Source organism: Chryseobacterium vietnamense, assembly GCF_031454475.1.
Classification (GTDB): Bacteria; Bacteroidota; Bacteroidia; order Flavobacteriales; family Weeksellaceae; genus Chryseobacterium; species Chryseobacterium vietnamense.
The window spans coordinates 634,386-865,071 of record NZ_JAVDQX010000002.1; the positions used below are offsets into that span (position 1 = coordinate 634,386).

Annotated in this window: 221 protein-coding genes, 1 other RNA gene, 1 pseudogene and 1 riboswitch (1 of these 224 running past the window's edge); of the genes and pseudogenes, 131 read left to right on the forward strand and 92 right to left on the reverse strand. The window is 36.2% G+C overall.

What is annotated here, in order from left to right:
• Positions 1–29 precede the first annotated feature (29 nt).
• Complete coding sequence (locus J2786_RS12140) at positions 30–1,436, forward strand: MFS transporter (RefSeq protein WP_047434706.1); 1,407 nt, start codon at positions 30–32, stop codon at positions 1,434–1,436.
• A gap of 3 nt (positions 1,437–1,439) precedes the next feature.
• Here the strand turns inward: J2786_RS12140 and J2786_RS12145 are convergent, their stop codons facing one another.
• The 10 genes from J2786_RS12145 to J2786_RS12190 form a co-directional block, all read right to left on the reverse strand.
• Positions 1,440–2,543, reverse strand: a complete 1,104-nt coding sequence (locus tag J2786_RS12145) for a serine hydrolase domain-containing protein (RefSeq protein WP_047434704.1) — start codon at positions 2,541–2,543, stop codon at positions 1,440–1,442.
• Positions 2,544–2,643: 100 nt separating this feature from the next.
• On the reverse strand, positions 2,644–3,375 hold the full coding sequence (locus tag J2786_RS12150) for a class I SAM-dependent methyltransferase (RefSeq protein WP_047434702.1): 732 nt from the start codon (positions 3,373–3,375) through the stop codon (positions 2,644–2,646).
• Between the two features lie 203 nt (positions 3,376–3,578).
• Complete coding sequence (locus J2786_RS12155) at positions 3,579–3,992, reverse strand: SRPBCC family protein (protein WP_047434699.1); 414 nt, start codon at positions 3,990–3,992, stop codon at positions 3,579–3,581.
• Between the two features lie 4 nt (positions 3,993–3,996).
• Positions 3,997–4,500 (reverse strand): SRPBCC family protein, encoded by a 504-nt coding sequence (locus J2786_RS12160; RefSeq protein WP_047434695.1) that lies wholly within the window; start codon positions 4,498–4,500, stop codon positions 3,997–3,999.
• 34 nt (positions 4,501–4,534) lie between these two features.
• Complete coding sequence (locus J2786_RS12165) at positions 4,535–4,855, reverse strand: ArsR/SmtB family transcription factor (protein ID WP_047434692.1); 321 nt, start codon at positions 4,853–4,855, stop codon at positions 4,535–4,537.
• Between the two features lie 163 nt (positions 4,856–5,018).
• A complete protein-coding gene (locus J2786_RS12170) occupies positions 5,019–5,219 on the reverse strand; it encodes a YqaE/Pmp3 family membrane protein (RefSeq protein WP_310025383.1) in 201 nt (66 codons plus the stop codon).
• Positions 5,220–5,245: 26 nt separating this feature from the next.
• Positions 5,246–5,629, reverse strand: a complete 384-nt coding sequence (locus J2786_RS12175; protein ID WP_047434688.1) for a tetratricopeptide repeat protein — start codon at positions 5,627–5,629, stop codon at positions 5,246–5,248.
• Positions 5,630–5,680: 51 nt separating this feature from the next.
• Complete coding sequence (locus tag J2786_RS12180) at positions 5,681–6,100, reverse strand: DUF1801 domain-containing protein (RefSeq protein ID WP_047434685.1); 420 nt, start codon at positions 6,098–6,100, stop codon at positions 5,681–5,683.
• Positions 6,101–6,227: 127 nt separating this feature from the next.
• Entirely contained in the window at positions 6,228–6,641 is a 414-nt protein-coding gene (locus J2786_RS12185) for an immunity protein PIM1 family protein (protein WP_047434683.1), read from the reverse strand.
• A gap of 9 nt (positions 6,642–6,650) precedes the next feature.
• Positions 6,651–8,669 (reverse strand): M3 family metallopeptidase, encoded by a 2,019-nt coding sequence (locus J2786_RS12190; protein WP_047434679.1) that lies wholly within the window; start codon positions 8,667–8,669, stop codon positions 6,651–6,653.
• A gap of 198 nt (positions 8,670–8,867) precedes the next feature.
• On the opposite strand from J2786_RS12190, the gene J2786_RS12195 reads away from it, so the two are divergent.
• From J2786_RS12195 to rimM, 6 genes are all read left to right on the forward strand, one after another.
• Entirely contained in the window at positions 8,868–9,395 is a 528-nt protein-coding gene (locus tag J2786_RS12195; protein ID WP_047434677.1) for an SRPBCC family protein, read from the forward strand.
• 177 nt (positions 9,396–9,572) lie between these two features.
• Positions 9,573–10,022: a GreA/GreB family elongation factor gene (locus tag J2786_RS12200; RefSeq protein WP_047434674.1), complete on the forward strand. Its 450-nt coding sequence runs from the start codon at positions 9,573–9,575 to the stop codon at positions 10,020–10,022.
• A 111-nt stretch (positions 10,023–10,133) separates the two neighbouring features.
• Entirely contained in the window at positions 10,134–10,643 is a 510-nt protein-coding gene (locus J2786_RS12205; RefSeq protein ID WP_047434670.1) for a nitroreductase family protein, read from the forward strand.
• A gap of 1 nt (position 10,644) precedes the next feature.
• Positions 10,645–11,229, forward strand: a complete 585-nt coding sequence (locus J2786_RS12210) for a hypothetical protein (RefSeq protein ID WP_047434668.1) — start codon at positions 10,645–10,647, stop codon at positions 11,227–11,229.
• Between the two features lie 112 nt (positions 11,230–11,341).
• Complete coding sequence (locus J2786_RS12215; RefSeq protein WP_047434665.1) at positions 11,342–11,908, forward strand: 30S ribosomal protein S16; 567 nt, start codon at positions 11,342–11,344, stop codon at positions 11,906–11,908.
• 14 nt (positions 11,909–11,922) lie between these two features.
• A complete protein-coding gene (gene rimM, locus J2786_RS12220; protein ID WP_047434663.1) occupies positions 11,923–12,465 on the forward strand; it encodes a ribosome maturation factor RimM in 543 nt (180 codons plus the stop codon).
• A gap of 57 nt (positions 12,466–12,522) precedes the next feature.
• Here the strand turns inward: rimM and J2786_RS12225 are convergent, their stop codons facing one another.
• The 3 genes from J2786_RS12225 to J2786_RS12235 all read right to left on the reverse strand — a co-directional run bounded on the left by J2786_RS12225 (position 12,523) and on the right by J2786_RS12235 (position 16,188).
• Positions 12,523–14,175, reverse strand: a complete 1,653-nt coding sequence (locus J2786_RS12225) for a serine hydrolase domain-containing protein (RefSeq protein ID WP_310025397.1) — start codon at positions 14,173–14,175, stop codon at positions 12,523–12,525.
• A gap of 88 nt (positions 14,176–14,263) precedes the next feature.
• Complete coding sequence (locus tag J2786_RS12230; RefSeq protein ID WP_047434656.1) at positions 14,264–15,178, reverse strand: helix-turn-helix domain-containing protein; 915 nt, start codon at positions 15,176–15,178, stop codon at positions 14,264–14,266.
• Between the two features lie 170 nt (positions 15,179–15,348).
• The gene (locus J2786_RS12235; protein ID WP_047434654.1) at positions 15,349–16,188 is read right to left on the reverse strand and encodes an SDR family NAD(P)-dependent oxidoreductase; all 840 of its coding nucleotides are present in this window, start codon (positions 16,186–16,188) and stop codon (positions 15,349–15,351) included.
• A 335-nt stretch (positions 16,189–16,523) separates the two neighbouring features.
• Between J2786_RS12235 and J2786_RS12240 the strand changes: the two genes are divergently transcribed.
• The 3 genes from J2786_RS12240 (at position 16,524) to rpoN (ending at position 22,072) form a co-directional block, all read left to right on the forward strand.
• Positions 16,524–18,251 carry a helix-turn-helix domain-containing protein gene (locus tag J2786_RS12240; RefSeq protein WP_047434651.1) on the forward strand — a complete coding sequence of 576 codons (1,728 nt, stop codon included), beginning with the start codon at positions 16,524–16,526 and terminating at the stop codon, positions 18,249–18,251.
• A gap of 749 nt (positions 18,252–19,000) precedes the next feature.
• Complete coding sequence (asnS, locus tag J2786_RS12245; protein WP_047434650.1) at positions 19,001–20,449, forward strand: asparagine--tRNA ligase; 1,449 nt, start codon at positions 19,001–19,003, stop codon at positions 20,447–20,449.
• Positions 20,450–20,608: 159 nt separating this feature from the next.
• Positions 20,609–22,072, forward strand: a complete 1,464-nt coding sequence (rpoN, locus tag J2786_RS12250; protein ID WP_047434648.1) for an RNA polymerase factor sigma-54 — start codon at positions 20,609–20,611, stop codon at positions 22,070–22,072.
• 69 nt (positions 22,073–22,141) lie between these two features.
• Here the strand turns inward: rpoN and J2786_RS12255 are convergent, their stop codons facing one another.
• The 3 genes from J2786_RS12255 to J2786_RS12265 are packed head-to-tail and all read right to left on the reverse strand — an operon-like array spanning position 22,142 to position 24,984.
• Positions 22,142–23,767, reverse strand: a complete 1,626-nt coding sequence (locus tag J2786_RS12255; protein ID WP_047434646.1) for an AMP-binding protein — start codon at positions 23,765–23,767, stop codon at positions 22,142–22,144.
• Between the two features lie 58 nt (positions 23,768–23,825).
• Positions 23,826–24,500 (reverse strand): DUF8845 family protein, encoded by a 675-nt coding sequence (locus J2786_RS12260; protein WP_047434643.1) that lies wholly within the window; start codon positions 24,498–24,500, stop codon positions 23,826–23,828.
• Entirely contained in the window at positions 24,493–24,984 is a 492-nt protein-coding gene (locus tag J2786_RS12265) for an RNA polymerase sigma factor (protein WP_002976998.1), read from the reverse strand. The genes J2786_RS12260 and J2786_RS12265 overlap by 8 nt, the downstream gene beginning before the upstream one ends.
• 253 nt (positions 24,985–25,237) lie before the next feature.
• On the opposite strand from J2786_RS12265, the gene rnpB reads away from it, so the two are divergent.
• Positions 25,238–25,562, forward strand: an RNA gene (gene rnpB, locus J2786_RS12270) — RNase P RNA component class A.
• Between the two features lie 94 nt (positions 25,563–25,656).
• Here rnpB and J2786_RS12275 read toward each other — a convergent pair.
• Both J2786_RS12275 and J2786_RS12280 read right to left on the reverse strand, forming a co-directional pair.
• Positions 25,657–26,526: a polyphosphate kinase 2 family protein gene (locus J2786_RS12275; RefSeq protein WP_047434639.1), complete on the reverse strand. Its 870-nt coding sequence runs from the start codon at positions 26,524–26,526 to the stop codon at positions 25,657–25,659.
• Between the two features lie 247 nt (positions 26,527–26,773).
• The gene (locus J2786_RS12280) at positions 26,774–27,238 is read right to left on the reverse strand and encodes a DUF1573 domain-containing protein (RefSeq protein WP_034699021.1); all 465 of its coding nucleotides are present in this window, start codon (positions 27,236–27,238) and stop codon (positions 26,774–26,776) included.
• Positions 27,239–27,366: 128 nt separating this feature from the next.
• On the opposite strand from J2786_RS12280, the gene J2786_RS12285 reads away from it, so the two are divergent.
• The 6 genes from J2786_RS12285 (at position 27,367) to J2786_RS12310 (ending at position 34,039) form a co-directional block, all read left to right on the forward strand.
• Positions 27,367–29,982, forward strand: coding sequence for a valine--tRNA ligase (locus J2786_RS12285; RefSeq protein ID WP_047434637.1), 2,616 nt, complete (start codon positions 27,367–27,369; stop codon positions 29,980–29,982).
• An 86-nt stretch (positions 29,983–30,068) separates the two neighbouring features.
• On the forward strand, positions 30,069–30,704 hold the full coding sequence (locus J2786_RS12290; protein ID WP_047434634.1) for a DUF4241 domain-containing protein: 636 nt from the start codon (positions 30,069–30,071) through the stop codon (positions 30,702–30,704).
• A 55-nt stretch (positions 30,705–30,759) separates the two neighbouring features.
• Positions 30,760–31,647 carry a ribokinase gene (locus J2786_RS12295; protein WP_047434628.1) on the forward strand — a complete coding sequence of 296 codons (888 nt, stop codon included), beginning with the start codon at positions 30,760–30,762 and terminating at the stop codon, positions 31,645–31,647.
• Positions 31,648–31,735: 88 nt separating this feature from the next.
• Positions 31,736–32,581, forward strand: a complete 846-nt coding sequence (locus tag J2786_RS12300) for an alpha/beta hydrolase family protein (protein WP_047434627.1) — start codon at positions 31,736–31,738, stop codon at positions 32,579–32,581.
• Entirely contained in the window at positions 32,578–33,222 is a 645-nt protein-coding gene (locus tag J2786_RS12305; RefSeq protein WP_047434625.1) for an HD domain-containing protein, read from the forward strand. Before J2786_RS12300 ends, J2786_RS12305 begins: the two co-directional genes overlap by 4 nt.
• A 223-nt stretch (positions 33,223–33,445) precedes the next feature.
• The gene (locus J2786_RS12310) at positions 33,446–34,039 is read left to right on the forward strand and encodes a hypothetical protein (protein WP_082002026.1); all 594 of its coding nucleotides are present in this window, start codon (positions 33,446–33,448) and stop codon (positions 34,037–34,039) included.
• A gap of 44 nt (positions 34,040–34,083) precedes the next feature.
• Here the strand turns inward: J2786_RS12310 and J2786_RS12315 are convergent, their stop codons facing one another.
• From J2786_RS12315 to J2786_RS12340, 6 genes are all read right to left on the reverse strand, one after another.
• Complete coding sequence (locus J2786_RS12315) at positions 34,084–34,314, reverse strand: hypothetical protein (protein ID WP_047434622.1); 231 nt, start codon at positions 34,312–34,314, stop codon at positions 34,084–34,086.
• Between the two features lie 147 nt (positions 34,315–34,461).
• Positions 34,462–35,352, reverse strand: coding sequence for a DUF72 domain-containing protein (locus J2786_RS12320; protein ID WP_047435883.1), 891 nt, complete (start codon positions 35,350–35,352; stop codon positions 34,462–34,464).
• 98 nt (positions 35,353–35,450) lie between these two features.
• Positions 35,451–37,589: a T9SS type A sorting domain-containing protein gene (locus J2786_RS12325; protein ID WP_310025408.1), complete on the reverse strand. Its 2,139-nt coding sequence runs from the start codon at positions 37,587–37,589 to the stop codon at positions 35,451–35,453.
• Positions 37,590–37,908: 319 nt separating this feature from the next.
• Positions 37,909–39,567: a ribonucleoside-diphosphate reductase subunit alpha gene (locus J2786_RS12330; protein WP_047434618.1), complete on the reverse strand. Its 1,659-nt coding sequence runs from the start codon at positions 39,565–39,567 to the stop codon at positions 37,909–37,911.
• A gap of 54 nt (positions 39,568–39,621) precedes the next feature.
• Entirely contained in the window at positions 39,622–39,912 is a 291-nt protein-coding gene (locus J2786_RS12335) for a hypothetical protein (RefSeq protein WP_047434615.1), read from the reverse strand.
• 109 nt (positions 39,913–40,021) lie between these two features.
• Positions 40,022–40,996 carry a ribonucleotide-diphosphate reductase subunit beta gene (locus J2786_RS12340; protein ID WP_041461620.1) on the reverse strand — a complete coding sequence of 325 codons (975 nt, stop codon included), beginning with the start codon at positions 40,994–40,996 and terminating at the stop codon, positions 40,022–40,024.
• 424 nt (positions 40,997–41,420) lie between these two features.
• Between J2786_RS12340 and J2786_RS12345 the strand changes: the two genes are divergently transcribed.
• The 40 genes from J2786_RS12345 to J2786_RS12540 all read left to right on the forward strand — a co-directional run bounded on the left by J2786_RS12345 (position 41,421) and on the right by J2786_RS12540 (position 83,769).
• On the forward strand, positions 41,421–42,110 hold the full coding sequence (locus tag J2786_RS12345; RefSeq protein WP_034699055.1) for an ABC transporter ATP-binding protein: 690 nt from the start codon (positions 41,421–41,423) through the stop codon (positions 42,108–42,110).
• A 100-nt stretch (positions 42,111–42,210) separates the two neighbouring features.
• Positions 42,211–42,567, forward strand: coding sequence for a four helix bundle protein (locus tag J2786_RS12350; protein ID WP_047434612.1), 357 nt, complete (start codon positions 42,211–42,213; stop codon positions 42,565–42,567).
• A 130-nt stretch (positions 42,568–42,697) separates the two neighbouring features.
• The gene (locus J2786_RS12355) at positions 42,698–43,927 is read left to right on the forward strand and encodes an ABC transporter permease (RefSeq protein ID WP_047434610.1); all 1,230 of its coding nucleotides are present in this window, start codon (positions 42,698–42,700) and stop codon (positions 43,925–43,927) included.
• A gap of 72 nt (positions 43,928–43,999) precedes the next feature.
• Positions 44,000–45,271 carry an ABC transporter permease gene (locus tag J2786_RS12360; protein WP_047434606.1) on the forward strand — a complete coding sequence of 424 codons (1,272 nt, stop codon included), beginning with the start codon at positions 44,000–44,002 and terminating at the stop codon, positions 45,269–45,271.
• Between the two features lie 109 nt (positions 45,272–45,380).
• Complete coding sequence (locus J2786_RS12365) at positions 45,381–46,592, forward strand: efflux RND transporter periplasmic adaptor subunit (protein WP_047434604.1); 1,212 nt, start codon at positions 45,381–45,383, stop codon at positions 46,590–46,592.
• A gap of 122 nt (positions 46,593–46,714) precedes the next feature.
• Complete coding sequence (locus J2786_RS12370; RefSeq protein WP_047434602.1) at positions 46,715–47,281, forward strand: hypothetical protein; 567 nt, start codon at positions 46,715–46,717, stop codon at positions 47,279–47,281.
• A 57-nt stretch (positions 47,282–47,338) separates the two neighbouring features.
• A complete protein-coding gene (locus J2786_RS12375; RefSeq protein ID WP_310025414.1) occupies positions 47,339–48,865 on the forward strand; it encodes a glycosyltransferase family 39 protein in 1,527 nt (508 codons plus the stop codon).
• Positions 48,866–49,016: 151 nt separating this feature from the next.
• A complete protein-coding gene (locus tag J2786_RS12380) occupies positions 49,017–49,922 on the forward strand; it encodes an NAD(P)/FAD-dependent oxidoreductase (protein ID WP_047434596.1) in 906 nt (301 codons plus the stop codon).
• Between the two features lie 150 nt (positions 49,923–50,072).
• Entirely contained in the window at positions 50,073–51,338 is a 1,266-nt protein-coding gene (gene glyA, locus J2786_RS12385; protein WP_047434590.1) for a serine hydroxymethyltransferase, read from the forward strand.
• A 57-nt stretch (positions 51,339–51,395) separates the two neighbouring features.
• Positions 51,396–51,854, forward strand: a complete 459-nt coding sequence (locus tag J2786_RS12390; RefSeq protein ID WP_082002025.1) for a regulatory protein RecX — start codon at positions 51,396–51,398, stop codon at positions 51,852–51,854.
• A 356-nt stretch (positions 51,855–52,210) separates the two neighbouring features.
• Entirely contained in the window at positions 52,211–54,139 is a 1,929-nt protein-coding gene (locus J2786_RS12395; RefSeq protein ID WP_047434588.1) for a polysaccharide biosynthesis protein, read from the forward strand.
• 39 nt (positions 54,140–54,178) lie between these two features.
• A complete protein-coding gene (locus tag J2786_RS12400) occupies positions 54,179–55,000 on the forward strand; it encodes a polysaccharide biosynthesis/export family protein (protein ID WP_047434585.1) in 822 nt (273 codons plus the stop codon).
• Positions 55,001–55,008: 8 nt separating this feature from the next.
• On the forward strand, positions 55,009–57,399 hold the full coding sequence (locus J2786_RS12405) for a GumC family protein (protein ID WP_047434583.1): 2,391 nt from the start codon (positions 55,009–55,011) through the stop codon (positions 57,397–57,399).
• On the forward strand, positions 57,399–58,694 hold the full coding sequence (locus J2786_RS12410; RefSeq protein WP_047434580.1) for a nucleotide sugar dehydrogenase: 1,296 nt from the start codon (positions 57,399–57,401) through the stop codon (positions 58,692–58,694). Before J2786_RS12405 ends, J2786_RS12410 begins: the two co-directional genes overlap by 1 nt.
• 6 nt (positions 58,695–58,700) lie before the next feature.
• Positions 58,701–59,891 (forward strand): L-2-hydroxyglutarate dehydrogenase, encoded by a 1,191-nt coding sequence (lhgD, locus tag J2786_RS12415; RefSeq protein WP_047434577.1) that lies wholly within the window; start codon positions 58,701–58,703, stop codon positions 59,889–59,891.
• Positions 59,892–59,925: 34 nt separating this feature from the next.
• Positions 59,926–61,050, forward strand: a complete 1,125-nt coding sequence (locus tag J2786_RS12420) for a DegT/DnrJ/EryC1/StrS family aminotransferase (protein WP_047434574.1) — start codon at positions 59,926–59,928, stop codon at positions 61,048–61,050.
• A 12-nt stretch (positions 61,051–61,062) separates the two neighbouring features.
• Positions 61,063–61,635: an acyltransferase gene (locus J2786_RS12425; protein ID WP_047434571.1), complete on the forward strand. Its 573-nt coding sequence runs from the start codon at positions 61,063–61,065 to the stop codon at positions 61,633–61,635.
• Between the two features lie 8 nt (positions 61,636–61,643).
• Entirely contained in the window at positions 61,644–62,657 is a 1,014-nt protein-coding gene (locus J2786_RS12430) for a Gfo/Idh/MocA family protein (RefSeq protein ID WP_047435881.1), read from the forward strand.
• Positions 62,658–62,659: 2 nt separating this feature from the next.
• Positions 62,660–63,766, forward strand: a complete 1,107-nt coding sequence (locus J2786_RS12435; RefSeq protein WP_047434568.1) for a DegT/DnrJ/EryC1/StrS family aminotransferase — start codon at positions 62,660–62,662, stop codon at positions 63,764–63,766.
• 32 nt (positions 63,767–63,798) lie between these two features.
• Positions 63,799–64,755, forward strand: a complete 957-nt coding sequence (locus tag J2786_RS12440; protein ID WP_047420821.1) for an NAD-dependent epimerase/dehydratase family protein — start codon at positions 63,799–63,801, stop codon at positions 64,753–64,755.
• Positions 64,745–65,389, forward strand: coding sequence for an LbetaH domain-containing protein (locus J2786_RS12445; protein WP_047434567.1), 645 nt, complete (start codon positions 64,745–64,747; stop codon positions 65,387–65,389). The genes J2786_RS12440 and J2786_RS12445 overlap by 11 nt, the downstream gene beginning before the upstream one ends.
• A 7-nt stretch (positions 65,390–65,396) precedes the next feature.
• Complete coding sequence (locus J2786_RS12450) at positions 65,397–66,638, forward strand: MATE family efflux transporter (protein ID WP_047434563.1); 1,242 nt, start codon at positions 65,397–65,399, stop codon at positions 66,636–66,638.
• Positions 66,631–67,749: a glycosyltransferase family 4 protein gene (locus J2786_RS12455; RefSeq protein WP_047434560.1), complete on the forward strand. Its 1,119-nt coding sequence runs from the start codon at positions 66,631–66,633 to the stop codon at positions 67,747–67,749. The genes J2786_RS12450 and J2786_RS12455 overlap by 8 nt, the downstream gene beginning before the upstream one ends.
• A gap of 116 nt (positions 67,750–67,865) precedes the next feature.
• Positions 67,866–69,095 (forward strand): O-antigen polymerase, encoded by a 1,230-nt coding sequence (locus tag J2786_RS12460; protein ID WP_185097563.1) that lies wholly within the window; start codon positions 67,866–67,868, stop codon positions 69,093–69,095.
• The gene (locus tag J2786_RS12465; RefSeq protein WP_047434555.1) at positions 69,092–70,222 is read left to right on the forward strand and encodes a glycosyltransferase family 4 protein; all 1,131 of its coding nucleotides are present in this window, start codon (positions 69,092–69,094) and stop codon (positions 70,220–70,222) included. Before J2786_RS12460 ends, J2786_RS12465 begins: the two co-directional genes overlap by 4 nt.
• Positions 70,206–71,240 (forward strand): polysaccharide biosynthesis protein, encoded by a 1,035-nt coding sequence (locus tag J2786_RS12470; RefSeq protein WP_047434552.1) that lies wholly within the window; start codon positions 70,206–70,208, stop codon positions 71,238–71,240. The genes J2786_RS12465 and J2786_RS12470 overlap by 17 nt, the downstream gene beginning before the upstream one ends.
• Before the next feature lie 4 nt (positions 71,241–71,244).
• Positions 71,245–71,667 (forward strand): WxcM-like domain-containing protein, encoded by a 423-nt coding sequence (locus tag J2786_RS12475; protein ID WP_047434551.1) that lies wholly within the window; start codon positions 71,245–71,247, stop codon positions 71,665–71,667.
• A 2-nt stretch (positions 71,668–71,669) separates the two neighbouring features.
• On the forward strand, positions 71,670–72,788 hold the full coding sequence (locus J2786_RS12480) for a polysaccharide biosynthesis C-terminal domain-containing protein (RefSeq protein WP_047434548.1): 1,119 nt from the start codon (positions 71,670–71,672) through the stop codon (positions 72,786–72,788).
• Positions 72,789–72,792: 4 nt separating this feature from the next.
• Complete coding sequence (locus J2786_RS12485) at positions 72,793–73,866, forward strand: EpsG family protein (protein WP_047434545.1); 1,074 nt, start codon at positions 72,793–72,795, stop codon at positions 73,864–73,866.
• Positions 73,867–73,870: 4 nt separating this feature from the next.
• The gene (gene wecB, locus J2786_RS12490; RefSeq protein ID WP_047434542.1) at positions 73,871–75,007 is read left to right on the forward strand and encodes a non-hydrolyzing UDP-N-acetylglucosamine 2-epimerase; all 1,137 of its coding nucleotides are present in this window, start codon (positions 73,871–73,873) and stop codon (positions 75,005–75,007) included.
• On the forward strand, positions 75,004–76,209 hold the full coding sequence (locus J2786_RS12495) for a glycosyltransferase family 4 protein (protein ID WP_047434539.1): 1,206 nt from the start codon (positions 75,004–75,006) through the stop codon (positions 76,207–76,209). The genes wecB and J2786_RS12495 overlap by 4 nt, the downstream gene beginning before the upstream one ends.
• 21 nt (positions 76,210–76,230) lie before the next feature.
• Positions 76,231–76,839, forward strand: coding sequence for a sugar transferase (locus tag J2786_RS12500; RefSeq protein WP_142017745.1), 609 nt, complete (start codon positions 76,231–76,233; stop codon positions 76,837–76,839).
• Positions 76,839–77,432 carry an acetyltransferase gene (locus J2786_RS12505; protein ID WP_047434533.1) on the forward strand — a complete coding sequence of 198 codons (594 nt, stop codon included), beginning with the start codon at positions 76,839–76,841 and terminating at the stop codon, positions 77,430–77,432. The genes J2786_RS12500 and J2786_RS12505 overlap by 1 nt, the downstream gene beginning before the upstream one ends.
• An 18-nt stretch (positions 77,433–77,450) precedes the next feature.
• The gene (locus J2786_RS12510) at positions 77,451–78,587 is read left to right on the forward strand and encodes an aminotransferase class I/II-fold pyridoxal phosphate-dependent enzyme (protein WP_047434530.1); all 1,137 of its coding nucleotides are present in this window, start codon (positions 77,451–77,453) and stop codon (positions 78,585–78,587) included.
• Positions 78,588–78,596: 9 nt separating this feature from the next.
• A complete protein-coding gene (locus J2786_RS12515) occupies positions 78,597–79,166 on the forward strand; it encodes a sugar transferase (RefSeq protein ID WP_047434527.1) in 570 nt (189 codons plus the stop codon).
• Positions 79,167–79,180: 14 nt separating this feature from the next.
• On the forward strand, positions 79,181–79,726 hold the full coding sequence (rfbC, locus tag J2786_RS12520; protein ID WP_047434524.1) for a dTDP-4-dehydrorhamnose 3,5-epimerase: 546 nt from the start codon (positions 79,181–79,183) through the stop codon (positions 79,724–79,726).
• Between the two features lie 95 nt (positions 79,727–79,821).
• Entirely contained in the window at positions 79,822–81,123 is a 1,302-nt protein-coding gene (gene rimO / locus J2786_RS12525) for a 30S ribosomal protein S12 methylthiotransferase RimO (protein ID WP_047434521.1), read from the forward strand.
• A 396-nt stretch (positions 81,124–81,519) separates the two neighbouring features.
• The gene (locus tag J2786_RS12530) at positions 81,520–82,107 is read left to right on the forward strand and encodes a phage tail-like protein (protein ID WP_142017741.1); all 588 of its coding nucleotides are present in this window, start codon (positions 81,520–81,522) and stop codon (positions 82,105–82,107) included.
• Between the two features lie 17 nt (positions 82,108–82,124).
• A complete protein-coding gene (locus J2786_RS12535; RefSeq protein WP_047434519.1) occupies positions 82,125–82,832 on the forward strand; it encodes a hypothetical protein in 708 nt (235 codons plus the stop codon).
• Between the two features lie 565 nt (positions 82,833–83,397).
• Positions 83,398–83,769: a septal ring lytic transglycosylase RlpA family protein gene (locus J2786_RS12540; protein ID WP_047434513.1), complete on the forward strand. Its 372-nt coding sequence runs from the start codon at positions 83,398–83,400 to the stop codon at positions 83,767–83,769.
• A 70-nt stretch (positions 83,770–83,839) separates the two neighbouring features.
• On the opposite strand, the gene J2786_RS12545 is transcribed toward J2786_RS12540, so the two are convergent.
• The 5 genes from J2786_RS12545 to J2786_RS12565 form a co-directional block, all read right to left on the reverse strand.
• Positions 83,840–84,604 carry an exodeoxyribonuclease III gene (locus J2786_RS12545; protein WP_047434509.1) on the reverse strand — a complete coding sequence of 255 codons (765 nt, stop codon included), beginning with the start codon at positions 84,602–84,604 and terminating at the stop codon, positions 83,840–83,842.
• Positions 84,604–84,894, reverse strand: coding sequence for a YciI family protein (locus J2786_RS12550; RefSeq protein WP_047434506.1), 291 nt, complete (start codon positions 84,892–84,894; stop codon positions 84,604–84,606). The genes J2786_RS12545 and J2786_RS12550 overlap by 1 nt, the downstream gene beginning before the upstream one ends.
• 99 nt (positions 84,895–84,993) lie before the next feature.
• Complete coding sequence (locus tag J2786_RS12555) at positions 84,994–85,371, reverse strand: MliC family protein (RefSeq protein ID WP_047435879.1); 378 nt, start codon at positions 85,369–85,371, stop codon at positions 84,994–84,996.
• A 121-nt stretch (positions 85,372–85,492) separates the two neighbouring features.
• Positions 85,493–87,037 (reverse strand): T9SS response regulator signal transducer PorX, encoded by a 1,545-nt coding sequence (porX, locus tag J2786_RS12560; protein WP_047434504.1) that lies wholly within the window; start codon positions 87,035–87,037, stop codon positions 85,493–85,495.
• Positions 87,038–87,169: 132 nt separating this feature from the next.
• A complete protein-coding gene (locus J2786_RS12565; protein ID WP_185097562.1) occupies positions 87,170–88,753 on the reverse strand; it encodes a S41 family peptidase in 1,584 nt (527 codons plus the stop codon).
• A gap of 295 nt (positions 88,754–89,048) precedes the next feature.
• Here J2786_RS12565 and J2786_RS12570 point away from each other — a divergent pair, with 295 nt between their 5' ends.
• The 8 genes from J2786_RS12570 to J2786_RS12605 all read left to right on the forward strand — a co-directional run bounded on the left by J2786_RS12570 (position 89,049) and on the right by J2786_RS12605 (position 96,834).
• On the forward strand, positions 89,049–90,275 hold the full coding sequence (locus J2786_RS12570) for an HD domain-containing protein (protein WP_047434499.1): 1,227 nt from the start codon (positions 89,049–89,051) through the stop codon (positions 90,273–90,275).
• A gap of 71 nt (positions 90,276–90,346) precedes the next feature.
• The gene (gene lpxD, locus J2786_RS12575; RefSeq protein WP_047434496.1) at positions 90,347–91,378 is read left to right on the forward strand and encodes a UDP-3-O-(3-hydroxymyristoyl)glucosamine N-acyltransferase; all 1,032 of its coding nucleotides are present in this window, start codon (positions 90,347–90,349) and stop codon (positions 91,376–91,378) included.
• Positions 91,371–92,768, forward strand: coding sequence for a bifunctional UDP-3-O-[3-hydroxymyristoyl] N-acetylglucosamine deacetylase/3-hydroxyacyl-ACP dehydratase (locus J2786_RS12580; protein ID WP_047434493.1), 1,398 nt, complete (start codon positions 91,371–91,373; stop codon positions 92,766–92,768). Before lpxD ends, J2786_RS12580 begins: the two co-directional genes overlap by 8 nt.
• Positions 92,769–93,563 (forward strand): acyl-ACP--UDP-N-acetylglucosamine O-acyltransferase, encoded by a 795-nt coding sequence (gene lpxA, locus J2786_RS12585; RefSeq protein ID WP_047434491.1) that lies wholly within the window; start codon positions 92,769–92,771, stop codon positions 93,561–93,563.
• A gap of 84 nt (positions 93,564–93,647) precedes the next feature.
• Positions 93,648–94,214, forward strand: a complete 567-nt coding sequence (efp, locus tag J2786_RS12590; RefSeq protein ID WP_047434488.1) for an elongation factor P — start codon at positions 93,648–93,650, stop codon at positions 94,212–94,214.
• Positions 94,215–94,281: 67 nt separating this feature from the next.
• The gene (locus tag J2786_RS12595; protein ID WP_047434485.1) at positions 94,282–95,184 is read left to right on the forward strand and encodes a UDP-3-O-(3-hydroxymyristoyl)glucosamine N-acyltransferase; all 903 of its coding nucleotides are present in this window, start codon (positions 94,282–94,284) and stop codon (positions 95,182–95,184) included.
• A 90-nt stretch (positions 95,185–95,274) separates the two neighbouring features.
• Positions 95,275–96,147, forward strand: coding sequence for a succinate--CoA ligase subunit alpha (sucD, locus tag J2786_RS12600; protein WP_034699171.1), 873 nt, complete (start codon positions 95,275–95,277; stop codon positions 96,145–96,147).
• A 15-nt stretch (positions 96,148–96,162) separates the two neighbouring features.
• Positions 96,163–96,834, forward strand: coding sequence for a porin family protein (locus J2786_RS12605; protein ID WP_047434482.1), 672 nt, complete (start codon positions 96,163–96,165; stop codon positions 96,832–96,834).
• 101 nt (positions 96,835–96,935) lie between these two features.
• On the opposite strand, the gene J2786_RS12610 is transcribed toward J2786_RS12605, so the two are convergent.
• The 3 genes from J2786_RS12610 to J2786_RS12620 form a co-directional block, all read right to left on the reverse strand.
• A complete protein-coding gene (locus J2786_RS12610; protein ID WP_047434480.1) occupies positions 96,936–98,246 on the reverse strand; it encodes an ABC transporter permease in 1,311 nt (436 codons plus the stop codon).
• Positions 98,247–98,250: 4 nt separating this feature from the next.
• A complete protein-coding gene (locus J2786_RS12615; RefSeq protein WP_047434477.1) occupies positions 98,251–99,162 on the reverse strand; it encodes an ABC transporter ATP-binding protein in 912 nt (303 codons plus the stop codon).
• 108 nt (positions 99,163–99,270) lie between these two features.
• The gene (locus tag J2786_RS12620; protein WP_047434475.1) at positions 99,271–99,621 is read right to left on the reverse strand and encodes a T9SS type A sorting domain-containing protein; all 351 of its coding nucleotides are present in this window, start codon (positions 99,619–99,621) and stop codon (positions 99,271–99,273) included.
• Positions 99,622–99,739: 118 nt separating this feature from the next.
• Between J2786_RS12620 and hemB the strand changes: the two genes are divergently transcribed.
• Positions 99,740–100,729, forward strand: a complete 990-nt coding sequence (gene hemB / locus J2786_RS12625) for a porphobilinogen synthase (protein WP_047434472.1) — start codon at positions 99,740–99,742, stop codon at positions 100,727–100,729.
• Between the two features lie 73 nt (positions 100,730–100,802).
• Here hemB and J2786_RS12630 read toward each other — a convergent pair whose 3' ends face one another.
• Positions 100,803–101,096, reverse strand: a complete 294-nt coding sequence (locus J2786_RS12630) for a TM2 domain-containing protein (RefSeq protein WP_047434469.1) — start codon at positions 101,094–101,096, stop codon at positions 100,803–100,805.
• A gap of 152 nt (positions 101,097–101,248) precedes the next feature.
• Between J2786_RS12630 and lptB the strand changes: the two are divergent.
• Both lptB and J2786_RS12640 read left to right on the forward strand, forming a co-directional pair.
• A pseudogene (lptB, locus tag J2786_RS12635) lies at positions 101,249–101,974 on the forward strand (LPS export ABC transporter ATP-binding protein); the annotation flags it as partial.
• A gap of 503 nt (positions 101,975–102,477) precedes the next feature.
• The gene (locus J2786_RS12640) at positions 102,478–104,205 is read left to right on the forward strand and encodes an ABC transporter ATP-binding protein (protein ID WP_052187160.1); all 1,728 of its coding nucleotides are present in this window, start codon (positions 102,478–102,480) and stop codon (positions 104,203–104,205) included.
• 47 nt (positions 104,206–104,252) lie between these two features.
• On the opposite strand, the gene J2786_RS12645 is transcribed toward J2786_RS12640, so the two are convergent.
• On the reverse strand, positions 104,253–104,717 hold the full coding sequence (locus tag J2786_RS12645) for a carboxymuconolactone decarboxylase family protein (RefSeq protein ID WP_047434468.1): 465 nt from the start codon (positions 104,715–104,717) through the stop codon (positions 104,253–104,255).
• Positions 104,718–104,869: 152 nt separating this feature from the next.
• The gene (locus J2786_RS12650; RefSeq protein WP_047434464.1) at positions 104,870–105,442 is read right to left on the reverse strand and encodes a Crp/Fnr family transcriptional regulator; all 573 of its coding nucleotides are present in this window, start codon (positions 105,440–105,442) and stop codon (positions 104,870–104,872) included.
• Positions 105,443–105,526: 84 nt separating this feature from the next.
• On the opposite strand from J2786_RS12650, the gene J2786_RS12655 reads away from it, so the two are divergent.
• A complete protein-coding gene (locus tag J2786_RS12655; RefSeq protein ID WP_047434461.1) occupies positions 105,527–106,480 on the forward strand; it encodes a helix-turn-helix transcriptional regulator in 954 nt (317 codons plus the stop codon).
• A 162-nt stretch (positions 106,481–106,642) separates the two neighbouring features.
• Here J2786_RS12655 and J2786_RS12660 read toward each other — a convergent pair whose 3' ends face one another.
• Positions 106,643–107,134 (reverse strand): DinB family protein, encoded by a 492-nt coding sequence (locus J2786_RS12660; protein WP_047434459.1) that lies wholly within the window; start codon positions 107,132–107,134, stop codon positions 106,643–106,645.
• A 171-nt stretch (positions 107,135–107,305) separates the two neighbouring features.
• Between J2786_RS12660 and J2786_RS12665 the strand changes: the two genes are divergently transcribed.
• The 6 genes from J2786_RS12665 (at position 107,306) to J2786_RS12690 (ending at position 114,538) form a co-directional block, all read left to right on the forward strand.
• Positions 107,306–107,890, forward strand: a complete 585-nt coding sequence (locus J2786_RS12665; RefSeq protein ID WP_156121573.1) for a hypothetical protein — start codon at positions 107,306–107,308, stop codon at positions 107,888–107,890.
• Between the two features lie 346 nt (positions 107,891–108,236).
• Complete coding sequence (locus J2786_RS12670; protein ID WP_310025439.1) at positions 108,237–110,657, forward strand: TonB-dependent receptor plug domain-containing protein; 2,421 nt, start codon at positions 108,237–108,239, stop codon at positions 110,655–110,657.
• Positions 110,658–110,849: 192 nt separating this feature from the next.
• Complete coding sequence (locus J2786_RS12675; RefSeq protein WP_047434450.1) at positions 110,850–111,419, forward strand: cob(I)yrinic acid a,c-diamide adenosyltransferase; 570 nt, start codon at positions 110,850–110,852, stop codon at positions 111,417–111,419.
• Positions 111,409–112,056: a thiamine diphosphokinase gene (locus J2786_RS12680; RefSeq protein ID WP_047435877.1), complete on the forward strand. Its 648-nt coding sequence runs from the start codon at positions 111,409–111,411 to the stop codon at positions 112,054–112,056. The genes J2786_RS12675 and J2786_RS12680 overlap by 11 nt, the downstream gene beginning before the upstream one ends.
• Before the next feature lie 92 nt (positions 112,057–112,148).
• A complete protein-coding gene (locus J2786_RS12685) occupies positions 112,149–113,024 on the forward strand; it encodes a tyrosine-protein phosphatase (RefSeq protein WP_047434448.1) in 876 nt (291 codons plus the stop codon).
• Positions 113,025–113,146: 122 nt separating this feature from the next.
• A complete protein-coding gene (locus J2786_RS12690; protein WP_047434446.1) occupies positions 113,147–114,538 on the forward strand; it encodes a type III PLP-dependent enzyme domain-containing protein in 1,392 nt (463 codons plus the stop codon).
• 71 nt (positions 114,539–114,609) lie between these two features.
• Here the strand turns inward: J2786_RS12690 and J2786_RS12695 are convergent, their stop codons facing one another.
• The gene (locus tag J2786_RS12695) at positions 114,610–115,269 is read right to left on the reverse strand and encodes an HAD family hydrolase (RefSeq protein WP_047434443.1); all 660 of its coding nucleotides are present in this window, start codon (positions 115,267–115,269) and stop codon (positions 114,610–114,612) included.
• 203 nt (positions 115,270–115,472) lie between these two features.
• On the opposite strand from J2786_RS12695, the gene speB reads away from it, so the two are divergent.
• From speB to J2786_RS12710, 3 genes are all read left to right on the forward strand, one after another.
• Positions 115,473–116,330: an agmatinase gene (gene speB / locus J2786_RS12700; protein WP_047434440.1), complete on the forward strand. Its 858-nt coding sequence runs from the start codon at positions 115,473–115,475 to the stop codon at positions 116,328–116,330.
• A gap of 70 nt (positions 116,331–116,400) precedes the next feature.
• A complete protein-coding gene (locus tag J2786_RS12705) occupies positions 116,401–117,243 on the forward strand; it encodes a bifunctional helix-turn-helix domain-containing protein/methylated-DNA--[protein]-cysteine S-methyltransferase (RefSeq protein ID WP_082002023.1) in 843 nt (280 codons plus the stop codon).
• A 280-nt stretch (positions 117,244–117,523) separates the two neighbouring features.
• Positions 117,524–118,132: an alpha-ketoglutarate-dependent dioxygenase AlkB family protein gene (locus J2786_RS12710; protein WP_047434435.1), complete on the forward strand. Its 609-nt coding sequence runs from the start codon at positions 117,524–117,526 to the stop codon at positions 118,130–118,132.
• A gap of 237 nt (positions 118,133–118,369) precedes the next feature.
• On the opposite strand, the gene J2786_RS12715 is transcribed toward J2786_RS12710, so the two are convergent.
• The 4 genes from J2786_RS12715 to J2786_RS12730 form a co-directional block, all read right to left on the reverse strand.
• A complete protein-coding gene (locus J2786_RS12715) occupies positions 118,370–120,229 on the reverse strand; it encodes a CocE/NonD family hydrolase (RefSeq protein ID WP_047434433.1) in 1,860 nt (619 codons plus the stop codon).
• 240 nt (positions 120,230–120,469) lie between these two features.
• Entirely contained in the window at positions 120,470–123,238 is a 2,769-nt protein-coding gene (locus J2786_RS12720; protein ID WP_047435876.1) for an outer membrane beta-barrel protein, read from the reverse strand.
• A 96-nt stretch (positions 123,239–123,334) separates the two neighbouring features.
• Positions 123,335–123,754 carry an SH3 domain-containing protein gene (locus tag J2786_RS12725; protein WP_047434430.1) on the reverse strand — a complete coding sequence of 140 codons (420 nt, stop codon included), beginning with the start codon at positions 123,752–123,754 and terminating at the stop codon, positions 123,335–123,337.
• Between the two features lie 6 nt (positions 123,755–123,760).
• The gene (locus J2786_RS12730; RefSeq protein ID WP_047434427.1) at positions 123,761–124,249 is read right to left on the reverse strand and encodes a BON domain-containing protein; all 489 of its coding nucleotides are present in this window, start codon (positions 124,247–124,249) and stop codon (positions 123,761–123,763) included.
• A 220-nt stretch (positions 124,250–124,469) separates the two neighbouring features.
• Here J2786_RS12730 and J2786_RS12735 point away from each other — a divergent pair, with 220 nt between their 5' ends.
• Positions 124,470–125,720: a dicarboxylate/amino acid:cation symporter gene (locus J2786_RS12735; RefSeq protein ID WP_047434424.1), complete on the forward strand. Its 1,251-nt coding sequence runs from the start codon at positions 124,470–124,472 to the stop codon at positions 125,718–125,720.
• Between the two features lie 6 nt (positions 125,721–125,726).
• Entirely contained in the window at positions 125,727–126,449 is a 723-nt protein-coding gene (locus J2786_RS12740; RefSeq protein ID WP_310025444.1) for a phytanoyl-CoA dioxygenase family protein, read from the forward strand.
• A gap of 191 nt (positions 126,450–126,640) precedes the next feature.
• Here J2786_RS12740 and J2786_RS12745 read toward each other — a convergent pair whose 3' ends face one another.
• Positions 126,641–129,442 carry a GH92 family glycosyl hydrolase gene (locus J2786_RS12745; protein ID WP_047434420.1) on the reverse strand — a complete coding sequence of 934 codons (2,802 nt, stop codon included), beginning with the start codon at positions 129,440–129,442 and terminating at the stop codon, positions 126,641–126,643.
• 93 nt (positions 129,443–129,535) lie between these two features.
• On the opposite strand from J2786_RS12745, the gene J2786_RS12750 reads away from it, so the two are divergent.
• On the forward strand, positions 129,536–131,878 hold the full coding sequence (locus J2786_RS12750; protein WP_047434418.1) for a TonB-dependent receptor domain-containing protein: 2,343 nt from the start codon (positions 129,536–129,538) through the stop codon (positions 131,876–131,878).
• A 111-nt stretch (positions 131,879–131,989) separates the two neighbouring features.
• Here J2786_RS12750 and J2786_RS12755 read toward each other — a convergent pair whose 3' ends face one another.
• On the reverse strand, positions 131,990–132,445 hold the full coding sequence (locus J2786_RS12755) for a hypothetical protein (protein ID WP_047434416.1): 456 nt from the start codon (positions 132,443–132,445) through the stop codon (positions 131,990–131,992).
• Positions 132,446–132,596: 151 nt separating this feature from the next.
• Between J2786_RS12755 and J2786_RS12760 the strand changes: the two genes are divergently transcribed.
• Both J2786_RS12760 and J2786_RS12765 read left to right on the forward strand, forming a co-directional pair.
• Positions 132,597–133,703: an Mrp/NBP35 family ATP-binding protein gene (locus J2786_RS12760; RefSeq protein WP_034699248.1), complete on the forward strand. Its 1,107-nt coding sequence runs from the start codon at positions 132,597–132,599 to the stop codon at positions 133,701–133,703.
• 47 nt (positions 133,704–133,750) lie between these two features.
• On the forward strand, positions 133,751–133,999 hold the full coding sequence (locus J2786_RS12765) for a NifU family protein (protein WP_002977212.1): 249 nt from the start codon (positions 133,751–133,753) through the stop codon (positions 133,997–133,999).
• Between the two features lie 133 nt (positions 134,000–134,132).
• On the opposite strand, the gene J2786_RS12770 is transcribed toward J2786_RS12765, so the two are convergent.
• The 7 genes from J2786_RS12770 to ppk1 form a co-directional block, all read right to left on the reverse strand.
• Complete coding sequence (locus J2786_RS12770) at positions 134,133–134,525, reverse strand: DUF3060 domain-containing protein (RefSeq protein WP_082002021.1); 393 nt, start codon at positions 134,523–134,525, stop codon at positions 134,133–134,135.
• A gap of 69 nt (positions 134,526–134,594) precedes the next feature.
• Positions 134,595–135,437, reverse strand: coding sequence for an SIR2 family NAD-dependent protein deacylase (locus J2786_RS12775; protein ID WP_047434414.1), 843 nt, complete (start codon positions 135,435–135,437; stop codon positions 134,595–134,597).
• A gap of 99 nt (positions 135,438–135,536) precedes the next feature.
• Entirely contained in the window at positions 135,537–135,836 is a 300-nt protein-coding gene (locus tag J2786_RS12780; protein ID WP_310025453.1) for a T9SS type A sorting domain-containing protein, read from the reverse strand.
• 169 nt (positions 135,837–136,005) lie between these two features.
• Positions 136,006–136,155 (reverse strand): hypothetical protein, encoded by a 150-nt coding sequence (locus tag J2786_RS12785; protein ID WP_156106575.1) that lies wholly within the window; start codon positions 136,153–136,155, stop codon positions 136,006–136,008.
• Entirely contained in the window at positions 136,152–136,805 is a 654-nt protein-coding gene (locus J2786_RS12790; RefSeq protein ID WP_047434410.1) for an NAD-dependent epimerase/dehydratase family protein, read from the reverse strand. The genes J2786_RS12785 and J2786_RS12790 overlap by 4 nt, the downstream gene beginning before the upstream one ends.
• A 372-nt stretch (positions 136,806–137,177) precedes the next feature.
• On the reverse strand, positions 137,178–138,062 hold the full coding sequence (locus tag J2786_RS12795; protein WP_047434407.1) for a Ppx/GppA phosphatase family protein: 885 nt from the start codon (positions 138,060–138,062) through the stop codon (positions 137,178–137,180).
• On the reverse strand, positions 138,059–140,131 hold the full coding sequence (gene ppk1, locus J2786_RS12800; protein ID WP_047434406.1) for a polyphosphate kinase 1: 2,073 nt from the start codon (positions 140,129–140,131) through the stop codon (positions 138,059–138,061). The genes J2786_RS12795 and ppk1 overlap by 4 nt, the downstream gene beginning before the upstream one ends.
• A gap of 473 nt (positions 140,132–140,604) precedes the next feature.
• On the opposite strand from ppk1, the gene dnaK reads away from it, so the two are divergent.
• From dnaK to J2786_RS12815, 3 genes are all read left to right on the forward strand, one after another.
• Positions 140,605–142,503: a molecular chaperone DnaK gene (dnaK, locus tag J2786_RS12805; RefSeq protein ID WP_047434403.1), complete on the forward strand. Its 1,899-nt coding sequence runs from the start codon at positions 140,605–140,607 to the stop codon at positions 142,501–142,503.
• Positions 142,504–142,754: 251 nt separating this feature from the next.
• Positions 142,755–143,006, forward strand: a complete 252-nt coding sequence (locus J2786_RS12810; RefSeq protein WP_310025457.1) for a hypothetical protein — start codon at positions 142,755–142,757, stop codon at positions 143,004–143,006.
• Positions 143,007–143,324: 318 nt separating this feature from the next.
• Positions 143,325–144,233 carry a LuxR C-terminal-related transcriptional regulator gene (locus tag J2786_RS12815; protein WP_310025459.1) on the forward strand — a complete coding sequence of 303 codons (909 nt, stop codon included), beginning with the start codon at positions 143,325–143,327 and terminating at the stop codon, positions 144,231–144,233.
• 364 nt (positions 144,234–144,597) lie between these two features.
• On the opposite strand, the gene J2786_RS12820 is transcribed toward J2786_RS12815, so the two are convergent.
• The 3 genes from J2786_RS12820 to J2786_RS12830 all read right to left on the reverse strand — a co-directional run bounded on the left by J2786_RS12820 (position 144,598) and on the right by J2786_RS12830 (position 151,294).
• Entirely contained in the window at positions 144,598–146,208 is a 1,611-nt protein-coding gene (locus tag J2786_RS12820; RefSeq protein ID WP_047434396.1) for a phage tail-like protein, read from the reverse strand.
• A 522-nt stretch (positions 146,209–146,730) separates the two neighbouring features.
• Entirely contained in the window at positions 146,731–148,866 is a 2,136-nt protein-coding gene (locus J2786_RS12825; protein ID WP_310025461.1) for a beta strand repeat-containing protein, read from the reverse strand.
• A gap of 535 nt (positions 148,867–149,401) precedes the next feature.
• Positions 149,402–151,294, reverse strand: a complete 1,893-nt coding sequence (locus J2786_RS12830; RefSeq protein ID WP_310025462.1) for a beta strand repeat-containing protein — start codon at positions 151,292–151,294, stop codon at positions 149,402–149,404.
• An 865-nt stretch (positions 151,295–152,159) separates the two neighbouring features.
• Between J2786_RS12830 and J2786_RS12835 the strand changes: the two genes are divergently transcribed.
• Complete coding sequence (locus J2786_RS12835) at positions 152,160–153,617, forward strand: tetratricopeptide repeat protein (RefSeq protein WP_047434394.1); 1,458 nt, start codon at positions 152,160–152,162, stop codon at positions 153,615–153,617.
• A 132-nt stretch (positions 153,618–153,749) separates the two neighbouring features.
• Here J2786_RS12835 and J2786_RS12840 read toward each other — a convergent pair whose 3' ends face one another.
• The gene (locus J2786_RS12840; protein ID WP_310025465.1) at positions 153,750–155,795 is read right to left on the reverse strand and encodes a beta strand repeat-containing protein; all 2,046 of its coding nucleotides are present in this window, start codon (positions 155,793–155,795) and stop codon (positions 153,750–153,752) included.
• A gap of 685 nt (positions 155,796–156,480) precedes the next feature.
• On the opposite strand from J2786_RS12840, the gene J2786_RS12845 reads away from it, so the two are divergent.
• The 3 genes from J2786_RS12845 (at position 156,481) to J2786_RS12855 (ending at position 159,743) form a co-directional block, all read left to right on the forward strand.
• Entirely contained in the window at positions 156,481–157,254 is a 774-nt protein-coding gene (locus J2786_RS12845; protein ID WP_052187120.1) for an aspartate/glutamate racemase family protein, read from the forward strand.
• A 43-nt stretch (positions 157,255–157,297) separates the two neighbouring features.
• On the forward strand, positions 157,298–158,248 hold the full coding sequence (locus J2786_RS12850) for a BPSS1187 family protein (RefSeq protein WP_156121571.1): 951 nt from the start codon (positions 157,298–157,300) through the stop codon (positions 158,246–158,248).
• 385 nt (positions 158,249–158,633) lie between these two features.
• Complete coding sequence (locus J2786_RS12855) at positions 158,634–159,743, forward strand: heparan-alpha-glucosaminide N-acetyltransferase domain-containing protein (protein ID WP_052187119.1); 1,110 nt, start codon at positions 158,634–158,636, stop codon at positions 159,741–159,743.
• 174 nt (positions 159,744–159,917) lie between these two features.
• Here J2786_RS12855 and J2786_RS12860 read toward each other — a convergent pair whose 3' ends face one another.
• The 4 genes from J2786_RS12860 to J2786_RS12875 form a co-directional block, all read right to left on the reverse strand.
• The gene (locus J2786_RS12860; protein ID WP_047434386.1) at positions 159,918–160,271 is read right to left on the reverse strand and encodes a cupin domain-containing protein; all 354 of its coding nucleotides are present in this window, start codon (positions 160,269–160,271) and stop codon (positions 159,918–159,920) included.
• A 12-nt stretch (positions 160,272–160,283) separates the two neighbouring features.
• Positions 160,284–160,709, reverse strand: a complete 426-nt coding sequence (locus tag J2786_RS12865; protein ID WP_047435871.1) for a DoxX family membrane protein — start codon at positions 160,707–160,709, stop codon at positions 160,284–160,286.
• Positions 160,710–161,224: 515 nt separating this feature from the next.
• Positions 161,225–162,016 carry a helix-turn-helix domain-containing protein gene (locus J2786_RS12870; protein ID WP_047434384.1) on the reverse strand — a complete coding sequence of 264 codons (792 nt, stop codon included), beginning with the start codon at positions 162,014–162,016 and terminating at the stop codon, positions 161,225–161,227.
• Positions 162,017–162,086: 70 nt separating this feature from the next.
• Positions 162,087–162,614, reverse strand: coding sequence for a hypothetical protein (locus tag J2786_RS12875; RefSeq protein ID WP_047434381.1), 528 nt, complete (start codon positions 162,612–162,614; stop codon positions 162,087–162,089).
• Between the two features lie 125 nt (positions 162,615–162,739).
• Between J2786_RS12875 and J2786_RS12880 the strand changes: the two genes are divergently transcribed.
• Positions 162,740–163,252, forward strand: a complete 513-nt coding sequence (locus J2786_RS12880; protein WP_047434379.1) for a thioredoxin family protein — start codon at positions 162,740–162,742, stop codon at positions 163,250–163,252.
• Between the two features lie 81 nt (positions 163,253–163,333).
• Here J2786_RS12880 and J2786_RS12885 read toward each other — a convergent pair whose 3' ends face one another.
• The 5 genes from J2786_RS12885 to J2786_RS12905 form a co-directional block, all read right to left on the reverse strand.
• Complete coding sequence (locus J2786_RS12885; protein ID WP_047434377.1) at positions 163,334–163,933, reverse strand: hypothetical protein; 600 nt, start codon at positions 163,931–163,933, stop codon at positions 163,334–163,336.
• Between the two features lie 119 nt (positions 163,934–164,052).
• Positions 164,053–164,448: a DUF7674 family protein gene (locus J2786_RS12890; protein ID WP_047434374.1), complete on the reverse strand. Its 396-nt coding sequence runs from the start codon at positions 164,446–164,448 to the stop codon at positions 164,053–164,055.
• A 51-nt stretch (positions 164,449–164,499) separates the two neighbouring features.
• The gene (locus J2786_RS12895) at positions 164,500–164,631 is read right to left on the reverse strand and encodes a hypothetical protein (RefSeq protein WP_262711497.1); all 132 of its coding nucleotides are present in this window, start codon (positions 164,629–164,631) and stop codon (positions 164,500–164,502) included.
• Positions 164,632–164,713: 82 nt separating this feature from the next.
• A complete protein-coding gene (locus J2786_RS12900) occupies positions 164,714–165,070 on the reverse strand; it encodes a DUF7674 family protein (RefSeq protein WP_047434373.1) in 357 nt (118 codons plus the stop codon).
• Positions 165,071–165,081: 11 nt separating this feature from the next.
• A complete protein-coding gene (locus J2786_RS12905) occupies positions 165,082–165,246 on the reverse strand; it encodes a hypothetical protein (RefSeq protein WP_167497848.1) in 165 nt (54 codons plus the stop codon).
• A 432-nt stretch (positions 165,247–165,678) separates the two neighbouring features.
• On the opposite strand from J2786_RS12905, the gene J2786_RS12910 reads away from it, so the two are divergent.
• The 3 genes from J2786_RS12910 (at position 165,679) to J2786_RS12920 (ending at position 168,559) form a co-directional block, all read left to right on the forward strand.
• Positions 165,679–166,692 carry a nucleoid-associated protein gene (locus J2786_RS12910; protein ID WP_047434370.1) on the forward strand — a complete coding sequence of 338 codons (1,014 nt, stop codon included), beginning with the start codon at positions 165,679–165,681 and terminating at the stop codon, positions 166,690–166,692.
• Positions 166,693–166,752: 60 nt separating this feature from the next.
• Complete coding sequence (locus tag J2786_RS12915) at positions 166,753–167,715, forward strand: hypothetical protein (RefSeq protein ID WP_047434368.1); 963 nt, start codon at positions 166,753–166,755, stop codon at positions 167,713–167,715.
• Between the two features lie 70 nt (positions 167,716–167,785).
• The gene (locus tag J2786_RS12920) at positions 167,786–168,559 is read left to right on the forward strand and encodes a cyclase family protein (protein WP_047434366.1); all 774 of its coding nucleotides are present in this window, start codon (positions 167,786–167,788) and stop codon (positions 168,557–168,559) included.
• Positions 168,560–168,643: 84 nt separating this feature from the next.
• Here the strand turns inward: J2786_RS12920 and J2786_RS12925 are convergent, their stop codons facing one another.
• From J2786_RS12925 to J2786_RS12950, 6 genes are all read right to left on the reverse strand, one after another.
• A complete protein-coding gene (locus J2786_RS12925) occupies positions 168,644–169,396 on the reverse strand; it encodes a succinate dehydrogenase/fumarate reductase iron-sulfur subunit (protein ID WP_047434364.1) in 753 nt (250 codons plus the stop codon).
• Positions 169,397–169,408: 12 nt separating this feature from the next.
• Entirely contained in the window at positions 169,409–171,325 is a 1,917-nt protein-coding gene (locus J2786_RS12930) for a fumarate reductase/succinate dehydrogenase flavoprotein subunit (RefSeq protein ID WP_047434361.1), read from the reverse strand.
• 11 nt (positions 171,326–171,336) lie between these two features.
• Positions 171,337–171,993, reverse strand: a complete 657-nt coding sequence (locus tag J2786_RS12935; protein ID WP_047434359.1) for a succinate dehydrogenase cytochrome b subunit — start codon at positions 171,991–171,993, stop codon at positions 171,337–171,339.
• A gap of 16 nt (positions 171,994–172,009) precedes the next feature.
• On the reverse strand, positions 172,010–173,440 hold the full coding sequence (locus J2786_RS12940) for an anion permease (RefSeq protein WP_047434356.1): 1,431 nt from the start codon (positions 173,438–173,440) through the stop codon (positions 172,010–172,012).
• 20 nt (positions 173,441–173,460) lie between these two features.
• Positions 173,461–174,627 (reverse strand): porin, encoded by a 1,167-nt coding sequence (locus tag J2786_RS12945; RefSeq protein WP_047434354.1) that lies wholly within the window; start codon positions 174,625–174,627, stop codon positions 173,461–173,463.
• Positions 174,628–174,801: 174 nt separating this feature from the next.
• Positions 174,802–175,851 carry a linear amide C-N hydrolase gene (locus J2786_RS12950; protein ID WP_047434352.1) on the reverse strand — a complete coding sequence of 350 codons (1,050 nt, stop codon included), beginning with the start codon at positions 175,849–175,851 and terminating at the stop codon, positions 174,802–174,804.
• A gap of 381 nt (positions 175,852–176,232) precedes the next feature.
• Between J2786_RS12950 and J2786_RS12955 the strand changes: the two genes are divergently transcribed.
• From J2786_RS12955 to J2786_RS12965, 3 genes are all read left to right on the forward strand, one after another.
• Positions 176,233–178,431, forward strand: coding sequence for an ATP-binding protein (locus J2786_RS12955; protein WP_047434349.1), 2,199 nt, complete (start codon positions 176,233–176,235; stop codon positions 178,429–178,431).
• A 21-nt stretch (positions 178,432–178,452) separates the two neighbouring features.
• The gene (locus J2786_RS12960; RefSeq protein WP_047434346.1) at positions 178,453–179,004 is read left to right on the forward strand and encodes a biliverdin-producing heme oxygenase; all 552 of its coding nucleotides are present in this window, start codon (positions 178,453–178,455) and stop codon (positions 179,002–179,004) included.
• Between the two features lie 118 nt (positions 179,005–179,122).
• Positions 179,123–180,049, forward strand: coding sequence for a malate dehydrogenase (locus J2786_RS12965; protein ID WP_034699354.1), 927 nt, complete (start codon positions 179,123–179,125; stop codon positions 180,047–180,049).
• A gap of 60 nt (positions 180,050–180,109) precedes the next feature.
• On the opposite strand, the gene J2786_RS12970 is transcribed toward J2786_RS12965, so the two are convergent.
• On the reverse strand, positions 180,110–180,646 hold the full coding sequence (locus tag J2786_RS12970) for a hypothetical protein (RefSeq protein WP_047434344.1): 537 nt from the start codon (positions 180,644–180,646) through the stop codon (positions 180,110–180,112).
• A gap of 164 nt (positions 180,647–180,810) precedes the next feature.
• Between J2786_RS12970 and J2786_RS12975 the strand changes: the two genes are divergently transcribed.
• Positions 180,811–181,362, forward strand: coding sequence for an REP-associated tyrosine transposase (locus J2786_RS12975; protein WP_047434342.1), 552 nt, complete (start codon positions 180,811–180,813; stop codon positions 181,360–181,362).
• Positions 181,363–181,720: 358 nt separating this feature from the next.
• On the opposite strand, the gene J2786_RS12980 is transcribed toward J2786_RS12975, so the two are convergent.
• The 6 genes from J2786_RS12980 to J2786_RS13005 form a co-directional block, all read right to left on the reverse strand.
• Positions 181,721–182,272, reverse strand: coding sequence for a putative glycolipid-binding domain-containing protein (locus J2786_RS12980; protein ID WP_052187118.1), 552 nt, complete (start codon positions 182,270–182,272; stop codon positions 181,721–181,723).
• 115 nt (positions 182,273–182,387) lie between these two features.
• A complete protein-coding gene (locus tag J2786_RS12985; RefSeq protein ID WP_047435869.1) occupies positions 182,388–182,624 on the reverse strand; it encodes a hypothetical protein in 237 nt (78 codons plus the stop codon).
• Between the two features lie 80 nt (positions 182,625–182,704).
• Entirely contained in the window at positions 182,705–183,241 is a 537-nt protein-coding gene (locus J2786_RS12990) for a GNAT family N-acetyltransferase (protein WP_047434338.1), read from the reverse strand.
• A gap of 17 nt (positions 183,242–183,258) precedes the next feature.
• A complete protein-coding gene (locus tag J2786_RS12995) occupies positions 183,259–183,651 on the reverse strand; it encodes a VOC family protein (protein ID WP_310025484.1) in 393 nt (130 codons plus the stop codon).
• A gap of 19 nt (positions 183,652–183,670) precedes the next feature.
• The gene (locus J2786_RS13000; protein ID WP_047434332.1) at positions 183,671–184,456 is read right to left on the reverse strand and encodes a hypothetical protein; all 786 of its coding nucleotides are present in this window, start codon (positions 184,454–184,456) and stop codon (positions 183,671–183,673) included.
• Between the two features lie 15 nt (positions 184,457–184,471).
• The gene (locus J2786_RS13005) at positions 184,472–185,266 is read right to left on the reverse strand and encodes a DUF6896 domain-containing protein (RefSeq protein WP_310025487.1); all 795 of its coding nucleotides are present in this window, start codon (positions 185,264–185,266) and stop codon (positions 184,472–184,474) included.
• A 95-nt stretch (positions 185,267–185,361) separates the two neighbouring features.
• On the opposite strand from J2786_RS13005, the gene pafA reads away from it, so the two are divergent.
• Positions 185,362–187,008 carry an alkaline phosphatase PafA gene (gene pafA, locus J2786_RS13010; RefSeq protein WP_047434327.1) on the forward strand — a complete coding sequence of 549 codons (1,647 nt, stop codon included), beginning with the start codon at positions 185,362–185,364 and terminating at the stop codon, positions 187,006–187,008.
• 234 nt (positions 187,009–187,242) lie between these two features.
• Here the strand turns inward: pafA and J2786_RS13015 are convergent, their stop codons facing one another.
• Together J2786_RS13015 and J2786_RS13020 are read right to left on the reverse strand one after the other, a co-directional pair.
• Entirely contained in the window at positions 187,243–188,289 is a 1,047-nt protein-coding gene (locus J2786_RS13015; RefSeq protein WP_226798680.1) for a tetratricopeptide repeat protein, read from the reverse strand.
• 80 nt (positions 188,290–188,369) lie between these two features.
• Positions 188,370–189,980, reverse strand: a complete 1,611-nt coding sequence (locus tag J2786_RS13020) for a helix-turn-helix domain-containing protein (protein ID WP_047434320.1) — start codon at positions 189,978–189,980, stop codon at positions 188,370–188,372.
• A gap of 154 nt (positions 189,981–190,134) precedes the next feature.
• Between J2786_RS13020 and J2786_RS13025 the strand changes: the two genes are divergently transcribed.
• The 3 genes from J2786_RS13025 to J2786_RS13035 all read left to right on the forward strand — a co-directional run bounded on the left by J2786_RS13025 (position 190,135) and on the right by J2786_RS13035 (position 194,697).
• Positions 190,135–191,448 carry a T9SS type A sorting domain-containing protein gene (locus J2786_RS13025; RefSeq protein WP_047434317.1) on the forward strand — a complete coding sequence of 438 codons (1,314 nt, stop codon included), beginning with the start codon at positions 190,135–190,137 and terminating at the stop codon, positions 191,446–191,448.
• Between the two features lie 137 nt (positions 191,449–191,585).
• A riboswitch (cobalamin riboswitch) is annotated at positions 191,586–191,763 on the forward strand.
• A gap of 32 nt (positions 191,764–191,795) precedes the next feature.
• Positions 191,796–193,622 (forward strand): TonB-dependent receptor plug domain-containing protein, encoded by a 1,827-nt coding sequence (locus tag J2786_RS13030; RefSeq protein ID WP_052187117.1) that lies wholly within the window; start codon positions 191,796–191,798, stop codon positions 193,620–193,622.
• Positions 193,623–193,641: 19 nt separating this feature from the next.
• Entirely contained in the window at positions 193,642–194,697 is a 1,056-nt protein-coding gene (locus tag J2786_RS13035) for a DUF5074 domain-containing protein (protein WP_047434313.1), read from the forward strand.
• 98 nt (positions 194,698–194,795) lie between these two features.
• Here J2786_RS13035 and J2786_RS13040 read toward each other — a convergent pair whose 3' ends face one another.
• The 9 genes from J2786_RS13040 to gldB all read right to left on the reverse strand — a co-directional run bounded on the left by J2786_RS13040 (position 194,796) and on the right by gldB (position 202,149).
• Complete coding sequence (locus J2786_RS13040; protein WP_047434311.1) at positions 194,796–196,214, reverse strand: CCA tRNA nucleotidyltransferase; 1,419 nt, start codon at positions 196,212–196,214, stop codon at positions 194,796–194,798.
• A 37-nt stretch (positions 196,215–196,251) separates the two neighbouring features.
• Positions 196,252–196,596 (reverse strand): nuclear transport factor 2 family protein, encoded by a 345-nt coding sequence (locus J2786_RS13045; RefSeq protein WP_047434309.1) that lies wholly within the window; start codon positions 196,594–196,596, stop codon positions 196,252–196,254.
• 107 nt (positions 196,597–196,703) lie between these two features.
• Positions 196,704–197,252, reverse strand: a complete 549-nt coding sequence (locus J2786_RS13050; RefSeq protein WP_047378653.1) for an L-threonylcarbamoyladenylate synthase — start codon at positions 197,250–197,252, stop codon at positions 196,704–196,706.
• A gap of 114 nt (positions 197,253–197,366) precedes the next feature.
• Positions 197,367–197,912: a hypothetical protein gene (locus J2786_RS13055; RefSeq protein WP_156121569.1), complete on the reverse strand. Its 546-nt coding sequence runs from the start codon at positions 197,910–197,912 to the stop codon at positions 197,367–197,369.
• 490 nt (positions 197,913–198,402) lie between these two features.
• Positions 198,403–198,915, reverse strand: a complete 513-nt coding sequence (locus J2786_RS13060) for a DinB family protein (protein WP_047434299.1) — start codon at positions 198,913–198,915, stop codon at positions 198,403–198,405.
• A gap of 102 nt (positions 198,916–199,017) precedes the next feature.
• Entirely contained in the window at positions 199,018–199,464 is a 447-nt protein-coding gene (locus J2786_RS13065) for a GNAT family N-acetyltransferase (RefSeq protein WP_047434296.1), read from the reverse strand.
• Between the two features lie 69 nt (positions 199,465–199,533).
• Positions 199,534–200,676 carry a cystathionine gamma-synthase gene (locus tag J2786_RS13070; RefSeq protein WP_310025629.1) on the reverse strand — a complete coding sequence of 381 codons (1,143 nt, stop codon included), beginning with the start codon at positions 200,674–200,676 and terminating at the stop codon, positions 199,534–199,536.
• A gap of 135 nt (positions 200,677–200,811) precedes the next feature.
• A complete protein-coding gene (gene gldC, locus J2786_RS13075) occupies positions 200,812–201,135 on the reverse strand; it encodes a gliding motility protein GldC (RefSeq protein WP_034695059.1) in 324 nt (107 codons plus the stop codon).
• Positions 201,136–201,165: 30 nt separating this feature from the next.
• Positions 201,166–202,149: a gliding motility lipoprotein GldB gene (gene gldB, locus J2786_RS13080; protein WP_185097561.1), complete on the reverse strand. Its 984-nt coding sequence runs from the start codon at positions 202,147–202,149 to the stop codon at positions 201,166–201,168.
• 52 nt (positions 202,150–202,201) lie between these two features.
• Between gldB and J2786_RS13085 the strand changes: the two genes are divergently transcribed.
• The 8 genes from J2786_RS13085 (at position 202,202) to J2786_RS13120 (ending at position 206,609) form a co-directional block, all read left to right on the forward strand.
• The gene (locus J2786_RS13085) at positions 202,202–202,840 is read left to right on the forward strand and encodes a leucine-rich repeat domain-containing protein (RefSeq protein ID WP_047434290.1); all 639 of its coding nucleotides are present in this window, start codon (positions 202,202–202,204) and stop codon (positions 202,838–202,840) included.
• Between the two features lie 12 nt (positions 202,841–202,852).
• Entirely contained in the window at positions 202,853–203,371 is a 519-nt protein-coding gene (locus tag J2786_RS13090) for a GNAT family N-acetyltransferase (RefSeq protein ID WP_310025500.1), read from the forward strand.
• Positions 203,372–203,377: 6 nt separating this feature from the next.
• Positions 203,378–203,911, forward strand: a complete 534-nt coding sequence (locus J2786_RS13095; protein ID WP_047434284.1) for a GNAT family N-acetyltransferase — start codon at positions 203,378–203,380, stop codon at positions 203,909–203,911.
• 13 nt (positions 203,912–203,924) lie between these two features.
• Positions 203,925–204,716: an NAD(+) synthase gene (gene nadE, locus J2786_RS13100; protein WP_047434281.1), complete on the forward strand. Its 792-nt coding sequence runs from the start codon at positions 203,925–203,927 to the stop codon at positions 204,714–204,716.
• A gap of 26 nt (positions 204,717–204,742) precedes the next feature.
• A complete protein-coding gene (locus J2786_RS13105; RefSeq protein ID WP_047434278.1) occupies positions 204,743–205,246 on the forward strand; it encodes a ribonuclease domain-containing protein in 504 nt (167 codons plus the stop codon).
• Positions 205,247–205,321: 75 nt separating this feature from the next.
• Positions 205,322–205,537 (forward strand): GIY-YIG nuclease family protein, encoded by a 216-nt coding sequence (locus J2786_RS13110; protein ID WP_310025505.1) that lies wholly within the window; start codon positions 205,322–205,324, stop codon positions 205,535–205,537.
• A gap of 140 nt (positions 205,538–205,677) precedes the next feature.
• The gene (locus J2786_RS13115) at positions 205,678–206,301 is read left to right on the forward strand and encodes a Zn-dependent protease (protein ID WP_310025509.1); all 624 of its coding nucleotides are present in this window, start codon (positions 205,678–205,680) and stop codon (positions 206,299–206,301) included.
• A complete protein-coding gene (locus J2786_RS13120; protein WP_047434272.1) occupies positions 206,298–206,609 on the forward strand; it encodes a barstar family protein in 312 nt (103 codons plus the stop codon). The genes J2786_RS13115 and J2786_RS13120 overlap by 4 nt, the downstream gene beginning before the upstream one ends.
• 231 nt (positions 206,610–206,840) lie before the next feature.
• Here J2786_RS13120 and J2786_RS13125 read toward each other — a convergent pair whose 3' ends face one another.
• Entirely contained in the window at positions 206,841–207,323 is a 483-nt protein-coding gene (locus tag J2786_RS13125; protein ID WP_047434269.1) for a cytidine deaminase, read from the reverse strand.
• Positions 207,324–207,423: 100 nt separating this feature from the next.
• On the opposite strand from J2786_RS13125, the gene namA reads away from it, so the two are divergent.
• The 16 genes from namA (at position 207,424) to J2786_RS13205 (ending at position 222,447) form a co-directional block, all read left to right on the forward strand.
• Positions 207,424–208,476: an NADPH dehydrogenase NamA gene (namA, locus tag J2786_RS13130; protein WP_047434266.1), complete on the forward strand. Its 1,053-nt coding sequence runs from the start codon at positions 207,424–207,426 to the stop codon at positions 208,474–208,476.
• Between the two features lie 30 nt (positions 208,477–208,506).
• Complete coding sequence (locus J2786_RS13135) at positions 208,507–208,785, forward strand: DUF2752 domain-containing protein (protein WP_047434262.1); 279 nt, start codon at positions 208,507–208,509, stop codon at positions 208,783–208,785.
• 271 nt (positions 208,786–209,056) lie between these two features.
• Positions 209,057–209,461 carry a type VI secretion system tube protein TssD gene (gene tssD, locus J2786_RS13140; RefSeq protein ID WP_002977458.1) on the forward strand — a complete coding sequence of 135 codons (405 nt, stop codon included), beginning with the start codon at positions 209,057–209,059 and terminating at the stop codon, positions 209,459–209,461.
• Positions 209,462–209,608: 147 nt separating this feature from the next.
• Complete coding sequence (locus J2786_RS13145; protein ID WP_047434258.1) at positions 209,609–211,540, forward strand: type VI secretion system Vgr family protein; 1,932 nt, start codon at positions 209,609–209,611, stop codon at positions 211,538–211,540.
• A 1-nt stretch (position 211,541) separates the two neighbouring features.
• On the forward strand, positions 211,542–211,712 hold the full coding sequence (locus J2786_RS13150) for a hypothetical protein (protein WP_156121567.1): 171 nt from the start codon (positions 211,542–211,544) through the stop codon (positions 211,710–211,712).
• Positions 211,713–211,773: 61 nt separating this feature from the next.
• The gene (locus J2786_RS13155; RefSeq protein WP_047434254.1) at positions 211,774–212,748 is read left to right on the forward strand and encodes a DUF2931 family protein; all 975 of its coding nucleotides are present in this window, start codon (positions 211,774–211,776) and stop codon (positions 212,746–212,748) included.
• 34 nt (positions 212,749–212,782) lie between these two features.
• A complete protein-coding gene (locus J2786_RS13160) occupies positions 212,783–214,195 on the forward strand; it encodes a phospholipase effector Tle1 domain-containing protein (RefSeq protein WP_047434251.1) in 1,413 nt (470 codons plus the stop codon).
• Between the two features lie 50 nt (positions 214,196–214,245).
• A complete protein-coding gene (locus J2786_RS13165; protein ID WP_047434249.1) occupies positions 214,246–215,289 on the forward strand; it encodes a hypothetical protein in 1,044 nt (347 codons plus the stop codon).
• A 29-nt stretch (positions 215,290–215,318) separates the two neighbouring features.
• Positions 215,319–215,807 (forward strand): DUF4280 domain-containing protein, encoded by a 489-nt coding sequence (locus J2786_RS13170; RefSeq protein WP_047434248.1) that lies wholly within the window; start codon positions 215,319–215,321, stop codon positions 215,805–215,807.
• A gap of 11 nt (positions 215,808–215,818) precedes the next feature.
• Positions 215,819–218,650, forward strand: coding sequence for an OmpA family protein (locus J2786_RS13175; RefSeq protein ID WP_047434246.1), 2,832 nt, complete (start codon positions 215,819–215,821; stop codon positions 218,648–218,650).
• Positions 218,651–218,655: 5 nt separating this feature from the next.
• A complete protein-coding gene (locus tag J2786_RS13180) occupies positions 218,656–219,255 on the forward strand; it encodes a hypothetical protein (RefSeq protein ID WP_156121565.1) in 600 nt (199 codons plus the stop codon).
• Positions 219,256–219,268: 13 nt separating this feature from the next.
• Positions 219,269–219,919: a hypothetical protein gene (locus J2786_RS13185; RefSeq protein WP_047434240.1), complete on the forward strand. Its 651-nt coding sequence runs from the start codon at positions 219,269–219,271 to the stop codon at positions 219,917–219,919.
• Positions 219,919–220,479 carry a LemA family protein gene (locus tag J2786_RS13190; RefSeq protein WP_047434238.1) on the forward strand — a complete coding sequence of 187 codons (561 nt, stop codon included), beginning with the start codon at positions 219,919–219,921 and terminating at the stop codon, positions 220,477–220,479. Before J2786_RS13185 ends, J2786_RS13190 begins: the two co-directional genes overlap by 1 nt.
• Complete coding sequence (locus J2786_RS13195) at positions 220,460–220,828, forward strand: hypothetical protein (RefSeq protein ID WP_047434235.1); 369 nt, start codon at positions 220,460–220,462, stop codon at positions 220,826–220,828. Before J2786_RS13190 ends, J2786_RS13195 begins: the two co-directional genes overlap by 20 nt.
• A 4-nt stretch (positions 220,829–220,832) precedes the next feature.
• Positions 220,833–221,606, forward strand: coding sequence for a hypothetical protein (locus tag J2786_RS13200; protein WP_142017651.1), 774 nt, complete (start codon positions 220,833–220,835; stop codon positions 221,604–221,606).
• 124 nt (positions 221,607–221,730) lie between these two features.
• Positions 221,731–222,447: a hypothetical protein gene (locus J2786_RS13205; protein WP_047434232.1), complete on the forward strand. Its 717-nt coding sequence runs from the start codon at positions 221,731–221,733 to the stop codon at positions 222,445–222,447.
• Between the two features lie 159 nt (positions 222,448–222,606).
• On the opposite strand, the gene J2786_RS13210 is transcribed toward J2786_RS13205, so the two are convergent.
• From J2786_RS13210 to J2786_RS13220, 3 genes are all read right to left on the reverse strand, one after another.
• Complete coding sequence (locus J2786_RS13210) at positions 222,607–224,397, reverse strand: endonuclease (RefSeq protein WP_047435866.1); 1,791 nt, start codon at positions 224,395–224,397, stop codon at positions 222,607–222,609.
• A 751-nt stretch (positions 224,398–225,148) separates the two neighbouring features.
• Complete coding sequence (locus J2786_RS13215; RefSeq protein ID WP_047434230.1) at positions 225,149–225,676, reverse strand: DUF4136 domain-containing protein; 528 nt, start codon at positions 225,674–225,676, stop codon at positions 225,149–225,151.
• A 1-nt stretch (position 225,677) separates the two neighbouring features.
• Positions 225,678–225,860, reverse strand: coding sequence for a C1orf53 family protein (locus J2786_RS13220; protein WP_047434227.1), 183 nt, complete (start codon positions 225,858–225,860; stop codon positions 225,678–225,680).
• Positions 225,861–225,900: 40 nt separating this feature from the next.
• On the opposite strand from J2786_RS13220, the gene J2786_RS13225 reads away from it, so the two are divergent.
• Complete coding sequence (locus J2786_RS13225; RefSeq protein ID WP_047434224.1) at positions 225,901–226,227, forward strand: membrane protein; 327 nt, start codon at positions 225,901–225,903, stop codon at positions 226,225–226,227.
• On the opposite strand, the gene J2786_RS13230 is transcribed toward J2786_RS13225, so the two are convergent.
• A complete protein-coding gene (locus tag J2786_RS13230) occupies positions 226,224–226,421 on the reverse strand; it encodes a hypothetical protein (protein WP_047434222.1) in 198 nt (65 codons plus the stop codon). The genes J2786_RS13225 and J2786_RS13230 overlap by 4 nt on opposite strands.
• A gap of 159 nt (positions 226,422–226,580) precedes the next feature.
• Here J2786_RS13230 and J2786_RS13235 point away from each other — a divergent pair, with 159 nt between their 5' ends.
• The 4 genes from J2786_RS13235 to hemL form a co-directional block, all read left to right on the forward strand.
• The gene (locus J2786_RS13235; RefSeq protein ID WP_047434219.1) at positions 226,581–227,489 is read left to right on the forward strand and encodes a 1-aminocyclopropane-1-carboxylate deaminase/D-cysteine desulfhydrase; all 909 of its coding nucleotides are present in this window, start codon (positions 226,581–226,583) and stop codon (positions 227,487–227,489) included.
• A gap of 66 nt (positions 227,490–227,555) precedes the next feature.
• Complete coding sequence (locus J2786_RS13240) at positions 227,556–228,614, forward strand: glucosaminidase domain-containing protein (protein WP_047434216.1); 1,059 nt, start codon at positions 227,556–227,558, stop codon at positions 228,612–228,614.
• 16 nt (positions 228,615–228,630) lie between these two features.
• The gene (locus tag J2786_RS13245; RefSeq protein WP_156121563.1) at positions 228,631–229,596 is read left to right on the forward strand and encodes a hypothetical protein; all 966 of its coding nucleotides are present in this window, start codon (positions 228,631–228,633) and stop codon (positions 229,594–229,596) included.
• An 18-nt stretch (positions 229,597–229,614) separates the two neighbouring features.
• Positions 229,615–230,686: the 5' portion of a glutamate-1-semialdehyde 2,1-aminomutase gene (gene hemL / locus J2786_RS13250; RefSeq protein ID WP_047434211.1), read on the forward strand. The gene runs 218 nt beyond the window's last position; 1,072 of the gene's 1,290 nt are visible here — the first part of the coding sequence; it begins with the start codon at positions 229,615–229,617; its stop codon lies off the right edge, out of view.

Here is a 230,686-nt window from a genome sequence, read left to right on the forward strand (position 1 = left end):
ATTTAAAAAATAGATATATCTATATAAAAATGAAGTGTAAGTATTTGAAATTATTAGTGATATTGTTTGGCCAGTTGTTGACGATTATGGATATTTTTATCATCAATGTATCCATCCCTTCCATACAGCGTGATCTTCATGCTTCTCATGGAGAAATGCAGTTTATGATTGCAGCTTATCTTATTGGCTTTGCTTCTTTCCTCATTACAGGAGGGCGATTGGGTGATCTTTATGGGAGAAAAAAGATGTATATCATCGGGTTATTAGCTTTTATGATAAGCTCCGTTGCGTGTGGATTTTCTGGAGGAGCCTATCAGTTGGTGATCGCAAGGTTTATACAAGGAATAAGTGCGGCAATGATGGCACCTCAGGTACTTTCGATGATACAGATATTGTTTATTGATCATCATGAGCGGACTAAAGCGATGGGTTGGTACGGAATTACGATTGGGATAGGAACTGTGTTGGGGCAGTTTCTCGGAGGCTATTTTTCATCTTTGACAATGATAGAAGAACCCTGGAGGCTTATTTTTCTGATCAACATTCCTATAGGTTTGCCGGCAATTTTTCTTACGTTGAAACTATTGGACGAATCTACAATTTCTGTGAAACAATCCTTTGATGTTGCTGGTGTTCTCATTCTTTCTGCAGGATTGTTCTGTGCTACTTTTGCCCTGACAAGATCTGAGCATACAGGGCTGGGTTTTAAAAATGTTTTATTAATGATTGTTTCAGCAGGAATTTTATTTACTTTTATTAAAAATCAAAAGAAAAGAATTCGAAATGCATCTTCTTATCTTATTGATTTTGAGTTGTTCCGCTACACCAATTTCAATCTGGGAATCGTAGCAGTTTCCTTCTTTTTTATTATGCTGGACTCCTATTTCTATATTGTATCTCTGTTTTTTCAGCAGGGGTTAAAAATCAGCCCGTTGAGGGCGGGAGAGATTATTGTTTTTCAGGGATCAGGATTTATCCTTGCCTCTGCTATTTCAGTAAAACTGATTTTGAAATATGGAAAAAAAGCCCTGATGGCAGGACTTAGCTTTATTATTGTGATCCTTATTCTTCAGTTGTTGTTTTTCAGGATGGAAACTGATTTTCCGGTTTTTTGCCTGTTATTATTTTTGCATGGGCTGGGAATCGGATCCATCATTCCTTCACTCGCTGCTATAGCACTGTCGGGAATGTCTGAAAAGCTGATCGGAAATGCTTCCGGTGTTTACAATACTTTTCAGCAGATTGCTGCTATTTTCGGAATTGTTGTCGTAGGAAGTGTTTTCTATTACTTTCTGGGAGAAAAACCTGATGTGCAACATTACCATGAAGCTTTCTCTATTGTGTTACTGATTAATATATTCTGTCTGATTTTTGTAATGATCTGTGTTTTCAAAGTTCCGGATGATGTTCTTCCAGAACTGAGGCGGCGAAAATAAAAATTAAGGTTTCTTAGCTGACGTTCTGATTTCATTTAAAGTTGCTTTTGCAATATTTCTGGTCACTTCAGTAGGAGAGTGGCAGTCGCAGTTGCTGAGCCCAATCACATAAATATCTTCAGCAGGGATATAAACTCCCATACTTTTAAATCCGAAGACACTTCCACCATGCTCACGGTCAGGAACTCCATTGATGTCTTTCAAATGCCATCCGTAGCCATAAGTAAATTCTTCACCATTATTCAGTTTATATTTCTGAAGAGCTTTTTGAGTTTCTTTTAAATCCAATAATAAATTTTGATTTAAGGCCTGCTGCCATTTCAACATATCATCTGCTGTAGACATCAGTGAACCGGAAGAAAAAGGAACACTGAAACTGATGACGGTTTTATTCACAAATCCCTGTTCTTTTTTGTGATATCCGTAAGCTCTTTGAGGAATAACTTTTCTGTCAGAGGCATAATAAGAATGGTTCATTCCTGCTTTCTCAAAGATATTTTTCTTAATAAAGTCTTCATAGGAAGTTCCGGAAACAAGCTCAATGATATATCCCAAAACGACATAGCCGGAATTGTTATAATCAAACTTTTCTCCTGGTGCGAAATCAACAGGTTCATTTTTGAAAAAATTTACCATTTCTTCAGGTTTCATTTCTTTTTGAGCGATGGAAGCTATTGTCTTCATTTTCGTAAAGTCCTTTATTCCTGAAGTATGTGTCAGAAGATGATGAATGGTGATGTTATTTCCATTGGGATAATCCCTGATGTATTTGGAAACAGGATCTGTGACATTAAGTTTTCCCCGCAGTTCAAGGATCAGAATTGCTACAGCAGTAAACTGCTTGGTCATTGATCCGATTTGAAAAACATTCTCAGGGGTCATATTGACATCGAGTTCAAGATTGGCTTTTCCAAAAGCTTTCCGATACAGATTTTTTCCGTTCTGCGTAATCAGAAAAACACCGCCAGGTTCATTTTTATTCCCAAATTCTGTGTGAATAATACTGTCAATTTTCTTTTCATATCCTTTGGTATTAATCTGAGCATCCATTCTATAACTAAAAAATGGAAGCAATACAATAATGGTAATCAGCTTTTTAGTAATCATATCTATGTATTTTGTTATGCAAAGATATAATTTATTTTTATTACTATGTTATACAATATAGTTATTTGTAATTTATCCTGAAGATATTATATTTTAAAAACTATTTTACAGCAGAGATGATTAACATCATAGGTCTGCGGAGTTCCTCCTTCATCTCCGGAATTTCTTTTAGCATTTCCTGCCTTGGCTCAGGTTCAATAACTTCTTTGATTTTGAAGCCTGCTTTTAATAAGGTATTTAAATAAGACGTTAAAGTACGGTGGTATTTGATTACATTTTCGCCCAGAAAAGTAGTGTTCCTTTTTCCTTCTATAAAATATCGGTCGACAGGCCAGCAGATTTTCTGACCGTCTTTATCATATACCCAATCCTGACCACCTTCCGCAGTGAAAACAGGATGTTCTACTGAAAATACAAATGATCCTCCGGGACTAAGCCATTTATAAATATGCTGAGCGATAGTATCGAATGATTCTATATAATGTAATGTGAGTGAACTGAGTATTAAATCAAATTTTTCAGCAGGATAATCAACATCTTCCAGAGCTTTTCTTTCATAAAAAATTCCTTTCAAACTATTAATTTCCTGAGCTTTTGCCAGCATTCTTTCCGAAAGATCAATTCCGATGACTGATTGAGCTCCGTTTTCTATCGCATAACGGCAATGCCATCCGAAACCGCAGCCAAGGTCAAGAACATCTTTTCCCTGAAAATCCGGCAGCATGTTTTTCAAGGTGTGCCATTCTCCTGCTCCTTCCAGTCCTATCTGGGAACGGAGCATTTTTTCGTACTGATCAAAAAATGAAGGATTATCGTATTTATTTTCTTTCATAGCTTCAAAAATTGTGATTCTTAATTATTGATCCTTATCAACATTTTAAACCTTGGCAAGGATCAAAGATTGCTGTTCTTTCTGATATCTCAGATTTGAAAAGTAAATTTACAACAATATTAAAGTTCAACGCTTTCCGATCAATGAAAAAATAAAAGCTGAATGTAAACATCCAGCTTTATATCAACTCTTGACTGAAATTTTTAATTCAATTCCGTATACTTTTTAAAATTATCAAGAATTGCCTGCCAGCCTCCTTTCTGCATTTCTTCGGGATTCTGGTTTTCAGGATCGAAAGCTACATCTACATGAGTCTGACCGGCATTTTCTTTAAAGTCAACCTGTACTTGTCTTCCGTCAGGCATGGTGTACTTAAAGTTTTCTCCTTCTTTTATTTCATCATAAACAGCTTCAAAGTCGAAACCGAAGCTTCCGTCTTTAGCTTCCATTCGTGCTGCATATTTTCCACCTACTTTCATATCATTGGAAGCAGAGGGACATTGCCATGAAGGATCAGCAAAGTTCCATTGGGTAATGTGTTCAGGATGGGTGTAATAATTCCATACTTTTTTTGCATCTGCGTTGATAGTAGCAGAAACTGTGATTTTGTGACTCATTTTTTTATTGATTTAAGGTTACCAGTAATTCGTCAAGTTTTTCTAATGTGGCCATCATTCCCTGTTCCATTCCCATTTCGATAATGGTTTCCAGATCAGTTAAGGATGCATAGCTTACAATTGTTTCTACAAGAGTATTTTCATTTTTATCGGTGAAAGTTACTGCCCATTCTGCCTGAGGAAGATTGGTGTTGATTTCTCCTTTTTCGTTGCAGAATGCATCGCTGGAAGTATAAGAATCAATGGGGTTGATCTTGTGGTAGCCTACCCAGCCCCAGTATTCAGTTCCGTTGGGGTCCACCATTGCATAATGCCAGTGTCCGCCTTCACGGAATTCCATGGATTTTGTTTTGGTAGTGAATGGTTTTGGGGCAAACCAGCGGTCCAGAAGTTCACTTTTTGTATAGCAGTCCCACACCAATTGTCGGTTGGCCATAAACTCACGTCTGATCGTTAAGGTGTTCTTTTCTTTGTCTGCAAGAAAATCGAACTGAAGAAGATGTTTCATAATACTATTTTATAGTTTGGTTGTTGTATTAATTTTATTGCTGATGGCTTTTTAATGTCGCCAGTAAAGTATCAAGCTGCTCAAAACGGCTTTCCCATATTTTTCTGAATTGTTCCAGCCAATGATCTATTTCTTTCATTTTATCAATTTCTAAAAAGTAATAAATTTCCCTTCCCTGGTGATTTTGGGTAACCAATTCACACTCAGTCAGAATTTTCAAATGCTTTGAAACAGCCTGTCTGGTGGTATCAAAATGCTCTGCAATGGCATTGGGTGTCATCGCCTGTACTGCGATCAGTGCAATAATAGCCCTGCGTGTGGGATCTGCTATTGCCTGGAAAATATCTCTTCTCATAGTTGATGATTTTTATATGAAACCATATGGTTGCAAATATATGTGCAACTTTTCGGTTTCGCAATTTTTTTTGATAAAATTTATAGATCAGAAACTGAAAAACGATAGAAGGTATTTATTAATTGACTTTAAATGAGTTGTTTGTGGTAGGGTTGGGAAAGTTTTACCTTTTGTTTTCCCGCATCGCTTTAATCAATCTGTCATTTCTTTTGTCAGCTCTTTCATTGTTTAAAGAAAGTACAGCCCAGATTGCAGCAGGAAGCCATCCGATCAAAGTGATATGTAAAATAAGACAGATGATTCCGGTGAAAACTTTTCCACGGACCATGAAAGATAAGAAGGGAAGTAAGATGGCTAATAACATGATTTTTGTTTTTAATTAATTTGATTTTAACGGGACTGAGGATCAAAATAGGCTTTAAAAGTAAGAGGATCTTCGGTTTTATCCTCAGCTTCTTCAAGATATTCCAAATACTCTTCCTGATGTTTCTCCATATAAACAAGCACAATAGCTAGGTTTACAAAAAGATTTTTGTCTTTAGAACCCAAATGTAATGCCCTTTTTAAATACTCCAGAGCCTTTTCATTTTCTCCCATATCAGAGTAAATAGCACCAATATTGATTAGAGCTGAAGTGTTTTCAGGTTCAATCAATAAGATTTCATCTAATTCTTTCACCAACAGATCGTTTAAAGCATCCCAATGGTCTTCATTTTCCCATCTTTTAGCCTGAAGTTTTTTTACGTTTTCTAATCTTGTTGTTATCGTACTCATTATTTATAATTACAGAATGGATGTTTATTTATAAAGTGCAAATTTAGCTTTTTACTCTTTAAGTCCATCCAGTAATGCAGCTTTCAGGATTTCAATGTTGATATCTTTCAATGCTTTGAACTTAATGCAATATCCTGTAACACTGGCTTTACCTATCTTCTGTCCATAAGTTTCTGACAGATGGGTTTTATCGCTGATATTCATAATATAGACAGAGATACCAGTGGTATTGGCACTCATCCCGATCTGATAAAAATCCCTGGTTTTTCCATCAGCATATTTTAATGTATACAGTCCGTATCCGATATTGGGATTGGAAACAGTTTTATTTTCACTGTTTTTACCATCGAGAAACCACAGCTTGCATTCTGGCATAATCTCAAGAATGAGCTGGTGGAGTTCCTGCATATCTTTGCGTTTCTTTTCAGGCTGGCTGTAGATATATTCCTGGATTTGTTCTTGGATGGTCATGGATCAGGTAATTGGTTTTTGAGGTTATCAAGCGACTAATTTACAAAATTTCATAAAGTGCAACAGGTGAATCATGAAACAAAAAAGAACAGCAATTGCTGTTCTTTTATATTGTATTTTTCCTGATCTAATGAATCAGTTCTTTCATTGTTTTCTCTGTTTTCATCAGTTCACCATCTGGAATCTGATGATTAAGATAGGTGAAAAGCAAATTGGTAACCCAGCTGTTTTCAACCTGATGAACATAGTAGGAGCAGATCAAACCAAAATCATCGGAAATATAAGCAGGAAGATCTGAAGAACCCGTAGTTCTGAAGGTGGAAACAAAAATTTCCCTTCGGATATCACTTATTTTGTCCTCTGTTTCCTCATCAAAATGTTTTTCTTCAACTGCTTGATAAGCTTTCATCCATTTATCTGAAAAGTCAGCAGAATCTCTGTTGTCAAGGATTGTATCAATTTTTTCAGAATTAACGATGCCAAGGGTTGCTTTTAAAGCTTGATTAAAAACAGTTTCCAATTTGTTGATTTCTTCTTTCATAGTGTAATCCTATCCAAACGCTCTTTTCAACAGACTTTCCACTTTCGGCTCGCTGCCTCTGAAACTCTTGTAAAGTTCCATCGGATCTTTTGTTCCCCCAGAAGAAAGCAAAACTTTATATTTGGCTGCAATCTCAGGATTGAAGATTCCGTTTTCTTTAAAATACTGGAAAGCATCGGCATCCAGAACTTCCGCCCATTTGTAAGAATAATATCCTGCAGAATATCCTCCCTGGAAAATATGGGAAAAGCTTGGGCTCATCGCTGTTTCTGGGTTAGAAGGATAAAGGGTGGTTGCTTTGGTATATTTATCTTCAAACTCCTTTACACTTTCATTCTCCAGTTCTGCCACTTTGGTGTGATAGTTCATATCCAGAAGACCGAAACCAAGCTGTCTTAAAGTCTGGTAGCCTTCCATGAAGTTTTTAGACTGCGCTATTCTTTCAATTTTTTCATCAGGAAGTACTTCGCCTGTTTTATAATGTTTGGCGAACGTTTTTAAGAATTCCGGTTCATAGCAGAAGTTTTCCAGAAACTGTGACGGAAGTTCCACGAAATCCCATTTAACGGAAGTTCCGGAAAGAGTAGGATATTGAGTATCCGCCATCATTCCGTGAAGCGCGTGCCCGAACTCGTGGAATAAAGTAGTCACCTCCTGGAAAGTCAGTAAGCTGGGCGTATCTTTTGTAGGTTTGCTGAAGTTGCAGACAATTGAAATATGCGGACGGGAATTTTCCCCGTTTCGTTTGTACTGATTTTTGTAGCTGGTCATCCATGCACCGGCTCTTTTCCCTTTTCTTGGGAAGTAATCAACATATAAAAGAGATTTATAAGTCCCGTTCTCTTTTACTTCATATACTTTTACATCGTCGTGGTATTTCGGAATGTCGTTTCTTTCCTCAAAAGTCAGTCCGAAAAGTTGTTCAGCCAATCCAAATACAGCATCCTGTACCTGGTTTAATGGGAAATAAGGTTTCAACTCTTCATCATTAAGATCAAATTTTGCCTTGCGAAGTTTTTCAGCGTAGAATGCATGGTCGTACCCTTGCATTTCGTCAATTCCCTCAGCTTTTGCCAAAGCTTTTAATTCTTCAATTTCTTTATCAGCATAAGGTTTTGCCTTGGTAAGAAGTTCATTTAAAAAATCAAAAACCTTTACCGGAGACTTCGCCATTCTTTCTTCAAGGACAAAATCAGCATAGTTTTTATACCCAAGAAGCTCAGCTTTTTGCTGTTTTAAATTCAAAAGCTCCTTAATCAGATTCTGATTGTCGAATTCTCCACCATCGAAAGATTTTTTACCATTTGCCAGAGCGAGTTCCTTTCTCAGTTCACGGTTTTCAGCATAGGTCATAAACGGAATATAACTTGGGTACTGTAACGTTACTACCCAACCATCAAGGTTTCTTTCTTTCGCTTCTTCAGCATATTGGTCCATGATGGCTTCAGGAATTCCCGCAAGATCTTCCTTATTCGTAATATGTTTAAAATAAGCATTGGTAGAAGCCAGCACATTTTGTCCGAACTGTAAAGATTTTACAGAAAGATCCATACTTATTTTCTTCAATTTTTCTTTGTCTTCCTCATTAAGTAAAGCTCCGCTTCTTACAAAACCTTTGTAGGTTTCATTCAAAAGCATTTCCTGTTCTTCATTGAGATTATATTTTTCCTTTTCATCATATACTTTCCGGATTTTGTTGAAAAGGGCTTCGTTTTGAGAAATTTTTGAAGAATATTCTGTTAAGATCGGAGAAACTTCCTGAGCAATCTGCTGGATTTCATCGCTGGTCTCTGCAGAATTTAAGTTGAAAAAAATATTGGAAACCACATCCAGTTGTTCTCCTGAATAAGCCAGTGCTTCGATTACATTTTCGAAAGTGGGAGCTTCAGGATTGCTGACAATTGCATTAATTTCTGCTTCAGATTTTTGAATCAACTCTTTAAATGCAGGAAGATAATCTTCATTTTTAATACTGCTGAACGGAGCCGAATGATATGGAGTGTTAAATTTTTCTGTTAAAATATTCATTTTAGATCTTTTATATAAGGTAAATTTAATGATTCATTGGGAATCACAGCTGAAACGGTCAAAAATAATGCCTTACTCGTGTGGTATGACAAAAATACATTATCTTTAATTAATCTTGTCATATGGAAAGAAGGAGTGATGTGGGAATATTTAATTTTGAAACAGATTTAAAATAAATAACCTTAAAATATATAGACTATGAAAACACTCTTAAAAATCATTGGTGCCATCCTTGTGCTGGCTATCATCTATGCAGTCATTGCCGTACTGGCTTTCAGTAAAGATTATCACTATGAAAAATCTGTTGTCATCAATGCACCACAGGAAAAAGTATGGCCTTATGTAGGTACTTTAAAAGGTTACAATGAATGGGATCCTTTTTCCAAGGCTGATAAAAATATTGTGATTACGTATTCAGGAAATGGAGATAAATTAGGAGATTCTTATCACTGGAAAGGCGATAAAAATGTAGGAGAAGGAGAACAATCCATTACTGAGCTTATTCCAAATCAAAAAATGAGTACAAAACTTCATTTTATAGAACCTTTTGAAGGAGATATGAAGGCTAATTTCATTGTGAAACCGGAGGGAAGCGGAACCAGGGTGACATGGATGATTGATAATGAACTTACTCCTATGATGAAGATTATGAAACCGCTGATGAACTTCAATATGGATAAAATGTTTAGTAAGGGATTAGGAGATCTGAAGAAACTTGCTGAATAATAAATCGGAAGGCCTTGTAAATTTTACAGGCCTTTTTTTATATCATTATTCATAGGTTTAACCATAGTCTTTTATCCTTTCATTTTGCGGATAATGTCCATTTCCGAAAAGTTATTTTACAATATGCTATTGAAATATTATTCTAAAAATATTATCTTTATATAAAGAATAGATTGTATGGAGAAGATTGTATTTGAAAAAAGTGATATCAGAGACTTTGTGAAGACTACCATTGCAGAGAAAATTGAAAAGCTTAAAAATTTTATTGAATTTACTCTGGAAGCCAGCCGTGACATCAAAAAAACTCCGAAATATGACAGTATGAGAGAAGAAATGCAGGAGGAGATTTATCAGATGCAACGACAGCTGGGAGCTTTGAATGATCTTAAAAGAAACATGGCAAAGGTTCTGAATACAGCTACAGAAAGAGTACAGCTTGGCTCGTTGGTCATCACCAACAAGGCCAGGTTTTATATATCAGTGTCATTAGGTGAGTTCTTTTTTGAGGGAGACAGGTTCTATGCCATCTCTCCGGAAAGCCCCATGGCTAAAAAAATGATGGGCATGAAAGCTGGTGATGAATTTACACTCAACAAAATCCATCAGAAGGTTATAGAGATTTTGTAAAGTAAAAAGTAAAAAGTAAAAAGTAAAGTAGTTTTGATACACTTCAAGTATCTATCAGCCCCATAGTAAACTTCATTGATGCCGCTTCTATCTTTTTTGTAATTTTGTTACATGAATAAGGCATCCATTTTAAAAGAGATCATAGAGCAAAGAAGAAGTATTTTCCCGAAGGATTATACAGATTCAGAAATACCTCAGGAGGTTTTGGAGGAGATTGTAAACGCTGCTGCATTAGCTCCCAATCATAAACGTACTAAGCCATGGCGTTTTAAAATATTCAAAGGCGAAGAAAAAGCACAGCTGGCATCAGAAATGCAGGCAATCTATAAAGCAATCACACCCGAACAGCTTTTCCTGGAAAAAAAATACAGTGATATCGGTTTTAAAATCAATAAAGCCAATGTTGTAGTTTCTATTGTAGTCAACTTCAGTGGTATGGTTCCTGAATGGGAAGAAATAGCAGCTACTTCAATGGCAGTACAGAATATGTACCTTACCTGCACAGCGAATAATATCGGGTGCTACTGGAGTTCTCCCAAAATTGTAGACGAGCTGAAAGAATCTCTGACCATTGAAGAAAACCAGAAATGTCTGGGACTTTTCTATATGGGAACTGTTTAATATGAAGAATATTTACAGAAATTATAATGAAGAAGATCTGCATGCCGCTTATCTTCATATGACTGATCATACAGGTAAAGTCAATGATGAACTGCGTGAGGCCATCAGTCAGAAATTCAATTATGATGAATTTGTAAAAGCAGCTGAATACAGGAAAGTTTTAGTTAAAGAAAAAGGAAGAATTTCATATGAAGTACATAAAAGAGTACAGAAAGGTGAAAAGATAGATGTTATTCTTGAAAATATTTCTTCAGAAATGATTGGCAGAAGTGATTTGAAGGTTTTTATTCTGAATAAGTTTGATCAGTTTTCAAAAGTTAAAGAAAACGATAAGATAGATGAGAAAGTAATTTTTAAAAGCCTTTTAGGACTTGTAATAGCTTCTGTTACCGGGAGTCTTTTTTTAAAGGCTGTGATTACCTCTACCGGACAGTTTTCGTTTTTTCTGCTGGTGCCTGCTTATATCATCAACTATTTGGTGATCTATGGGATTACAGGAAAGACAAGAGATAATTTTGTTGTTTTTATGGCAGTTTTAATTTCTGTGATTATTTCAACAGTATTCTCTTTTGCACTGATCAGTTAAAAAAATGAATTTTATAAAACTTTTTATTTGTAGCTTTTTACTTCAAACTTTTTTACTATCTTTGCACTCTTAAATATTTAACTGGGACGAGTTCCCGTAAAATTCAAACATTATGTCAGTAAAAATCAGATTACAAAGACACGGTAAAAAAGGAAAACCTTTTTTCCACATCGTGGTTGCAGATTCTAGAGCTAGAAGAGATGGTAGATTCATCGAAAAACTAGGAACTTACAACCCAATTACTAATCCGGCAACTATCGAATTGAACGTTGATTCTGCTGTAGAGTGGTTAAACAACGGTGCTCAGCCAACTGATACTGCTAGAGCTATTTTATCTTACAAAGGTGCTCTTTACAAAAAACACTTACAAGGTGGTGTAGCTAAAGGTGCTTTTGACGAAGCTGAAGCTGAAAAAAGATTCAATGCTTGGGTAGAAGCTAAAGATGCTAAAGTACAAGGTAAAGTAAACGGTTTAGCTACAGCGAAAGCAGATGCTAAGAAAGCTGCTTTAGAAGCTGAAGTAAAAGTAAACGAAGCTAGAGTTGCTGCTGTTGCACAAGCTGAAGCTGATGCTAAAGCTGCTGAAGAAGCTGCAAACGCACCTGCTGAAGAAGTTGTTGCTGAAGCTACAGAAGGAGAAGCTCCTGCTGCTGAAACTGAAGAAAACACTGAAGCTTAAGAACAAACCCTGTTATGCGTAAAGAAGATTGCTATTTTTTAGGTAAAATCACACGCAGACATGGACTTGCGGGTAACGTAATCCTTAAATTGGATACCGATCAACCCGAGCTTTACAATAAATTGGAATCAATATTCGTTGAAATCAACGGATTATTGGTTCCATTTTTTATTGAAAGATCATCATGGAGCAAGCTTGATGCTCTGAATCTTGCATTCAAAAACTCTTCTGAAGCTATGGTAGATCAGGTGTTGGGTAAAAGTGTTTACCTTCCACTTGCTTCACTTCCTAAACTTTCAGGAAAACAATTCTATTACCACGAAATCATCGGATTTGAAATTTTTGATCAAAATGATAACAACTGTGGCGTGATCAGATCTGTGAACGATCAGACTGCACAGGTCTATTTCATTACCAATCTGGATGGAAAAGAAGTGGTTATTCCTATGATCAAAGACTGGATTCTTGCAGTAGACAGGGAAGAGAGAACCATCAAAATGGAACTTCCTGAAGGTCTTATTGATGTATTTCTGGTTCCTTCTAAAAAAGACGAATAGTTTTGCAATAAGCAATAAGCTATTCTTTCACTCTTTTCTCATCTATTTCATTACTGATTATTCATTACTCATTTTTAATGCGGGTAAAAGATAATCCTGTACTATTTTTTCGGATTGCTGGTGGGCATAGGGCTTGTTGTAAGCTTGCGCTGTAATTACGATGACCACTGGTATTTTTGTGAAAATAATAATTTTGTTTCTGCCATTTCCACTGGATTGGAAAGCTTCATACTGGTTGTTTCCCACCGTATAGACTTTTCTCCAGAACAGGTATCCATATCCTTCAAAATCAGGATTGTCTGTGAAATAATTGGTGAAAGATTTTTCAACCCAGTTTCTGGTCAATATAGTTTTTCCCTCCCATATCCCGTTATTTTTATACAGTTGCCCGAATTTTGCAAAATCAAGTGCTTTCATCCGTAATCCACCTGCCAGGGAAGGCTTTTGCTGTGGGGTAAACTGCCATTTGTAGTTTGTAATTCCAAGAGGCTGAAATAATTTTTGATGTGCATATTTTTCCAAACCTTGCGGAACTTTTTTGTCTAAAATATCTTCTGTTAATACAACTCCGGCAGTAAAGTAACTCCAGTTTTTTCCGGGCGTATTCTCTGTCATGGGCAGATCCAATATAAATTTAACCCAGTTTTCAGTCGGATACATATTTTCCTCATTTCCGGGAGATTCATAGTCCTCGTCATTACCATCAAATCCTGAGCTCATGGTCAGTAAGCTTTTTATGGTGACATTATCTTTTTGAGAAGAATAGTTTTTAGACTGTTTCAGGTCATAAAACTCCTTCAGATTCTGATTTTCATTTTTTAAATATCCGTCATTGATTGCTATCCCGGTTAAAGCTGAAGAAAAAGATTTTCCTACCGATCGGGTATCCTGTAGTGAGTCTCTGGCGGATCCGTTGAAATATTCTTCGAGAAGTAATTTTCCTTCTTTTATAATAACTATTCCCGTAATATTTTTAAATCTGTTTTCTGCAATTTTCTTATTCAGATTTCTGATGTTTTCTGTATTGATTTTTTCCTGAGAAACCTTCCATCCACTATTAGACCGAATGGGCTGAACAGCCACTTGCTGCTCAGGAATAGGTTGAGCAGGAACAATGAGATTAATTTGTCCTTCTGCAATGACATCTCCCGTTTTGATCGTGGAAGTAGTAAGGTAAGGGCGGATTTCAATTTTCAGAACATGATTTCCCGGCGTAAGCGCATCAATTCCGTTATGTGCCATATAAAAACGCATCCATAAATACCTTCCCCAGGAATCCTCATTTTTACTGCTGATAAGAGGAATTCGTAAGGTAGTCTTGAACTTTTTATTCTCTGGAGTACCAGCACCTGTATTGAGATTTTCTTTATAGATTGGTTTCCCGTCTACATAAAATGAGAATTGATAATTTCCATTTTTCAACAGTTCATCCACAGTCCAGCCGGGTTCAAGCTGATGAAGATAATTGGCCAGCGAATTATCAAAAAAAGCATGAATACCAAGATTTCCGTTTTCCTGAAATACTGTAGAATTGAGAAAATCCGAATCTTTCAGGTTTTCCAGTGGTATATTTTGAGTAACAAAGACAATTTTTCCAGCATACTTTTTTTGAATGGAATTCTCCATCTTTTCAGCATCAACTATATTTTTATTTTGTCCCTGATACAAATAAAAAGTAAGAATAAAGATCAATAATAGGATAGGTTTCATCTTAAAAAAGTATTTAAACAAAAATAATGAACTTCCTTGTAGCAAAATAGAATGAAATTAACATTTCTATTATTGATCTCTCCGGAATTTAATTGAATAACTTTCTGAACTCTCCCGGAGACTGGTTGGTCTTCTGTTTAAAGAGCTTACTGAAAGATTGTGGATGCTCGAATCCCAGCTCATAAGCAATTTCACTCACTGATAAACTGGTGGTACTCAAACGTTCTTTGGCAGACTCAATTAATTTGTTCTGAATATGCTGCTGTGTATTTTGCTGAGTATGAAGACGCAAAAGTGTTCCGAGATAATTAGGTGAAATATTCATCTGGTCGGCAATACATTTCACTGTAGGAATGCCGTTTTCAATGAGATTTCCGTTTTCAAAATATTGAGAAAGAATATCTTCAAACTTGTATAATAATTCGTGACTGGATTTTTTTCTGGTGAAAAACTGACGTTCATAAAAACGGTCAGAGTAAACCAGTAATAATTCAATCTGGGCAATGATGAGTTCCTGTGTGAATCTGTCGGTATTTGACTGATATTCACGTTCAATATTTTTAAATAGATCAACAAGAATTTTTTCTTCTTTATCAGAAAGGAAAAGAGCCTCTTTCACCTGATAACTGAAGAAATCGTATGACTTTATTTTCCTGGTTAAGGAAGTGTTCCAAAGAAAATCAGGATGAATAAGCAATAAATATCCTGTAGGTTCTGCTTCTACATCCGGATTGATTTCCAGACTCAAGTATTGCTGTGGCGAAACAAAACACAGTACTCCGGAGTCAAAATCATATTGCTGCTGCCCGTAATTGAATTTTGGAGTGACATTTTTTTTCAAACCAATAGAATAAAAATTCTGGATCCACTTCAGTTCTTCATTTTCTACAACATAACGAACCTTGCTGTAATCAATCAAACTGATCAGCGGATGCTCAGGATTCGGAAGACTGCAGAAATTATGAAAATCTGATATAGAATTAAAACGGACGGGCTGTTTCATGTAACGAAGTTAGTTGTTTTTATAAAAAGTTTAATACATTGATCCCAAAAGTCTTCGCCTCCGCTCAGACGGACTTCTCTAAAATTTTATATTTAATCCATGCATATAAATTAAAATATTAAGTATTAGAAATATCGTCCGGAGCGGAGCCGAAGGATATGATTATCTTATTAAATTGCAGTAGAAACAGTCAGGCTTTCCCATTTCTCAGCGTCTTTCTTTAAAATATCAATTTTGTTATTCAGAAATTCCATCGTTCCTACACCTAATAATAAATGTACCGGAGGGTTTTTCTCTTTACTGATCTGAATTAAAACATCTGCTGCTTTTTCGGGATCATTAGGCTGGTTTCCATTGATTTCGTTAAGGTGCGCTTGCTCTGAATTTCTTGCCGCTTCATATGCCTGGATGGGATTGGCTGGTGTTTTCACCGAATCTTTAGTTAAAAAATCGGTACGGAAATATCCCGGATAAACAACAGTCGCATGAACTCCGAAGTCTTTTACTTCTTCGGCCAGTGCCTCCGTAAATCCGGCAACAGCAAATTTTGTAGAACAATAGATTCCCCAGCCCGGAAAGTTAGCAGAATATCCGCCAACAGAAGAAATATTGAAGATGTTTCCTGATCTTTGTTCGCGCAGATAAGGCATAGCGTTTCTGATCACATTCAAGGTTCCGAAAACATTGACTGCATAATTTTCTCTTGCTTCCTCATCAGTAAGTTCTTCCAGCGTTCCGATTTGTCCATAGCCCGCATTGTTGACAACCACATCAATTCTTCCGAAATGGTCTACTGTTTTTGCGATGGCAGATTTAATGTCGTTGTTATCCGTGATATTGACGCTAAGCGGAAGGAAGTTTTCGGAAGTTTCTCCGATGGTGGAGATTAGTGATTCAACGGTACGGCTTGTAGCAGCAACCTGAAATCCTTCGGATAATAATTTTTTTACCAACTCGAATCCTAAACCTTTTGAAGCTCCTGTCACGAACCATACTTTCTTTGTTTCCATTTTTAAATATTTTTTTGTTTTAATGATGGTACAAAGATGGAAACTTACGAAAAGGGAAATGTATCCAAATCGGGGAATGATGTATCCAAATCGTGAATGGTGTTATTTAACGCGTGTCATTTTGAATGAAGTGTAAGGAAGAATCTCAAACAATTGATAACAGATAAGATTCTTTGAGTAATGTTCTAAAGAGCGCAATTTCAGCCTGTACTCTCTGTTTGTATAAATCATCATCAATTTTAACGAAAATATTGATCAATACATGGAAAAAAGCGAAAGGAGTGGTGCATCTACTGAAGAAAAATAATATTTTTGTAATATAGCTAGGATGAGTGATGAAAATAAAATATTTACTACTGTTTTTGATTACCGGGATTGTGCTTTTCCCTGCACAGACCAACAAGATAGGAAAAAATGCTCTGGAAGAACGGACGTATGAAGAATTGAATAAAGAATTCTACAAAAGCCGTATAGGAGATGGAAACAGTAAAAGTATTGCCAGTTGTTATCTTAAAAAGGCAAAATCTGAAAAAAATAAGGCTCAGATTGCTGAAGGATATGTTATGCTTCATTTCGAAGAAGACTTACCTAGTGCATTAAAATATCTTGACAGCTTACAACATCTCACCCAAGATTTCAAAGAAAATACGTATCCGGCCAGAATTTATCTTTTACGGGGAAACCTTTATTTTAGAAATGATAATCTACAGTCTGCCCTGAACAATTATATTTTAGGACTGAAATATGCAAAAAAAGAAGGCAATAAGAGGCAGATTGCTTTGGCACATATCAGTATTGCCTATCTGAATAATTATATCGGAAAACATGAGGAAACTACCAAAGTCCTGAAACATTATGCCTATGAAGCCGATTATATGAATGAAGAGGAAAAGACCTCTCTCAAATTGAATCTGGCTGATGCCTATATAGAAATCAATAAAATGGATTCTGCTTATGCATTGATACAGGAAGGTTTAAAGAATTCTCAAAAAAACAGAGATATTTACCGCTATCATCAGAATCTTGAGCTGCTTGGGTATTATCATCTGCATTCGAAAAATTATCAGAAAGCGATTGACGGCTTATCAGCGTGTAAAAAATATTTCTTTACAAACAGTAATGACAAAAGAGATCAGAATTATACTCTTTTGTATCTGGGAAAATCATATGCAGGACTTCAGGAAAAAGCCAAGGCAGCAGACTTTTTCCGGAAGATAGATTCTATGGTTCTTAAAACAAACTATATCTATCCTGAGCTGAGAGATGTATACACCTATCTGATTGATTATTATAAAGAAAACAGTGATACAGAGAAGCAGTTGTATTATGTAGACAGATTTCTAAAGGTAGATCAGGTTCTGGATAACCAGTTCAGATATATTTCCAGAGAGCTTCCCAGAAGGTATGATACTCCGGAACTTCAGCAGGAAAAAGAAAACATTACCAATGAGCTGACAAAAAGAAAAAGCCTTTTTTATATTGTTTTAAGTCTTTTGCTGATTTCACATTTGCTATTTATCAACGTTTACTTTAAATATAAAAAATCTGAAAAGAACTATAAGAAGATCGCCCAGGATCTTATCCAATCTGTTAATGAAAACACGGTAGGAAAAAACAGAGCTATGGAAGTGAGAAAGGAGACGTTGTCAGAAACTTTTCAAACAGAAAATACTGAGGACAAAACATCCAGAACTATTTCTGAAGATATTGCCCAGAATATTTTAAAAGAGCTTGAAATATTTGAAGACAAAGATCAGTTTTTAAATAAAGGAATTACGTTGGGCAGTCTTGCCAAAAAAATAAAAACAAACTCAAAATATCTGTCAGAAATTATCAATACTTACAAAGGGAAAAACTTTGCAACCTACCTTAATGATCTTCGTATTGATTATGCCATCAGCAGATTGGCCAATGACAAAAAATTCAGGTCTTATAAAATTCCTTTTATCGCTGAAGAATTAGGATATAATAATGAACAGGCCTTCACTTTAGCCTTTAAAAAACGAACCGGAACACCACTTTCTATCTACCTGAAAGAAATTGAAAACATGTCTTTGGATTAAGTTTAAATTGTTATTTTTCAGTTGTTTAATGCTTATAAATTCATGTTTTTAGGTATATAAATTTATGAATCTATAAAGCATTCCCTTGTGTCATTCTTCCACTTCCTGCATCTTTGCTTCAGGTAAAAACACAACCATTTATTTTGTATGTGCACAATACAAGATATCAGTTCCAAAGTGTTGATCATTTAAAAAATCAAGCTCAGGAATTGTATCAGAAAAATTATTAATGAAGAGGATAAAAACAAAAAAATAACCAGAAAACTAAAATGTAACTCATGAAGTATTTGTTCAGAATTTAGAGATGTAAAGTGTAGTGATCATTTAAAATCATTAAACGGTAGATCCGGTAAATCCGCCACACAGTTTAAAAGTATAGTATAGTCTAAAAATGGATGTATAACCCGGTAATTGACCACGAACGTATTACTTAAAAACTAATAACCATTTCAATAAAACTAATTCCATGAAAACTCAGAGTAAAATAATATTTTATTCTTTTCAAAAGTGATAGTGTAAGTGTGTTCATTCCGGGGTTATTCCGGATATTATTGAAGTTCAGGACAATATTGAGTGGAAATGTAACCTGAAAATGCAGAAGAATGGGCAGAAGAAAAAAGGTGAATTTCCTGAACTGAAAGTTTTAATACCTGTTAAATGATTTTAAATACAGCGCAATCATCAAGTTGCGCTGTTTTTTTGTAACTTTGCAGACATTAATTTTTATATAAAAAATTTATCATCAACAAATGAAAAAGCAAACGATCAAAGAAATCCTAAAGGATTACAAGAAAGTATTACATCATGACATTACAGTTTACGGATGGGTAAGATCCTTCCGTGCTAATCGCTTTATTGCGCTTAATGATGGTTCTACGATTAATAATTTGCAGATAGTTGTTGATTTCGAAAATTTTGATGAAGCTATTATCAAGAATATCAGTACAGCTTCTTCCCTGAAAGTAGTAGGAGAAGTGGTGGAAAGTCAGGGAGCAGGACAATCTGTGGAAATTATCGCTAAAAAGATCATTATTTTAGGGGATAACTTTACGGAAGAACTTCAGAGTACAATTCTTCAGCCTAAGAAACACAGTCTTGAAAAACTTCGTGAGCAGGCTCACTTAAGATTCAGAACGAACCTTTTCGGAGCTGTATTCAGAGTACGTCACGCAGTAAGTTTTGCAGTTCATTCATTCTTCAACCAGAATCAGTTTTTCTATATCAACACACCGGTCATTACAGGAGCAGATGCAGAAGGAGCAGGTGAAATGTTTGGAGTAACCAATTTTGACCTGAACAATATGCCGAAAACTGAAGAAGGTGAAATTGATTTTGCACAGGATTTCTTCGGTAAAAAAACAAACCTTACCGTTTCAGGACAGCTGGAAGGAGAAACTGCAGCGATGGGATTGGGAAGAATTTATACATTCGGACCTACTTTCCGTGCTGAAAATTCTAATACGACAAGACACCTTGCCGAGTTCTGGATGATTGAGCCGGAAGTAGCATTCAACAACCTTGAGGATAACATCGACCTTGCGGAAGATTTCTTAAAATATGTGATCCAGTATGTATTGGATAACTGTAAAGACGATCTTGAGTTTTTAGACAGCCGTTTTGCGGAAGAACAAAAAACAAAACCGGAAAAAGAAAGAGCAAAAGAAGGTCTTATCGAAAAACTTCAGAATGTGGTAGCTAAGCGTTTTAAGCGTGTAAGTTATACAGAAGCCATTGAAATCTTATTGAACTCTAAAGAAAATAAAAAAGGAAAATTTGCTTACCCGGTTGAAAAATGGGGAACTGACCTTCAGTCTGAGCATGAAAGATATCTTGTTGAAAAACATTTTGAAAGCCCGGTAGTATTATTTGACTATCCGAAAGAAATCAAAGCTTTCTATATGAAACTGAACGATGACAATAAAACCGTTGCAGCGATGGATGTTCTTTTCCCTGGTATCGGTGAAATCATTGGCGGATCGGAGAGAGAAGCAAGATTAGATGTTTTAAAACAGAAAATGGCAGATATGCACGTAGATGAGCACGAACTTTGGTGGTATCTTGATACCAGAAAATTCGGTTCTGTACCGCATGCAGGCTTTGGTTTAGGATTAGAAAGATTAGTTCTTTTCGTAACAGGAATGACGAATATCAGAGATGTAATTCCTTTCCCTAGAACACCGAAAAGCGCTGAATTCTAGAACAATAAAAAAAGCCTTAATCACAAGTTAAGGCTTTTTTTATTATTTAATAGTTTATTATATTAGGATAAGTAATGCAAAAATCATGCTAAATGTGTTTTTTATCAAATAAATTTATTAAATTCGTAGAATATGTTATGTTAAAACGTAAATAAGAATATGCTTAAACAACACTTACAACTCAAATTAGGACAGAAGCTGGCTCCTCAGCAGATCCAGTTGATGAAGCTTATACAGCTTCATACTCTTGAATTTGAAGAGGAGTTGGAAAGAGAGTTAGAAGAAAACCCAGCTTTGGAAATTGCGAAAGAAGATTCTAAGGAAGATGACTATTCTTCCCTGGAAGACGCTTATCAGGATGAGGGTACAGAAAGCATTGAAACAGATTTCGACGTCAACGAATATATCTATGACGATGAACCAAGCTATAAAACCGCATCCAGCAACTACTCTCCGGATGATGAAGAATTTGATAACGAGAGTCTTTTAACGGAAGGCCAGTCCTTATATGATTATCTGACAGAACAGATTCATCTGGTAAATATCAGTGATGAAGATCTAAAGATTGCAGAATACCTTATCGGGAATTTAGATACTGATGGATATCTGAGAAGAGAGATCAAATCTATTGTTGATGATCTTGCTTTCTCACAGGGAATTTATACTACCAAAGAAAGAGTGGAGGATATCCTTGAAAATTATGTTCAGAAACTGGATCCGCCCGGAGTAGGAGCAAGAGGGCTGCAGGAATGTCTTTTACTACAGATTGAAAAGAAAGTAAGCTCTGATAAAGCCGTTTCTTTGGCAGCGAATATCTTAAGACATCAGTTTGAAGCTTTAACCAATAAGCATTATAACAAGATCATTCAGAAATATGATATTGAAGAAGATGATCTGAAAGATGCGCTGGATGAAATATCAAAACTATCTCCTAAAGTTGGAGGAAACTTTGATACACAGACAATTACAATCAATCAGGAAATTATTCCGGACTTTGTGATCCAGGTGAAAGACGGGCAGGTAGTTCCTATGCTGAACAGCAAGAATGCACCTACACTAAGAGTGTCTGAAGAATATAAAGATATCCTTACCACATATTCCCATGATAAAAACTCATCGGAACATAAACAGGCTGCTTTATTTATCAAGCAAAAACTGGATGCTGCAAAATGGTATATAGATGCCATTAACCAACGTCAGAATACCTTATTACAGACGATTACAGCAATTGTAAAGTTCCAGAAGGATTATTTCATTACGGGTGACGAAAAGTCCCTGAAACCAATGATTCTGAAGGATGTTGCAGATATTACAGGTTTTGATATCTCTACCATTTCAAGGGTGGTAAAAAGTAAGTATGCAGATACCCCTAATGGGATTGTATACCTTAAAGATCTGTTCTCAGACAGCTTAACCAATGACGATGGAGAAGAAGTTTCTACCAAGGAGATCAAAACCCATCTTCAGGAAGTGATCAGCAAAGAGAATAAGAGAAAACCACTTACAGATGATGCATTAGTAGTCATTCTGAAAGAACAGGGGTATAATATTGCCAGAAGAACGATCGCAAAATATCGTGAACAGCTCAATATTCCTGTCGCGAGGTTAAGAAAAGAACTTTAACAATATAAAAAAGCATTTCAGTCTGAAATGCTTTTTGTTTTTTATGGTAATTAAGTTTTATTTTTAACTTTAGCTTTGCTTTACATTTTCAAGTCCCAATTCTCTCATTGAAATTTCCCGCATTTCCACCTTTCTTATTTTTCCGGAAATGGTCATTGGGAATTCATCTACAAATTTCCAGTATTTCGGAACTTTATAATGGGCAATTCTTCCTTTGCAGTACTCCTGAAGTTCTTCCGCCGTGATGGTAAATCCTTTTCTCACTTTTACCCACGCCATTACTTCTTCCCCGAATTTTTCACTGGGAACACCAATAATCTGGACATCAAGAATGTTGGTATAAGTATATAAAAAATCTTCAATTTCTTTTGGGGAAATATTTTCTCCACCACGGATAATCAGATCTTTTATCCTTCCAGAAATAGTAATATAGCCGTCTTTATCCATTACTGCCATATCTCCTGTATGCATCCAGCGGGCTTCGTCCAGCACTTTTTTAGTGTTTTCAGGATCATTCCAGTATTTCAGCATGACAGAATATCCTCTGGTGCAAAGTTCGCCATGCTCCCCACGTTTTAAGGTTCTGCCACTTTCATCAATGATTTTAATTTCAAGATGATCCTGAACGGTTCCTACAGTGCTGACCTGCTTTTCCAGCGGTGTTCCTATTAAAGTCTGAGTAGATACAGGTGAAGTTTCCGTCATTCCGTAGCAGATACTCATTTCTTTAATATTCATCAGATTTTCCACTTTCTTCATGATTTCAGGAGGGCATACGGAACCAGCCATAACACCAGTTCTTAAGCTTGAAAAATCATAGGTGTCAAAATCTTTTACTGCCAGTTCAGCAATAAACATGGTGGGTACTCCATACAAAGAAGTACATTTTTCGTCTGAAACAGCTTTTAAAGTAATCTCCGGATCAAAACTGTCATTCGGGATGACCATACAGGCTCCGTGAGCTGTGCAGCACATATTTCCGATGACCATTCCAAAGCAGTGGTAAAAAGGTACAGGAATGCAGACGCGGTCTTTCTCCGTATATTTTAGTCTGATACCAATAAAATAACCGTTATTGAGAATATTATGATGAGAAAGTGTGACACCTTTCGGAAAACCGGTAGTTCCGGAAGTATACTGGATATTAACCGGATCGTCAAACTGTACATGTTCTTCAAAACTGTGAAGCACTTCGTCTGAAATTTCCTGTCCGTTATTCACAAAGTATTCCCAGTTTTCATCAAAGAATATTTCGTGCTCAAGGGTTGGGCATACTTCTTTCGCATATTCAACCATCTCTTTATAATTGCTGGTTTTAAAGCTTAAAGAAGAAAAAATAAAACGAACTGCAGACTGATTGAGTACATACGTGAGCTCATGAGTCCTGTAGGCCGGATTGATATTCACTAGAATAGTTCCGATTCTTGCCGTCGCATACTGTAAAAGTACCCATTCATAACGGTTGGAAGCCCAGATTCCAATTCTGTCACCCGCTTTTGCTCCTAAAAACAATAAGGCTTTTGCAACAGCGGTGGTCTGATTATAAAATTCCTGATAGGTGGCTCTGTAATTTTGATGAACGCAGACGAGAGCTTCCTGGTGGGGATATTTTTCAACAGTACTTTTAAGATTGGCTCCGATGGTCTGGCCTAATAATGAAACCTCAGAAGTTCCATATACATAAGATAAGGGCATAGTTTAAGATTTGGTGGAATAAAATTAACAATTATATCCCGAACTATGCCTATGTATATTAACTTTCCTGAGAATCTATTTCTTTAAGTTGTTTTAGATTTTTATCAAGTTTCTTAATAATAGTGCCATATACCAGTCTGTAGTACAGCCAGATCATAGAGACCGCCAGTAATGTGCTTACAACAATTCCGACAATAATAATCGTAAGATTGGAACCACTTGGCTGTATATTCTGAGAATCCAATATATAAAAGATAAAAGCAACCAGTACAAAAGTGAATATTAGCAATAATACAATGCTGATAAGAATGAAAGCATTGACTGTTGTTTTGAATTTAATAATTCTGGTAATAAGACCCTTTAGATTTTCCTCAATCTTGATTCTTCGGTAATTCTGGTAGAATTTCAGTACAAAATATGCTGTGATCAATAAACTTAAGACCTTTATAGCTAAATAAGCATGCCCGAAGTTGTTTTCTACTTCAGGAGCTTCCTGGGCACCTAATCTTTCCAGCATTTTGCGGAAACTGTCTGATTCCTCCTCCGGGAAAAAGTAAAACAGGCCTAATACTGAAAAGAAAAGAAATTCTACGACGCTGATCCAGAAAATATATTTCACATAATTACGTGACTTTCTATTCAACATCTGAAGAATCTCAGTGTTGTCATATTTATGCTGTACAGGTTGTTCCTGCCACGTTTTCTTAAAGCTATCTAAATCAAATTCAGGCATATTTTTCCATCTGTTCTTTAAGGGTTTTCTTTAATCTGTTCATTTTCACACGTGCATTGACTTCAGTGATTCCGAGGTTTTCTGCGATGTCCTTGTAAGGCAGATCGTCAAGATACATCATGACAATGGCTCTTTCTACATTAGGAAGAGTCTTGATTACAGTATACAAAAGTGATACCTGCTGCTGTTTTTCATCGTCATCTTCCACAAAATCCCTGTGGTTGATGTCCAGCTCATTCGTAGGAAGGCTTTTGCTTTTTTTTCTAAAGAGGGTAATGGCTGTATTGAGCGCTACACGGTACATCCATGTGGAAATTTTGGAGTTTCCTTTGAAAGAATCATAACTTCTCCAGAGCTGTAACACGATTTCCTGGAAAAGATCCTCTTCATCTTCCAGAGAATTGGTATACAGACGCGAAACTTTGATAATCAATCCCTGATTATCTTTGATAAGCTGCGCAAATTCTTTTTCTCTGGAATCCATAGATATATAATGGCACGAAGATAATGATAAAGTAGTAATTGGTGAAAATTATAATTAAAAATCGTAGAAAGGTAAAAAATTAAATAGCAGAATAGCGAATACGTTCTTCATATTTTGAAATCATCATTCATAATTTTCATCAAAAATAACGGAAGGATATGGAGCAACTAACGCCATTTACATAAGGATAAAGCTTTGGAGTCATTTCGCTCTTTTATCTTTTTACCACAAAATTTGTGTACCTTTGCATCCGCGAGAAAATCGGCTTGTTGATTTCCCGTTTTACGGGAGGTAGGAAAGTCCGGACACCACAGAGCAGCAAAGCGGATAACATCCGTCACCCGTGAGGGTAGGACAAGTGCAACAGAAAGCAGGTACAGTTCGGCTGTAGTGAAACCAGGTAAACTCTTTGCGGTGCAATGATAAGTATATCGGTTCTTTTCAGCAATGAAAATAGGGGCGGCTCGTCCTGAAAGCCGAGGGGTAATCAGCTCAAGTATTGCAGTAATGTAATACGTAGATAAATAACAGGCACTTCTTCGGAAGTACAAAATCCGGCTTATAGATTTTCTCGTGATTTTTTTAAACTGGAAGTCAGAGGCCGGAATAGTGAAGTTTTTTACACGTAATGATTTAAACCTCCATCTTCATGCTTCCATCTTCCAACCTACTTTATTCGCTTTCCAATTGTTTTTTAGATTCCTGTAATTCCTGTCTGTCCTTATCAGAAAGAGTAGGATATTTGAGATTCATTTTCTCCAAAGTATCAATAATGATCTGGATAGCTGCTACTCTTGCAAACCATTTACTGTCTGCAGGAAGTACATACCACGGTGCGTGATCTTTTGATGTTTCATTGATAGCGTTTTCATATGCTTCCATATATTGATCGAACAGGGCTCTTTCCGGAAGGTCTCCAGCAGAGAATTTCCAGTTTTTTTCCTGTTCATCTATTCTGTCCAAAAGTCTTTTTTTCTGTTCATCCTTAGAGACATGTAAAAAGATCTTCACGATAGTAGTTCCGTTTTGTGAAAGATGTTTTTCAAAATTACGGATGCTTTCATATCTGTTTTCCCAGAATTTGCTGTCAAAATCTTTTACGGAAGACCATGTTTTTTCACTCAGATTATATTCAGGATGTACTTTGCATACCAGAACACTTTCATAATGAGAACGGTTGAAAATCCCGATCATTCCTTTTTGTGGCAAAGCAAGGTAATGTCTCCATAAAAAGTCATGAGAATATTCTTTGGAGCTTGGTGTTTTAAAACTGGTTACGTTACATCCCTGAGGATTGACGCCTCCAAAAACATGTTCTATCATGCTGTCTTTTCCTGCTGCATCCATAGCCTGTAATACCACCAACAAAGACTGGCTTCCGTCAGCATATAATTTTTCCTGCAGTTCACGGAGTTTTTCTTTTTCCTGAATCAGCATTTGCTCTCCTTCTTCTTTCGTGAGCTTTCCTTTATAAGAGGTTGATGTTTTTTTTATTGAAAATTTTCCACTTACCTTAAAGTTATCTGAGAAATCGGTGTCCATATTTTTTTTATTTAAGGATAAAAGTAAAAAGATAAAAGTAAAAAGATAAAAGTAAAAATGTTATTAAAATTCAATAGGGGTGGGCTTTAGCCCAGCCATTTTAAAGATAAATAAATCCGAAGGCTTTAGCCCAAACCTAGATACATTTCCTGTAGCCTATTACCTATCATCTGCTATCTAACCAAACATAAATGTAATAAAAAAACCGCCTCAATGGAGACGGTTCTTTTATTTTTTTGAGTAGAGCTTACTTCGCAGCAGCCTTTTTTGCAAGTTTTGCAGCTTTTTTCTCAGCTTTAGCAGCTTCTTTCTGCTCAGCAGGAGTCAATACTTTTGGCTCAGGAGCGTTAGCATCTACGTTACCTTTGATGTAGATTACACTTCTGCTGTTTGCAGGGTCATTAGAGAAAACCTCAATCATTTTGTTGAAAGGGCCAGGGATAGCTGTATTGTATCCAACCTTGATCTTAGCAGACTTTCCAGGCATGATAGGATCCTGGCTGAATTCAGGAGTCGTACATCCACAAGAAGGTTTTACATTTGAAAGAATCAAAGGCTTATCACCTGAGTTTGTTACAGTAAAGAATCTTGTACCGTCAGCACTAGGCTTAATAGTTCCGTAATCGAAAGTCGTTTTATCAAATGTAATTGTTTGTGCAGATGCCAGAGCAAATGTCCCGAATAATGCAATTCCTGCAATTAATTTTTTCATATTCTTGAATGTTAATACGTTTGTTAGATAAATTTTGTGAAACAAAGTTAAAAATTATTTTAATTCATGCTTAAAAATTTTTTTCTTTAGACTATTTTTGCAAATTGCAAGCCAAAGAAATAGAATTTATGCAGATTTCAGAAAAGTACAATCCACAGGAAACAGAACAAAAATGGTACAATTACTGGTTGGAAAACAAATTTTTCCACTCAGAGCCTAATGACAAACCACCATATACCATAGTCATTCCTCCACCCAACGTGACGGGGATACTACACATGGGACATATGCTGAACAATACCATTCAAGATGTTCTGGTCCGTCGTGCAAGAATGCGCGGGTTTAATGCTTGTTGGATTCCGGGAACAGACCATGCTTCAATTGCTACTGAAGCTAAAGTTGTTGCTAAATTGAAGTCTGAAGGAATCAATAAGTCAGATATTACCCGTGAAGAGTTTTTAAACCACGCATGGGACTGGACCAATAAATATGGCGGAACTATCCTTGAACAGCTGAAAAAACTGGGATGTTCTTGCGACTGGGACAGAACCCGTTTCACCATGGAAGATAAACTTTCTCAGCAGGTTATCAAAAGTTTCGTAGACCTTTACAATAAAGGACTGATCTACAGAGGCTATAGAATGGTCAACTGGGATCCGGAAGCAAAGACTAATATTTCTGACGAAGAAGTAATATTTAAAGAGCAGAACGGAAAGCTTTATTTCCTTAGATATAAGATTGAAGGTTCAGAAGAATTCCTTTCAGTAGCTACTACACGTCCTGAAACTATTTTTGGGGATACAGCAGTATGTATCAATCCGGATGATGAAAGATATGCTCACCTGAAAGGTAAAAATGTAATCGTACCAATTGTTGACAGAGTAATCCCAATTATTGAAGATGAATATGTTGACATTGAATTCGGAACAGGAGCTTTGAAAATTACACCGGCACATGATATTAATGACTACGAAATCGGACAGAAACATCAGCTGAAAATGATTGATGCGCTGGATGATGACGGAAACCTTAATGAACATGGATTACATTATGCAGGAAAAAACAGATTTGATGTAAGAAAACAAATCGCTAAAGAACTTGAAGAAAAAGATCTTTTGCTGAAAGCTGAAGACTATGTTAATAAAGTAGGAACTTCCGAGAGGACAGGTGCTGTTATTGAACCTAAAGTTTCAGTACAATGGTTCCTTAAAATGTCTGAAATTGCTAAGCCTGCTTTGGATGTAGTAATGGATGATGAGGTTAAGTTCTATCCTGAGAAGTTTAAAAATACCTACAAGCACTGGATGGAAAACATCCGTGACTGGAATATTTCCCGTCAGTTGTGGTGGGGACAGCAAATTCCTGCTTATTACTATGGAGAAGGAGAAAATGATTTCGTAGTAGCTGAAACTAAAGATGAAGCTTTAGAACTGGCGAAACAAAAAACAGGAAATTCAGATCTGACAGCAGAAAACCTTAGACAGGACGACGATGCATTAGATACATGGTTCTCATCATGGTTATGGCCAATGTCTGTCTTTGACGGATTGCTTGATCCTGAAAATAAAGATATCAACTATTATTATCCAACGTCTGATCTGGTAACAGGTCCGGATATTATTTTCTTCTGGGTAGCCAGAATGATTATGGCCGGATTGGAATACAGAAAAGAAGTTCCGTTTAAAAATGTTTATTTTACAGGAATTGTAAGAGATAAGCAGAGAAGAAAAATGTCCAAATCTCTAGGAAACTCTCCGGATCCTATTGAATTGATGGAAAAATATGGGGCTGATGGTGTACGTGTAGGAATTCTATTGAGTTCTGCAGCTGGAAATGACCTTCTTTTTGATGAAGATTTAATGCTTCAGGGAAGAAACTTCATGACGAAGATCTGGAATGCATTCCGTCTGATCAACATGTGGAACCATGAAGATAAGCCGGCTGTTGCTACAGATAACCAGGCTATCGTATGGTTTGAAAATAAATTAAACAAAACCATCGCTGAAATTAATGATCAGTTCGAGAAGTTCAGAATTTCTGATGCGCTGCATCTGATCTATAAATTAATTTGGGATGATTTTTGCGGTTGGTATCTGGAAGCTATCAAGCCTAACTACGGAGAGGGAATTTCTAAAGAAGTATATGATAAAACCATCTATTTCTTTGAAGAATTGATGAAGCTGCTTCACCCGTTCATGCCATTCCAGTCTGAAGAGATCTGGCAATTAATTTCAGAGAGAAGTATTGACGAAGCTCTTGTTATTGCTCAGCAGAAGGAGGCAGAGAGCTTTAATGAAGAAGTCATTAAAAACTTTGAAATCACAGCTGAATTGATTTCCGGAGTTAGAAACTACCGCCAGACAAAAGGAATTTCACCAAGAGAAGCGGTTGAGGTATTTACCAATGCATCTGAATTTGCCAATGAAGCGGTAGTAAGAAAGCTGGCTAATATTTCTGAAATCCATTTTGGACAGAAAACTGATAAGCCAAGCTTTACTTTCCTTGTAGGAGCAACTGAAGTTTCTATTCCTTTAAGTGAAAACTTAGATTTAGGAGAAGAGAAGGCTAAAACTGAAGAAGAAGTAAAATATTTAAAAGGGTTCTTAATTTCAGTAGAGAAGAAGCTTTCCAATGAGAAGTTTGTTGCCAATGCCAAGCCGGAAGTTGTAGAAGGTGAACGTAAGAAGCAAAAAGACGCTCAGGATAAGATTGCGATCCTTGAAGAGAAACTGAAAAGTTTATAAAGTATAGACAATAAATTTTGTCAAAATCTCAGGCTGGATACACATAAATAATTGTATCCAGCCTGATGGTTTAAAGAATAAATACAATGACACACATAGAAAACATACAAAAACTATTCTCGAAAGACTTTGTAGAAAGTCCGCTGCTGGAAAGTTTTGAAGTAGGAAAGATTTATCTTTCAAGCGGGAAACTGGTTGCGTGTGATCCTTTGATCACTAATGATATGCTTCCTTTCACTACAGAATTTCCCAAGGGAGATTTTTCAGTAATGTTACACAAAGAAAGAGACAGCAACTGTGTTGCCTATGCCGAAATTATATTCAATAATTCTGAAATTAAAGAATGGAAAATGGCCACCACCGCAGGACAGAAAATGAAAGATCTTGAGGAGGGCGAGGTTTTTGGATATCCTGTAGAAAGTGGGATGGGATGTCTGATGGATGTTGATACCCAAAACAGCCTTAATGAACTAGAGCGAAGATTATATCAAAATAAAGGAGGCGATTTTATGGGAATCTACGAAGAGTTTTTCCATGATTACTTCTTTGATGAAAATGGAGCAATAGATCAGTATGCTTTTCTGAAACCTGCCAAGGAACATCCCGGAACTATATTTGCTTTTGAAACCGGATATGGAGAAGGATTTTACGCAAGTTATATAGCTTACAACAAAGATCAGCAACCAGTGAAAATAATTACTGAATTTATTGAAATAAGTTAATTATAAATTAGTTATTTTTGAGACACAATTTTGTCAGTTATAAATTTTAAAGCTAATGAATTTCTCATCAGAACAACCTCGTATTATTGTTGTGGGCAGCTCATCGATAGATTTGGTTCTTGAAACCGAAAAACTTCCTTTGCCTAATGAAACCGTCTTAGCTATCAAATCAGATAGTTACTTTGGAGGTAAGGGTGCTAATCAGTCCGTAGGTACAGCCAGGTTGGGAGCAAGTGTATACTTTATAGGATGCGTTGGTATGGATCCTCTTGGACAACAGATCATGAGGAATCTGGTAAGCGAAAATGTAAATGTAGGATTTGTTCATGAAACGGATAAAGAAGCTACAGGAACTGCCTATGTGACGACTTCTCACGGAAATGCTGCTATTGTGGTAGTACCGGCGGCCAACAAGTATCTTAGCAAATCGCATATAGACGAAGCGGATAAATATTTTCATACCACTGATCTTGTGCTGGTTCAGCTTGAAGTTTCTATGGATGTTGTGGAGCATACCGTTAGGAAAGCTAAGAAATATGGGAAGAAAGTAGGGTTGTATGCTTCTCCGGCAATGAGAGTCAACGAAGAAATTTTAGAAATGGTTGACTTTATCGTGGCTAAAAGTAATGAGCTGTACGTTATTTTTGGAGAAGAAAAAAGAGAAGAAGTTCTTAAAAAATATTTCAATAAGGTATTTGTAAGAGATGATACCAATTCAACCATTTATTTTGATGGTACAGAAATGAAATATTACAGAAACGATAAGGACGAAAAAGTATATAAAATGGGAATGGGTGATGCATTTACATCAGGATTTGCCATTGCATTATGCCATGGGAATTCTATTGAAGAATGTGTGAAATTCGGAAATGAAGTTTCATCAAGGGTTTCCGGAGGCAAAGGCTCTCAGACAGGGCTTCCGAGAATCTCAGATTTCTTTTAGCTATTTACCACATATCAAAAGTTTAAAACTTAATACAAACATATAAGTAAAATGTCCACTTTTATAGTGGATTTTTTCTTTTTATACTATGGAAAAACTAATACTAACCACGGATGATAATATCAGACTAACAGCCCATTTGTTTAAACCGGAAACAGATCATGGGAAACTATTACTGATCAATTCAGCAACAGGGGTAAAGCAGCAGGTCTATTTTTCTTTTGCCAGCTACTTTTGCGAACAGGGGTTTACAGTGATAACCTATGACTACAGAGGAATAGGACTTTCCAAACCGAAAAATATGAGGGGATTTCATGGCTCTATGAGGCTTTGGGGATCAAAAGATTATAAAGCGGTCACTCAATATATCAAATCAGAGTTTAAAGACTATAAAAAGTACTGTCTGGGCCATTCTGTAGGCGCACTCATTCTCGGAATGAATGAAGATTCCAACATCTTTGAAGAATTTGTTTTTGTAGGAACACAAAATGCCTTTGTAGGAAACCTTAAAGGGAGAACAAAAGTTGAAGCGTATTTAGGCTTTGGAATAGCACAGCCTTTAACGACTTCATTGTTAGGATATTTTCCTGCACATTGGTTTGGGCTTGGAGAAAGTCTTCCAAAAAATTGCGCATATGACTGGAGAACCTTAATTTTAAACAAGAAATCAACCAACAAGCTGTTGGAAAAAACCGATGACTTTTCTAAAAATCTGACCCAGAAAGTATTTGTAATCCGCGCTGAAGATGATGTATGGCTTACGGAAAAAGGCGTATTAAGTTTATTAAATAATACTTATTCCAACCTTAAACCTACTTACAGGCTGGTAGCTGCTTCAGAATCGGATAAACAGGAAATAGGACATATCAATTTTTTTAGAAGTTACAACAGCAAACTCTGGGATATTATTTTAAATGAACTGACAGATAAATGAAAAGTACGATTGACAACACAGTAGCATTTGTAAAAGAAAAATTAGAAGGAGCAGAAGCCGGACATGACTGGTTTCATATTGAAAGAGTCTGGAAACTGGCTGCTCAGATAGCAGAAACAGAAGATTGTGACAAAGAGGTAGTAGAATTGTCTGCACTTCTTCACGATATTGCTGATCCTAAATTTCATAACGGTGACGAAACCATTGCTCCCAAAATATCCAGAGCATTTCTTGAAGATCAGAAGGTGTCTGAAGAAACCATCCGCAAGGTTTTATTTGTGATCGAAAATATTTCGTTCAAAAACAGAGATCAGGCTCCGGCAAACCCTCCCATTGAACTTCAGATTGTGCAGGATGCCGATCGTATTGATGCCATAGGCGCTATTGGAATTGCCAGAACATTCAATTTTGGAGGCTTTAAAAATAACCTGATGTATCATCCGGATATAAAACCCAAATTAGGAATGTCCAAAGAAGAATATAAAAAATCTGACGGGACAACAATCAATCATTTCTATGAAAAGTTATTGCTTCTGAAAGATATGATGAATACTGAAAAAGGAAAAAAAATGGCAGAAGAAAGACACCACTATATGTTGGATTTCCTGGATCAGTTTTATAAGGAATGGAATGTAGAGTAGAAGATACCATTAGAATAAATTGAATCTGCTTTAAGCATATCAAAAATTAATGATCCGAACCAATAGAGTATACAACATTTGGTTCGGATCATTTTTATATAAAGATATACCTATCAGCTCAAAGGGAAATAAAGGTGAAAAAACCATTTTTTATGACTGGCTAAAATTAAAAAATTGACATCAGACAACGATAAAATAGAGAGAAGAAGTATCTTTGTAAAATATGACACTTATTATTTTTATCATATTTCTGGCTTGTGTCCTTTCATTGGTCCTGTTTAAGGTTAAATCGGGAAGTATGGCCAAGTGGGCAAAGCTGTTTCGTATTGTAACAGTTGTTTTTTCAATTTCTGTTTTTACCTATTGGTTTATCAAGAAAAGTGCTGTGGCATTTGTGGATAATTCTGTGGGGCTACAGGTGGTTAATAAACTTCCGCAGGCATTGGATTTTTATCTGATCAAAGTAAATAAAACAGATCAGAATACAACCCTTGAGCCTAAGCATATTGGAAAAATACGCCCGGAGTATTACAGGATAGAATATCTGAAAATGGATAAATCTGATGAATACTGGATTGTAGGCTATCTTGGAAAGAAAAACCTGGTGTACTTTTCTCAACATTCTGTTCCTAATAAGAATATTGATCAGATTGTAGAAGTGCAGAACTACATCAATCAAAGTATGAAGCTTTCTGATGCGGCCAAAAAGCAGGTGGACGCTTATAATTATGAGAATACAAAACTGGGAATCTGGATCACACTGGACTTTCTGCTTCTATTTCTCAATCTCGTATTGCTTCTCAGAAAAAATAAATAAAAAAGGTAATGAGTTTCCTATACTCATTACCTTTTTAGTTTCTCTTAAGGATAATCCAGAATCTGCATAATCTGTTCCTTAAATTCTTCAGGACAGGCTTTGATAAGTTTATCCTTATTTTGTTTACTGATTTCTTTGGGGTCAAGCCATTCGCTCTTATTGGAATTTAAACTGTGATTATCATATACTCTTTTTATGGTACGGTTTTCATAAAAAATATAGTCATCACCAAGCCAGTTGGTAGCGATACTGATTGTACAAATTTCCTTTTCCATAATTTATGTTTTAAAGCTAATGTTTAGTGAATTACATCATACTCTAATATACGAATTTTTTCGTTACAGAAAGGAATCATTGCAGTCTGAGATATCAGTTGAAATGAAGGTATTTAAATTTTATCTTAGTATTTGTCTTATACTCTGCTAAAAGAGTGTTCCGGTATTTTCTGTTGCCATTTGCGGAACATGAATATCTGTTTTCCATTCTTCATTCATCTTTTTTATAAAATAGGCAGATAGTAAAGGAGAGGCTTTTTCAATGTTCTGGTGTACGAAAAAGTAAAGATTCTGAAGGCCTTCTTTTTTCCATTGGGCAAGATGTTTCAGCCAGTCATCCAGTCTCTCGTAGTCACTTTCTGCGTTAGCTCCTACATAACGGATAAATGCATTAGGGGTGGTAAGGCGCATGTGAAGCATGTCTCTTCTTCCGGCAGTATCTACAATGATATTGGTGATATTATGTGCCTCGAAAAGTTCACATGTGGTGTTCAGGATTTCTTCATCGGTAAACCATTCTGTATTTCGAAGTTCTATGGCTAATGGAACTTCTTTTGGCCATTCTTTTACAAACTTTTCCAGTCTGTCATAATCCTTGGGTTTAAAATTATCATGAAGCTGAAGGAAAGCCATTCCCAGTTTTTCATCAAAATTGATAACAGCAGAAGCGAAATGCGTCACAGGATCAGTAACATCAATCAGTCTTCTGAAATGGGAAACGGTATTGGTGATCTTAGGGAAGAATTTAAAATTTTCCGGCGTTTTTTCTTTCCAGGTTTTTACCTGATCGGGAGTTGGCATTCCATAGAAAGTTGCATTCAATTCGATAGAATTAAACTGAGTGGCATAATAGGTGAGTTCATCCTTAGTTCCTTTAGGATAGAAGCCTTTAAGGTCTGTTTTATTCCATTTCGCACATCCGATTGAAATATTTTCCAGACCCTTTTTATTGAGGGCCAGTATTTCCTTGGTTTTAGGATGATCTTTAGGTAATGTGAAATCTATTTTTGAAGGATCTTCTACTTGTCCGAATTTCATATCTGTAGTTTTGGTATTAAACAATAAACACAAATATAAACCAAAAAAACCATAGAATTTTCTATGATTTTTAATGGAAATAATTGTATTGAAGATACTTATTTTTTAATGATTTTTTGGGTAGCCTGAGTTTTGTCTGTTGTAACTTTTATAATATAAACGGCAGTAGGATAGCCTGAAAGATCAATATTTACAATAGGCTTACTGAAGTTTCTGTCAAAAATAAGTCTTTCCTGAGAATCAATAAGCTTTACATTTTTTATAGAAGCTTCGGCGCTTACCTGCAGGATATCTTTTACCGGATTAGGGAAGACTTTGATCTGTTTTGTATTGAAGTTTGCGTTGTCACTCTTTAAGAAAGAATTGCTGCAGTTTGTGGTAAATGTAATATCAGGATACATGGTCTGAAGTTCATTCAGTTGAGCATCATCCACACAAACGGATAAATTAGAATTGTTATTGGTGAGATCAATCAAATCTTCTGTAGAACCGTTTCTCAGATTAGCAGAAGTGAGATTAGACATATTCCATAAAGTAGCAGATTCCAGATGTGATGATGTGGAAAGATCAAGTTGGATAATCTTAGGACAGGTATTAAAATGTACATTCTTCAGATTAATATTAGCTGCAGTATTGATTGGGGTAAGCAAAGGTAGATTGGCTAATGTTAATGATTCTAAATTTGTATTATTTGAAGTATTAACTGAAGTAAGCAAATCATTATAGGAAAGGTTCAAGGATTGTAGATTAGCGCAATCTTTGGTATCCAGAGTGGATATTTTTGTGTTGCTTACCGCAATATCTTTAAATCCGGTACATTGGGTGAGGTTGATTTCTTCTAAATCAGAGAACATATACCCGATTGACAGATTCTGCAGTCCCGGACAGTTCTCTAAATCAAGTTTTCTTAAATCGTTATTATTGTCGAATGAGAAATTCGTGAGTGCAATACAGTTGTTGGTGAAAATGTTCTGGAGATTGTTTGCGCCTTGTGTACCGTTGCTCATAAACCGATCTGTTTTTAAGGTATGCAGATAAGAGAGGTTACTTGTGTTTACTGTATTCATATATCCGCAGGAGTTAGTGAGATCAATGCTTTCCAATTTTTGAGCGGCGCTGAAGTTTACATTATTGGTGATCTTTTGATTAAAAGCCTTCAGGGTTTTTAGTTTTGGAAGCCCTGCAAGGTTTAAAGTATTAACATCCCCAAAATAAATTCCGGAAGTGGTAGAGTATAGGTATCTGTTATAGAAAGAACAATCTAATTCTTCAAGGTTAATCAGTCCTGTTGTACTAAAATCAATTGAGGGTGCATTCAGTCCCGTTATTTTCTTTAAAGAAGAGCAGCCATTAAGGTTTACATCAGAGAAATAGGATCCTGTTGAATCATAATGATCTGTATCTGCAATGATCTCCTGCAGGTTTGTACAATTATTGGCAATCAGTTCAATATTCTGTTCTGAATACCCCGAAGAACTGAAACCTCCTGTTACTGAAATTTTGGTTAACGTATTCAGATTAGGAACAGCAATTTTTTCCAGAAATTGACAGGAATCGAATGTAAGAGTTTGAATATTGGAATTCTCAATATACAGCTCTTTAAGCTCGGAGGAACTAATCACTGCATTATTGTTGATCTGCTGACAGTTTTTTATTCTTAAACTGTTTTCATCAGGAGTCCATTGATTACCAGATATTTGATAGGCGATGATATCGGCAATATTTTGAATTCCTGAACAGTTGTCAAAAGAAAGGTTAATAGGAGATGCCATATATTGCTCTCCCTGTGACAAGTCGTAATAAAAAGGTCTTCCCTGAACTTTTTTGATTTTAGTATTATTTGTAAAGCTGATGTTGGCCGTCTTGGTATTCCAGAAATAAAGTTCCTCGAGATTGGAGAACAGTAATGCATCTGTAATCCCATCTGGCAAATGGCTGTTGTAGTATGTACTGTTGATGTTATTCGGGTCAAATGTATCACCATTAGGATCAATATACATCTGGGCGGAATCTAACCTGATCGTCAGGATTTTAACCTGTTGCGCTTCCGAAGGCTGAATCTCTCCATCTCCGTTATTGTCTATGGCAATAGAATTTCCGTTAAAGTCTTGTGCAATCTGGTTCGTTGAGTTTGAACTTAGGATTAAAGCTTTAAATTTTGCATCAGAAAAATTCAGATTCTGAGAGTAAGCGATGGAAAATCCGCTTACCCATAAGGTAAATAAAAGTTTTTTCATATTTGAGTTTTAGCTATCAGATAATGATACAAATCTCTTTGTGTACAATCTGATGTTATAAATATAATATCTTTTTTTAAAAAAGATTCCTTTTAGTTGCTTATGTGCTTATTTTTTGATTTTAAGTAATAATGAATAAGGAAAATTTATTATGATTTAATTTTCTTTTAAATATTTTAAGTTTTTTTGCTACATTTTTGTTGTAAAGAAAGGAGTATCTCTTAATTTTTTTGCATAAATGGCCTGTAAAAGCTCTGATAAATAAAAAAACACACTAAAAAGTGTGCTTTTTTAAATATAGCGTGTTTATTACTTGGTCTTATGCCTCACAGCTTGAACATGATACGAAGTTAACCATCATTTCTTTTGAAACGGATGAACTTCTTTGGTAGTAAAGTGTTTTTACTCCTTTTTTCCAGGCTTCAATATAAAGGTAGTTAACATCTTTTACAGGCATTGTAGAAGGAATCTGAAGATTCAGTGACTGTGCCTGATCAATGTATTGCTGTCTCTGTGCAGCCTGAGAGATGATCTCCATTGGAGAAATTTCTTTGAACGTTTTGAATACCGCCTTTTCTTCAGGAGTAAGCTCGTTCAGGTGTTGTACCGATCCATGGTTGAGCATAATTGTTCTCCATGTTTCTTCGTTATCCAATCCTTTTTCTTTCAATAGTTTTGCAAGGTATTTGTTCTTACGCATAAAGTTTCCTTTCGCAAGACCTGCTTTATAATAATTAGAAGAGAAAGGCTCGATTCCCGGAGAAGTCTGTCCTAAAATTGCAGAACTTGAAGTGGTAGGAGCGATAGCCATTGTTGTGGTATTTCTTAATCCGTAACCTTTCAATACTTCCGGTTCTCCATAGATGTTGGCAAGCTCTCTTGAAGCCTGTTCAGCCTGATCTTTGATATGTCTGAATGCTCTTGCGTTGAACTGAGTAGCTTCAAAGCTTTCAAACGGAATCATGTTTTTCTGTAAATAAGAATGGTATCCTAAAACTCCTAATCCAAGAGCTCTGTGACGCATCGCAAAGTTTCTTGCACCCTGTAAGTAATAGTTACCTTCAGTTTTGTCAATAAACTCAGATAATACAGCATCAAGGAAGTATACTGCTAATTTTACTGCATCAGTATCTTTCCACTCATCATATAGCTCAAGATTCATGGAAGATAAACAGCAGATGAAAGATTCTTCCATAGTAGATGGAAGCATGATTTCAGAACAAAGATTACTTGCGTTCACCGTCATTCCTAAATCTTTATATACCTGAGGTTTATTTCTGTTCACGTTGTCTGTGAAAAAAATGTATGGAAGACCTTTTTGCTGGCGGCTTTCCAATACTCTTGCCCAAACTTTACGTTTCTCCATATCACCGTCTATCATATCCTGCATCCAGTAATCCGGTACACAAACTCCGGTAAACAGGTTCTGAATCGGGCTACCGATATCTTTAATGGATAAAAATTCTTCAATATCTCCGTGGTCAATATCTAAATAAGCCGCAAAAGCACCTCTTCTTACACCTCCCTGAGAAACCACATCCATAGCTGTGTCAAAAAGTTTCATGAATGAAACTGCTCCGGAAGACTTTCCGTTATCCGTCACTGCGGTTCCTCTGTTTCTTAATTCCCCAAAATAACCTGAAGTACCACCTCCGATTTTAGTCTGCATAATGACCTCACCCATTTTGTGAGTGATTCCTTCAATGCTGTCCGGAATGTGAACATTGAAACATGAGATAGGAAGACCTCTTTCAGTTCCCATATTAGCCCATACAGGAGAAGAGAAGCTGATCCATCCTTTTGTGATCATTTCTTTGAATGCCGGTTGAAGTTCAGGTTTGTATAACCTTTTTGCAGCGGCAGTGGTAATTCTGTCGATAGCTCCGTCTACCGTTTCACCTTTCAACAGATATCCTCTGTTCAGCATTTGCTCAGACTCTTCATTGAGCCACCATATATTTGAATTTTGTTCTTCCATAGATGTTATATTTTCGAATTCCGGAATGAGAAAGTCACTCCGGAATTTTGTTTTTTATAGTATTGATTGTAAAATTTCTACTTTGTGGGAACCGTTCAGCCCGCTTTCGTCTCTTAATCTCTGAAATTCTTTAAAAGACGGAACATTCAAAACTTCATGCTGAACTTCTTCATTGATATAGTTTGAATAATGTACAAAAGTAACCCCATCTTCCTTTACAAAAACTTTATATTCAAAGGTGGAAGGATCTAAATTTTTAAAATCTTCCAAAAACTTTTGAATATTGGTTTTATTGTTCGGAACAAATTCGGGTTTTACCGTATAGGTTACTATTACATTGATCATTTCTTTTGTATTTGTGCTTTATTCATGAACAGCAATTCCACTTATTAATCAGAAAAGGATTAATCCTGATCCTGACTGCTTTGACGCTCGCTTCGCTCGCGCCCCAATATTAAAACAAATCGTTTGCTGTAATACTCTTGTCGTGCTTCGTATAGTCTACAGGTCTTTTGGCAAAGAAATCATCTAATGAATTGGCAAAAACTTCTTCCTCGAACCATACCATTGGTCTGTACTGCTCAGGAGTAATGTTGTATCTTGTTTTCATATTGATTTTCTTCAAGCTGTCATCTACACGGTATTTCATGAAGTTAAGAAGATCTTCTTTGGAAACGTTGTCGATTTCTCCCAGTTCAAAGATCCAGCTAAGGATATCACCTTCTCTTGCGATAGACTCATCTACTAAAGTATAGATATCTTCGATATCGCTGTCTGTTAATAAGTCAGGTTGTTCCTCACGGATCTTGTTGATCAGGTAAATTCCTGCATTCGCGTGAATCTGCTCATCTACGGAAGTCCATGCAATGATATTGGAAACATTTTTCATGAAACCTTTGAATCTTGTGAAAGAAAGGATGATGGCAAACTGCGAGAAAAGAGAAACGTTTTCTACTAAAATACTGAATAAAAGTAAAGCAGAAACATACTCTTTAGGTGTTGCAGAATTAGCATGTTTTAAAGCATTTCCAAGGAACTCAATTCTTCCTTTTACAGCAGGAATTTCGATCACGTTAAGGAATTCATCATTATATCCTAATACCTCTAATAAACGGGAATATGCTTCAGAATGACGAAACTCGCATTCTGCAAAAGTAGATCCTAATCCATTGAATTCCGGCTTTGGTAGGTGGTTGTATAAATTCCCCCAGAATGTCTTTACAGACACCTCGATCTGTGCAATGGCTAACAGCGCATTTTTCACAGCATGCTTTTCATGTGGTTCCAACTGCGAATGAAAATCCTGAACATCTGCAGTAAAGTCCACTTCCGAATGCACCCAGAACGATTTGTTGATGGCTTCTACAAATTGAAGAACCTCCGGGTATTCAAATGGCTTATAACTTACTCTTTTATCAAAAATTCCCATATTAAATATCTTTATAATTAAATAATTTAGATCCTTGTGGATAACGTTCCGGAAATACTTAACTTTTTGTTTATCTGTGAATTGTGAATTAAAGTTATTCACTTCCCCAAATTCATATTTCTTGTAAAGAACTAATAGCAAAGTTCGAAAAAAAGAACTGATTTTGAAAGAGGTAAATACTAATAGGCTGACTTTTAGCTTGAAAAGTTTTCCACATTTACATGAAACTGGCTCGAATAATAGGCTAGACAGCAATCTTGGGGATAAATAGATATAAATAATGAGTTACAGTTAAACGGTATTTTATAAAGTATTATAAACAAAGGCTTAGTGTGTTAAACAAAAAAATATTTGAATAAATTTTTATTCTTGTAACAATTTGAAAATATCATCTACTTATTGGTTATAAAACATACATCACTTAATGTTAGTAATTCAGGATTTAAATAAGTCATACGATACAGGGAAAAGCAAGCTTCATGTTCTCAAAGGAATTAATCTGAATATTTCTGAAGGGGAGTTTGTTTCCATTATGGGAAGTTCCGGTTCCGGAAAATCTACACTTCTTAATATTATTGGGATTCTGGATGAAAAAGATTCAGGAACCTATGAGTTGGATGGAGTACCTATCGAGCATTTATCTGAAGTAAAAGCTGCAGAATACAGAAGCAGATTCTTAGGATTTATTTTCCAGTCTTTTAACCTTATCAATTATAAAACAGCTTTAGAAAATGTAGCCCTTCCTCTGTACTACCAGAATGTGCCGAGAAAAGAGCGAAATCAGAAAGCTATGGAATACCTGGAGAAAGTAGGATTGGCACAGTGGGCTAATCACCTTCCAAGTGAGCTTTCAGGAGGACAGAAGCAGAGAGTAGCTATCGCAAGAGCTTTGATTACAGATCCTAAAGTAGTACTGGCAGATGAGCCAACCGGAGCTTTGGACTCCAAAACTACTCATGATATTATGAAACTGCTTCAGGATATCAATAACGAAGGAAAAACAATCATCGTTGTAACCCACGAACCTGATGTTGCTGCGCAGACCAAAAGAAACGTTGTACTGAAGGACGGAATTATTGAAAGTGATGAGTTTATTAAGCAGATTGTACTATAAGTGAATAGTGAATGGTCAATTTTGCTTCACAAGTGAATTTACAATGAGAAGGATCAATAATTTATAACACACAGACAAATGAATATGAAAAAAAATAAAAATGTTTTTAAAACTGAACCATTATAAGCTTGACGTTTATCAGTCAGCCAGAGAATTAAGAATAGAATGTTATAAAGTTTTATCTAAAATTCCTGATCATGAAAAGTTTAATATAATTGACCAGATACGAAGAGCTTCTACTTCTGTAGTATTAAATATTACCGAAGGATGTTCAAGAAAATCTGAACTGGAAAGGAAAAGATATTTTGAAATTGCCAGAGGTTCAGTCATTGAGTTGGATTCTTGTTTTGATATCGTTATAGAATGTAATTATATTCAAATAGAAGAATTAACAAAAATTGGAAATTTAATAAAAACAGCATTTATCTTGTTAAGTAAAATGTTGAAAAAAGATTAGAAATGTGAAAAATAATTAGAGCGTAATTAAAGTCTGATGAAGAAACAAATTGACAACAAAGTTAATTGACTTCGAAGGAAATTGAGAGAGCAGCTAATTGACTTTTTTACAAAGTAAAAAAATAAAAACTATGTTTGACCTAGATCGTTGGCAGGAAATATTCAGTTCTATCCGTAGTAATGTACTTCGGACGGTGCTTTCAGGGTTTACGGTAGCTTTGGGACTGTTTATTTTCATTGTACTTTTTGGAATTGGAACGGGGCTTCAGAATGCTTTCTCTGAAGGATTCTCAGGTGATGCCAAAAATCTGATTACCATTACTACAGGAAAAACAACATTGGCCTATAAGGGATTGCAGTCTGATCGTACAGTTACGCTGAATAATGGAGACTATGATTTTCTTATTAATGCTGATAAAAAAAATGTAGGAGCTTCCAGCCCGAGATATAATGCCAGCTTAATGGTGAAATATGGTAAAGAAAGCGGGATTTATCAGATTCATGGAGCCGAACCGGGAGAGCAGGTGATTGAGAACAGGAAAATGATTGATGGAAGATATATTACTCCAAGAGACCTGGAAGGAAAGCAAAATGTCGCAGTCATTGGAAGAATGGTACAGAGAGACCTGATTAAGAACGGAAGTCCCGTAGGAAAAGAACTGGATATCAATGGAACCATGTTTAAAGTGGTAGGAGTATTTTCAGACGATGGAGGAGACTGGGACGAAAGACATATCACTGTTCCTATTACCACCTTGCAACAGATGAAAAAGGGCTCTGATACAGTAAATATCGCTTACATTTCATATAGTGATAAGCTGACTCCTGATCAGGCTATCAAATACGGGGATGAGCTTAAAGATAAATTGAAATCGAGAAAAAATGTTTCTCCTGATGATGAAAACGGAGTTCGTGTCTGGAACAATGCCAAGAATATGAATGATACATTCATGTTTATGGCGGTACTTACCGCTATTGTAGGATTTATCGGATTAGGGACACTGCTTGCCGGAATCATTGGGATCAGCAACATTATGGTGTATATCGTTAAAGAAAGAACCAAAGAAATCGGAGTACGAAAAGCGATTGGTGCAAAACCAAGTGGAATCGTAGGTCTGATTGTTCAGGAAAGTGTTGTGATTACAGTCGTATCAGGACTTGTGGGAGTGGGAATAGGTGTTCTTACCCTAAACCTTATCGGTAACAGTCTTGAAGAGTTTTTTATCAAAAACCCAAGTGTAGGCTGGGGATCCATTATTATGGCATTTATTGCACTGATTTTCTCAGGACTGATCGCGGGATTTGTACCGGCATACAGAGCGTCAAGAATCAAACCGATCGAAGCGTTGAGAACAGAATAATTTGCTCAAAGACAAAAGAGAACGAATTAATAGAATTCAAAACTGATAATTTATAACTTATAATTCAACAAGGTGAATATCATATTTAAAAAAGATACTTGGCAGGAAATTTATTATTCATTAAGGAATAATAAACTCCGGACATTTCTTACCATGATTGGCGTAGGATGGGGGATGTTTTTGTATGTAAGTCTTCTTGGAGCCGCAAAAGGAATGGAGAATGGTTTTGATAAATTATTTTCCGGGTTTGCCACCAACTCAATCTTCCTGTGGGCGCAGAAAACATCTATTCCATACGAAGGATTTCCTAAAGGAAGAGAAGTTCACCTGAACCTGAATGATATGGAAATGCTGAAAAGAAAAGTAACAGCCATAGATTATATTTCGCCCCAAAATGCAAGAGGAAGCTTTACCGGAACTCCCGGAGAAGCCATGTCCAGAAACGGAAAAAACGGAACCTATTCGCTTACGGGAGATTACTCTGTAGGAAATAAGATTTCAGAAAAGAAACTGATTTTCGGACGCTATATCAATGATGCCGATGTTTCCGGAAATAAAAATGTAGTAGTCATTGGAGAAGAAATTTATAAAAACTTCTTTGATTCCAAGAAAAAAGAGAATCCAATAGGAAAATCAATCAATATTAAAGGACTTTTCTTTAATGTCATTGGAGTTTTCCGTGTGAAAAAAGGAGGTGGTTTTGAAAATGATCAGACCGCTTTTATTCCACTTTCCACTTATACGAAAATGTATAATGCCGGAGACCAGATAGACATGTTTGCTATTGTCAGTAAACCGAATGCCAACGTCAATTCTGTGGAAGAAGATGTAAAACAGGTGTTAAAAACAAAGAATAAAGTATCTCCCGAAGATACCAATGCTTTCGGAAGTTTCAACCTTGGAAAAGAATTTAAAAAGCTGACAGGTTTCCTTACGGGAATGCAGCTGTTAACAATTATTGTGGGTACACTGACTATTCTTGCAGGAGTAATTGCAATTTCAAATATCCTTTTGATTACGGTAAAAGAAAGAACCAAAGAAATCGGAATCAGAAGAGCATTGGGAGCGAAGCCTGCCGAAGTGAGAAATCAGATTTTGCTGGAAAGTGTTGTCATTACACTCTCCTCAGGATTAATAGGCTTTATGTCCGGGATTTTCGTCCTCATGATTCTCAATGCCGTTACGCAAGGTCAGGATTCATTTCCTTTCTATAATCCCACCGTAAACTATGGAAACGTATTTGCCGCAATGGCTGTCATGGTGATTCTGGGGTTGATCATCGGGATGATTCCGGCACAGAGAGCTGTAAAGATCAGACCTATTGAAGCTTTAAGAACAGAATAATTAATTTGAAAATAAAACAATTTTAAGATTTAAGAATAAAAAAGAATATAGAGAATCAAACTTTGAACTTAAATCTTTCAATCTATTTAATAAAAAATAAACTATACATATGAAAAAGAAATTCACCTGGAAAAAAGCCATTTATATAGTCTTGGGGCTTTTATTTGCAGTGGCATTGTTCTCGGGGCTTGGCTATCTTGTAAAATCTAACTCTAAAGAAGGTGAGGAGTTCCTTACCCGTAAGCCTACTGTCCAGAATATGGATGATAAAGTAATGGCCACAGGGAAAATTGTTCCAAAAGAAGAAATTGAAATCAAACCCAATATTGCAGGGATTATCGATAAGATTTTAGTAAAAGAAGGAGATAAAGTAGAAGTAGGGCAATTGATTGCTACTGTAAAAATTGTTCCAAGCATCTCTGAAGTTAACGCTGCTCAGCAGGAAGTTCAGAATGCACAGATCCAGATCAGCAATGCACAGATGAATGTAGGAAATATGCAAAAGCAGTTTGAAATGCAGGACAAATTATACAAGCAGGGAGTAGCTTCTAAACAGGAGTATCTGAACTCTCAGCAGCAGCTGTATTCTCAACAGCAGACGTTGAAAAATGCCCAGCAGCAATTGAATACCGCTCAGAAAAGATTACAGATCGCTAAAACAGGAGCAACTCCTGAACTTAAAGGACAAGGCCTGGCTACTACAGAAATTCGCTCCAAAGCCTCAGGTACTGTACTTGAAGTTCCGGTAAAAGCAGGAAGTCAGGTGATTGAAGCCAATAACTTTAACGCGGGAACTACAATCTGTTCAGTGGCGGATTTGAACGTCCTGATCTTTAAAGGCGAAATCGATGAAGCACAAGCAGGAAAACTGAGTGAAGGAATGGATATGAACATCGTGATCGGTGCTCTTCAAAATAAAACATTCCCTGGAAAATTAACAATGATTGCTCCAAAAGGGAAAGATAATGCAGGAACTATTAAATTTCCGGTAGAAGGTAATGTATCTAATCCTAATAATGAGTATATTAGAGCAGGTTTTTCTGCGAATGGTGAAATTGTCTTGAGTTCTCAGAAAAATGCATTATTATTGGATGAGTCTTTAGTGCAGTATGAAAAGAAACAAGGAAAAGATGTTCCTTTCGTAGAGGTAAAACAAAAGGACGGGAAATTCAAAAAAGTATATGTGAAACTGGGAGCAAGTGACGGAATCAACGTTCAGGTTCTTCCGGGATCAAATATCACAAAAGATACCGAAGTGAAAGTTTGGAACCCTTCTGATAAAGACAAAGAAGAGCTTAAAGAAAAAGCAAGTAAAAAATAATAAACTACACTATACACTTTTAAACTGTGAATCCCGGAGGAATTTTTTTCTCCGGGATTCTTTTTTAGATCAAAACTTTTACAAGTGTAAATTCCTATATTTGAATTGATAATCTATGAAAAATGTGCAGATACGCCGGGAAAACTTATAAATCACATTACGTATGCTTTAAATGCAGAAAATCATTTAAGCAGCAAGATGTATATGATATTATAAAAAGGGTAGAAAAAGAAAAAGTATACCGTGAGCCTGATGGGAAGGTAATTCGTAAAGTAGGATCTGTTTTTACAAAGACAGAAACTGCAGAACTGCAAAAAATGGTTTCAGAGATTGAAAACAGAACTATAAAATGTCCTGAATGCAGCAATGTGATGGCTGATCTGGGGAAAGATTTCAAAGCCCCTAAAAAAACAGCTGTTAAAGAATGGAAGATTGTAGAAAGCCTTTTTAAAACAGGAAAATGCTTCCATTCCTGTGGCTGCGACGGAATAGGATATATTCCTGAAAATCCTAAAGACTATGAAACATACCTGAATGATATATTGAAAACCTATCAGGAATACTTAGCTGCCTGCCAGAAAACTCCTATGGAAGAATGTCCTGAGAAGATTGAAGAAATTAACTATTGGGCTGACAAAATTCAAAAAATAAAAAGTGAAATAATTAATAATAAATTCGAAAAGGCATAAGAATGTAACAAATCGTGAATTCAAAATGTCTTACTTTTAAATTTCAAACTATATCCCATGAAAAAAGACTACTGGATTCTGTTACTTTTTATCATTGCAAAGTTTGCCCTCCAATACTCGTTGATAAGTCCTGAGTATGAATTGCACAGAGATGAATACCTGCACCTTGATCAGGCTAATCATCTTGCATGGGGATATCTCTCCGTTCCTCCCGTTAACTCCTGGTTAGCATGGATGATTAAAATATTAGGGAATTCCGTCTTTTGGGTTAAATTTTTTCCAGCGCTGTTCGGAGCTTTGACCATTGTACTGACATGGAAAGTTGTTGAAGAACTTAATGGAAGCCTCTTTGCCAAAATACTTGCTTCTTTAGGGATTCTGTTCTCAGTACTCCTCCGGATAAATATGCTGTTTCAGCCCAACTCTTTAGAAATTTTTCTGTGGCTGTTCCTTTATTATGCCTTGATTAAATATTTCAATTCTTCAAAAGTAAAATGGCTTTACATTGGTGCCGCCATTGTGGGAATAGGAATATTAAATAAATACAACATTGCTTTTTCATTATTAGGGCTTATTCCCGCATTACTGTTGACAGAGCAAAGGAAGATTTTTATACAGCCTCACGTGTATTGGGCTGCTCTTTTAGCTTTAATTATTATTTTTCCGAATCTTCTCTGGCAGTATCAGAATCAGTTTCCGGTTATTCATCATATGAAAGAACTTTCCGAAAAACAGCTTGTGCATGTGGATAGAATGGATTTTATGAAATCTCAGATTTTATTTTTTGTTGGAGTTATTTTTGTTCTTGTTGCAGGCTTGGGAGCATTGCTTTTGTACAAGCCTTTTGAAAAATTCAGGTTTTTCTTTTGGAGTTATATCATCACTATTACTCTGTTTTTGTTTTTTAAAGCAAAAGATTATTATGCAATAGGGCTTTATCCGGTTTATATTGCTTTTGGTGCTGTTTTTTTCGGACATCTATTTGAAACCGGCTGGAAGAGGTTTTTGAAACCGGTCAGCGTACTTATCCCTGTACTTTTATTTCTTCCTTTATATAATGTAGCCTTCCCGAATAAAAGCCCTGAATATATTGTGTCTCACCAGGATCAATACAAAAAATTCGGACTTCTTCGCTGGGAAGATGGAAAAGATCATCCTTTGCCACAGGATTTTGCTGATATGCAAGGCTGGAAAGAGCTGGCTCAAAAAGTAGATAAAGAATATTCCAGGCTGTCAAAAACCGGAAATACCATGGTGCTATGTGATAATTATGGTCAGACCGGAGCTATCAATTACTATTCAAAAGCGGGCGTTACGGCAATGTCATTTCATGCAGATTATATTAATTGGATCGATGTAAGCAGGAAATATAAAAATGTCATTAGAATAAAGGATGCTCCTGAAGCAGGGAAAGAACTTAAAGAATCCGGTTCTTTTTTTGAAGTTGCAGGAATAACTGATTCTATTACCAATCCATACGCAAGAGAAAGAGGAACTGCAATTTTCAGTTTACAGGGAGCAAAAATAGACATCAATAAAAGAATTCAGGATGAAATTACTGAAATCAAAAATGAGTGGAAATAGTTTTCAATCAGAATAAAAATGATGATTTGCAGACAGGATAAAGTTAATAGATAAAAGTTATTGCAACTTCATTGCATTAATTGATTTTAAGTTAACTTTGCATTATCAATTATCAATTATCAATTATCAATTATCAATTATCAACTGAGCTATGGAAAACAAAAACTTTGATGTCATCATAACAGGAGGAAGCTATTCAGGATTATCAGCAGGAATGTCTTTAGGAAGATCTTTAAGAAATGTCCTGATTATTGATAACGGAAAACCTTGCAACAGACAAACACCGCATTCCCATAATTTTGTTACTCATGATGGCAAAACACCATCGGAAATTGCACAGCTTGCTAAAAAAGATGTCGAAAAATACAATACAGTTCAATTTTATAACGGAACTGTAGTGAAAACACAAAAGACAACCGAAGGTTTTGAGATTGAAACTTCGTCTGGTGAAAAATTTAATGCTAAAAAACTTATCCTGGCTTCAGGAGTTAAAGATATTATGCCGGATATTCCCGGATTTGCAGAATGCTGGGGGATTTCTGTGATCCACTGCCCATACTGTCATGGCTATGAAGTAAAAAACGAGGTTACCGGAATTCTTTCCAATGGAGATATGGCTTACGAATTTTCAAAACTGATTTTTAATCTGACTAAAAATCTCACTCTGTTTACCAATGGAAAAGCAGCTCTTACTGAAGAACAGCTTGAAAAACTGAAACAGAATAAAATTATTCTTAACGAAGATGAAATTGAAAGTATACAACATACAAACGGCTCCATTCAAAAAATAATTTTTAAAAACGGAAAAGAAATTCCTCTACAGGCTTTGTATGCGAAAATTCCTTTTGAACAAAACCTGAATGTCTCCGATGATCTGGGATGCGAACTGACAGAACAGGGATTTATTAAAGTTGATATGATGCAGAAAACAACCGTTCCCGGAGTTTTTGCCTGTGGCGATAATGTAACCATGATGCGTTCCGTAGCCAATGCCGTTGCACAGGGAAATTTTGCAGGTGCAGTGGTAAATAAGGAACTGTCAGATGAAGAATTTTAGAAGCTTTTTAAGACAATTAAAACAATCATAATATTGAATTTATTCATAGGTATTTTCATTTTTTAGTGTTTAAAAATCATTTTTTCAATAGAGAAATCTCGACGAAAATTCCGTACATTTGGGGTGAAAATTTCAAAAACTAAAAGTAAAATGGATATTATTTTCGACCTGATTGAAAAGGAAAGACAAAGACAAACCCATGGTTTAGAGCTTATTGCATCAGAAAATTTTGTTTCTGAAAATGTAATGAAAGCAATGGGAAGTGTACTGACAAATAAATATGCTGAAGGATATCCCGGAAAAAGATATTACGGAGGATGTGAAGTAGTAGATGAGGTTGAAACTTTAGCGATCAACAGAGCTAAAGAACTTTTCGGAGTAGACTACGTGAATGTTCAGCCACATTCCGGTTCTCAGGCGAATGCTGCCATTTATCTTGCAGTTTTGAAACCAGGTGACAAAATTATGGGAATGGACCTTTCAATGGGAGGACACCTTACTCACGGTTCCGCAGTGAATTTCTCAGGGATTCAGTATAACGTAGTTTCTTACGGAGTTCAGCAGGAAACAGGTCTTATTGATTATGACCAAATGAGAGAAGTAGCGTTGAGAGAAAAACCGAAAATGCTTATCGCAGGTTTCTCAGCCTATTCAAGAGATTTGGATTATGCTAAATTCAGAGAAGTGGCAGATGAAGTTGGTGCTACGCTTTGGGCGGATATCGCTCACCCTGCTGGTTTGGTTGCAAAAGGACTATTAAATTCTCCATTCGAACACTGTCATGTAGTAACCACTACTACTCACAAAACGCTGAGAGGACCAAGAGGAGGTATGATCATGATGGGGAAAGATTTCGAAAATACTTACGGTCACAAAACTCCAAAAGGAGAAATTAAAATGATGAGCCAGGTACTTGACGGAGCTGTATTCCCAGGTATTCAGGGAGGACCTCTTGAGCACGTAATTGCTGGTAAAGCTGTAGCTTTCGGTGAAGCTTTGGATGTACAGTTTGAAACGTATGCAAAACAGGTTAAAGCCAATGCTCAGGCATTATCAAAAGCAATGATAGACAGAGGTTTTGATATCGTAAGCGGTGGTACAGACAATCACCTGATGTTGGTAGACCTTAGAAATAAAGGAGTAAACGGTAAAGAAACTGAAAAAGCATTAGTACTTGCTGATATTACTTGTAATAAAAACATGGTTCCTTTTGATGACAAGTCGCCATTTACAACATCTGGTATCAGATTGGGAACTGCAGCTATTACAACAAGAGGATTGAAAGAAAATGATATGGATACTATTGCCGGATTAATTTCTGAAGTGGTAGACAATATCAAAAATGAAGAAGTTCTTGGATCTGTAAGAAAGAAAGTTAACGAATTAATGGAAGGTAAAGCTCTGTTCAATTACTAACAGACATTCCAATATCATATAAAGAATGGGCAAGCTGCTCATTCTTTTTTTATTCAAATGGAAAAGAAATCTTATACCTTCGACGAAATTAAACAGAAACTGGTTAATTATTGCGTTTATCAGGATCGCTGCCATGCAGAAGTAGAACAGAAGATGAGAGAATTTTTGCTTATTGATGAAGCAAAGGAAGAAATCATTTTATTTCTGCTGAAAGAAAATTATCTGAACGAAGAAAGATTTACCAGGAGCTATATCCGGGGGAAATTTTACATCAAGCATTGGGGGAAGAACAAAATTAAGATCAATCTGAAACAAAAACAGATTTCAGAGAGGTTGATAAACTCTTGTTTTGATGAGATTGATGATGCCGATTATGAGAAAACAATCAGAAAAATTTTTGATGATTATTACACCAAACAAACTGGCTTGAAAGAATATCAAAAAAAAACCAAAACTATAAAATATTTGATGAGTAAAGGTTTTGAGTATGAGAAAATAATTGATATTTTTGACTAAATATTAATAAATAAAAAAAACTTGACGTATGACTTTTAGGAAAAAAAACAATCAGTTCATTGAAAAAGATTGATATATAAAGATTTAATAATTCTTTTAAAGAAAAAGCGGCTAAAATAAGAATTTGTACAGATGAATATCACCTTCATAGACAGTTTGTATGGTATGATTTTTGTCTGTGGATTTAGCTGTATAACAATGAAATTGTTAGATTTTATAAATACAACATCAAATTTATTTTTGATTTCAGCATATTGAAATAAATTTATTTTATTTTTGCATGATTGTATCAGAATTATCTTTGATTGGATAATAAGATATTATACCTTAATTAAATATGAACACCAATACAGACAATGTACAATTCTCTTAGAAAAACAATATTTGGAGGGGATAATGTTGTCAATCTCTCAGACGTAAGATATCTTCCTAGATGGATAATTCTTGTAATAGACATTATTATTCTTGTAATATCTTTATTTCTTTCCACTTACATTATCGCAAAAATTACCAAGCAGGAATTTATTTATCATGATGATAAAAGCCTGATTTTCGCTTTTATTATCCTTGTAAATGCTGCTTTTATGTATGCCTTCAAGACCTATGCCGGAATTATCCGCCACTCCACATTTATAGACTTATTTAAGCTGCTGATATCTTGCTTTTGCACAATGCTGGCTATCGGAACAATAAATATCTGCTATTTCTGGATCACAGGAAGTAAGTTTATCCTTACTCCTTATCTGATGCTTTATTTTGTAATTTCATTTATGGGATTATTTCTTTTCAGACTCTATGTGAAGGAATTTTTCCATATTGTAAGGGAATACCGAAGAAGCGCCCTTAAAAAAAGAATTCTGGTATTGGGAATTGATGAACAATCTATTGCCATTGCACGTGCTATTCTTGATAATCCGAGTTTGCCATATCAGGTAGTAGGTTTTTTGACACAAAGAACAGACTCCAAAAGTGCATCTTTGCTGGGAAAACCAATTTATGGAAAAGAAAAAATAGAAGAAAATACCAAAGAAGATCTTATTATTGACGGCGTTCTTATCGTTAAAGAAATGATGGCCAGAGATGAGATGAACACATGGGTGAATCTGTTTTTAGAGAAGGATCTTAATGTTTTTAAGGCTCCATCTGTACAGAAACTTAGAGACAGTGATCTGGGTGGATCTATTAGAAATCTTCAGATTGAAGATTTGTTAAATAGAAAACCTATTAAAATTCAGAATGAAAAAGTTAAGAGCAGACATTTTGATAAAACAGTATTAGTAACCGGTGGAGCAGGTTCCATTGGAAGCGAGATCGTAAGACAGGTTGCTCTCTTCAATCCTTCATTAATTGTCGTATTAGACCAGGCAGAAACACCTCTTTATGAAATTGAACTTGAAATGAGAGAGAAGTTTCCTAATATCGCTTTCAAATTTGTTTTAGGAGATGTTTCCAATCATCACAGGATGGAATCTCTGTTCCAGACGTATCATTTCTCAATGGTATATCATGCCGCAGCTTACAAGCATGTACCTTTGGTAGAGGAAAATCCTCATGAAGCTATCTTTGTTAATATATTAGGTTCTAAAATTGTTGCAAAACTATCCAGCAAGTATAAAGTGAACAGGTTCGTAATGGTGTCTACAGATAAAGCTGTAAATCCAACCAACGTAATGGGAGCCTCAAAGCGTGCTGCTGAACTTTTTGTGCAGTCGCTTCAGAATGTGGAAGGAAACGTTACCAAGTTTATTACAACAAGATTCGGAAATGTATTGGGATCCAACGGTTCTGTAATTCCTCATTTTAAAAAGCAGATTGAAGCCGGAGGTCCGGTAACCATTACCCATCCGGAGATTGTAAGATATTTCATGACGATTCCTGAGGCATGTGAACTGGTACTTCAGGCCGGAACAATGGGAGAAGGAGGTGAAATTTTTGTCTTTGATATGGGGGAACCTGTAAAAATTATTGATCTGGCAAAAAGAATGATAAAACTATCAGGATTCGAACCTAACATAGATATTAAGATCATCTATACAGGATTGAGACCGGGAGAAAAGCTTTATGAAGAACTCTTAAGTGACGATGCAAAAACACTTCCTACGCATAATGATAAAATTATGATTTCTAAAGATCCTTCCATGGGATTTGAAGATATAGACAAGCTTACCAAAGAAATTACTAAGGCTTCCCTGCGAAGAGATAAAGTGGAAGTGGTAAGGATTCTTAAAACAATAGTGCCGGAATTCCGAAGCAATAATTCAATCTATGAGGCCCTGGATAAATAGATAAAATATAAATGTATATTTGCATAATTTAACAAGATAATGAAAGGAAAAATATTAGCAGTAATTTTGGCATCCTCATTAGTGATTTCCTGCAAAGTGAATCCTAATGCTAAGAATGATTTAAATTATATGCAGAATATCGAACAGGTTGCAATTAATGCCTCTGCTAAAAATTCAGCAAACACAATCCAGGTGGGGGATCAGTTGGTTATTCTGATCACAGCGAAAGATATGGATGTTGTAAAACCTTTTAATCAGAATTATTCTTCCTCAGAACTTATCCAGACAAATGCTATGGCCGGCGGAAATACTCCTAACCAGGGATCAACAGTACTTTCAGGACCAACTTATATCGTAGATGCAAATGGAGATATTGATTTTCCTATATTAGGGAAACTGAATACTTCAGAGAAAAGTTTGACCGCTTTTAAAGATGAACTTAGAGAAAAAATGACCAGATATGTTATTAATCCAACAATTAATATCAGACTCTCGAATTTTAAAGTTACAGTACTTGGAGAAGTCAACAGACAGGGAGACTATACTATAGCAAACGGACAGGCGACTGTTTTAAATGCATTAGGGATGGCTGGTGACCTGACACAATATGGAAAAAGAGAAGATATATTGGTTATCAGAACTGAAAATGGTGTCGTTTCTCATGGCCGTATCAATATTCAGGATGCTAATTTAATTAATTCTCCATATTATAATCTTAAGCAAGGGGATGCCATTATTGTTTCCTCAAGCAATACCAAAGATGTTTTAGCAAAACAGAATCCCAATACGACTCTTTACCTTACGGCAGCTTCTATAGCTATCACAGCAATAGCAGTAGTAATAAGTTTATTTAAGAAATAAAAAAATTAATGAACATCCAGCAGTCTTCACCATCTTTAGAAGTAGAAAATAGTTCAAGTAATATTGATATTAATGAAATAGTAAAGCCTTATGTAAGAAAATGGCCATGGTTTGCTCTAAGTGCCTTTATTGCTTTGGTAATAGGCTATGTTGCATTGAAGTTTATGACCCCCATTTACAATGTACAGACAACAGTACTTGTAAAAGATGCCAAAAACTCGTCATCTCCCATCAATAATGATTTAGGCGTTTTACCGGACTTTTCAAATTTAGGAGGTCTGAAAACAAACAGTATTGCTAATGAAATTGAGATGCTGAAGTCAAAAAGACTCATGAAAGAAGTAGTCATTAATAAAAACCTTCAGACCGATATTTTTGCAAAGTCTAAACTTAGAAAAATTGAACTTTATAAGGATACCTCACCCATTGAAGTAAGGGTAATTAATGAGAAACCGGGGGGGATTTTCACTCCTGTTCTGCTAAAAATAGAAGGGGAGAAACTTATCGTAAGTACAGACAAGCCCCAAAAAGAAATTATTACCGGTTATGGTAAGACAATAGGACTTCCTTTTGCTAATATTATCATCACTAAAAATGATAAGTATAATCCTGCTGCTTTAAAAGAAGTAAATCTGAATGATCTTGAACTTTACATTTCAACAGTAGATGCTAAAGTAGACATGCTGCAAAATATGGTGGCGGTAAGCTTAATTAATAAAGATGCTACTGTATTAAAACTGGATATGAGCTATCCACAGATTACAAAAGCGCAAGATGTACTTAATGCTTTGGTTGTAGCATACAATAATGATGCTATTTTAGATAAGAATTCGGAATCTAAGAAGACACTTGACTTTATCGAAGACAGAATTAAAAGGCTTACAGGAGAACTTGGTGATGTAGAAAGTCAAAAAGAAATATTTAAATCTAAAAATAACCTTACAGATCTTGAAACAGAAGCAAAAATTAGTCTGGAAAGTTCTGCCGCTGCAAGGGCAAAACAACTTGATGTAGATGCACAACTGGAACTTACTAATGCATTGATCAGTTTTGTAAATAAACAGGGCCAGTATCAGGCTCTACCTTCCAATGTAGGGCTACAAAATCCTGAAGCTATAGCCGGAATTTCTACTTATAACCAACTGATTCTTCAGAGAAACAGGTTTTTAGAGTCGGCAACTGTAGAAAACCCGACAGTGGTAGATATTACCAAACAGATCAACACAATGCGTCAGTCTATTGAGCAGAGTCTGCAAAGAAACAAAACAGGTCTGGAGCTGGCAAGAAATGAATATCTTGGTGAACAGAATAAGGTTTCAGATAAAATATCTAAACTTCCTTCTATTGAGAAAATGTTCAGAAGTATTGAAAGACAACAGCAGATCAAGGAAAATTTATACTTGCTGTTACTTCAAAAAAGAGAAGAAACAGCAATTGCCGAATCTATTACTGCACCTAAAGCAAGAATAATAGATAAAGCATACGCATTAGCAAGTCCTATTGCACCTAATAAAAAGATAGTCCTTATTTCAACTTTGTTTTTGGGACTTTTAATTCCATTTTTGATTATTTACCTATCTACCATCTTCAACAATAAAATTGTTACAAAACATGATCTTGAAAAACTAGTGCATGCACCTATTATTGGAGAATTGCCAAGTCTTGAAAAAGGAGATTCTGAGATTGTTAAAATGAATGATATTACTCCTATGGCGGAAGCATTCAGAATTCTTATTACCAATATGAATTTCATGCTTTCAAAAGAGAAAAAAGGAAAAGTAGTATTTGTTACTTCAACAGTAAAAGGAGAAGGAAAAACATTCACATCTGTGAACTTAGCTTTGACACTGGCCAATCCAAAGAAGAAAGCAATTATCATAGGATCTGATATCAGAAACCCTCAGCTTCAGCGATATAATCCTGCCAGAAAAGGACTTGCCGGGCTTACGGAATACCTATACAATGACGAGACTAAACTTGAAGATATTATCCATGTATCATCTTTTAATCCTTACCTGGATGTAATTTATTCAGGAATGATTCCTCCAAATCCAACAGAATTGCTATCTAACGGTCGTTATGAGATTCTTCTTGCAGAATTGAAAGAAAAATATGAATATATTATTCTGGATACTGCACCATTACTTCTTGTAACCGATACTTTCCTTATTGCTGAACTTTCTGATGTAACCATTTACGTTTCCAGATCCAAATACACAGAAAAAGCATTGTTGGAATTTGCCAACCGTAATATTGATCAGAAAAAAATCACTAATGTCGGGTTTGTTCTTAACGATGTAAGCAGGGAAAATTTAGGATACAGTAATAAATATGGTTATGGCTATAACCAGCATACAGAACAATCTTGGTTTCAAAAAATAAAAAATAAACTTAGTTAATGACAACAACATATAAAATAGCGGTTATAGGCCAGGGCTATGTAGGTCTTCCTCTTTCTCTTGAATTTGCAGATCACTATCCTGTTTTTGGATTTGATATCAATACACAGCGTGTTGATCAGCTTAATAACGGAAAGGATATAACGCTTGAAGCTGATGTTGATAAATTAAATAACGGACTGAAAAAATATAACGAATCTAATGGTTCCTTAGGCTATAAAGCAACAAGCCAGTTATCTGATATTGCTGAAGCTAACGTATTCATTGTAACAGTTCCTACTCCTATTGATAAATATAATGCTCCGGATCTGAATCCATTGATTTCTGCTTCAAAAATGTTGGGAGAAATCATCAAGAAAGGAGATATTGTTATTTATGAATCTACTGTTTTTCCTGGATGTACAGAAGAAGAGTGCGTACCGGTTCTTGAAAAATACTCAGGACTTAAGTTTAACGAAGACTTTTTTGTAGGATATTCTCCGGAAAGAATTAATCCGGGAGATAAAGTAAATACACTTACCAGTGTTAAAAAAGTAACTTCAGGTTCCACCGAAAAGATTGCTGAAGAAGTTGATAATCTATATAAGAAAATCATTACAGCCGGAACTCACAAAGCACCCAGCATTAAAGTTGCAGAAGCTTCAAAAGCTATTGAAAACGCCCAAAGAGATGTTAACATTTCTTTTGTTAACGAATTAGCTTTAATTTTCGACAGAGTGGGAATCGATACCAATGATGTATTGGAAGCCGCAGGAACAAAATATAATTTCCTTAAATATAAACCGGGGTTGGTAGGAGGACACTGCATTTCTGTAGATCCTTATTACCTTGCACACAAAGCAGAACAGTTAGGATACCACCCGGATGTTATCTTATCGGGTAGACGTGTCAACGATTCTATTGCAAAGTTCGTTGCTGCTAAAGTAGTGAAGCTTCTGATTGCAAAAGGAGGAGTGATCAAAAATTCGAATGCCCTGATTTTAGGAGTTACATTCAAAGAAAACTGTCCGGATGTCAGAAATACTAAAGTTGTAGATATCTATAGAGAACTTGCTGATTTCGGAGTAAATGTTGATATTTATGATCCGTGGGCAAGCAAAGAAGAAGTAAAGCACGAATATGGAATTGATATTCTGGACACTCTTCAGGAGGGCAAAAAATACGATTCATTAATTATTGCAGTATCTCACAATGAGTTTCTGGAAATGGATCTGGATCTGCTTAAAAAAGAAAATGCAGTGGTTTTTGATACCAAAGCATGTTTAGACAGAAATCTGGTTGATGCAAGATTATAAAAGATCATGAATTATGATATCATAATCATTGGTGCAGGTCTGGTAGGATTAGCTACAGCCTATCAGACTAAGCTGAAAAATACCGATTCTAAGATTCTCATTTTGGAAAAAGAAAACGATGTGGCATTGCACCAATCGGGGCATAACAGTGGAGTAATCCATAGCGGGATTTATTACAAACCAGGAAGCCTTAAAGCTAAAAACTGTATTGAAGGATATAATTCCGTCATTAACTTTGCTGAGAAATACGGCATACGATATGATCTTTGCGGAAAAATTATTGTAGCTACTTCACAGGAAGAATTACCCCTTTTAGATAATATATATAAAAGAGGAGTTGAAAACGGACTTCAGGATTTAAAATATCTTTCCAGAGAAGAATTCCGCGAAATTGAACCCCACTGTGAAGGCGTAAAAGCAATTAAAGTTCCACAAACCGGAATTATCGACTACCCGGGAATCGCCAAAAAAATAAAAGAACTTTTTGAAGAATTAGGAGGAGAAGTGAGATTTAATAATGAAGTAAAAAACATTATTGATAAGGGATCTGAAATTATTGTCAGCACTAATATTTCCGAGTTTAAGACCAAAAAACTTATTTCCTGTGCAGGATTATATTCTGATAAGATAACCAAAATGACCAACAAAAAAAATGATGTGGTCATTATTCCTTTTAGGGGAGAATATTATAAAATTAAGGATGAAAAAAAATATCTGGTAAAACACCTTATTTACCCGGTACCTGACCCTAGTTTTCCGTTTCTTGGCGTTCACTTTACCAGAATGATTGATGATAATATTGAAGCCGGTCCTAATGCCGTGCTGGCTTTCAAAAAAGAAGGATATCATTTTTTCGATTTCAACTTCAATGAAGCCATGCAGACCATGCTATGGCCGGGATTTAGAAAAATCGTAGCGAAATATGGAAAAACAGGAATGGGAGAAATGCACCGTTCACTTTCCAAATCTGCGTTTACAAAAGCACTTCAGAAACTTTTACCGGAAATACAGGAAAATGACCTTGTACCAGGAGGTTCAGGGGTAAGAGCCCAGGCTTGCGACCGAAATGGAGGATTAATTGATGATTTTGATGTCGTGAAAAACGGAAATATTATTCACGTTAGAAATGCCCCTTCTCCCGCTGCCACTTCCTGCCTTTCTATAGGAAATAAAATCAGTGAACTTGTCATAAGTTAAAACGCACCTCTATATACACTCAAAAAACTAAAATATGAAAATTCAAATGGTTGATCTTAAAGGTCAATACCTGAAAATAAAAGAAGATATAGATGCCGGTATTCAGGAATGTATAGACAATACAGCATTCATTAATGGCCCTGCTGTAAAAGAATTTCAACAGGACTTCGAAAAATATCTCGGAGTAAAGCATGTTATCCCATGTGCCAACGGAACAGATGCTCTTCAAATTGCCATGATGGCCCTTAATCTGCAACCCGGTGACGAAATAATCTGCCCTGCCTTCACTTACGTAGCGACTGCGGAAGTTATTGGCCTTTTAGGATTAAAACCTGTAATGGTAGACGTAAATGAAGATACTTTCGATATACAGTTGGAAGATCTTGAAAGATATCTTACACCCAATACCAAAGCGATTGTTCCTGTTCATTTATATGGGCAAAGTGCTGATATGGAACAAATTCTTAAATTTGCAGAAAAACATAACCTTTTTGTTATAGAAGATAATGCTCAGGCAATCGGATCTGATTATACGTTTTCAGATGGAACCGTCAAAAAAACAGGAACTATCGGACATATCGGATGTACTTCATTTTTTCCGTCAAAAAATCTGGGATGCTATGGTGATGGAGGAGCATTGATGACAAATGATGATGAGTTAGCTTTCAAAATAAGAATGATCGCCAACCATGGTCAGGAAAAGAAATACTATCACAAAGTTTTAGGTTGTAACTCAAGATTGGATACCATTCAGGCTGCTGTATTGAAAGTTAAGTTAAAGCATTTGGATGAGTACTCATCATCGAGAAACAGAATGGCAGATTATTATGATGCGAATTTGGCAGGGATATCTGAAATTCAAACTCCTGAGAGAGCAGCGAATTCTACCCACGTATTTCATCAGTATACCCTTAGAGTGAAAAATGGAAAAAGAGATGGATTACAAAAATACCTGGCAGAAAAGAATATTCCAAGTATGATATATTATCCTTTGCCTCTTTATAAACAAGAAGCTTTTCTTCAATATGTAGAGGATGGCTTTAGTCTTCCGGTTACAGAGCGGCTTTGCAAAGAAGTTATCTCTCTTCCTGTACATACAGAATTTGATCGGGAAGTGCTGGATATTATTATAACAGAAATTAAGAATTATTTTAATTAATATAAAGCAGATATGTCGGATTTTTTTGCACACGAAACAGCCGTTATTGACGAAGGATGTCAAATAGGAAACGGAACCAAAATTTGGCACTTTTCACATCTTATGACAGGTTGCACTTTGGGCGAAAAATGTAATATTGGACAGAATGTTGTCATTTCTCCCCAGGTAGTTTTGGGAAAGAATGTAAAAGTTCAGAATAATGTTTCGATCTATGAAGGAGTAACATGTGATGACGATGTCTTTTTAGGACCTTCAATGGTTTTTACCAATGTAATAAATCCGAGAAGTGCTGTAAACAGAAAGAATGAATATCTTAAAACACATGTAGGAAAAGGAGCCTCCATAGGAGCTAATGCAACGATTGTTTGTGGCCATAATATAGGTCAGTATGCTTTTATCGGAGCAGGAGCAGTGGTTACAAAAGAAGTTCCGGATTATGCACTGGTAGTGGGAAACCCTGCCAGACAAATGGGTTGGATGAGCGAATTCGGGCATAAACTTCAGTTTGACACAGACAATATTGCCGTTTGTGAAGAAAGTGGAGAAAAATACAAATTAGAAAATAATAAAGTTTCAAAAATTTAAATATGCAAATGAGTGAAAAAATAAAATTTGCAGTAGTGGGCTGCGGACATATTGGCAAGAGACATGCCGAGATGATCACAAGAAATTCTGAATGTGAGCTTGTAGCTCTTATAGACATAAAGGATAAATCTGCTTTAGGAATTGAAAGCTATGAGGTTCCTTTCTTTACATCATTAGATGAATTTTTGAAATCAGGAATAGAAGCAGATGTTATCAATATCGCTACTCCCAACGGATTCCACTTTGAACAATCTTATAAAGCAATTGATGCCGGAAAGCATATTGTTGTGGAAAAACCGATGACATTGAACAAGCAGGATGCAGAAAAACTTATTTTTCAGGCCCTGCACAAACACAAACAGGTTTTTGCCGTAATGCAAAACCGTTATTCTCCACCTTCTGCCTGGGTAAAAGAGATGGTAGAAAACGGAAAATTAGGTGAAATATACATGGTGCAGCTTAATTGCTACTGGAATCGTGATGATAGATATTACAAGCCGGAATCATGGCATGGAAAGAAAGATCTGGATGGAGGAACATTATTTACACAGTTTTCTCATTTTATCGATATTATGTACTGGTTGTTCGGTGATATTACCAATATACAGGCAAAATTTGCTGATTTTAATCACCAGACTCTTACAGATTTTGAAGACTCAGGATTTATTAGTTTCGATTTCGTAAATGGAGGGATGGGAGCATTAAATTATTCTACTTCCGTATGGAATCAGAATCTTGAAAGTTCTATGATTATCATTGCCGAAAACGGTTCTATTAAAATCGGTGGTCAGTATATGGATAAAGTAGAGTTATGCAATGTGAAAGATTATGTAATGCCGGAACTGCCTCCTACCAATCCTGGAAATGATTATGGTGCATATAAAGGTTCTGCAGCCAACCATCACTATATTATTGAAAATGTAGTGGACGTGTTAAAAGGAAGAAATACTATTACAACCAATGCTTTGGAAGGGTTGAAAGTAGTAGATATTATTGAAAGGATTTATCAATTAAAAAACTAATTATGTTGTCAAACTTTGTTCCACTGGCAAGTCCGGATATTAATGAAACAGATATTAACCGTGTTGTGGATGTTTTAAAATCTGGAATGCTGGTGCAGGGAGAGAATGTAGGCTTATTAGAAACCTTTTTCTCTGATTATTTGGGAGCAGAATATGCTTCAGCTCTGAGTAACGGAACTTCTACTTTACATCTTGCATTAATTACATTAGGAATTGGTGCTGGTGATGACGTCATTATACCTGCATTCAGTTACGTGGCTACAGCTAATGTAGTGGAACTGGTGGGTGCAAAATGTATTTTTGTAGATATTGATGAAAATACATTTAATATTGATGTCAATAAAATAAAAGAAGCTATTACTCCGAATACAAAGGCTATTATTCCGGTTCATGAGTTTGGCTTAGCCTGTGATATAGAAAGTATAATGAATATTGCCCGGGAGCATAATCTGTATGTCATTGAAGATGCTGCATGTGCTTTGGGAGCAACCCAGAATAATAAAAAAGTAGGAACATTTGGTGATTTCGGTTCATTCTCGTTACATCCGCGTAAAAGTATTACCAGCGGTGAAGGAGGAATTCTGACAACGAATAATGCCGGGTATTCAGCAAAGGTAAGAATACTTAGAAATCATGGTATTGAAATGCAGGATGGCAGAATGGAATTTGTAGAAGCAGGATACAACTATAGAATGACGGATTTTCAGGCAGCACTGGCTCACAGCCAAATCCAGAGGCTGGATAATATCCTTATGCTGAAACAAACGCTGGCAGATGTGTATTTATCGGAAATTGTAAACCAAAAGATCACATTACCCGTAGTCCCTGAAGGAAGAAATCATACATGGCAGACTTTTCACGTCTTAATTGACGATAGTTTACAGCAAAGTCAGGTACTGGAATTTTTAAGAAGCAACAAAATTGGGGCAAACTATGGTGCTCAATGTATTCCTGCTATGAAATACTATGTAGACAAATACAATTTGGATTATAGAGAAAAATTCCCGAATGCTTACAGAGCATACTCTAAGGGAATTGCCTTACCATTATATGAAAAACTGACAGAAGATACCGTCTTCAAAATCTCACAAATAGTCAACAGAATATAACTATATAACGAATCAAAAAAAATTTATTTAAAATGATAACTAACAAAACGATTTTTATTACCGGAGGAGCAGGATTTATTGCCAATACTCTGATTAAACATTACATAGAAAATAATAAAATTGTGGTGTATGATAACTTTCACAGGGATACATTAAGCTCAAGTGGGTTAGCAAATCACCAGAATTTGACGGTCATCAAAGGAGATGTTTTAGACTTAGCATTTTTAACAGAAAGCATGAAAGGTGCTGACGTTGTTGTTCACGCAGCAGGTATTGCAGGTATTGATACTGTAATCAAAGATCCGGTAAGAACAATGAGCGTAAACATGATCGGAACTGCGAATGCGTTGGAAGCAGCAAAAATAAACGGAATAAAAGACAGATTTGTAGACTTCAGTACTTCTGAAATTTTTGGTAGCCACGCTTTCAAAAGTAGAGAAGAAGACACTGCGGTTGCAGGAAGCGTAGGAGAAGCAAGATGGGTATATGCAGTAAGTAAGCTTGCCGGAGAACATTTGGCTCATGCATATTACAAGCAGCATAAACTTCCTGTGGTTACTGTAAGACCTTTCAACGTATATGGTCCTGGACAAACCGGGGAAGGTGCTTTACAGATTTTCATCAAAAAAGCGCTTAAAAATGAAGATATCTATATCTATGGAGACGGTACAGCAATCAGAGCTTGGTGCTTTGTTGATGATTTTGTAGACTGTCTGATCAGATGTATTGAAGATCCCAAAGCTATCGGAGAAAGCTTCAACTTGGGTAACCAGAGAACGGTTATTACAACATTAGGACTGGCTGAATCTGTGTGCAGAGTGTTGAAGAGCAACAGTAAAATCATCTTCAAAGATGCTCTTAGCGCAGACATTGAAATGAGAATCCCAAGTGTAGCAAAATCAAAAGAAATTTTAGGCTTTGAAGCAAAAGTAGATCTTGAAGAAGGTATCTTAAGAACAGCTGAATACTTTAAAACTATTGAAAACTAAAGAAGAAATATTAATATTTCCCTATAGCGGGACTGGCATTGAGGCACTAGACTGTCTGTCTGAAGAACAGTGCTGTATAGGTTTTATTTCTGATAATCCTTCGATGATCGGAATGGAACAGTATGGCATTAAAATCTATAGCAGAGAGGCGTTTCAGGAATTTCCTGAAGCCAAAGTATTGGCTGTCAATGGCAGTCCTGATTCTTATAAAAAAAGAAAACAGATAATTGATGGACTTGAAATAGAGATTGACAGATTTACAACTCTTATACATCCCAAAGCTGTTATCGGACGGAATGTAAAGGTAGGAAAGAACGTCCTTATTATGGCAGGAGTAGTAGCTACTGCCAATGCAGAAATAGGAAATCATATTTGTATTCTCCCTAATACTGTTGTTCACCATGATGCTAAAATAGGGGATTATACCTTGGTTGCTGCAAATAATACTATTTGTGGGGATGTCATCATTGGAGAGAACTGTTATTTGGGAGCCTCTTCAAATTTCAGAAATGGAGTAAAAATAGGCAAAGGAAGTCTTATTGGTATAGGAAGCAATGTGGTTGGTAATATTGGAGATAATAAAACTGTAATAGGTAATCCTGCAAAAGAATATTCTGAGAATCAGACTAAATAGAAGATTTATGAAACATAAAATTAAAGCTTTCAAAAATATGCTATTGATGTCTGCTCCGGAATATATTGCCGGATTTTCAGTTTTTGTTATCCTTATTTCTTTTTCCAAGAAAGCATCCCTTGCAGAAATTGGAGAACTTACATTTGCTAATACTGTGGGGCAGTTGGTCTCCAGTGTTTTAGCCGTTGCGTTATTAACAACTATGCGGCGTGATTTTGTACTGAAAACAAAACTTAGGGATAAATATGCCATATCTTTATATATTATTAGAATCCTGATTTCATTATCTATATTTATTATTTCGTTTGTACTATTGGAGCTGGATATTTTCAATGAAATTGTATTGTTAATGATCGTTTCCAGAGGAATTGATTCTTTGTCTGAAACCTATTATTATACATTGCTTTCTAAGGAGGAAATTTTAAAATTTTCAATATTAAAAAGCATGCACTATATAAGCCTTATATCTTTTGTAGTTCTTGGAATTTATAAAGGATTTGATCTGCATCAGATCAGCTATATATTTTTATTTAACAGTATAATCTGGTGTCTGGTCAACTTTATTCTTCTTTTTTTTGAAAAAGGAATTGCTAAAAAAATCATATTCCTTGATACTTATCAGACTGATCTTTTTAAAAGAACATTGCCACTGTTAATGAGCAGCACAATATATTTATTATCTGCAAGACTGAATTTATTTATAGTAAAAAAGATATGCAGTCCGGAAGATTTTGGTCTGTTCAGTATAATTATTACCATTCTGGGGATATTTTCTATTTTTACAAGTGCAATCAGTAGCTTTCTGATTAATAAGCAGGTAGAATGGTATAAAGTGTCACTTCACAGGTTAAAAATAAATTCAATAAAACTTGCAGTTCCGTTATTTGCTTCAGGACTTGTTATTTTATTGATTTCTTATTTTGTCTCAGACTACATCAATTATCTCTTCAAGAATTTTGATATGAACCACTTGTGGTTATTGAAACTATCTTTAATTTCAATTTTGGTTTATTTCATCCAGATCCCTTACAACTATCTATTTACAGTAATGGATAAAAATAAGGTGGCCTTATACTTTTCAGTCTTTATGATTGTAGTTGCCGCATTATTATATTATCCGTTTACGTTTTATTTTGGTCTTACAGGTTCTGTAATTGCTTTTTTAGGATATAATATACTTTGGTGTGGTAGCTTGTTTGGTATTTCTATGTATATTATTAATAAACAAATTTTAAAAGGAAATGAATAACATATTGATTGTTTCTAATACACTCTGTTTTGGAGGGGCAGAAAGTTTTTCTGCACAGTTATTCGAAAATTTGGATCAGCAATATGATAATCTTCATTATGCTGTTTTTTCCGGCAATATGGATTTACTGGAACGTTTCCCGGCTATTGATAGAAAAAGAATACATCAGTTTGACGGTTCTGATAAGACCAATACTTTTAAAATGCTTTCAAAGATCTTTAAAGTAAAAAAATACCTTAAAGAAAATAGTATTAATACAGTATACTGTAGCCAGCCTGATTCTGCACTAGTTTTTTGGTTGTTGAAAATTTTTTATAAAAGAATTAAAATTATATATATTACCATGCATGTGTATGAAAATGCGGATGCCAAAGAAAAACTTATATGGAAAACTAACCTGCCTAATAAAAATACAGATATTTTTGTCGGACTGAGTGAATACTTATCTTTACAGCTAAAGCAAAAAAATAAGGTAGATCCTTCCAAAGTAATCATCAACAGGCTTCCTGTAGATATCAATAAATTTAACGTTGCTGATAAAAAAAACAGAGAACTGTTTAATTTACCTCTGAATAAGAAAATTGTAGGAATATGTTGTAGACTCTATCCTATAAAAAGAGTTGATCTTTTTGTGGAAGCCTTCAGACATATCGAGGACGAAGATACAATAGGTGTTATCTATGGAGAAGGTCCAGAAAAAGAAAAACTGCTAGGTATGATAAAAGATTATAAATTATCAGATAAAGTCTTTTTGAGACCATTTATAGATAATGTTAATGAGGTTATTCCTATGTTTGATCTTTACTTACAGACTGTGGACGGCCCCAATTTAGGATTGGTAACACTTGAGGCTTTCAGTTCAGGAGTTCCGGTTATTATGCTTGCTGATAATGAGGAAGAAAGATTTATGATCCTGGATACCTATTGCAATGAAAATGTAGGTGGAATATCTACTACAGATCCTAAAAATATAGCTTTAAAAGTGTTGGAAATATTAAATAATTCTGAAAAGGATGGAATGTCTGCAAGATGTAGAAAACTGGCAGAAGAAAAATATTCATGGCCCGCATTTCTTTCTATCAATGAGAAAATTCTAAAACAGCTTAGATGACTTTTTTTATAATATTATATATAATATTTCTTACTCTGGTATTTTTCTTTTTTAAGAAGAATTACAAAATTTTTGGGTATGAAAAGTATGATTTTCTTTTACCCATAAATATTATATTGTTTTTTTCAGTACTGGCTACTCCCTATATGTTTTATATAGTGAAGCATCCTGATGTTATCTACACTCCTGTTGATACTGATAATTTAGATAACTTGCTGTTCAAGTATATTCTTTTGCATGTAGGCTGTATTGTTTTTTTTATTATTGGTACTGTATCTTTTCTGAAAAAAATGTTAAGTTCTTTGATCGGAAAGCTGGATATAATTACAGTGGGGCAAAGTAAGAATTTGTTATTTTTATTAAGTATTATATTTTACTTACTTGCTGTTTATAACTTTAAATCCTTACAGCTTGATAATCTTTTTCAAATTTTTATCAATAGAAATGAAAATATAAGTAAACTGGGATATATCTATTTCACCCAGCAGATTATAGGGTATTATGTATTATATCTCTATCTTTTAAGAGACCGGTTAAACTTGGTACAAAAGATCAACCTGGGAGCATTTTTTATTACCTTCCTGCTATCTTCCCTGCTTACCGGAGGACGTACTCAGATATTATACATGCTTATATTCTGTTTTATTGTTATACAAATAAAAAGACCAGCATCCATTAAACAATTCTTTAAGCCTAAATATATCTTATTGATAGCACTTTTCTTTGGAGTAATGTATATCATCCCAAAATTCAGAGGAACGGCCGCATGGAATAATGAAGGATTGGTATCTGTGATGACAACTAAAGACGAAAACTCTTATCAGTCTTCTCAGTTGCTTTCTGATATGAGTGGACTGGATAGGTATTTATTTATCATAGATATGTTTGACAGACATGGCTTTTGGTATGGAGAAGGATATGTAGATGTCGCAAAAATTTTACTGCATCCCATTATAAGAAGCGATATAAGTAAACTTCCAAAAGGAGATGATGGTCTTTATCTGGCAGTAATGTCGAACGAAAAACGGTTTATTGACAAACCTTACCGTGTAGATGATGATTATATGACATCCTTTCCTGTAGGTAATTATGCGGCCTATATGAACTTTGGAGCAATAGGTTTATTGATGGCCTACTTTCTTCTTGGAGGAATTGCCAATACACTCTACCAGGGATGCAAGAAAGGAAGATTTAAATATATTTATTTTTACACGCTCTTTATTTCGGGATCTGTTGCCTTTTCGAATATTGGTCTCCTTAATATTATTATTAACTCTATTACTCTGGTGATTGTATTTGTTATTATCAGAATCTTTAGCCCGGGTAATATAAAACTGCAAAGATGAAATTTGTTTTAATGGGAGTAAAATCCTCCCCTAAAAATATAAGCGGTCAGTCTATATGTTTTGATATGCTTTTGGACGAACTGAAGAAGCAAATGATTTCGTTCAAATATATCACGGTAAGTGTAGATACAGACAGTAATTTTCAGAAGGTACTGGAATACCTTACAGCCTGCATCAAACTGATTTACTTTTATATGACTACGATGGGTAAATCAAAGATGATTTACATTGCTGTTGCACAGTCCAGACTGGGTTTTTACAGGGATTTCATGTTCGTCTGGATTTCTACATTATTCGGAAAGAAAATCGTAGCCCATTTGCATGGAGGAAATTTTAAAACGTTCTATCTTGAACAATCTCCTTTCCTTCAGAAAATAATCAAGAAAACATATGATCAATGTGACTGTATTATTGTTTTGTCCAGAGTATATATCGACCTTTTTGATTTTGTAGACAATTATAAAGGAAAAGTAAAAGTAGTTCCCAATGGAATTCCTGAATTTGAAAATGATGAGCCGATAGAAAAAAAATACAATCAGAACAAACCCGTGATTCTGTATCTTTCTAATCTTATTGAGAGTAAAGGCTATCTGGATGTTTTACATTCGTCCCTGATCCTTAAAGAAAAATATAATATTTCTCCAGAGGTTTATTTCTGTGGAAACTTTTTAAGTAACTCGGATGATGTGACTTTTGACAGCGTTGAAAAAGCAAAAGATTACTTTCTTACTTTTGTGAAAGAAAATAACATGGAAGACAATGTTGTATATAAAGGGTTGGTTCAGGGAGAAGTCAAAGATCAGCTTTTAAAGAACGCAGACTTTTTGATTCTACCCACCAATTACAATGCAGAAGGCCAGCCTATATCCCTGATAGAAGGATTAAAGAATGGCTGTGTGTTGATTACAACCCAATATAGAGACATTCAGTATATGAATCTGGATAATGAAACAGGTTTTTTCGTAAATTATAACGATCCCGAAGCTATTGCAGAAACGATCAGTAACGTGAATGAACAAGACTTTAAAAGAATGAGCCTGAATGCTCAGAAACATTTTAAGAACAACTATTCTTTTATCAGTCATTATAATAATATATTAAAAATTTTCCATGAATATTCAAAATAAAGTATTACTAATAACTGGAGGAACAGGGTCTTTCGGAACAGCTGTTCTTCGTAAATTTATCAATACTGATCATTTTAAAGAGATTCGTATTTTTTCCCGTGATGAGAAAAAACAGGACGATATGAGAAATCAATTTAAAAATGATAAACTGAAGTTTTATATCGGAGATGTAAGAGATTACAGAAGTATTGAACAGGCTATGAGAGGAGTGGATTATGTTTTTCATGCCGCAGCCTTGAAGCAGGTTCCTTCGTGTGAATTTTTTCCTATGCAAGCGTTAAAAACCAATGTAGAAGGAACACAGAATGTAATTGATGCAGCTGAAGCAAATAATGTTCAGAAAGTGATTTGTTTGAGTACAGATAAGGCAGCCTATCCTATCAATGCCATGGGGATTTCAAAAGCAATGATGGAAAAAGTTGTAGTAGCAGCCTCCAGAAATCTGAAAAATACAACAGTATGTCTTACGAGGTACGGAAACGTTATGGCATCCAGAGGTTCTGTGATTCCATTATTTGTAAAACAAATCAAAAATGGTGAACCTATTACTATTACAGATCCAAAGATGACAAGATTTTTAATGTCATTGGAAGAAGCTGTGGAACTTGTTTTATTTGCTTTCGAAAATGGAAATACAGGAGATCTTTTTGTAAATAAAGCACCGGCGGGAACGATCGGTGATCTGGCTCAGGCTCTGAAAGAATTGTTTAAATCAGATAGTCTGATCAAAGTAATAGGGACAAGACATGGGGAAAAGCTTTACGAAACTCTTTGTACACGTGAGGAAATGCTGAAAGCAGAAGATATGGGAGATTTCTATAGAATCCCTGCAGATAACAGAGATCTTAATTACGATAAGTATTTCTCAGAAGGCATGAAAGACATTTCAAAAATAGAAGATTATCATTCTCATAATACAAAGCAGCAGGATGTACAAGGAATGAAACAACTTCTTCTGAAACTTCCTTTGATCAGAAAAGAAGTATTGGGAGAAGATATAATGCAATATCCGGACTAAAAGAATGAATAGGCCAGAAATTATTGAAGGCGGAAAATATGCAGATGAAAGAGGAAATTTGTTTTTCAATAATAATTATGATGCTTCTGCAATAAAAAGAATATATTGCATTGAGAATAACAGCATCGACTATATAAGAGGATGGGCGGGACATAAAACAGAACAACGCTGGTTTGCAGCCATCCTGGGAGCTTTTATTATTAAATTGGTTAAAATTGATCATTGGGGAAATCCCTCAAAAGATCTTCAGATTCTTACTTTTGAGCTGAACGCCGAAAAATTGCATGTGCTTCATATGCCGGCAGGATATGCTTCCACAATTCAGGCAAAAGAAAAAGGATCGAAACTTTTAGTAATGGTAAACTATTCTTTAGGTGAAATTGATGATGACCATCGTTTCCCTCTGGATTATTTTGAAAATATATAATGATGAAAAAAATAGGAATAACCGGACAAAACGGTTTTGTAGGATCACATCTTTACAATACACTAGGGTTAAAGCCTGAGCAGTATAAGAGAATTGACTTTGACAGATCTTTTTTTGATCATCCGGATCAGCTGGATGCATTTGTAAAACAATGTGATGTCATTGTACATCTTGCGGCAATGAACCGCCATCCGGATCCTGAAGTGATTTTCAATAACAACATTGAACTCGTAAAGAAATTAACAGATTCTTTGGAACGAACAGGATCAAAGGCTCATGTTTTATTTTCATCATCTTCTCAGGAAGAAAAAGATAACCTGTATGGGAAATCAAAAAAAGAAGGAAGAGTGCTTTTGGCAGACTGGGCAAAAAAAGCTGACGGAAAATTTACAGGAATGATTATTCCTAATGTTTTCGGACCTTTTGGAAAGCCAAACTACAACTCTTTCGTTGCCACCTTCTGCTACAAGCTTACACATGGCGAAATTCCTGTTATTGATAATGACAGCGAAGTGAAACTAATCTACGTAGGGGAACTTGTACAGAAAATCATCGGCCAGATAGAAACGGCGGATACTAAAGAGCTTTACGAAGTGAAACATACTTCAGTAAATAAAGTTTCTGAAGTATTGGCAAAACTTGAAAACTATAAGAGATTATATTTTGATAATGGTGAGGTTCCACAACTTACCTCAGCTTTTGATCTGAACTTGTTCAATACTTTCCGTTGTTATTTCGATATTAAAAACCACTATCCTGTAAAATTTACACAACATACAGATCCGAGAGGAGCTTTTGTTGAGGTAATCAGACTTGGAATAGGTGGGCAGTGTTCATTCTCTACAACAGTTCCAGGGATTACAAGAGGAGACCATTTCCATACCAGAAAAATTGAAAGATTTGCAGTAATAAAAGGAGAAGCACTTATCCAATTGAGAAAAATTGATACTGATGAAATCTTCGATTTTTATTTAAAAGGTGATGAACCCGCTTATGTAGATATGCCTATCTGGTATACCCATAATATTAAAAATATAGGAAATGAAGATCTTTACACCATTTTTTGGATTAACGAAGCATTCAACCCGGAAGACCCTGATACATATTTCGTAAAAGTATAAATAAATGTATACACCGGTTGCTTTTTCAATTGTATTCTATCTGTTTACATCATTGCTGGTTACAGCAGTTGTGATAGATAGTTATTCAAAAAAACGGTTACTCAATACAGATGGAAATACAGGCTATTTCTATCTAATTCCTTTATTGTTAGTTATCCTTATTGGTTCCAGACCAGTCGGGATTACTGGTTTCACAGACTCCGAAATGTATAGAGAATTCTTTGATATAGCACGTGTAGAAGGAATTTCGCCAATGCCGAATAAGGACTTGTTTTTCGGGTATTTTATTTTACTTACTTCGTATATTACCAATGAGAGAGGTTTTTTTGTCATATGTGGTTTAGTATCCGTAGCACTGTTGGTGTTGGTATCAAAACATATTTCTAAAAAGCACTGGATATTATTTTTTATCTGTCATACAGCTTCTCTTTATTACTGGAATTATAATGTATATGGTATCAGGCAAGGGATGGCATCCGCAATGTTTTTATATGCTGTTTTTATTAAAAACAAATGGTGGAAGTCTTTACTCATGATATTAGCATTTGGATCTCATTTTTCTTTGGGACTTCCGGTATTGGTATATATCTTCTCAGGATTGGTAAATAAAGTCGATAGAAAATTCTATTGGATGTGGGGACTGGCAATTCCTGTTTCCTATTTTTTTGGAATTGAAATAGAACATACCGTAGCCAACTTAATTCCAGATGAAAGAGCCCAATATTTTACAGAGAATATAGATGAGCAGGTATTTCGTTGGGATATGATTGTTTATAGTTCGGTTATCATGGCAATCTCTTATTATTTTATATTCATTGAAAAGATAAAAGATATCACTTATCATAGGATAGTGAACGTCTTTATTTTTACAAATACTATATTTTTATTTTTGGTAAGAGTAAATCACGCTCATAGATTTGCCTATTTATCCTGGTTTTTAGCTTCATTAATCATTTTTTATCCTTTTTTTATTAATAATGATGAAAAATTGAAAAACAAATACAGGTTGTTCTCGCAAACTTTACTCGCGTTTTTTACCTTTGTAGTTCTCCACTTTATAAGAATAACTTTTTTATAACCATATGATGAAATTAAAAGTAATGACAGTCGTGGGCACACGGCCGGAAATCATTAGATTATCAAGAGTGTTATCAGCTTTAGATACTTCCGAAGCTGTAGAACACATTGTAGTCCATACAGGACAAAATTATGACTATGAACTTAACCAGATCTTTTTCGACGATTTAGGCTTAAGGAAACCTGACCATTTTCTGGAAGCAGCAGGAAAAACAGCTGCAGAAACAATTGGAAATATTTTGGTTAAAATAGATCCGCTTCTCGAGGAAGTGAAGCCGGACGCATTTTTAGTACTCGGAGATACAAACTCATGCTTATGTGCTATTCCTGCCAAAAAAAGACAGATTCCGATTTTCCACATGGAAGCCGGAAACAGATGCTTTGATCAAAGAGTTCCCGAAGAAACCAACCGGAAAATTGTAGACCACATTTCAGATATCAATTTGACATACTCTGATATTGCCAGAGAATACCTTTTGAGAGAAGGGCTTCCCGCTGACAGAATCATTAAAACAGGATCCCCGATGTATGAGGTTCTGAATCACTATCTTCCCAGCATTAAAAATTCCGATGTTCTTACAAGATTAAATCTTGAAGAAGGAAAGTATTTTGTTGTATCATCACATAGAGAAGAAAATATTAATTCAGATAAAAATTTCAAAGGACTCATCAACAGCCTTAATGCAATCGCAGAAGAATATCAGTATCCAATCATTTTTTCTACCCATCCTAGAACAAGAAATATGATCGATAAAATGCAGGTGCAGGTAAGATCTGAAATTCAGTTTCTGAAACCACTTGGCTTCCATGATTACAATGCTCTTCAAATGAGAAGTTATGCAGTACTGTCGGATTCCGGTACCATTTCAGAAGAATCTTCAATCCTTAATTTCAGAGCGCTTAACATTAGAGAAGCACATGAAAGACCTGAAGCTATGGAAGAAGCTTCTGTAATGATGGTGGGATTATCTCCTGAGAGAATTTTACAGGGATTGGTACAGCTTAGGCAGCAGCAAACAGGAGAAAATAGAAACTACAGGCTTGTGGCAGATTATTCTATGCCCAATGTGTCAGAAAAAACGGTTAGAATTATTTTAAGCTATACCGATTACATTAACAGAGTAGTCTGGAGTAAATTATGAATATAATGTTTCTTACCTTAGTGAAGATAAACACCCTAAAAGAACGTGGTATTTATCAAGATTTAATGCGGGAATTTTCCCAGCATGGGCATCACCTGTATATAGTTTCCCCTGTTGAAAGATGCGAAAATCAAGAAACAAAAGTGAAGAAAGAAGGGAATACTGTTTTTCTGAATGTAAAAACACTTAATATCCAGAAAACGAACTTTATTGAAAAGGGAATTTCTACCTTAACAATAGATAAACTCTTTCTGAGAGCAATCAAAAAATACTTACCGGAAGTAAAATTTGATCTGGTTATTTATGCCACACCTCCTATTACTTTTACAAACCTTATTAAATATATCAAAAAAAGAGATCAGGCTAAGACATATCTGCTTCTGAAGGATATCTTCCCGCAAAATGCTGTGGATATGCAGCTGATGTCTAAGAAAGGATTACTCTACAATTACTTTAGAAATAAAGAAAAAGAATTATATTTGATCTCAGATAAAATTGGGTGTATGTCTGATGCCAATCTAAAATTTGTGATGGAGCATAATTCTTTTATTCCTAAAGAAAAACTGGAGGTAAATCCAAATGCTATTGAGCTCTTGCCTTTAAACAGAGAAATCATTTGCCAATATAAAGACATTCACGCCAGGTATGGCATCCCGGAAAATAGAAAAATCTTTATCTACGGTGGTAATTTGGGAAAACCCCAGGGAATTGATTTTGTGATAGAAACCCTAAAAGCTAAAGCTGAAGATGACAGATTATTTTTTGTGATAGTGGGTTCAGGAACAGAATTTGGCAGAATGAGGAAATGGTTTGATACTTTCCACCCAAAAAATGCATTGCTTTTATCTGCCATTCCCAAAACTGATTATGACCTGCTGGTACAGTCATGCGACGTTGGGCTGATCTTTCTGCATAAAGATTTTACCATCCCAAATTATCCATCCCGTTTACTCTCATATCTTGAGTTTAAATTGCCGGTTCTTACCGCTACCGACTCTTGTACAGATATCGGAACAGATGTAGTTAAGAATAATTGTGGCATAGCAGTGCATTCAGCGAATCTTCAGGAGATGATAAAAGCAATAGATAAATTTGTAGAAATGGATACAAACGACTTTGAAGAAATGAGGGAGAACAGCAGGAAATTCCTGGAAAGAGAATTTCTGGTACAACAATCTTATGATAAAATTATTAACGCTTAAAAATAAAGAGAAAAGAAAAAGATGTATCGTGTTTTTGTAAAAAGAGTTTTTGATTTTATATTAGCCTTAACCGGTTTGCTTATAATAAGCCCTGTCTTTATTGTTTTTTTTATTGCTTTGGCCATTGCAAATGAAGGGAAACCTTTTTTCCTGCAGAGAAGACCAGGGAAAAATGGTAAAATTTTTACCATTATAAAATTCAAAACAATGAATGACAAAAAAGACTCTGAAGGGAATCTGTTGTCAGATGCAGAGAGACTTACGGCAGTAGGATCATTTGTCCGTAAAACATCAATTGATGAAATTCCCCAGCTGATTAATGTTCTGATAGGTGATATGGCATTAATAGGTCCAAGACCCTTATTGGTACAATATCTGCCTTTATATGATGAACATCAGGCAAGGAGACACGAAGTAAGACCGGGAATTACCGGCTGGGCACAGATTAACGGAAGAAATGCTATTTCTTGGGAAGAAAAGTTTAATTTAGATGTCTGGTATGTGGACCACGTATCCCTGATGCTGGATCTGAAAATAATATTCCTTACCATAAAGAAAGTTTTTATAAGAGAAGGTATTTCAGCAGATGGACATGTTACCATAGAACCTTTTAAAGGAAAGAAAAAATAATGTATTTATTTGGAGCAAGCGGACACGGTAAAGTAATAGCAGATATTGCAGCTGCTTCCGGAATTGAAATAAAGGCTTTTATTGATCATGACATCAGTAAAACAGAATGTTATGGATTTCCGGTTCTTAAAGCAATTCCGGACAATACAGATCACCTTGTTATTTCAATTGGAAATAATCTGACCCGTAAGAAAATCGCAGAACAGATTAATAAAGAGATTGGCACATTAATACACCCAAAATCAGTTATTTCCGGTTCAGTGAAAATAGAAGAGGGAACAGTAATTATGGGAGGCGTGGTAATTAATTCAGATACTGCCATTGGAAAACATTGTATCATCAATACCAATGCATCTGTAGATCATGATTGCGTGATTGAAGACTTTGCTCATATTTCACCCAATTCGGCACTTGCCGGAGGAGTAGAAGTCGGTGAAGGCTCTCAGATTGGAATAGGAGCTTCTGTAATTCAGGGAATCAAAATAGGAAAATGGTGTGTCATAGGTGCCGGTGCGGTCATCATTAACGATATACCTGATTATTCAGTTGTAGTAGGAAATCCGGGTAGAATTATCAAAAAAAATATTATATAAAAGTTACGAATCAAAAATATGAATACTAAAATCTGGCTGTCCTCGCCACATATGGGAGGGAATGAACAAAAATACATCAACGAGGCATTTGAAGAAAACTGGGTAGCTCCGTTGGGGCCTAATGTTAACGGATTTGAAAGTGATCTGGAGCAGTTTTTAGGTGGAAACGCAAAAGTAGCTGCTCTTTCTGCAGGTACTGCAGCATTACACCTTGCTCTTATCGAGTGTGGAGTAGTACATGGTGATGAGGTAATCTGCCAATCTATGACTTTCTCGGCTTCAGCCAATCCAATCGCATATTGTGGAGCAATTCCTGTTTTTGTTGATAGCGAACCAGTTACATGGAATATGTGCCCGAAAGCACTAAGAGAAGCCATCGAAGACAGAATCCAGAAAGGAATAAAACCTAAAGCAATCATTGTAGTTCACCTGTATGGTATGCCGGCAAAAATGGACGAAATTACAGCCATTGCTCAGGAATTCCAGATTCCTGTGATAGAAGATGCTGCAGAAGCTCTTGGCTCAACGTATAAAGGACAGGCATGCGGAACATTCGGACGTTTTGGAATCTTAAGTTTTAACGGAAATAAAATTATTACCACTTCAGGAGGCGGCGCTTTGGTTTGTCATACTCAGGAAGATAAAGATAAAGCGGTTTTCCTTTCCACACAAGCGAGAGACAATGCACCACACTATCAGCATTCACACATCGGGTTCAACTACAGAATGAGCAATATCGTGGCAGGAATAGGAAGAGGACAGATGGAAGTGCTTAAAGACAGAGTGGCTGCGCGTAGAGCAATGCACAGTTTCTATGTTGACCTTTTCAGCAATATTGAAGGAGTAACCGTATTTTCAGAGTCAGGAGATGATTTCTATTCCAACCACTGGTTATCTGCAGTGATCGTTGATCCGGAAATTACAGGTAAAGACAGAGAAGGTTTAAGACATGCATTTTTAGAAGACAATATTGAATCAAGACCACTTTGGAAACCAATGCATTTACAGCCGGTTTTTGAAACTTCTCCTTATTATGGCGGGAATGTTTCTGAAAAACTTTTTGATAACGGATTATGCCTTCCTTCAGGCTCTAACCTGTCTGATGATGACAGAGAAAGAATAACAAAGGTAGTTCATACTTACTTTGGAATTTAATATCATTTAATGAATCAGTATAAATATTGGAAACAGGTTTTTGATTTTGCCTTAGCGGCAATATTAATCCTTTTTCTTATGCCTGTACTGATTATTTTATATGTAATTGCAAGCTTTGATACATCATCCAATGGAATTTTTTTTCAGACCCGGATAGGGCAGTATGGAAAACCATTTACCATTTTTAAAATTAAAACAATTCATGAACAGAAGAGAACCTGTTCCAAAATAGGGCAGACGCTCAGAAAATTTAAGCTGGATGAATTTCCGCAATTGTTTAATATTTTAAAAGGAGATATGAGCTTTGTAGGTCCCAGACCTGATATTGAAGGCTATTACGATAAACTTACCGGAGCAGATAGAAAAGTTCTGGAACTTAAACCGGGACTTACCTGTGAAGCAAGTATTAAATACAGAGATGAAGAATATCTTCTGAATAATCAGGAAGATCCTTTAGCGTATAATGATAAAGTATTATTTCCAAACAAGGTAAAAATGAATCTGGACTATTTTGAAAATATGTCATTCAGAAACGATACAAAGATCTTGTTTAAAACATTAATAACCACATTGAAATAGAGTTTTTAACTATTATGAAAATTAAAGAAACCCCGCTTAAAGACTGCTACATCATAGAGCCTACCATATTTGAAGACGAAAGAGGCTACTTCTTTGAAAAGTTCAACGAAAAAAAATTCGAGGAACTTACCGGAATGAACGGGCACTTTGTGCAGGATAATATTTCTAAATCTTCCTATGGAGTATTGAGAGGATTGCATCTTCAGAAAGGAGAACATGCCCAGGCAAAATTGGTTTCCTGCCTTGAAGGAAGCGTTTGGGACGTGGCGGTAGACCTTAGAGAAGATTCTCCTACATTCGGAAAATGGTTAGGAATAGAACTTACGGCCGAAAATAAAGTACAGCTTTATGTTCCCAGAGGTTTCGGACACGGCTTTTCTGTATTGAGTACCCATGCAGTATTTTCGTATAAATGTGATAATTTTTATAACAAAGAATCTGAAGGCAGTGTGAAATTCAATGATCCGGATCTCAATATCGACTGGAAGGTAGATGAAAAAGATGCCATACTTTCAGAAAAAGACCAGAATGCCCCTGGATTTAAAGAAAAAAACTTTTAAAGTATATCCCTGAAAACCACTTTTATAAAGTGGTTTTCATTTTTTAATCTTAACTCTCCAATATTTTGTATCTTTGCAGACTCAAAATCAAAACGATGCGTACAAAATCTGTAGGGAAGAAGAAAATCAATGTAGTCACTCTTGGATGTTCCAAGAATGTATATGATTCTGAAGTATTAATGAGCCAGCTGAAGGCCAATGGCAAAGAAGTGGTTCACGAAGACCGTGGGGATATTGTGGTAATCAATACCTGCGGATTTATTGATAATGCTAAAGAAGAATCTATCAATACCATTCTTGATTATGTTGATGCTAAAAACAGAGGCGAGGTTGAGAAAGTATTCGTTACAGGTTGTCTATCTGAAAGATATAAACCGGATTTGATAAAAGAAATCCCGGATGTAGATCAATATTTCGGAACCAGAGACCTTCCGGTACTTTTAAAGCATCTTGGTGCAGATTATAAGCATGAACTGGTAGGAGAAAGATTAACGACAACTCCAAAACATTACGCATACCTTAAAATTTCTGAAGGCTGTGACAGACCATGTTCTTTCTGTGCTATCCCGTTGATGAGAGGAGGGCATATTTCAACTCCAATTGAAAAACTGGTTTTAGAAGCTCAGAAACTGGCCAAAAAAGGAACAAAAGAATTAATTCTTATTGCGCAGGATCTTACTTACTATGGATTGGACCTGTATAAAAAAAGAGCATTAGGTGACCTTTTAAAAGAATTGGTAAAAGTAGAAGGAGTAGAATGGATTCGTCTTCACTATGCTTTCCCAAGCGGCTTCCCTGAAGATGTTCTTGATATTATCCGCGAAGAACCTAAAGTATGTAATTATATAGATATCCCTCTTCAGCACATCAATTCAGATCTGTTAAAATCTATGAAGAGAGGAACTACTCACGAGAAAACAGATGCCCTTTTAGGAAAATTCAGAGAAAAAGTTCCTGACATGGCCATCAGAACAACACTGATTGTTGGATATCCGGGTGAAACAGAAGAAAGATTCCAGGAGCTGAAAGACTGGGTAAGAGAGCAGAAGTTTGACAGATTAGGCTGCTTTACTTATTCTCACGAAGAAAATACCACAGCTTATGTTTTGGAAGATGATATTCCACAGGAAGTAAAAGAGGCAAGAGTAGAAGAAATCATGGAATTGCAGTCTCAAATTTCATGGGAAAAAAATCAGGAGAAATTAGGTAAAGTATTCAGATGTATTTTTGACCGTAAAGAAGGGAATTATTTCATTGGAAGAACAGAGTATGATTCGCCAGATGTAGATAATACGGTTTTGGTCTCAGCAGAAGATACCTATATTTCCATTGGCGAATTTGCAGACGTTAAAATTACCTCTGCTGAAGAATTTGACTTATATGGAGAATTGGTGTAGCTAAATGCTTATTAATCAAGTAAAAATATCATTTTTAAAATTAAATTATTAACGAAAATTAACATAGAATTTTCTCGGTAGTTTATTTTTATTTTATTGATAATCAATTTGTTAATATTTTGTATAATTAAGAATTTTTAATTTTCTATTATAATGTATTTAAAATCGAAAATTATGTCTTAAATTTGCCCAAGAAGCAATATTTTTAAATCGTATGATTTCAGTAAGTTAATCATTGAAATAAAGTAAAAAATCAATTGAAATAGTTATTTGAATATTTTATTTTTAGTTCAGTGTTCACAAGTTGAGATATATTAAGCTTTTTGGAAATATTGATGAAAAAATGTAATTAAAAATCTTTAAAAACTTATGAAAAAATTTTTATTAACAGCAATTATGCTTGTTGGCCTTTCGGCCGTTTCTAAGGCTCAACAGGGGCGAGTGGGGATTAACACAACCACACCTGCCGCAACATTAGACGTAGTAGCCAATACTACAGACAATGCTAGACCTGATGCCTTACTAGTCCCTCGTATGACAGCAGCAGAATTATCTTCTAAGGATGATACTAGTGGAACATATGGTGCACCTCAGAACGGAGCCATTGTCTACATTACTTCCGGAACAGGAACAGGTGCAAGAAAAGTTAAAATTACCGGCCCTGGTTTCTATTATTTCGATAATACAGTTCCTGAATGGAAGCCTTTCGTTGGAACTTCTGTTGCAACTGGATATACTAACGTTTCACAATCAACAGCTATTAACAAGAATGAATCAATGTTGGTAACTACGAATGTAACTATTGCAGCTCCTGCAGTAGCAACTTCAGTTGCAGGTGATAAGTTCAGAATAGTTGATGCTACAGGTGGTGCTGGATTTAGTGTTACTGGTGTTCACTCTAGTACAACTACTTCTCCAGCCGTATCAGGTTCGGCATTAGAGTATACTTTCATCAGTGGTGCATGGTATTGCACAAGTTTATAATTTAAAATAATAGTGAAATGAACACAAATAAAAAAATTTCTGCTCTTGTATTATTAGCTGTAGGTATCTTTTCTAATGCACAGATCAAAACAAATAATACAATTAATGCAACCATAGGTGGAGAATCAGTTTACTTAGATGCTTCAAGTTTCCCTTCATCAAACAATTTAGGAAAAGGTTTATCTGTTCCAAGAACAAACTTAACGACTTTTACATTTGTTACACCGGTAACTAATGCATTAAAGTTTCCTACAGCATATGATGGTATGATCGTATATAACTCTGTTGCTGGTACTACTCCTGCTACAGGATCAGGTATCGGAGGTCAAACTGTAGGTGTAGGTTTTTACTATTTTAGCAATCCTACTCCAACACCAGCATTTTCTTCTGCTTCAGGACAATGGTTACCATTAGGTGGAGCGGGTAAAGAAAATATTCTTACTACTGAAACTGTTACAAACAGACAGGTAAACAACGCACAGATTTATGGTATAAAAGGAACTTTTGCTGCCAATGGAACAACTACCGCGGTAACAATTCCGGCTCCTGGTGGAATTACAGCTTTGTACGGAATTACTATTTATAAAGCAGGTACTAACACAGTATATTCTAGAGAATTGTATTCATATGATACATCTACCGGAGCTGCTGTTACAGGATCTCCTAGTATGTCTGTAGTATATCCGAGTGGAACGTATGATTATGTATTAGAATATTTAAAATAAAGAAATTTATTTAATTACATAACAAAAACCAATGAGAAATCATTGGTTTTTTACTTTTAACAGAAGAGAGGTTCTTTTATTTTTTTGATGGTTATAAATAATATGGAGGTAATTTTTAAAATTTCTACCTATTACTTTTTAAGTAAAATCAAGCTTTGAAATTTTAACACTGTATATAGATGTTAAAATTTAATACGGAAAGTTGATAGGAGAGGGCCTGACATCTTCTGGCGGTCAGTTTCTTCAGATCCGGGATTTAAGAATTTTAATTTAAAAATTATTTTGTTTGATTAAAACCTTAACAATGTGTGATTTTTAAGTACTTGATTATCAGATTGTTTTTGTTTGCTAGTTTTTAAATTATGCATAAATTAGTTAATTAAATTAACTTTTTAAGCTTTTTTTTAACACTTTTTAACAGTGTGATCTAAAAGCCCTATCCATAGGACGTTACACGGTTGTTTAACTTTTTATTATGATTTTATTAACTGTTTTTAACAAATCGAATAGGGTTTTATAAAGATTCCTGATACATTTGCTCCGTCAAAACCAATAAAAGTTCAAAATGATGAAAAGATTCATTCTCGTAATCATAATGATGATTTCAACCCTGGGTGTTTACTCTTTTACAAGTAATGCCTTAGATGCGAAAAAAACAAGTTATGCATCGTACTACCACGATAGATTTAACGGTAGAAAAACCGCTAGCGGAGAAATCTTTGATAACTCAAAGTTTACTGCAGCAAACAGAACGCTTCCATTTGGAACAAACGTTAAGGTAACTAACCTTAAAAATGGTAAAGAGGTAATAGTGAGAATTAATGACAGAGGGCCTTACCATTCATCAAGATCTTTAGACATGTCTAAAGCTGCGTTCGATGAGATCGGGGATATCAGTCATGGTACCATTCCGGTCGAATATGAAATTGTCGATTAATTTTATGATTTAAATTAAAAAAAAGCCAGCTGATTCAGCTGGCTTTTTGTATGGATGCTTATAGTGTCAATTATACATCAAGTTCTACTAAAGCAGGACAATGGTCAGAATGTACAGCTTCCTTTAGAATGACAGCCCTTGTAAGCTTATCTTTTAAACTATAGGAAGTGAAGTTATAATCTAACCTCCAGCCTTTATTTCTTTCCCTTGAATTTTGGCGGTAGCTCCACCACGTATAATTATCCGGTTCATTATTAAAGAATCTGAAACTGTCAATCAGTTCACACTCATTGATGAAATTCGTCATCCACTCTCTTTCCATAGGAAGAAATCCTGAAACATTCTTCAGGCCAACCGGATTGTGAATATCGATAGCCTCGTGGCAGATATTAAAGTCTCCGGATATAATAAGATTGGGGATTTCTTTTTTTAAATTCCTGATATACTCAAGGAAGTCATGGCAGAACTGCATTTTAAAATCCAGTCTCTCAATATTTGAGGCAGAAGGAACATATACAGAGATTGCAGAAAATCCGTCAAAATCTGCACGGATGATTCTTCCTTCATTATCATAGCTTTCGATGCCACAACCATACTCTACATGATTAGGTTTTATTTTTGAAGCAATTCCGACCCCACTGTAGCCTTTTCTAACCGCGGAATGCCAATAACTGTGATATCCTAATTTTTCAAGGCTTTCGATATCTATCTGATCATTTCCGGCCTTGCTCTCCTGGATACAGATGATATCCGGATCGGCAGTCTTCAGCCAGCCCAGAAAATCTTTAGTGAAAGCCGCTCTGATACCGTTGACATTGTATGTGATTAATCTCATTAGTCTTCTATAAAAATTTTAAAGTTTTCATTGTATTTGGATGGAATAAATTCAGTGATGGTATAATCTGCTATTCCGTGAAAATAAAAAGGATCTTCAGTGATGAGCTGTTCAACCTCTTTTTTAGATGCTGCTTTCGCAATGATAATTCCGCCCGTTCGGGGTTCTTTTCTTCCCGAAGCAATAAATCTCCCGGATTCATAATATTTGTTGAGGAAAATATTGTGCCGGGGAATAAGTCTTTCTACATCTTCAACAGAACTCTTGTAAGTAAGCGAAATAATAAACATGATTTATTTTTTACGAAGATATGAACTATAAAAAAGAAGCGGAAATAAAAAAGCCGGTTTTGAATCTCAAAGCCGGCTTTTTTATTTTAATAAGTGATTTTATTTTTTAAAAACTGTTTTACCATCTTTTGTCAGTTCTATTTCCTCGCCTTTTCCTCTCAGTTCATAATGATCATTTTTATACCATATTCCTGATGCAGGCTTTTGTCCCTGTAGTTCAATTGTTTCATTATTGAAAACCACTGTAGCGGTATTTTTGGTATTGTTGAAAGTCATATCCAACGTTTTTCCGCTGCTGTCTTTCAAAGTACTTTTTACAATTTCATCCTGAGTTCCTGAAACAGCTGCTGAATCAGAAGGGATCGAAGCAACACTGTCTACAGGAGTGGCTGTGGAATCTGCTGCTTTCTTTTCTTTATTACATGAAGTTAAAAATATTGTTGCAAATGCTGCTGCAATAAAAATGTGTTTTTTCATAAGATTATATTTATTTAAGGTTGCTTTCTGGTATGCAAAATGAGTGCCTTAAAAAAGAGGCGGAAAAAATCGAATGATTTTTTCCGCCTTTAACCCAAAATTAAATAAACTATGAAAAAAACTACTTGGGTTCTAATACGCTGATAGGAATAATACACTCTTCAAGTGAAATTCCACCATGCTGGTAAGTTTCTTTATAGTAATTTACAAAATGATTGTAATTTTTAGGATAAGCCAGGAATATATTGTTTTTAGCGAAAATATATTTCGAACTTAGATTTCCTTTGGGAAGGAAAAGTTTTTCCGGGTTGGTAATAGCCCATACGTCACTATCATCATACGTTAAGCTTTTACCTGTTTTATATCTGATATTTGTAGACGTTTCTCTGTCTCCCACCACTTTACTTGGCTTTTTCACATATACCGTTCCATGATCTGTTGTGATTACCAGCTTATATCCGTTTTCTGCAGCGGTCTTGATGATCTTCAGTAAAGAAGAGTTTTCAAACCAGTTGAACGTAAGGGAACGGAAAGTCTTATCATCACGGATCAGCTGGTCTACAATATGATTATCTGTTTTTGCATGTGAAAGGATATCAATGAAGTTGTATACAATGACTAAAAGATCATTATTTTTATGTTGATTGAAATCATCGTAGATCTTTCTTTCAAAATCCGCGTTCAGTACTTTAAGATACTTCATGGATTTTGATCCAAGACCAATTCTTTTCATCTGGTCTTCAAGAAAATCACGTTCAAACTCATTTTTATTTCCTTCTTCATTATCATTGAACCATTTATCCGGGAAACGTTTCTCAATCTCGGATGGCATTAATCCTGCAAAGAAAGAGTTTCTCGCGTATTGTGTTGCCGTAGGAAGAATACTGTAATAATAATCTTCTGATATTTTATTGTAATATTTCGTAAACAGAGGTTCGATTACTTTCCACTGGTCATAACGAAGGTTATCCACCATCAGTAAAAGTACCTTCTCTTTTTCTACTTCAGGTTTCACTTTTTCCTTGAAAAGTGTATGGCTCATCATCGGTTTGTCTGAATCTGTCAACCAGTTTTCATAATTTTTCTCAATAAACTTGGCAAACTGAATATTAGCTTCCTCTTTCTGAGACTGCAGAAGATCTGCAAACTCATTGTCTGCTACCTTATCAAATTTGATTTCCCAGCTAAGGATCTTTTTATAATATTCTGCCCATTCCTGGTAGGTTCTCAGGTACGAAAGTTCCATAGAGAGATTCCTGAATTCCTGCTGATACTGCAAAATTGTTTTTTGCTCAACAAGATTATCTTCCTGAAGGTTTTTCTTTAGGGAAAGTAATATCTGGTTAGGGTTTACAGGCTTTAATATATAATCGGCAATCTGGGAACCGATTGCTTCTTCCATAATGTGTTCCTCTTCACTTTTGGTAACCATTACGATTTTTAAGGCATTATCTTTTTCCTTAATCATAGGAATTGCTTCCAATCCGGAAATGCCGGGCATATTTTCATCAATTAGCGTTAACGCAAATTTCTCTGAATCCATAAGTTCCAAAGCCTCATTCACGTTATTAACAGGAGTTACCTGGTAACCCTTTTTTTCTAAAAATACGATATGAGGTTTAAGTAAATCTATTTCATCATCGATCCATAATATCTTTTCTGACATAATTTATTTTTTACATGGTTATTGTATCAAAATGTTGACCAATTCCTTTTAAAATCTCACAAAATCGAAAGATTAAAAGTTAAATATTAGTTAAATGAAAATACGGTAAAATAATTCACATTTTCTTTTCATTTAATCAGTGGTTTTTATATACTCCAAAGCCTTTTCCAGCACTTCGTCTTTTCCGTTTTTTATTCCTTCTACACTTGGTTTTATAAGGATGTCAGGAATAATTCCGATTCTTTGGGTTTCTCTGCCATCAGGATAATAGGCACCGAGACCTGTAAAACGGGTGTCAAGGTCAGCAATTTTAAACATAATGACATCTCCGTTGGCTCCCGAAGTATGGCTCCCGATAATTTTAGCTTTCGGATGCTGCTTGAACATCATTGTTGTGGTTTCTGCCTGGCTTTGCGTATTCTCATCTACTAAAACGATGACATTTCCTTTATAGTATTCAGGGTTTTTTCTGCCGGTGACATTTTTTCTGATGTAGAACTTTCCGGGATAGCTGGTGTCAGGAAAAGTAAACTGATAATAGATTGCCGGGTTCGGAAGAAGAAGATAGCTCAAGGGTACAATCGTTTGTTTCGGATAATTCCTGAGATCAAAGATAATGGATTTCGTAGATTGTAAACTGCTGTACATTTCATCAAGATCTTCCTTTTCTATAATTCCCATATTCACATACCCGATTTTCTTCTCATAATCCATAAATTTCCACTTTTTTGGAACAGGATTCTTTTCATGAATAATATCTTTAATTAAATATGTTCTGGTTTTTATTTCGAGATTTTGTCCTTCTCTTTCAATCTTTAAAGCAACAGAATCATTGTTGCTGAAGAGAAGTTTGTCTTTTATTTTACTGACCTTACCCCATGAATTGGAAGCAGGCACATATTTTCCCAAATTATTAATCACTTGCGGAATGGTTTTTCCGTCAATATCATAGATGACATCTCCCTTTTGCAGCGGACTTTGATGTCTTGATCGTGTATTATTGATTTTTGTAATTACTAATTTTCCTTCAGCATAGGAGTATTCTACGGGAACCTTTCGTTGGCCATACAGATGAAGCTGAATTTCTTTCGACGAAATATAGGCGTGTGAATCATCTGTTTTAGTGACCAGCTCTGCTAACGTAAGGTGAAAATTTTCATCATCATCAATCAGTAGAAATTTTGGAATCATTTCTGTAAGAACATCATTCCAGTTCTGATCGGTTTCATATTTATAGGGAAAGAAATATTCTACATAATTCCAGTAACGGAATAGCTCCAGTAGGCTAATCGCTGTGGAAGTAAATCCGGATCCATAAGATTTTTCATTTCTGAAATATATTTTTCTTCCCCCTTTTCCAACATAATGATTATCTCCAAGATTCCGGTTGCTTTCAATATAACGAAGCTTTTGAGATACATCATCAGAGAAAATCTGCGAATTGTCAATCCAGCGCAGATCAAAATTTTTGAGAAAATAAACTTTCTGATCTTTCACTGAACATTCTCTGCATAACGGAACTTCCCCCAGACTTTCGATCCATTCAGAATACAAATGATTGAGAGATTGTTTATCACTAATATTTTCAAGTTCATTGATTTTTTGAAAAAGCTGCCTATCCCAGTTCAGATTCCCTTTTGCCACATGAGGATGATAATATTTTAAAAATCCCCAAACCCTGCACAAAGATTCCAACTTCTGCGTCCTGGTGATCATTTGTGCGGAAAAATTTAAACTTAAAAGTAATAAAAGGAAAAGAGAATACTTTCTCATTAAAGGTTGCCGTGTTTTCTCTCAAAGATAATCCTTTAATACAACAGTCGCAAAAGGTTTTCAAAAAATATTGAATGGAAAATAAATAGCTGCCAAAGAATTTCTATAATGGATATGATGATGCTTTTTGATGAAAAATATTTGGTAGAAGACTCTCTTATCCCTATATTTTAATAGTAATTTAATAAATGGCTAAACTTTAAAATGCCTAACTTTGTTTACTAATACTGACGTTTCAATGCAGAATAAGCTAAAAATCATCAACGATCCCGTTCATGGATTTATCAAAATACCACACGAAATTTTATTTGATATCATTGAGCATCCCTACTTTCAGAGATTAAGAAGAATCGGGCAGACAGGGCTTTTGAATCTCATATTTCCCGGTGCTACCCATACAAGATTTCACCATGCTCTTGGTGCGATGCATTTGATGTTCACTGCGCTGGAAACATTGAAGCAGAAAGGAGTGAAAATTTCGGAGGAAGAAGAAAAAGGTGCAATGCTGGCCATTCTGATGCATGATATTGGTCATGGTCCGTTTTCTCATGCTTTGGAAAGTATGCTGATGGATGACTGGCATCATGAAAATCTTTCTTTACTGCTGATGAATAAGCTTAATGAGGAATTCGAAGGGCAGCTGTCAATGGCTATTGAAATGTTTCAGGGAAAATATCACAGGAAATTTTTCAACCAACTGATCTCTTCCCAACTGGATGTTGACCGTTTGGATTATCTTAAAAGAGACAGTTTTTTTACAGGAGTTTCTGAAGGAAATATTAATACCCAGAGAATTATTTCCATGATGAATGTCTGTGATGAAGGCGAGCTGGTAATTGATGCAAAAGGTATTTATTCCATTGAAAATTTCCTCACAGCCAGAATGTTCATGTACTGGCAGGTGTACTATCATAAAACGTCAGCTTTGGCAGAGTTTCTTTTGGTTAAGATTTTGGAAAGAGCAAAGTATCTGATTTCTCAGGGAGCAGAACTTCCTGCTACCGATAATCTGAAATATTTTTTATACCGCGAAAAAAGTGCTGCAACGGATGAAGATATAGAACGATTTACAAAACTTGACGATAATGATGTGATTCAGGCAATGAAAGAATGGCAAAATTCGGATGACTTTGTATTATCATATTGGTGCCAATGTGTAATTCAGAGAAATTTGCCTAAAACAATTATTTCATCACATCCATTTGACCAGGAAATAATTAAGGAAAAAATAAAAAAGAGTAATGAACTTTTCGGAATCGATAATGGTAATGAATTGGTACATGAAATTAAAAGAAAATTATTGCCTTATCATGCAGAGAAACAGCCCATCTATTTACTGCATAAAAATGGCAGGAGAACAAGGCTGCATGAGTCGGAAGATCAGCTTTTATCAGGGTTGATCGTGAATAAGACAACCCGCTATATCCTTATGTTTCCAAGAGATATCTCAAGATTGGACTCTTAAAGAATATTAAAATTTACGATCTGAAACTAAAACATGTTTGCAAATTATAGAATTTCTTATCTTTGCAGAATATGGAATTTACAGCTTCGCAAATTGCAAGTTTTATTGACGGAAAAATAATAGGTGACGAGAATGCACTTATTACGGGAGTTTCACCAATTGAAAATGGAGAATCAGGACATCTTTCTTTTATAGCACAAGATAGATTTTCTCATTATTTGGATAGCTCAAAGTGCTCTGTTATCATCGTTTCGGAACAACTTCTGGAGAAAAATCATTATAACCCTACCTTAATCGTTGTAAAAGATGCCTATCTGTCTTTTCAGATTCTGATGAATTTATATCAGGAAATGCAGGGAAGAAAAGAAGGTATTGAAAATGGCTCATCTATTCATGACACAGCTGCTATAGGGGATAAAGCCTATATCGGAGCATTTACGTATGTTTCTGAGAAAGCTAAGATAGGAGAAGGATCACAGATCTATCCGCATGTATATATAGGAAAAGGAGTGAAAATTGGTAAAAACTGTAAGATAGACAGTGGTGCCAGAATTTATGACTACTGTATTATCGGAGATAACTGTGTGATTCATTCCAACACGGTAATCGGAGGGGATGGTTTTGGTTTCCAGCCAACAGCTGAAGGCTTCAAAAAGATACCACAGCTTGGAAATGTGATTATTGAGGATGATGTGGAAATTGGTTCAAACTGTAGTATTGACAGAGCTACAATAGGCTCTACAATAATTGGAAAAGGAACTAAGATCGATAATCTGATTCAGATTGCCCACAATGTGAAAATTGGTCAGAACAACGTCATTGCTGCACAGGCAGGAATTGCTGGCTCTACAACTATTGGTGACTGGAACCAGATTGGGGGACAGGTAGGTGTTGTAGGACACATCAAAATAGGGAACCAGGTGAAAATCCAGGCTCAGAGTGGTGTGAATTCCAGTGTTAATGACAGAGAAACATTGTATGGTTCACCCGCAATCAGTTACAATGACTATTTAAGGAGTTATGTTCATTTCAGGAATTTACCTGGAATAGTAAATAGAATAAATAATCTTGAGAATAACTCAAAAGATAATACTAATGAGTGATATGCAAAAAACACTTCAGCAGGAGGTAACTCTTGCTGGAATTGGCCTTCATACGGGTAGAGAAGTAAAACTTACCATTAAACCTGCTAAGGAAAATACAGGTTTCGTATTTGTAAGAACAGACCTGGAGGGACATCCTCAGGTAGAAGCGGATGTAAATTATGTTGTAGCAACGGAAAGAGGAACTACATTAGAAAAATTAGGGGTAAAAATTACCACTTGCGAACATCTTTTAGCAGCCCTTGTTGGTTGTGATATTGATAACGCAATTTTAGAAATGGATGCCTCTGAACCACCAATTTTGGATGGATCCTCAAAGTACTTTGTGGAAGCTATCGAAAGTGTGGGAGTCGTTGAACAAACTGTTGCAAGGGAGTATCTTGTTGTAAAAGAAGTTCTTACATACAGTGATCCGGCTACAGGTTCGGAAATTACCATCATTCCATCAGATACTTACGAAGTAACTACCATGGTAGATTTTGGGACTAAAGTACTTGGTACTCAGAATGCTACTCTTAAAAATATTTCAGAATTTAAAGACGAAATCTCATCAGCAAGAACATTCAGCTTCCTGCATGAATTGGAAATGCTTTTAGATCATGGTTTGATCAAAGGTGGAGATATTTCCAATGCCATTGTATATGTAGATAAAGATCTTACGCCTGAAACAACAGAAAAATTAAAGAAAGCCTTTGGAAAAGATAATGTATCGATCAGACCAAACGGTATTCTTGACAATCTTAATTTAAATTATCCTAACGAAGCTGCGAGACACAAATTACTTGATGTAATTGGTGACCTTGCTTTGGCAGGAGTAAAAATAAAAGGTAAAGTTATTGCTAACAAACCGGGACACTTTGTGAATACTCAGTTTGCGAAAAAACTAAACCGCCAGTGGAAATTGCAGAAAAAGAAAAACGTTCCGGATTTTGACCTGACAAAAGAACCGGTATTCGATATCAACGGAATTATGAAGCTTATGCCTCACAGACCCCCGTTCTTATTAATTGATAAAGTTCTTGAACTTTCAGACTCTCACGTGGTAGGTTTGAAAAATGTAACAATGAACGAACCTTTCTTCGTTGGACATTTTCCTAAAGAACCTGTAATGCCTGGAGTTCTTCAGGTGGAAGCATTAGCACAGACAGGAGGAATTCTTGTATTGGCCAGCGTTCCGGATCCTGAAAACTATTCTACTTATTTCATCAAAATCGATAAGGTGAAATTCAAGAGAAAAGTAATTCCAGGAGATACGCTTATATTCAAAATTGAATTAATTGAGCCTATCAGAAGAGGAATTGTTCATATGCAGGGGTATGGATATGTAGGAGACACTGTAGCAGTAGAAGCAGAGCTTATGGCTCAAGTTGCAAAAAATAAAGTTGATTAAATGATTCATCAATTAGCAGCCGTAGATAAACGTGCGAAAATCAGCAAAAATGTAATCGTAGAACCTTTCACTACCATTGCAGGGGATGTAGAAATTGGAGAAGGAACATGGATTGGTCCTAACGTAACCATTATGGATGGTGCAAGAATAGGAAAAAACTGTAGGATTTTTCCCGGGACTGTAATCTCTGCAATTCCCCAGGATCTGAAATTTGATGGTGAAGATACCCAGGTAATTATTGGTGACGAAACGACAATCAGAGAGTGCGTTACCGTAAACAGAGGGACAAAGGCTTTAGGATATACAAAAATAGGAGCGAACTGCCTTATTATGGCTACTTCGCATATTGCCCATGATTGCGTTATTGGAGATCACGTTATCATCGTAAACGGTTGTGGTATTGCAGGTCATGTAGAGATTGGAGATTATACCGTTATGGGAGGTTTATCAGCAGTTCACCAATTCGGTAAAATCGGAAAACATGTAATGATTTCCGGAGGTACTTTGGTAAGAAAAGATATTCCACCTTATGTAAAGGTAGCAAGAGAGCCTATGTCTTATGCTGGTATCAATTCTGTCGGTTTAAGAAGAAGAGGGTTTACGAATGAAAAAATCTTTGAAATCCAGAAAATCTACAGAGCAATCTTCCAAATGAAGATGAACGTTTCCCAGGCTATTTCCCATATTGAAAAAGAAATGCTTCCAACGGCTGAAAGAGATGAAATCTTACAGTTTATTCAAAACTCACCAAGAGGGATCGTAAAAGGATACGGAACCGGTAAAGAGAGTAATTAAGAGAAATGCTAAAAAGCAAATTTGCAAATCTGCCTGTTTGCTTGCCAGCCAATACAATTTAAGTAAAAAAGATAATATATATTAATGGCAACAAGTAACGATATCAGAAAAGGTCTTTGCATCGAGTATAGCAATGATATTTTTAAAGTAATCGAGTTTCTTCACGTAAAACCAGGGAAAGGACCTGCTTTCGTAAGAACAAAATTAAAATCTGTGACTAACGGTAAAGTAATTGATAATACTTTCTCTGCAGGACACAAAATTGATGAAGTAAAAGTAATCACCAGAAAGTTCCAGTATCTGTATGATGATGAGAACGGATTCCACTTCATGAACAATGATGACTTCTCTCAGTTATACATCAATAAAGAAATGATTGAGAACTCTCAGTTTATGAAAGCTGGTGAAGAAGTAACAATCATCCTGAAAGAAGTTGATGAAACTCCACTTTCTGCTGAACTTCCACAATCCGTATACCTTGATGTTATCGAAGCTGATCCGGGTGTAAAAGGAAACACTGCAACAAACGCCCTTAAAAACGCAATCGTTGAAACAGGAGCTAGAGTAATGGTTCCTTTGTTCATCGAACCGGGAGACAGAATTAAAGTAAGCACTGAAGACGGTAGCTACTTAGAAAGAGTAAAAGAATAAATAAAATTTACATAAATTCGGTTTGCATCAGCACTCCGAATTTTGTTTTATAAGAAAATCTATTGTTATGAGATTCCATTCTCCGCAAAAGCTTAAAACGATTGCAGATATAATAGGCTCAGCATTTGTAGGGCCGGAAGATTTTGAAGTATTGGGAACTAATGAAATTCACATGGTAAAACCAGGTGATATTGTTTTTGTGAATCACCCCAAATATTATGACAAAGCATTAAACTCTGCAGCCACTATAATTTTAATTGATAAAGAAGTAGACTGTCCGGAAGGTAAAGCACTTTTAGTTTCTGATGATCCTTTCAGAGACTTTAATAAAATCAATACTCATTTTACCAGAATCTATAATTTCACAGAAGAACTTCACGACGTGGAAATAGGAGAGGGTACAAAGATTCACTCTTCAGCAGTGATCGGAAACAATGTGAAAATCGGGAAAAATACCTTAATCTTTCCTAATGTTGTTATTGGTGACCGTACAGAAATCGGTGATAATGTTATCATCCAGTCCAATACCGTACTAGGTGGTGATGCATTTTATTACAGAAAATTAAACGGAAATTTTGACCGTCTGATATCTGTTGGAAATGTTGTTATTGAAAACAACGTGGAGATAGGAAACGGCTGTACTATTGACAGGGGAGTTACAGACTCTACCATCATTGGAGAAGGCTCCGTTTTGGATAACCAGATTCAGATCGGACATGATACCGTTATCGGAAAAAAATGTCTGATAGCTTCTCAGGTGGGAATTGCAGGATGCTGTATCATCGGAGATGAGGTGACCTTATGGGGACAGGTAGGAATTGCTTCCGGTAACAAAATTGAGTCAGGATCCGTGCTTCTCGGAAAAACAGGGGTGAACAGAGATCTTGAAAAAGGAACCTATATCGGGATGTTTGCAGAAGATTTCAAGACTTATCTGAAAAAAGAAGTAAAGCTGAGAAATCTCAAATAAACAATTCCAAAGGTTTTATCTAAAATCAAAGAAATTTAAGTAAATTTGTGAGCATTAATAAAATAATAAATAAATTAAAACAACAATAAAATGTCAATTTTAGTAAACAAAGATTCTAAAGTAATTGTACAAGGATTTACAGGGAACGAAGGAACTTTCCACGCTGGTCAGATGATTGAATACGGAACAAATGTAGTAGGTGGTGTTACTCCAGGAAAAGGAGGTAGCGAGCACTTAGGAAAGCCGGTATTTAACACTGTAGCTGACGCTGTTTCAAAAGCAGGAGCAAACGTAAGTATCATTTTCGTACCACCGGCATTCGCAGCAGACGCTATCATGGAAGCTGCTGAAGCAGGTATCAAGGTAATCGTATGTATTACTGAAGGTATTCCTGTAGCTGATATGGTAAAAGTAAAATCTTATATTGCTGACAGAGACTGCAGATTAATCGGACCAAACTGCCCTGGAATCATTACTTCTGAAGAAGCTAAAATTGGTATTATGCCAGGTTTCGTTTTCAAAAAAGGTAAAGTAGGTATCGTTTCAAAATCAGGAACACTTACTTATGAAGCTGCTGACCAGGTTGTAAGAGCAGGTTACGGTATCTCTACTGCAATCGGTATCGGTGGTGACCCAATCATTGGAACAACTACAAGAGAAGCATTAGAACTTTTCATCAACGACCCGGAAACTGAAGCTGTTGTAATGATCGGTGAAATCGGTGGAGGTCTTGAAGCTGAAGCAGCAAGATGGTACAAAGCAAGCGGATCTACTAAACCGGTTGTAGGTTTCATCGCTGGACAAACAGCTCCAAAAGGAAGAACAATGGGTCACGCAGGTGCTATCGTAGGTGGTGCTGAAGATACAGCTCAGGCAAAAATGGAAATCATGAGAGAAAACGGTATCAACGTTGTTGATTCTCCTGCTGATATTGGTGCTACTGTAGCTAAGATTCTAGGATAATATAAAACTCAACATATGAAAAAACTTTTATTAGCCTCAGCTTTAACGCTTTCTGCTTTATCATTTGCGCAGGTGCAATGGAAAAGTACAAGATTTGGAGTAACAGGAGGTTTAAACTACTCCAGAGTATCTAACGCCCACAATCCTTCAGGCCCAAGATACACTTTCCAGGCTGGAGCTTTGGCATTGATCCCCGTAGGAAAGGCAAACCAATTCTTTATTCAACCTGAAGTTCAGTACTATGGTGCAGGAGAAACAGGAAAAGATAAAGATGCTAAAGGTGTAAGCGGTTATGATGCAATATATGCTAATAACTACCTGAGTGTGCCTCTTTATTTCAAAGGATATTTTTCTGAAGCGGAATCAGAATTCTTTGGATTAATAGGACCTAGATTTAACTTTTTGCTAAGCCAGAACGTTAAAGACGCTCCTGTAAGCAGGCCTTATTATGACCCGGATGTTACCGATCCTAACCAGCCGGCAGGTGTAAATGGTAAGGCGAAGAGCTTTAACTGGGGACTTGGACTGGGAGTAGGATATAGCTACAAAAGACAACTTGAAGTAGCTGTAAAATATGACTTAGGTCTTGGTGATACTTATCCTGGTCTTAAAAAAGAAACCAAGGGTACTGATAAGAAAAAATCAGAACAGGTAATTGCACTTACTTTAAGCTATATATTCAAATAGAATATTTCAGAATATAAAAAATCCCGGAAATTAAATTTCCGGGATTTTTTTATTACAAACCTTACAAAATAAAGGTATTGATTATTTAGCCTTTTTACTTCTTATCCCTTAATCCACTTCCAAAGCTCTTTTAAGGTAGCTTTATTTCCGTACATTAAAATTCCTACACGATAGATTTTTCCGGCAAGGAAGATCATAAAAATTGTGGTTACCAGCAATAATGTAATAGACAGTGCAATCTGCCATGCAGGAACTCCGAACGGAATTCTGGCAATCATAGCAACCGGTGAAGTAAAAGGGATTATTGATAACCAGAAGCCTAAAGGACCTTCCGGATTGTTCATCAATGTAAAACTCCCATACATTCCTAATGTTAACGGTAAGATCGCAAATAAAGTAAATTGCTGTGTTTCTGTTTCGTTATCCACCGCAGAACCAATAGCTGCATAAATAGAACTATAGAAAATATATCCTAAAAGGAAAAATACAATGAATACAAAAATGATTAACGGAAAATTCAGCTCCAATAAACTGTGTGAAATCTGAGTCGCAAGCTGTCCCATATCCAGTTTGCTTGCAATCTCTTCATTTCCACCCGGAATATTTTTCTGAAGAGGAGAAAAGCCTGTATTTAATACCAATGCACCAATAACAGACATGGTAATCCAGATCAAAAACTGGGTCAGTGCAACCATTGTTACTCCCAGTATTTTTCCCATCATCAGTTCAAAAGGTTTTACAGAAGAAATAATGATCTCTACGACACGGTTATTTTTTTCTTCAAGCACACTTCGCATTACCCTTACCCCATAAATAATGATGAACATAAAAGTAACATACATCAGTACCATACTTAATCCGGATTTCACCCCAAAAGCAACATCAGAATCCTCTTTATTATTATCCGTTACATTAATGGTTTTTAAGGTAAAGTTTTTATCAAGATCATTTAACTGAGTTTCCTGAATACCCAGTTGCTTGATTTTTTCTTTTCTCACAACATTGCTGATGTCAGATACAATCTGTTGCTTTGTATCAAACCCTATTTTACTGTTGATAATAAGTCTGGTTTCCTTTTCAAGGCCATCAAAATTCTGATTTTTCAGTTCAGGAAGAATCAGGATACCATCCAGAGATTCATTTCCTTTTAGATTGTTAATCTTGGACTTTTCATCTGCTGCAGAAACAAAAACGTAGTTTAATTTATCATTGGATTTAAGCTGATTGGTAAACAGTCCGCTCTTATCAACCACTTCTATAATACTGTGTGACTCATTCGCCTTAAACATTAATCCTACAACTGCTCCGAAAGCAATAATCATCACAGGGGCAAGCAGGGTTAATATAATGAAAGACTTTTTCTTAACCTGCGTAAGAAACTCTCTCTTGGTAATTAAAAAAATATTATTCATAAAATTAAGAATGGTTACTTACAGCATTAATAAACACTTCATTCATACTTGGGATTCTTTCATCAAATGATCTTACTTTACCTACCTGTACAAGATCCAGAAGAACATTATTCTGACTTTCTTCATTTTTCAGGTCAAAAGAGACAAGATTATTTTCATTGGATAGGTTGAAGATCTCATATTTGTTTCTGAAATTTTCAAACTGATCATTGCTTACCTCAGAAAGCGTAATTCCAAAAATATTTTTCTTGAATTTTTCTCTTACATCAAAAACTCTTCCATCAATAATTTTCTTTGAATTGTTGATTAAAGCAACATAATCACACATTTCCTCCACACTTTCCATTCTGTGGGTAGAAAGAATGATGGTCGTTCCATTATTTTTAAGATCAATGATCTGGTCCTTAATTAAGTTGGCATTCACGGGGTCAAAACCTGAAAAAGGTTCATCAAGAATCAACAAATGAGGTCTGTGAAGAACAGTAACTACAAACTGGATTTTTTGAGCCATTCCTTTAGAAAGTTCAGAAAGCTTTTTCTTCCACCATTGGTCAATGTTCAGTTTTTCAAACCATTTTTTGGCTTCATTCAAAGCATCGCTTTTGCTCATTCCCTTCAGTTCCCCGAAATACAGGATCTGATCACCAACAGTCATGTTTTTGTAAAGTCCTCTTTCTTCAGGCATATAGCCGATGTCTTTAATATGACCTGGGTTCAGCTTTTGACCATTGATCCGGATTTCTCCGGAGTCTGCCTGAGTAATTTGGTTAATGATTCGGATAAAAGAAGTTTTTCCGGCTCCGTTGGGACCTAAAAGGCCATAAATACTTCCTTTTGGAACATGGATGCTAAAATCATCCAGTGCGACCTTTTTTCCGGCATTATAGGTCTTTTTAATATGTTCAGCTTTTAGCATTAAATTGTTCTTTTTTACTATTAGTATGAAAAAGTCCCGAAAGTTACGGAAATATTAAAACAGAATTAATGTAAAAGAAAAAATCCTGATGATTATCAGGATTTTAATTTATTGTTTCACGATTTGAGTAACTTTCTGTGTGTTGTCACTTAAAATATATCGGATCATATATTTTCCGGGCTTTAATTTTTCAATATTAATCTCTCCGGAGTTCATATTTACCGTATAATTAGCGACCTGCATACCCAAAATTGAATAAAAAGTCACGCTTTTGATTCTTAAAGAAGAATCTTTTGCCTTAATGATAAGGAAATCCTTAGCAGGATTCGGATAGGCAAGCAGTACACCATCATCCGCCTTTTGAGTGATGGAACCCGGCTCTCTAAGCTGAGCTTTTAAATTATTGGAAAACCCAACAAAAGTGCCTGCAAATAGAAATAAAAGTAAAAGTTTTTTCATCAAATTTATAATTTCTCGAATATATGTAACAAATGTAACAAATTCTACAATTTCATACAATAGTTTTTTGTAGAACTTATATTAAATTTGTAGAAACTTATTCAAAAAGTATTCCAAAATGATACATTCAAGAAATAGAAGACTTAGAGTTAATGAATCTATCAGAAGTCTGGTAAGAGAAAATGTGCTTACTACTGATGATTTTGTAATGCCGATCTTCGTAATGGAGGGCGAAAACAAGCAGGAGGCAATCCCGTCTATGCCGGGTATTTTTAGGCGGAGTATAGATTTAACAGTGAAGGAATGTAAGGAATTATTTTCTTTGGGAGTGAAAGCTGTCAATTTGTACATGAAAGTGTCAGAACATCTGAAAGATAATACAGGAAAAGAAGCCTGGAACAAAGACGGATTGATGCAGAATACTATCAAAGCGATTAAAGATGCCGTTCCGGGAATGATTGTGATGCCCGACGTAGCCTTAGATCCTTATTCGATCTACGGACACGACGGAATCATCGAAAACGGAAAAGTTTTAAATGATGCTACCAATGATGCACTGGCAAGAATGTCAGTATCTCATGCCGAAGCAGGTGCTGATCTTGTGGCACCAAGTGATATGATGGACGGAAGAGTACAGATCATTCGTGAAGCATTGGAAGAAAGTGGATTTACAGATGTAGGAATTGTAAGCTATGCTGCCAAATATGCAAGTTCTTTCTATGGACCTTTCAGAAGTGCGCTAGACAGTGCTCCGAAAGATGATATGGAAATTCCGAAAGATAAAAAGACATACCAGATGGATTTCCACAATACCCGTGAAGCATTGAATGAGGTGTTTAAAGATATCCACGAAGGTGCAGATGTTATCATGATCAAACCGGGACTTCCTTACCTGGATATTGTTTCTAAAGTACGCGAAGCCATTGATCTTCCGATCGCAGTATACAATGTAAGCGGAGAATATGCCATGGTAAAAGCAGCTGCCCAAAACGGATGGCTGGATAATGATAAAACCATCCTTGAAAGCTTAACATGTTTCAAAAGAGCAGGAGCAGATATGATCTTTACTTATTTTGCAAAAGAAGCAGCTATCTTGTTGAATAAATAAGATCGCATGTATTAAAATAAAATTCCGGCTGTTCTGAAAAGAACAGCCGGAATTTTTATGATTTTTCTGATTCTTATAACCAGCCTTTTTTCCCATACACATACGTATCATCGAATTGTTTATCGCTCATAAAGAGATATAAAATACCTTCGATAAAAGGTATGATGGAGGCTGCACCTAAAGTGACAACATTCAGAACCAATTGAATAATTCCCTCTTTTGTATAGCCCAGGTAAAATTTATTTAAAGCCAGCCATCCCACAAGAATTCCCAATAAAGCAGCTGGGATTTTCTTTTCCGAGCGGTAAGGAACATTGCTTTGCTGGTTTTGTACATTTTCTGTTTTAGTATAACCGTAATTTTCCATTGCTTAACATTTATAATTGTTTGATAGTTTACTATAAGTAGATTAAAATGATGAAAAGTTACAATAGTTTGTAAATGAACAAGTTTGCATTTAACCTCAACAAGTTGATATTAACCTATAAGTGAAGTTTATATTTTTGATATATTTGCCCTATGATTTTACGAGGAGAAAACTTAATCAAGGAATACGGTCCTAAAAAAGTTGTAAAAGGCGTTTCTGTACAGGTTCAACAGGGAGAAATTGTTGGTTTGCTGGGTCCGAACGGGGCAGGAAAAACCACATCGTTTTATATGATTGTAGGGTTGGTTAAGCCTACTTCAGGAAAAATTTTCTTAGACAAGCAGGAGATCACTACCGATGCCATGTACCGAAGAGCTCAGAAAGGAATCGGGTATCTGGCACAGGAAGCTTCCGTTTTCAGAAAATTGTCTGTGGAAGAAAACATCATGGGAGTATTGCAGCTGACCAAGCTTTCGAAGCGTGAGCAGCAGATCAAATGTGATGAACTGATTGAAGAGTTTTCTTTGCAACATGTCCGTAAAAACAGAGGAGATCTTCTTTCCGGGGGAGAAAGACGTAGAACCGAAATCGCACGATGTCTTGCTACAAGCCCGAACTTTATTCTTCTGGATGAACCTTTCGCAGGGGTAGACCCGATTGCCGTAGAAGATATTCAGAAAATCGTAAGAAGTCTTGTCGATAAAAATATAGGAATTCTGATTACCGACCACAACGTACAGCAAACCCTGGCAATTACCAACAAAACTTATATCATGTTTGAAGGAAAGATCCTGAAAGAAGGACTTCCGGAAGATCTTGCCAATGATCCGCAGGTAAGAGAAGCCTATCTGGGTGAAAACTTCGTGTATCAAAGTATTTTAGATAAGCCTAAAAAGAAGAAGTATGCTTATAATATCTGGGCTGGTAACTTTGATTCCAAAGCACAGCTGCAGGGATTTGTAGATGAAAACTTCAGGCAATTTGATGACCTGAGGCTAATGTATGGTTTTGAAGATATCAGCTTTGCTTCATTAGCGAATTCTGAAATTGAGCATATCTTTAATGATGTCGTGGATAAAAATGCCAACAACTCATTTATTTTCCAGAAAAAGGAAATCAATTCCCAATATTCTCTGGAACAGGCAGAAGCAGAATCTAAAGAAGCCAGCAGAAAAGAGCTGCATTACCTTACAACTTACATGTATGAAGGATAAAATATAAGCATTCACTTGCTGAACATGATAATAAAACGTACCTTTTTCTTTTGAAAGCGGTACGTTTTTCATTTAAAATGATTTCTATGGCTAAACCTTTTAACAGAACCGTTACCTTATTCGGAATCTATAAACAGCTTGTCCCCTTTATCAGACCTTACAGACCTATGATTTACGGAACTTTGTTTCTTACTTTTCTGGGAGCTCTTGCAGCACAGGTCAACCCGATTGTTTTGAAATACACGGTGGATGAAGTCACCAAGCTTACTCATCTTCCACATCCGATGTCGGAGGGAATTCATATTCTTATCATTATTTCCATTATTTTACTGGGAAAAGAGCTATTGAACATTTTTATCAACTTCGGGCAGAAATTTTATGGCGAAAAAATCAGGATTAATGTGAGCTCCGTTCTGGCACAATCTGCCATTGACAAGATTTTAACTTACAGAGTCGCTTATTTTAATGATGAAAACCACGAGTCCGGAAAGTTACAGATCAGGATAGACCGCGGGATAGAAAGTCTGACAAGATTAGTTCAGAACTTTTTTATTGATATCCTGCCTCTTTTTTCCAATGCCATCATTGCCCTTATCATTATGTATATGCAGAATGTGTACGTAGGGCTCGTTTCTACGATCATTGTTCCCATTTATTTCTACATCAGTTCGCTGCAGGCCAAAAAACTGGGCGGAGTGAGACGCCAGCTTAGAAATCAGAGAGAAAAAAAGACATCAGGACTGTTGAACCTGATCAATTCTATCATGGTGATTAAAAGTTTTGTCCGTGAAAAATTTGAAGGAAAAAAACAATATGACCTGCAGATGGAACTCATGGAAAGCCAGATGATCACAAGAAGAACCAATTTTATTTATGATGGGTTAAAAACTTTTATTGAGCAGTTCGGTGTTGTTTTGATTATTCTTTTAACTGTTTATCTGGTGCTTGATCAGCAAATGACTATCGGTGCTATCATGCTTCATATTATGCTTTTTAATAACGTTTCGGCACCAATCCGACAGCTCCACAGGATTTATGATGATATGAACGATGCCATGATTTATGCCGAAGGGTATTTTGATATTCTGAATGCAGATCATGAAACAGAATCCAACGGAAACTTTGTAGAAAAAGAAATCAAAGGAACTTTTGAACTGAAAAATGTTGATTTCACTTATCCCAATGGTACGAAAGCTTTACATAATGTTTCCATGAAAATTGAAAACGGGAAAACGACAGCTTTGGTAGGATTGAGCGGTGCAGGAAAATCAACGGTGATCAATCTTTTGTGTAAATTTTATCTTCCGGATTCCGGAGAGATTCTTTTGGATGGAGTCAACCTTAATGAATTTGACAATACTTTTCTGAGAAGTGATCTTGGTCTTGTACTCCAGAGAAATCATATCTTTCAGGGAAGTATAGAAGATAATATCCGTTACGGAGATATGAATGCCAGTTTTGAAAAAATTCAGGAGGCTGCAAAAAAAGCTTACCTGCATGATCAGATTATGGATCTTCCGGAAAAATACCAACATGATGCCACTCAGCTTTCAGGAGGACAACAGCAGAGAATTGCTATTGCCAGATTATTTCTTAAAAATCCTCCCATTATCTTTCTAGATGAACCTACAGCCAGCCTGGATGCAATAGCCACTGAACAGATCAAAAATTCTTTAGATGCGATAAAAGAAGGCAGAACGGTAATCATTATTTCCCATTCACTTTCACAGATTCTGGATTCAGATACCATTTATGTGATGAAAAAAGGAAGAGTGGTTGAAAATGGTACTCATGATGAGCTTTACAATAAAGAAGGTACATATCGTGAGATTTTTGATGCCTCAGCCCGCAGTTTGAATCTCGATAAACTGGTGAATACTTTTAAAGAAAATTAAATAAAAAAACTCAGCGGCCAGACTGAGTTTTTATTTTTTAGAATTGCTTAATGAGCTTTTTCAGAAACCTGATATGCTCCTACATCTGCTCCAAAGGCAATATTAATTCTGTTATAACTGTTGATTGCAATCACAGCCATAGTTAAATCTACCATTTCAGTTTCAGAAAAATGATGACTTACCTTTGCGTAAATTTCATCATTCACTTCTTTACCGTTTAAAGCAGTTAAAGTCTCTGCCCATAAAAATCCTGCCTTTTCTTTATCTGTATAAAATGAACATTCTCTCCAGGCGCTTACCAGAAATATTCTCTGCTCAGTTTCACCTTTTGCTCTCAATTCTTTGGAATGCATATCCAGGCAGAAAGCACATCCGTTCATTTGTGAAACACGGAAATACATCAGTTCCAGAAATGAATTGTCCAGTGAAGAGTTTTGAACCTGAAATCCCATGTTGTGAAGTGCATTTACAGCCTTGTTTCCGATCGCAAATGCGTTGATTCTTTGTGACATAATATTTGTTTTTTTTGATTAATTATGTGACAAATGTAGAACTGTATTTTCCTGAATTTTTTTACAAATGATAAATTTTATAAGGAAAGATTTTTAAAAGCTGATGCTGGAAGTTACTGTTAGGTAGATGATATATATCCGGTCTTCAATAACTAAAACTTCTGTGCTCTTATTCTGCTTAAAGAAACCTGAGTGATTCCGATATAATCTGCAAGATCTCCGAGACTGATGCGTTGGATAAGGTCCGGTCTTTGCTCCATGAAATTATGGTAGCGTTTTTTTCCGTCGTCTTCCAGCATCTCACTGATCCTTCCCATCATATTCACCGGAGCTTTGGAATAAAGTTTACTGAAAAGTGTTTCTGCAGTATGGTATTTTTTACATAATCCTTCAATTACATCTCTGTGTACCCGCAGAACTTCAGTAGGTTCCAGCGCTACGATCATATATTTTGATGGCTGTCCTGTAAGAAAACCGCTCAGTTCAGCGAAAAATGCATTTTCAGCAAAAAAGGTCATGATAAAATCTTTATCACCATTATCAAAAAACAGTTTTACCAATCCCTTTTCAATAAAATAAAAATACCGGCAGCTTTCATCTGCTTTTAACAGAAAATCCCCTTTTCTGTAAGCTTTGGATTCCAGATGGGATACAAGTTCGTCTATGACTGCCTGTTCCGGTTTTAAAATTTTTTCAATAGACTGAACAAAATGACTATGAAGCATAAAGAAGATACTGTTTGATTAAAAATAAAATTAATAAAAAAAGCCGTCTCATTTCTCAAAAAAGAATTTTAGCTTTGTTACATAATGAACGATCACTATCTAAAAAAACTCGATAGGGTAACGGCTATCCTTACCCAATTACAGTCGAAACCTGTTGTACGGGCACAGGATCTGGCTGAAAAGTTCGATGTAAGTATCAGAACCATTTACCGTGATGTGAAAACTCTCGAAAATGCGGGTATTCCCATTGTTGGAGAAGCGGGTAACGGCTATTCTTTAATGGATGGTTACAAGCTTCCTCCGATTATGTTTACCAAAGAAGAAGTGTTAAGTTTTATTACTGCTGAAAAATTGATGCAGAAATTTTCCCACCAAAGTCTGGGAAATCATTATCAGGCGGCCATGGAAAAAGTGCGTTCTGTACTGAAATATTCTGATAAAAACCTGATTAAGAATATTGAAAAGCAAATCGATGTTTTCAGCTTTCATACAGATTCCGGAGATTCACTTAAAAATGTAATTCCTATTATTCTGGAAAGCATTGCAGAGAAAACCCAGCTCAATATCAGATATAAGACTGTGGATGGAAGAGTGGATAACAGAGCTATTGAAACAGTCGGGATGTTTTTCGAATTTAATATCTGGTACATCATGGCATATTGTACTTTAAGAAAAGATTTCAGGCAGTTTCGTATCGACAGGATCCTGGAAATCTCCAAAACACAGAATCCTTTTCTGCAGGAATATGGACAAGTGAATGATTACCGTAAAAAATCGAATGGAAATAAGGTTAAAGCCAAACTTCTGGTTGACAAAAAGATCATGAATCATTTGGTAAATTCTAAAAAATATTACGGATTGATAGAAGAAGTAGAAACCGAACAGGGAATGGAGCTCACCTTTGAGACAGAATGGATCAGTGATGGATTTCCCCGCTGGCTGATCACTTTTGCAGATTATGCTACCGTTCTGGAGCCGGAAAGTCTTCGTACACGTTTGAATGAAATGCTCGTTAAAATGGTGGAAAGACATCAATAATAAACCCCAACAAGACAGCTGTTGAGGTTTAAAGACTTAATTGAGGCAAATAAATGAAATGGTTGGAGTAAAAGGCAAAATTGCAAATCAGCAAATTTGTTGTGTCGCAAAAAAAGATATAAGTTGTGTTTAACCTTTCTGCAATTGTGCCTTTTTACTTTATTAAAATCTCTCCCAGAAGAAAGGAGGTTCAATTCCTAATGCTCGAAGATAAACATAACCTTGTCCACGGTGATGAACTTCGTTGTCTACAAAATAAAGAATGTTCTGATATACCGGAAATTCATATTCTCCGAATAAATTGAAAGTTTCCTGGAAACGCTCCTCAGAAATCATATTGAAATAATGGTTGATTACTTCTGTTTGTTCATCCCACTTTTTTAAAAGTTCTTCTTTTGTTTTTGGATTAAAAGCTTCTTCGTTGTAAGCTTCCATAGTTCCTTCAACAATTCCCTTCAAAGCAGGTCCGCCAATGCCAATCAGCTCTACTGCCAGTTTTGCAAACGGTCTCATTCCGCCTATTGAAAATTCAAATAAATCTTTTTCTGGAAAAGCTTCAATAACTCTTCTTGTCAGATTTCTGTGTCCCTGCCAGTCATGTAATAGCTGTTCAGAAGTCATGAATTGTTTAGTGGCTGTTGCTGTAGTTGTCATAATGTTTTGTTTTTGTTTGTTGTTGATACAAAGGTAAGACAGAGTTATGACAACAGTTTGTCAGTAGTATTTCGGATCGTAAAAAAATATTTTTTCTTTCTTAAAATATTGATCCCTACTTTTGCGTTAGAAGAAAAGTATATTAATAAAGAAATCGCCATTATTAGAATTATGAAGAAGTTTATTTTGCCTGTTATTACAGCTTTTTTATTAGTATCATGCAATAAGATAGAAGAAAAAATTGACCAGACCGTCCAGAAAACAACTGAAACTGTACAGCAAAAAACGCAACAGGTTGTTGAAGAAGCCGTAAAGAAAACTGTAAATGAATCTATTAATTCTATAACGAATTCCGAAGATGTTAAGTTCAATACCGTTTTTCCTGGTACCGGAGCTGCTATTGTTTCAGAGGAAAAAGGAAAGAAAATCAGAATTCCGGGAAGACCTCAGGGATATATTTTAAAATATAAAGCCGATATTGCAGTGTTGCTGCCATTTTTGGAAGGTCAGCCAACATCGGATGAAAATAAATCTGATAAAACGGCCAGAAAGATTGATGGACAGAATATTATTGATAAAATAAGCTTTATATCAAAATTTCTTCCTGACAATACATTTGATACCAAGGTTCTCGAGGATCTTAAATCCGATAAAAATATTCAGTATTATAAACTGAAAAGATTTCCCAACAGTAGTACCATTATCTACAACCCAAAAAATCAGACCATCATACAATACGTAGAGGTAAATAAATAATTTGGATATGGCCGGTTTCTCCCGGCCATTTTTTATTCCCATTCATTTCCATTCATTGCGAGCCATAGGCGAACCCATCTCAATCCATTGAAAATTACCTTTCAGAACGAATAAAATCATATTTATTTCTGATTTTAACTAATTGATTTTTTTATACAAATGTGATGTTATTGATTTATTTTTTTTCATATTATTAATAAATTACTTTACGTTTTGTATATTAATTCTTGTTTTTTGTGAAATGGTATAATTTTCGCAAATATGGAATCAAATTATTATTATATGTTTTGTTTTTGTGTTTAATGTTAATTTTTTTACTAGATTTATTGAATAATTAACAATTGACATGAAGAATGATTTATTTAATGGAAAAATCTATGCATTAGTATTAAGCGGAGCTGGTGCAATGGGATATGCTCAGGACAGCATAAAACAAAATAAAATAGATGAGGTTGTGGTAACCACCGGTAGAACCAAGCCAAGAACCATCATTACCTCAGCAATTCCCATTGATAATATTTCTGCTGTACAGTTAAAATCCACCGGGCAGGTAACTTTTGATAAAGCTTTAACCTATGCCGTTCCATCTTTCAATTCATCACAACAAACCGTTTCTGATGCAACGGCTCATTTTGATCCTGCAGATTTAAGAGGATTAGGGCCTTCCAGAACATTGGTTTTGGTAAATGGTAAAAGAAAAAATCAAAGTGCATTAATTTATGTAAATGATACCCCAGGAAAAGGTGAAGTAGGTACAGATCTGAAAAGTATTCCTTCAGCAGCTTTACAAAACGTAGAGGTATTGAGAGACGGGGCATCTGCACAATACGGTTCTGATGCTATTGCAGGAGTAATTAATATTATTCTTAAGAACAGTGTTGGAAAAAGTACGGTCAATCTTTTTTCAGGTGTCACTTCAAAAGGAGATGGTTTTAATATCGGAGCAGATTTCAATACGGGAATCAGAGTAGCAAAAACAGGAAGTCTGAATCTTACACTAGGATTTTCCTCCCAAAATAAAACGAACCGTGCCGGATCTATTACAAAAGATGAACTTTTTGGTGTAGATAATGCCTGGACTCAGGCTAACCCTGGTTTAGGAATGATCATTGGACAACCGGAAACAAAAGTGGGCAATATGTTTGTCAATTTTGAATTGCCAACGGGTGAAACAGGTAAATTTTATGCTTTTGGGGGAACAACGTACAGAAGTGGGACCAGTTTTGCTTTGTACAGAACACCTTATTGGGTAACTTCAGATTTTGGCTTATTAACTCCAAAAGGACAACCTTACAATGGTTTTCAGCCGGAATTTAAAACAGATGTTTATGATTATAATCTAACCTCCGGGTGGAAAGGTATGTTTGGAAAATGGAGTTTTGACGGGAGTGCGACTTTTGGCTCTAATGCCGTAGATTATGCTGTAGCAAACACGATTAATACGTCTTTGGGTGCCAATTCCCCAACCCGTTTTAAGGCAGGTGGTCATCAGTTCAGTAATATTATAGGAAACATAGATATCAGCCGTGATTTTGGTGCGCTTGTTTTAGGAGCCGGAGCTGAAGTACGCAATGAAAACTATCAGGCAAAGGCAGGAGAAGAAGCATCTTATACAGGAAGTGGTGCAGAATCATTTCCGGGACTGCAGCCTCAAAATGAAGTTAATAAAAACCGTCAGAATATCGGAGCTTATATGAATGCTGAGTGGGATGTTACGAAAGACCTGCTGCTTGGAGGAACGGTGAGATATGAAAACTTCAGTGATTTTGGAAATAATGTTTCCTGGAAAGGAAATGCAAGATATAAGATATTAGATGATAAATTGGTTTTTCGTGGGTCTGTTTCTACCGGATTCCGTGCACCTTCATTACACCAGATTTATTATTCCAATGTTCAGACCAAAATTACAGGGAATACGGTAGCTAATCAGGGTACCTTTAATAATGATTCTCAGATTGTAAGATCTGATCTTGGAGTGGCTAAATTAAATGCTGAAAAAGCATTTAACATTACCGGAGGATTGGCCATAAAACCTTTTAAAAATCTGACTATCACAGCTGATTATTATAGAATAAAAATTAAAGACAGGGTACTTTTCTCAGGAGATATTGGTTACAAAACAGGTGCTCCGGGGAGTCCGGACCTGACAAACCCTGTGGAAGTCATATTAAACAATAATAAAATAACCTCCCTGAAGTTTTTCACCAATGCAGTAAATACCGTTACTCAGGGGATAGATTTCGTTGCTAATTATAATACTTCCGCTATTGGTAAAGGAAGATTGGGAGTTATTGCTGCTTTCAATTACAATGAAACTAAAATAGTAGATAATATCGCCGTTCCACCTATTTTGGCTCAAAATGGTTACTCAGAAAACTTTTTTGACAGAAAAGAACAGTCCAGGATTACCTCTGCAAGACCAAAAACAAAAACTATTCTGAGTCTTTCTTATGATATTACAAAGTTTAATTTTAACTTAAACAATACTTATTTTGGGTCTGTTACCTGGCAGCACGCCACTGATCCTGCCAAAGATCAGACGTTTTCCGGTAAGGTAGTTACAGACGTAGTTTTAACCTATAAAATAACGAATGACCTTAAAATTTCCGGAGTGGTAAATAATTTATTTAATATCTATCCGGATGTCATAGACAGCAAAGGAGATGTGGTAACTGACCTTGGAGGAAGGTTCAGATATCCTTGGGAAGTTAACCAGTTTGGATTTAACGGAACCACTTTTCAGCTCAACGTCAATTATACTTTTTAATCTTACAATAAAGAGATCAGCATTGCTTTGTCATGCTTAACAAGGGAAAGTAGTCTCAAAAGATATAAAACCTTTATACACAAATATTAACTGACATTAGTTTTTAATGTCAGTTTTATTTTTTCAGACCGGACAGGAAGCTATTACTATATTTTACTTTTTACATTGTATAAAAAAAGGTATTTTAGTACTATGAAAATTTATACAAAGACAGGAGATAAAGGTCAGACTGCTCTATACGGCGGAACAAGAGTTTCTAAAGCCAGTGCCAGAGTAGACAGTTATGGAAATATAGACGAGCTGAATTCATTCATCGGGATTGCAAAAAGTCATATCGAAGATCAGGAAGTGCTGAGACAGCTGAAGAAAATACAGTTTGATTTGTTCACTGTAGGTTCAGAAGCGGCAACACCTGTGGATAAGCTGATGCTTGCCAATGGGAAATCCCGCCTTCCGATCATTATTTCAGAAACGGAAATTGAAGAATTGGAACAATGGATGGATGCTTTTGACGAAAAACTGGAACCACTTCAGTATTTTATTTTGCCTGGAGGAGGCAAATCAGCGACTTTTTTACACGCAGCCAGAACAATATGCAGAAGAGCAGAGCGTTCACTGGTATTTCTGAATGAATCCGAAGAAGTACGTCCCGAACTGATTAAATATTTAAACAGGCTTTCAGATTATCTTTTTGTATTGGCCAGATATATTTCAAAACTGAACAATGAACCGGAAGAATACTGGAACCCGAATGAGAGATAGAGCATTACTTTTCATCAATGGAGATGCCCCAAAATCATTACCCAATCCGGAAAATTATGGTTTGATTGCCTGTACAGACGGTGCTTTCCATTATTTGAAAAGAATGGGATTTCCTCTGGATAAGCTGGATTTTATTTCCGGTGATTTTGATTCGCACTCGGGATCAGATGAGGATATGTATGAGGAAAAATTCATCCTTACATTAGATCAGGAAAAAACAGATTTTCACAAAGCGCTGGAAATTATTCAGGAAAAAGGTTTTTCAGAGGTTGATGTTTTCGGAGGAAGCGGTGGCGAGCAGGATCATTTTCTTGGAAATCTTACCGTTGCTTTTGCATTCAAAGACCAGATGAAAATAAAATTTTATGATGAATTCTCAGAATATTATTTTATTCCCCATCATTTTACACTGAAAGGAGTGAAAAATAGAATGATTTCTCTTTATCCGTTTCCATCAGTGAATAACATCACTACAAAAGGACTCAACTGGCCTTTGACCAAAGAAACCCTAAGCATTACTTCAAGAATAGGAACCCGGAATTTCGCTGTTGAAGATGAGGTTTCTGTGGAATATGAATCAGGTGATGTCTTGTTATTTGTAGGAATTAGTGAAATAGAATATCCAATAATCTATTAAAGAATCAATTATCAATAGAAACGGGCTTTAGCCCGTTAGATAAATAAATAAAGTCCATTGGCTTTAGTCAAAACATATTATAAAAAAGGCTATTGAATAAACTAATCAAAATATCAGTTTTCACCATTTCATTATGCAGTATTGTTTCATGCAAAACACAGCATTTTGAAACGCCTGAATATGGTAAAAATGAAACTGAAAAAGTAATTCATGTTAAAAAAGTAACGAATTTCCGGACGGTAGGAAATATTAAAAATACAGAAGGAAGAACTTTAAAAGAGGGAAGGTTTTACAGAAGTGCCCATCTTCATAAGCTTACAAAGAAATCTTTTGATGATATTAATAAGCTGGGAATAAAAGAAATAATTGATCTTAGAAATTCTAAAGAAATCTCTCAGAAACCAGATCAGCTTCCTGCATCGGTAACTTATAAAAAATATTCAGCGTTTGAAGATGAAGGAGACCAGCTGGCTCAGGCCAAAAAACTGGTTCTCAAAGGTAAAGTGAATGCATCTGATGCAGACAAAAGAATGATAGATTTCTATCGTGAGTACGTTACTGAAAATCCGGAAACGATAAAAAGGATTATTACCGAAATTCTGGAATCTAAAGGTCCTGTTCTTTACCACTGTACCGCAGGAAAAGACAGAACCGGGATTACTACCGCGCTCATCTTGACAATTCTGAAGTTCGATAAAGAAACCATTTATAATGAATATCTGCTATCCAACAACTACAGAAAGGATATGGTTGAGAAAAGACTTCGTCTTGCCAATCGCTTACATTTTATCTATCCAAAGATGGATTTACAGGTATTGGAAAAACTGAGCTGGGTAGAAAAAAGGTATCTTGATGCAGCTTTTTGGGAGATCAATAAAAAGTATGGTTCTGCAGATGCATATATTCAGCAGGTATTGGGGATTTCAGAAGCCAAAAGGAATGAATATATCCAAAAGTTTACGTATTGATTATCAGAGTTAAATTTCTACAAGATTCAATATTGGGTGTTTATTTAAAATTATAATAATTTTAACACCTAAAAATGAAAGTTTTTTAGCAATTTTGCATTTCTTAATTCACTTGTTTAGAAATGAAAATAAAGTACTCGGAACTTATTGATCAGACATTATATTTTCCTACTGAGGAATTTAATGTTTCTGAGAACAATTTGTTGTTTCACGACGTTCCACTGATGGACGTAGTTGAACAATTTGGCACTCCGCTAAAGATTAGCTATCTGCCGAGAATTTCTCAAAATATTCAGAAAGCAAAAAGCTGGTTTAAAGAAGCTTTTGAAAAAACCGAATATAGAAAGAATTATACCTACTGCTACTGCACAAAATCCAGTCATTTTAATTTTGTATTGGAAGAAGCATTGAAAAATGATATTTCAATAGAAACTTCTTCTGCTTATGACATGGATATTGTAAAGTCTCTTTATGAAAAAGAGAAAGTAGATAAAAATATTGAAGTCATCTGTAATGGTTTCAAGACTGATGATTATCTGGCAAAGATTTCAGATATGATCAACAGCGGTTTTGAAAATATTACTCCGATTCTTGATAATTACAGAGAATTGGATAAACTTACGGAAAGCATCGATTCTACCTTTAATATCGGAATCAGAATTGCATCAGAGGAAGAACCGAAGTTCGAATTCTATACCTCAAGATTAGGGATCGGATATAAAGATATCATTCCTTACTACAGTCAGAAGATCGCGGAACACCCGAATGCAAGATTGAAAATGCTTCACTTCTTCATCAATACCGGGATTAAAGATACTTCTTACTACTGGAATGAATTGTACAAATGTCTTCGTGTATATGCACGTTTGAAGAAAATTGCTCCTGAAGTGGATTCACTGAACATCGGTGGTGGTTTTCCAATCAAAACTTCTCTGAACTTTGATTATGACTATCAGTATATGGTGGAAGAAATCGTTTCTCAGATCAAAAAATTCTGTGAAGAGGAAGGGGTAGAAGAACCTAATATCTATACTGAGTTCGGAAGCTTTACGGTAGGGGAAAGTGGCGCGAATCTTTATAAAATCATTTCTCAGAAACGTCAGAATGACAGAGAAAAGTGGAATATGATTGATTCTTCATTCATGACCACGCTTCCTGATACATGGGCTATTTCAAGACACTTTATCATGCTTCCGCTTAACCGTTGGGAAGATACATATGAAAGGGTATTCTTAGGAGGACTGACTTGTGATTCGGATGATTATTATAACTCTGAACAGCATACCAATGCGATTTATTTACCTGTTTTCAGTGATACAAAACCTTTGTATATCGGATTTTTCCACACCGGAGCTTATCAGGAAACTATCGGAGGGTACGGTGGAGTACACCACTGTCTGATGCCTCAGCCAAGACACGTCCTGATTCAGAAAGATGAAAACGGTGAATTGCAATACGAAATTTTCCGTGAAAAACAGGAACCGGAAGATGTATTGAAACTTCTTGGGTATTAAAAAAGTCAATTGGCTTTTCGCCAAAACATATACAAAACAAAAGCTCTCAGATTTTTCTGAGAGCTTTTTATTTAAAAATATTTTGAAATTTTATCAATTTCCAGATCTTCATAATCAGAAATCACAGTGTCCGCCAACGTGTAATCCTGATTTTTGGAATGTGGGCTTCTGTACGCTGCACAGAAAATTTTTGCTCTGTGGGCCGCCAGAATTCCATTGGTAGAATCTTCAATCACCATACAGTTTTCCACAGGTTCTCCTGACATTTCTGCAGCTAAAAGAAAAACTTCAGGATGAGGTTTTGATTCCTTTAAATCTGCTCCGCTGATCTTCCCGCTGAAATATTGCTCCAGTCCGAATTTTTCAAAAACCATATTGATGGTTACCATCGTTGCAGAAGAAGCCAGAATCAGCTTGAGTCCGTTTTCGTGATAATGCTCGATCAGTTTTCTTACTCCAGGAATTAAGTCGAACTCATCATCATTATAAAAATAATCTTTGAAATGAGACCTTTTGATTCCTGCAATTGTTTCGTAAGTATGATTTAAATTAAATTCATTAATCAAGGTTTCAGAGACTCTCTTGGTGGATGCTCCGGTAAAAGAGGTATATAATTCTTCGGAAACAGCAATTTCCAATTCATCAAACGTTTTGAAATAAGCTTTTCTGTGTAATGGTTCCGTATCTACAATGACCCCATCCATATCGAAAAGTACAGCTTTTAAAGGCATATTATGAGTTTTGTACAAAAATAGCTATTTGAGTTGAAAGTGGAAAGGGAAGAGGTGATAGATGATAGATGATAGATGATAGATGATAGGTTGCAGGTTTGTAACTCATAAACTCTCCGGCGCTCTTACTCTCCAACTCATAAACTCTTCGTATCTTTGTGGTCATATTTCAATTTTAAAACATTAAAATTTTTAAATAAAGCATGAGAACATACGCAGGAATTCCCGAGGAAAACGCAACGTTAGAGAATTCAAAGGTAATGTTGGTAACGGTTCCTTATGATGGAACTTCAACATGGGGAAAAGGAGCTGATAAAGGTCCGGAATTATTCTTAGACGCTTCTGAAAACATGGAGCTTTACGATATTGAAACTCAAACAGAACCTTATCTACAAGGAGTTTACTTAGCAGGAGAAGTTTCTGAAAATTCTACTCCGGAAGCAATGACGGAAGCCGTTTATCAGAAAACAAAAGAACTTTTGAATCACGAAGGGAAAGTATTTACTTTATTTGGAGGTGAACACTCTGTGTCTATCGGTTCTATCCGTGCAGTAGGAGAGAAATTTGAAAACCTTACCGTTCTTCAGCTGGATGCTCATACAGACTTACGTCCTGAATTCCACGGTTCTACTTCTAACCATGCCTGTGCAGTGTTTGAAGCTAATCAGAAACATAACTTAGTTCAGGTGGGAATCCGTTCTATGGATGCTGAAGAAGCTCAGTATTTACCGGAAGGAAGGGTATTCTTTGCTCACGAGATTGCGAACAACGAAAACTGGGTGAATGATGTATTGGAAAAAGTTTCAGGAAACGTATATATTACTATAGACCTTGATGCTTTTGATCCTTCAATTGCTCCTTCTACAGGAACTCCTGAGCCAGGTGGATTACAATGGTATCCAACACTTGAATTATTAAGAAAAGTATTTGAAAAATGTAATGTAGTAGCATTTGATATTGTAGAATTAATGGATTCTCCAATGGCTAAGCCAACCGCTTTCCTTGCAGCTAAGTTATATTATAAAATGCTTGCTTATAACGATATTTATAACAACAACTAATATTCCGCAAGAATCGGATTTTTTCTGCCGTATATTCTTTGGAAATTTGTGAGGTAAAAACAATAGTATGATGTCCACACAAAGTCAGATAGATTATAACAGAATTGCCAAAGCGATAGAATATATCCAGCGCAATTTCAGGCTTCAGCCAAGTTTGGAGGAAGTGGCAGAGAATATTCACCTGAGTCCGGCTCATTTTCAGAAAATCTTTACAGATTGGGCGGGAACAAGTCCGAAAAAATTTTTGCAGTTCATCAGTCTTGAACATGCTAAAAATTTATTGAAGGAAGAAAAAGCAAGTTTGTTTGATACTGCATATGAGACAGGATTTTCCAGTACCAGCAGGCTTCACGACCTGTTTGTAAAAATAGAAGGAATGTCTCCGGCAGAATATAAAAACGGAGGAAAAAGCCTTAATATCCATTACAGTTTTTCCGAAAGTCCTTTCGGGAATTTATTAGTAGCTTCTACAGAAAAAGGAATCTGCTATATGGCTTTTGAAGACGATAAAGAAAAAGCATTCGGGGAGCTGAAACAAAAGTTCCCCAATGCTTCTTTTATTGAAAAACATGATGCGCTTCAAAAGAATGCACTGTCCATATTCGATAAAGACTGGACAAAACTCAATACGATAAAATTACATTTAAAAGGAACCGATTTTCAGCTGAAAGTATGGGAAAGTCTGTTGACTATTCCAATGGGAAAACTGTCAACTTATGGCAATCTTGCTGAAAAAATAGGAAATCCTAAAGCTTCCAGAGCTGTGGGAACGGCTATTGGAAGTAACCCGGTTGCTTTTCTGATACCTTGTCATCGTGTGATTCAGGCTACAGGGCATCTGGGAGGCTACAGATGGGGAAGCGATAGGAAGCAGCTTATTGTGGGTTGGGAAGGATCCCATATTTACTCGTAGAATATTTTACTACAAAAGGATTCTACAATTATTAAGTTTTGACTAAAGCCAATGGATTAGATTATTTTTGTTAAATGGGCTAAAGCCCATTCCTATTGATATAAAGATTTGTGTCATTTGTGAAAAACATTGGTGCCATTTGTGTTTAAATATAAAAGATTTGTGCCTTTTGCGGTCGAAAATATTAAATTTGAGTTTTATTGATCTGAATTCGTGTTATTTGTGAAAGATATTGGTGTCATTTGTGTTTAATAATAAAAACATGTAATTAAAAATCATGATGAGTCTATTCGAAGAAATATCCGATTATCCCCTTAATATACTTCCACACGATGGAACAGTCCATTATTACGGCAAGGTTTTCTCCAAAGAAAAATCGGATTTTTACTATGATTATCTGCTCAACCAGATTCCGTGGGAGAATGATGAAGCATTAATTTTTGGAAAACTGATTTTAACCAAAAGAAAAGTAGCCTGGTTCGGAGAGAAAGCTTTTGAATATACCTATTCGAAAAGAACAAAATATGCCAAATTCTGGACTCCTGAGCTATTGGAACTGAAGAAAAAATGTGAAGAAGTTTCGGGGGAAACCTACAATTCATGTCTGCTCAATTTATACCACGACGGAAGTGAAGGCATGGCTTACCACAGCGATGGTGAAACAGATCTGAAGAAACACGGAGCTATTGCCTCTCTGACTTTTGGTGCTGAAAGAAAATTTTTATTCAAACATAAAACAACCAAAGAAAAGGCCGAAGTATTCCTTGAAAACGGAAGCTTATTAATTATGAAAGGGACTACACAGGACAATTGGCTTCACAGACTTCCACCCACTACAAAAGTGAATACTCCCAGAGTAAATCTGACCTTCAGAACCATTGAAGAATAGTTTTTTGAGGCACTTTATTCTCAATCTTTGTTACTCCGTAGGAGTCTCAATACTACTTTATCTGACCGTAAGCTAATTACTTTAAATATAAAGATAGCTTACTGTTTCCATCAATAGAAGTGGGCTTTAGCCCACTTATCAAATAAATCAACATGCATCTGGCTTTAGCCAAAACCTAAAAAATAAACTGTAAGTATTCAAAAATAAAAAGCTGTTCGTCTGAACAGCTTTTTCAATTTATTTTAAAACTTCAGCTTCAATAGAGCTGTCATCATATACTTTAATAAACGCTTTGGTATAATCCTCTTTATTGGCAAAATTCGGATTATCCATAAATTTCTGCGGGTTGACTGCAAAAAGCGGGAACCACGTACTGCTGATCTGAATCTGGATTTTATGTCCTTTTTTGAAGGTATGAACCACATCCTGAAGTCTGAAATTAACAGCCGTTTTTTGGTTAGGAACCAGAGCTTCTCCCTTTTCTTTGGTATTTCTGAATCTTGCAGGCATAATTTCACTTCTTACCATCTGGTGATAGTTTCCATAGATCACCCCGTCCTTCTTTTCTGCAGGCTTGAAATCTTCAGGATAAACGTCAATCAGTTTTACTGCAAAATCAGCATCTGTGGATGTGGAAGCAATATTCAGTTTGGCCATGATCTCTCCTGCAAATGTAATATCTTCAGTCAGAACATCTGTAGTAAAGGTTAATACATCAGGTCTTCCTACAGCAAACCTCTGGTCTTCCGACATATAATTTTTTGGAGTGAAACCATTGAAATCTTTTAAATGATCTGAACTTAAAACAGGATTGTCAGGGTCACTGTAATATTCAGAATATCCTTGTCCTGATGATTTTTTCAAAGTTTTATCAGCCAGATAGAAGTTTACTTTCTGAGCATTTTTAGGCGGATAAGAAGCAAATTCTTTCCATTCTTTAGCACCGGTGTCATACATCAGCGCTTCAGGAAGTCCTGCATCTTCTTTAGTATTGCCTTTCAGGTAATGATTGAAGAATTTTGTTTCAATATTTTTCTGGTAATAGGTAGCAATACTATCCCCAAAATACGTTTCACTATGGAAATGTTTTCCCTGTTCCTGAGACCAGCCACCATGAGAGAAAGGGCCCATTACGATCGTGTTTTTGGCTTTAGGGCTGGTTTTTTCGATGGTTTTATAGATATTTAATGGTCCGGAAAGATCTTCTGCATCAAACCATCCGCCAACAGTCATGACAGCATGGTTGATATTTTTAAGATGAGGAAGAAGTCCTCTTTTTTGCCAGAATTCATCATAGTTGGTATGATTCATAATTTCTGTCATGAAGAAATTATTCTTGTAATATTTTTCATATCCGTCTTTCAGCGTACCCATATCTCTGTAAAATTTCAGGCCATCCTCAGAAGTCTGCTTGATGAAAGAATCCATATACCAAGCCTGTTTTTCCGGCTGTGTTTTCTGAACCCCAAAAACCGGGAAGGTTCTGAAATATCCCAGCATAAATCTTCCGTTGTGAAGGAAATCGTCATTCCAGAAATCAGAAATGGGTGCCTGTGGTGAAGAAGCTACCAAAGCTGGGTGTTGTGACAACGTTCCTACAGCAGTATAGAATCCGGGATAAGATGTCCCGAACTGACCTGCTTTACCATTATTGTCCTTGATGTTTTTCAAAAGCCATTCTATGGTATCATAGGTATCTGTACTTTCATCAACATCTTTTTTTGTTTTACGTTCTACCTGTGGAGTCATATTGGTAAAAGTACCTTCACTCATATATCTTCCGCGTACATCCTGATACACAAAAATATACTTGTCTTTCATCAGATAGGCGTTGGGACCTACCTTCGTTTTATATTCACTTTCTCCGTAAGGGGCGATGCTGTAGCAGGTTCTCTGCATCAGAAACGGATATTTGTTTTTGTTTGATATATCTTTTGGGATATACACTGCTGTAAAAAGCTTCACTCCATCACGCATTGGAATATAAAATTCTTTCTTGGTGAAATTATCTTTAACGAAAGTATCTTTCTGTTCCGTTTTCTGGGCTTTTCCTAGAATGAAAAAAAGAATACATAATACTGAAATATGGATCTTCATAAAAAAAATTTGCTGCTAATTTAAAAATAAAAATAGGTTTATCTGTATATCTTGTTTAAAAGGTTAGTGTAAAAACCACCCCGTCAAAAATTCTTTGAATTTTTGCCACCCCTCCGGAGGATGGGAATATTACATCTTCAGTTGTAATGGTGTTCGGGGGTTAAGTTTAGGTTATTCATAAAAAAAGCCGGAAATATCCGGCTGTTGTCAAAAATATATATATAAAAGTATGGTGTTGCATTACTGCATTTTTTTTCCTGCAAACTTATTCAGTTTCATGCTGATGGAAAACATGATATAGCGTTTCAGGATAAGATCTTCACGGTCTTCAAAATAAGAATCGGTGATGGTTCTTCTTACACTTTGATTTTGATTGAGTACATCATAGATTTTCACCTTTGCTGTAAACTGCTTTTTATAGAATGAATATCCAAGACTGGTATTCCAGAAATAAAAATCCTTTTTAAAGCCGGGAGCAATATTGGAATTGGTATTGTATTCAAAATCATTCCCAAATACAAACCTTCCCTGCAGCATATAATTAGTCAGTTCCAGTTTTAAGGATTGATTGGCTGTATTTACATTCGTTACATTGTAATTGGTATAATTTGAAAAATTGTATCCAAGTCTGTAAGAAGGCTTGATGGTCATTTTATCTTTAATCTCATAGATCAGATTAAGACCCGGATTAAGACTATAGGTGTTGCTGGTAAAATTCTGGCCGTCTATAAAACCGTTATTGTAAGCATAATTCATATTGAATCTCGGGTTGATGGTAAGTTTGTTATTTTCCCATTTCAGGGTTTTACTGAAACCTGCACCGGCATTGATGCTTTTGTTTCCGCTTACATTGTCGTAAGTGATCACCTGTTTTCCTGCATTATCATAGGTAGAAAAATTGATGATGTCATTATTTCTGTACGTAAAACCAATATTGAAATAGTAGCTGAGATCTTTTACTTTGTTATAATTACTGAAATAGAGATAAAGATTGTTGGTCCAGGTATTTTTCAAATTTGGGTTTCCCTGATAGGTAATCAAGGGGTTTGATTCATCTTTATACGGAGTCAGTTGTTCTGCGGTGGGAATGGTGAAGTTGGAATAGTTGTAAATGTTTAAGGTTTTTCCTTCACTCAGCTGATAGTAAAGATTGACATTATATTGGGGCAGTACAAAATTTTTCTGCAGATCATATTGCTGTCCGTTATAGATAGAATTTACCTTCATATCTGAAATATCAAGATTCATGGAAGCCCAGAAATTCAGTTTCTTTTTATTAAGCTGGTAGGTGAACTCAGGAGAGATCTGATTAATTCTTTGCTTCATATTGTTGGATAAAAGCTGATTGAATTTGGTGTAATCTCCTGTCGTATTATCAAAATCGTTTACATTTCTCAAATCTCTGGCAGATCTTGTTTCATATTTTACTTCAAAACTTACACTTGAAGAATCGGAGACAGGTTCTGTATATCCGGCAGTAAAATTAAAACTGCTGTTCTGATTTTTATTTCTGGCTAATTGATCCCTGTTGTCTACTGTTGTTCCATTAGGTTGATAGAACGTGTTTTGAGACTGGTTCAGGTTATCTCTTTTAGATTCGGAAATAGAACTGTTCATATTCGCTGAAATCGAACGCCCTTTTTTCTTGAATTTTCTTGAAAAGTAGAGGTATGGATTAAATGAGTTGCTTTCCGAATCATTACTTGAATAAGCATTACTTTCATTCAGAAGACTGCCATTCCTTAAAGAAGAAGATCTTGAATTATTGAAACTGAAGCTGCTGTTTTTTGTAAACCTTGGAGAAAGGTAGATACTTGTCATGGAATCTAATTTAATTTTAGCCGAAGTATCAAAATTGTATTGTTTGGATTCATTTTCTCCGTTACTTTCAGAATTGGTCTGAAGGGTGTAATTGGGCAGAAGGGTAGATCTTGAAACTTTAGATCTTGTTTCCATATTAGAATCAGAGTGCATCAGACTGAAAGAATCCAGGTCAGCATCTTTTCCCAGCTTGTCACTATAGTTTAATCCAATTGTTGTAGACCTTTGAATTCCTTTTGCACCGCCACCCTGGCTATAGTAAGTTACATTTCCTACCGTGGAGACAGATCCTCCCTGCATCATCCAGGCATTCCGGCCATTTCCCATACTGTCAAAAACCTCATCTCTCGAAAATCCCTGTGAATTGATGTTGTTGGAAGAAGCCAACAGACTTATTTTCGTATCTCCTTTAAAATAACTGGCCAGTCCGCTTGCTTCATATCGCTTATCTGATCCATAGCCGACCGTAAGTCTTGTCAGTAAACCTTTATTTTTCTTTTCATCAATATTAAAATTGATGGTGGTATTCTGAGATTTGGCTGCTTTTCCGCTGAGTTCTTCCTCCTTGGTCTTGGTGGTGGTAAACTGAATATTTTTGATAATATCTGCAGGTAAATTCTGAAGGGCAATTTTACCGTCTTTATCAAAGAATGGCTTACCGTTAATCATGATTTGATCTACTTCTTTTCCATTCACGGTAATCTTTCCTTCATTGCTGATCTCTACGCCGGGGATCTGTTTCAGAAGTTCTTCAATTTTACTGTCCGGACGTACTTTGATAGCGGCAGCATTAAATTCAATGGTATCTTTTTTAATTTTTACCGGAGAAACTGTGATTTTTACCTCATCAATAGCATTCACAATCCCTTGCTTCTCCAGCTGAATATCTCCCAGAGATAATGACTGATCTATTTTTTCGAATTTTTTTGAATAGGAAGATAGTTTATCCGCATCAATCTTCAGAATGGAAGGTTCTTTCATTTCATCAATCTTCAGAGAAAACTTACCTTCCTTGTTCGTGGCTGTGTAATTGATAATGGATGAATCTTTTTGTTTCAAAAGATAGACGGTGGCATTTTCTATCGCTTTCTTTTCAGAATCGGATATTTTTCCGTCAATGTGTAGTTTTTGGGCGTGCAGAATAATGACTGTGAACATCAAAGTCAATAGCAACAGAGTTTTCTTCATTAGTTTTTTTTTCAGAGCCGTAAAAATATAAAAACATCCCAAAATTGGGATGTTTCTATGCTTTTTTTGTGAAAATTTATTATTTTTTAATAAAAATTATGCTCTTAAATATCTTGAATAAGCATATCCTTCCTGGCCGTCAGCATTTTTTACTTTCCACCAGTCATCAGAAGTTTGCTCAATAAGCGTTACAGAAGAACCTTTGGCAGCTTTACCTACAACGGCAGCTTCAGTAGAAGGCTCCTGTCTGATGTTAAGATTAGATTCTTCCGTTGCTACTGTTAAAGAAGCTCCTGAAGAAAGACCTGCAACCTGTACATCAATATTGATATCTGAAGCAGAATAAGTAGAATCAATAGCTCCTAAAGCGTTCCATACAGCATCTTTAGCTGCAGTATTGGAAGCATTTCCGGAAACATAAAGAATTCCGTCCTGCTCCTGAACCTGAAGATTGGAAATCCCTGCAGACTGAGCTGCTGAAACTACGCTTGAATATTTATCTTGTAATTCGCTCATCTTAAATTATTTTACGATTAGGTTGTTGTTATACTTTCCGATTTTCAAAGCATCTACAGATTCTTTGATTTTTCTAGCCTGTAGGCCGGAAACATTTCCTGTAAGCGTAAGCTGTCCGTTTACAACTTCTACTTTTACAGAAGGGAAATCCTTCACCGCATCCTGAACTTTTTTCTGAACAGCAGGATCTACAGCAGAAGTAGTTTCCACTGGTGCAGGAGCAGGAGCAGCTGCTATAGTAGACATATCCATTACGTCTTTTACTCCACTGATTGCTTTTAATTTTGCAATCATTGCGTCTTTAGACTGTTGATCTGCGAAAGTACCGCTTAAGTGAGCTACACCTTCTTTTACTTCAACAGAAGCATTGGGATTAGAAGTTACTATAGTTGTAGCCTGAGTCTGAAGGTCGGCATCAGAAACTTTCTTTTTACAAGAAATAGCACCGAAAGATACAGCTACAGCTAATGCAGCCATTGCAATAGTTTTTTTCATATTGTATATTTATTAATGTTGTTATACACTCAAATGTAATAATAAAATTTGTACCAAAAGAATAAAAATTCAATAAATGTTTCTTAATTTTTTTACAATATTTTCTAAACCAGGGTTTTAATTTTCAGGGATTAAAAACTTAATGCAAAATTCAACTCTATAGAATAAAATCGTCTGCCAATTGAAAAACCATTATATTTGCGCAAATTGAACTATATATATGAAAGGACAGAATAAACTTTTTATAGCAATTATCATTGCCCTTCTTCTGGGTGTAGGAATTGGAGGTATTGTACACGTGAGCTATCCGGATAGTGCAGAACCATTTTCTAAAAATATAAAACTGCTGGGAACAGTTTTTATCAGATTGGTACAGATGATCATTGCTCCATTGGTTTTTACGACGTTAGTAGTGGGGATTGCCAAAATGAGTGATATCAAAATGATCGGAAGAGTAGGTACAAAAGCCATGCTTTGGTTTATTTCCGCTTCTCTGATTTCCCTTTTTATCGGGTTGATCCTCGTTAACTGGCTGGAGCCGGGGCATGTCACAAAATTACCGATTCAGGATGTTGCCTCTGCTGATGAACTTCTTAAAAGCAGCAAAAGTTTTTCTATGGAAGACTTTGTAAAACACATGATTCCTAAAAGTTTATTTGAAGCCTTCGCCACCAATGAAGTACTGCAGATTGTTGTATTTGCGGTAATGTTCGGAGTTGCACTGGCTAATTTAGGAGAAGAATATGCTAAACCTGTAGTAAAGCTTTTTGATATCATTGCTCATGCGATCCTTAAAATGGTAGGATATATCATGTGGTTTGCGCCGCTTGGAGTATTGGGAGCTATTGCAGCTGTAGTGGCCACCAATGGGTTTGAAATCTTTAAAGTATATGCTATTTATTTAAGAGACTTCTTCTTTGCTATAGGAGTGCTTTGGCTGGTCCTTTTATTGGTAGGATATTTCATCTTAGGAAACCGTCTTTTTGACCTTTTAAAAAGAATTAAAGAACCATTGCTGATTGCTTTCTCTACCACAAGTTCAGAAGCAGTATTCCCGAAATTAGTTGAAGAACTTGAGAAATTCGGATGTAACAGCAGAGTAGTCTCTTTTATCTTACCTTTAGGATATTCATTCAATCTGGATGGAAGTATGATGTATATGACATTTGCTTCAATTTTCATTGCTCAGATCTACGGAATTGAAATGACTCTTGGACAGCAGATTACCATGCTTTTGGTATTAATGCTTACTTCAAAAGGAATTGCAGGAGTTCCGAGAGCTTCTCTGGTAATTATCGTAGCAACCTGTTCCATGTTCGGGATTCCGCCGGAAGGAATTGCTTTGATTTTACCTATTGACCATTTCTGTGATATGGGTAGAAGTATGACCAACGTATTGGGAAATACACTGGCAACTACAGCGGTTTCAAAATGGGAAGGACAATTAACTGAACCATTAGACAAAATTTAAATATCAATGAGTTTAAATAACTTAAAAAATCATAAAAGCCATATTGAAGAATATGGCTTTGCTGTTATTAATAATGTGTTTTTGCAGAAAGGGTTAGAAGATATCAATCTTGTGCTGAAAAATATTGACACCTCTAAAGAAAATTTCAGAAAGTCTGAAGACCTTTTTGCCATAAGACAGTTTTTAAAAGAAGTTCCTGAAATCAAAGACCTTGTGTTTAATGAAAATATCAGGAAAGTGATAAAGGAAATCTTCGGAGAAAAATATTTTGTAGTTAAAAGCATCTATTTTGATAAGCCTGAAACCTCCAACTGGTATGTAGCTTATCATCAGGATCTGACTATTTCTGTAGATAAAAAACTGGAATTGGCAGGTTTCGGCCCATGGACTACCAAACAAAATCAGTTCGCAGTACAGCCACCACTCAACGTTTTGGAAAATATCTATACCATCAGAATCCATCTGGATGATACCGATGAAAACAACGGAGCGCTGAAAGTGGTTCCACAATCTCATGCAAAAGGCATTTACAGACCCGAGACTATTGATTGGACTGTAGAAACCGAAGAAATCTGCAATGTAAAAAAAGGGGGGATTATGCTGATGAAACCTTTAACACTTCACGGTTCCAACCGAACCACCAATGGAAAGAAAAGAAGAGTCATCCACATCGAATTTTCTGACATGGAACTTCCGGAGGTCCTGCAATGGTCGGAAAGAATGAATTGATAAAAAAATGCCCTTCGAATTTTCGAAGGGCATTTTTATTGCTGGAAGATGGATGCTGGAAGAAGGAAGTTTCTGAAAGCCTGAGTACTAACATTAGTCTATTTAAATTTTTGAAAATCAAATTCTCTGACAAACGACTTCAGGAAGTAATTAGTCAAATCGGAACTTCCATCTCCCTTCTCCCATCTTCTTTACTTTATTCCAATCTCATCAATAAAGATATACGCATCACCTCCTGCTCCCTGGTGCCATTCCGGAAGTTTTCCGAAGTAGTACGCTTTTACTTTGATGTATCGGGCTTCGGTAGGAAGAATTTCAGTAGAAAAGTCTTTAATCTGTACTTTTTCATCCTTTGGATCGATGTTGTTGTCAACCGTCTTAAGAAGAACAAAATCTTTTCCGTTCATGGAAGCATAATATTCTACTTTCTTAGGCATCATAATCCATGCTCTGCTGTCCTGAAGATAGGTGGAAGATAATGCTTTTATATTCTGGGGGGATTTAAAATCAACAATAGCTTCAAAATTTTGCCCCTGATATCCTTGCCATTCTCCTTTTCTCCAATTGACATCTCCCCTGATTCCGTCGATAAGAGCAAGATTTCCAGTGGCACTGTATTGAGGAGTTACTTTTGACAGAATATTAATATCCCAATAATTGGGTCTTCTGTTGAAATAAGCGGTTGTTACAGAACTTTTTTCTCCGTTTCTTTCAGCATAAGCCATTACCTGAGTGGTTTTAGTGATGGAGAATGGTCCTTTATAAGTTGAGAACGTCTTTCTTTTATTGCTGTCACTGTCATCCATCGTCATATAATATACTTTGTCGTTTGGATGCAGTGGAGTGATTTCTATTTTGGTAGAAAAATCAAAAATTCTGTCTGCGGCAATTACTGGGGAAGCGGTTTGTTCAGAATATTTAAAATCTTTAACAGGTTTTACATTTTCGAATCCTAATTTTTTGAGTTCTGCTCTTCCTGTATTTTTGGTAATCGTTCTTGTAGTGCCGTCTTCAAGATGAATTTTAACTTCATCAAAATAAGGTGTTGTGGTTTCCCATTCCGGTAATCCCGGAGTTACAGAATAAATTCCCATAGAACTTAGAATATACCATGCACTCATCTGGCCGCAGTCTTCATTTCCGATGAGTCCGTCGGGCGTGTTTTTATAAAAGTTATCAAGGATATATTTTATTTTGGCATCTGTTTTTTCTGGCTTATCTACGAAATTGTACAGATAAGCAATGTGGTGGCTTGGTTCATTTCCCTGGGCGTATTGCCCCATTAATCCTGTAATGTCCACTTGTTCTCTTCCGGTAGTTTTATCAGGAGCGGTAAAAATAGCATCAATGAACTGTTCAAATTTTTCTTTTCCTCCATGGGCTGCAATAAGTCCTGGAATATCCTGTTGTACAGAATAAGAATAGTGCCATGAGTTTCCTTCCGTATAATTGTTATTGACTTCTCTCGGATCAAAAGGTTCATACCAGTTTCCGTTTTTTCTTGGCTGCATAAACCCTGTTTTGGGATTGTAAAGGTTTTTCCAGTTCTGAGAACGTTTCATGAAATACTGATAATCTTCCTTTTTGCCTAAAATTTTTGCCATCTGCGCAATACACCAGTCATCATAAGCATATTCTACGGTTTTCGAAACACTTTCATGCTCATCATCTATGCTGATATAATGATTCTGTTTATACGCATTCAAACCAAAAATATCCTGCATAGCTGAAGCTTTTGCTGCCTGAAATGCCTTTTCATAATCAAACCCCTGAATTCCTTTGGCCATAGCATCAGCAATGACAGAAACGGAGTGGTAGCCAATCATACATTCTGTTTCATTGGAAGCCAGTTCCCATACCGGAAGTTTTCCTCCCTGTTCGTATTGTTTGATGAAGGTATTGATAAAATCAGCAGTTCTTTTTCTGTCAATTAAAGTCATTAGCGGATGAGCACCTCTGAAGGTATCCCAAAGTGAAAATACCGTATAATAATCAAAACCATTGGCATTATACAATTTGTTGTCTCTGCCTCTGTATTTTCCATCAACATCCATATTGATATTGGGTTGTGTGAAAACATGGTAGAGAGCAGTATAAAAAACGGCTAATTTGTTTTTATCATCGGATTTCACCTCCATTTTTGAAAGTTCTTTATCCCACTCCGATTGTGCCTGCTTTTTTACTGCTTCAAAATCTTTTGACTGTCCTTCTGCCAGCATATTTTTTCCTGCTCCTTCATAGCCTGTAGGCGAAAGAGAGACTTTTACACTGATCTTTTCTCCTTTTTTAACGTTGGCTGAAAATGCCAGGGCAAGTTTTGTTCCGGTAAAAAGATTGCTTTCTTCTTTTCCATTGACCTCTTTTTTTGAAATTTTCATAGGTTTTGAAAACTCAATTCTTGCATAAATGTATTGGTTGGTAGCCCATGCTTCGCTTCTTCTGAAAACCTCAATGGTTGTATCATCAATAATTTTTACTTCACCTTCCAGAAGTTTATCCCTGTGATTGAGGTCTAAGATAATATTGGCATTGCCAGCATTGTTAAAAGTGTATTCATGATAACCGACTCTTTTTGTCGTTGTAAGGCGAACATCGATATTGTTTTTATCTAATTTGACAGCATAAAATCCTGCTGTTGCTTTTTCATTTTTATGCGAAAATTTTGAAGAATACTCTTTGCTGTTCAGGCTTGGATTCCCCATGGTGGGCATCAGCATAATATCACCATAATCTGAAACTCCTGTACCATTTAAATGCGTATGAGAAAAACCATAGATCACAGAATCTGAATAATGATAACCGCTGCATCCATCCCAGCTTCCGTCAATTCTCGTATCGGGAGAAAGCTGTACCATCCCGAAAGGAACAATTGCCCCCGGAAAAGTGTGGCCATGGCCTCCGGTTCCTATCATGGGATTGACATATTGAGAGTAATTCTGTGCGCAAATAATCTGAGTGATACATATGGAAAATGCAATAAGCCCTTTTTTCATGTTTTGATTTTAAAGAACGAAGATATTGAAAAACAGTAAAAGTGATGTAATAAAAGTCCATTACGGTTTGTCTTATTAAAAACGATATAATTCATGAAGAAGACACTACTTGCTGTAATCATGCTGTCGCCCTTAGCTGCATTGGCCCAAAGTATAACCGGGAAGATCACCCAAACCGGAAATGCTGTTCCTTACGTTGAGGTGGTTGCAGTAAAAAATCAGAAGCAGCAGACTGCTATTTCAGACGAAAAAGGAAATTACTCGTTGAAACTTTCAGAAAACGGAAACTATACCATCAGGCTTATCCAGGATGGTATTGAAATATCCCATAAAGATATTGCTATTAACGGAACAGTAAAACAGGACTTTTTTATTGAAAAAAAGAATGAAAAACAAATTGAAGGGGTTACGCTTACTGCCAGAAAAAAACTGATAGAGAGAAAAGCAGACAGACTGGTTTTCAATGTATCCAATTCTGTTGCCTCACAGGGGATGGATGCGGTGGATGCTCTTGCGACGACTCCTCTGGTTAAAGTAGATGATAACACCGGAGTTTCCATTGTTGGGAAAAGTGGAGTGGCAGTAATGATTAACGACAGAATTCTGAATTTATCAGATGCTGAACTGGTTACTTATCTCAAAAGTCTCAGATCCGAAAATATAGAAAAAATTGAAGTCATCACAGCACCTCCCGCCAAATATGAAGCGCAGGGAAACAGCGGACTGATCAATATTGTTTTAAAGAAAAATCAAAACCTGGGATGGAGTGGAAGCCTTACCAGCAGTCTTCAGCAGCAAACCTATACCGGGAATTCAAACAGTGTAACCGTAAATTATCAGAACGAAAAACTGCGTTCTTCCTTAAAGCTGAGACAGAATAAAAATGAAAAACACTCCTATGAAAACTATTGGATAGAAGGTGCAGATGGCCTTAAAAGTAATGATAACAGAAGAGATTTCGGGGATGGACTTGGTGCCAATTTAAGTTTGGATTATCAGTTAAGTAAAAAATCCAATGTCGGATTTATTTACGATTTCGGATTCGGACATTCCAATATGGATATCAGAAATACTTCAAACTATTTCCAGAATGGGATTTATACCAATACACTCCTGACTGATGCAGAGCACAGAGCTACAGGAAGACAGCATACTGTCAGTGCATATTATGATCTGAAATTCGGGAAACAGGATAATAAGCTGAGTATCACAGGGAATTATTTTTCCAATACTCCGGAAACCACTATTGATTTTACTACAACAGAGAGTTCGGGAGGCAGATTTGTAGTAAAATCGCCCTCTATGGTAGATTATAAAATTTATTCGGGGCAAGCTGATCTTACGTTACCTTATCAGTTTGCAAAAACAGAAACTGGGGTTAAATTCACTAATTTTGATAATAATTCCAGTATATTTTATCAGAACTTAACGAACGGACAATATATTACTGATCCCTTGAAAAGCAATGAGTTTGAATATAATGAGAAAAATTATGCAGCTTACATCAGTTTTGAAAAGGCATTCAATGAAAAATGGTCTGCAAAGGCGGGTTTACGCTATGAATATTCTGTGGTCAACGGAAATTCTTTAACTTCAGGACAGCAGACTGAAAATTCTTACGGGAAATTTTTCCCAACGGCCTATATCAGCTATAAAAGCAATGAAAGTCATACTTTCAATCTGAATTATTCCAAGAGAATCAACAGACCGGGATTCCGTGCGATTAATCCCTACCGCTGGTACATCAATATCAATTCCTATTTTACCGGAAATCCTTTCCTGAAGCCTTCTATCAATCATAATTTTGAGCTTTCCTACGTTTATAAAGGAAAATTATCCGCGTCAGCCTATTTTCAGAGAACAGTGGACGCATTTGGCCAGCTGGCAAACCTGAAGGGAGAAAACAGAATAAGTACTTTTGAAAACTACTACAATCAGAATAGTATGGGAGCTTCACTGAATTATTCTGATACTTTTTTCAAAAAATGGGAAGCGAATTACGCCGCCAATTATTCTTATATGAGTACGGATGTTTTTGCAACCGATGCGCTTTCCAGAAAAGGGAGTAGCTATGATTTTGATTTTCAGAATAATATATCGGTCCACTCCGGCAAAACAGTACAGTTAATCTTAAACTACTGGTTCCGTCTGCCTTCCAATTCCGGAAATTCCTACATGAAGTTTGCAGGAAATCTTACCTCAGGGGTGAAACTGAATCTTATGGAAAAGAGCCTTCAGCTGAATGTATTTGTTTCCGATATCTTAAAACAAGGGAAAAGCCAGGGGGAAATCTATTATACCACAGGAACTCATTCTTACAACAATTATTACGATGCCCGAAGACTTACCGTATCCGCAACCTATACTTTTGGAAACAAAAAAGTAAAAGGAACTGACCGCAACGTAAAGTTTGATGAAAAAAACAGAGCCAATTGATCATCTTACTTTAAATTATTTGATGCATGCCATTCTGAATGAAACAGAGTGGAATGAAGAATGCCTTCTTTTTATAAGATTCTTCCTTTGTCTGAATAACAGTGTAAATATTTAAACTTCTCCCTCAAAGAAATCCTTCAGATAATCTTTTTGGTCTTTTTCTTCCCGTCCGGATCCCAGATATTTTTTCCAGGATTGGGATTCATGATATACAATACCCATTTCCCAAACACAATACGTCGGGAGGTGGGTTTTGTTCCTGTCCCATATTTCAAATTTTCCGGAGCCATCATAATACACGCTTTCCCACAATTCATTTTCACTTCGCCATGTGCACACTAACAAAAGATAGTTTTTTCCACAACGATGCATAATAACGAATCCGAGATCACTGATGTTTTTAAAATTTTCTTCAGCATTTTCAATACACCATTGTGCATTATCAATGTCCTGTTGGGAAACTTCCGAAGGATCACTGGCGAGGTCATACCATTTGAATTTCGTTTTCCCAACGGTGAAAACTCCTTTTGGCTGTGCATATTTGGAAGGATAGGAGGTCGTTTTCATATCAATTGCTTTCTGGGATTGGTTGTGGTGCCAGAATGAAAAAACAGAAATAAGAAATTTTTAACGATCTGATTTATCACCTGATATTATAGATTTTATTGATTCTAAATTACCGAAAAAATCCGTAAATTTGTAAACAATTTATATTTATATGTTGACGAAAGAAAAGGTTCAGGAATTCCTTAAAGAAATAGAAGTAGACGATTTGGTGAATAATCTTCAGATTATGGGTAACGATGTTTATATTGACATGACTGCTCATTCACCTGCAATGCACGAAAAGAAAAAACTGGAGGCTGCCATGAAACAGGCTTTTGCCAGTGAGTTTGGAGAAGATATTCATTTAAAACTTAAAATCGTTTCTCCGGAGCCTAGTGAAATTCAGCAAAGTCAGATCAAAGGAAAACAAATTCCGGGAATTCAAAATATTATCGCTATTGCTTCCGGTAAAGGAGGAGTAGGGAAATCTACCGTTTCTGCAAATATGGCAGTAACGCTTGCTAAAATGGGATTTAAAGTAGGATTGTTGGATGCTGATATCTATGGTCCTTCAGTTCCTACCATGTTTGATACAGAGGGGCAAAAGCCAATTTCTGTGGAAGTGAATGGTAAGAATCTGATGAAGCCTATCGAAAATTATGGGGTTAAAATGCTTTCAATAGGATACTTCTCAGGAGCTAATCAGGCTGTAGTATGGAGAGGTCCTATGGCTTCAAAAGCTTTGAACCAGATGATCAGAGATGCTGCATGGGGAGAGCTGGATTTCTTATTAATTGACCTTCCTCCGGGAACAGGGGATATTCACTTATCTATTATCCAGGAAGTGCCAGTAACAGGAGCGGTGATTGTAAGTACACCTCAGCATGTTGCATTAGCAGACGTAAGAAAAGGAATTGCGATGTTCCAGATGGAAAGTATTAACATTCCGGTTCTTGGATTGATCGAAAATATGGCATATTTTACACCGGAAGAACTTCCTGACAATAAATATTATATCTTTGGAAACCAGGGAGCACAATATTTAGCGGAAGATCTTGGAATTCCTGTATTGGGAGAAATTCCTTTGATCCAAAGCATCAGAGAAGCAGGAGACGTTGGAAGACCGGCTGCGCTTCAGGAAGGATCCAAAATTGCAGATATCTACACAGAAACTGCCAGAAAAATGGTAGAAAGTTTAGTGGAAAGAAATAAAAGCCTTCCTCCTACTGAAGCTGTGAAGATTTCCACGATGGCAGGATGCTCGCCAAAAGCAAAATAATAATAATTTCAATAAAATTTGAAAAAACCGAATTGAACTGAAAAAATATGGAAACAAACATAACGCACGAAGATACCGTAACAAGAGTAATGGAAGCTCTGGAAAGCATCAGACCGTTTTTGAATAAAGACGGAGGTGATATTGAGCTTATTGATGTGAAAGATAATCAGGTGTTTGTGAAACTTTTAGGTAACTGTTCCGGGTGTTCATTGAATTTTTCAACCTTAAAACTGGGTGTTGAAAATACAATCAAACAACATGCTCCGGAAATCGAAAAGGTAATCAACGTAGAGTAAAATATATCTGAGATATTTTTAAAAAGACAGGCTTTTTTTAAGGCCTGTCTTTTTATTTGCATATTGAGTCCAACTAAGCTTACCAAACCCGTCAGGTTTCAGATGAAACTTTTCAGACTCCGAAAAAATGTTTTTATTGTTTTACAACTTTGTTTCCTACCCCTTCTATAGAAACATCAGGCTTTCCAGATTTTGTTCCGGAAGTCCGGTAGTAGACCATATTGCCGCCGCCTTCCATGGAAATTTTGTCCACTTTATCGATGTATACTGTATTACCTGTTCCGGAAACCGTAATTTTTTTAGCACTTCCTTTGACTGTTAAGGTGTTGTCGCCACCTTCTACTTCAACAACCCCTCCGTTAAGAGTATAATTGAGTTTGTGGCCTACACCTTCTACATGTATAACCTTATCGCTTTCTGTTTTTTCCACGCCTTTTGTAGATTCTACTTTTCTGGATTGCGAAAAAGCGGTAGCTGTTCCCAGCAGCAGGAAAGCAAGAATTCCTGCAGTTTTAATATTTTTCATAGTGAATTGGGTTTTGTTGAGGATAAATATAGAAATAAAATGATTTGTGCAGACATTTAGAAAGTTAAATCATCTTAAATAAGATTTAGGATTTTGTTTTTTTATAATTTCTTTAATAGTCTTTAGGACTTCGGTTGATTTTTCGCGGATGATTAATGTATTCTTTTTATTTTTGATCAGGTCTGTGAAGTTATTGTCTTCTGTATTAATGTCAATAATAAAAGCTCCATATTTAAGAGCAGTTTCGGCAATGGCAATAGGAAGGCTTGTTGCTCCGGAAGTCCCGATAATAAAAAGAACACCACTGTTTTTGGCAATTTTAAGTGCACTAAATTTTTTATTTGTTTTTTCGTCATAATATTCATCAAACCATAAAATATTCGGACGCATCCAATGCCCACAATGAGAACAGGTTAAAAGTTCCTTGTCTCTAATGGTAAGATCTTCATCCAGTTCTTTCCCATTTATTTCTACAGGTAAATTCAGGATTTCTTTACATCCGTTGGAACATTTTATTTCCCGGTTGTTTCCATGAATTTCGTAGATTCTTTGGCTTCCTGAACGACGATGAAGATTGTCAATATTCTGGGTAATCAAATGAAATCTGTTTTGAAGTTGCATTTCAATATCTACAAGTTCAAAATGACTTTCGTTGGGAGAAGCATTTTCAAACATTTTCTTTCTGAAAAGAGAATATTGCAAAACTTCTTCAGGATGTTGTCTGAAATAACGTAAGGTCCCGAATTCTTCAGGTTTGTGAAATTGGGTTCCTTTTACCCAGATTCCATCTATTCCCCGATAGGTAGGAATTCCACTGTCAGATGAGATCCCTGCACCGGTAAGAAAAGTAAAAAGATTTCGCTTTTCTTTTTGCCAGACTTGTTGAATAATATTTTCTAATTGTGTTTTCATTGAGGTTATAAAAGTTTAAAACTAATCATTTTTATTTATTATTAAAAAAGCTCCGGAAAATCCGAAGCCTCAAATAGAATGGTATACTGTAATGTATGTTTATTTTACAATGACTCTCTTGATCTGTCCTTCCGAAGTTTTTACAAGATAAACACCAGTAGAAAGATTGGCCATGTTAATTGTTAAAGCATTCTTTTCCTTTCCGATCAATTTTCCGGACATATTATACAATTCATAATCATGTTTTCTGTTGAAATAAAGCGTATTTCCTTTGTTCACAGGGTTTGGGAATATATTGAAGGTGGCCTGTTTAGCTTTTATCTCACCTGTTCCAAGTGTTGCAGGCGTGGCCACTTCATACATGGATAAAGTTCCGCTGATCTCATTGGCGGCAATCACAGACCCTTTTAATAGGTAGTAGTTGGCATTTTTACTTCAATTAGATGAATACAAAAATGAACTTTATGTTTCGCAATTATTTTAATGGAATTTTAAGAAGTGTTTAAAAAATAGGTGTATTTCCGATAAAAGATAAAATTATATTCGAATGAGAAGCTTTAGTATGATATTATTTTCCTGATTTTCCTGAAAAGTTTAAAATCGTTCCAGATTTATTTCCTTCCAAAGGATGTTTCTGCATATAAAAATACCCTGAAACAGCAGTCACAAGCAAGAGTACAAAAATAACCAGAACAATTCTTTTTAACATGTCTCTCATAGCGCTAAATTTTTAATATCTCTAATTTCTAAAGTAGATGTAGGGTACCCTTTTTGTGTCACATTGATCATTGCTCTACCCACTTCGTGTAAAGTTAATGATTTTGACTGAAAAAAAACAGGAAAAATCCAAATAAAAGGTTTAAAAACCCATTTTACATTGGTTTGACCCTCAACAGGTTTCATGAATCCGGGACGAAAATTATAAGCTCCCCTGAAATTCATTTTTTTCAAATCATTCTCTGTTCTGCCTTTTACACGTGCCCACATCATTTTTCCACTCTCTGTACTGTCTGTACTTGTCCCGGAAACATAGTTGAATACCATGTCAGGATTTTGGTTCAAAACAGCTTTTGCAAAGTGAAGGGTCGTATCATAAGTGATTTTGGTGTATTCTTCTTCATTCATGCCTACACTGCTGATTCCTGCACAGAAAAAACAGGCATCATATCCTTTTAGCCTTTCATCATTCAGATCAATCGAAAGGAAGTCAGAAACGAGATATTCTTGCAGCTTGGGATGTGTTTTTCCAGAAGGTTTTCTGCTTATGCTCAGGATTTCAGAAACATTTGGATTTTCAAGACATTCCATTAAAACACCTTCGCCTACCATTCCTGTAGCGCCTGTAAGAATTATTTTGATTGGGTTCATTGTTTTGCTATTGATATGGGTATGACGGATAGGGATGGAGTTTTACTTTAAAATCTGGAAAAGTTTTTATTAAGTAAAAAGTAAAAAGTAAAAAGTAAAAAGTAAAAAGTAAAAAGTAAAAAGTAAAAAGTAAAAAGTAAAAAGTTGTATTATTAAATTCAATAGGGGTGGGTTTTAACCCACCTTTAAAAATGGCAAATCTTCCTATTGGCTTTAGCCAAAACTTAATAACAGAAGAGAATATAGAGATTGCTTCGTCGCTTATCAACTATGTTCGCAGGCCTTCATCCCGTTCACAATAATATTGCGGGAAATGGATGCCAAAATAAAAAACCAGCTTAATGGCTGGCTTTACAATATTGTTATCTGCTGTTACTTTTTGTGCTGTAACTGACTGTAAATATTATGAATCAGTCCGTCTGCTACAGAAATTTTAGGAACAAAAATTCTGTTGATATCAGACCATGACATCACATTGTTGAAGATGCCCAGCGCATGTACCAGTACGTCGGCACGGTCTTCTCTCAGGTTATAATTGGTCATTCTTTCTTCTACGGAAAGCTCATTGAATTCTTTGTAAACCTTTTTCAGATGAGACAGAGACATTGGTTTCCCGTCTTTGGTCTTGCTCATGGAGAATACCTTGTTGATATTTCCTCCCGAACCAATGGCTACAATTGGTTTTTTGCTGACTATGTTTTTCTTGATTTCATCCTTCATTTCTTTCCAGTTGTCCATTGTAACAAGATTGTTGAGAAGTCGGATCGTTCCAATATTGAAAGATTTTTCGTAAACCATTTTTCCATTTTCGTAGAAGGTAAGCTCTGTAGAACCTCCACCCACATCAATGTATAAATAGGCGAATTCTTTGTCGAGACCTTCTGCAACATGATTTTCGTAGATCAAAGTAGCTTCTTCATCACCGGAAATGATTTCGATATTAATTCCCGAGGTGTTTTTTACCAGATTGATAATTTCATTACCGTTGGCAGCATCACGCATAGCACTGGTAGCACAGGCCCTGTAGTGGTCTACTTTGTATATTTTCATCAGGTCACTGAAGATTTTCATGGAATCAATGACCATTTTTTCTCTTTCCGGACCTATCTTTCCTATCGTGAAAACATCCATTCCCAGTCTCAGAGGAATTCTGAGAAGGTTCAGCTTGATGAATTCAGGTTTTCTGTTATTGATCTTCACTTCATTGATCAGAAGGCGGGCTGCATTACTCCCTATGTCTATCGCTGCTATCTTCATTTCTTGCTTGTTTTAGCTTTTAAATATTTATAGGTTTCTATTTGTGATCGGCATTCGTGTTTATCATTTCTTACGTATTCATTGCTCAGCTTTTTGTCTAAAATCCTTGCTTTTACGTTATCTTTAAGCTGGATGTCCAGAATCTCTTTTAATTCCTTCTTAAGGTTCTTATCAGTGATTTTAGCAGCAGCTTCAATTCTGTAGTCAAGGTTTCTTGTCATCCAGTCTGCGGAAGAAATGTACATATCTTCGGCCCCTTTATTATAAAAATACATAACTCTGGCATGTTCCAGATATTCGTCTACAATACTGATGGCTTTTATTTTTTCTTTGAATTCCTTTTGATTTACGGCACAATAGATACCTCTTACAATCATTCTGGTCACCACTCCGGCCTTAGCAGCTTCATATATTTTTTCAATCAGAGCACGGTCACTCATTGAATTTACTTTAACGATGATTTCTGCTCTTCGCCCTGCCTTGGCTTCTTCAATTTCTTTATCGATATGGTGAACAATCTTTTCACGCATAAACTGAGGGCAAACTAATAAATTTTTACAAGTTTTCAAAATAGGAATAAAGTCATCTTTTGGTTTCTTCAATACATTGAAGACTTTATTGATATCTGCCATAATGCCCCGGTCAGCAGTAAGGAGCAGGTGATCACCATATATTCTGGCTGTTTTTTCATTGAAATTACCGGTACTTACAAAGCCATACTGAATTGTTTTATTGTGCGCTCTCTTTTTGATGACACAAAGTTTGGCATGTACTTTTTTGTTTGGAATGCCGACAAGCACAGTAATTCCTTCGGGTTCCAGCATATCTTTCCATTCCAGATTGGATTCTTCATCAAATCTTGCCTGAAGCTCCAGCATTACCGTTACTTCTTTACCATTTCTGGCTGCATAGATCAGGGCATTAATGATTTTTGAACTGCTTGCCAGACGGTACGCTGTAATCTGTATTGATTTTACATCAGGATCCATAGCAGCCTCACGGAGAAGATCAATCACCGGATTATACTTATGGTAAGGGAAAGTAAGGAGTACATCGTTTTTTAAAATCACATCTGTCACCCTTTCCCCATGTTCAAAAGCCTGATGCGTAAAAGAAGTTCTTTCAACAGGTCTTTCATACTTTTCAAAAACATCAGGGAAATCCATAAAATGTTTGAAATTATGAATTTTTCCTCCGGGAATGATGCTGTCCTTCTTAGTCAGGTTCAGCTTTCTGATAAGGAGTTCCAGCAGAGCTTTATCCATATCTTTATCAAAAACAAAACGGGTAGGTTTTCCCTTTCTTCTGTTTTTAAGTCCTTTTTCTATTTTTTCTGCGAAGTTGGTTCTGATATCATTATCTAGATCCAGTTCGGCATCCTTTGTTACTTTAAATGCATTAGCCGCAAATTCATCATACCCGAAATAAGAAAATATGTGCGGAAGGTTGAAGGTGATTACATCCTCCAGAAGCATTACATTTTTCTCTTCAGGATCTTCTGTTGGCAGCAATACGAATCTTCCTACAAAACGGGACGGAATTTCAATAATCGCATAATTGCTGGAATACTGCCAGTCTTTTTTTCTCATGGCCACTCCCAGATAAAGACTTTTGTCTCTCAGATAGGGCATAGGTGTGTTTTCATGAAGAAGAATCGGGATTACATTGGATTCTACCACTTCATCGAAATATTGTCTGACAAATTCTTTTTGTTTTGCTGTCAGATTTTTGGAATTTTTAATGAAAACTTTATGCTCAGCCATTTCGGTCTGGATTTTTTTCCAGGTCTTATCGAAATTCAGCTGTTGTCTCATCACAATCTCATTGATTCTCTGAAGGATCTTGGATGGCGGCTGATAAAAAGATTCAGCAATCACTTTTTCCTTAAAATCCATGGCGCGCTTTAATCCGGCAACACGTACTCTAAAAAATTCATCTAAATTATTGGAGAAAATTCCGAGAAAACGTATTCTTAAATGTAAGGGAACTTTTTCATCCATGGCTTCCTGCAAAACTCTTTCATTAAAGGCAAGCCATGTAATATCTCTAGGATTAAAGTGTATTGACATTCTAAATGTGTATATTTTATCAAAAATAATCATTCGTGAAGATTCCTCCTCTATTTCTTAGGTTAAACTTTGATTAATTTTTGAAGATTGGTGAATTAATCTGTAGGATTAATAATGATTATATTGATAATCAGTGTATTTTTATGCAATTCATATTGACATGATTCTCTTTTTATGAAGAAAATGATAGAATATATCTGGCCAGCTATGACAGTTTATTGTGTCTTATTGTGTCTATATAGAAAAACTACAAGAAAAAATCTCAAATAACGATTACAAAGAATCAGAAGTCTTACTGATGGCATTCTGATAAAATCTTACAGGAAAAAATTTCCGTATTAAATCATATAAAACTCCAATTTATCGGGGTTTTTATTTTTATTGTGTCATTTTGTCATAATTTTTCGAATGGTACAGATATTGAGAAATTGAGAGTGTAAATTAAATTAAAAATAGAAAAAATATAAAATATTATGAGTAAAATAATTGGAATTGACTTAGGAACAACCAACTCTTGTGTTGCTGTAATGGAGGGTAAAGACCCTGTTGTTATTCCTAACGCAGAAGGTAAGAGAACTACTCCTTCTATCGTAGCTTTTACGGAAGACGGAGAAAGAAAAGTAGGTGATCCTGCAAAAAGACAGGCTGTAACGAATCCAACAAAAACTGTTTACTCTATCAAAAGATTTATCGGAACTCACTTTAAAGATGATGCTTCTGAAATCACAAGAGTACCTTATAAAGTAGTTGCCGGACCAAACGATACAGTAAAAGTAAAAATCGACGACAGAGAATATACTCCACAGGAAATTTCTGCAATGACTCTTCAGAAAATGAAGAAAACTGCTGAAGATTACCTTGGACAGGAAGTAACCAGAGCAGTAATTACTGTTCCTGCATACTTCAACGATGCACAAAGACAAGCTACTAAAGAAGCCGGAGAAATTGCAGGTCTTAAAGTAGAAAGAATTATCAACGAGCCTACAGCTGCAGCGTTAGCTTACGGTCTTGATAAAAACCATAAAGATCAGAAAATCGCAGTATATGACCTTGGTGGTGGTACTTTCGATATCTCTATCCTTGATTTGGGAGACGGTGTATTCGAAGTATTGTCTACAAACGGTGATACTCACTTAGGAGGTGATGACTTTGATGATGTGATCATCAACTGGATGGCTGACGAATTCAAAGCTGAAGAAGGGGTCGATTTAAAAGCGGATGCCATTGCTCTTCAAAGATTGAAAGAAGCTGCTGAAAAAGCTAAAATTGAATTATCTTCTTCTCCTCAGACTGAAATCAACTTACCGTATATCACAGCTACTGCTACAGGTCCTAAACACTTAGTGAAGACTTTAACAAAAGCTAAATTCGAGCAATTATCTGCTGATCTTGTAAGAAGATCTATGGAGCCTGTTGCTAAAGCATTAAAAGATGCTGGTTTATCAACTTCTGATATCGACGAAGTAATCCTGGTAGGTGGTTCTACAAGAATCCCGATCATCCAGGAAGAAGTAGAAAAATTCTTCGGTAAAAAACCATCTAAAGGAGTTAACCCGGATGAGGTTGTAGCTATTGGTGCAGCTATCCAGGGAGGTGTATTGACAGGTGATGTAAAAGATGTATTACTACTTGACGTTACCCCACTTTCTTTAGGTATCGAAACTATGGGTTCTGTATTCACTAAATTAATTGAAGCGAATACTACCATCCCAACAAAGAAATCTGAAGTATTCTCTACAGCTTCTGACAACCAGCCGGCTGTAAGCATCAGAGTAGGACAGGGTGAAAGAGCAATGTTCAACGATAACAAGGAAATCGGTAGATTCGATCTTACAGATATCCCGCCGGCACCAAGAGGAGTTCCTCAAATTGAAGTAACATTCGATATTGATGCTAACGGTATCCTAAGTGTATCTGCTAAAGATAAAGGAACTGGAAAAGAACAGTCTATCAAAATCCAGGCTTCTTCAGGTCTTTCTGACGAAGAAATCGAAAGAATGAAGAAAGAAGCTCAGGAAAACTCTGCAGCAGATGCTAAGAGAAAAGAAGAAGTTGAAATCTTCAACAAAGCTGACGGATTGATCTTCCAGACTGAAAAACAACTGAAAGAATTCGGTGAAAAACTTTCTGCTGACAAAAAAGCAGCTATCGAAGCAGCTCATGCAGAATTAAAAACAGCCTTCGAAGCTAAAAATGCTGATGACGTAAAAGCTAAAACTGAAGCGTTAGATGCAGCCTGGATGGCAGCTTCTGAAGAATTATATGCAGCAGGTCAACAGCCAGGTGCTGATGCAGGTGCAGGTGCTCAGAATGCAGGTGGAAACGCCGGAGCTGAGGATGTACAGGATGCAGACTTTGAAGAAGTAAAATAATTATTGTTTTAATATACATAATAAATAATTTAAAACCGCTTTAAACGAATGTTTAAAGCGGTTTTTTATACCGGCTTATCTTTTTTTGCTGCAATTTCTAATCCTTATGCTATTTATAGCATTTCAGGAGATTTCTCACCCTCAATAAATTGAGTAAAATAATTTGATTATACACATATTTAATCGGTAAAATATGTTTATATTTAATTAATTTAATATTTTTTATGAAAATATTTTTATTTTAGCATTCAATGAAATACTTTAAATACTTATTTCAGTTTTTATTCACAGTTGGGCTTTTTTTCTCATCTGTACTGCTGTTTTCCCAAACTCCTAAATATAAAGCGTATGACTCCATTCTTTTGAATAAGCCTAAAGAAATGGGGAAAAACAATATTCCCAGAGAAAAAATTATTCTTTGGAATAAGGAGATGTTGGAAAAAATGAAAAAAGAAAATTATGCAAGAGGAATAATTTGGGCTCACATTAATATTGCCAATTAAAACTGGAATTTAGGAAATGCAGAAGAAAGTATAAAAAATCTCAATATAGCAGAAAGCATATGGCATAAAAATGAAAGTGAGATTGATTTTTTTACCATTGCCAAGCTCTATCAGGAATATTCTCAGGCTTATTATATCCTGAAACTGTACGATACAGGTCTGAAGTATAATTCTAAAGGAGGCTATTATGGAAATAAAATTGAGGATAAAGATAGAAAAGGGAAGTTTTTATCTTACGTTTATACTTTACGTGCCAATCTTCTTTATGAGAAAAAAGACCTGGATTCAGCGCTCTATTATCTAAAGCAATCATCTCTATTGTATGAAAGCTTAAGCACTACTTCTCAAATTGCTAATCATTATATTGAATATCAACCCAGCCAGCATGAGGCTAAAACCTATCTGGATCAGGGAGTGGATATAATAAGCAAAAATAAGCACGAACCTAATAGCTATCAGATATCTGTTTTTTATTACTATTATGCACAATATTTTTTTAAAGAAAAAAATTATGAAAAGGCAATACTATACTTAGATAAGGCTCTGGAATACAATAAAAAATTAACAACTATTGAGCACTCTAAAAATATATATAAGCTTTTAATAGAATGCTATAAAAACTCTGGTAATGTAGAAAAGGAAAAAGAATACCTGGAGCATTATATAAAACTAAAAGACAGCCTGGAAAACTCACAAACCAAAGGGGCAGAGCTATCTATAAAAACAATAGAAAAGGAAAAAACAGAAGAAAATAAAACACTCAAAAAAAAGATACTCATTTATATCAGTATTGTAGTTTCTTTAGGTTTGATATTACTGGCTTATTTATATTATCAGAATAATAAAAAAAAGAAACTGATATTGGAAAGCAAGGAAATAATTTCCAGAAAAGAAGATGAAACTAAAATATTGGAGAAAAGAATTTCAGGGGTGCATGAAGATTTAATTCAATTGGCTAAAAATAATGATATCAGTTTTTTGGAAAAATTTCATGAAGTTTATCCTAATGTTTCTCAAAAACTGCTGGCAATCAATCCGGATTTAACCAAAGATAATCTTGCATTCTGTGCTTTAATCTGGTTAGGATTCTCTTCTAAGGACATTGCTGAGTTTACTTTTATGCAGCACAGATCTGTGCAGATAAAGAAAGGCAGATTGAGAAAAAAACTCAACCTCGGATCAGATGTAGATCTCTATCAATTCCTTAAATCTCTGGTAGATAATTAATAAAGTTATGTTGTAATCCAATTATAGCTGCTTTTTGCCATTAAAGGGATCTGATATAAATTTGTCCCCAAAAGTATCATCAAATGCCCCTTATGTAAAGTTATAGACCTATCAATTATTGAATCATCACAGCATAGAAAGGCTCAGCCTGGCAATGTTAAAAATTTCGGTTGGTATCCGGGTTATCACCCTGAGCCTGTCGAAGGGCTATCCATAAGGAACCTTTGTTAATAATTAATCTCGGAATTAATTAAAGAGATACGTCAACAAAGTTTAAAATACTGTATTTATTGAATCTATAAAATAAAAAGATCTCTTGAAGTTTCCCTCAAAAGATCTATATAGTAACTACTAATCTTTTGTATTAATTCTCTTTAGCAAATACAGTTCCGCTTAGAGATCCTTTTCCCCAGTTAAAGTTATCCCCGGATGAAGCGTACATATTAAATCGGGTACCAGTTACAGTCCCTTCCACATAGCCATTCAGTGTGTATACTACATTCAGAGGTGATGATCCGTTGTTAACAACGGTTTCTGAAAAGCTCCCTGAAACGCTCATCATATGTGAACCGGAATCAGAATAGGGGACAGAATATTTTCGGGAACCCTCCGGTGCTTCCACTCCGTTTTTAAGAAAACGAATCCCGAAATACCCATTAACCACTGTATTACTGTTGTTTAAGGGAAAAGTACCCATAGGAACAGTATAGGTCATTAATATTTTGGCAGTAGAATTGGCAGGAACTACTACTGTAGCGCTTAAGCCAAGATTTACAGTATCTACAATGTTACCTACTCCTGCAGCCGCCTGATCTACCGGAGCTGTTGCTGCAAGAGCCACTACCTGTGATAAGACAAAATCACTTTTCTGAGGGGAAAGCTTTGTCCAGGTTGGGGCTCCGGCAGTTCCGGAATTATAATAAAGCCCCTCTCCATAAGGAGTTAATGCTGTATTGGAATTGTAAACCATCAGCCCTTTTGCGGGTGAAGGAACAGTAGCTCCATCGGTGGTGGATGTTAATGATACCCTAGGCAGTAAAAAACCTTTATTAGTAGAACTAACATCAAGTAAAGCTGAATTATCCGGAATAACTCCCATCCCAATATTTCCGGCAGGGGTAATGATCATTTTTGGGCTGTTATTAGCCATCAGGTTCAGATTATTTGAAGTAGTGGTCCCAAAATAACCCGATCCGGCTCCAATATACGTTTTCAGATTGATCGTACCATTGGTATGATTCAATCCAAAGTTGCCATCAGCTGTACTGATGGTAAGTTTAGTATCAGGGGTAGCGGTTCCGATTCCCAGACGGTCATTAGCAGCATCCACGGATAAGGTAGCACCGTCTACAGAAAAAGCATTGGTCTGTGTTCCTGTAAAGGTAAGGGTATTAGCACCCTGTGTTACCGTTCTGTTTCCTGTAAGAGTACCGTCTGCAGTATAGAGATTTACCGGGGTAGCTCCTGCAGATCCACCATCCGTAGATCTCCAGAATGAATTACTGAAAATAAATTCCAGCGCTTTGCCATTAGGAACGGTAGTTCCATCCAGCGTAGCACCAAATCCACCTGTGGTATTATTGTAGACAATAAGGCGCTGTCCGGGATTAGGAGCAGCAAATGCAGAAATGGCGACATTGGCTGTAGCAGCTCCGGTAAGTCTTACCAAACTCACATTAGCCGGAATAGTAACGGCATTCCCCGCTACAGCTAAAGCAGTTTCACGGTTGGTAATAGCCCCTTTCACATCCAGTGTGGTACCGGGAGCGGTAAGCCCCAGTCCCAGATTACCATTAGAAGTCATCACCAGATCATCTGCAGCCTGAACTGCTGTAGGCACTCCCGTTGTTGGATTATTTTTTAATCCGTCAATGTTAAATACTCCCTGAGGATTAGTCGTATTGATCCCCACTTGTGATTTTGCTACCAGGGAAAAGGTGGTAAGTAAACCAGCTAGTAATAAATTTCTTTTCATAATATATGGTAATTGAGTTTAAATTAGACTGAGACCTTTTTGTCAGGAACTCTATAATAGCTACAGAGCATCCATATGTTTTTATATTTAATAGAGCAATAGGCTAATAGTTTTAATCTGTTGTATTTGATCGTTGTATAATAAAATTTGGTGTAATTGTTATATGATCAACTTTAATCAACTTGTTGTTCTTTTTCTGATTCAAGTTTTATAAAACAAAACTACAGCTTATTGAAGATGTAGTATATTTTACACCTACAGCAAACATGCATCATGTATATATTGCGCATACATCTTACATACATCAAATTGGTGTTATTTAGTATTTTTTTACTTTTTTTTATCCTTTTTGGGTGAAGTAATTAATCTGTTATGCCTTTTTTATTTTCATGTTTGAATCTCAAAAAGCTGTGTTTTTATAATTAATATTCAGATTTTTTTTTAGATAGATAAAAAATCCTCTTCAAAATACTTATTGAAGAGGATTTTTTTCAGTAGGCTTATTTGTTTTATTCTTTACTGCTATGGAACAGGTGAAGCGGTTGCCGCTCCGCTAATATTGCCTCCAAGGTTGTAATTGGAAGTATCCAGTGTGGTCATTTGTTCATTGGAGATGATCAGCAATCTGATCCCCCATGTAAATGCACTTCCAGCTGTAGTATTTGCATTGGGAACGTCTGCACGAATTCTCCATGTCCCGTTTTGTTGGAAAGTATAGATATCCGGCGACTGAAAATCGTAAGTGCCATAGGCATTTTTAAAGCCGGAACTGATAGTAGCGTGATGATTAGTATCAAATCCCACCACAATAGCCGTATACCTATCTACTGGTATTTTAGTGTCAAAATTACCTACAAAATCTCCGTTAGGATTCGTAAGCATATAATACTTGAAATACATTTTTGAAACAGGCCCAATTTTTCCCCAGTCCGGTGCAGCGCTTGTTCCTCCGTTATAGTAAATTCCTTCTCCCTGAGGTGACATGGCGGTATTGTTGTTATACACCAGAAGTCCGGTAGCCGGGGAAGGGACAGTGCTGGCATCGGATGTGGATGACAGGGATACTCTGGGAAGTAAAAGTCCTTTATTGCTGGTATTAAGATCTAGCAAAGCCGAACTGTCCGGAGTATTGGTTCCTACGCCTACATTTCCTGTAGGGGTAATGGTCATTTTGGGACTGTTATTGGTCATCAGATTCAGGGTATTTGAAGTAGTGGTTCCCACATAGCCCGATCCTCCTCCGATATAAGTTTCCAGACTAACTGTACCATTGGTATGGGTGATACCAAAGCTATTATCAGCTGTACTAACGGTCAGTTTAGTATTGGGTGTTGTTGTGCCTATTCCTACATTTCCACTTGAAGTAACAGTCATTTTTTGGGTGTTATTGGTCATCAGCCTCAGATCATTGGCAGTAGTGGTTCCCACGGTAGCTGCCCCTCCTCCGATATACGTTTTTAAGTTAACTGTACCATTGGTATGATTTAATCCAAAGCTGCTATCAGGGGTACTGATGGTAAGTTTCGTATCAGGGGTTGTGGTACCAAGGCCTACAAGGCCGTTGGCAGCATCCACTGATAACGTATTTCCGTCTACAGAAAATGCATTGGTCTGTGTTCCTGTAAAGGCCAGGGTATTGGCTCCCTGTGTAACGGTACGGTTTCCTGTTAAAGTGCCGTCTGTGTTATAAATATTGGCAGATGCAGGTGCTGCCGGCAAAGCTTTCCATGTTGCCACTCCGCTGGCATCGGATGTTAGCACCTTATCTGTACCCTGGGTACCATCTACGATTTTCAAAGCTCCGCTTGTGGTGGATTCAATCTGAAGTTTATTGGTAGGGCTCGTTGTACCGATACCCACATTTCCTGAGGATTTGATCGTCAGCCTTGGTGCGTAGTCTGTCGCATTTCTGGTGGAGAACTGTAACCCGGCATAGCTGTTGGCAGCATCACGGTCAATTCCTGAAATGCTGGCCCCGGAAAGTCCTGTTTCAGATGTTGACGGAATAAACCCGAGCTCAGCAAACTGCCCGCCGGTGCTGTTTAAATTATAAAGCGTAATATTTCTTGCAATTCCTTGCAGACATGCAGCACCACAATTTTCAATTCCTGCAGAAATGGTACTTGTTATCGCTCCCGGACTGTTTTGGACAGACAGAGAAGAAGCAGGAGCTATGGTACCAATTCCCACTCTGCTATTTGCTGCATCTACGGAAAAGTTTTTCCCGTTCACAGAAAATGCATTGGTTTTTGTCCCTGTGAATGCTAAGGTATTGGCTCCCTGTGTTACGGTTCTGTTTCCGGTAAGGGTACCGTCTGTATTATAAATATTAACGGGGTTGGCCAGCTTTGTCCATACGGTACCATTATAATAATAATAGCCAACGGTATCAATATTTACAGCAGTACCCGAAGTAGTTCCCGTAGCAATGCTGTTGACATAGATCAGAGTGGATACCGGAACTCCGGCCATACTCTGGGCTTTTTGCCTGTCTACTCTGGGAATAAGCAGTCCTTCTACTGCTGAGCCTGTACCTGTGCTGTTTTTAGCGGTCACGTCAAGAGTTGCGGCAGGAGTAGGAGTATTAAGACCTACCTGTGACTTTGCCACCAGCGAAAAAGTGGTAAGCAAGCCTGCCAGAAATAAGTTTTTTTTCATTGTATAAATTAATTTCTTCTTTGTGTTTATTGCTCTGCATTAGAGCTGAGTATCTTATATTTTATATCGGGTGGTTATGGTAGTTATTAAAGGGTGGCAAAGATAACGCCTGATGAGGTTTGTAGTATATATAACACCTACAACATATATACAACTGTTGTATATTATGCCTGTATTATGTATTAATAAATTAAATGATATCCTGAAAAAACGTTGATAAATTAAACCACAGATCCATGGAGTAAAAGTGAAATGCAGTAAAGTTTTAAATTAAATGTTTCCATAAACACCATCAGCCAAAGAAACATTGTATTGAATTAAAATAGAAGCTGTCTGATTTTTCAGACAGCCTCTCCATGTTTTGTCCTGAGTATGTATTGAAGATTTAGAACTGATTTTCTTTTTTTAACCACTACATGATATCTTACTTCATCATTTGTTATATTGTTAGAACTTCTTTTGATATAATTTCAAAATATTTATTTTCTATATTTTTCATATATCTAAAAGGTACTTTACCGCTTTTTATTTTATTCTATAATGGTGTATAAATTATGTGAATGAAAGCAACACCTTGTCTATAGCTGCCTGCATTAGATGATTTTGTAGTACAACGAATGATATCTCCCGGTGCCAGCAATTTTACATAAGTACCATTAAAATACATAACATTTCCAGCTTGAATAATACCCGACTGAACCCACAAGGATGATGCCATGTGAATGTACATACCATAAGATGTGTTAGTCGTAAATTGAAGATTTACCCCCGAAGTAACCTGATATACTCCTGCTTTAGCAACAGTATAGGTGTTATTTGTCGCATCCCAGGTACCTGCTCCAGCTGCATTGATATTAACCGTTCCAAATACGACATTATTTGCAGTATTGTTACCCGCTAAATTCGTTGGAACATCTGTAGTTTGTTCGGCACTAAAAATATTGCTTGGTATTTTCAGGGAGCCTACAAAATCATTGGTAGAAATCTGTGACACAGCACCAGTTCCATCGGCAAGTAATATTCCTGAGTTATTAGTACTGGTGATAGGCGCAACTGAACGGAACCTCACATTTCCATTCACATCCAAAGTATGAGTGGGAGCTGTTGTTCCGATTCCTACATTGCCCCCTGAGGTAATAGTCATTTGTTGGGTGTTATTGGTCATCAGCCTCAGATCATTAGCTGTAGTGGTTCCCAGAGTAGCTGCCCCTCCTCCGATATAGGTCTTTAACTTAATTGTACCATTGGTATGATTCAGTCCATAGCTGCTATCAGGGGTACTGATGGTAAGTTTCGTATCAGGGGTTGTGGTACCAAGGCCTACAAGGTCATTGGCAGCATCCACAGATAAGGTGCTTCCGTCTACAGAAAATGCATTGGTCTGTGTTCCTGTAAAGGCAAGGGTATTGGCTCCCTGTGTAACGGTACGGTTTGCTGTTAAAGTGCCGTCTGTGTTATAAATATTGGCAGATGCAGGTGCTGCCGGCAAAGCTTTCCATGTTGCCACTCCGCTGGCATCGGATGTTAGCACCTTATCTGTACCCTGGGTACCATCTACGATTTTCAAAGCTCCGCTTGTAGTGGATTCAATCTGAAGTTTATTGGTAGGGCTCGTTGTACCGATACCCACATTTCCTGAGGATTTGATCGTCAGTCTTGGTGCGTAGTCTGTTGCATTTCTGGTGGAAAACTGTAACCCTGCATAGCTGTTGGCAGCATCACGGTCAATTCCTGTAATGCTGGCCCCGGAAAGTCCTGTTTCAGATGTTGACGGAATAAACCCGAGCTCAGCAAACTGCCCACCAGTGCTGTTTAAATTATAAAGGGTAATATTTCTTGCAATTCCTTGCAGACATGCAGCACCACAATTTTCAATTCCAGCAGAAATGGTACTGTTTGTAGCTCCCGGACTGTTTTGGACAGACAGAGAAGAAGCGGGAGCTATGGTACCGATTCCCACTCTGCTATTTGCTGCATCTACGGAAAAGTTTTTCCCGTTCACAGAAAATGCATTGGTTTTTGTCCCTGTGAATGCTAAGGTATTGGCTCCCTGTGTTACGGTTCTGTTTCCGGTAAGGGTCCCGTCTGCATTATAAATATTAACAGGAATGCTCAGCTTTGTCCATACGGTACCATTATAATAATAATAGCCAACGGTATCAATATTTACAGCATTACCTGTAGTGGTTCCTGTAGCAATATTGTTGACATAAATCAGGGTGGATACCGGAACTCCTGCCATACTCTGGGCTTTTTGCCTGTCTACTCTGGGAATAAGCAGTCCTTCTACTGCTGTACCTGTGCCGGTACTGTTTTTAGCATTCACATCAAGAGTTGCAGTGGGAGTTGCAGTATTAATACCCACCTGCGATTTTACCACCAGCGAAAAGGTGGTAAGCAAGCCTGCCAGTAATAAGTTTTTTTTCATAATATGTATTAATTAATATTTCCTTATATCAACAGTTATAATAATAGTAATGAACATATCTCAAAGTGATACCTATTATTTTACTATTGATTGGGCGGCAAAATTAATGCTTGTTGGAGCTTGGAAAGGATAATGTGCACTTATCATAGGTATAACATAGGTATATCATATATACAGCATTTGTTTGTTTTTGTTGAAAAAATAAGCGATATGCGGGAAAATCATTAATAAAATAAACCTCAGTTAAGTGAGTTAAAGAAAGGTGCATTCGTTTGTATTTGCCTTTATTGTTTTTATCAGCTCAGCATAAGGTCTGAAATGAAGATTCCTTTATAAATATCATTTCAAAGCATGATGGTGGATAAAATTGATTATGATGGCTATGGTTGCCCTTAAAGTTAATAAACAGGCAATTTAAGTTTTAATAATCTTACAACTGCCCTGTGACATGCGCTAATTCATTTCAGTTTTTTTGCTGTCAGATGGAAAATTAATCATTGTCATAGCTGTTGCGGAAGGCTTGTAATATGTTTAAAGCTCTTGTTTTGAAAAGCTTGTAAGTCATGATGTATATATGCTGTATGTTGTTTTTGTGCATTTTTGTGTGTTTTTTTTAACCTTGCGGGTATAAAGAAAAGCGAATGACTGATCTTTTCGATATTAAATAATGTTCAAAAAGGAGTAATTGTATTTGCAGAACAATAAATTATAACAGGTAGGGACTTGTTGCTCTTATTCTTCCTGTAATGCCTGTATTTTTCCAAATTGGAAATATTGACAGGATATCCTTATCACGATTATTTTATCAGGTTTTTATCAGTTTTTTATCTTAATTAACAATTTGTGACTATGTTTTTTTAAAACTATGAATAAAATACTTTTGGTTTTCTTTATACTATGGTGTTCGGAATTATTTTCACAACACTATACAGAAAGGAATATTGATACTTTACTGATAAAAACAAACAAAGCGCTTAGGACAAGAATATCTGATGATGATCTTATCCGTTGGAATAAAGGAGTCATAAAAGAAGCAATCCGGATCGGTTACCGTGAAGGAGAGGCAATGGGATATGCTAATATTGCCAACCGGTTTGTATTTGGGGGCGATGTAAAAAAAGGGTTCGAATACTTAAACAAAGCAGAAGATCTGGCTAGGAACAGTAAAAATAATTTTCTTTTAGGCAGGATAAATCAGGAGTATGCCCAGCTTTACAGTAAGATGGATGTGAGCAAGCTGGCTTTGGAATACAGTTCCAAAGCTATGAATTACGGGCTGAAGCTGCGAAAAGATCATCGTGATTGCCGCTTATTTCTACGCTATGTCTATTCAAACAGATCTGATTACTTCTACAAGGTAAACCAACCTGATTCTGCCATAATATATCTTCGTAAAGCTGTAAAAATTGAAGCGTACCCTCTTGATGTAGCTAATATAGCACAATACTACACGTTATCTGAAGTGAGGCCGGATTCCGCTCAATATTACTTTCAAAAGGCTTTTGTACTTTTAGAAACAAGGAAATTCAAGCATAACAAATTTCATAGAGCTGTTGTTTTACAGAATTATGGGATATTTCTGAAGAGTCAGGGGAAAATAAGCCAGGCCATTGATACAATCCAGAGATCGACCGAATTTGCCAGGCAGGTCAACAGACCAAAGCTTATTCTCAACAATTATAAGGAATTGTCTGTACTTTATAAAAAAGTAGGCGATGCTGAAAAAGAAAATGAATATCTGAACAAAACAATCTCATTGCAGGATGGCCTGAATACCAACCGGAATCAGGCTGTAGATCTTTCTATCAACAGATTGAATAAAGACAGAGAAAACGAAAAGGTTCAACTTAAAAATCAAAATAATACTACTTTGTGGTATGGCGGTATCCTGATACTGTTGATTACTTTACTTACCATTTACTTTTATCTGCGCATAAGAAAAAAGAAAAAGATGCTTGCGGAAAGCGAAAAAATAATTTTTGAAATTGGAAATGAAACAAAAGACTTAAAAAGAAAACTCAATGAAAATTATGAAATTATCGTTCTGCTTGCCAAAGAAAAAAAGATTGATTTTTTTCCTAAATTTCAGGAAACCTATCCGGAGTTATGCGAAGAGCTGTTAAAAATAAATTCCAATCTATCCAGGTCGGATTTAGCTTTTTGTGCATTGATATGGCTTGGCTTTTCGTCAAAAGAGATTGCTCAGTCTATCTCAATGGAGCACAGATCTGTCCAGACAAAAAAGTACAGGATACGGAAAAAACTGAATCTGGAAAGCGAAACTGATCTGTACCGTTTCTTCAGATCTATTTCTGAGCCTTAGAAATGTTGAAAAGAATATCTATAAGCTGGTAATTAGGAATCTGTAATAAAGAACCGGAACAAAATCTTTCAGTTCCGGTTTTTTTGTTTTTTGCCTAATAACTATAAAATATCAGGATTAAGATCTGAATTTTTATAATCCTGAGGGTTGTGCTGCTGCGGCTCCTATATTGCTTCCTCCTAAGTCCTGATTTACATTTGTTAGAATTTTAATTAGACTATTATTGACTACAAGACAGTTAATAACCCAAGTGCCATTAGTAGACGAAGCGGTGTTTGGATAGTCGGCATTAAGATGCCAGGTAGAATTTTGTTCAAAAGCAATTACATTAAACGGGGCGAAGTAGGGTTGGGAGGTCTCGGGGCTTACAACTTTTAAAAGTTGGCTAAAGTAAATACCCACCACTATCACTGTATATTCTGCTATATTTATTTTGGTATCATAGTCACTAATATAATCACCATTAACGTTGGAAAGTGTGTAATTGATCATATTTATGGGTGACCGATTTCCGGTAGTTGACATTGCTATTTTTACTTCTCCTGTTGTATTATCTCTTACCAAAGTCGAGACATTGTTAGAGCTACTAGAGCCAGTAGTTGTTCCTATTCTCATATTTCCATTAATATCGAGTTTTGTCGCAGGGGCATTGGTTCCTATTCCCACATTTCCGGTACCGGTTACAGTAACTCTTTGCGTGTTATTGGTAATAATATTTACAGGATCTGCTGTGGTGGCACCTAGATCCATACCGGTATTGGTTCCTGTTGTGGTAATCTGGGCCATTGCATTATTATCTACATACATGTTTAGAGCAGCACCACCACCAGTTGCAACAAATGATCCTCTTGAAGAGCCGGTTGCTTTTACAGTCCCTTCAGTACCCGTTGTTCCAACGTACACGTTATTGGAACCATTGGTGAAAGAAAGAGAATTTCCGGCAGTAGTTACAACTCTGTTTCCTGCAAGAGTTCCGTTTGCGGTATAAATGTTAGTGGGGCCAGCTACTAGCATCCCCCCATCCGTAGGTCTCCAGAATGAATTAGTAAAAACAAATTCCATTGCTGTATTATTAGGAATAGTAACAACATCCAGTGTAGCTCCAAATCCGCCTGTGGTACCGTTGTATACAATAAGACGCTGTCCGGGATTGGGAGCAGCAGGTGCTGTAATGGCTACGTTGGCTGTAGCAGCTCCGGTAAGTCTTACCAAACTCACATTAGCAGGAATGGTAACTGCGTTACCCGTAACAGCTAAAGCGGTTTCACGGTTGGTAATGGCCCCGTTCACGTCCAGTGTTGTGCCGGGTGTACTTGTTCCTACCCCAACGTTTCCGGAAGGAGTAATTTTCATCTTTACAGTATTATTGGTCATCAGATCAAGTGCATTTGAAGTAGTGGTCCCCAAATAGCCTTCTCCTCCTCCGATGTATGTTTTCAGATTAACTGTACCATTGGTATGATTTAACCCAAAACTATTATCAGGGGTGCTGATCGTCAGCTTGGTATCCGGGGCTGTGGTACCGATCCCTAAACGGTTATTTGCGGCATCCACGGATAAGGTATTCCCATCTACAGAAAATGCATTGGTTTGTGTCCCTGTGAATGCCAACGTATTAGCTCCCTGTGTTACCGTTCTGTTACCTGCAAGAGTACCGTCTGCAGTATAGAGATTTACCGATCCCGTAGATCTCCAGAATGAATTACTGAAAATAAATTCCAGCGCTTTGCCATTAGGAACGGTAGTTCCATCCAGCGTAGCATCAAATCCACCTGTGGTATTATTGTAGACAATAAGACGCTGTCCGGGATTAGGAGCAGCAAATGCAGAAATGGCGACGTTGGCTGTAGCAGCTCCGGTAAGTCTTACCAAACTCACATTAGCCGGAATAGTAACAGCATTTCCTGCTACAGCTAAAACAGTTTCACGGTTGGTAATAGCCCCTTTCACATCCAGTGTGGTACCGGGAGCGGTAAGCCCCAGTCCCAGATTACCATTAGAAGTCATCACCAGATCATCTGCAGCCTGAACTGCTGTAGGCACTCCCGTTGTCGGATTATTTTTTAATCCGTCAATGTTAAATACTCCCTGAGGATTAGATGTATGGATCCCCACTTGTGATTTTGCTACCAGGGAAAAGGTGGTAAGCAAGCCTGCGAGTAATAGATTTTTTGTCATAACATGTTAATTTAATAATTTTTTTTTCTTTGTATCAATAGAACCGGACTACGTGTGTAAATGTAATATATATTGGAGTAGTGTAGTAAAGTTGCATATGCAACATAAATACATCATTTGTGTACATGGCTGTATAATGCATGCATTTTTTATTAGTAAAATGCATGATTTTAATGAAAAATACGAATATATTAAACCACATTAAAGTGATTTAAATAATGAAATATTTTGTGTTCTCTGGTTATTGATTGTAGATGTATTGGTGGACGTGCAATAGCGTATGCGGCCTGCTGACTTCTGTTCAATACCGAAATTCTGCTCCGGCAGAAATAGTTAATTTTCATGCATTTCAATAGGATATTTTAACAACAAGAAACTATTAACCAAAAACCGATGTCGGGCAGGCTTATGGTGAATGTATATGAATAGTTTTTTTAGTATGAATATAAAATGGCGTATATATGTTGTAGGGTGTTGTTGCGCAGCTCTCCGTTTTTTTTCTCAATATTGTTAAGGAGTAACCTCCATATCAACAATATTTTGTAAAAGTTAATTGCGGTATTTCGACTTTGCTATAGTAAACTTATATCATCAGGAGTTGTCAAGGCCTATTGATCATATGAACTGATCTGTATTTTATTAGCAAATAGGATTAAATACCGTTCCACTAATAAACATCAGATTCATGACAAGTTATAATACAAGTTCTACAGATTATCCGAAAAAGTTTCAACAGGAGCTGCACCATCCTATGTTGCGGAAATTAGGTCTTATCGGAGGTCTTTCCTGGCACTCAACCCTGGAATATTATACGTACTTGAACCAAAGCATCAATGAACATTTTGGTAATAACACAAATCCCCCACTTGTATTATTAAATCTTGACCAGTATAATATGCATCAATTACAAAAAGCGGATCGTTGGGATACCATTGCAACAATGCTGATTGAAGCCTGTGACCAATTATATAAAGCCGGCGCATCTGCAGTAATGTTTTGTGCCAATACGCCCCATAAAGTGTATCATGATGTACAGCCGCATAGCATGATTCCCATACTCCACATTGGAGATGCTATAGGCAATGCAGTCCGGAAGAAAGGGCTCTGTAAGGTTGGGCTTATTGGGACAATATTTACCATGGAGGAGCCATTTATTGAGAAAATCCTAAAAGATAAATATGATATCGATATGATGGTACCTGATCAAAAGGAAGACAGAGAAAAGCTTCACACCATTATACAAAAAGAACTGTCTCTTGGTATTTTAAAACCTGAAACAAAAAAATACATATTGGATCAGGTTGCAATTCTGGAATCAAACGGTGCTGAAGGCATTATATTGGGATGTACAGAATTTCCCCTTATTATAGGGCAAAATGATCTGAAGATACCGGTATTCAATACCACATTACTGCATGCTCAAATGGGAGTAGATTTTATCCTGGGATCTGATTTTTAACTAATTTATAGAGTTTAATTGTTTAATTTAATTTTAAATACAAATGGAAAAAAAGACCTCATTATCCACCATGATACTGTGTATTTTGTTGATTATGATAAGTTTGTCCGCAAACCTGGCAGCACAACAGGTAAGTCCGGCTATTGATTTTTCAGCATATAAAACACTCAAGGTGAAACCCAGTGAAGCTGACCCTTCGGTAAAGAATTGGGACAGTGCGCATAGTGTAATTTATGACAAGGCCATTAAAAACAATAAAGTGTTGTTATGGCTTACAGGAACCGGAGGATCAACTGATCATGTTCCTCAGAGCTTTTTTAAAACAGCATTGGACCAGGGATATAGAATTATAGCACTCTCTTTTATGAGTATGCCTGGGGTTTCGCAGGTTTGTAAAGGAGATTATTTGAGTAAAAATGTTGACTGTGCTGCGGAATTCCGCAGAAAACGTATCTATGGCGATCATACTTTTCTGCCTATTCCCGATCAGTATCAGGATGCCATTATACCTCGTCTGACAAAACTTTTACAGTATTTGTCGAAAAATGATAAAGAAGGGGCATGGTCTCAATATCTGAATCAGAGCACAGGCAAGCCCATTTGGAGCAAAATTGCCATTGTGGGGCAATCCCAGGGCGGAGGTATGGCTGAATTTATTGCGCAGCACGAGTCTGTAGCAAGAATTATCAGCTTTTCTGGAGGTTGGGATTACAGTGATTCCAAAACGAAAAAAATTGCAGGCTGGTACTCTCAAAAACTGGTAACATCACCCCAAAATGTTTTTGCAACCTACCATGTGAAAGAAGCTGCTGCAACAGAGCTGGCAGAAATCTGTAAAGAACTTCATATTCCTGCAGAGAATGTTTTTGCTTTAGATCAGCCTATGATCCAGCGAACAAATAAGCGTACACCTTCTAATCCATATCACGTGGAAGGAATTAAAAATCCTGTCTATCAACCTATCTGGATAAAAATGCTTGGTTCGGGCCTGTAATTTTTAAAGGTTGTCTCTGATGACTTTACAGTTTGTAATACAAATCTGATCATCAGAACTGTCTGAATTATGATAATGGTAATGAAACTCTTCCGGCTGGAAGAGTTTTTTGTTTCAGGGATAACGTATTAAGTGTTTCATTTTTTGGACGATATCAGGATAAAATTAGGTGATTGTGTATGAAGAAATATTTATCCTCATCGTTCTTTAATTTCGAAGTAAATATTTAATTATTAGTATTTTATGAAAATTCATGAATACAATATGAGAAGTGGTTTTAATTTGTATATTTGATTTTTATTTAGAATAAATAAAAATACAGTTTTGAAAAATTACTAAATGAATACAATTTTATCTATCTAATCCACAATTTCCACTAAAAACTATGGAACAACAAAACAAAAGAATCCTTACTCTGGATCTGATAAAAGGTATAAGTGTCATCGGGATGATCATTATACATACCTTATTGGTGTATGCCAATGTAAAATCACAATATGAAACAGCTATCGGCAGTTTTATTGTTTTTCTCGGAAGAGGAACGTCTATCTTTCTGATCTGTATGGGAATCACCTTCATGACTTCCAGCCATCAAAGTCTTAAAAGTGCTTTAAAACGGGGTGTTTTACTCGTATTTGCGGGCCTGTTTATGAACTTTATGAAGTTTATGATTCCTGTGATTTTTAATTTTGCTCCCGATAATTTTATTCAAAAATACGGATGGCATGCACCTATAGAGCAGCAGTATGTGTATCTGGTACAGCTGGGAGATATTTTACAGCTTGCGGGAATGTCTTTATTGTTTGTCGGATTGATCAGAGCGTATGTGAAGAATAAATATATCATGCTGGCTATTGGTTTATTCGTTGCATTAATATCAAGAGAGGTAAGCGGAATTAATCTGGATTACCCTGTCATCAACTATATCCTGGACTTACTTTTCAATACTGATTATCCGGCATATGTTTATTTCCCGGTTTTCCCATGGATGGCTTTTATTATCATCGGAATGTTTTTCGGGAAATGGTTTCAGGAACTGAACTATAATATCAAACAGATATTCAGAAATATGCTCTATGTCGGGCTTTTGTTTATTGCCATAGGAGCTCCGTTGGTCTTTCTATATGGAGATTATCATTACAATGGTTTTTATCATATGGGCCCAGGAGGCGTTATTTATTTTGCAGGCTGGACTTTGCTGTTTTTATGGCTGATTAATACAGTTACAGCCAACGTTAAAGACAATGGCTTTATGCGTGTTCTGAAATACTGCAGCAAAAATTTAACCTCAATGTACATGATCCAATGGATTCTGATTTCATGGGGGAAAGGGATTTTCGGATACAGACAACATGAAATTGGTTATGTATGCGTGCTTATCCTGTTATATATTATTCTCACTTTTTCAGTACAGACTTTGGTAGATATGGTGAGAAAGAAAAAAACATTAATTAATTTCAAACCGATATCACCGGGGAAAACAGCTTTGAAATAAGTTCAATCCTGTTTTTTAATTACGGTAGAGGCTGTCTCAAAAGTCAGATTACCTGACTTTGTCATTCTGACGCAGGAAGAATCTTATTGATGATCAAACAAATGGGATTCTTCATTACATTGTATTTCATTCAGATTGACACTTTTGAGACAGCCTCTTTGGTTTGTCATCCATTTAAAGAATTTCTACTTCCTCCGGTACCACAAAAAGAATGGTACAGCCAAGCTCTGATTTCACAGAATGTTTAAAATTGGGCGGAGTATACAGATAATCTCCTTTTTCAAGCTGAGCTCCTGCAATAGTCGCATTACCTTCTATGATAAACAATTCTTCACCGGCAGGATGATTGTGATAAGGATAGCTGGCTCCCGGTTCAAATTTTAAAAGAATACTGGTGGAACGGTTTTTTTCAGGATCAAATTTCAAAGATTTTACAGAAATACCTTCATAATGAATCCCTTTTTCAATTAAAGGCTGCCATTCTTTCTGTTCTGTTTTTACGATGTAATCGTGGATGTTGGTGTTCATAATATATAAATTTTAATTGTTATCGATGTAAAAATGGTCTAAACTCCATGAGTAACGTGGAAATGTACTTAGAAGAAATGCGCCGGCACTGAATACAAAAACTGAATAATCCAAAGGTTCTTTAATTCCGTAAGAAATACTCATTGCAACGGCAAATAATAAAGTAAGAACAGAAGCAGAAAAGGATGTCTTTTTTATCTGATATCCCAGCAGAAGCAAAATGCTTATTGAAAGTTCAGCTGCTGTTGAAACTATTGCAATGGCAGACGCCCATGAATGGGGTAAAAATGAATTGGTCTCAGCAGTGTAATCGACAAATTTTTTCCAGCCGGAAGATTGTGCTCCCCAAAGGTTCAGCCTGCTTGCCACGGCAGATAAAAATCCAAAAGCCAAAGTAATTCTTAGTAAGAATATCGCAGCATCCTGTTGAGTTTTCATACGCATAATTTTTAGGTCTTAATTATTGTACAAAGTTCAACGAAAGCGGTTGCCAAAAGAATAGACAATTCCGGAAAAAGAATGTAATATTTAGCAGGGAAGATGGAAGAGGGAGAACTGGAAGTGATGATGTATAGAACAATTCCGGACGAGCCTCCAATGGTGTAGATATTTGCTATATAGACATTTAGTTGCAAATTTTAAGCATATGTTTCATCAGAATCGATAGAATATCGGTTCACTTCTTTGCTCACTTAAGATAAAACGGAATTGGAAATAAACCTTTGTGTATTATAAAATCCAGCATTACAAATTTCTCCAACTTTTAAACCGATTCGGGATGTAATTCAGACGCAAAGTTTTAAGAAGTTGATTTTATATTTTTAAGGAGGCAAAGGAGGAATCAATTTCATTGATTCTTTCTAAGCAACAGCATAGCCATATTGCTTCATCAACGGATTAGTACATTTTTTTGCCTGGCCCTAACTTTGTGCTGATCTCAATTCTGACTTCTTTTAAATTTCCTTTACTGCTTTCTGATAGTCTTTGGGAGAACGCGAAGTATGTTTTTTGAAGAAGTTTGAAAAATAGAAAGGATCATTAAAGCCAAGCTGGTAGGCAATTTCTTTTATGGTAAGTTTTTCGTAGAGTAGAAGTCTTTTGGCTTCGGAAATGGTCAGACTGTAGATTACATTCTGTGCGGTTTTGTTGGTATGAAGCTTTGAAACTTCATTCAGTTTGGCTTCAGTAGCTCCGAGAATATCTGCAAAATGGGAGACCTGATAATTGTTTTTAAAATTTGACCTTACACTTTCAAGAAACTTTAAAAATAAAGCATCCGGTTTCCAGATTTCATCGCCATTGGCAATTTTACTGCGGTTGATTTCCACCAATAGTAATTCTACCAGAGAATGTGTAGAGATCAGATACTGATATGGCTGTTCCTGAATTTCTTCTTCAATCGTGTTCAGAGTTTCAGTAAAAAATGCAGGATTTTGTATGGTGATCATTTCATTCATCCCAAAATGACAAAAGAGACCGTTGTGAAAAATAAGTTCAATATCGCTGTCACTTTTACAGAAAAAATCCAGGGTAAATTCTAAGGCAGTAAGCTGTCCTTCCACTGATTTTAACTGATGAAACTGTCCTGAAGTAATGGTTACGACGTGACTGGGTTTCAGGGTGAAAATATTTTCGTCAATCAAAATTTTGGCACTTCCCTGATGACACCAGAATAGCGTGTATCTGATGACTCTTCGTGGTTCAGGATGTCCTGGCTGATGAGAATATTTTTTTATTTCTATCATTTTAAACTTGTTAAAGATTAATGTAACTGAATTGAATAAGATTTAAACCTGTTTTGCCCTACCAAGAAATTCAGTTTTGCTTTTGATCAATTTTTTCCAAATCTTTCTTTACTAATCTGACATCTTCTTCCGTAAGCTTACCATAGCCCATTTCTTTAATTTGTCTGAGCTGGGTTTTTCCTACTTCATCCCGTTTATTATTTTTTAATAACTGATCCCGCAACGAAATATATTGTGGAGCTGCAGATACTTCATCTTTTAAAAATTCAGCAATATTTTTACTGTCTGTGGTACAGCCTAAAACATATTCCATTTTTAAAGGTTTTTTGGAGTAAAGTGTATAGACGTCTAAAAATCTCTTATCATTTCTTTTAAACAATTCTTTCCCGGAATATAATTTTAATGCATTGCTACCATTCATCGCAAAATAATACAGTTCGTCATTAGTTGCTATTTTGGAAACTTTTTTAAATTGATTATAAATTTTACTTTGTTCTCCTCCGGCTCCGATATGAGATGACTCAGCATAAGAAATATTCTCTAAAGGTTTTGCTGTTTTTTTAACGGCATCAGAAACCTGAGCATTGAACTTGAACATGCTAAAAGTGAACAGAAAACAACAAAAAATATTATAGCTCATTATTTGTATTAATATTTAAAGTTAAATAAAATAAGTAACGATTAAATACCTAAATTCGTGTAGATTTAAAATAAAAATTCAGAATGAAATACACTAAAATTATTATCGTTGTAACCTTGTTACTGTTTCAGTTGGGAGCAGCGCAGGAAAAAGCAGATGTCGTATTGAATAAGGCTTTCACAGAAGCTAAAGCAGGAAAGAAAAATGTTTTACTGGTGTTCCATGCTTCATGGTGCAAATGGTGCAAAATGATGGAGAAAAATATGGATCTTCCTGAAACCAAACCTATTTTTGATAAAAGATTTGTCACTGCATATGTAGACGTTCAGGAGAGAGGTGACAAGAAAAGCCTTGAAAATCCGGGCGGACAAGAGCTGATGAATAAATATAAAGGTGAAAATGCAGGACTTCCTTTCTGGGTGATTCTAAATCCAAAGGGAGAAGTATTGGCAGATTCTTTTGATGCTAAAGGAGAAAATCTGGGATCACCTGCCACACCGGAAGAAGTAAATAGTTTTATTGCCAAACTGGGGAAAGCCTCAAAACTGAGTAATGAAGAGTCGCAGACCATCGAGAAAGTATTTGTGAAGAAATAAAAACTTTTCATTTATGATAAAACAAATCCCCGGAAATATGAAGTTCCGGGGATTTATTTTTTGAATAATCACAGATAACAATCATTCTTTGTAAGAATATTCAATGTTGGTCCATAAAACCTGATCACCTCCTTTTATCATTTCAGAAGGAGTGGTAAATATATTTCCAAAAATATTTTCGTATTGGGTTGTTCCAAAATGGGCACTTTTTGTAATCAGTAGTGCATCCTGATCATCCCGGGGAACTTTTTTTACGTATCTGTACGTTCTTTTTAAAGTGAATGAAGAAGTATTTTTATGAAAATCGCCAATGTAAGTTGGCTTATTATTGTTATTCTCTTTGATCAGTACAGAGTCATTAACGATGGTAAAACTATAGGTGAAATCTGTAGTTGAGGTTTCTGAGAATAATTTTATTGTCTTGTTTTTAAGATCAAGGGTTATTTTTTTCCAGGCAGGTTCCTGGTATAAGCTCCAGTAACCGGTAAGGTAAGATTCATCCGGTGTAGATTTTTCTCCGTTTGATCCTTTGTACAAAACTGTATTTTTTACAGTATAGCTTTTAAATTGAAACGAGTAAACCTCTTTATCAACAGGTCTTGGATCATCAATTGTATTATCGTTGTTTTCACACGAGATCAATGATAATGCCATCATCAGGGCATAAAAAGAGTATTTCATGGGTATATTTTTATAAAAAAGAAGTTTCACAGATATGGGTGAAACGAAATAAAAAGTGATTTTATAGTTAATAAGGTGAAAGGTAAATATAGGATTACCTTTCACCTTTTGGGTTTAATTTATTTTCCAAAATACATCTGATCCTGCTTCTGCTGCTCATTATAAATGATCTGGAAGCTTACAGGCATATATTGGTAAAGAAGTTTCCAATGTTGGATTTTTGCATGTTTTTTAAAACTTTCGAAAGATCTTACAAAAAGGTTTTCAATCATGGTTCTTACATAAGAATTTCCGTTTCTGTAGATCCAGTCCATCAGCTTGATATGATGGGCAATGATATTGATCTTAGATTCCTGCAACAGGTTCTTCAGATAATTCACGGTAGCCTGCATGACCCCAGCGAAATTGTCCTGTACAGACAATTGTGTGATCTCATTGCGAAGTGGCGGATAGAAAAATTTTAAGTATTCAACAGCTATTTTTTGATTAATAGTTTGCATTTGTACTTTCATCATAATTAAGAATTTTTCAAACACTTTTTATTGCAGCGAAATGTATACCAAAATTTAAAGACAGGCTGCAAAAATAAAAACTCCTACGATCACAGCGATGTGAGTGAGTAATATCTCTGTATTGTGCCTGTTTGTGGTGGTTTTCCAGGTTCTCCAATCTGAAATTTTTCTGATTTTATTTTTCATAATCTATTGATTGTGAGTTATTTTGATTTTTGTTTAATTTAAACACTTTGTAATGAAACGGATGAAAAATGTAATAAAACCTTTATATGCCGTGACTGTAAATTTGTCTTGAATACACCTTCTGAAGGTTGTCAGAAATATGACTAAAAATCACTTTTCTGTATTCCTCACTGCAGAAAGCGGTACAATTGTCCAGAGAATAGATAAAAGTGGTTTCAATAGCATTTTTTAATATTGTATCTCCGTCTGAGTATATTTTGTCCATTTTCTGTAAACTTCTGAACAGCAGATTTCTGTCATTCTGGCGGATCATATTTTTTATACGTTCTGTAAAAGTCCGGATAATGCTGTATGAGTTTTGAATTTTAATTTCTTTTACTTCTTTTTCAAAATCAGGAACCACATCAGTGATTTCCTTTACGGCTTGCAAATAGTTCATCGTATTATATATTAATGGTGATTATGTTCCAGCACTTTGATGATAGCACCAAAGATGAAAATGGTTAAGAAAGCCAGAAAGAGCATATGATAAGGCTTCAGCCATTTCGGAGTTGCCGGGCCTTTGCTTTTTAATCTTCTGAGCTTGTCGATTCTGTTTAAAGTCTTTAAGTCCATTTCTATGTTTTCAGATCATGATGCCAATGGTATTCCGTTGAAAATAGAATCTGATTAAAGTGTTGATATTTAATATATTACGGTTTTGTAATTGCATTTTTTAAACAAAAAAGTATGTCAAAATGATAAGGTTTTTATCAAATTGAAAATAAAAGACAAAAAACGATGTTACCTGTCATCACCAATGAACGACTGATAATTCCCCTCCCTCAAAGGTCAAATAATTTGGTTTTTGTCATTGACTACGTTGAATCTTCGATTTCTGACGAAGGAAGAATCTTATTGTAAATTAATTCTATGAGATGCTTCACTACATTTCATTTCATTCAGAATGACAGAGGGTGGTCACAATAATGTAGTATAAAATGACATTTTTTAAGTTTCGCAATAAGGATAAGAATGAATATCTTTGCAGTCCAAATATTCAGAAAAATGTTTTCAAAAATAATAGTACACAGAGTTGGAAATAAGATCAACGGAGATTCGCTGACACTTTCCCAGGAGGAATTGAAGCTGGAAGAAGGAATGGCAGAAATGCTTGAAGACTACTTTTTAGGTTCTTTTAAATCGGAAGAAACCTTCCATTTTTACAGTGATACTTACCTGGTCAATAATCCGGTTTACAGTGCGGTATCTGAAATTTTTGATGATAAAGCAAAATTTATCTGGGAATCTGAGAACATTGCGAAACACCTTTTTGAAGCAGCAGAAAATCCAAGAGTTCAGAGTGGTGAACTTTTCATCGTACTTTTTGAGGATGAGAGCGACCGTCCTGATAAAGTGGATAAAATCGGGATCTTTAAAACAGAGAAGAGAGAATCTTTCCTGAAAATTAATCCTGGAGAAGAAACATTTGATATTGAAAAAGATCAGGGAATCGGGTTATCTAAAATTGATAAAGCCGCTTTAATCTACAACAACAATAAAGAAACAGGATATGTACTTTCCGTAGTAGACAACAACAAAAACGGGGATATGTATTACTGGTTCGAAGATTTCCTGAAAGTGAAACAGCGTGATGATGAATATTTCCACACGCAGGAAGCTCTGATGGTGTATAAGGATTATATTACCAAACAGCTTCCTCAGGAGTTTGAAGTTTCCAAAGCAGATCAGGCCGATTTCCTGAATAAGTCTATCAATTTCTTCAAAGAAAAAGAAGAATTTAAGCTGGATGAATTTGCCAGTGAAGTATTGGGCGACGAGCATGTGATTGAAAGTTTTGTAAACTTTAAAACAGACTACGAACAGGACATGCAGGTGAATATTGCTGAAGAATTCCCGATCAGTGAAGCAGCGGTAAAAAAGACCCAAAGACATTTTAAAAGTATTATTAAGCTAGATAAAAACTTCCACATTTATATCCACGGAGACCGACAGAAAATTGAAATGGGTGAAGATGATAAAGGAAAATATTATAGATTGTATTTCGAAAAAGAAGTATAAAAAGAAATTTACGTTCCATAATAATGTCATAACTTTATTCCTGATTACAAAATAACAGTTATGAAATTTATGATCATTTTCTGGGGCGCTTTTCTCTTTTTTTTCTGCGTTCCTTTTCCGATTTTCATTTATATGATGACGGAAGAACTGGCAACAGAACCGAGAAATTCATTAGCTGTGAGCTATGGATATCTCGGTTTTTCTTTGTTGATATGGGGATATGTGATGATCTTCTTTATCAATAAGCTTTTCGTTAAAACGTTTAAAGAGAAGAATACCATTCAGTCTATTGTAAGAAACGGAGTTCCAAGGGAAGCTAAAATCATTGATTATAAACTCCTCAAATATATTCCGGAAACCCATATGAATGTTATTCAGATCGTTCTTTCATTTCCCAATCTGAGCAATACCCTGATAGAGCATGAAATGATGTTTCATGACTCCAAACCACAGGAAAAAAGATTTGATGTCGGAAACAAGGTGAAAGTATTGCTGAACCCCAAAGTATCCCAGGAACCTTACTTTATTTTAAGTGATCAGAAAGTAGGTTTTAACACATCCGGAATGATTTTAAGAAGTGTGTTTCTTATATTACTGATAGCTTATGTAATTGGTTTATACTCTTATTTCTATTGGAGAGAGTCCTTTGATTTTGGGTGGAGATTTATGACCTTCATGCACCCGATTATTTTCAGTGGAGTGATGACGATTATTTATGTATTGGTTTTTCAGCTCATTTTCAGTAAGTATTTTAAAAATAAAAAAGAAGAACGTATTCTTTTTTCGGGAAGAAATGCAGAAGCCCATATTATCAGTGTAAGCCAGACAGGTCTTACCGTGAATGACCAGCCGCAAATCATGTTTCAGGTAAGTTTTAAAGATTTCAGAGGAACTGAACACATTGCGGTTTACAAGAAAATTGTCAGCCTTTTGAAGCTCTCTTCCCTTCCTAAACAGGGAACGATTGAGATCATGTATGATGAAAACGATCCGAAGAAGATCATGATTCCCAAAGGAGTCTAGGAAGGAAAAATATTAATTCACCTTTTGCTCTTTTGCCTTATTCGCTATCTTTGTCCACTTACCAGATCATATGAAAACAACACTTGTCGATTTAACAAAACCCATTCAGTACAATGCAGGAGACCCTTGGTTCATGCGGGTGAAAATTAAACATAAAGCACATAGAAAATCACATTGGCTGATTCGTCTGGCGCTAAGACTTCCATCAAGGCTTTTTCCTAAAAACTGGATAGGCTGGGCAGATGATACCATCAAAAATATGGGACTTCATGCGACAACTCACATTGATGCTCCCTGGCATTATGGACCTGTAGTGGAAGGGAAGCCCGCTAAAACGATAGACCAGATTCCGTTGGAATGGTGCTATGGAGACGGAATTGTGATCAATTGTACCCATAAAGAAGATTTTGTTGCCATCACCATAGAGGATTTGAAAAAAGATCTCGATAAAAACAGAATTACGATTCAGGAGGGAAATATTGTACTCATTAGAACGGATCGCGATAAAATGATGGGAACTCCGGATTTCGTAGAAAAAGGAACGGGAATGAGTAAAGAAGCTACAGAGTGGCTGATTGACCAGGGCGTAAAAGTAATGGGAATCGACCAGTGGGGCTGGGATCTTCCCCTGAAGTATATGGCTCAGAAAGCCAAAGAACTCAATGATCCTGAATTCTTCTGGGAAGGCCATCGTGTAGGTATCGAAAAAGAATATTTACACATCGAACAGCTTACGAATCTAAGTGCATTGCCTCCCTCCGGATTTAAAATCTGTGTTTTTCCATTGAAAATTGTTGGTGGTTCTGCAGCTCCGGCGAGAGTGGTTGCAATAATGGATGCATAGGAATGTGAATTTTTCACCTCTGAAAAATAAAAAAGGCGAATTTGGAAATATTCAAATTCGCCTTTTTGTTTATTGTCTCTCAGATTAATTTTTCTTCCTGAAAAACAAAGCTCTGTTATACTCAAAATTCATTCTGGCAATATTCAGAACGGAAATACCTTGTGGACATTCCACTTCACAGGCCTCCGTATTGGAGCAGTGCCCGAATAATTCCGTATCCATTTGAGCCACCATATCCAGCACTCTTTTGCTTCGTTCTTCTTTCCCCTGAGGAAGGAGTGCCATATGGGTGATCTTTGCAGAGGTAAATAAAGCTGCACTTCCGTTTTTACAGGTAGCAACACAAGCTCCACATCCGATACACGCAGCAGAATCAAAAGCTTCCTCAGCCGTCTGATGGGTCACCGGAATGGCTGTGGCATCAGGAGCCTGGCCTGTATTCACCGATACAAAACCTCCTGAAGATATAATTCTGTCAAAGGCTGACCGGTCTACTTTTAAATCTTTTTTGACCGGAAAAGCCTCAGCACGGAAGGGTTCTATCAGAATCGTTTCCCCATCTTTAAAAGACCTTAAGTGAAGCTGGCAGGTGGTTGTATTTTTCAAAGGGCCATGGGCTATACCGTTAATCATCATGCCACATTGTCCACAGATTCCTTCACGGCAGTCGTGATCAAATTCTACCGGCTCATCTCCTTCAATGATCAGTTTTTCATTTAAGGTATCCAGCATTTCCAGGAAAGACATATGGGAATTCAATCCTTTCAGGTCATAACCCACCAGTTTTCCTTCACTTTTTCTGTCTTTCTGTCTCCATATCTTAAGATGTAAATCCATAATTTTCTGTTTTTATTTGTAACTTCTTACCGTTGGCTGAATTTCTTCAAAAATCAAAGGTTCCTTAATCAGTTCAGGTTCCCCATTTTCTCCCTTCCAAGCCCAGGCAGAAATAAATTGGTATTCCGTATCGTTTCTCATGGCTTCTCCGTCCGGAGTCTGGAATTCTTCACGGAAATGCGCTCCACAGGATTCGTTACGGGTTAATGCATCGTAGCACATCAGTTCTCCGATTTCGAAATAATCAGCCACACGGCCTGCCTTTTCCAGTTCGGTATTCATTTGATCTCCCTGCCCGGAAACTCTTACGTCTTTGTAGAATTTCTGTTTCAGCTTTCTGATTTCCTGAATAGCGTATTTCAGTCCTTCTTCATTTCTGGCCAGCCCGCAATAGTCATAGAGAAGTTTTCCTAATGTCTTATGGAAATAATCAACGGTTTTTGTTCCCTTGATATTGATGAAATCAGTAATCTGGTCTCTAACTGCTTTTTCTGCCTGTTCAAATTCCGGCGTATCCGGTGAAATTTTCCCGGTATGGATTTCATCTGCCAGGTAATTGGCAATCGTGTAGGGAGCAATGAAATATCCATCCACGGAAGCCTGGAGAAGGGAATTTGCTCCCAGTCTGTTGGCTCCGTGATCTGCAAAATTAGCTTCGCCTAAAGCAAACAATCCCGGAACAGTAGTCATCAGTTCATAATCTACCCAAAGTCCGCCCATGGAGAAGTGGGCAGAAGGGGAGATCATCATAGGTTCTTTATATGCATCATATCCTGTGATTTTAAGATACATATCGAATAAGTTTCCATATTTTTCCTTGATTTTATCTTTTCCCTGTTCCTGTATTGCTTTTGAAAAATCAAGATAGACGGCATTTTTCAAAGGTCCGATTCCGAAACCGGCATCAATTCTCTCCTTGGCGGCACGGGAAGAAATATCTCTAGGGGCAAGATTTCCGAAAGCCGGATATCTTCTTTCAAGATAATAATCCCTTTCATTTTCAGGAATATCATTTGGTGGTCTGTTTTCGCCTTCCTTTAACGGAACCCAGATACGCCCGTCGTTACGTAATGATTCGGACATTAAGGTCAGTTTAGACTGATAATCTCCGGATTGCGGCAAGGAAGTAGGGTGCACCTGAATCCAGCTTGGGGAAGCCATTAAAGCTCCTTTTTTATGAGCTCTCCAGATTGCGGAACCATTACATCCCATGGCAAGGGTAGACAGGTAATAAATCTTTCCGTAACCTCCTGTTGCCAATATTACAGCGTGAGCTGCATGTCTTTCAATATCTCCAGTGTCTAAATTCCTTACGATAATTCCTCTGGCTTTACCGTCAACAGTGACCAGATCCAGCATTTCATGTCTTGAAAATAATTGTACAGAACCTTTGCCAACCTGTCTCATCAAAGCCTGATATGCTCCCAGAAGCAGCTGCTGTCCCGTTTGTCCTCTGGCATAAAAAGTACGGCTCACCTGAACGCCTCCAAATGAACGGTTATTCAGATATCCGCCATATTCACGACCGAAAGGTACACCCTGAGCCACTGCCTGGTCGATGAGGTTCAGAGAACATTCGGCCATTCTGTATACATTGGCTTCCCGGGCTCTGAAGTCTCCTCCTTTCAAAGTGTCTACAAACATTCTGTAAACACTGTCGCCATCGTTTTTATAGTTTTTGGCAGCATTTACACCACCCTGAGCTGCTACAGAGTGTGCTCTTCTCGGGCTGTCCTGAAAACAGAATGATTTGACATTATAGCCCATTTCTCCCAAAGAAGCTGCAATTGAGCTTCCAGCCAGTCCTGTTCCTACAACAATCACGTCCAGTTTTTTACGGTTGGCAGGATTAACGAGTCTTGCTTTCTTTTTATAATTTTCCCATTTATGTTCCAATGGGCCTTGTGGTATTTTTGAATCTAAAATCATGACCGTTCTGTTTATTGGTAAGTAAAGTATACATAGATGGGCATCAAAGCAAAACCTACACAGATAATGATTGAATAAGCAATTCCGATGGTTTTGAACCACTGTACAAACTTGGGATGATAGAGACCCAGGGTTCTTACAGCACTATGTATTCCGTGAATCAGGTGATAGCATAAAGCGATCATTGATACAACATAAATGATAACGTACCACCATTCTTTAAAGACATTCACTACCAGAATGTATAGATCTTTATTTCCGTTCTCATCCAAAGGAGGATTTCCGAATTTGTAGATATACCAGAAGTTCTGGAAATGGATCACCAGGAAAATCAAAATTAATGTTCCGAGGATTCCCATATTCCGGGAAGCCCATTTGCTGGCTCTTCCACGTCTGTCGGTTTGGTAACCACCTCCTGACTTTTTATTTTTTAAAGTGATCATCAGTCCGTCTACAGCATGCAGAATGATACTGGCATACAAAACGTAAGAAACTATTTTGATAATGATATTTCCTGATAAAAAATGCGAGTACGCATTAAACTGAAGGTGTGCCTGTTCTTGTGGAAGAAAAAGCTGAAGATTTCCAAGGAAATGAATCAACAGGAAGAATCCCAAAAAGAGTCCTGTAAGGCACATCAGCATTTTTCTTGACAGTGTTGATAACATATTTTTGATGTATTGATTAATAATATCCTAAGACTTTCATCCACAATCCTCCTACAACCATGTAAATGATCAATAGAACGATTCCTATTTCAAGACCTCTGAGCCACCATGCTTTCAGGTCTACATATCCACTTCCGAAAAATACAGGAGCCGGACCGTGTCCGTAATGGGTAAGTACCCCATAAATTGAACCCATGAAACCAAGCATCATCGCCAATAACATAGGTGGAATTCCCAAAGAAACCCCTACACCCAGCAAGGCTGCATACATAGCCGCTACGTGGGCGGTAGCACTGGCAAAAATATAGTGACTGAAGAAATAGACAACAATAATTACCGGGAAAGCTACCTGCCAGCTCAGACCTCCAATTTGTACTTTGATCAGGTTACTGAACCATCCAATAAAGCCCAATTCGTTTAAAGAACTCGCCATCATTACCAGTACAGCAAACCAAACGATAGTGTCCCATGCTCCTTTTTCACCTTTTACATCTTCCCAGGTTAATACTGAGGTTAACAGCAATAAGGTTAAGCCAATGAAAGCTGTTGTTGTAGCATCAATAGAAAGCGCTCCACCGAATATCCAAAGGGCCAGCAGAATGAAAAATGCCAGCAGCATCAGCCATTCGTTTCTTGAAATAGGGCCCATTTCTTTTAATTTCTCAGCGGCCATTTTCGGAGCATCCCCTGTTTTTTTCAATTCAGGCGGATATAATTTGTACAATACCAATGGAACGACAAAGAAAGCTACTGCACCGGGAATAAAACCTGCTGCGGCCCATGACATCCATGTAATGTCAATACCAAGGTTGGCAGCAAACTTCTGACACATCGGGTTACTGGCTGTCCCGGTAAGGAACATAGAAGAAGCGATGAGGTTCATGTAGTAACTGTTCAAAGTCAGGAATGATCCTAATTTTCTATGGGTTTCCGGTTTCTCAGGAACGGAATCAAAACTGATGGCCATAGATTTCATGATCGGGTAGATAATCCCACCACCTCTTGCGGTATTACTTGGAATGGCAGGAGCAAGACAAACATCGGCAAGTCCTAGTCCGTAAGCAAGTCCTAATGAACTTTTCCCAAAAACTCTGATGAATAAAAAGGCAATACGGTTTCCTAATCCTGTTTTGATAAATCCTCTGGCAATAAAGAATGAAATCCCGATCAGCCAGATTACTTTATCTCCAAAACCGGAAAGCGCTTTGGTAATTGATTTTCCGGCATCCCCGGGAGCAACTACCTGTGTAAGGGCTGTAAAACCAATGGCCATCATACACATTGTACCCATAGGAGCTGCTTTAAGAATAATTCCTAAAATGGTTGCCGCAAAGATAGCGAACAGATGCCAGGCATTCTCTGCAACACCTTCCGGAGCAGGAATGAACCATATGATTAACGCAACAACAAATGTGATGGCTACGTTTCTGATATTTATTTCTTTCATGATACTAACTATTTAATCGTTTAAAACCTACTTTGTACCTGGACAATGAATAGATTGTTATTGTATTGTGATGTGTTTTCTACCTGATGTTTGTAGCGGTCAAACTGTACTCCCAGCTGAATTCTTGCGCCGTAATTTTTCAGGAATTCCAGGCCGAACATTGGAGTGATCGTCTGTCTTGGGTTGGAAGCCATTCTGAAATTGGTATCAAGATATTCGTAACGGCAGGATAATTCGAAGGCACTGAGGTTTTTATGGTTGATCTCATATCTCAGATTCGGAAGAAAATATGCACCACGAATCAGATACTGGTCAGGATTATCGGGTCTCAGTTCAGGAGCAATAGAATTGTACAGAACGTGGTTGGTTGCCTGCTTGGCTTCCAGCTGCATATCAAGACTCCATTTCGGATCAAACTCAATCAATGAACTTAGATCTATCCCCAGAGCATATACTTTTTTACTGAAAACTTCTCCGGTACCTCCATTCAGACCTACATTGAAGTGATATTTTTTTGATAATCCGAAAACAAGACGGGTAGAGTACTGCTTTCCATTATCATTATCGTTGATCTGGTTTTTTCCATTTCCGTTCACCACGGAAACAGCATATTGGAAAGGAATTTCTCCAAGCTGAAGCTGCCCTGTAGCAGACATTCCGATCTGGAAACTTGTCCACCCCAGCTTGCCAAATTCGGTATACTGATTAGACCAGTCTAAAGATTTAATAATGTCAATAGGGTAAGTCTCTTCAATACCAAACCACGGTCTGAACTGTCCTACAGTAATCGCTAATTTGGGATTGAAAGTATATTTCAGGTATGCATTTTCAAGAACTCTGCTTTTGGGGTCGTTTTTAAAATCTGCAAGGTTGGCTAACACCACCACTTCAGTACGTTTGCTGATCTGCGCCCGTACCTGAACTCTCATGTATTTGAGCATGAAATTATTATCCGTTCCGGAGCCATCGGTGTGATGAACCCCGTTTACATCAACGTCTTTACTCATTCCTACAAGATAACGCGCCTGAAAAAGGCCTTTGATCTGTAGCTGTGGGTATTTTACATTGTTTTCTTCCTGTGGAGGAGAGGTGGTCTTCAGAGAATCCTGATTTTGCGCATAAGCTGATAACCCAGAGGCCAGCATGCACAGGATCAGGCTTTTCTTTTTAATCGAAAAAAAGGCCATATCTATGTTTGTTTTTTTATTGTGAACTTTATTTTACCACAACTGCTTACCCATCCTGCTAAATCTTTATTTTGATTCTTCTCCGGAGAAGAAATTGGTTATCCATTCAATCATAATGGGGGCATACTCAGGCGTGTTGTATTACTAAGTATAAGCATGTTTGTAGTGAAATTTCTATTTTAATCCTAAGAATGTGAACGGTGCAGATTCTTTAAATTCTGCATTGGACTTTCCGTTATAGGTACGGTTGTTACTAAGGTCAAGCTTCATTACTTTTCCTTTAGAACTTAGATCAAAATCTTTAAGATCTACCCAGAAAGTGTTGGGCGTGAAAACCGTTTCAAAATAATACACCAGGTTTTTCTGATCCGAAACAGAACGCCATCTTGTAGAAGATATATTAGGTTCTGTTGCAGAGGTGATTCCGTAAGGAACAGAGCAGTTTCTGATGACGCTGAAAACACTGGCTACTGCGGTACGGGTATCTGCAGTCTGAGGGATTGCATTGATATAGTAAGAAGCTCTGACAAAGCGGTCTGCAGCACGGTTGGTTCCCGGAAGCATAACCGTTCCCGGAATTCCTTTCCAGTAATTGTTAAGAGCCAGCTGTTCCTCAAAAACGGGAGAGTTGGTCATTACCGTATAAGAAGGATCGTGGTGAATAACCAGTTTTCCGTCAATATATTCAAATACAGCATTGTCTCCGGAAGCATCGGAAATAGAAAGATGGACGGTTGTAAATCTTTCTGTTCCCGGAATATAGTCACTCACGATAACAAAAGGTTCTTTGCGTGAAAATTCTACGGCTTCTTTTACGGTAGCGAAATTATCAAGATAATATTGTGCCCATAATGAAATGGCAATTCCCTTTTTACTTCCTTTTCCATCGAATTTTGGATATTGAGATTCTCCCAGCCAAAGCAGATTGGCTACCAGTCCTTTCTCATTCATTCCGTCTGCTGAAGCAATATCCCATGAAGAGCTGATAAGACTGCCATACTTGGCGGTCCATTTTACAGATTTGGAGCCTACCTGTCCGTTGCGGTCTATTCCTTTCGGGAGAACCCATAAGTTGGCAGGGATTTCGTCACGCCAGTCCATAGAACGGGCTGTAATAACGGTATTCTGGGGACCTTTGTAAACTACCCTTGTACAGGCTTCTGAAGGATTCCATAATCCTACAGAGAGAACCAGAGAAAATAAAATTAATGGGAACTTTTTCATAATAGTATTATTTGAATTTAAATTTTATATTGAATTTGTTGTGAATAATTCAATGAATTTTCATCATATTCATTATTTGGTGATATAAATTTAGCGAAATTTGTTTTAATAAAACAATTATTAGGATTAATAATATGTAATCCCTGTTATGAATCATAGTTAAAGAATGAATACTTTGATTATTGAAATTTTTTCTGTATATTTTAGATAAATGACATTAAAAGAGGGAAAAAACAAAGAATTTTTCAATCCATTTTTCATTCTCTTTTTTGTTCGATAACCCTCGTAAATACTTGATGGAAAGTGCTTTAAAATTACATACCACAAAGTAGAAAGCTATGCGAAAAAACGCTATATTTGATAGATAGACTGAAAAGATATATGAATTTTATAGAATGCCATGAGGAACCTATCCATATTCCGGGTTCTATTCAGAGTTTTGGCTATTTGATTGGCATTGATGCAGAATCCCACACCATTACTTTTTTTAGCAGGAATATTGCGGATCTATTTAAAATCGAAAGCCCGGAAGAACTTTTCGACAGATATATCACAGACTTTCCGGAAAACTTTCAGAACATTATCAGCTCAGAAATATATACTTCCCTGGAAAGGTTTACCAGACGTAAAAACGAAACCTATTTTGACAAAATTTTTATCAACGAAAAAGAATATCACTTCTCTGTCTACAGGAGTGAAGATTATATTTTTCTTGAATTTGAAGAAGTTTTGATCAATCCTGATAAAAGAATTTCCAATAAATATGATAACTTTTACATCATCGATAATGAAAAGGAGCTCTGGAATCATCTTCTGGAGACCTTGTTAAAAGTCGTGAACTATGACCGGATGATGGTTTATAAATTTATGATGGACGGTTCCGGGAAAGTAATTGCAGAAAAGAAAAATGAAAATATGGAGAGCTTTCTGGGTCTTCATTATCCGGAATCTGATATTCCAAAACAGGCAAGGGAGCTTTATCTTAAAAAAAGGAAAAGAATTTTCAGTAATGTATACGCTGATACAGTTCCTGTTTTAAGCAAAAAAGCAGAAAATATTGATCTCACTTTTTCAGCATCCAGAGGGATGTCTCCTATTCACGGACAGTATCTTAAAAATTCGGGAGTAGCTTCCAGCTTTAGTGTTTCCATTATTATTGATGACCATCTCTGGGGATTGGTAACCTGCCAGAATGTAGAACCCAAGCATATCGATCTTGAAGACAGGGTGCAGGCCGGAATTTTTACAACGCTTGCTGCTAATGCCTATTCATCTTTTAAATCTAAAAGCGAACTGAATTTCCGTTTGGAACTGAATGAGAGAATGTCTCAGCTGAAAACGGAATTTTTAAAACATCATAATCTGTTTGATTCTCTTATCGAATGTAAAACAGAGATCAGAAAGCTACCAGAAGCAGACGGACTTGCCATTGTTTCGGATGAAAATATAGTAACAGACGGCAGCACTCCTGATCTTGAAAGTATAGGAAGAATTGCAGAATGGGCTCTTAGTAATACTGATGATCATATTTATGTGAGTCGCAATTTCCTTAAAGATCATGGTAAAGAACTTGAACTGACTGAAAATGCAGCAGGAATTGCAATTTATTTTGTTGAAAGGGATAAAAATGAAATGCTGATCTGGTTCAGAAAAGAGTTTGACGAGCATATTAACTGGGCAGGAAATCCTGAAAAAAAAGTAAGTGTATTTTCTCAGAATGGGGAGGAAAGGCAAATGATATCACCAAGAACTTCATTCCATGTTTTTACAGAAAATATTAAAGGACATTCTAAAAGATGGAATTCCAGAAATGTAAGTGCAGTACAGGCTGTAAGGGATTTGATCTTAGAAACTTCCCACAAAAATTACAATGCAATTAAAAGACTTAATGATGAGCTCAAAAAAGTGAATGAAGAGCTTGACAGCTTTTCTTACACAATCTCACATGATCTGGGAACACCTCTTACGGTAATGAAACTGAATGCTCAGATGCTTCTGGGAAATCTTGCGGATGATTCTCATAAAAGCAAAACCAAGATCAATTCAATTATTGAGGAAATTGACAATATGGCTGAAATGATGCATGATGTATTGCAGCTGAGCCGCGCCAAGCATAGTGAAATCCAACTTGAAAGTCTGAAAACAGCTCATACGATTGAGAAAATTTCCGAAAATGCCAAGATGACCTATGGCAGTCCAAACAGTGAGGTTATCATTAAAGAATGTCCGGATGTACTGGCTGATAAAACCATGCTTCATCAGGTGTTTTTGAATATCATCAACAATGCGGTTAAATATTCTTCCCATAAAGATCTTCCAAAAGTGGAAATTGAAGGATCGGATGACGGGCAGACCATTATTTACCGGATTTCAGACAATGGTATTGGTATTCCTGCTGAGGAAAAGCATAAGATGTTTAAAATCTTTAACAGGATGGATAATGCCAAGAAGTTTAAAGGAAACGGAGTAGGGCTGTCTATTGTACACCGTATCATGAAAAGATTGGGGGGAGATGTGGATTTTGAAAGTAACAGTGAAGGGACTTCCTTTATTTTAACGTTCAAAAAGCCTTATATTTGAGAAACTTTTAAAACGTAATGTATGGTATCAGAATACCTTAAACAGAATACAGCAGATTATCACGATGCGGCAGAAAAATTTTTTAATTCTGAAAAGATTTTCAACAAAACTTTCACTTTAGAAGATTATAAAAAAATCATTCATACCAATTACCTGATGCTTCTTCACAGTGAAGACAAAATATTCAGCAGCCTTTCAGATAAGTATGCAGAAAAACTTCAGCTTGATCAAAGAAAAAAGCTTTCCCTTATTGAAAAAGACCTTAAAAGCCTTTCCCTGGAAAATCAGGAAGTTTCCCATCCTCTAGAGTTCAATAATGAACATGAAGCCCTTGGAGCGATGTACGTGATTGAAGGTTCTACCCTGGGTGGAAATGTTATTGCAAAACAACTTTCTAAAACGGAGGGCTTTGATGAGGTTACCTTCAACTTTTTCGGATGCTATCAGGAGAATACAGGGCCGATGTGGAAAAATTTCAAGGAAGTTCTGGATACAGAAGTCGGTGAAGAAAACTATAATGAAGTGCTTTCGGGGGCGAAAAAACTATATACGTTTTTACTGAACGTCAACTAATTTATTTTAATTCTAATTAAATTCCTGAAAAATTGCTCAATTTTTCAGGAATTGTTAAATTTGGGGAGTTTCAAATTTAAACTTAACTAACAAAAAATAATTTTTAAAAAGTAACAATATGAAAGTAACTGTAGTAGGTGCAGGCGCTGTAGGAGCAAGCTGTGCAGAATACATCGCAATGAAGAACTTCTGTTCAGAAGTAGTTTTGGTAGACATTAAAGAAGGGTTTGCTGAAGGGAAAGCAATGGATTTGATGCAGACAGCATCTCTTAACGGATTTGATACGAAAATTACGGGTACAACAGGAGATTACAGCAAAACTGCAGGTTCTCATGTAGCAGTAATCACTTCTGGGATTCCTAGAAAACCAGGAATGACGAGAGAAGAATTGATCGGTATCAATGCTGGTATCGTGAAAGAAGTTACTGAAAACTTAGTAAAACATTCTCCAGAAGTAATCATCATCGTGGTTTCTAACCCAATGGATACTATGGCTTACCTTGTTCATAAAACTTCAGGTCTTCCTAAGCATAAAATCATCGGAATGGGTGGTGCATTAGACTCTGCAAGATTCAAATACAGATTGGCTGAAGCTTTAGAAGCTCCTATTTCTGATGTAGACGGAATGGTAATCGCTGCTCACAGTGATACAGGGATGCTTCCATTATTGAGCAAAGCGACAAGAAATGGTGTTCCTGTAACTGAATTCTTAAGTGATGAGCAACAAAAATATGTCATCGAAGAAACTAAAGTAGGAGGAGCTACACTTACGAAATTATTAGGAACTTCAGCTTGGTATGCTCCGGGTGCAGCAGTTTCTGTAATGGTTCAGGCAATTGCATGTGACCAGAAGAAAATGATCCCTTGTTCTTTAATGCTTGAAGGTGAATACGGACAAAATGATATCTGCCTAGGTGTTCCGGCTATCATTGGAGCAAACGGAGTTGAATCAATTGTAAACGTAACTTTGACTGCTGAAGAGCAATTGAAATTCGCTGAAGCTGCTAACGCAGTAAGAGAAGTGAATGGAGATCTTAAATTCTAATTTACTGGATTTTATATAAGAAAACCGCGTCCTTTGGCGCGGTTTTTTATTTATTGCTCTTCAATCTATGTCGGTTGTTTGAGCAATACTTTCCCAATTATTTTTCTCATAATAGTCTAGTTTACTATATCCATTTATATTATTAATAGTGTAAATGGCTTTTATATTCTTTAAATCTCTTTCTTCCGTATAACTTCCTGTAACAGGGTTAGCAGGAAATCTTGCTGCATCAGCATTTTTGAAAAAAACTAAAATTTGAAAATAACCATTAGTATAATTAGGTTTTACACTAGAACAGTAATCTTTTAATTGGTCTAAACTAATATCTTTGTTGACTTCAAAAAGAGTCATTTGGTTGAAATTACCATCAGTTCTTTCTTCTTTTTTACTATCAATTTTTTTTACTTTTTTATTTTCATAATTTGTTTTTGTGGATTTAGAACTTTCTGTTATTTTATCTTCTTTTCCTACTGGTTTTATCGCAATACTATCAATGGGTTCTGATATTGGATTTGAATTTAATTCCTTTTTGCTATTGTTACAGCTTAAGGAAATTAGTGTAAAAACGGTTAAAAATACTAAGGGTTTTAAGTTCATAATTATTCATTTTATAATACTTCAAAACTAAAAAACCAATGTCATTACTAATTACGGGAAACCATACTAATCAATTTCTCTGCTGGCGCGAGCGTCCCGCTCGTGTCCCGTACTATAATTTAACTCTTATAAAAAAATAATGAGTTTTTTATTATTTTTATAATATGAGCAGAAAACACAAATTTCATGAAAAAGAAGGCGCTTATTTTATAAGCTTTGCTACAGTATTCTGGATAGATATCTTTACAAGAATGGAATATTTTGATATTCTTATTGAGGCATTGAAGTATTGCAGAACAAACAAAGGAATGATGATTTTTGGGTATTGTATCATGCCTAGTCATGTACACTTGATTTTTAGGTCGGAGAATGGCTTACCTTCCGAATTGATCAGAGATTTTAAAAGTTTTACAGCTAAAAAATTACTACAAGCTATCGAAGAAAATAATCAGGAAAGCAGAAAAGAATGGTTACTTTGGATGTTCAAAAAAGCAGGAAGCCAAAATTCCAATATAAAAAAGTATCAGTTTTGGCAACAAAATAATAAACCTATACAAATATGGTCGCTAAAAGTATTTGAGCAAAAACTAAATTATGTTCATCAAAACCCAGTAGAGGCAGGTTTTGTCATGGAGCCTTGGGAATGGAAATATAGTAGTGCCAGGAATTATTGTGATGATTATAATGAGATCCTTGAAATAGATGTTAATTTATGATTGTGGACACGAGCGGAACGCTCGCGCCAGCGTTAATTTGTTTCATTGGTTTTCCTACTACAAAAATTTTTACTGATGATGGAAAGAAAGCTTATACTCCAATCGGGCTGTTTTCAATACATCCTGTAAATGATAGAAGAGTATGGAAAGGTTTCAGCGCGGCCGAAGGCCGCGCTGAAACGAAAAATCATAAAATAAACAGTTGCTATCACTTCGTACAAATGCAGTGCACCCTAAAAGAAAGGCTATTATCTTTGAGTTCCTGTACTTTATCAGATAGTTCCTGAGTATTGTTTGCCTTGAAAATATGGGCAGCAATTTTAATCTCATTAATGGTCATGCTGATTATTGTATTTTTTCAGAGTTCTTTAATCTTTTCAAACAATTCAGGATAGGTGGAGACTAATCCACTCTCATCCACCGAGATTTCAGCTTTAAAAATAGTTTCGATATTTTCATACAGGTATTTATTAACGGCTGTTCTGGTATATTGCTGTTGAACAGGTCTGATATGATGGTTTAGCACGTCTATATAAATAACATCAATTTTCTGAGAATCATTCTCTGAAAGTTTTAAATTATTGATGGGAAGAGTATTGGTAAACGGAGTAAGAGAAATGTCTATGAACTTAAAATTATTAAATTCAGAATTTACAACACCATTGATTTCCCATTGGTTCTGGTTTCTTTTTCCCGAGAAAGTTCTTTTAACCCTATTGATTTCAGTTTCGATCAGAAAATCCTTAACGATCCAGTCTTTATCAACGAGAATCCTATAATCTAAAGTATAGATGTTATCTTCATAACAACCGATGATTCTTGATTCTGCTCTATAGCTTTCCTCTTTTGTACTGAGATTAAAATACTCAAGGGACTGGTAGTGAATTCCCCGCCAGATCAATGTTCTCATAATGATATTCTTTGGTGTATTATTAAGAGATGCAAGTTAATGAATGCCTGGGCTGATTACAAAAAAAAGAGCGGTAAAAACCGCCCTCAACAAAATTTTATCTAACAAATATTTTTTACATATAAACACATCCGCATCCTGTTTCCCATTCCTGGCACAGGCGCATAGGTTCAGGACATCCAGGGTCAACACCACCGCCACCGTCTGAAACTCTGTAGCAGGTACCACCACTGCAATAGTATGAACCTATCGTGGGTGGGCAATTGCCATCCATATCACACAATGCATAGGGAGTGTCTCCACCATTGATCAACACAAGCTGATTTCTCTTTAATTTTTTTAAATTTTTCATAGTAATCATTTTTAATTTGTTGATTACTAATGTATAAAATTATTAATACACCGGCAAGTGTTTTAATGAATGGTCAAAAATTACTCTATATCCAGGGTCATAAAAATAGCGATTTCCTCTGCATTTTCATACAATCTTGTATTCAGTCCGGTAATATTGAATCCCATTCTTCTGTAAAATTGTATTGCAGGATAATTGGTGTTCTGTGCTTCCAGTTCAATAACTCTGCAGTTTAATTTCCTGGCTTCTTTAATGGCACTTTTAATCAGCATTATTCCAATTCCCTGTCTTCTGTATTTTTCGTTGATCAGGATGTTTTCAATATAAAAACTGTTGTTCCATGTTCTTTGTTCGCAGATGATCCAGCCTGCGATTTCTCCGTCCAAATAGGCACCGAAAGAATTTCCCTGTTCAATGATGCTATTCAGTTCTTCAAGATCTTCTGAAGTTGTTTCCCAGACTTTGGTATAAGGCAATGATTTTTCTTTTAAAATAAACTCAAAAGAACCTCCGAATTCAATAGAGGTAACCACATATCTTATGTCCGTTGTATACCCGTTATGTCCCCAATCCAGGCTCGGATTATAGGTTAGTTTTTGTAATTTTTTTATTTCCACCCTTGTATATTTTTATTTTATTGAATTTCGGTACAGATTTCTACCAGATAATTGTTAGGATCTTTGATGTAAGCCGTTTTTTGTCCCCATGGTTTTATAGCAATATCTTCATAAAGGACAGCACCGTTTTGAATTGCTTTTTCTACCAAGGACTCTACATCATTTGTTGTAAACCCAAGTTCCATTCCGAAAGGTTGGTCTTCAGTTTTTGCCGTTATAAATCCTTTTTTAATATTGGAATTTGCCAGGCTCACAGAGGCGAATGACAGATTTGTTTCTCCCGTCAGCAGTTCACCATAATCTTTTTCCGGAGTGATGAATTTTATTTCAGAGTCAAAGGTTTTTTTATAAAAGTTCATAGACTGTTCTACATCTTCTACATACAGAATGACATACTTGAATTTGATCATATGATTGAATTAAATGGTTTTATTTTTGGTTTAAAATATATTCCTCATCTGCTATCAACACTGCATGGGGTCCATGTAAAGGGTATTCTTTAAAGCTGCCGAAATGACCGAAATGAAGAGGATATTTCTGGGTAAGTTGTCTTACTTTACTCCCGAAAGAATTGATGTCAACCTTTTGAAAAGAATCTTTTCTCTGTCTGCCATTGGTAAAAAAGAGCATCAGGTTACAATGATCTTTAAAATCAAAATCATTATAGTAAAATACATGGAGATTTTCTTCTCTACATATCTGTGCTAAGTCATCAATAAGGCTATGTTTGTATTGTAATGGCAGATTACAATCAATTCGGGCGGCATAATTCTCTGCATTGCTTTTTCTGAAGTCAGAACCCACCATCTGAATGAAACGATATTCTATATTTTTGAATTCTTCTCTTTCCGGAGGGAAATTTTTGGTGGATTGAATGGTAAAAGGAATACTGAAATCCACTAATACAGCATTTTTCTTTATCAGAAGTTCTTCAACTTCCAGGGCAAACTGAAAATGAAAATCAAAAAGCATATAGTCGCCAATAGTGATGATCATTTGATTCCCATCGATATTGAGGTGTAAACATGTTCTATTGAAGCCTGATTTTAGCTTTTCCAGTTGATGGATGAAATCATCAATATCCGCTACCTGTATTCTGGCAGTCAGTTCAGCAGGATTATCAGCATGTCCTCCATATCCGGGATAAAATTTGAAAAACTGAAAGTCATATAAATCACTTGGAAATTTGAAATACCAGTATACGCCTAAAATCATTGGTTCTTAAATAATTTAGAAATTAAAAAACTGTATAAATCTTGATAATCTTGATTTGAATTCAATTTTTTCATAATCTTTATCAGGATTATATATTTTAATGTCAACCTTATCTCTGTCTTTAATTGCAAGCCCGGAATGAGTTTCAAGATTTGAATTAATTCGTTCCAATAGATCCAGTTGAAGCATCACATCTAATATTCTTTTTCCATCCGCAAAATCTTCATCAATAGTAACGGGAAGAGGTTGGTAGTCAGGTGTAGATTTAATATAAAGAGAAAAAAAATAAGGATCAAGATCCCCAAACTCCATCCCAAACATAAAAGGAACTTCAATTTCCTGTTTTGTAATGACATTGCGAAAATGACAATGATAACCATGAAGGAAATATCTCCATTTCCCTACTTTTCCACTCTGAGTTCTTCTACTTCGACCTTTGAAATAATTAAAAGCAAGAAAAGGGAAATCTTTATTTAGTTTTATTTTCTTCTTTTCAAAAAATAAACAGACCAATTTTTCTCCCAGTGTTCTGTAGTCTTTTGCACACTGTACAAAAAATAATTGGTTGGCAATTATCTCTTCTTTTGTAATAAGTTTCTTTACTTCAATTTTAGGCTCCATCGAATGAATAGCTATTTGAAAATGAGGAAGATTTTTCTTTAACTGTTCACCATAATCCTCTCTGATATGATTGATAGGATGATCAAAAACTATTCTAATTGTTTTTTGACGGGGTATATTTCTGAGGTAATCAATACAAGGAAGCTCTTGTATCGATTTAGCAGTTATTACATGAGTAGTTCTTTCCAAAGCATTAAATCAATGATTAGTTCAAAATTAAATAAAATTTCACACTCCAAAACTTTCAAAACCCTTAAATTTGTCATCAATAAAAATTTACTTGGATGCTTAGGAACATTTCAATTGCGGCAGCTACTTTATTGTCCGTAGTTACAATCAATGCACAGAAGAACAGAAATACCCAACTGGAAAGACCGAAATTAGTCGTTGGTCTGGTAGTAGACCAGATGCGTTGGGACTATTTATACCGTTTTTATGGTAAATATGGAAATGATGGTTTCAAAAGACTTTTGAATACAGGATATTCTTTAAACAATGTACATATTCCTTATGTTCCTACCATTACGGCGCTGGGACATACATGTATCTATACAGGATCTGTACCTGCCATTCACGGAATTGCCGGAAACGACTGGACGGATAAAGAAACAGGTAAAGGAGTTTACTGTACAGCGGATGACAGCGTTCAGCCGGTAGGAACTACCAATACAAAAACGGGAAGCCATTCTCCAAAAAACCTTTGGTCTACCACAGTAACTGACGAATTGAGACTGGCAACCAACTTTCAGGGGAAAGTAGTCGGTGTTTCATTAAAAGACCGTGCTTCCATTCTTCCTGCGGGACATACTCCAAACGGAGCGTTCTGGTTTGATGACAGTACGGGGAATTTTATTACCAGTACGTGGTATATGAATGATCTTCCTCAGTGGGTAAAATCATTCAACTCTCAGAATCTTCCTGAAAAATTAGTAGCCAATGGCTGGAATACTTTACTTCCAATCAACGAATATACAGAAAGCGCACCGGACAATTCTTCTTGGGAAGGTTTGCTGGGAAGTGCAAAAACACCTACTTTCCCTTACAGTAATCTAGCAAAAGACTACCAGACTAAAAAAGATAATATCCGTTACACCCCTTTCGGAAATACACTGACATTGAAGTTGGCAGAAGCTTCTGTAGAAGGTGAAAAGCTGGGTGGAGATACTATCACAGACTTCTTAGCCATCAACCTGGCATCTACAGATTATGCAGGACATAAATTCGGACCGAATTCTATTGAAGTGGAAGATGTTTATATCAGACTAGATCAGGATTTGGCAGAATTCTTCAAGTATCTTGATTCAAAGGTAGGAAAAGGAGAGTATACCGTTTTCCTTTCTGCTGACCATGGTGGAGCACATTCTGTAGGATTCCTTAAAGAACATAAAATCCCGACTGGTTTCTTCGGAGAAGATGCAGAAAAAAATCTGAACCAGAAACTGAAAGAAAAATTCGGGGCAGATAAACTGGTTAATGCCATTGATAATTATCAGGTTTATTTCGACAGAAAAGTATTGGCAGACAACAAGCTTGAATTGGATGATGTAAGAAGCTTTGCTGTAAAAGAAATTGAAAAAGATCCTACCGTTTTATATGCTGTTTCTGTAGACAAAGTTCAGGAGTCAAGTATTCCGGAGCCAATTAAACAAAGAATTATTAATGGAATCAACAGACAGAGAAGTGGAGATATTCAGTTAATTTCTCATGATTCTATGCTCCCTCCATATTCTAAAACAGGAACTACGCACAGCGTGTGGAATTCTTACGATTCTCATATTCCGTTGATCTTTATGGGTTGGGGAGTGAAACAGGGAGAAAGCAACAAAGAATATCACATGACGGATATTGCTCCTACAGTCTCTTCTTTATTGAAAATTCAGTTTCCAAGTGGAAATGTAGGTAACCCGATTACCGAAGTTATTGGTAAATAAATTAATTATAGAACAAATCTGTTTAAATGTTTATTTTTTGAAACATTAGGATTGTATTAAGGTGTTGAGAGTATTAAGATGAGCTTCGCTTTAAGCTTAAAAATCAGAATGATTTATCTTAACTATACTTTATTTCCTAAATAATCCTTAATGGTTCGCCAAATTTTTTTGATAAGTTTAAACAGCTACAGTATAAAAAACATCCCAATTTGGGGTGTTTTTTGTTTTTATAGCTTATGACGTTCTTATCATTTGCTGTATCTCTTTGTGAAACTTCTTATTTTCCTTCCTGATTTTTACAATAGAATATAAAAGCAGAACGATCAAAATACAGCCCAGGAAAACGGAACCTATTTTAATGTACCGATCATCAGATCTCAGTTTCTCACTTTTCAATGCTGTTTCCTTGTTGTGGTTATCGATCACCTGATTAATGGATTTCAGTTCATTCTGCTTTCTTTTGAATCGCATTTCCAAGTGTTTTTTATTAAACTGCTGATAAAGATTCTGTTGTCCCACAGCAAGATAATTCTCAGCTAATTCTTTATAAAGTCCTTCATTCAGAATAATATCTCCGGTATTTTTAGAAAGGTCTTCGGCTTTTAATAAAAGGCTTATTGCTGATTGATTTTCATGTCTTTGTTTATGTATTTCAGCAAGTCCTTTCAAAGCGAATGCTTCCAGACTTTTCGCATAATTTTTCCGGGCATAGTTGATAGCCTGCAGAAAAGCTTCCTGCGCATTATCAATTTGATTAAGGTTTAGATAACAATATCCAATATTATAATACACCACACTCATATTGGAATAGGTGGTTCTCTTCACGGGAACCTTTTCATAATTCCGTATGGAAATCAGGAATTTTTCCAAAGCAATTTCCGAATTTGACTGGCTTTTATAGACCATTCCTCTTATAGCGTAGCTTGCAGCCGTTTCAACGTATTTCTCAGGATTTTTTTCAGGGATTTTTGCAATATGCTGTTCTGCTTCATTCAGTGTTTCAAGGCATTTGTTGAAAAGTTCCATTTGCTGATACTGAATAGCAACGGAGATGAGAACTCCTGCCTGGCTTCTGGGATCATTGGTTTTCTGGGAAAGTTCTTTTGCCTTTAAAATATATTGTAAAGACTCTTCAAAATTTCTTTTCGCAATATTGGCAGTTGAAAGCAGCATATAAAGGTTAATAGAAGTTTTTATATCCTGAGATTTCTTCAGCAGCTGTTCTCCGATCCTGATGGTGTTATCCGGATTGTCATAAATTTCAAGTTTAGCCTTTTTCATTAAAACACTATCAGGTATCTTTTGTGCCTTCATACAATTACAAAAGGCAACCAGCAGCACTATTATTTTAAAAATTAATTTCATAAGGCTTTGGTTTTACTGATTTCCTGAATATAGGCATTGGGAGACATTCCGGTAACGGATTTGAAGACAGTAGTGAATGCACTGTGTGATGAGAATCCTGAATATTCTGCCAGATAACTTACTTTATAATTAAGAAAAGCAGCATCATTTCTCAGTAACTGTACAATATGATTGATTCTAAGTTTGTTGATATATCCGTTGAAGTTTTTTTCCTTATTATTAATAATTTCTGAAAGGTATTTTGTATTGATTTCCATTTGAGACGAAAGCAGAGACAAAGACATGTTTTTATTCAGAAACCGGTCGGATTTTTCAAATTCCTGTAACTTTTGGAGAATTTCATCTTCTTTTTCCCTGGATATTTTTGTTGTGCCGGAATCTTTTGTTGCTGGAGTTATTTTGTTTGAAATAATGGATTGAGGTTTTCGGCTGATCTGTTTTTCAAAGAAATCAAACTGTTTTTTTAAGTCTTTATTTTTACTTCTGATGAGTAAAAAATAAGTAAGCAAACTCAGAATTATCAAAGATAAAAGCAGGATTAAAGACCAGGAAGATCGTAGAAGCAGATGTTTCTGAAATTCAATATTTTTGTTTTGATTGGTTTCAACAAGCTTCACAAGGTATCGTATTCCTTCTTTTGAACTGGAATCTGTTTTTGTTTTTAAGTCATTACAAAGTTTATTGTAGTGATGGTATTTTGCATCATCGTGTACGGCATAATAATTACGGGAAAGGGATTCGTAGATTTTAATTTTTAAATTATTAAAAGGAAGATTCTCTATCAATTGAAGCCCTGCTTCCAGTTTTTTAATAGCTATTGCATAATCCTGTTTCAGGAAATAATATTGGGAGAGGTTTTCGTAGGCCAACCCTAAAAGAAATGGCTGGTTTTTCTGTTGTTCAAGATTTGCAATAATACTGTCTATAAGTGTTTTATATTCAGTGAGTTTATTTTGCTTTAGCCAATAGAAAGCGCGGAAAATTCTGTTTTCTACTTTTAAAATTCTATTCTCTTCATTATGATTCCCAAGGTATTGGTTGCTTTTATCTAGGTTTTGTAAGGCTTCAGGATAGTTTCTGTTGATTCCGGAGTTTAATGCCTGAAGCTGATACAATTTTGCGGTGGTGATTCTTAAGTCGTTACTTTTAAGAAGTTTCTGATCTGATAAAAGATGGGTAATAATTCTCTTTGACTGATTGTACAAACCCAGGTTCTGGTACTGGTCGGCAAGATTATAATCACTGAAGATCTGCATACAATAAGAAAGGTCATTTTTCTGACCGGCATCTTCTTTTTGAGCGAAAATATTGACAGACTGTACATAATCTCCCTTCAGGGCAAAAGCTTGTGAAATAATATTCTGAAGTACAATTTTGTGTTCTGCATTTTGATCGCTCACAAGAATTCCCTGGGTATAACTAATGCATTCGTCGGGATTCTGATACAATTTCAGAAATGCTTTATCTGCCAGCATATTGAAGTCCGGACCAGACTGCCCTTTGGTAATAAGGGAGCAGAAAATGAAAATAAACAGTAATGTTTGAAATAATTTTTGTCTTGAAAATTTGTTTTTTGTGTTTTTTTGAATAATTCGGGTAAAATCCATATTCAAAATGTTGTTTTGTATCTGTTTGGTTGTTAGATTTTTAGAAATTAAATTCTTTTAAAATTCACGAATTATGAAAGTCAATTTCTTTTGATAGGTTGAATATTGTATTAATATTGTTTTCACCAATTCGAAACGCTAAATATAATAAAATATGAAAAATTTTTACAGAATGTCAATGAAAATATTGACGGCTTGTCTTTTCCTGAAATTTGGTTTTGCAGAGGCGCAGCTTACTGTAATAGGTTTGGGAAATTATAACGTAGGGGCAGTATCGGATAATGGAGTTGTAAGCATGCACACAAGTGCAGGAGGAATATATAAATGGAATGCCGCGGGAGGACTTGTACAGATAGGTTCTATAACCAACGGATATCCTGCTGCAGGCAGAACGATTGTTTCAAATGACGGAGCCAAAATCTCGTCTTCAGTTACCAATGCCGCAACAGGATTCAATGAAATATCTACTTATGATGTAGCTACAGCCACATGGGTAAACAGAGGAGGGCTCGTGCCTACCGGATGGGATGGCAGTGTAAGTTCTACCTGGGGAATGTCAACCAATGGAAGTACTATTGTTGGACTTGGTTTTCTCACCGCAGCGAATGCGCATGCAGTAAAATGGGATGAAGTAAACGGAATGGTGGATCTGGGAAGTATCGTTCCAGGGCGCAGCTCAAGAGCCAATGCAATAAATGCTGCAGGAACAGTAATTGTAGGTTGGCAGGATGAGCCAACCGGAACGAGAAGCGGAGCAAAATGGCAGGATGGAGTAGAAAGTTTTATTACAGATAATAATGGAAATAATGTGGGGGAAGCAGGAGGAATTTCTGCAGATGGAAATACAATAATAGGGTCAGCAAATCCTAATCCCTATGTATGGAATGCAGTAAGCGGACTTACTTATATAACGCACCCAAATGCTTCTTTCAGCTTTAAAGGAGGAGCAACAGGAATTTCTGCTGATGGAAAAAAAGTGATCGGATATTACAGAGCATTTGGAGCTCCTCCCATGTCAGGCGAAGGCTTTATCTGGACCTCTGCTGCCGGAAGAATTAATCTGAATGATTATGCCGCATCTTTAGGAATTGCCACTAATGGAGTAACAATGGGACTTCCTCTTGCCATCTCACAGGACGGAAAGAAAATTGCAGGGTCAGGAACGAATGCTTCAGGTCAAATGATTGCTTTTTATCTGGATACTTCTCAATTCTTATCGGTGAATGATGCTGTAAAAGAGAGAAATACTATGGGGATCTATCCTAATCCTGTGACGGATATCCTATATTTTAAAGGAAAAGAAAAAATAGAGAAAGCAGAAATTTATAATATGGTTGGACAGAAGGTGAAATCATTTAATACTGTAGAAGGTCAGATTGATGTTTCATCCCTGCTGAAAGGAGATTATATTTTACAATATTCTGTAAAGGGAGTACAACAGGAGCCTTATAAATTTATTAAAAAGTAACATATATAAATAGTAAAGTAGTGGGATGAATGGCTGTTTTCAATATTGAAAGCGGCCGTTCTTTTTGATGTATATAGCAAAAATAGGATAGCATTTGTATTGGCAAACGTGGTTTTTGGCAAATACATATAAAAAACTATCTTTGCAAAAATTTTGGTTTCCAGTATTTTGGAATGAAAAGGGAATCGGGTGTAACTCCCGGACTGTCCCCGCAACTGTAAATCGCAACACAAGTTTCTGCAAAAAACCACTGTTTCATAACGGGAAGGAGCAGAATGCGAAAGTCAGGAGACCTGCCGGAATTATAATTTAAAAACATATTGCTTTCGGAGGAAAAGTAAAAAAGTATGGATATAAAAAGATCTTTAGTACTGCTTTTTTCATCGTATGGCTGTTTTCTTTTTGCACAAGAGAAAGCCATCGATACTGTTTATGTCTTCGACAATCAGATGAATAGGGTGAAACTTTTTCATCCTGTGAAAATAATTTCGGCAGAAGAGGCTGAGAAAAACTCCAGTAATCTTTCTGAACTTCTTAGATTTCAGTCACAGGTTTTTATTAAAGAAAATGGCCGCGGTGCTGTTTCTTCACCTTCTTTCAGGGGAACTACCGCTCAGCAGACTGCATTTGTATGGAATGGGATTAATATCAATTCTAATTTTCTGGGACAGGGAGATATCAATAATATTGCTTTGTTCGGCTATGATCAGATCGGTATCAAAGCCGGTGGTGGAAGTGTAGTGTACGGAAGTGGCGCCATCGGGGGAAGTATTCACCTGAATAATATCCTTGATTTTAATAAAGGCTTCCATGGTTCTTTATTCTCTGAAATTGCTTCATTTAATACCTATAATAATTTTGTAAAAGGTTCTTACAGCAATGATAAGTTCAGTTTTAAGGCTTCCGGAAATTATTCTGTAAGTGAAAATGATTATAAGGTAAGTGATCTGAACTATATCAACAGAAACGGAAATTATTACAATACAACATTTAATGTAGGAGCATCCTATAAAATCACAAACGATCATAAAGTTTCGTGGCAGAGCCAGTTTTTTGATTCTTCACAGCGTTTTCCCGTGTATGAGGAAACAGGAACAAAAACGAAATATAAGACTCAGAGTGTAAGAAGTCTTCTTTCCTGGGACTGGAACAAAGCGAAGTTCAGTAATTCCCTTAAAGCAGCCTACACGGAAGAGAATTTTCAGTATTTCGGTTCGTTAAACCAGCCTAAATCCAGTGGTGGAACCGGGAAAAATTATATCTTTAAAAATGATTTTAATTATTTCCTGAACTCAAAATGGAACTTTAATATCATCGGAGAGTTTCAGATAAATAAAGGCGAAGGATATGAGAGCGGAATATCCGGTGTCAGCAGAAATATTGGTTCTGTTTCGGGTTTGTTACGATATTTTGCAACAAAAGACCTGCGTTTTGAGGGTGGCTTTAAAAAAGATTTTGTGGAAGATGTGAAGTCTCCGTTGATGTATTCGTTCTCCGGAAAATGGAATGCTGCAAAATGGTATGATGTAAGCCTTAATGTATCAAAAAACTTCAGATTTCCGTCCTTTAATGATATTTATTATGAACCGGGAGGAAATAAAGACCTGAGACCGGAAACCTCTACCCAGCTCGATATGACGAATGAGTTCAAAGCAGGAGATTTCAGACTTACTTTGTCTCCATACTATATGAACATCACAGATCTTATTGCATGGCTTCCAACGGCCAAAGGATACTGGCAGGCATTTAATGTCAATAAAGCTGAATCCTACGGATTAGAATCCCAGCTGTCCTTTAGCAAACAATGGGGTAATCATAAAATCCGGGCCAATGCAGGATACTATTATGCAAAGTCTATTGACAAAGAAACGAAAATGCAGAGACCTTACGTTCCTATGCACAGAGGAAATGCCAATATAGATTACGAATATGGTTTCTTTAAACTTTTTGCACAGGGACAGCTGAATGGCGTTACGTATACTACAAGTGATGAAAAAAGATCAGATGCCATAGATCCTTATTTTCTTTTAAATATGGGAGTTTCTGCAACTTTGGCCAAGAAATATACCTTAGGGTTTAAAGTGAATAATCTAACCAATACATACTATAAAACGGTTTCTTTCTATCCTTTACCAAAAAGAAATTATAGTGTGTATGCAGCAATAAATTTTTAAAAATTAAAATTGAGTACATATGAAAATAACTAAACTTTTAACTGTATTATTTGCAGTAGTGTTATTGTTTAACATTTCTTCATGTTCAAGTAGTTCTGACGAGATTGAAGTTTCTCCGATCACCTATCAGAACGGATATTTTATCTCCAATGAAGGAAACTATAACAGCCAGGGAGCTAAGGTAACATTCGTGACAAGAAATTTAAGCCTTAAGCAGGATGATATATATGGCTATAATAACAATAAAGATATCCTGGGGGATGTTCTTCAGACTATTGGTCTTAACGGAAACAAGGCTTATCTTGTGGTAAATAACTCAAATAAAATTGTAGTAGTAGACCGTTATACATTCAAAAAATTAGCCGTAATTACTGATCAGCTTGATAATCCAAGAGGGATTACTTTTGCTAATGACTTTATTTATGTTACCAACACCAACTTCGTTGCCCATACTCAAAGTGTAACAAAGTATAAAGCTTCTGACTATTCATTTGTAAGCAAAATCAATATGACTGAGGTTTCTGATAAAGCAGTAGAAGCCGGAGGAAATGTTTTCGTACAAAATGCTTCATCAGGATTTGGAAATAAGATTACTTATATCAATACTTCTAATGATAGCAAAACTGAAATTACAGTTCCAAACGGTCAGATCGGAAATACGGTATCATACAAATCGAATGTTTATACGATTTCTTCAACAGCTACAGATTCTTATATCTATAAAATTTCAGGTACTGGAGCTATTACACCGGTAATTACGCTGACAGGAATTCCTAGTGCTACAAACCTTCAGATTGACAATGATAAAATCTACTTCAGCTCTGCCAATAAAGTATATACAACAAGTTTAGCGATCCCTGCGATCCCTGCAACTCCATTATTGACAGCTGCAGATGGCGGTCCTTACTTTACACTGTATGGATTTAATGTTATCGATGGAAGGATTTTTGCATCAGACGTTAAGCAGTTCACACAGGATAGTGAAATGGTAGTATATTCAGCAGTTACAGGTGCTCAGATCAGTTCTTTTAAAACAGGAGGTATCGGTGCTAGTGGAACATACCTGAACCCGTAATGTTTGACAACCTATAAAGAAATAATTTTTTATTTTTTCATCATTTGTGTTTTTTTCCGGCCGGTTTCGAAGAAACCGGCCGGCTTTGTTTTGTTGAATTATAGAGTTAACCCCAGCTTTTCAGCCTCAGCAATCACAAATTTTGTTGCTTCTTCTTTTTCATTAGGAATTTCACCTTCCAGAATAGCTTCTTTCACTTTCTCTTTCAATATACCTATTTCACGGCCCGGCTTAAGATTAAACATTTCCATAATCTCTTCCCCGGTAATAGGGGGCTGAAAGTTTCTTACCTGATCTTTTTCTTCCACTTCTTTGATCTTTACGGCTACATATTCAAAGTTTCTTTTGAATTTCTCCTGCTTCTTAGAGTTTTTAGTGGTAATATCTGCTTTGCAAAGGGTGAAAAGATCTTCAAGATTTTCTCCTGCATCAAATAAAAGCCTTCTCAACGCAGAATCTGAAGCATCATCAGTAATCAGTGCAATAGGTCTTGATGAAAGCTTCACCATCTTCTGAACATATTTCATGTCACTTCCTAAAGGTAATTTCAATCTTTGAAAAAGTGTTTTCACCATTTTTGAACCCAAGAATTCATGTCCGTGAAATGTCCATCCTGTTCCTTCTACAAACTTTTTGGTTGGAGCTTTTCCAATATCATGGAGCAGGGCAGACCAACGAAGCCAAAGATTATCGGTATTCACAGAAATATTATCTACTACTTCCAATGTATGATAAAAGTTGTCCTTATGGGTTTGTCCTTCTACTTCTTCTACGCCCTTCAATTCGATCAGTTCAGGAATAATCAGTTTCATAAGACCGGTTTGTTCCATCAGCCTAAGTCCGATAGACGGTTTTTCAGATAGCATGATTTTGTTGAACTCTACCATGATTCTTTCCATAGAAACAATCTTGATTCTTTCTGCTTCCTGCTGGATCGCTTTCAAAGAGTTTTCCTCAATTTTAAAATTTAAAGTAGAAGCAAAACGCACTGCTCTCATCATCCTTAACGGATCATCAGAATACGTCTGAGCGGGCTCTAACGGTGTTCTTAGAATTTCTTTTTCAAGATCTTCGATTCCGTTAAACGGATCAATAAGTTCTCCGAAATTATTTTTATTTAAAGAAATAGCCATTGCATTGATGGTAAAATCTCTTCTTTTCTGATCGTCTTCCAGGCTTCCGCCTTCCACTTCCGGCTTCCGGCTGTTTTCTGTATAGCTTTCCTTTCTTGCTCCCACAAACTCAAGCTCAAGTTCTTTATACTTGATCATGGCTGTGCCATAAGTTTTGAATACCGAAACCTTCAATTTAGGATCTATATCCTGAGCGACCTTTTGAGCAAGCTCAATACCGCTTTGTTCAGTTACAAAGTCTATATCTGTAGATGCTTTTCTGTTCATCAGAAGGTCCCGCACATAACCACCCACAATATATACGGACTGATTATTCCTTTCTGCTGCTTCAGAAATGATTTTAAATAGTTTTAAATTCTTATTTTGATTAAGATTAATTTTCATCGTTAATAATAGTGACAATTTCTACGTATGTTACCCATTAATCATAATGAGCATACATTCTACTAATTTTTCGCTCTTCATTAAAAAACATAACTTCAACAGCATGTTTATCCATAATCGACTTATAAAATAATGCTACCGAATCTACTCCAGCCGTGGAATGAATCAGATCAAAATGAAGGTCCGGAAACTTATCCAATGCCTTTTTCCAATATTCACGAACTGCTTCTTTTCCTCTTAAAGAACTTTCTTTACCACCAGTAGCCAGTGCAATCATAGGAGTCGTAATCTCAATATCATCAGAATAGTGGGATAGTATATCCTCCAGATCATGAGAATTCCACGCATTGATCCAAATTTGAGCAAATTCGTGATGATTCATAGCAAATAGTTTATGAGTTGAGTTTGCAAAGATAGAATTAAAAAAAAGAAATCCTGCCGATATGAACGGGCAAGACTCTAAAAAATAAACATAAAAGTTCAGAATTTTTATTCCCGAAGAACTTTTATCCTGTTATCATTCCATATTTTGATCACTGATGAGCCTGAGTATTTTGAAACCTTTTCTCTGTCTTCTTCCACTGCATAATCTACAAGGCTGATCATCTCCTCAGAAATATCAGAGAATTTTAGCGGACTTTTTTCACCACTGAAATTGGCGGAAGTAGATACCAAAGGTCTGTTCAGTTTTGTAATCAGCTTTTTACAGAAATCATTTTTTACCAATCGGATTCCTATACTTCCATCCTCTGCAAGAAGTTCTTTAGGCAAGCCTCTGGGGTTTTCATAAACAATAGTTACCGGCTTTTCACTAAGGTCAATAATTTCCCAGGCCATCTCAGGAACATCCACAAGATCCTGAAGTCTTTTCTCAGACTCTACAAGGATGATCATGGATTTATTTTTTTCGCGCTTCTTAATGTCGAAAATTTTGTTGACCGCCTCTATATTGGTGGCATCACAACCAATTCCCCAGATAGTATCTGTAGGGTAAAGAATTGTTCCCCCGGATTTTAATATTTCGATAATATGTTCCATAATTGTCTATAAGTTCAAAGAGTGGATAAAGGTAGAGAATATAAGAATTTCAGGCAAAAAAATAAGGATATAAATGTGGTTTGTCAGTTTGATTATTATAACAAAATACAAAGATTACAACCCATGGAAAAATGAATTAAAATAAGTTGTACGCTTAATAGGCTCAATATATTCAGGATGCAGTATTTTTTTGAAATCTCTTTTGGTAAGATGTTGTGAAAGCAAGATAGGAAAATTTGATCTTGAACCTTCTTTAATTAAAGTATAAAGAATAGCATTGTTTTTAAAAAATACAATGGTTGTCTGTTCATAATCTTTACCCAAACTGTATAGATCAGTCGGTTCATTAAGGAAAATCAGGTTACCTGAAATCATTGAAATTCTATAATGATGCTTTTTTCCATACTCAATGATTCTACTTTTAGCTTCTTCTTTAGGAATTTCAAACTTAATTTCTTTTAAATATTTTTCGGTGTATTTACAATATAGCACATATATGCTAAAGATAAATAAACTTATAAGAATTGCGCATTCGAAGCTGTTATTAAGAGAAAAATCTATTCCTTTTAATAACAGCAGAGAAGCTCCTGCCAATGCAGAAAATCCAAAATAGATCGAGATCGTATCAAACTTATCGTATGAACTTTCTTCAAAAATCATTTTTTTAGATTGAATACTTTCAGTGATTCTTAAATTTTTTAGAGATCTCATTGGACATCAGGATGAGAGTTTATGATTGATAAATTTAGATTTTATGGATAAATATAATGAGCCAACTATTAAAAATGTAATAGAAGCTATCCACAAAAAATAACCAGATTCCAAGCTGTATATTTTTCCCATTCTTCCATTTTCTGCAGCCAGAATTTCCTTCCAGAAAAAAAATGTTCCTGCAATTAAAAAAGCTGTTGTAGCCAATATCAAAGAAATTAAAAAATATTTTTTATAACAGAACGTCACTGCTATAAAGAACCAAATATTGTCCATAGCAGAAATTCAAATAATCCCCCGCCTAAAAAGTTAATAGGACCTATAAGAAAAGTTTCAAATGATTTATAATCTTTAATCTCTCCCATATCTTCAACTTTAAAAGCTGTAAAACAAAAAGAAATTATGAAAATTAATAGGCTTGCAAAGGAAATTCGTTTTCTTACATCCATCCCAATTTCGATAAATACCTTTCCTCAATAATATTCAGGTGGTGATAATTGTGTCCTATAATCAGTTTTCCGATAGTTTCCACAGAAATTTCATGGCCATTGGCTGTACCAGTATTTTGTAGAGCAGAAGGTTGAAGTGTTTCTAATAGAATTTGGGAAGATTTTCTTACCAGTTTATATTCCTCCAGAAGAGATTCAAGAGTTCTTTCACTGGCAAAGGATTGGTTTGCATATTCATTTTCATCAAATCCCGGAAGATTATTTTTCTCTCCTCTGGCGAAAGCTAATATTCTGTATTGGAAAACTCTTTCTGTATCAGATAAGTGGAGTAGAAGTCCTTTTAATGTCCATTTCCCTTCTGCATAGGCAAAATTAGATTGTTCTTCGGTAAGGTTGGAATAAATTCCGATGGTTTTGTCTGCCGAAATCTGCAGTTCGTTGATCCAGTTTCCTAAGGGAATCTGATCTAAATATCTTTGAATGTATTTTTGAAAATCGGTCATGTTATTTTTGTTTTTATAAATTGATTTTGAGGTGCGGATTCGGGATTCGGGTTCCGTGATTCGTGTAAAATTATGTATTACCCATTATTCATTACTTATTACTCATGAATTGCTCCACTCGTAGAAATTCACGGAGTCATACAGTTCAAAGCCACAGGCTGGATAAAGCTTATTTCCGATATCATTGCTTTTTCCTGTTTCTAAAAGGATACCACAGGCTTTTGAGGAACGGCAGTGTTCTTTGGATTCTTCAATTAATTCTTTAGAAAAGCCTTTTCCTCTATGGTTTTCATTCACGTAGAGATCGTTCAGCAACCAGTAACGCTGCATTCTTGTAGATGAAAATATAGGATATAATTGTACAAAACCTGTCAGGTTACCATTTTCTTCCGCCACAAAAATTTCGGAATCTTTATTTTGAAGTCTTTCCTTCAGAAAATTGGTTGCTTCGGGAATATCGGATGTTTTATGATAAAATATTCTGTACTGGTCAAATAATTCAGCCAGTTGCGGCAGGTCGGAAATGAATGCCTTTCTTGTGTTTTTCATAGTATGAGATGGTGTTTATAATAAAATGAGAAGGATTGATTAACCCTTCTCATTTTAGTTTATAGTGTGTTAAGAAAAAGCTTTCTCAAGATCCGCAATAAGATCTTCTGCATCTTCAATACCTACGCTTAAACGAACAAGGTCATCAGTGATTCCCAATTCAGCACGTTTTTCTGCCGGGATTGAAGCGTGAGTCATCAGAGCAGGGTGGTTAGCCAAAGACTCTACACCTCCTAAAGATTCTGCTAAGGTGAATACTCTTACTTTCTCCAAGAATTTAATAGCATCTTCTTTCTTTCCGGATTTAAAAGTGAATGAAACCATTCCTCCAGCTTCCTTCATCTGAGATTTTGCCAGTTCATACTGAGGGTGAGATTCTAACCCCGGATAAATTACTTTATCTACAGCTGGATGTGTTTCAAGGTATTTCGCTACTGCAAGACCGTTGTCAGAGTGTCTCTGCATTCTCAATGCCAATGTTTTGATCCCTCTCAATACAAGATAAGAATCGTGAGGTCCTAAAATACCACCACTCGCAAACTGAATAAAGTGAAGTTTTTCTCCCAGTTCAGCATCTTTAGCAATAAGTGCTCCTGCAATTACATCAGAGTGTCCTCCTAAATATTTTGTTGCAGAGTGCATTACAATGTCAGCTCCCAAGTCAATAGGTCTCTGGATATAAGGAGTAGCAAAAGTATTGTCTACTGCTACTAAAATATCTTTCCCTTTTGCAATTTCCACTACTTCTTTGATGTCTACCAGTTTCATCAAAGGGTTTGTTGGAGTTTCTACCCAGATCAGTTTGGTTTTATCTGTGATAACATCAGCAATTTTAGAAACATCATCAAAATTCACGAATGTAAACTTCAGCTGATATTTTTCGAAAAGTCTTGTGAACATTCTGTATGTACCACCATAAAGGTCATCTACAGCAATTACTTCATCACCTGGATTTAATAATTTCAAAACACAGTCGATCGCAGCAAGACCGGAACCGAAAGCTAAGCCTCTCGCTCCGTTTTCAATACTTGCCAAAGAATCCTCTAATGCCTGTCTTGTAGGGTTGGCAGCTCTTGAATATTCATATCCGGAATGTACTCCCGGGCTCTTTTGTGCAAATGTAGAGGTTAAAAATACAGGTACATTTACAGAACCTGTTGCAGACTCGTGGTGCTGCCCTCCGTGAATTACTTTTGTATTAAAATTCATAATTTTTTGCTTTAGGCTTTGAACATTAAGTACATATATTCTATTGATTAATGTTCATTGTTTTTTATTAAAATTTGCTCTAGCTGAATGCAAAAAGCTTACCGCTTACTGCCTCCGGCTTATTGCAATTGTCTTTTTTTACTTAATAGCAGATTTTACAGCAAATTCTTCTGCAATTTCCTCCATCCACTGCGCTACATCTTCTTCTCCTGTTGCTCTCTGATATGTGCTTCCTAAAGATATTAAAATCTGGTGGATAAACATCTTCATCTGATCTACAGGCATTTCTTTGGTCCAAAGATCAATTCTTAACGCTTCTCTTGTTTTATCATCCCATACGGAAATCATGGTTGCTTTGGTATCTTGTTTGTCAATACCGCCATCCTGTGCATTCCATGTAATATTTTCCGGTACGTGATTTTCATCAAGCTCTACATCTATCGTAATCTGAGTCTTTCTCATTTTTCTATTTTTTCTAAATTCTAAATTTTCTTATTTAAGTTTCGGTTTATAACCGGATTGGTTAAAAATTGTGGTAGCATCCATTTTCAGGAATTCCGTCAACTTTGTTTCAGGTTTTTCCTTAAGATATGCCTTACAGATCTGCCATCCTGTAAAAATTCCTATTTGTGGTGAAGATTCATTGTCAATTTCTGTATAAAACTTCGAGAATGGTCCGGGTGAAATAAAGCGTTCCCCCAGCCTTGGATCATCTCCGAAGATCAGATTACTTTCTACAAAATAATTCCAGATATTGGCTTCATTGCTTGTTGCCCATTCATACTGCTTTTGAGTATAATTCATTTTCAGATAATCAGGTGTATCCGGAAGAAAAGCATCCTGAAGAATCATTACTTTTCCGTTCAGAATAATCTGATCAATGAATTTCTGATGGTCAGGAGACTCTGTGACAATATTTTCAGCAAAAAGCTGTGATACCTTCGGAACAATATTCTGCGGGTTCATCGATTTTTGAAAATATAGCTCCAGTCCTTTATAATTTGCATTTCCATCGCCCATAAAACCGGTAACATCTATAAATAAAAGGTTCCCTTTCTCATCATAAAATATGGGATCCTGGACCATTTGCAGAGCAGATGAGAACAGATATACTTTTGGATTTTTAAACTGTGGAAAATAATATTTGATATGTGAAAACAAACTCTGAAGTTCACTTTGCAGTTTTGCCTGATCTATTTTTCCGATAGCTTCCTTGTAGATTTTTATCTCTTCAGCATCCGCTCTTCTTTTGCCAAAATCGGCATCAGAAACACTTCCCTGAAACCATGGAAATTGAGCCTTAAACTGATCCAGAGGAACATTCGGATTGTAAAATTCTTTGGAAATATCTGTGATGTCAACTTTTTCGGCAGTTTGTTTGACTTCTACCTTCCATTGATTTTCAGGTTCTTTTTTGCAGGAAATAAGTCCGGCAGCTAAAAGAGAAGAAAGCGCAATATATCTAAAAATCTTCATTATTTTTACATGGAATTTAAGTTTACAAAAATAAGGATTAAATACACAATTCATGATGAAAATTAAAATATTTACAACCCTTTGCTTTATTTCAGGGCTTTCTTTTTTCTATGGGCAAAAGCTTGAATTTAAAGACAAAAACTTTGAAAAAGCTGTACTGGAAAATTTTGATATGAACAAAAACGGAATGATTGAATCCCCGGAAGCCGGGATGGTTATGAATCTGTTCCTTGTTCAGAAAGGAATTACATCTGCAGAAGATTTGCAATTTTTTAAAAATGTAAAAATGATTGTCATTGATGATAATGTGATTTCTACTGTGGTGATAAGCAATCTGGATCAGCTGGAATTATTTTCATGTACAGGATGCAAAATTTCTTCATTTAAAGCTGTAAATCTGAAAAATTTAACCTCATTATATCTGGATAATAATCTGTTGGAAAGTATTACATTGACAGGGATTCCAAAAATTAATCAATTAACATTATCTTTAAATCGATTAAAAACAATTGATCTGACTCCGTTTAAAGTCTTAAGAAAACTGAACTTAGAACATAACAACCTTCAGAAAATTGATATTTCCGGTAATCCGGACTTACAAACCCTTAATATCATGGGAAATAAGATAAGAGAAACAGATATAAAGAAAGGCACAAAAACAGAAGTTACTATTTTTGGTGCTGAAGAATAAAAACTAATGATTATGAAAATAGAAACAGAGCGACTGATTTTAAGAAAACTCGAAGATGAAGATTTTGAACGCATATTTCTGCTGGACTCCAATCCTGAAGTCATGAAATATATTGGTGTGCCGGTTTTGACGGACGTCAATGAATCAAAAAAAGTGATCAGCATGATTCAGAAACAGTATGAGGAGAATGGGGTAGGAAGACTTGGAGTGGTAGAAAAAGAAAGCGGACTACTGATAGGATGGAGCGGATTGAAATTACTGACTCATGAAACCAATGGATACAAAAATGTACTGGAACTTGGATATCGTTTCCTGCCTGAATCCTGGGGAAAAGGATACGCTGTAGAATCCGGAATAGCTTCTCTAAACTATGGCTTTAATGACCTGAATGCAGACGTTATTTATGCTTATGCTCATTCTGAACATGATGCTTCCAACCATATTTTAAGAAAATTAGGTTTTGAAAAAACCGGAGAGTTTGAAGAACCGGACGGAATTTGTTTCTGGTATGAACTGAAGCGAAAATTATAATAAAAAATGATAACAGTACGACAGGAAGAAGAAAAGGATTATAAAAAGGTTTTTGAACTTACAGAAGAAGCTTTCAGAGACATGGAACACAGTGATCATCAGGAGCAGTTTCTGGTAGAAAAACTGAGAAAATCTGAAGCCTTTATCCCGGAATTGTCATTGGTTGCGGAAGATGAAAATGGTACAATTACCGGACATATTTTGTTTACAAAAATTAAAATTGTCAATGAAGAAGAATCGTTTGATTCCCTTGCGCTGGCACCTGTTTCCGTAAAACCTGGGTTTCAAAATCAGGGAATTGGAGGTAAACTGATCCTTGAAGGACATCGTATCGCCAAAGAACTGGGATATGAATCGACGATATTAATCGGGCATGAAGAATATTATCCGCGCTTTGGTTACAAAAAAACAAGTAATTTTGGGATCTCTTTTCCATTCGATATTCCGGAAGAAAACGGAATGGCTGTAGAATTGATAAAAGACGGATTAAAAGATAAAAAAGGAGTGGTGAAATACCCTCAGGAATTTGGAATAGACTAAAAAAATATAAACGATGCAGACACAGAAAGTGATAGATCACATTGTAAGCTGGTTAAAAGATTATGCTACAAAAGCAAGAGTAAACGGATATGTAATCGGAGTTTCCGGAGGAGTAGATTCCGGAGTGGTTTCTACCCTGGCAGCAATGACCGGTTTGAAAACATTACTGATCGAAATGCCGATCCGTCAGAAAGCCGATCAGGTAGGTCGTGCACAGGATCATATGAATGATCTTAAATCAAGATTTCCTAACGTGGAAACAATGTCAGTTGATCTGACACCTGCCTTTGAGGAGCTTTATAAAACATTCGATGTAAAAGACGATCTGTACCCTAATGAGAAACTTGCTTTTGCCAACACAAGAGCACGTCTTAGAATGCTTACCCTTTATTATTATGGGCAGCTGAACGGACTTCTGGTTTGTGGAACAGGAAATAAAGTGGAAGATTTCGGAATCGGCTTTTATACAAAATATGGTGATGGTGGAGTAGACGTTTCTCCAATTGCTGATCTTTATAAAACTGAAGTGTATGAATTGGCCAGAGGATTAAATCTGATCAAAAGTATCCAGGAAGCAATTCCTACTGATGGACTTTGGGATGTGGACAGAACAGATGAACAGCAGATTGGTGCTACGTATCCGGAACTGGAGAAAATCCAGAAAGAATACGGAACGAAAACGGCTGATGATTACGAAGGCAGAGATAAAGAAGTTTTCCAGATCTTCGACAGAATGCATAAGGCTGCGAAACATAAAATGGATCCTATTCCGGTTTGCGATATTCCTGAAGAATGGCGAGCATAGAAATAGCATTACAATAAATAACAGGTATGAACGGAAAAATAAGATCTGTATTTTTTATATGTCTGGGACTTCTCTTTGGAATGTCTGTGATGTATGTCTACAGGAACTTTATTGAAGATAAAAAAGATCAGTCAGGTTCTGCAAAAAAAGAAACAGTGAGCTATGGAAGTACTTCTTCGGATGGAAATTCCTCTGCCCAGGTTTCTATAGATCAACTTACAGAAGAAAAAACGGTGATCAGCTATGTGAAAAAAAATCATAAACTGCCAGATTATTATATCACTAAAAATGAAGCAAGAAAACAGGGCTGGAGTCCTTCCAAAGGAAATCTTTGTGATGTACTTCCCGGAAAAGCTATTGGTGGAGATCATTTCGGAAACAAAGAAAGACGTTTACCGGATGGAGAAAAGTATTTTGAAGCCGATGTAAACTATCATTGCGGCGGAAGAAATGCAGACCGTATCATCTATACCCGGAACGGTGATGTGTATCTTACCAAAAACCATTATAAAAGTTTTGAAAAACAGTAATGTCATTGCGAGGAACGTAGTGAAGGATCAATCTCTATAAAAGAATCACAAGTAAAAGCAGGTTTTGTCTACATTATGACAAATAAAAATCACACAACTCTTTATACAGGAGTTACCTCAAACCTGTCAAAACGTGTTCAGCAACATAAAGAATCATACTATTCACAAAGCTTTACTTCAAGATATAATTTGTATATACTGGTGTATTGGGAATCCTTTCAGGAAATAGGTGAGGCTATAGGTAGAGAAAAACAATTAAAAGCGGGTTCCAGACAAAAGAAACTGGATTAATCAATAGTATAAATCCTGATTGGAAAGACCTCACAGGAGATGTTGAAAGTATTATGGATGTTTTTTGAGATTGCTTGGTCGCAGAGCTCCTCGCAATGACCAATGTATAATTTGCATTGTAATTATTATAAATCTTAATTTTGAAAAATTATAATTTTTTGTACTTTACCATCATCTTATTTCTGATGCATTCATGTTCGGAAAAAAAGAAGGGGGTAAAGGAAAAGGCAGAAAAACCAGCCGTAACAATACTCATACAGCCGTTTAAAGATATCAATCAGGACACTGTAGTAAAAATAGCTGAAGAAATAAAAAATGTTTACCCGAATGTAAAAGTTCTGAATGCGATAGACTTTCCGGCAAATACTTATTATAAAGAGAGAAACCGATATAGAGCAGATTCAATTATTAAGTTTTTAAATAACAAAACAAAAGAAGGCTTTGTTGTAATTGGTTTGACCTCAAAGGATATCAGTGCCACCAGAGGAAAGATAAAGGACTTTGGAATCATGGGATTGGGCTATAGACCAGGAAAAGCTTGCGTTGCTTCAAATTTCAGACTGAGTAAAGAAAACCGGGATGAGCAGTTTTATAAAATTGCCATTCACGAGCTTGGTCATACACAAGGGTTGCCACATTGCCCGGAAAAAATGTGTTTTATGAGAGATGCAGAAGGCAAGAATCCCACGAATGAAGAAACGGATTTCTGCAAAAAATGCAAAACTTTTTTAATCAATAAAAATTGGAAATTTAATTCAATATGAAGACAGTATATATAGATTTTACAGACATAGGTGACTATGAAGATTTTTATACCCAGCTAAAGGAGAAAGTTCAACTTCCTGAGCATTTTGGCGATAATCTTGATGCCCTTTTCGATACTATTACCGGTAATCTGGAAATGCCCCTCCATTTAGAATTCGTCAACATGACTGTAGATCAGCTTGAGATATTTGAAGACCTTCTGACAACGCTGGAGGATGCTGAAGAAGAAGTTGAAGAATTTAGTTTCAGCTACTATCTGGAGCAGTATGAAGACGAAGATGACGAGTTAGAATCTGAAGAAGAATAAAAAAGAAAGGCTGTTTCAATATAGGACAGCTTTTTTTATGCTGATCCTTATTCTATAATATTCAAATCTTATTCTTTACCATACAAACCTAACAGGTTTCCAAAACCTGTTAGGTTTCTTATATTATTTAACTGAAACACTCATTTACGACTAATCAATGCGAAGTTTTTGCTTCACACCCTGTCAAGATTTCAAACCAAGGCAGGGTTTAAAAATCAGGTTTTACTTTCCTTACAAAAATGTAGAATCAAAATAAAAAGGAAGAAGATCCTTCACTGCATGTACTTTTACAACCTCTTCATTCATGCTTGAAAAATAAAGGTCAATATTTTCATTCTGTTTGGTTTCATACTCTATTAAACTCTGGCGGCATGCTCCACACGGTGGGATCGGAGGATTTTTCTCATGAAACTCTTTCGGACCTCCTACCACGAAGATCTTTTTTATTTTCACATCCGGAAAATTGGCTGCTACCCAAAAAAGAGTAGTTCTTTCTGCGCAAAGTCCTGATGGGTAAGCTGCGTTCTCCTGATTGTTCCCGGAATAGATTTCGCCGTTTTCCAGTAATACGGAACAGCCTACCAAAAATTGAGAATAGGGCGCATAAGCATTCTCACGAGCCTCTTTGGCTCTTTCAAATAATGTATTTTCTATATCGCTCAGCTCACTGCTATTTTTAAAATATTCGTAACTGATCTGTATGTCTTTTTTCATATATTGTCAACTAAAAAAGGGGGGTAAAAGTAGTTCTTTTTAATGAAGTGGGCAATACTTTATTCTTCCGGCCAAAAGTTCAATTTTTTAAGATTAAAAAATGTTATATACACCGATAAAATTTAGAAATATAGAGTTGAAAAACAGATGGGTAATGTCACCTATGTGTATGTATTCATGTGAAAACGGGGAGGCCAACGACTTCCACTTTGTACACTACGGAAGCAGGTCGCAGGGCGGTACAGGCCTTTTGATTGTAGAAGCAACAGGAGTAGAACCCAAAGGAAGAATTACCAATCACTGCATGGGAATCTGGAATGATGAACAGGCGGAGAAATTACAGAGAATTGTAGAATTTGTACACAAAAATTCAGAAAGTAAAATAGGAATTCAGCTGGCTCATGCCGGAAGGAAAGGGTCAACATGGAATAATATACAGATTCCTGTGGAGGAAGGTTGGGAGACGGTGGCGCCAAGCCCTATTCCTTATCACCCCACAGAAAGAATTCCGCATGCATTGACGACAGAGGAGGTAAAAGAACAGGTTCAGAATTTTAAAAAAGCAGCAAGAAAAGCAGTGGAAGCCGGGTTTGATATTATCGAAATTCATGGTGCTCACGGATATCTGCTTCATCAGTTTCTGTCGCCCCTTTCCAATATCAGAACGGATGAATATGGAGGAAGTTTTGAAAACAGAATCAGATTTCTGATCGAAATTGTAGATGCTGTTAATGAAGAACTGAACGAAAATACAGCTCTTTTTGTAAGAATTTCAGGAACGGAATATGCTGAAAATGGCTGGGATATTCAGAGCAGTGTAGCGCTGGCAAAAATTTTAAAAGAGCATGCCGTAGACCTTGTGGATGTATCCAGTGGTGGAAATATTCATGGAGCTAAAATTCCGGTTTTCGAAGGTTATCAGGTTCCTTTTTCTTCGCAGGTAAGAAATGAAGCGGAAGTGAAAACGGGAGCGGTAGGTTTGATTACCAAAATAGAACAGGCTGAGGAAATCCTTCAGAAAGGTGATGCTGATCTTATCTTTGTAGCAAGAGAAATCCTGAGAAATCCTTATATTGCTGTTCAGGGATCTTTTGAAATGAAAGAAGACTGCTTTTTTCCGCATCAGTATACCAGAGCCAAAATCTCTACTTAATGACCACAAATAATCTGTAAAACAGCAGAAATGGATATCAATGATTTTATGCTTACCTGCCCCAGTAAAAAATACCTGGGGATAGAATGTCTTGGCTGCGGTGCTCAGCGAGCAATCGTGCTGGTATTTGAAGGAAAGTTTTCAGAAGCATTTCAACTGTATCCTGCGGTATATACTTTACTGTTGTTTTTTTTGATTCTTGGTGTAAGTTTTATTGATAAAAAAAGAAAATATAGTAAAACTTTAATGGCTTTGGTGGTCGTCAACCTGGTTATTATGATAATTGGGTATCTGTATAAACACCATTAACTATTAAAATCAACAGTAAATATTTAATTGTGAACTGTTTTTGTGTTTTGATCTTTTGTTTGTTAATATATAGGAAAATTTTAATAAAAAATATAATTTGTTAGATTAAAATTCCTGTTTTATTTTGTTGTAAAGAATTTTAAAATGTCGTAGAACTACTACAATTTCTCAAACAGTGCTCTAAAAACTTTTTAAATTAGAACATGAACTTTATCTTTGTTATATAAATCCTATATCAGGGAACAGTCGTTAATGATTAAAATGTAAGAATATGGCAGGAAATTCAAGAGGAATCTTAAAATTCAATGGAGGTGAAGGTCAGAAGTTGCTAAAGCTTAACTATAGTGTGTCAAGGTCTACAGACGTTTCAGGACGTGTAGCATCTGACCCGTCAAATGCATTGATTAAAGTAACAATTGAAGCAACAGAAAAATCTGATGTTTTAGAAAGTTTATTAAACAGTAAATATAAACCAACAAGCGGAGAAATCAACTTTAATAAATCTCACGAAGAAGGAACATTGATCTCTTTGAAGTGGGAAAACGGATATGTAATCCAGCATGAAGTAGACTTCGATGCCATTGATAGTAATAATATGCTGATCAGCTTTGTAGTAAGTGCTGAAAGTATTACGTATGGAAATTCATCTTATGACGGACTTTGGCCAATGAGCTAAGTCTTTCATGAGCAAGAAATAAAAGACTGTCCTTATAAGACGGTCTTTTTTTACCTAAGACTATATTCTGCAGGACCTTTTGTTTTAATTTTTAAACCCCGTTTCTGCTGAATAATCGTTCAGAAAACTAATCAAATCACTAAAAATATGTCAAATACACCTGGAAACTCACAAGCGACGTCTTTTCGTCCGACGCAGAATGCAGATGGTATTTCTGAAAACCATCACACAGGTATCAACCGTCTGGTAAAACTTTCTCTTGTCATAGAAGGGAAAATTATCAAATACTACAAGCATTTCAAGCTTAAGCAAAGTACCAGACGTCATCACGAATTTACGCTGACTTTGGCACACGATACTCTGGGAGACAGACAGACCCATTCATTGGAAGAAGCCAATAAATTCCTTGGAAAACGACTTACAGCCGTTATTTCCTATAAAGATATTGACAACAGTCCGGAGAGAACTTTTGTAGGAGTAATTACCGGGGTAGGATTCAGTCAGGAGCATATGAGTTTAGGAAATATTGTGCTTACAGGTTACAGCCCTACCATCCTTCTTGACGGTGCACCGCATATCCAGAGTTTTGGAGGAAGCCAATCGGTTAACGTAGGAATTATTGCCGAAGAAGTGATTAAGCAGGGAATTGATAAAAGCCGATTTGATGTAAGAGTAGAAGCCAATAATTTTTCTCAGATTATCTACAGCAGCCAGTATGATGAAACCCATTATAACTATCTGGCAAGGATGGCAGAAGCTTATGGTGAACAGTTTTACTATGATGGTGAAGTTTTACATTTCGGAAAACTACCTGCTCAGAATAAACCCATTACCCTTACCTATGGAAGCAGTGCCAATGAAATAAAAGTTGAGCTGAAAGCAGTACATACAAAACCTCAATTTTACGGTTACAACAGTAATAAAAATGAAAGGCTGACGTCCGGTTCTACACCCATCAAACATGTAAGTGATCTTGCGAAAACAGCCTACAGTCATAACGAAACTATATATAAAACTCCGGCGCTGCAGATAGCTCCCATCAAAGCAACTACACATTTAGATGTGGAGTATTCTCAGAAAAGTGCAGCTGGAAGTGAAGCGGTAAATGTTTTTTCTATTTCAGGAAATACAACGGTTCCTTTCCTGCATCCGGGTTGCGTAGCTGATGTCCAGATGCGTAAACAGGATTCCAATGAAACCTCTTATTTCACAAGGATAATGATTACGGAAGCAGAACATGAAATTGACACAATAGGTCATTATAAAGGAAGCTTCATAGGAATAGCAGCAGATACAGGATTTCTTCCAAAACCTGAGTATACCATTCCGAAAGCTGAGCCACAGACTGCCACCGTAATTTCCAATACCGATCCCGAAGGACAGGGAAGAATACAGGTAAGATTTGACTGGCAGACCAATGATACCACTCATTTTATCCGTATGATGAGCCCTGATGCCGGAGGAACCGATCAGATTACCCAAAACCGTGGGTATGTAGCCATTCCGGAAGTTGGAGATCAGGTGATGGTTAATTTTGTGCACAGCCATCCGGACAGGCCATTCGTAATGGGAGGAATGTTCCATGGAGGCATAGCGTTAGGAGGTGGCGTTAACAATCACCTTAAGTCTATACAGACCAGAAGCGGAATCAGGATTCTGATGAATGACGAAGAAGGAAGTGTAACCATTCTTGATCCGAGTGGAAATACCTATTACATGGACGGACAGGGAAATATCAGCATGAAAGCACCTAAAAACTTTACTTTAAATGCAGGCGACAATATCAATATCACCGCAGGAAAAGAAATTTCAATAGGAGCAGGAGCAAGTATAACCAGTACCGCGAATGATAACATCGTGTCCATAGCAGGAAAAGATATGAAACTAACCGCTTCGGGAGACATTACGGAAACCTCCGATACCAGAACGGAAATGATTGAAAAAGAATTCAAGAGACAATCTGAAACATCCAACGAAATAGCAGGTGAAATTTCCATGTTCAGCGAACTGGAAAATATGACCATGCAGAGCGGAAAGATTGTAGAATTCAACAGTGCTGAAAAATCAAAACTTTTCTGATATGGCGATCATCAAAACAGCAACCAATCTGCGCATAACAGTTAAAGATACTTACCATCTGAGCGTAGGAAAAAAGGTTGAAAAAATAGCAAAGAAAATCAATGTGGAAGCCCATAAAGAAAACCTGGTTTTAGCAAGTAACAAGAAGATTATGTCCCATGGTCATAAGTAAATATAACCTGCTGATTCTTTTAATAGGGTGTTTTTCATTAACGAATTGTCAGAATAAAAAAATGGAAGAAAAATACAGTTGGCTGGGAACCGTTTCTGCCCCACAGGAATACCCGATGGAAGTATATGAAGGAGCTATTGTTGCCGATGATTTTACTTACGGCTTTGATGCCATCTGGGGAACACAGAATACAGGATGGGGAAAAGAAGGCGGTACCATGAATGTAAACACCGAAAGAATGGATGCTCCCCATGAGCTGGAATTCACATGGTATTCTCTGGTAGAAAATAAATTCTACACCGGAAAATGGAATCTGGATAAAGAAAAGATAAAAAACCTTTTTGATGAAGGGTTTGTAGATCAGGATACGAAAAAGAAATCTACTTACAATTCCTTTGTGGTGGGATTAGCTCCACAGGGAAGAGTAGTGCTTTGGATGAAAGGTCCGGGAAACCAGAAAGAAATAGGTGCTTTTCAGGCTCATGATACTATTATCACCAAAGAAAAAGCCTATGACAATGCCCAGTATATGTTGAAAGAAGGCTTTGCAGAGAGGATGCTCAAAGATCCGTCTTATAAGACATTCAAGCCGGAAATTCGTGAGAAAATTGAAAAAGAAGGTTATCCGGCAGCAGATATTTATAACGTCTACAGAGAAAAATACAACTGGAAACCTTCTGTAATTCTTCCGGAAGGAGCCACCTGGATCGATTTCGGTTTTACCAATTATAACGGAGAACAGGAAAATCTTTTTGACCAAAGTTTAAAGGAGAATACTTACAAAAGCAGAGCTGTACCAAAATTCTGCGGTTTTTACTGGAAAGATAAAAACAACAACAGATATGCAGTATGGATAGACGCTTTTGATGACAAAGAAATATTTGATTTGTTTCAAAAATCAGGTAAAGACAAAAATATTGATCTGACCATTAAAGTCAACGAAGACAATACCAAAGTTTTAGTTTCCTTAGAATCCGAAAAAGAAAAACTGGCAGTTACCAAAGCAAAAATAAGGGTATCCCGAAAGATAGAATAATAGCATTCAATCAGTCAATTTAAAAACAAGAACTATGCACAACAATCAATTTGGAAGTTATACACCATCTGTATCCAAAGAGGAGGTACTGGATATTACTATTGGGATTTTTTTTGACGGAACCCTGAATAATAAAACCAATACGGACGAAAGAAAAAAAGGGACAGAGGCCCATAAAAAACACGGTGGAGAAGCTAAAGACAATACCAGTTACAACAATGACTGGAGCAATGTAGCCCGCATGTGGGACAACTATGATAAAAACTTCGGCATTTATATAGAAGGGATCGGTACAGAAGACAAGAAAGGAGATGCTACGTTGGGATATGCTTTCGGAACAGGAGAAACCGGAATCAGAGCAAAAGTGAGGAAAGGCTGTGAAGAAATCGTAAAAAAAGTGAAAACCATCAAAGCCGAAAAGAAAGCTGATAAAATTGCCGTGCTTACTTTCGATGTATTCGGTTTCAGCCGTGGAGCAGCAGCAGCCCGTAATTTTGTATACGAAATCGGAAAAGCAAAATATAGAGCCACTTCACGCACCGTTGCCAACGAAGCGGTTTCGGTGACCACTTATTCGGATGATGATGGAAAGAGTGTTGCTTCAGAAGAACTTCCAAAATGGGGCCATCTCGGCCTTAAACTCGAAGAAGCAGGATTAAAGATAGATGTATTGAAAGTAAGATTCCTGGGAATTTACGATACCGTTTCTTCCTATTCAAAATATCTGTCACCAATGCCCAATTTCAGTAATGACGTAGAAGAATTAAGCCTGAATGAAATCGGAAAAGCCCAGACTGTGGTTCACTTTATCGCCGCTGATGAACACAGAGAAAACTTTGACCTCACAAGGGTACATATCGGAACTGAAAAAACATTCCCGGGTGTGCACTGCGACGTAGGCGGAGCCTATGAAAACGGAAGGGAAACATGGGAAGAAGTGGAAACATCATGGACTACGAGCAGCAAGCTGGAAGCATTAAAAACAGAGCTTGAAAATGAAGGATGGTACGAAAAAGGTGAGCTCACCATTACTCCGGGATTCTATTTGTCATTAAGGGGAACACGTGATCTTGTAAAGACTTTCAGTTATATTCCTTTACATTTTATGGCAGAATACGGCATTGATAAAAATCTTCCTATCACCTTAAAAAAAATGACAGATGACAAATATTCCATTTTGGATGATCAGTTTTTAATTGGAATAAAAGACCGTCTCAGAACTTATGTGATGGGAAATGGCAAACCTTATTCTTTCAGACATTATAAAGAACTGCGGGATGCCTATGGAGGAAACGAAGTTCCGGAAGACCGTCAGGAAGCTTATCAGAAAGAAGTAAAGGAACAAGCCGATTTAAGAAAGCTTCGCCATAAATACCTTCACTGGTCAGCAAGAAGAGAAAAAATAGGGATGGATCCAAGACCGAACAGAACAAGGGTTATCCATTAAACTTTTAATAAGATTTTATACAAAAAAGAAATTGAAGCAGGAATATTTTTATGCAGAAATATAATATACATACCGTTCAGAAAGACGAAACTTTAAAAAGTATAGCCTCGCTGTACGGGTTGGATAAAGATGCACTAAAACTCTTCCATAATAATCACTGCGCTGTTAAGGACATGATCCTGATCAATCTTAATGGGCAGAAGGAGCTTTTTGTTCCGAGAACAGCTGTTGCAGATAAAAATGTTTTGGTAAAATTCGGAAAAGGAAACAGCCTTACCCTACAGCCAGAAAACTCAGTGCGAAGATACAGTGTAGTTATTACCATTGAAAAAGGAGAATCCAAAAATGAATTAAAATATGAAGTATCCGTTCGCTGGCTGAAAACAGAAAAAGGACATCATTTTTTCGAAATAGACAGAACGTCAAATCTTTATCTCAATGAAGAAGAAGTGAATGAAATTGCAGATCTGCTGGCTTACAGAACCTCCGGGGTTTTATATCCTTTACAGATCAGTACAGATGAACATGGAAGATTTGAAACCGTAGAAAATGCTGAGGTATTTTTCAAAAGATGGACCACTGTAAAAGAAGAATTATATAAAGAATTTGAAGGAGAAACCGTAGACGAATACTGCGGAAAGATTGAAAAAGTAATCAGCCAGCCTGAAGCCATCAATCTTTACATTAAAAATGATTACTTCATCCGTGCTTTATTCTTTGGGATATATCAGAGTTTCGGAAAAGACTACAGAACGGAGATGACAACAACGTTTCCTGTAGTAGACAATGCAATTGAACCCAGATATAAATTAACACTGGAAACAGATCCATTAAAAGAGGAAACAGGCCTGATCACCATAGAAGGATCAGGAAAGTTATATGAAGAAAGAGATATTGATGATTTTATAAGAAGATCACCTTTTTCATTGATTATAGAAGACGACCCTGTGATGAATGAAGAAGGAACTTTCAGACTCATAAGCTATCTGAAAGGAGAAACCTCACTTCCGGAATCTCTTTACCTGGAATGCAGTATCATGCTGCAGGAAGAAAAAAAGATTTCAGTATCAGTTTCAGGAATTGATGAAAACTAAATTACCACTTCACTAAAGATAAAATTAATATGGCAGAAAAACATATTGTAGTACAGGGCGCCCTATGCAAATGCCAGTTCGGACAGGTTCCGGACAAGCTGAAAGTACTTACACACCAAAAAGAATATGCCAATGATAAAAGTGCTTCTAAAAAACTGATCGTCACCACGAAAGAAATAGGAGCAGCCACATTTGAAAAAAATACATTCGGGAACTGTACCAAAATGGGAGGGCCGCCTCCGCCATGCAAAATTATGGTCACAGAATGGCAGAAGTTTTATGATAAAGTACAGCTCAGCAATGGCGGATATATCATTGTAGAAGACAGCAAAGCAGTATGTGCCGTTGCCGGAACTCCATGTATTGAGATTATAGACCACGGGCAGAGAGCAGAAGCCAGCCAGCAGAACTTTAAAAATGCCGACAAAGATGTTCAGCAGCAGATCAATCCGTTGGTAGATTCCGAAGAAATGTATAACGAACAGCCTTCAGGAGGAGGGCAGGATGGTGCAATCTAAATGATAAGAAAATGGCAAAAGGCGTAAAAAAAATAAAAGTTGTAAGCGGATTGTATTACCCTAAAATGTCTGTATTAGGGCAAAGGATTACCATAAAGCCAGACCAGTGGGTACAGTTTGGTGTAGGAGAATGGCTGCCGGGAACTACAGATGCAGACAAAAAGAAACCTCTTACCTGGATGAGGCAGAACAGCAGCAAAAAAATTATTATCAATCAGATCACCTCTGCTACAGGATATAAATTTTTAATTGGCAAGCAGTACTGCGGAAGCTATCAGTTTTATATTGAAGCCAGTCTGTCAGGAGTAAGAGACCCAAAAAATGATACAGGAATATATGTAAAAGGCTGGTGTGAACCCAAAATTGTAAGCAGCAAATGGTCTACCCAGAAAAACAGCAAAAGCATCAAAAACAATAAAAAGAACGAATACATTTCCTATGGACATATCGTTCATCTGAACCTCGTGACGGAAGGTCTCAATGGAAATACAGTCAGTATCGAACTTTGGAATCAGCAGACAGCAAAAGCAGATAAACTGGTGCATACCTATAACAATGTACAGGTAATAGACGGTGAAGTTAATCTGAAAATAGAAAATACCTTTGCCTGGATGGCCTATGTGGACAATATTCAGAATGTAGAGGAATTCTATATTAAAGTAAAAGATGTTGCTTCCAAAAAATATATTAAAGATAATCTGGGGGATGATCTTCATGCCATCTATCTGAATGTAAAGAATAAAGTAGTTACTACCAATACCAACGGAGCCCAGAACCAGACACCGACTAAAGTGTATAAGCCGGATGTAAATTCCGTCAGACTGGAACCTTGTAAGTTTGAAGTCATCAAAATCACAGAAAGTGAAATAAAAGACGGAAAAGCTAATAATACAACCGTTAAAGTTTTTGATAATGGTAATGGTGTAAAGCAAATACAGTCACCTGCGCTTCAGGAACATATTAAAAGAACCATCTTTTATAAATTCGATTCTACAGAAATTGATAAAGATGGAGTCGCCATCCTGAATAATGTACTCAAATTCCTTTTAGAACATAAAGATGCCACCATGAATCTGAGTGGCTACGCTTGTGTAATCGGAAAACAGAATTACAATAAAGGTCTTTCCCAAAGAAGAGCGGATGTTGTCAAAAAATTCTTTGCAGACGGTGGATTAGATCCAAGAAGAATCATCTCTGTGGGAAAAGGAGAAGTAGATCCTACCGACGATAAAAAAGGAAGAGATAATATCAAATATAAAAATGAGAAAGACTACGAAAATAACCGTAGAGTAGACATCTCATTCGTATTCAATGCCCATGATGCCCAAACGGTTAACTATGAAGTGACAGCCCCTAGTGTATCCATGAAGAAAGATATAACGATTGATGTTACCGGTTTTCAAACCAATGAATGTTTCAGAGACAGCAAAGGGAAACATAAAAAACAGGTCCTGATGGTAGATGTAGGGCAGGCAATAGATAAAGGAGATACGGTAAAGACATTTACTACGCCATCATTTAATTATGGAGTATACTCAGATTTATCACAATTCGATGCTTTTCCTATACAATATATCTGGCCGATGTGGGCCACTCCCAATCAGTTCCATCTCCACGCACATACCTGCAGGTATTTTAGCAATGAAAAGAGAACAACCGTATTAATCAAAGCCTATCCGGACATTAAATGGACACTCACTTTCTTCGTTAATCTTACCAATGAACTGAGTGTGAAATGGCAGAACCAGCCAGCGGCAAAGCATAAAGACCTACAGGCTAAAGCCGGTAAAATAGGTGCTGAAAGAAGATGGAAACAAAAGGATGCTTCCTTCGGATTCAGCCTGAAAAGTGAATGGGAAAAGAACAGAAGCGGCAGTTTTCAGAAAAGTAAAGAAGTTAAAGGTGAATACGAGACAAAATTCAAAAAGCTTTATGATCTTTTCGGCTCAATGGGAGCAATGTCTGACGGTATTACCAACAAAACTAAAGGACAGGTTAGAAATATAGGTTTTAAAGGTCTTCCGGTAACTTTTGCCATTAAACCACCTAATATCAATCTTAAAGGTGAATGGTGTTTAGAAAGAGCCAAACAGAAAAATACCGAAATTGAAAGATTAGGAACAAAGGTTGATATATCCTTTAATGCAGAGCCCCTGATAGGATTAGAAGTTACAGTAGACCTCCTTTGTACAGCTGTAGGACTGGTGGCAGGAGCCGTGAGTGGTGGAACCGCAGCACCAGGTGCTGTAAGGTTGTATGGAGTGATCAAAGATCAGATGAATACAGGAGTAGAGTTCGGGAATGATGATTTCGGAGCTAAAATGAGTTCAGATGTTTACATTGATCTTGTTATTTCAAGTGAAATCAAAACATCAATTGGTTTTTCATTCAACACTGTAAGCGAAAAAAGTGATAAGCAAGGAAAAATAGAAGCCAAAAATACCCTTAAAATTGAATTAAAAGCAGGGGTTTGGGCAAAAGCAGAAGCCAATCTTGTCATTGTGAAAGTAGAAGGATATTTTGAAATGAGCGGAAAGGGATCAGCTTCCATTACATTCGGGCATGGTGTGAAATTTGATGATAAAGGATTAAATTACCGCCCGGAATTAGGATTTGATGGGCTCAACGCTGAATATGTGATCAAAGGAAAAGTAGGAATGTCTGCAAAAAAGAAAATACCTAGAGGTGGCAATAAAAAACCGGCAGAACTTAAAGGAAGTTCAGAAGACGAAGGTATTATCGCAGAAGGTAAATTTAACGAAATTGTACCTAAATTTGATGTCATCAAAAGTCTTGAAGAACTTTTCGGATTCAGTGCCGATATTCCGTTAATAAGAAATTAGATAATATGAAAAAGATAGTTTTAATAATTTTGTGTTTTATCATGTTTGTATCATGCCAGTCACAACAAAAGACAGATCTGGAAAAAGTAGATTTTTCCAAAGGATATAAAGAAGTTCTGAAAGATACCAAATATCAGACAGAAGCGAAGGAAATTGTAACTACATTGCCTGTAGCTTATACCAAAGATGTTTCCGGATATAAATTCGGAAATATATCGTTTCCGGAACACAAAGAAAATAATGTAAAAAGCTCCACCGTAGGATTACTCATTAACAATACTACAGAAAGGCTTACTAAAGGAGTGAAAATAGAACTGGAAGATACTGCCGCAGGTAACGATCTTCTAGCCTATCTCAAATCACAATACAAAAATCCTAAAGTTCTTGCAGGAGTTCCGGCAAAGAACAGTGAAGGTAAAATATTGGGAAATGCAGCCTATGCCTGGGATCTGAAAGGTAAAACAATGGTATTGGTACAATATTATGAATATACCAATAATAAACCCAATACTTCCTCTGTTCTCTATATTGTAGACAATCAGGTGAAGACAGCAGACGGGCAGGAAACAGCAGCAGCACACCTTCTGAAAACGTATACTTCATAGCAGATTCTTATTGATGGATAATTATGATTATTATGCAGAAAAAGTAATTACGTATTTACCGTTAGTTATACTTTCTGTCATTGCAGTTGTTTTACTACTTCCTAATTCTAGAAAAAGATTTTTAAGAATTCAGGCATCATTACCTACATCCAAAATAAAATCTGTGGCCATGGGGCTGGTAGAAATTCAGGGAAAACTTATTATGAAAGAACCTTTGATTTCACCCGTTGCGAGAGAAGAATGCATAGGATATTATTATACAATTGAAGATGTAACCAGAGATAAAGAAGGGAAAAATTCTTATACAACAATTCATAGAGAAACCCAGTGCAATCTCTTTCTGATGCAGGATGATTCAGGAACCATTGAAATACATCCCGAAGGCATAGAATTGATATTCATCGAAGAAACCAATGTAAGTTATAACGGACAGAAAAGATATAAGGAAACATTGCTTAAATCCGGCCAGGAAATGCTTCTTGTGGGAGCTGCTGACTCAAGAAACGGAGAAGCTTTCATCAGAAAAGATACAGGGCATAAGCTTTTAGGAATTACCACTGTTGCAGGAATTTCAGTCTGGAATAAATACCAGCCCCTGTTGAGGTCATTTATTGTCACCTGTATCGTTATACTTATCGTAATGATTTTAATCTTATCACAATAATGAATCAAATTGTAGCAATTGTTATCGCCGTATTTCTTATCGTGGCCATCGTGGCTTTTTTCATCAGTTTGTACAACAAGCTTGTCATGCTGAAATTCAATGTGGAAAAAGCGTATGGGAATATAGATGTTATTCTGAAGCAAAGAGCAGACGAAATTCCTAACCTTGTCAACGTTGCCAAACAGTTTATGGCACATGAAAAAGATCTGCTTACCAAACTGACAGAACTTAGAACTTCCTATAACAACACCAATGATTCCGACAGAAAAACAGAGCTTGCCAATGAGACATCAAAAGCACTTTCATCATTTTTTGCTGTTTCAGAAAACTATCCCAGCCTGCTGTCAAATAATAACTTCCTGGAACTACAGAAAAGGGTCTCCGGACTGGAAGATAAAATAGCAGACAGAAGAGAATTTTTCAATGACAGTGTAAACCTTTATAATATAGGAATTCATGAATTTCCCAATGTTATATTGGCAAAAATGCTGGGCTATAATGACAAAACCCTATTAGACGTTTCAAATCAGGAAAAACATTATGAAGGAGTTCAGTTTTAATACATTTTTCGGATATGAAAATATACTGATGGAAAAACCCGAAATTGTTTTGTTCGGGGCGATGCTTCTTCCTATAGGTCTGATTATGGTGGTCAGTATGATAGGCTGGGTTTTCAGAAAACTGAAATTCAATATGTATATTATTCAGGCCATACTATACACACTGCTTTTCACATTCTTTTTTGGAGCAGTCACTATGCTGATTCTTTTTTTTATAACAGATAAAAGCGGAGTTAAACTTGCGTGGTGCTGGAGTGCTATTCTCTTGGGAATGTTCTGCTTTAGCATCATCAATACCAATACCATCAGTAAAATGTTTACAGACTGGTCTAAAATCATTAAAAACTAAAATTATGATACAACAACCCTATTATATGATCGACTTCAGTGCATCAGCCTGTTTGTTCGAAATAAGGATTAATGATTATCCTGTGATTCATATGAATGTTGAGGGACAGGTTGCCACCAATATTCCAATTAATTTTGCCATATTGAAAAGTGGTGTTCAGACGATATCAGCAACCATTTTACCTAATATAGGCGATGTACAGCTGCATCCTAAATCAGAACTGAAATTTAATGTCAAACTTTTTGATGTGGCTAATGATTTTGTTTTTGACAAACAGTTCGGAGACTATCATTCAGAGGCTATTGAAGACAAAAAGAAACAGGTTATCAAACATGTTGGCTCCTTTAAAGCAGAAGTTCCTTATCAGCTTTCGGCATGGCAGAACGGGAGAAACCTGCAGGACATTAAAGACGGCAGAAAAAAACTGGAACAGGCGTATGATCATATATCAAGATTAATAAGGGAAAATAAATTTGAAGATTATAAGAAATCAATTTCCAGAAGGGAAGAAAATATGGCTGCTTCTATGTATCTGTCAAAAACAGAATCGGAAGAACGATTTAATGATCTTGTAAAAGATTTCAAGTCCGGATTTAAAATACAGCCTGTTTCTAAAGATGCCGTTATGTTTGTATGTGCAGAAAATAAAGTCGCTTTTTTAAAAAAGGCAAACGGAGAATCTGCTTTATATCTGGAAAACCCGGAAACAGAAGAGGAACTGATGCTTGATATTTCATTTTATATTCCGGAAGGAAAGGAAGAATTTGAAATCATATAAGCACTTTATATTCATGCAAACAAATAGGAATTTGAAGTTAAAAGTGAATAAAAAACGTTTTCCGGATACTTGAATCATTTTTTTTCTGTTCTATTATTGATAACTGCGTACTAACACTAACATTATGAAAAGACTGAAATATATAGTAATACCAATGCTCTGTCTGGCAGTTGCTTCATGCGGCCATGAGAAAAATAAAGATACTGAATCTTTGGTTGAAACACAGGGAAGTACTCAGACAGAACCTTTCAATCTGGCTAAAGTTGCGGTTGGACAAAATATCAATGAAATCTTAAAATCTGCCGGAGCCACAGCAAAAGAAGCAGTACGTACCAGTGAAGTTACTCTTATCGGAAATGAAAAACTGGCTTTTTCATCAAAAGAATTATTACACTTCAATGGGATAGATTTAGAAGGGAAGAATAATAAAAATATCAATAAAGTCCTTCTGCATTTTGGAAAAGTAGATCAGGAAATTGGTCCTCTTGCCAATGAAAAAGAGGATGAATTAGGAATGTATCAGCTTGATATCTATACAGAAGAAGAAAAGACAGCACTCTTTGATAACCTAAACAAAACCCTTCAGAAACCTACTTTTGATACCATTCGTGAGGGATTTGAATCTGAAATCAGAGATAATGAAATCATTCAGACCCATAATAAGCTCAGACAGGAGGTAGCCATCTGGAAAAATAAAGATATGCTCTATTATTACTGCGAAACTAAAATAGATAACAGACCGGACGAATACCGCTGCAACCTCTTTGTCTTCAAAAATAAAGAATGGAAAGACCTTCTCAAAGGATCAGGATACCCGGATCTGGATAAAATATCTCTATAACATTCGCTTACACAAATCAGCATGCTGATGCCTCTGTGCCCTTTAAAATAAGAGCTCTGCGTTAAAAAGATCTGCTCTATTAGCAAAATCTGCGGGAGTTTAAAAAATAAATGCCGGTCTAAAAAGAACCGGCATTTTTATATCAAATCAGTATTTGAATTATTTTACAAGGAACTGCATCGTTACCTGATCCAGTTTTAAAATATAAACTCCCTGACCAAGATTTCTTGTTTTAATAGAGTTTCCATTTCTGAAAGGCTGATCAATTGTCTGAAGAGTTTTCCCCTGAAGGTTATAAATCTCCGCTTTTTTTACCTTCTGAAGATCCCCTTTTACGAAAATTTCCTGATTGGTAATGGGATTAGGCGAGATTTTGAAACTGTTGGAAGTTGTTTCTGCAACTGTATTTTGAGCCATTCTTGCACCTGATCCGGAATAACATGTCCATGCAAGATCATCAATAGCCACTCTGTTACTTGATGAAGTATTAACCAGACTTACCACTACATTTCCGGAAACGTTGATATTGTTGATGGTAGTCGTTGTAGATGTAGTACTGTAAGGAACAGTTCCTACGGTTGTTCCGTTTACTTTTACATCAAAAGTACCATTTGTTCCTGAGAATTTCAGCTGTGTAGTTACCGTTAAAGAACCAATACCATTTGCAGAGCTTCCGGAAGTTAAAGAACCGTTTCTTACCGTAATCGCTTTATTGTTAATGGTCTGATCTGTTCTTGCATCCGTTGCTGTCCATGAGATTCCTCCATTGCTCCATGTTCTGGTTGTGTAAGTAGAATTGGCTGCAGGAATTGTTTCAAAAGTTTCATTGGCGCAGCTGGTCCCTGGAGTAGTACCACCTGAATTAGTAGTACCGGAAACCGTTGAACTGTTCGATGAAGAATTTCCAGCTGCATCTTTTGCTACCACATAAAAACTGTAAGTAGTAGAAGGAGTAAGCCCTGAAATAGTCGTTGAAGTTGAACTTACTGTAGTAGCCAGATTTCCGTTCATGTAAACATTATATGCTGTTACGCCTACATTATCAGTAGAAGCATTCCATGCCAGAGAAATGCTGCTTGAAGTTGTTCCTGAGACATTCAGACCTGTCGCCGCAGTAGGTGCCTGAGTATCACCTGAAGGCTGTTGAGAACCCCAGATAAGATTAACATAATTTGGATTGTCTATGAAAGGATTTCTGTTTCCCTGAAAAGTATATGAAGCATTATTTCTTTTAATTTCAGCCTGAGAAACCGGATCCTGATTATGCCATGCCAAAAGAACATTCAGTTCCCATGTCTGTAATCCCGGGAATGTAGAACTTCCTAACATATTTCCTGATGAGAAAGTAGAAAGTTTGCTTTGGTAACGGGTTACAAAATAGAAAATCATACGTGCCACATCTCCTTTAAACTCATCAATCGGCTCAAATACCGTTCCTGCATATCCTGAAGATACAGAGTTTCCCAGCTTGGATCCATTCTGTGAAGTGAAAGAAGCACTTCCTACCTTTCCGAAAGGATAATTACTTCTCATTCCGTTTACTTTGCCATCTGTAGCTCTGATAAAATGAATATCTGCTACCATTGGAGAAGCTTGATTGAAAAGGCTTTGAGGAACAATATGCTCTCTGTTGTAGCAATTTCCCTCAGTAGAATACGTCCCACACTGATCAGATCCAGGAGTATAGTTATAAGAATCAGCACCTGAAGGTTTTTCAGAATAAATATCAAGGATGGTCCCATCATTTTCGTAGTCCTTATCAATATCAGTGGTTTTATAGGCTGTCCAAAGTCCGCTGTAGCCTTTATCCACATGTCCGTTGGTGATAATGCTGCTTAATTCAGTTTTCAGTGCCGCCCCACTCAGTCCGTTGGCAGAATTGTAGTACCCTGCAGGAGCCTGAGCGTGAGCAAGTCCTGCAAATACAGAAAATAAAATGATTTTTTTCATATAATATAAGTTTAAGCAAGAATAACACATTTTTGTGAATTAAAAAATTACAAAATCGTTAATTTTAAATGCACTGCATGTAAATATGTAATGAGTAATGAGCAATAAGTAATGAATGATGAGGTTCATATAAGATTCTGTTTTATATTTTGAATTATGACTTTTATAATCTATCCTTAATATTGGATATTCAATAGGACCGGGCTAAAGCCCGGTTTAAAAATAAACTATTTCCTTTGGCTTTAGCCGAAACTTAAATAATGGAAGATTCTATCCCCGGTTATCTGTGCAAATCTGTGCTATCTGTGGGATAAATAAAATAGTTACCCCATAACAAAGGCTGATGCTTTTATAATCTATCCTCAATATTGGCTATTCAATAGGACCGGGCTTTAGCCCGGTTTAAAAATAAATGATTTCATTTGGCTTTAGCCGAAACTTAAATAACGGAAGATTCTATCCCCGGTTATCTGTGCAAATCTGTGTTATCTGTGGGAAAAATAAAATATTTACCCCATAAAAAAAGCTGATACTTTTATAATCTATCCTCAATATTGGTTATTCAATAGAACCGGGCTTTAGCCCGGTTTAAAAATAAAACGTTTTTTCCTTTGGCTTAACCGAAACTAAATAATGGAAGATTCTATCCCCGGTTATCTGTGCAAATCTGAGTTATCTATGGAAAAAACAAAATAATTGCATAAAAAAAGCCAGTACAGAAGTACCGGCTATATAATGGATGACTTAAATCTTATTTTCTTTGTGGCGGATAATTTTTCATAATCTCAGCCATAATTTCTGGAATCTGTCTCTGTTTTGCTTTTGGAGAATCTACAGAAATTCCACTTCCTATACCTTGCCAAACCAATTTGTTGCTTTTTGCATCAATAAGGTCAACAATCAGAGCTCCTTCATTATAGTTGGTTGTCCATGTTCTGCTCATACCGACACCCCATCCGAATGGTCCGCCCCATCCCCACATTCCGTAAGGAGAAGAGGAATTGATATCAGTAATCTTTTTATGATTTGCTTTTACGTTGATAATAAGATCAGGGTTTTCTCCGGATTGAAGTCCTTTGCTCTGAAGCTGTCTCGACAGTTCATTCAACACTCTGTCTTTATCAATATCATTCAGTTTTAGATCATCAATTCTGATTTTATATGTTTTATAAGAATTGAAATTGGCGGTTTCAGCATAATCTGAACGTACCTGAAAAGGGCTACAAGAAGTTAAGCCTAAAGTAGCAGATGCCAACAAAATAAAAATATATTTTTTCATTTTATTTATTTTTTTTATCACTTTTAATGAATGTATCAGTCTTTTTATCGTACCCGTAAGGACAGTGTCTGCAGCCGCTTTTACAGCAGTATCCTCTTTTCAGATGGAATTTTTCTGTAAAAACCTTGTACCCCTGTTCATTATAGTAGAAGTCTTCACCTTCTTTGATGTCATAATGGGCCATAAGTTAAATGCTAGTCAAAAAACTTTTTATATTTGTTACTATGATAATTGTATGCCAAAAGCCTTTAAAAAAATTAAAAATTAATGGCATTGCTCTCTTTCCCTTTATCTTCATTAGGAAACCCGAAGATAAGGAAAATAATGTATTGATCAATCACGAAAAAATCCATTTGAAGCAGCAACTGGAAATGCTCGTTATTTTCTTCTATATTTTCTACGTTATTGAATACTATTATTGGTTTTTCAAACTGAAAGACGGCTATCTGGCTTACAGAAGAATTTCCTTTGAAAGAGAAGCTTATGCTAATGAAAACAACCTGAACTATCTCAGAAAAAGAAAATTCTGGAACTTCAGGAAATATCTTTAGAATAAGGGCATGATGCATTGGAGTTCCGGGTTACGAGATTCGGGTTCAGGCTTCTGGGTTCTGGCTTCCAATTTATTCTTTGTAATGACAGAAGTATTACGATCTTTCACATCAAGATAACCGGAATATTTTGGCATTGCAGTACTGTATAATTCAATAGGAATGGGCTTTAGCCCGTTTATCAAAAAAATCAAAATTCATCCGGCTTTAGCCAAAACTTAAAAAAGTATCAAACAGCCATCTGTAGAAATCCATGTTATCTGTGGTAAAAAAACAATAAAAACAACAAATTGTCAGAACACTAAATCTTTTCCTACTTTTGTAAAGAATAAACCTTGAGTTGTACAACTGAAATGCTATTAAAACTTCCCACAGAACCTGTTCCCATCCAGGAAATTCCCCTTGAGAAAAATATTAAACTTTTCATTAAAAGGGAAGATCAGATTCATCCGCTGATTTCAGGAAATAAATACTGGAAACTGTTCCATAATGTCAACCACTATCTGGAAAGAAATCCTGATAATCCTTATATTATTACTTTTGGAGGCGCTTTTTCGAATCATATCGCCGCAGTTGCTGCAGTAGGTCATATGGCTGGTATTCCAACCCTGGGAATTATCAGAGGAGAAGAATTAGAGCATATATGGCGCGATAACCCAACCTTACTTTTTGCCAAAAGGAATGGAATGAACCTGAAATTTGTCACCCGCGAAGAATACCGTCACAAAGAAAAACTTACGGAATTCCTTCAGCAGGAGTTTCCGGAGGCATTGATAGTCCCGGAAGGAGGTACCAATGAAGAGGCCGTAGATGGGGTGAAAATGATGCTCAATGAACAAACAAAAGATTTTGACTATCTTTGCACCGCAGTTGGAACCGGAGGTACTATTGCAGGAATTTCAAAATTTTGTGAAGAAAATCAGAAAGTTATAGGATTTAAGGCCGTTGACGATGCTTCACTGGAAAATAAAATTTTTGAATTAACTTTGAGACAGAATTTTAATCTAATAGATTCATGTTTTGGAGGTTATGGTAAAATAAATGATAAAAACGTTCATTTTATCAATGATTTCAAAGAGAGGTACGGAATTCCTTTGGAACCGATTTATACAGGGAAAATGATGGAGAAAGTTTTTGAACTGATAGAAGAAGGGTATTTTCCTGAAAACAGTAAGATTTTGTGCTTTCACACTGGTGGTTTACAGGGAATTGAAGGAGCTAATCTACTTTTGGAAAAACAGAATAGAAATTTAATTATATAAGTAAAATTGAAAAACATGAAACACTTAGTGTTCCATCTTTCATTTTAAAACAATAAAAATTATAAGATGAAAAGACTTTTTCTATCCATAAGCCTTTTAGTTTTATCAAAATTTTCAGCCCAGACTTGGGCAACCGAAGATCAGTATATTCAGAAGTTTGCTAAATATGCCGTAGAAGAAATGGAAAAATATAAAATTCCGGCTTCTATTACCCTTGCCCAGGGATTACTGGAAACGGGAGGTGGACAGAGCAGACTGGCACAGGAAGGTAAAAACCACTTCGGTATAAAATGTAAAGAAGACTGGACCGGTAGAACGATGAAACATACCGATGATGCACCTAACGAATGCTTCCGTGTGTATGATGATCCAAGACAGTCTTATGAAGACCATTCTATATTTTTATCCACAAGAAAATATTACGCCAACCTTTTCAAACTGGATATGAAAGATTACAGAGCGTGGGCAACCGGTTTAAAAAAAGCGGGCTATGCTACCAATCCACGCTATGCTTCAATTCTTATTACCAAAATTGAAAAGTATAAATTATACGAATACGACAATACCAATTCTAATGAAGTATTGTATGCTGTTCTTAAAATGTACCCGGATCTGAAAGACGACAGAACTTTCATGGCACAGCTGGAGCCTTCAAAAGCCATCAGAAAAGTCAAAGACCCTGTTACAGTAGAAGTTCCTTACAAACAGACTTCTTACGCACAACAACAAAAAAGAGTAGAAAGAATCAAAACGAAAGCTGAAATTCTGAATTCTATTCTTATCAAAAGCCATCCGAATGACGGGCTGAAATATATTATCATTCCTGAAGATACCGATGTAAAATTCATTGCCAGCAAGTTCAAGGTGAGCGAAAGCAGACTGATGAAGTGGAATGAACTGGAAAATGAGACTTTAAAGAAAAATGATATCGTTTTCCTTGAGTCAAAAAATTCTACAGGAAATACCGCAACCTATAAAGTGGTGTCCGGAGAAGATATGCATGATATCGCCCAAAAATTCGGAATCAAATTGCATAAATTGTATGCTAAAAACAGGATGGATGAAGGACAGCAGCCATCTGCAGGACAGCTGATTTATTTAATAGACAAAAAACCACGAAACTAATAATAACTCCAAAACAATGGGAATTTTAAATATCAAATCTAAATATCTGCTGATATTTCTGATATTGATGTCATGTACAATATTTTCTCAGGAGCAAAATTATATTCCTTACAGAAAAGGAAAAGTGTGGGGGTTGTGCGATATTAATAAATTTATAGTTGTGCAACCACAATATAGCAGCATAAGCAGTTACGACGAATCTATAAGAGGGTTTCATGCAGAACAAAATGGACAATTTGGAATCATAGACAGAAGGGCAGTGATGATCATGCCATTTATTTCTCATATGCCTATATCTGTGGACGGAGATAAATATCTGGTGTTTGATGGATGGGATTACTATTATTATTCCATTAAAACAAAAATGCGTCTTGAAAAATATATTAAACGTGAAAACTATCCAATAAGGGACAGAGGTTGGGAGAATGATCCGCTTTATAGAAATGATGCAAAGTTAACATTAAACAGGAATGATCTTGATGATGAAGACCTGGACATGCTGGGCCCATATGATGATGACAACTACCAGCTGAATTACAAGAGCGATTTTATCGAAATAAATAAAGATGATACTTATGTTGGGATTTATATTCCTAAACTTAAGAAAATATTTATTAATACACGCGAAATAGCATATGTTGGATGGCAGTTTTATAGAGGAAAACCTTATATTTTTACAACTAACGATTCAGGGCTGTTTGGATTAGCAGACGAACATTTTCGGGAGGTTTATCCTATACGATATAAGATGATCAATCTTGTAGAAGCGAGTCAGTTAGTGGTTCTCTCAGAACCTGATCCGAATAACAATAAGAATTTAATTTTCATGACAATTCTTCCCAATAATAAGGTTTTATATGGAAAATTTGAACCAGCCGTTACACTTTGGAAAAATGGCAATCCTTTTCAAATATATTACACAGTGATTGATGGACAGAAGAATTATGCAGGAGAAGATGGAACCCTTTATTTTGAGGGTTAAACAATAAAATAAGAGAAAATGAAGTATCAGAGAAGTTCGGCTTTATTTGATGAAGCCTACAAATACATTCCGGGAGGCGTAAACTCTCCGGTAAGAGCATTCAAATCCGTAGGAGGAGTGCCTGTTTTTATGAAATCGGCGAAGGGAGCTTACCTTACCGATGCAGATGACAATACTTACATCGATTATATCAACTCATGGGGCCCGGCTATTTTAGGACATACACATCCTGAAGTACTGGAAGAACTGAAAATACAGGCAGAGAAAGGATTCTCTTTCGGAGCCCCTACAGAACTGGAAACTGAAATTGCAAAATTCATCATTGAAAATGTCCCGAATATTGACCAGATCAGAATGGTTTCTTCAGGAACAGAAGCATGTATGAGTGCTATCAGGCTGGCAAGAGGATATACGGGAAGAGATAAAATTGTAAAATTTGAAGGCTGCTATCACGGGCATTCAGATTCATTCCTGATCAAAGCGGGAAGCGGAGCCGCTACATTCGGAAATCCAAATTCTCCGGGAGTAACTGCTGGTACTGCAAAAGATACTTTGTTAGCCCGTTATAACGATTTTGAACAGGTTCAGGATTTATTCCGCCATAACCAGGGAGAAATTGCAGCAATAATTATAGAGCCGGTTGCCGGAAATATGGGTTGTGTACTGCCTGAAAACGACTTTTTACAAAATCTTAGAAAAATCTGTGATGAAAATGGAGCATTATTGATTTTTGATGAAGTAATGACCGGTTTCAGATTAGCTTTCGGAGGAGCACAGGAACTTTTCAATGTAAAAGCAGACCTGGTCACTTACGGAAAAGTAATCGGAGGAGGACTTCCTGTAGGAGCTTTCGCGGGAAGAAATGAAATTATGGATCACCTTGCACCAAAAGGAGGAGTTTACCAGGCGGGAACGCTAAGTGGAAACCCCCTGGCAATGAGAGCAGGATTAAAAACCCTTCAGCTTATTAAAAATGATCCCGAATTTTTCAACAGATTACACAAGACCACAGAAACGTTGGATTTTGAAATCGGAAAAATTCTGAATGAGAAAGGAATTGCTCACAGAATCAACAGAAAAGGTTCTATGA

Excerpts from the sequence above, each read along its gene's own strand:
- J2786_RS12985 (WP_047435869.1), bottom strand. The coding sequence starts at position 182,624 with ATGAAAAATTTAAAAAAATTAAAGAGAAATCAGCTTGTGTTGATCAAT.
- J2786_RS12230 (WP_047434656.1), bottom strand. The coding sequence starts at position 15,178 with ATGAAACAGCCCGTCCGTTTTAATTCTATATCAGATTTTCATAATTTC.
- J2786_RS12875 (WP_047434381.1), bottom strand. The coding sequence starts at position 162,614 with ATGTTCAAGTTCAATGCTCAGGTTTCTGATGCCGTTAAAAAAACAGCA.
- J2786_RS12855 (WP_052187119.1), top strand. The coding sequence starts at position 158,634 with ATGGAACAACAAAACAAAAGAATCCTTACTCTGGATCTGATAAAAGGT.
- J2786_RS12850 (WP_156121571.1), top strand. The coding sequence starts at position 157,298 with ATGGAAAAAAAGACCTCATTATCCACCATGATACTGTGTATTTTGTTG.
- J2786_RS13025 (WP_047434317.1), top strand. The coding sequence starts at position 190,135 with ATGAAAAATTTTTACAGAATGTCAATGAAAATATTGACGGCTTGTCTT.
- J2786_RS12920 (WP_047434366.1), top strand. The coding sequence starts at position 167,786 with ATGAAAACAACACTTGTCGATTTAACAAAACCCATTCAGTACAATGCA.
- J2786_RS13190 (WP_047434238.1), top strand. The coding sequence starts at position 219,919 with ATGAATCAAATTGTAGCAATTGTTATCGCCGTATTTCTTATCGTGGCC.
- J2786_RS12610 (WP_047434480.1), bottom strand. The coding sequence starts at position 98,246 with ATGAATAATATTTTTTTAATTACCAAGAGAGAGTTTCTTACGCAGGTT.
- J2786_RS12185 (WP_047434683.1), bottom strand. The coding sequence starts at position 6,641 with ATGAAAGAAGAAATCAACAAATTGGAAACTGTTTTTAATCAAGCTTTA.
- J2786_RS13065 (WP_047434296.1), bottom strand. The coding sequence starts at position 199,464 with ATGAAAAACACAAGAAAGGCATTCATTTCCGACCTGCCGCAACTGGCT.
- J2786_RS12745 (WP_047434420.1), bottom strand. The coding sequence starts at position 129,442 with ATGAAAAAAGGGCTTATTGCATTTTCCATATGTATCACTCAGATTATT.
- J2786_RS12630 (WP_047434469.1), bottom strand. The coding sequence starts at position 101,096 with ATGGAAAATTACGGTTATACTAAAACAGAAAATGTACAAAACCAGCAA.
- J2786_RS12915 (WP_047434368.1), top strand. The coding sequence starts at position 166,753 with ATGAAATTTATGATCATTTTCTGGGGCGCTTTTCTCTTTTTTTTCTGC.
- J2786_RS13215 (WP_047434230.1), bottom strand. The coding sequence starts at position 225,676 with ATGAAAAAATATATTTTTATTTTGTTGGCATCTGCTACTTTAGGCTTA.
- J2786_RS12300 (WP_047434627.1), top strand. The coding sequence starts at position 31,736 with ATGGAAAAACTAATACTAACCACGGATGATAATATCAGACTAACAGCC.
- J2786_RS12480 (WP_047434548.1), top strand. The coding sequence starts at position 71,670 with ATGAAAAAAATAGGAATAACCGGACAAAACGGTTTTGTAGGATCACAT.
- J2786_RS13220 (WP_047434227.1), bottom strand. The coding sequence starts at position 225,860 with ATGGCCCATTATGACATCAAAGAAGGTGAAGACTTCTACTATAATGAA.
- J2786_RS12305 (WP_047434625.1), top strand. The coding sequence starts at position 32,578 with ATGAAAAGTACGATTGACAACACAGTAGCATTTGTAAAAGAAAAATTA.
- J2786_RS13120 (WP_047434272.1), top strand. The coding sequence starts at position 206,298 with ATGAAGACAGTATATATAGATTTTACAGACATAGGTGACTATGAAGAT.
- J2786_RS12690 (WP_047434446.1), top strand. The coding sequence starts at position 113,147 with ATGAAAATAAAGTACTCGGAACTTATTGATCAGACATTATATTTTCCT.
- J2786_RS12760 (WP_034699248.1), top strand. The coding sequence starts at position 132,597 with ATGTTGACGAAAGAAAAGGTTCAGGAATTCCTTAAAGAAATAGAAGTA.
- J2786_RS12755 (WP_047434416.1), bottom strand. The coding sequence starts at position 132,445 with ATGAAAACGACCTCCTATCCTTCCAAATATGCACAGCCAAAAGGAGTT.
- J2786_RS12680 (WP_047435877.1), top strand. The coding sequence starts at position 111,409 with ATGAGAGATAGAGCATTACTTTTCATCAATGGAGATGCCCCAAAATCA.
- J2786_RS12980 (WP_052187118.1), bottom strand. The coding sequence starts at position 182,272 with ATGAGAACATTGATCTGGCGGGGAATTCACTACCAGTCCCTTGAGTAT.
- glyA (WP_047434590.1), top strand. The coding sequence starts at position 50,073 with ATGGATATTATTTTCGACCTGATTGAAAAGGAAAGACAAAGACAAACC.
- J2786_RS13245 (WP_156121563.1), top strand. The coding sequence starts at position 228,631 with ATGGGAATTTTAAATATCAAATCTAAATATCTGCTGATATTTCTGATA.
- J2786_RS12410 (WP_047434580.1), top strand. The coding sequence starts at position 57,399 with ATGACAACAACATATAAAATAGCGGTTATAGGCCAGGGCTATGTAGGT.
- J2786_RS12695 (WP_047434443.1), bottom strand. The coding sequence starts at position 115,269 with ATGCCTTTAAAAGCTGTACTTTTCGATATGGATGGGGTCATTGTAGAT.
- J2786_RS12530 (WP_142017741.1), top strand. The coding sequence starts at position 81,520 with ATGCTTGTTGGCCTTTCGGCCGTTTCTAAGGCTCAACAGGGGCGAGTG.
- J2786_RS13030 (WP_052187117.1), top strand. The coding sequence starts at position 191,796 with ATGGATATAAAAAGATCTTTAGTACTGCTTTTTTCATCGTATGGCTGT.
- J2786_RS12330 (WP_047434618.1), bottom strand. The coding sequence starts at position 39,567 with ATGGAAGAACAAAATTCAAATATATGGTGGCTCAATGAAGAGTCTGAG.
- J2786_RS12945 (WP_047434354.1), bottom strand. The coding sequence starts at position 174,627 with ATGGCCTTTTTTTCGATTAAAAAGAAAAGCCTGATCCTGTGCATGCTG.
- J2786_RS12400 (WP_047434585.1), top strand. The coding sequence starts at position 54,179 with ATGAAAGGAAAAATATTAGCAGTAATTTTGGCATCCTCATTAGTGATT.
- J2786_RS12750 (WP_047434418.1), top strand. The coding sequence starts at position 129,536 with ATGAAGAAGACACTACTTGCTGTAATCATGCTGTCGCCCTTAGCTGCA.
- J2786_RS12255 (WP_047434646.1), bottom strand. The coding sequence starts at position 23,767 with ATGCCCTTATCTTATGTATATGGAACTTCTGAGGTTTCATTATTAGGC.
- J2786_RS13175 (WP_047434246.1), top strand. The coding sequence starts at position 215,819 with ATGGCAAAAGGCGTAAAAAAAATAAAAGTTGTAAGCGGATTGTATTAC.
- rimO (WP_047434521.1), top strand. The coding sequence starts at position 79,822 with ATGCGTACAAAATCTGTAGGGAAGAAGAAAATCAATGTAGTCACTCTT.
- J2786_RS12500 (WP_142017745.1), top strand. The coding sequence starts at position 76,231 with ATGTATCGTGTTTTTGTAAAAAGAGTTTTTGATTTTATATTAGCCTTA.
- J2786_RS12790 (WP_047434410.1), bottom strand. The coding sequence starts at position 136,805 with ATGAACCCAATCAAAATAATTCTTACAGGCGCTACAGGAATGGTAGGC.
- J2786_RS12675 (WP_047434450.1), top strand. The coding sequence starts at position 110,850 with ATGAAAATTTATACAAAGACAGGAGATAAAGGTCAGACTGCTCTATAC.
- J2786_RS12430 (WP_047435881.1), top strand. The coding sequence starts at position 61,644 with ATGAGTGAAAAAATAAAATTTGCAGTAGTGGGCTGCGGACATATTGGC.
- J2786_RS13200 (WP_142017651.1), top strand. The coding sequence starts at position 220,833 with ATGATACAACAACCCTATTATATGATCGACTTCAGTGCATCAGCCTGT.
- J2786_RS13145 (WP_047434258.1), top strand. The coding sequence starts at position 209,609 with ATGTCAAATACACCTGGAAACTCACAAGCGACGTCTTTTCGTCCGACG.
- J2786_RS12910 (WP_047434370.1), top strand. The coding sequence starts at position 165,679 with ATGTTTTCAAAAATAATAGTACACAGAGTTGGAAATAAGATCAACGGA.
- J2786_RS12960 (WP_047434346.1), top strand. The coding sequence starts at position 178,453 with ATGGTATCAGAATACCTTAAACAGAATACAGCAGATTATCACGATGCG.
- J2786_RS12715 (WP_047434433.1), bottom strand. The coding sequence starts at position 120,229 with ATGAAGATCCATATTTCAGTATTATGTATTCTTTTTTTCATTCTAGGA.
- J2786_RS13090 (WP_310025500.1), top strand. The coding sequence starts at position 202,853 with ATGAAAATAGAAACAGAGCGACTGATTTTAAGAAAACTCGAAGATGAA.
- J2786_RS12240 (WP_047434651.1), top strand. The coding sequence starts at position 16,524 with ATGAAAATAAAATATTTACTACTGTTTTTGATTACCGGGATTGTGCTT.
- J2786_RS12975 (WP_047434342.1), top strand. The coding sequence starts at position 180,811 with ATGAGCAGAAAACACAAATTTCATGAAAAAGAAGGCGCTTATTTTATA.
- J2786_RS12365 (WP_047434604.1), top strand. The coding sequence starts at position 45,381 with ATGAAAAAGAAATTCACCTGGAAAAAAGCCATTTATATAGTCTTGGGG.
- lhgD (WP_047434577.1), top strand. The coding sequence starts at position 58,701 with ATGAATTATGATATCATAATCATTGGTGCAGGTCTGGTAGGATTAGCT.
- J2786_RS12970 (WP_047434344.1), bottom strand. The coding sequence starts at position 180,646 with ATGAACTTAAAACCCTTAGTATTTTTAACCGTTTTTACACTAATTTCC.
- J2786_RS12155 (WP_047434699.1), bottom strand. The coding sequence starts at position 3,992 with ATGAGTCACAAAATCACAGTTTCTGCTACTATCAACGCAGATGCAAAA.
- J2786_RS12515 (WP_047434527.1), top strand. The coding sequence starts at position 78,597 with ATGAATCAGTATAAATATTGGAAACAGGTTTTTGATTTTGCCTTAGCG.
- J2786_RS13110 (WP_310025505.1), top strand. The coding sequence starts at position 205,322 with ATGACAAATAAAAATCACACAACTCTTTATACAGGAGTTACCTCAAAC.
- J2786_RS12205 (WP_047434670.1), top strand. The coding sequence starts at position 10,134 with ATGAATAAGGCATCCATTTTAAAAGAGATCATAGAGCAAAGAAGAAGT.
- J2786_RS12900 (WP_047434373.1), bottom strand. The coding sequence starts at position 165,070 with ATGAACTATTTGCAAGCCGTAAAGGAAATCACTGATGTGGTTCCTGAT.
- J2786_RS12725 (WP_047434430.1), bottom strand. The coding sequence starts at position 123,754 with ATGAGCGAATTACAAGATAAATATTCAAGCGTAGTTTCAGCAGCTCAG.
- J2786_RS12830 (WP_310025462.1), bottom strand. The coding sequence starts at position 151,294 with ATGAAAAAAAACTTATTACTGGCAGGCTTGCTTACCACCTTTTCGCTG.
- J2786_RS13240 (WP_047434216.1), top strand. The coding sequence starts at position 227,556 with ATGAAAAGACTTTTTCTATCCATAAGCCTTTTAGTTTTATCAAAATTT.
- J2786_RS13155 (WP_047434254.1), top strand. The coding sequence starts at position 211,774 with ATGGAAGAAAAATACAGTTGGCTGGGAACCGTTTCTGCCCCACAGGAA.
- rpoN (WP_047434648.1), top strand. The coding sequence starts at position 20,609 with ATGCTTAAACAACACTTACAACTCAAATTAGGACAGAAGCTGGCTCCT.
- J2786_RS12265 (WP_002976998.1), bottom strand. The coding sequence starts at position 24,984 with ATGGATTCCAGAGAAAAAGAATTTGCGCAGCTTATCAAAGATAATCAG.
- J2786_RS12615 (WP_047434477.1), bottom strand. The coding sequence starts at position 99,162 with ATGCTAAAAGCTGAACATATTAAAAAGACCTATAATGCCGGAAAAAAG.
- J2786_RS12350 (WP_047434612.1), top strand. The coding sequence starts at position 42,211 with ATGTTTTTAAAACTGAACCATTATAAGCTTGACGTTTATCAGTCAGCC.
- J2786_RS12375 (WP_310025414.1), top strand. The coding sequence starts at position 47,339 with ATGAAAAAAGACTACTGGATTCTGTTACTTTTTATCATTGCAAAGTTT.
- J2786_RS12395 (WP_047434588.1), top strand. The coding sequence starts at position 52,211 with ATGTACAATTCTCTTAGAAAAACAATATTTGGAGGGGATAATGTTGTC.
- wecB (WP_047434542.1), top strand. The coding sequence starts at position 73,871 with ATGATGAAATTAAAAGTAATGACAGTCGTGGGCACACGGCCGGAAATC.
- J2786_RS13225 (WP_047434224.1), top strand. The coding sequence starts at position 225,901 with ATGATAATTGTATGCCAAAAGCCTTTAAAAAAATTAAAAATTAATGGC.
- J2786_RS12345 (WP_034699055.1), top strand. The coding sequence starts at position 41,421 with ATGTTAGTAATTCAGGATTTAAATAAGTCATACGATACAGGGAAAAGC.
- J2786_RS12775 (WP_047434414.1), bottom strand. The coding sequence starts at position 135,437 with ATGAAAACACAATTAGAAAATATTATTCAACAAGTCTGGCAAAAAGAA.
- J2786_RS12465 (WP_047434555.1), top strand. The coding sequence starts at position 69,092 with ATGAAATTTGTTTTAATGGGAGTAAAATCCTCCCCTAAAAATATAAGC.
- J2786_RS12215 (WP_047434665.1), top strand. The coding sequence starts at position 11,342 with ATGTCAGTAAAAATCAGATTACAAAGACACGGTAAAAAAGGAAAACCT.
- J2786_RS12320 (WP_047435883.1), bottom strand. The coding sequence starts at position 35,352 with ATGAAATTCGGACAAGTAGAAGATCCTTCAAAAATAGATTTCACATTA.
- J2786_RS12450 (WP_047434563.1), top strand. The coding sequence starts at position 65,397 with ATGAAACATAAAATTAAAGCTTTCAAAAATATGCTATTGATGTCTGCT.
- J2786_RS12285 (WP_047434637.1), top strand. The coding sequence starts at position 27,367 with ATGCAGATTTCAGAAAAGTACAATCCACAGGAAACAGAACAAAAATGG.
- J2786_RS12995 (WP_310025484.1), bottom strand. The coding sequence starts at position 183,651 with ATGATCAAATTCAAGTATGTCATTCTGTATGTAGAAGATGTAGAACAG.
- J2786_RS12390 (WP_082002025.1), top strand. The coding sequence starts at position 51,396 with ATGGAAAAGAAATCTTATACCTTCGACGAAATTAAACAGAAACTGGTT.
- J2786_RS12325 (WP_310025408.1), bottom strand. The coding sequence starts at position 37,589 with ATGAAAAAACTTTTATTTACCTTATGGGTAAGCGGATTTTCCATCGCT.
- J2786_RS13235 (WP_047434219.1), top strand. The coding sequence starts at position 226,581 with ATGCTATTAAAACTTCCCACAGAACCTGTTCCCATCCAGGAAATTCCC.
- J2786_RS12785 (WP_156106575.1), bottom strand. The coding sequence starts at position 136,155 with ATGAGAGACATGTTAAAAAGAATTGTTCTGGTTATTTTTGTACTCTTG.
- J2786_RS12730 (WP_047434427.1), bottom strand. The coding sequence starts at position 124,249 with ATGAAAAAAACTATTGCAATGGCTGCATTAGCTGTAGCTGTATCTTTC.
- efp (WP_047434488.1), top strand. The coding sequence starts at position 93,648 with ATGGCAACAAGTAACGATATCAGAAAAGGTCTTTGCATCGAGTATAGC.
- J2786_RS13210 (WP_047435866.1), bottom strand. The coding sequence starts at position 224,397 with ATGAAAAAAATCATTTTATTTTCTGTATTTGCAGGACTTGCTCACGCT.
- J2786_RS12195 (WP_047434677.1), top strand. The coding sequence starts at position 8,868 with ATGAAAACACTCTTAAAAATCATTGGTGCCATCCTTGTGCTGGCTATC.
- J2786_RS13045 (WP_047434309.1), bottom strand. The coding sequence starts at position 196,596 with ATGAATCATCACGAATTTGCTCAAATTTGGATCAATGCGTGGAATTCT.
- J2786_RS12440 (WP_047420821.1), top strand. The coding sequence starts at position 63,799 with ATGATAACTAACAAAACGATTTTTATTACCGGAGGAGCAGGATTTATT.
- J2786_RS13055 (WP_156121569.1), bottom strand. The coding sequence starts at position 197,912 with ATGATTTTTGAAGAAAGTTCATACGATAAGTTTGATACGATCTCGATC.
- nadE (WP_047434281.1), top strand. The coding sequence starts at position 203,925 with ATGCAGACACAGAAAGTGATAGATCACATTGTAAGCTGGTTAAAAGAT.
- J2786_RS13085 (WP_047434290.1), top strand. The coding sequence starts at position 202,202 with ATGATGAAAATTAAAATATTTACAACCCTTTGCTTTATTTCAGGGCTT.
- lpxD (WP_047434496.1), top strand. The coding sequence starts at position 90,347 with ATGGAATTTACAGCTTCGCAAATTGCAAGTTTTATTGACGGAAAAATA.
- hemB (WP_047434472.1), top strand. The coding sequence starts at position 99,740 with ATGATACATTCAAGAAATAGAAGACTTAGAGTTAATGAATCTATCAGA.
- J2786_RS12620 (WP_047434475.1), bottom strand. The coding sequence starts at position 99,621 with ATGAAAAAACTTTTACTTTTATTTCTATTTGCAGGCACTTTTGTTGGG.
- J2786_RS12665 (WP_156121573.1), top strand. The coding sequence starts at position 107,306 with ATGAAGAAGTTTATTTTGCCTGTTATTACAGCTTTTTTATTAGTATCA.
- J2786_RS12660 (WP_047434459.1), bottom strand. The coding sequence starts at position 107,134 with ATGACAACTACAGCAACAGCCACTAAACAATTCATGACTTCTGAACAG.
- J2786_RS12505 (WP_047434533.1), top strand. The coding sequence starts at position 76,839 with ATGTATTTATTTGGAGCAAGCGGACACGGTAAAGTAATAGCAGATATT.
- J2786_RS12370 (WP_047434602.1), top strand. The coding sequence starts at position 46,715 with ATGTGCAGATACGCCGGGAAAACTTATAAATCACATTACGTATGCTTT.
- rfbC (WP_047434524.1), top strand. The coding sequence starts at position 79,181 with ATGAAAATTAAAGAAACCCCGCTTAAAGACTGCTACATCATAGAGCCT.
- J2786_RS12925 (WP_047434364.1), bottom strand. The coding sequence starts at position 169,396 with ATGGATTTACATCTTAAGATATGGAGACAGAAAGACAGAAAAAGTGAA.
- J2786_RS12795 (WP_047434407.1), bottom strand. The coding sequence starts at position 138,062 with ATGAAGATAGCAGCGATAGACATAGGGAGTAATGCAGCCCGCCTTCTG.
- J2786_RS12260 (WP_047434643.1), bottom strand. The coding sequence starts at position 24,500 with ATGCCTGAATTTGATTTAGATAGCTTTAAGAAAACGTGGCAGGAACAA.
- J2786_RS12580 (WP_047434493.1), top strand. The coding sequence starts at position 91,371 with ATGAGTGATATGCAAAAAACACTTCAGCAGGAGGTAACTCTTGCTGGA.
- rimM (WP_047434663.1), top strand. The coding sequence starts at position 11,923 with ATGCGTAAAGAAGATTGCTATTTTTTAGGTAAAATCACACGCAGACAT.
- J2786_RS13035 (WP_047434313.1), top strand. The coding sequence starts at position 193,642 with ATGAAAATAACTAAACTTTTAACTGTATTATTTGCAGTAGTGTTATTG.
- J2786_RS12470 (WP_047434552.1), top strand. The coding sequence starts at position 70,206 with ATGAATATTCAAAATAAAGTATTACTAATAACTGGAGGAACAGGGTCT.
- J2786_RS12860 (WP_047434386.1), bottom strand. The coding sequence starts at position 160,271 with ATGAACACCAACATCCACGATTACATCGTAAAAACAGAACAGAAAGAA.
- dnaK (WP_047434403.1), top strand. The coding sequence starts at position 140,605 with ATGAGTAAAATAATTGGAATTGACTTAGGAACAACCAACTCTTGTGTT.
- J2786_RS12140 (WP_047434706.1), top strand. The coding sequence starts at position 30 with ATGAAGTGTAAGTATTTGAAATTATTAGTGATATTGTTTGGCCAGTTG.
- J2786_RS12495 (WP_047434539.1), top strand. The coding sequence starts at position 75,004 with ATGAATATAATGTTTCTTACCTTAGTGAAGATAAACACCCTAAAAGAA.
- J2786_RS12670 (WP_310025439.1), top strand. The coding sequence starts at position 108,237 with ATGAAGAATGATTTATTTAATGGAAAAATCTATGCATTAGTATTAAGC.
- J2786_RS12735 (WP_047434424.1), top strand. The coding sequence starts at position 124,470 with ATGAAAGGACAGAATAAACTTTTTATAGCAATTATCATTGCCCTTCTT.
- J2786_RS12210 (WP_047434668.1), top strand. The coding sequence starts at position 10,645 with ATGAAGAATATTTACAGAAATTATAATGAAGAAGATCTGCATGCCGCT.
- J2786_RS13170 (WP_047434248.1), top strand. The coding sequence starts at position 215,319 with ATGGCAGAAAAACATATTGTAGTACAGGGCGCCCTATGCAAATGCCAG.
- J2786_RS12190 (WP_047434679.1), bottom strand. The coding sequence starts at position 8,669 with ATGAATATTTTAACAGAAAAATTTAACACTCCATATCATTCGGCTCCG.
- J2786_RS12720 (WP_047435876.1), bottom strand. The coding sequence starts at position 123,238 with ATGAAGAAAACTCTGTTGCTATTGACTTTGATGTTCACAGTCATTATT.
- J2786_RS12865 (WP_047435871.1), bottom strand. The coding sequence starts at position 160,709 with ATGAAAACTCAACAGGATGCTGCGATATTCTTACTAAGAATTACTTTG.
- J2786_RS12595 (WP_047434485.1), top strand. The coding sequence starts at position 94,282 with ATGAGATTCCATTCTCCGCAAAAGCTTAAAACGATTGCAGATATAATA.
- J2786_RS13020 (WP_047434320.1), bottom strand. The coding sequence starts at position 189,980 with ATGGATTTTACCCGAATTATTCAAAAAAACACAAAAAACAAATTTTCA.
- J2786_RS12335 (WP_047434615.1), bottom strand. The coding sequence starts at position 39,912 with ATGATCAATGTAATAGTAACCTATACGGTAAAACCCGAATTTGTTCCG.
- J2786_RS12870 (WP_047434384.1), bottom strand. The coding sequence starts at position 162,016 with ATGATAGAAATAAAAAAATATTCTCATCAGCCAGGACATCCTGAACCA.
- lpxA (WP_047434491.1), top strand. The coding sequence starts at position 92,769 with ATGATTCATCAATTAGCAGCCGTAGATAAACGTGCGAAAATCAGCAAA.
- J2786_RS12935 (WP_047434359.1), bottom strand. The coding sequence starts at position 171,993 with ATGTTATCAACACTGTCAAGAAAAATGCTGATGTGCCTTACAGGACTC.
- J2786_RS12485 (WP_047434545.1), top strand. The coding sequence starts at position 72,793 with ATGTATACACCGGTTGCTTTTTCAATTGTATTCTATCTGTTTACATCA.
- J2786_RS12420 (WP_047434574.1), top strand. The coding sequence starts at position 59,926 with ATGAAAATTCAAATGGTTGATCTTAAAGGTCAATACCTGAAAATAAAA.
- J2786_RS13185 (WP_047434240.1), top strand. The coding sequence starts at position 219,269 with ATGGATAATTATGATTATTATGCAGAAAAAGTAATTACGTATTTACCG.
- J2786_RS12310 (WP_082002026.1), top strand. The coding sequence starts at position 33,446 with ATGACACTTATTATTTTTATCATATTTCTGGCTTGTGTCCTTTCATTG.
- J2786_RS12930 (WP_047434361.1), bottom strand. The coding sequence starts at position 171,325 with ATGATTTTAGATTCAAAAATACCACAAGGCCCATTGGAACATAAATGG.
- J2786_RS12770 (WP_082002021.1), bottom strand. The coding sequence starts at position 134,525 with ATGAAAAATATTAAAACTGCAGGAATTCTTGCTTTCCTGCTGCTGGGA.
- J2786_RS12290 (WP_047434634.1), top strand. The coding sequence starts at position 30,069 with ATGACACACATAGAAAACATACAAAAACTATTCTCGAAAGACTTTGTA.
- speB (WP_047434440.1), top strand. The coding sequence starts at position 115,473 with ATGAGAACATACGCAGGAATTCCCGAGGAAAACGCAACGTTAGAGAAT.
- J2786_RS12640 (WP_052187160.1), top strand. The coding sequence starts at position 102,478 with ATGATTTACGGAACTTTGTTTCTTACTTTTCTGGGAGCTCTTGCAGCA.
- J2786_RS12645 (WP_047434468.1), bottom strand. The coding sequence starts at position 104,717 with ATGTCACAAAGAATCAACGCATTTGCGATCGGAAACAAGGCTGTAAAT.
- J2786_RS13205 (WP_047434232.1), top strand. The coding sequence starts at position 221,731 with ATGAAAAGACTGAAATATATAGTAATACCAATGCTCTGTCTGGCAGTT.
- J2786_RS12845 (WP_052187120.1), top strand. The coding sequence starts at position 156,481 with ATGACAAGTTATAATACAAGTTCTACAGATTATCCGAAAAAGTTTCAA.
- J2786_RS13095 (WP_047434284.1), top strand. The coding sequence starts at position 203,378 with ATGATAACAGTACGACAGGAAGAAGAAAAGGATTATAAAAAGGTTTTT.
- J2786_RS12275 (WP_047434639.1), bottom strand. The coding sequence starts at position 26,526 with ATGGACACCGATTTCTCAGATAACTTTAAGGTAAGTGGAAAATTTTCA.
- J2786_RS12510 (WP_047434530.1), top strand. The coding sequence starts at position 77,451 with ATGAATACTAAAATCTGGCTGTCCTCGCCACATATGGGAGGGAATGAA.
- J2786_RS12145 (WP_047434704.1), bottom strand. The coding sequence starts at position 2,543 with ATGATTACTAAAAAGCTGATTACCATTATTGTATTGCTTCCATTTTTT.
- J2786_RS12235 (WP_047434654.1), bottom strand. The coding sequence starts at position 16,188 with ATGGAAACAAAGAAAGTATGGTTCGTGACAGGAGCTTCAAAAGGTTTA.
- pafA (WP_047434327.1), top strand. The coding sequence starts at position 185,362 with ATGCTTAGGAACATTTCAATTGCGGCAGCTACTTTATTGTCCGTAGTT.
- namA (WP_047434266.1), top strand. The coding sequence starts at position 207,424 with ATGTTATATACACCGATAAAATTTAGAAATATAGAGTTGAAAAACAGA.
- porX (WP_047434504.1), bottom strand. The coding sequence starts at position 87,037 with ATGTCAGAAAAGATATTATGGATCGATGATGAAATAGATTTACTTAAA.
- J2786_RS12740 (WP_310025444.1), top strand. The coding sequence starts at position 125,727 with ATGAGTTTAAATAACTTAAAAAATCATAAAAGCCATATTGAAGAATAT.
- J2786_RS12955 (WP_047434349.1), top strand. The coding sequence starts at position 176,233 with ATGAATTTTATAGAATGCCATGAGGAACCTATCCATATTCCGGGTTCT.
- J2786_RS12565 (WP_185097562.1), bottom strand. The coding sequence starts at position 88,753 with ATGATCACCAGGACGCAGAAGTTGGAATCTTTGTGCAGGGTTTGGGGA.
- J2786_RS12160 (WP_047434695.1), bottom strand. The coding sequence starts at position 4,500 with ATGAAACATCTTCTTCAGTTCGATTTTCTTGCAGACAAAGAAAAGAAC.
- J2786_RS12705 (WP_082002023.1), top strand. The coding sequence starts at position 116,401 with ATGTCCACACAAAGTCAGATAGATTATAACAGAATTGCCAAAGCGATA.
- J2786_RS12315 (WP_047434622.1), bottom strand. The coding sequence starts at position 34,314 with ATGGAAAAGGAAATTTGTACAATCAGTATCGCTACCAACTGGCTTGGT.
- J2786_RS12225 (WP_310025397.1), bottom strand. The coding sequence starts at position 14,175 with ATGAAACCTATCCTATTATTGATCTTTATTCTTACTTTTTATTTGTAT.
- J2786_RS12555 (WP_047435879.1), bottom strand. The coding sequence starts at position 85,371 with ATGAAAAAACACATTTTTATTGCAGCAGCATTTGCAACAATATTTTTA.
- J2786_RS12905 (WP_167497848.1), bottom strand. The coding sequence starts at position 165,246 with ATGGACTTAAAGACTTTAAACAGAATCGACAAGCTCAGAAGATTAAAA.
- J2786_RS12965 (WP_034699354.1), top strand. The coding sequence starts at position 179,123 with ATGAAAGTAACTGTAGTAGGTGCAGGCGCTGTAGGAGCAAGCTGTGCA.
- J2786_RS12835 (WP_047434394.1), top strand. The coding sequence starts at position 152,160 with ATGAATAAAATACTTTTGGTTTTCTTTATACTATGGTGTTCGGAATTA.
- J2786_RS13040 (WP_047434311.1), bottom strand. The coding sequence starts at position 196,214 with ATGAAAATTAATCTTAATCAAAATAAGAATTTAAAACTATTTAAAATC.
- J2786_RS13150 (WP_156121567.1), top strand. The coding sequence starts at position 211,542 with ATGGCGATCATCAAAACAGCAACCAATCTGCGCATAACAGTTAAAGAT.
- J2786_RS12840 (WP_310025465.1), bottom strand. The coding sequence starts at position 155,795 with ATGACAAAAAATCTATTACTCGCAGGCTTGCTTACCACCTTTTCCCTG.
- J2786_RS13015 (WP_226798680.1), bottom strand. The coding sequence starts at position 188,289 with ATGAAAAAGGCTAAACTTGAAATTTATGACAATCCGGATAACACCATC.
- J2786_RS13165 (WP_047434249.1), top strand. The coding sequence starts at position 214,246 with ATGCAGAAATATAATATACATACCGTTCAGAAAGACGAAACTTTAAAA.
- J2786_RS13125 (WP_047434269.1), bottom strand. The coding sequence starts at position 207,323 with ATGAAAAAAGACATACAGATCAGTTACGAATATTTTAAAAATAGCAGT.
- J2786_RS12535 (WP_047434519.1), top strand. The coding sequence starts at position 82,125 with ATGAACACAAATAAAAAAATTTCTGCTCTTGTATTATTAGCTGTAGGT.
- J2786_RS12170 (WP_310025383.1), bottom strand. The coding sequence starts at position 5,219 with ATGTTATTAGCCATCTTACTTCCCTTCTTATCTTTCATGGTCCGTGGA.
- J2786_RS12295 (WP_047434628.1), top strand. The coding sequence starts at position 30,760 with ATGAATTTCTCATCAGAACAACCTCGTATTATTGTTGTGGGCAGCTCA.
- J2786_RS12655 (WP_047434461.1), top strand. The coding sequence starts at position 105,527 with ATGAACGATCACTATCTAAAAAAACTCGATAGGGTAACGGCTATCCTT.
- J2786_RS12605 (WP_047434482.1), top strand. The coding sequence starts at position 96,163 with ATGAAAAAACTTTTATTAGCCTCAGCTTTAACGCTTTCTGCTTTATCA.
- J2786_RS12765 (WP_002977212.1), top strand. The coding sequence starts at position 133,751 with ATGGAAACAAACATAACGCACGAAGATACCGTAACAAGAGTAATGGAA.
- J2786_RS12150 (WP_047434702.1), bottom strand. The coding sequence starts at position 3,375 with ATGAAAGAAAATAAATACGATAATCCTTCATTTTTTGATCAGTACGAA.
- J2786_RS13160 (WP_047434251.1), top strand. The coding sequence starts at position 212,783 with ATGCACAACAATCAATTTGGAAGTTATACACCATCTGTATCCAAAGAG.
- J2786_RS12950 (WP_047434352.1), bottom strand. The coding sequence starts at position 175,851 with ATGAAAAAGTTCCCATTAATTTTATTTTCTCTGGTTCTCTCTGTAGGA.
- tssD (WP_002977458.1), top strand. The coding sequence starts at position 209,057 with ATGGCAGGAAATTCAAGAGGAATCTTAAAATTCAATGGAGGTGAAGGT.
- J2786_RS12455 (WP_047434560.1), top strand. The coding sequence starts at position 66,631 with ATGAATAACATATTGATTGTTTCTAATACACTCTGTTTTGGAGGGGCA.
- J2786_RS12650 (WP_047434464.1), bottom strand. The coding sequence starts at position 105,442 with ATGCTTCATAGTCATTTTGTTCAGTCTATTGAAAAAATTTTAAAACCG.
- J2786_RS12165 (WP_047434692.1), bottom strand. The coding sequence starts at position 4,855 with ATGAGAAGAGATATTTTCCAGGCAATAGCAGATCCCACACGCAGGGCT.
- J2786_RS12540 (WP_047434513.1), top strand. The coding sequence starts at position 83,398 with ATGATGAAAAGATTCATTCTCGTAATCATAATGATGATTTCAACCCTG.
- J2786_RS12475 (WP_047434551.1), top strand. The coding sequence starts at position 71,245 with ATGAATAGGCCAGAAATTATTGAAGGCGGAAAATATGCAGATGAAAGA.
- J2786_RS12825 (WP_310025461.1), bottom strand. The coding sequence starts at position 148,866 with ATGAAAAAAAACTTATTTCTGGCAGGCTTGCTTACCACTTTTTCGCTG.
- J2786_RS13195 (WP_047434235.1), top strand. The coding sequence starts at position 220,460 with ATGAAGGAGTTCAGTTTTAATACATTTTTCGGATATGAAAATATACTG.
- J2786_RS12550 (WP_047434506.1), bottom strand. The coding sequence starts at position 84,894 with ATGTTTATTATTTCGCTTACTTACAAGAGTTCTGTTGAAGATGTAGAA.
- J2786_RS12880 (WP_047434379.1), top strand. The coding sequence starts at position 162,740 with ATGAAATACACTAAAATTATTATCGTTGTAACCTTGTTACTGTTTCAG.
- J2786_RS12340 (WP_041461620.1), bottom strand. The coding sequence starts at position 40,996 with ATGGGAATTTTTGATAAAAGAGTAAGTTATAAGCCATTTGAATACCCG.
- J2786_RS12355 (WP_047434610.1), top strand. The coding sequence starts at position 42,698 with ATGTTTGACCTAGATCGTTGGCAGGAAATATTCAGTTCTATCCGTAGT.
- J2786_RS12435 (WP_047434568.1), top strand. The coding sequence starts at position 62,660 with ATGTTGTCAAACTTTGTTCCACTGGCAAGTCCGGATATTAATGAAACA.
- J2786_RS13135 (WP_047434262.1), top strand. The coding sequence starts at position 208,507 with ATGGATATCAATGATTTTATGCTTACCTGCCCCAGTAAAAAATACCTG.
- J2786_RS12200 (WP_047434674.1), top strand. The coding sequence starts at position 9,573 with ATGGAGAAGATTGTATTTGAAAAAAGTGATATCAGAGACTTTGTGAAG.
- J2786_RS12280 (WP_034699021.1), bottom strand. The coding sequence starts at position 27,238 with ATGAAAAAATTAATTGCAGGAATTGCATTATTCGGGACATTTGCTCTG.
- J2786_RS12885 (WP_047434377.1), bottom strand. The coding sequence starts at position 163,933 with ATGAAATACTCTTTTTATGCCCTGATGATGGCATTATCATTGATCTCG.
- gldB (WP_185097561.1), bottom strand. The coding sequence starts at position 202,149 with ATGAAGATTTTTAGATATATTGCGCTTTCTTCTCTTTTAGCTGCCGGA.
- J2786_RS12380 (WP_047434596.1), top strand. The coding sequence starts at position 49,017 with ATGGAAAACAAAAACTTTGATGTCATCATAACAGGAGGAAGCTATTCA.
- J2786_RS13050 (WP_047378653.1), bottom strand. The coding sequence starts at position 197,252 with ATGGAACATATTATCGAAATATTAAAATCCGGGGGAACAATTCTTTAC.
- sucD (WP_034699171.1), top strand. The coding sequence starts at position 95,275 with ATGTCAATTTTAGTAAACAAAGATTCTAAAGTAATTGTACAAGGATTT.
- J2786_RS12940 (WP_047434356.1), bottom strand. The coding sequence starts at position 173,440 with ATGAAAGAAATAAATATCAGAAACGTAGCCATCACATTTGTTGTTGCG.
- J2786_RS12175 (WP_047434688.1), bottom strand. The coding sequence starts at position 5,629 with ATGAGTACGATAACAACAAGATTAGAAAACGTAAAAAAACTTCAGGCT.
- J2786_RS12570 (WP_047434499.1), top strand. The coding sequence starts at position 89,049 with ATGCAGAATAAGCTAAAAATCATCAACGATCCCGTTCATGGATTTATC.
- J2786_RS13105 (WP_047434278.1), top strand. The coding sequence starts at position 204,743 with ATGAACGGAAAAATAAGATCTGTATTTTTTATATGTCTGGGACTTCTC.
- J2786_RS12810 (WP_310025457.1), top strand. The coding sequence starts at position 142,755 with ATGAAATACTTTAAATACTTATTTCAGTTTTTATTCACAGTTGGGCTT.
- J2786_RS12180 (WP_047434685.1), bottom strand. The coding sequence starts at position 6,100 with ATGACCATCCAAGAACAAATCCAGGAATATATCTACAGCCAGCCTGAA.
- J2786_RS12820 (WP_047434396.1), bottom strand. The coding sequence starts at position 146,208 with ATGAAAAGAAATTTATTACTAGCTGGTTTACTTACCACCTTTTCCCTG.
- J2786_RS12545 (WP_047434509.1), bottom strand. The coding sequence starts at position 84,604 with ATGAGATTAATCACATACAATGTCAACGGTATCAGAGCGGCTTTCACT.
- J2786_RS12895 (WP_262711497.1), bottom strand. The coding sequence starts at position 164,631 with ATGAAAAATAAAATCAGAAAAATTTCAGATTGGAGAACCTGGAAAACC.
- asnS (WP_047434650.1), top strand. The coding sequence starts at position 19,001 with ATGAAAAAGCAAACGATCAAAGAAATCCTAAAGGATTACAAGAAAGTA.
- J2786_RS12890 (WP_047434374.1), bottom strand. The coding sequence starts at position 164,448 with ATGATGAAAGTACAAATGCAAACTATTAATCAAAAAATAGCTGTTGAA.
- J2786_RS12710 (WP_047434435.1), top strand. The coding sequence starts at position 117,524 with ATGAGTCTATTCGAAGAAATATCCGATTATCCCCTTAATATACTTCCA.
- J2786_RS13000 (WP_047434332.1), bottom strand. The coding sequence starts at position 184,456 with ATGATTTTAGGCGTATACTGGTATTTCAAATTTCCAAGTGATTTATAT.
- J2786_RS12405 (WP_047434583.1), top strand. The coding sequence starts at position 55,009 with ATGAACATCCAGCAGTCTTCACCATCTTTAGAAGTAGAAAATAGTTCA.
- J2786_RS13060 (WP_047434299.1), bottom strand. The coding sequence starts at position 198,915 with ATGACCGATTTTCAAAAATACATTCAAAGATATTTAGATCAGATTCCC.
- J2786_RS13180 (WP_156121565.1), top strand. The coding sequence starts at position 218,656 with ATGAAAAAGATAGTTTTAATAATTTTGTGTTTTATCATGTTTGTATCA.
- J2786_RS12425 (WP_047434571.1), top strand. The coding sequence starts at position 61,063 with ATGTCGGATTTTTTTGCACACGAAACAGCCGTTATTGACGAAGGATGT.
- ppk1 (WP_047434406.1), bottom strand. The coding sequence starts at position 140,131 with ATGTCAATACACTTTAATCCTAGAGATATTACATGGCTTGCCTTTAAT.
- gldC (WP_034695059.1), bottom strand. The coding sequence starts at position 201,135 with ATGAGAAAGACTCAGATTACGATAGATGTAGAGCTTGATGAAAATCAC.